Origin of the sequence: Pantoea sp. At-9b (assembly GCF_000175935.2) — a bacterium.
Taxonomy (GTDB): Bacteria; Pseudomonadota; Gammaproteobacteria; order Enterobacterales; family Enterobacteriaceae; genus Pantoea.
This window is the reverse complement of record NC_014837.1, coordinates 749,730-980,415: the sequence shown is the minus strand read 5'-3', so window position 1 is coordinate 980,415 and position 230,686 is coordinate 749,730. Positions and strand designations below refer to the sequence as shown.

Below are 230,686 nucleotides of genomic sequence, written 5' to 3'. Positions count from 1 at the left end.
GGCACGATGCGCATAAAACGTCATCGGGAAAGCAAGTACGGCCATGATAATCAGCGGAATCAAACCGCCTGCCCCGGCATTGATAGGCAGAAACAGCACCCCTGCGCCAATCGCCGTCCCATACAGACCCAACATCCACACGGTGTCACTTTTACGCCAGCCCTTCGCGGGCGCCTCAACGACACCCAGTGTGCCGGTTTGCGAGGTTTCCATCGGTCTCTCCAGAATTACACTTAATCAAAAGCACAGCCCACAGGGCTGCGAATTATGACGCGGTCGGCGCGACGTGATCATGCTAACCGTTTTTTATCGGCGCGGATGACTTAAATGCAAGAATCAGCGCACAAAAACAGCAACATCGTGCAAAATGATGCATTTATCATCGATAAATGCACGATGCACGCAAGCAACCGTTTGCGTGGCCGCTATTTGACCTGAGACGCGGAGAGAGTGCAAGGGAGAACACCGTAGCGGTGCAATAAATCGCCCCGCTACGGTTAGGGACATCGATGGTCAGAATGCCCGCATTCGGTATAAAGCATAAAGAAAATAGTACGCCGTGATAGTATTCAAATTGATGATCATATATTTCATCTTTTCATTTTTATTCAGCAGAATAAAAATACCTTTCGAGTATCTTCCCCGCTTGATTTCATTGATCTCCTGAGCAATATCGCCCGGCGAGAACGAGGAATGATACATGGCCGTGACAATTTGCATATCCAGTGCCAGTACACGTTTGGAGATACCTTTAAGGAAATAGTCGAGATCGCTCTCCTTATATTTTTCCACAATCGCGTCATACAAAGCCGTCAGTGATTTTTTTCTCACCTTCAGTTCATTGTAATTAGACTTACGCTTGGACAACGACCCCGCCACATCTTCGTAATGGTAAGCACTGCCAGGCATCACCAGAAAATTACTGACGCAACTAAAGCATTTAAGATTGAATAACAGGTCTTCGCTCATTGAAACGCCTTCAATAAAACGCAGACCCACCTCTTCAATCATCTCGCGACGGTAACATTTATTATGCAGATAGCCAATATTATCACTCATTTCCAGCTCCCCGAGTACGAAGGGGATATCTTCCTGCTCAAAAAAACCTGCCTGCATGATTTTACCGACGCGATCATCATTCAGGTTCCCCACCATCAGATCGATGGCTTGCGCTGGCCAGGCACTCAGGTTCTGTTTAAATACCATCAGGAAGTTATTTTCCACCCAATCATCAGCATCAAGAAATAGCACATACGCCCCCCGACACAATTGCAGGGCGCTATTTCTTGCGGCACTGACGCCCGCATTCATTTGATGAAGCACCGTGACCTGCGGATAATCGATGAATTCTTCGAGTATTTTCGGGGTTAAATCACGGCTACCATCATCAACGATGACAATCTCATAGTCTGTATACGTCTGGTTGAGTACACTCAGAATGGTTCGTTTAAGGGTTTTCTGTGCGTTAAAGGCTGGGATAATAACACTAAAAAGGGGTTTTTCATTCATGATAAACTCTCTTTACTGTCTGAGGTTTTGATATTGTTAAATAACAGCCATAACTTCCTCGGGTTGAAAAAAATATGATGAATACGCATGACCGGTTGCGCAGGGAAGAAATAATTAAGCAGCGTAAAAGATAAAAACTCGGTCAATACCACGCTAATGGCGGCACCAGTCAGACCGAAATGCGGCACCAGCAGGAGCGATGACGCAAGACAGATTAATAGAACAGCAAAGGTTTTTTTCACCAGATAACGATATCCGTGGTACTTAATAATGAAGCGGTCCATTACGCTACTTAATACGGCGCACATGGCACCAAAACTGAGCAGAACGGTTGGTGCGATGGCGTCCAAATACGCAGCGCCGTAAAAAGATCGAATAAACCAGCCTGAGAGCAGCCAGATGACAAAAATCACGGCGGTGGAAACGCCGATCACCAACAAATGCAGCTTCTGGGCTTTAACGATGGCGCGCTCAGGATCGCGCTCAGCAAAAAATGAAGGATAAAACGATGCCAGCAAAGCGCTGGGTAAAAATACCCAGGCCGTTGATAACGTCAAGGCAACCGAGAAAATACCCGCCTCTTTCACGCCAAGAAAATAAGAGACACTGACTTGATTGACGCGTGTATACAGCGCAACCGCCAGCACGGATAAAATCAACGAAATGCCTGACGCCACCATATAACGTGAGTATTTTTTGAACTGCCTGACAGCCGGTAACGGTGTCCGTTGCTCAGCCAACAAAAACCCGCTGGTTTTAATCACAAACGGAATCAGCGTTGCCAATACGATAGGAATCGCCAGATATTTAGGATCGAGGGCAAAATAGGAAATAAAGAAACGCACCGTCAGGCTGATAACCAGACCAATCAGGTTGGCAACGACATTGAGTCGCGCATGCAGCATGGCTTCGTTGTAGACATTCACCAAATCAATGGCGGAAAACAGGCAGGCAATGGCTGCTGCACCAATAAATACCCACGTATCCGGGCTGAGTTCTTCCTGCATCACCAGCAACCCCACCAATGACAGTAGCGTATACAGCACCAGTACCAGGAAAAAGGTTGATATCATCAGCCTGATACCGGAATGCCGCTTCTGTGCAATGCGTTTCAATAAAATCACATCGCTACCCATTTGAGCGAGGGTTTGCACAAACTGAAACACCAGCATGGAAAGGGAGATAATACCGAAAGTGGTTGGACCGACATATTTCGCCACATAGGAGGTAACGAATATTAGCCCCAACACCGCAATCAGTTTCTCCACAATCATCCATAGCGAGTTTTTTAATTTATCTTTCACAACGCCACCTCAGAATAAATTATTTTCGTGCCAACTTACGCAGACGCGAAACCAGGCGTGGACTGAGAAAAAAAAGCGTGAAGTACAGACTCCAGCCATTCATCATCAGCCCCGAGGAGAGATAGGATTTAAAACACCGGCGATAAAGTGCAATATATTCATCAATAAAGTCGCGACTGAATCCTTCGCCAGTTATCGCTTTGTAGATATAGGAGGAGGCGACCTTCAGATAGAGATGGTAATAACAACGGCTATGCTGCACCGACAAAAATGCTTTCATGCTGCTAAAGGAGCGCACAAACGAAAAATGCTTTTCCTGTAATGACGATCGGGTTGCCGAGTGAGCAGATTTAACGTAGTGATAAACTACTGCGTCGGAGAACACGACCTGGCGCTGTTGTTGCAGCCAGAGATAATTCATCACAAACAGTAGATCCTCAAAGTTATAAATCTCTTCATTAAAACGCAGATGGTGCTGGCGAATCACATCGCCACGAAACACCTTGTCGCAAATACCGTGGCGCGGCGTAAAGTAGAGCAGCTCGTTAATTGCGGCTGACACTGTCATCAGGCTGGTTTGATCCGACGCCACCGGAAAATCCAGCGGCTGCCCCTGCGGGGTAAAATGCTGCGACTGTCCCACCACCATGCAAACGTTTTGCTGCATCAGACGCAACCAGGTCGAAAACGCAGTGGCCGGTAGAAAATCGTCGGCATCGAGAAAGCAAAGAAATTTGCCCCGCGAAGCCCGAATCCCCTGATTACGCGCGGATGAGACGCCCCCATTGGCTTGATTGATAATGTGAAAATGCGGATAGTGCGCATAATTTTGCAGCAACGATAGCGAGTGGTCAGTCGAACCATCGTTAATAAAAATGACCTCAAAACGCGGCTCATCCTGCTGTAACAAGCTATCAATGCATCTCTCCAGATACGCTGCGGCGTTATACACCGGTACGATGACGCTGAATAACACGTCGTTTAAAGGATTTAGCATGTGACCTCTGGCTCATTGAAACGAATAAATACCATTCAGCCTGCGTGATAAATCGCGCCGCTACAGAAAATTGCTATGTCCGCATGATGCTTGCATTCACCTTATGATTTATTCCCGCTTTATTTCGGAGTTTCCTCAGATGAAAAAATGGAGAAAAACAAGGAGGATATAAAAATCACCTATTAAGAATTACGCCAGAAAAACAGGACAATTTAAATATTGAGAGAAGGCAAGAAAAATACACGCTACCGCCCCTGGCTGACGGTCGCCAGTTAAATACCCGAGGTAAATTCACTTTTTTTTGGCAAAAGAGACCCACGCTGCACGCATTCGAGTTCAGTTGAATTTCAGTCACTTGAATTGCCGTGCCGGAATGAAAAGGTGCATCTAAAAATGGGCCGTTTCATTACGGACACAACATTAATGATCTTGCTGTATGTCCTGCATTTTTATTACGCCGGAGCGGTTAATACTCCTCATAACATGCAACAGGGTTTATTTCAGCGCGGACATCGCGACCGCGCCGCAACAGGCTGGGGGCCTCAAAAATGCGATCTATTTCAAAACTTTGTCCGGCAATCTTACCGGGCGCGGTTATAAGGTCAATGCTCACTATATCAAACCGGAATTTCCGCATCGGTTATAAACCCGGGGTATTGCGGAATAGATTAGCCAGCGTGAATTAAGAATTTATCGATTGATTAGCAATGACCCGCGCCAGACCAGGAATAAAGTGAGAATAATGTAAGGTGATGTACCAAAATATTTCTGTCATGGCGTTATCACCGTCACCATTATTCCACTGTCACCCGTAGCTGTTATACACGCGCTTCCTTCAACCATCGGTTAATGCTGCGCGGTTACCTGCGCGGGCACGGTAAATTCCACGGTTTTGCTGTCCAGCGGTTTATGTGTGGGATCAGCAAGGATGATGGTCACTTTGTGCTTACCCGCCGCCAGCCCCACCAAAATCACCGGTTCACCGCTGGCGTCAGCCCAATGCCAGGGGTTGTCGTCAACAATGACGTGGATATGGCCGATACGCGGCGTGACCTTTAACGCTTCCGGGCCAAATACTGGCTCAATACGCAGGTTCTCCGCGCGATACTGAATAAATACCGCACCTTTGCGTAATGGCCCGGCCAGTGGAGCATCGACGATCAGCCTTGCTGGCGGCTGTGGTTTCTCTAATGGCGCGACAGCGGCCGGTCCCAGCACATCACCGGCACTGAGGCCGCCCAGCTCGGCAGCCCACGCGCAGGTGGCAGATGAGAACAAAATGGGTGAAATGAGGATTAGTCTACGCAGCATGATGGTGGCTCCTGTGAGGGGGTAAATAACAACCAACACAGGAGACCACACGGATGTATCCGGTTTATTTGGCCGATGGCGCGTTATGTATTGCTCTGTAACGCCGCCCATGCCAGATACAGAACGTAACCAAAAACCACGCTTAAGCGAGTGCCGCTAACACCCAGGCGACGGCCAGCAGATCGGCGCTGCCGCCAGGGCTTAAACGCCGAGCCATTAACGCCTGATCCATCTGACGCAGCGCGGCGTTATCCCACCCGGTAGCCAGCAGCAGCGCGGCATAGCGCTGCACATAGCGCAACCCTGCCCTACCGCCACGTGACAGCAGATTGCTGTCCGGATTCGACGCCATCAGGCGTAGTAAGGCGTGCTGCAACTGGCGCTCGCCCTGCTCCAGATGCCAGAACGGCAGCACGGCGTTGCGAACTGTGGCGAAGCCGCTTTCGACCTCACCGCGCGCCCCCGTCAAACCATAGTCTCGAAACTGCCGTTCTCCGGCAGTGCAACAGCTTTTGCGGTTAAGCAGTTCGCGCGCCACCAGCCCGCAACAGATCTCACTGACCTGACGACACAGGCTGGTCGCGTCAACCGCACGGTTCAGCCCCTGCAAACGCCCGGCGGCACAGCACAGCAATCCCAGGGAAAAAATACCGCCTTTGTGAGTGTTCACCCCACCGGTGGCGGCGAACATCGCCTGCTCACAGGCAATGCCCGCCGGACGAAGCAGGCGCAACTGTTCCGTTGCGGGATGCTGCGCATACTCAAACCCGATGTTGGCAAAAACCGTCAACCATGGCGTGATGGCCGCAATGCTGGTTAACAGCAGGGCATGGTTCATATCCTGATGTGAACCGTTATTGGCGCGATCCACCAGCCCGGGTTTGGGGGTCAAATCCAGTTCCAGACGTAGCGCCTGCGCCGCCAGGCCGGGCACGTCTGGCTCGGCCACATTAATCGCGAGCAAACCAGCCATCAATCATGTTCTCCACACGCGCCACAACCTCTTCAAGCGGATGGCGACGCGAACGGGCGCAACCATGCGCCGGTTGATCACAAACCAGACAACGCCGGGTGTGCAAATCCAGCGATTGCCGCCCAATTTGTCCCTGCTGCGGGCAAAACACGTCAAAATCCCACAACCTGCCAAGCGGGAAAGTTTGTTCCAGTTCAACGCACTGCGCTTTGATTTCCACTGCCGGATGCTCCACGCACCACAATGCTTCCGGGCCAGTCTCCAGCCACAATACCTGGTGGGCCAACACCGGCCAGCGATGCTGCCAAAGCAGTTGGTCGCAAGCCTGCAATGCCACCCCCATGGTGTTGCGATAACGGATGCTGTCCTTCACCGCACCCGGCGTCACCAGCGTCAGGGAGATAATCGGTTGTTGATAGCGAGAGAGCCAGTCAGCCTGACGCGCCGCGCGAACCTCTTTCGCCGCCAGCAGCGCTGTAAGACTGACGCCCGCTCGCACGGGCGTCATCATGGTCATAGATCGTCCTCTTTAACCTGGCGGACAACGTCAATCACGCTGCCATCGCGATAGCGGATCACCCCGACAATACGGTCAGTAAAGGCGATCGGTTTAGGTTCCCCGGTCAGCGACACCGCTCGCTGATACAGCGTAGCGATATCAACAATTTTCAGCCCCGCCGCCAGCAAACGCTCGCGGATTTCCGGACGCGCCGGGTTCACCGCGATTCCGTGGTCCGTCACCAGCACATCAATGCTCTCTCCCGGCGTCAGTCGGGTTGTCACGCGTTTTACCACCGTTGGAATGCGGCTGCGCAGTAAAGGCGCGACCACAATCGTCAGGTTTGCCGCGGCAGCCACATCACAGTGACCACCCGAAGCCCCACGCATCACGCCATCAGACCCGGTAATCACGTTCACGTTGAAATCAACGTCAATTTCTAACGCGCTGAGGATCACCACATCCAATTGATCGCAACTGGCCGCTTTGCCGCCGGGGTTGGCATACACATCGGTGGAGATTTCCACATGGTTCGGGTTGCGATGCAGTGAGGCCGCCGCTTCGCTGTCGAAGCACTGGGTATCGAGTAATTTTTCGATCAACCCTTTTTCGTGCAGATCGACCAGGCCACCGGTAATGCCGCCAAGGGCAAAACGCGCTTTCACCCCGTGGCGCGTCATTTTTTCTTCCATAAAACGGGTAGCCGCCGTGGCCGCCGCGCCCGAACCGGTTTGCATGGAAAAACCCGCGCGAAAATAGCCGGAATGCTCAATCACATCAGCGGCATAGCGGGCAATCATCAGTTCACGTGGGTTGCTGGTGACCCGCGCCGCGCCGACGCTGATTTTTGCCGGATCGCCCACGCTGGCAACCTGAACGATAAGATCCACCTGCTCCTGCCCGAGGCTGGCGGGCATATTGGGAAACGGCACCAGTTCTTCGGTCAGCAACACCACTTTGTCAGCAAACCGGGCATCGACCATCGCATAACCCAGCGAGCCGCATGCGGATCGGCCTTGCGTACCATTGGCATTGCCAAACTCATCGCTGCACGGCACACCGAGAAACGCGACATCGATGTGCAATTCGCCATCCTGCAACAATTTCACCCGCCCACCGTGGGAGTGGATCTGCACCGGTTCTTTCATCAGCCCATGAGAAATCGCCTCTGCCAGTTTGCCGCGCATCCCGGAGGTATAGATCCTGGTGATCACCCCGCTGCGGATATGCTCGATCAATGCATCGTTACAAGTCATCAAAGAGCTGGAAGCCAGTGTCAGATTTTTAAATCCAAGGCGTGCCAGCGCTGCCACGACCGTGTTGATAACCTGATCACCTTCGCGAAACGCATGGTGGAAGGAGATCGTCATGCCATCCTGCAAGCCACTGCGTGCAATCGCGTCATCCAGCGAAGCGCACAATTTACGGGTGTGTTTCGCATGGATATCCGCCAGCCACGGCGTGGCATAATGAGCGCTTGCAAAGGGTTTTAACTCACGCAGATGCGGAAAATTAACGTGAAGAAGTTCTGTCTGATTCATGATTTTTTCCTTAACGCCGCACGCCGGATGCCGCCGCACGTTCCAGCACCATCTGTGCATGATTAATAATCGGGGCGTCGATCATTTTGCCGTTCAGCGACACCACGCCGAGGCCATTACGTTCCCCTTCTTCCGCCGCTTCGATCACGCGCTGTGCATGATCGACTTCCTGTTGCGTGGGAGCATAGGCGTTGTGCAGCAGATCAATCTGGCGTGGATTGATCAAGGATTTACCGTTAAAACCCATTTTGCGGATCAGCTCGACTTCACGCAGGAAACCCGCTTCATCATTTACGTCGGACCACACCACATCAAAGGCGTCGATTCCGGCAGCACGCGCGGCGTGCAGCACCGCGCAACGGGCATAGAACAGCTCCGTACCGTCGCCGCGTTCGGTTTGCATATCCATCACGTAATCGAACGCCGCCAGTGCGATGCCAATCAGTCGCTGAGAGCTGCGCGCGATCGCGACGGCATTGATCACCCCAATCGCAGATTCAATCGCTGCCATCACCCGGGTGGACCCCACTTCCCGCCCACAGGCCAGTTCGATTCGTTCGAGGTGGCGCTCCAGTTCATAGATATCTTCCGGGGTATCGGTTTTCGGCAAGCGCACCACATCAACGCCAGCACGCACCACCGCCTCCAGATCCGGTAAACCAAACGGCGTGTGCAAGGGGTTGATACGCACCACGGTCTCAATGTCCTGGTACATCGGGTGCTGCAACGCATGGAATACCAACAGACGCGCGGTATCTTTTTCCCGGAGCGCTACCGCGTCCTCCAGATCAAACATGATCGAATCGGGCCGATAGATAAACGCGGTGGAGAGCATGGCCGCATTGGCCCCCGGCAGGAACAGCATGCTACGACGTAGTTTCCTCATAGCAGTTTCCCCCAATCGATCTCCGCATCTGGCGCGGCGCGCAGTATGGCGCTTTGCAGACGGGCGCGGATCACACAATCCAGCGCACCTTTGTCTTCGATGATGATTAAGCCCTGATGGACCTGCATGTCACGTAGCGTGCTGTGCACCACCTGGCGAATCTGGTCGCCGAACTGCTTGATCACCTCGCTGTGAATCACCACTTCAAGGTCGCCTCCCGCAGGGGCGATTTTTACCATCAGGTCACTGGATTCCATGGTTCCTGCCAGTGCCTCCCTCACAATTTTCATATTTATATTCCTGATTTTTAAGCAACTTCCGCGCTGTAATGGGTTGCAAGATGCGCAAAAGTGGTATCCGGTACAATTTCCCGAATACGGGAAAACTGGTGTGTTTTTAGTAAGCGCCGCACTTCCGAGGCCGAGATGGCATGGCCAGCCGCTTTGATTCGGGGGATTTCCACCACCTCGACCGCGCCAGTCAGCAGTTGATGCATGCTGTGGTTGTACTGGCGGGTGATCTCACAAAAGGGTTCGCTACCGATAAAGCGATGGGTAATGCCCAGCGCCGGGGCGATATGGTTGCGGAACAACAGCAAGTCGATCTCACTCCACGCCTGCTGCACTTTGCCGCTCTCTTTCAGGAAATAGGCCGGAAAGGTGGCACGCGAGATGATGTACTGAGAACCTTCATGCAAAGTGATATTCGGCAGGTGGGCAGTGCCGCTCTGCACCATTTTCCAGCGGGCACTAAAGGGGAAGAACGAGGCGTCTTCACTGACCACAAACAAATGCAACCAGTCACAGCGTGCTGCTGCCTGCTCCACCAGATAACGATGTCCCAGCGTAAAAGGGTTGGCGTTCATCACAATCGCGCCAATACGCTGCCCGTCAACACGACTGGCCTGCAATGAGCGGCAGTAGCGCTGAATGCCTGACGGGGTGTTTTCCAGCAGAATGGCGTTCTCCCCGCTCTGCACCACCGGCCAAAAGCCGTTGCGCTGGAATCGCTCCCGGTTGCAGGGACGGGTACACAGGAACAAATGAAAATGCCCGCGCGCCAGTGCCAGATGCGCCACTTCTGCCAGTAACTGCGCGCTGAGATTTTCGCCGCGCCACTGCTCATCAATGGCGACACATTTGATGACGTTAGCGACAAGACCGGCACAGCCCACCAGCCGATCGTCCGACCAGGCCTCAACAAAAGTGGTGATGTCGCTGTCCATACCTAATCCGCTATCCGCCAGCAGCGCGCGGATAGTTTCGCGCCGCCGGGGATTACCGCTGACTTCCGCGATGCGGAAGTCGATGGGGGGTCGTGGTTGCATAATCTCGCCTGCGCCTCAGTGCGTCGCCGTCAGCGCGTGCGCGGGTGCATCCATGATCACATTGCTGAGATGACCGATATTTTCGATCTCCACTTCGATGCGATCGCCTGCCTGCATAAACAGCGGCGGATTGCGTTTCTTACCCACGCCGCCCGGCGAACCGGTAATGATGACGTCACCCGCATGCAGGCTGGTGAAGGTGCTGATGTACTCGATAAGTTCGGCGATGTTGTGGATCATGCTGGCGGTGTTGTCATCCTGCACCTTCCGGCCATTCAGCCAGGTACGGATCGCCAGCTGATGCGGGTCCGGGATTTCATCGGCGGTAGTCATCCACGGACCAAATGCGCCGGTCTGCCGCCAGTTTTTTCCGGCGGTAAACCAGGTGTGCTGCCAGTCACGCGCCGAACCATCCATATAACAGCTGTAGCCCGCCACATGGTTCAGCGCATCCTCACGGGCGATATCCTCACCACTTTGACCAATGATCACCGCCAGCTCGCCTTCATAATCAAATTCGCTGGAATGGCGCGGTTTCAGGACCGGCGCATTATGGCCGGTTTGCGAGTCGGCAAAACGCACAAACAACGTCGGTGCCGGGTTGTGTTGATCAAACTCTTTGCGTTTTTCGGCGTAGTTCATGCCGACGCAAAGAATCTTCCCTGGGTTATCAATCACCGGTAACCATGCCAGATCGCTAAAGCGCAGATCCGGTACTTCTTCACTGAGCAGCTGCGCTTCTGATAATGCGTTGGCAGCGAGCAGCGATTTTAAATCGGCGTAGCGACCACCCAGACGGCGGCCCAAATCGATCACACCATCATCCCTGACGATGCCGTAGCTACGCTTTCCCTGATGGACAAAGCTTGCAAGTTTCATATTCTTCGTTCCTGTAATGCATGAATCAGACGAGGAAATTACCGAGGATAAGCAGCGATACCGAGACGTTGATCGCACCGCCAATACGGGTGGCAATCTGAGCAAATGGCATCAGGCTCATACGGTTACCCGCCGTGAGGATGGCGACATCCCCGGTCCCGCCCTGGCCGCTCTGGCAGCAGGAGACGATGGCGACATCAATAGGATGCATGCCAATCTTTTTGCCGACGAAGAAACCCGTGGCGACCAGCGCCGAAACGGTGCTGACGATCACCAGCAGATTATTGATGGTGAAGGCATGCACCAGTTCCTCCCACGGCGTAATGGCGACACCCACCGCAAACAGGATGGGATAGGTCACGGAGGTCTGGAAGAATTTGTACACCACCTGCGAACCTTCCAGCAGGCGTGGTGAAACACCGTGTGCCAGCTTGATCAGCACCGCGACAAACAACATGCCAACCGGCGCAGGCAGACCAATCAATTTGTGGCCGAGCATACCGATCATGTACAGCAGTACCGCCAGCAGCGCCCCTGCGGCAATGGTGGTGACATCGGTTTTACCCGGTGCCGCTTCCGGCGTTTTGGTGTCGCCATTGCTGCGGTTCGGCATCAGTTGGCCTTCCCCGGTCAAATGCGGGAAACGCTTACCGAGTTGATTCAGACATCCCGAGATGATGATCGCTGTCAGGCCACCCAGCATGACCATCGGCAACACGCGACCGAGTGCAACACCTTGATCCATATGCAGCAGTGTGGCGTAGCCAATCGAGAGTGGAATGGCACCTTCACCCACGCCACCGGCCATGATCGGCAGAATGATAAAGAAGAAGATTTGGAAGGGTTCCATGCCGAGCATCAGGCCAACGCCCATACCGACCAGCATGCCGACGATTTCACCGCACAGCATCGGGAAGAAAATACGCAGAAAGCCCTGAATCAACGTAGTGCGGTTCATACTCATGATGCTGCCGACAATAATGCAGCAGATATAGAGATAAAGGATGTTGGTCGATTTATAGAATTTGGTGGTGGATTCCACCACCACATCGGGCAGCAGGCCATAATAGACCATCGCCGAAGGGATAAAGGTGGCGCAAATCGCGGCGGCTCCCAGCTTACCCACAATCGGCAGACGTTTGCCAAACTCTCCACAGGCAAAACCGAAAAACGCCAGTGTCGCGACCATCACCACGATATCGCTGGGTAACTTGCCACCAAAACAATCGATAGCAATTAACGCCCCGGCCAGCAGGAATAATGGCAATGGAATTATCCCGATTTTCCAGGTATCCATAATATGCCACCAGCGGTCCTTAAGTGATTTCTTTTGAATCGCCAATGATTCAGAGGTAACAGAAAACGAATCGTCAGTTGTGCTCATAATTAAGCCCCTTGGTTATTTTGTGCCTTCAGGGTAAAGGGCTAATGGCGCAGGTTATGTGAGGGAATGCATAATAAAACCGGAGTTTTAATGGCATCTATGGTTTTTATGGTTTCTTTTATTTTCTGTGATTTACACCTTAATTATTGGCGTGGTTTTAATGGTTTTTATATCAGGAGGTACAAGTTAATAACATTTCCAAAAATGAGTACTTAACATGCCATTTTTTGCGCCATATCTTGCTGTGCAAGGGATCACAAGTTTCCAGTAAAGCACACACAATAATGATAAAAAATGATACATTGGCGCTTTGCTGGCTGTGGTGCGTGCCGTTATGAAGCTATCCTTCCAAATCAAACTTTTTATCTCTCTGGTGCTGTTCTTCTCCGGCCTGTTTGTTTTGCTTGGCGTGTATTATTACCAGGATGTCAGTCGCCAGCTTTATCAGGAAATGAGCACTAGGGCAAAAATACAGGCGGAAGAGATCGCGATTATTCCGAATTTGCGCAAGGCCGTCGCAGACAAAGATATTCCGGCGATTAACCAGTTTATGCATCAGGTGGTGTTGCATAGCGATGCCAGTTTTATTGTGGTTGGGGATAATAAAGGCATTCATCTTTTTCATTCGGCCCATGGTGATGTGGTCGGCAAAAAGCTGATTGGCGGTGACAACGATGCGGTATTGCGGGGAACCAGCACCACCACCATTCGCAAAGGGGGGCTGGGAATATCCCTGCGCAGCAAAGCGCCGATATTTGACGATAACCATCAGGTGATCGGCATTATCTCGGTGGGCTATCTCACCAGCTACCTCGACACCATTACGCTGAGTAAAGTGATCAATATCTTTATCGCCGCCGTGCTATTGCTGGCTGCCCTGTTTATCTTTTCCTGGTTTTTCACGCGCGGGATTAAAAAGCAGATCTTCTCGCTGGAACCACGGGAAATTGGTCTGCTGGTGCGTCAACAGAAAGCGATGATGGAATGCATCTATGAAGGGGTGATTGCCGTCGATAGTGAACTGCGTATTGAAGTGATCAACCAGGCGGCACGTAAACTTTTAGGCTTGAGCCAGCCAACCCGTATGTTACGTGGGCATCCCATCGGCGAGGTTATTGCTCCAGTGCCCTTTTTCACCCGCGACGTGATACTGGAGAATGATACCCACGACGAAATCTGTCGTTTCAATCAGTTAACGGTGATCGCCAGCCGGGTACGGATTATGCTGGAGGATGAATTGCAGGGGTGGGTGATCACCTTTCGTGACCGAAATGAGATCGATAGCCTCAGTGCGCAGCTCAGTCAGGTCAAACGCTATGTCGATAACCTGCGCATCATGCGCCATGAACAGTTGAACCGAATGACGACGCTCTCTGGCCTGTTGCATCTGGGACGCTACGACGAAGCGGTACGCTACATTCAGGCTCAGTCTGAACATGCGCAGGAGCTGCTGGACTTCATTTCTGCACGCTTTAGCTCGCCAACGCTATGCGGCTTGCTGTTGGGCAAAGCAGCACGCGCACGTGAAAAAGGGGTGGAGTTGGTGTTTGATCCGCTCTGCGAGATGGTGCGCCCTTGCCGCACGCTGGGGGAAGCAGAGCTGATCTCTATCATTGGCAACCTGCTGGATAACGCCATTGAGGCCACACAGCGTTCCCCTCACCCACACGAACCGGTGGAGGTACTGATCCTGCTTAACGATCGGGAGCTTATAATCGAGGTCGCGGATCGGGGTATCGGTATCGATCCGACGATCCGGGAACATATTTTTGAACGCGGGATGACCACCAAACGCAGTGGTGACCATGGCATCGGCCTGTATTTAATCGCCAGTTATGTCACGCAGGTAAGTGGGTCGATTGAAGTCTCCAACAATGCCCCGCGCGGCACGATTTTTTCCTTATTTATTCCTGAAATGGGCGACCAGGCGCGACCCGTTCCGACGCTGGAAGAACAGTACTATGCAACCTGATCTGATAGATGTATTGATTGTTGAAGATGAAAACACCCTCGCGCAATTGCATGCCGAATTGATCAGTGAACATCCGCGCTTACGACTGGTGGGGATGGCCTCATCACTGGCAGAAGCTCGGGTGTTGATGGAGAGCAAACAGCCTAAACTGGTGCTGCTCGACAATTACCTGCCGGACGGTAAAGGCATCACGCTAATCAGCGATCCGCTGGTTCTGCACGCCAACTGTTCGGTGATTTTCATCACTGCCGCCAGCGATATGGACACCTGTAGCCAGGCAATCCGTAATGGTGCCTTCGACTATATCCTCAAGCCCGTTTCCTGGAAGCGTTTAAGCCAATCGCTGGAACGGTTTGTGCAGTTTGCCGAGCAACAGCGAGTGTGGAAGATTGTCGATCAGCAAAACGTTGATTCGCTCTATCAACTTCAGGCGAAAAATTACCGCCAGGATAGCGGTAGCAAAGGCATTGAAGAGAAGACGCTGGCGTTGGTGCAAAAAATGTTTGCCGAGTCTGCTCTGCGCTGTTTTTCAGTGGATGAAGTGGTGAACGAAACCGGACTAAGCAAAACCACCACTCGGCGTTATCTGGAGCATTGCGTGGATGCGGGCTTTCTGGCGGTGGAGATGCAGTACGGCAAGATTGGTCATCCGAGAAGGATGTATCGGCGGGTTGAGGGGGAACACGGGGCATGATGGCCGGTGTGGATATGGATTTCTGCGCGGCTTATCTCAAACTCAATCGTCATCGATACCCGGTGATTAAAGAACATCGTATACTTTCGATCCAGCCTGCAAAGTGATTTTAATCTAAAAATCATACAGTTAAGCCCACCATAACGTAACTTATCTCTCAAGTGCGGCAACACTTGACTGTACGAAACTAATCGTACAAAATACAAGGACTGTAAAATGGGTTTTAAAGAGATAAAACATGAAGCCATAGCCTGCCTGATAAAGGGAGCCTATGATCATGAAGCAAGAACCAATATTGATACCAAGAATCTGTTCTCTGTCGGGGAAATAGATGAAGAGTATGTTATCTCTTTGATACAGAAAACATCTGGAGATCAATATAGCTATAGCCCCCATCATCAGGACCGTACCATCAATGTTCATCTATGTCGCCCGTTTAAAGATGGCTGTTATTGGTACGTGAAATTTTATTTCATTGAGCCAGATATTATCTTTATCAGCGTTCATCAGTAGTCTGGAGGGTTAAAATGAGAATCGTTAAAGAGGGTGATACACGACAGGTTATCTGCCATAACTGTGGGAAAGGTCAAGCGACCTATTTATTACGCGATGTCGATTTTAATGATAAAAGTGGCACGGTTAAAAATATCTTGGCGGCCGTTTGTGATAAATGTCATGCCGTCGTTAGCATCCCTGCGCAATCTACACCGAAGATAAAAGAAGAATACAATAAGATAAAATCATCTTTAGAAGTAAGGGTGCCAGCGCATTTCCTCGACATTTTGAATGTAGCCTCGCAAAAAATAAATCCCGCTCTGGATGATAGTTTCAGCCGTGCGTTAATTCTTTATTATATTCATGCATTAAACTCAGGACGTTATGAACAGCAGGATTTAGCCAAGCTATTAAACGGTGATTTGGCCAAAGCCAAGGCCTCGAAAAGAATTTCGATAAAAATAAACACATGGCAACTTAACGAACTTAATGAAATCATGGTAAAGCACCATCTAAAAAAGAACACCGATGTGATTAAAGCCGTGATACTGAAGATCAATGAAGATATTGTGCAGAATGAAAAACCTGAACAACTTTCTGAATTAAGAAACGTTGCGGCTGCATTAGCCTAAGATACCATTTAATGGTGATCAGACTAAAGACGACTGCGCCTTTTAATCAGAGCAGCTTCACATTATTTGAATTTACCTGCATCAATGGTTTTTTGCTGACTTACTCGCCTCTGATTAAAAAGTAGACTCCCCCGCTGACGATACAGGGACAACACAGGACCAGGGAATGGCGAAAGGCATCGTGCTTTGCGCATGGCGATCTCCTCCAGGAACATAATCAGTATGCCGGAAGATCTCTAAATGTGAATGGTCCGGTTTACCGGGATGCTTACAGTATCATCAGTGATCTCAGCGGTAGCAACAGTAAGTCAGGTATACACTATCGTGTGCATGAAACGGGGCAGAGCCAGCCGCTTTCCCGTGCTGGTTAGGAATCCCATCAATCGCCTGTTTATCCCGCGCTAAGGTCGTTGCAAGCGCCGCTGTTTGGGAGAGAATTTAAGACGCTGGCACGTCATAGGGCTTCAAGTTGATGATGCTTGTTTGAGCCTGGCAACTACAAGCCGTGCCATGCTAATCTCCCACATGCCAATTAGCACAACCCGGCAATGTGAGAGACAAAATCACCAACAATCAATGCAGACAAGAATGCATGAGAAAATCATTCAACTAATTGATTTTAATGAAAAAAGTGCGACTGGTGCCGGTAATAGGAGTCGAACCTACGACCTTCGCATTACGAATGCGCTGCTCTACCAACTGAGCTATACCGGCATTGCGGTGGGGAACTACGGGGCAATAAATTAGAAAAAACGGCCAGGCGAGTCAAGGATCAACGTATCGCAGGCTGAATTTATCCGCATTCCCTGTCAAAACCGTTCATATCACAAGCAACGAAGGCGAAACCTTCGTGTTCCCCAGTAAAAGTACATTGTGTAGCGGCGCGATTAATCGCGCGGGTTTGTAACCCCCGGCGCAGCCTGAATACAGCGCGATAAATCGCGCCGCTACGCCGGGGTTCTGGCTTAACAGCAAAGTATTACCCCGATTTATTGGGTCGAATTTCATTCAATTTTTTTGAATTTTATCAGCAAATCCCTCAGCTTTTCCTCGCCGCCCGACAGGTCTATTCTCTCTCACATCGAGGCACAACGCCTCACCGACTAAACAAACTTCTGAGGAAATGACCATGAAATCTATCAAAACTTTCGTTGCAGTTGCTGCCCTGTCACTGGTTTCTTTCGGCAGCTTTGCCCAGAGCATTACCGCTTCCGCTTCAACCCTGGACGGCGCAGAAGCCAAAATCGCCGCGCAGGCAAAACAGGCAGGTGCTTCCTACAAAATCACCGGCGCACGCGTAGACAACGGTGCTTACCTGTCAGCGGAACTGACTAAATAAGGTAATAATTAGCAAGATCACAGTTATCGCACTAATTATCAATCATGAAACGATAACTGTAGTTATTATTACTTTCATCGAAGGCGCACAGCCTTCCAACCAGACAAATTAAGGATTAAGACCATGAAAACTATCAAAGCACTGTCAATCGCCGCTGTAGCCGCTCTTTCCCTGATGTCAGCAGCCAGCTTCGCGCAGAGCATCTCTGTGACCTCTTCAACGCTGGACGGTGCAGAAGCGAAAATCGCTGCACAGGCAGCCCAGCAGGGTGCACAGTACAAAATTACCGAAGCGAACACCAATAACCGTGTTCACATGACCGCAGAACTGTACAAATAACGGATGGTCGTACAGGGACGTGCCGGAAGAGGTCGCCGCAAGGCGGCCTTTTTCGCTTCTGAAGTCTGAAGATTTGCGCGATAAATCGCGCCGCTACGGATTAGTACAGTAACTAACAAAAAAAAGGCACCACATAGGTGCCTGTTTTTCATCTGGCAACGCATCAAGCGCGTGGCGTATCGTCGCCCCAGCCAATCCACTTGTAGGTGGTGAGCGCTTCCAGACCCATTGGCCCGCGCGCATGCAGCTTTTGTGTGCTGACTGCCACTTCCGCACCGAGACCAAACTGGCCGCCGTCGGTAAAGCGGGTGCTGGCGTTAACGTACACCGCCGAGGAATCCACCTGGTTAACGAAGCGGTTGGCATTACCAATGCTGCGCGTCAGGATGCCATCGGAGTGCTGGGTGCCGTGTACCCGGATATGATCGATAGCCTCATCAATATTATCCACCAGCTTGATGTTGAGATCGTTCGATAACCATTCATCGTCGTACTCAGCAGCCTGCACGGCAACCACACTGGCCGGGCCGTTCTGCACCAGTCCAATAATGTTTTCATCCGCGTGTAGCGCAATCTTCTCATCCGCCATCCGTTGCAGGAAGGCCGGGATAAAACGATCCACCTGGTCACGATGAATCAGCAGTGTTTCCAGTGAGTTACAGGCGCTTGGACGCTGCTTTTTGGCGTTAACGATGACCGTCAGTGCCGCCTCTGTCTCCATGGTTTCATCAAGATAGAGATGACACACGCCAATTCCGCCGGTGATGACCGGGATGGTGGAATTTTCCCGGCACAGCTTATGCAAGCCAGCACCACCACGCGGGATCAGCATGTCGACATAGCGATCCAGCTTCAGCAGTTGATTCACCAGTTCGCGATCCGGGTTCTCAATCGCCTGCACTGCCCCCGCCGGTAAGCCATGCTGCATCAGGGCATTCTGGATCACCCGCACGGTCGCGCCGTTAGTCCGATATGTCTCTTTACCGCCGCGCAGAATCGCCGCATTACCGGTTTTCAGACACAGCGAAGCGACGTCCACCGTCACATTGGGACGCGCTTCATAAATCACCCCCACCACGCCAAGCGGTACACGGCGACGTTCAATACGCAGGCCACTGTCGAGCAGGCCGCCATCAATCAATTGCCCCACCGGATCCGCCAGACGGCATACCTGACGCACATCATCGGCAATGCCTTTTAGACGCTGCGGATTGAGGGTCAGACGATCCAGTAACGCGTCACTCATGCCGTTTTGGCGCGCATCAGCCAGATCCAGCTCATTGGCGGCGAGAATATCCGCGCTTTCCGCTTCCAGCCGATCGGCGATGGTCAGCAGCACCTGATTCTTTTCTGCGGTGGAGAGTTCCGCCAGTTTGTACGACGCTGCCCGCGCCGCTTTACCCATTTCTTCTAACATCATCCGCTCCTTAACTGACGATCATATCGTCACGGTGCACCGCTACCGGGCCATATTCGTAACCGAGGATCTCACCGATCTCCTGGCTGTGATGCCCGGCGATCATGCGCATCGCATCGCTATTATAACGCGTTACGCCGTGGGCAATATCACGCCCTTCAAGGCTGCGAATACGGATCACTTCCCCACGCGAGAAGTTACCCTGCACGTCACGGATTCCCTTCGGTAGCAGTGAGCTGCCACGCTCAAGAATCGCGGCCAGCGCGCCATCATCGACGGTGATTTCACCGGCCGGTGGTGCGCCAAAGATCCAGCGTTTACGGTTTTCCAGTGGCGTTTGCTGGGCATGGAAACGGGTGCCGACCGGTTTGCCGTCAATCACTTCGCCGATCACGTTACTACGGCTTCCTGCCGCGATAATCACGTCGATCCCAGCGCGACAAGCCACATCCGCCGCCTGCAACTTGGTCGCCATACCGCCAGTGCCCAATCCTGAAACGCTGCCGCCCGCGAGGGTACGCAGCGCATCGTCGATCTGGTGCACATCGCTGATCAGTTCCGCTTCCGGATTGCTACGTGGATCGGCGGTAAATAACCCCTGCTGATCGGTCAGCAGCAACAATTTGTCAGCACCCGCCAGCATTGCCGCCAGCGCCGAGAGGTTGTCATTATCGCCGACTTTAATTTCGGCGGTGGCAACCGCATCGTTCTCGTTGATCACCGGCACGATATGGTTGTCGAGCAACGCACGCAGCGTATCACGCGCATACAGGAAGCGTTCGCGATCCTCCATATCCGCACGGGTCAGCAGCATCTGACCAATATGAATGCCATAGATGGAGAACAGCTGTTCCCACAATTGAATCAGACGGCTCTGCCCCACCGCAGCCAGCAGCTGCTTTGAGGCGATGGTAGGTGGCAGTTCCGGGTAACCAAGGTGTTCGCGCCCGGCCGCCATCGCGCCCGAGGTGACGATAACAATACGATGGCCCGCCGCGTGCTGTTGAGCACACTGACGAACCAACTCCACCATGTGCGCCCGGTTCAGTCGGCGTGAACCGCCGGTGAGGACGCTGGTACCCAACTTGACCACAAGGGTCTGACTGCCACTCATGTTTTTCCTGCCATATAAGAAAAAAGTTCTGCGAAGGGACGTTTTATCAGGAGTGAGCAAGGAAGCCAACAGCCACCGGGGGAAAAGCACAAAAATCCCCGGACAATGCGCTAGACCAAAAGTTCGCAATTAACAAGAAATCAGAAAAACTGTCATAAAACTTTCATCGCTACCCGGTAAAAAGTCCCCGTGTTTTATTACAAGCCCTTTCACGGGTACAACAAATTTTACTCATTGGGATTGATAGCAAAATGATGAAAAGCAAACTGGCATTAATCGTCTCTGCGCTGGCTCTGGCTTCAGGTGCACACGCAGCGGAAGTCTATAACAAAGACGGTAACAAACTGGACTTCTACGGCAAGGTTAAAGCTGAAAACTATATGAGCGACAACGCCAGCTCAGATGGTGACAAATCTTACGTGCGTATCGGCTTCAAAGGTCAGACCAAAATCAACGACCTGATGACCGGTTACGGCCAGTGGGAATATCAGTACAACGTGAACAACTCTGAAGGTTCAGACGCCAACAGCGGCAACAAAACCCGTCTGGGCTTTGCCGGTCTGAAATTCAGCCAGTACGGTTCATTCGACTACGGTCGTAACTACGGCGTGCTGTATGACGTAGAAGGCCTGACCGACGTGTTCCCGGAATTCGGCGGCGACGGTACTGCTCGTTCTGACAACTTTATGACCCAGCGCGCTACCGGCGTAGCAACCTATCGTAACAACAACTTCTTTGGCCTGGTGGACGGTCTGCGCTTCGCGCTGCAATATCAGGGCAAAAACGACTCTACCAGCGCCAACGCCCGTGGTAGCGCGACCGATACTTCGCGTCAAAACGGCGACGGCTACGGTGCATCACTGGGCTACAGCTTTGGTGATACCGGCATCAGCGCCATCAGTGCCATCACCTCTTCTGACCGTACCAATCAGCAGGAAGCCCGCACCTACGGTAAAGGCCAGAAAGCAGAATCCTGGGGTGCTGGCCTGAAGTATGACGCCAACAGCGTTTACCTGGCAGCAATCTACACCGAAACCCGCAACATGACCCCGATCAGTGGTACTTATCAGGGTGCATCCGTTGCCGGTGCAGCGAACAAAGCGCAGAACATCGAATTGGTAGCACAGTATCAGTTTGATTTCGGCCTGCGTCCGTCACTGGGTTATGTGCAGACCAAAGGCAAAGATATCGAAAACGGTATCGGCGATGCCGACCTGGTGAAATACATCGACGTGGGTGCGACTTACTACTTCAACAAAAACATGTCTGTGATGGTGGATTACAAAATCAACCAGCTGTCTGATGACAACAAACTGTCACTCAACAGTGACGACGTGGTTGCTGTGGGCATGACCTACCAGTTCTAAACGTTTTACCCTCAATGTGTCTGTAATCAGGGGGGCAGGCTCATCACCTGCCCCTTTTATTGCTTACGCGCTCAGCTTTACCGGTTGTTCATCAAATCCCGCAGCAGGTTTGAGATCCAGTTTCAACTCATGCAGTGTCGCTTTAAGACGCTCGTGGAAGTTGCGCAGCGTCTCTTCAACTTTAGCATTGTTATCTTTGCCTTTAATGGCTGAAGCACTCCAGTTACCCGCTTTGTCGAACAGACCAAAGGTGTATTGGTAGGTAAAGTGATCTTCCTGCGCTTCCAGCTCCATCCACCAGCCCCAGAACTCACGACTTTCCGGTGCCGGCTTCACATTGATGCATACCGCAAGGCAATCAAAGAAGAAGCGTGTTTCTTCGCATTTCCCTTCGCGAATATACGGTCCCAGTTCAGTGAAGCGCTTAAGCAGGCGACTACGGGGGTGACCACTCGGTAACGTCATGCTAATTCTCCCTTGGATACACGCGTGTTGGTTTTAGCAAATCCTGTAAGTTAATCCACTTAGTGTTTTAACTGCTTTGCCAGCCAGTCGCAAATCTGATTTAGCGCTTTGTCGAAACTGCTGAAAACCGGCGCGGTAGGAATCATCAATGCTTTCCCCTGGGCAGAGGAACTGGCAATCATGCGTGCATCGTCTTCGGGACAAAACAGATCGTTGTTCCAGTAAGCGGCCAGCATCGGAATCGGGGTACGACGCCCCAACAGCCCCTGCACTTTCAGGGAGTAGCGATTCAGTTCCGTGCGCAAATTACTGTCCGGTGTGGATGACATGCCCAGGCGGCTCGCCAGCATATCCATATACATATCCGGCAGTTGTTCCTGGCGATGCTCATCGACAAACACGCCATGCACCATCGCTCCCAGCGTAGCGACCGCACGCAAACGCGGCACTTCCAGATAGGCCAGCCGCGTGGCCACATTGGCACCAAAGCGGTAACCAAACAGCCCCACACGCGTATGATCAATCCAGGGGATGTTGCTGAGCTCACGCAGCACCTGCTGATGTAACTGGCTGGTATCCTGATTCAGCGTCCATTTGCTGCTCAGACCTACCGATGGCATATCCAGCGTCAGCATCGCGATACCGCGTGGTGCGAGGTAGTCGTGGAACAAGCGATAATGGTCGATTTGCAGCGAATCCAGCCCGCCGCACAACATCACCGTCGGATAAGGGGCCTGGGCCTGCGCAGGCATGTGCAGAAAACCGGTCACCGGGCTGCCGCCACTTACCGAGAAAGTCAGGGCTTTTATTTCGCCAGAGAGGCGCTGCGTGGCTTCTTCATACGCGCGATTGGCGAGCACCTGCGCCTGGTCGGCCAGCTCGTCGCCTTTGATGTAGGGATAGGCCGCCAGGCTGAACAGATTGGCCGCGTGCAGCCAATGCTGACCGGCATGTTCTTCATCCTGCGTGGCTTCCTGTTGCCACATCGCCGCCTGTTTCGACCACTCAAAATTCCAGTTGCCGCTGCGGTAGCCAATTACCGTATCCAGCAGTTCATCGCTGGTGTGCTCGACGTTGCTGATAGCGATACGTGCCAGTACCTCGCTGATCTCCTGCGGCGTCAGGCCACGCCACGTCCACAGCAGTTTATTCAGCATGCGATACCAGCAATGCTGGGTATCCCCTTCCAGCGCGTTATGTACCTGGATTGGGCTATGGTGCTCACGCCGCACCAGGGCGGATGTTTCAGGGTGTTTGAAACGCGGTTTGAATAGCTCTTCGCTGAGGTTTTTGCTCGGCATCGTAAACTCTCTCCTGCGACGGTCACGGCGAAGAACAGTTTACTGCACCCGTAGTGTCGGTGCGAGAGACAGAAAGCACAACGCCCGGCGAAACCGGGCGTTGTTTGCGTTACATCAATCAGCTTTTAACGATGGGGGGAATGTACACCACACCCATGTCCCACGGCTGTTCGATCCAGGTATTCTGCGGGATATCGACGATGTAATCGTCCACCAGCGAACGGCCTGCCGGTTTAGCAAAAATGGTTACAAAACGTGCTTTCGGATACATATCGCGGATCGCCTGCGCGGTGCCGCCGGTATCCACCAGATCGTCAATCACCACGAAGCCTTCACCATCACCTTCTGCGCGCTTCAGTACGGTCATCTCACGCTGGTGATCGTGATCGTAGCTGGAGATGCACACGGTATCGACATAGCGAATACCCAGTTCACGCGCCAGCAGTGATGCCGGTACCAGACCACCACGGCTTACCGCGATGATGCCTTTCCACTGTTCCACAGGAAGCAGGCGCTGGGCCAGTTTACGGGCATGAATCTGCAACATGTCCCAGGTGACGACGTATTTTTCGCTCATAAAAGGAGTCCCGGCCAATTGAAGTTGGCTTAAAAATGTGCAATGGGGAATGGGTTGCGCGAGATTATAAGGATCTGTCGCATTAAAAACCAGCATCTGCACATCGGTTGCGGGTTTTTAACGCGCCTGATTACGCACCCGGCCAGAAACAGTGATATTCTCAGCCCCATCACGTCAGATGAGCTGACGGCGATCTTTCACTGGAACCCCGCGTGCGAGCGGCCTGTCCGCCACGCTGACACAGGAGACGCGTTGTGTCTGAATTGTCTCAACTTTCCCCCCAGCCGCTGTGGGATATTTTCGCCAAAATCTGCTCCATTCCACACCCGTCTTACCATGAAGAAGCGTTGGCCGAATACATCGTCGGCTGGGCTAAAGAGCAGGGATTTTGGGTTGAGCGCGATCAGGTCGGAAACATCCTGATTCGTAAACCCGCCACCAAAGGCATGGAAAAACGCACGCCGGTCGCCCTGCAAGCACACCTCGACATGGTGCCGCAGAAGAACAATGACACCGTGCACGACTTCACCAAAGATCCGATTCAGCCGTATGTCGATGGCGAATGGGTGAAAGCGCGTGGCACCACGCTGGGTGCCGATAACGGCATCGGTATGGCTTCGGCGCTGGCGGTGTTGGCCGACAACAGCCTGACGCACGGTCCGATTGAAGTGCTGTTGACCATGACGGAAGAGTCCGGCATGGATGGCGCGTTTGGTTTACAGCCGAACTGGTTGCAGGCCGATATTCTGATCAACACCGACTCAGAAGAAGAAGGTGAGATCTACATGGGTTGCGCCGGTGGTATCGATTTTATCACCACCCTGCCGCTGACCCGTGAAGCGGTGCCTGCCGGTTATGAAACCCTGAAACTGACGCTGAAAGGATTGAAAGGCGGCCACTCTGGCGCGGATATCCACCTCGGCCTCGGCAACGCCAACAAACTGCTGGCACGCTTCCTTGCTGCCCATGCGCGCGCCCTCGATGTGCGTCTGATTGAGTTCACCGGCGGTACGCTGCGCAACGCCATCCCGCGTGAAGCCTTTGCTACCCTGGCGATCGACAGCCACAAAGTTGATGCGCTGAAATCTGCTGCGGCACATTTCCAGGCCACGCTGCAAAACGAGCTGGGAATTAAAGAGAAGAACATCGCGCTGCTGAGCGAGCCGCTGGCGCATCAGGGCCAGGCGCTGACTGCCGATAGCCGCGATCGCTTCATCAACCTGCTGAATACCACCCCGAACGGCGTGATCCGTAACTCAGACGTGGCAAAAGGCGTGGTGGAAACCTCGCTTAACGTCGGTGTGGTGACCATGGAGCAGGACCATGCAGAAATCATCTGTCTGATCCGTTCCCTGATCGATACCGGTAAAGACTACGTGGTAGAAGTACTGACCTCGCTGGGTGAGCTGGCCGGGGCCAAAACGGCACCGAAAGGCGGCTATCCGGGCTGGCAGCCCGATGCCGATTCGCCGATCATGGCACTGACGCGTAAAACCTACGAAGCGCTGTTTGGCAAAACGCCGAACATCCAGGTGATCCACGCCGGTCTGGAGTGTGGCCTGTTCAAGAAACCTTATCCGAATATGGATATGGTCTCGATTGGACCGACCATCACTGGCCCGCATTCCCCGGATGAGCAGGTGCACATTGCCAGCGTCGGTCTGTACTGGCAGCTGCTGACCTCACTGCTGAACGTTGTGCCGGAAAAAGTGTAACTATTTCGTAAAGTGACAAACCAGGCTCCGGCCTGGTTTTTTTATGCCCGTTAACAATCCCAGCATAATTCGCTACAAATCACTCACATCACCTCCTTCTTTCACCAGCGCTTCCGCTACGGCCAGTTTTAGCCGCCGTTACGCCCAGATGTCTGGATGGCTAATAAGATTTTGTGCTAGCTTATGCGCTTTCGTTTGTTGCCGAGCCTGGATGTTCAGGAAAAAATGCGCCCAATTCTCTCTATTAAAGGCCCAGTCCATGAGTGCGATTAACCGCCTGGAGATGCGTAATATCTCCATCGCTTTTGGCGGTTTCGCCGCGCTGACCGAGGTGGATTTCACCACCGACGGCGGCTCGGTGCATGCGCTGACCGGCGCGAATGGCGCGGGGAAATCAACACTGATGGCGGTGCTGGCAGGTGCCCACAGCCATTATCACGGCGAGATCCTGCTCGACGGTGCGCCCGTGACCATTCGCTCACCGCGCGATGCAAAAAAACTGGGTATTCATCTGGTCCAGCAGGAAGTCGATGTGGCGTTGGTGCCGCAGCTCAGCGTGGCGGAAAACATCCTGCTCGATCAACTGGCAGAACCCGGCCACGGCTATCGTTGGGGGGAGATCCGTCGCCAGGCGCGCGCGCTGCTGGAGCAGCTCGAAGTCAATATTGATGTCAAACGTCTGGTGGAACGCTGTTCGCTGGCGGAGAAGCAGCAGATTTTGCTGGCCCGCGCCCTCTCCCACCACTGCCGTTTCCTGATTCTGGATGAACCCACTGCGCCGCTCGATCAGCACGAAAGCGAGCGCCTGTTTAGCGTGGTACGCCGTTTACAGGGTAACGGCATTGGCGTGGTGTTTATTTCCCACCGTATTCACGAGCTGAAAGCGATTTGCGACCAACTGACGGTGTTGCGTGATGGACGGTTGATCGAAACCGCTCCGATGGCCGCACTCAGTGGTGAGCAAATTGTTGAGAAAATGCTCGGCCATCAGCTGACCGATGTCTACCCGCCGCGTCGTGAACGTCAGTCACAGCCACTGCTGCTGTCGGTGGAAGGTCTGCACGATGACCAGCTGTTACAGGATATCTCGCTGCGTTTGCATAAAGGGGAGATCCTGGGCATCGCCGGTCTGGCCGGTGCTGGTAAAACCGAGCTGTGCAAAGCGTTATTCGGTGCCAGCAAAAGCCGTGTCAGCAAGGGCGAGTTGCATGGCAAACCGTGGCAGCCACGTTCCCCGCACGACTCAGTGGAAAATCGCATGGCGTTGGTGCCGGAAGAACGGCGCAAAGAGGGCATCTTCATTGACGAATCCGTGGCGATGAATTTGAGCATCAGCGCTGATAACAGTTTTTCCCGCTGGAGCCTGTTTGGTCATCGTCAGGCATGGCGCTGGGCAGAAGAGGTCATCAACCGCCTCAACGTGCGCACCACCGGCCCGGCACAAACGCTACGCCGCCTGTCCGGCGGTAATCAGCAGAAAGTGGCGATCGGCAAATGGCTGCGCAATAACGCCGACGTCCTGATTTTTGATGAACCGACCAAAGGAGTCGACATCAAGGCGAAAACCGATCTGTTCAGCCTGATCGACGGTTTAGCACGGGAAGGTAAGGGCATCATCTATGCGTCGGGGGAGTTTTCCGAGCTGGTGGGCCTGTGTGACCGTATTTGTGTGCTCTGGGACGGGCGCATTGTGGCAGAAATGGAGGGACGTGAGGCCACAGAAGAGACGCTTTTGCTTTATTCCACCGGAGGAACCCCTGCGTGAGCAGCAAAGAAATAATCCTGAACCCGCAGCCTTCTCTGCGCCATCAACTGTTTGATTTTCTGTATAAATGGGGCATGTTGCTGACGGTGGTGATCCTGATCGCCGCGTTTGGCCTCGCGTCAGACAGTTTCCTTGAACCCACCAATATCATCAACATCCTGCGTTCCATCGCCATTGTGACGGTGATTGCCATTGGGGTGTCGATTTCCCTGACCATTGGCGGCTTTGACTTGTCGGTAGGTTCTACCGCCTCGCTGGCAAATGCGCTGGTGATTTCGCTGTTCGTCTGGTACGGCTTTGGCACCACGGAAGCGATCATCATCACCCTGTTGCTGTGCACCCTGGTCGGGCTGTTTAACAGCTTCCTGATTGTGGTGCTGCGCATTCCCGACATGCTGGCGACCCTTGCCACGCTGTTCGTGATTCAGGGCGTGGCAATGACTTACAGCTTTGGTGGCTCAATTACCGAAAATATGGTGATGCCGAACGGTGACATGGCAGAAGGTGCCATTCCGGCAGGTTTTAACCTGCTCGGCCAGGTGCCGACCATCGTGATTATTATGCTGGTGGTAACGGTGGTCGCCCAGTTGGCGCTGTCGCTGACCAAACATGGTCGTCGCATGTATGCCCTCGGCGGCAACCCGGAAGCGGCGCGTCTCTCCGGCATTCGCACTACCCGTTATCGTGTGCTGGCCTATGTGATCGCCTCACTGCTGGCTGGCCTGGGCGGCATTCTGCTGGCATCACGAATTGGCTCGTCACAGGTGAACGCCGGTGGCGGTTATCTGATGGATGCCGTCGCGGCGGCATGGATCGGCTTCTCGCTGGCCGGTTCCGGCAAACCTAACGCGCTCGGCACCCTGGTGGGTGCGGTGATCCTCGGTGTACTGCAAAACGGTCTGGTGATGCTTTCCGTGCCTTACTACGCGATGGACATTATTAAAGGCCTGGTGCTGGCTCTGGCCCTGGCGATGACCTATATCCAGCGCCGTTAAGGCGCTTCCCTTAAGAAAGAGAACAACATGAAAAAAATCACCCTTTCGCTGCTGGCCGTAAGCCTGCTGAATGCCAGCGCCGCCTTTGCCGACACCGTGGTGCCGGTGCCTGCCGCCATCGCTAATCATCAGGGTCCGGTGCGTATCGCGATTATCCGTAACCTCGGTTCTGACGATAACACCACCCAGTTTGTCGCCGGTGCGATTCAGCAGGGCCGCCAGTTGGGCTTTAAAGTCAGCACCTTCCTGAGCAATGGTGATGACGCCCGCTTCCAGGATTTCGTCAGCCAGGCGATCAGCCAGAAGTATGACGGCATCATTCTGTCCCACGGTAAAGAACCCTACTCCACCGCGCTGGTGAAACGTATTGCCGATGCCGGGATTAAGCTGTCAGTGTTCGATACCCCGGTGGATACTCCGGTCAACGGCGTAACGACAACGGCACAAAATGACGCGTCACTGGCGGAAGAGTCACTCGGCCAGATGATCAAAGATTTCAATGGCAAGGCGAATATCGTCAAGCTGTGGGTCGGTGGCTTCCCGGCGATGGACCGTCGCCAGGTGGTGTATGAAAAACTGCTGAAAGAGAATCCGGGTATTCATCAGCTGGAGTCGATTGGGGCGGTCTCTTCTGACGTGCAGGGCGACACCGCCAACAAAATTGGCGCGATTCTGGCTAAGTACCCGAAAGGCAAGATTGATGCTATCTGGGGTTCGTGGGATGCCTTTAGCCAGGGGGCTTACAAGGCGTTGCAGGAGAATGGTCGTACCGAGATCAAGCTGTATAGCATTGACGTCTCTAACCAGGACCTGCAATTGATGCACGCGAAAAACAGTCCGTGGGTGCAGACTGTCGCGGTTGATCCGAAAACCATTGGTGCGGTGAATATGCGCCTGGTGGCGAACAAAATCGCCGGTGAAGCTACACCTGCCAGCTATGAGTTTAAAGCGTCGGCGATTTCACAGCAGCAGCTGAACAGCCAGCAAGGTGCAGTGAATGTGGCGTCGCTGAACAAAATCATCCCGGGCTGGGGTGAGAACAGCGATTTCGTCGCCCCGTGGTTCGCCACGCTGGAAGCGAAGTACGGTAAGAAATAATTTTGCCCTCACCCTAACCCTCTCCCGCAAGCGGGAGAGGGAACCGATCGAGCATCTGGCACATCTCCCTCTCCGTCATGGGAACCGATCGAGCATATGGCACACCTCCCTCTCCCTCATGGAGACCGGTCGAGCATATGGCACATCTCCCTCACCCTCATGGGAACCGATCGAGCATATGGCACATCTCCCTCTCCCTCATGGGAACCGATCGAGCATATGGCACACCTCCCTCTCCCTCATGGAGACCGGTCGAGCATATGGCACATCTCCCTCACCCTCATGGGAACCGGTCGAGCATATGGCACATCTCCCTCTCCCTCGTGGGAACCGATCGAGCATATGGCACACCTCCCTCACCCTCATGGAGACCGGTCGAGCATATGGCACACCTCCCTCACCCTCATGGGAACCGGTCGAGCATATGGCACATCTCCCTCTCCGTCATGAGAACCGGTCGAGCATATGGCACACCTCCCTCTCCCTCATGGGAGAGGGCCGGGGTGAGGGTAACAGCCCGCACCTTACTACAACCCCAGCAGCAACTGCCTTTCCAGCTGTGGGTTCACCAGCGTGACATGTAACCCCACCAGCCTGACACCGCGTCCGGCGCGCCGTTCGTCCCAGGTTTTACGTGCCACCGCGATCATGTCTTCTTTATTCAGCACCGGCCAGATATGCTCCTGGGTGGTGAGCTGGAAATCATTAAACTTCAGTTTCACCCCCTGACGGGCGATCAGCTTATCCGGACGAATTCGCGTCAGACGACGCTCCAGCTCCTCGTAGAGATAATCAATAATCTCCAGACACTGCTCCCAGCTATGGATATCTTCCATCAGGGTTCGTTCCACGCCGAGGGATTTGCGCTCCCGCTCGACCACCACGCCACGTTCATCAACGCCGTGACTGCGCTCCCACAGCACCCGGCCAAATTTGCCGAAGCGTTTGAGCAGGCGCGCCAGATCGGTTTGCTGCACATCACCGCAGGTGAGTAGCCCCATCTCCTCCAGCTTTTTCGCCGACACTTTGCCCACCCCGGGAATTTTGCTCAGCGGCAGCGTCAGCAGAAAATCCGGCATCGCCTGCGGTGTGATGACGAACTGGCCGTCAGGCTTGTTCAAATCAGATGCGATTTTGGCGAGAAACTTAATTGGCGCGATACCGGCTGACGCGGTGAGCTGCGTTTCCCGCCAGATATCGGCACGGATCGCTTGCGCCATCAAGGTGGCGGACCCGTGGCAATGTGGGCTATCGGTCACATCGAGGTAGGCTTCATCCAGCGAAAGCGGCTCAATCAACGAGGTGTAACGGGCAAAGATGGTGCGGATCTGGCGCGAGGCTTCCTTGTAGGCTTCGAATCGTCCGGGTAGCAGGCGCAGATGGGGGCAGAGTTTCAGCGCCATGGCGGTGGGCATCGCGCTGCGCACGCCATATTCGCGCGCCGGATAGTTGGCGGTACTGATGACACCACGCTGTACCCGGCTGCCGCCAATGGCAATGGGGATATCACGCAAAGAGGGATCGTCGCGCATTTCAACTGCCGCGAAGAAGCAGTCCATATCGACATGAATGATCTTACGCATACCCCCTCCGAATACTGGATAAGTATACAGCATCGTAAGATATCAGCAATATTTGTCGCTGCCAGCATTAAAGTTTACAAATTTATGGCCGTAATCCCATTGAGAAATGGCTATTTTCTCAGCCACCGGCTTGATTAAACGCCAGACAATGTTAATGTTGCGCTGCGGTAGCGGATATTTCCGATAATGCAATACAGAGACGTTATGCGTCAGAGTTCTTCTTCACTTCAAGGTACACACAGAATGGGCAGAATCGCATTATTCCTTGCGATGATTGTTATGCCGGTCCTTAGCTGGGCAATGACACCAGAGCCAGTTAACCCACAGGCTCCGGTCAGTAAAGAACTAAAAAAACAATTACTTGGCACGCCGGTTTATATTCAGATTTTCAAGGAAGAACGCACGCTGGAACTGTACGGCAAGATCGGTAATGAATATCGTCTGCTGGATAGTTACCGCATTTGTAATTTCTCTGGCGGTTTGGGACCCAAACGCCGTGAGGGTGATTTTAAAAGTCCGGAAGGGTTTTACAGCGTAAAACTGAATCAGTTAAAACCGGATAGCCACTATTATCGCGCCATCAATACCGGTTTCCCGAATCAATTTGACCGTGACAATGGCTACAACGGCAAATATCTGATGATTCACGGCGACTGTAAGTCAATTGGCTGTTATGCCATGACTAACGCCTACATGGACGAGATTTATACCTATGTGAACGCGGCGCTGCGTAATGGCCAGCAAGAGATCGCCCTGAGCATCTTCCCGTTCCGTATGACCGACAGCAACATGCAGCGTCACCGCTACTCCACCTACGCCAGCTTCTGGCGTCAGTTGCAGCCGGGCTATGCGTATTTTGAGAAATACCGCCAGCCACCGACGGTCAACGTGACCGCCACTGGCCAGTATGCGGTGAACAGCAGTCCGGCGGTGATGACCGCGCCAGACGCTGCGTCAAAATCATTCCTGGCGCTCTCCCAGGCAAAATAATACCCACTCACCTGGCACTATCCGGTGCCAGGTTTCATTTCCTGTCAACGGTTGCGTGGCAATCACGGTCACCACATCCTGCGGCGTGGTCTGCTGCTGAAAATCAATTTCAACATCCTGATCCAGCAACTTCGCTTTACCAAAGGGCGCGCGGCGGGTGATCCAAAACAGATTGGTGGAACAAAACGCCATCAGATAACGTCCGTCCGACAACAGCATGTTGAACACGCCTTTCTGGCGCAGTTCCGCCGCCAACTCAGCGATGTAGCGGAATACCGCTGGCCAGTTACCCGGCGTCCGCGGATAACGCGTGGTGAGTTGGTGCAGAATCCAGCAAAAGGCTTTTTCACTGTCGGTCTCGCCGACCGGACGGAAATGGCCGGTATCCAACTGGCGATACCCTTTCAACTGGCCGTTGTGGGCATAGGTCCAGTTTCGCCCCCATAGCTCGCGGGTAAAGGGATGGGTGTTTTCCAGTGACACTTCACCGCGATTCGCCTGACGGATATGGGCCACCACCGAGTGTGACTTGATCGGGTATTCCTGCACCAGACGGGCAATCGGCGAGTTAAAGCTCGGCAGCGGATCTTTAAAGGTGCGACATCCTTTATCTTCGTAAAAAGTGATGCCCCAGCCATCTTTGTGCGGCCCGGTTCCGCCGCCCCGCTGCACCAGACCGGTAAAACTGAAACAGATATCCGTAGGGACATTGGCGCTCATCCCGAGCAATTCGCACATAGCTACCGCCTTAGTAAAATCCTCCCACTGACGCGGGAGGAGAAGCCACGACTTACTTCACCATCTCTTTTTCAATCAGCAGCATCAGGATATGGATCACCTTGATGTGAATCTCCTGGATACGATCGGCGTAGCCAAAATGTGGCACGCGAATTTCGATATCCGCTGTACCGGCCATTTTGCCGCCGTCTTTGCCGGTCAGGGTGATGACCTTCATTCCCTGCGCACGTGCCGCTTCCACCGCTTTGATGATGTTAGCGGAGTTGCCAGAGGTTGAAATCCCCAGCAGCACATCGCCAGCACGGCCTACCGCTTCGATATAACGTGAAAACACATAATCGTAGCCAAAGTCGTTACTGACGCACGAGAGGTGGCTGACGTCGGAGATGGCAATGGCCGGATAGCCAGGACGGTTTTCACGGTAGCGTCCGGTCAGCTCTTCGGCGAAGTGCATGGCATCGCAGTGCGAGCCGCCGTTACCACAGGAGAGAACTTTACCACCCGCCTTAAAGCTGTCCGCCAGCATCACCGCTGCGCGCTGAATGGCATGGATATTGGCTTCATTGCTGAGGAAGTTATTCAGCGTATCGGCGGCTTCATTAAGTTCTGACCGGATAATGTCCTGATACATAGGGATGTCCTTTAGAGGAAAGATTGACTCCGCAAGTTTAACGGAATGGCGTTAAGGCGCAAAGCACCCAGACCTGACGCCGGACAGGAAAAAGCGTCGGGCCCTGTGTCAGATCAAGCTGCCACGATGATTTTGTGAGTTTGGTTGTAATTGCGTTGTAAACAGATTGCTAAATTTCCGCTGCTGCTCTAAACCTCTATACATAACAGGTCAGACCTCTTACAACTTACGGAGCGGTTCATTATGCTGGTTGCCTCAATCGTTGCGACGCTGATATTGATTAGCGCCCTCTTCTATCATCAACTTTCCCTGCGGCTGAGCAGTGCCCTGCTGCTGCTGTGGACCGCCGCGCTGGCCTTCAGCGGGCTGTGGACACCGTGGCTGCTGCTGCCTCTCGCCATTATTCTGCTGCCGTTTAATCTGCCAACCATGCGCCGCAGCATGTTTTCCAAACCGATGCTGCATAGCTTTCAGAAAGTGATGCCGCCGATGTCGCGTACCGAAAAAGAGGCGATTGATGCGGGCACCACTTGGTGGGAAGGCGATTTGTTCCGTGGCAAACCGGACTGGCAGAAACTGCACAACTATCCGCAGCCACGTTTGACAGAAGAAGAACAGGCTTTCCTTGAAGGCCCGGTGGAAGAAGCCTGCCGTATGGCGAACGATTTTCAGATCACCCACGAAATGGCCGATCTGCCGCCGGAACTGTGGGCTTACCTGAAAGAACATCGCTTCTTCGCCATGATCATCAAAAAAGAGTACGGCGGTCTCGAATTCTCCGCTTATGCCCAGGCGCGCGTACTGCAAAAACTGGCTGGGGTATCGGGCATTCTGGCGATCACCGTCGGCGTACCAAACTCCCTCGGCCCTGGTGAACTGCTGCAACATTACGGCACCGATGAGCAAAAAGATCACTATCTGCCCCGTCTGGCACGGGGCGATGAAATCCCCTGCTTCGCCCTGACCAGCCCGGAAGCCGGTTCCGATGCCGGTGCCATTCCCGACACTGGCGTGGTGTGCATGGGTGAATGGCAGGGTAAACAGGTGCTGGGTATGCGCCTCACCTGGAACAAACGCTATATCACGCTGGCCCCGATCGCCACCGTACTGGGTCTGGCGTTTAAACTGTCCGACCCGGATCATCTACTGGGCGAAACAGAAGAACTGGGCATTACCTGTGCGCTGATCCCGACCCATACTCCAGGCGTGGAAATTGGTCACCGCCACTTCCCGCTGAACGTGCCGTTCCAGAACGGTCCGACACGTGGCAAAGATATCTTTGTGCCGATTGATTACATTATTGGCGGCCCGGCAATGGCCGGTCAGGGCTGGCGGATGCTGGTGGAATGCCTGTCAGTCGGTCGTGGTATCACCCTGCCCTCGAACTCGACTGGCAGCCTGAAAACCATCGCGCTGGCAACCGGTGCCTATGCGCATATTCGTCGCCAGTTCAAAGTCTCCATCGGCAAGATGGAGGGGATTGAAGAACCGCTGGCACGCATTGCCGGTAACGCTTACGTGATGGATGCGGCAGCAACGCTGATCACCAGCGGCATTATGCTCGGTGAGAAACCGGCGGTGCTGTCCGCAATTGTCAAATATCACTGTACCCATCGCGGCCAGCAATCGATTATCGATGCAATGGATATCGCGGGCGGCAAAGGCATCATGCTGGGAGAGAACAACTTCCTCGCCCGTGCGTATCAGGGAGCACCGATTGCGATTACCGTTGAAGGTGCCAACATTCTGACGCGTAGTATGATCATCTTCGGCCAGGGGGCTATTCGTTGCCATCCGTGGGTGCTGGAAGAGATGAACGCGGCAGCGAAAAACGATGTCGTCGCCTTTGACCGTGCGTTGTTCAGCCATATCGGCCACGTCGGCAGCAACAAAGTGCGTAGCCTGTGGCTCGGCCTGACTGGCGGTCGTACCAGCGCCACCCCCACCCGTGACGCCACGCGCCATTATTATCAGCAGATTAACCGCCTGAGCGCGAACCTCGCCCTGTTGTCGGATGTTGCGATGGCGGTGCTGGGCGGTAGCCTGAAACGGCGTGAACGCATCTCCGCACGCCTCGGGGATGTGCTGAGCCAGCTCTATCTGGCATCAGCCACGCTGAAACGTTATGAAGACGAAGGACGCAACGAGGCCGATTTACCGCTGGTGCACTGGGGTGTGCAGGATGCATTGCACCAGGCAGAGGTGGCTATCGATGATCTGTTGCGTAACTTCCCGCATCGACTGGTGGCTGGCATGCTGCGCATGGTGATCTTTATCGGTGGTCATCACTGCCCGGCACCTTCTGATAAGCTCGACCACAAACTGGCAAAACTGCTGCAACTGCCGTCAGCCACCCGCACCCGTCTGGGGCGCGGCCAGTATCTGACGCCGAGCGCGCATAACCCGGCGGGTCAGCTGGAGCAAGCGTTGCAGGATGTGATGGCGGCGGAAGTGATTCACGATCGTCTGTGCAAACAGCTGAAGAAGAATCTCTCCTTCACCCGGCTGGATCAGCTGGCGCAGCGTGGCCTGAAAGAGGGCTGGATTGATGAAGCGGAAGCGCAGATTCTGACCCGTGCTGAAGCCAGCCGCCTGCGTGCCATCAACGTTGATGAATTTGCTCCCGAGGCGCTGGCAGTGCCAAAGCCACACGCCCAAAAGCCTACGCGCGCCAGTGAAGCGGCCTGATGTAGTGCAAAGATAAAAAAAGCCTCCAACCGGAGGCTTTGTTATTTATCCCGCCTGACGAATCCGGGCAATCAACCCATCAATATCATCAATATGGTTGGCCGCCAGAATCAGCGTGCGTCCCAGGGTGATGCAGCTTCGGATGCACTCGGTACGCATCGCATCATCGCCAATCAGTTTGAAATCTGCCACATGCGACATCCCCACGGTACGGCGAATCAGCTCGGTGCCGCAGTAACCAATGGTATCGCTCCAGACTTTACGCAGGAAAGCGGCGGCATAGCCTGGGTACGCCAGCGCCACGTCGGAGGTTTTGGCTGCCGCCAGTTCGAGGAAACGGCTGGCGAAAATGCTCCACACCTGATGCACATCGCTCAGACGACGTTCGCGCGCTTCCGCCGCTTCACGCGGGGCCAGCAGGCCGGGCAGGCAGCAATAGTTAATCAGCAGGTTCCCCAACGCCGTGCCAACGTCGAAGCCGATCGGTCCGAAGTAGCCAAATTCAGCATCAATCGCTTTCAGGCTACCGTCGGCCACGAAGATCGAACCGCTGTGAATATCGCCGTGCAGCAGCGCTTCCGCATCAGCAAAGAAACGGTGCTTCAGACCCGCCACAGCAATGCGCAGTGCGTCATCGCTGCGCAGGCTTTCCACCAGCGATTGCAGCGCGGCCGGGTATTTGTTGCGTTCATGATCGATGTAGGGATCATTGAAGAACAGATCTTCGGTGATCTCGCACATTTCCGGGTTGATAAAGCGCGCCACCTCAGCTTTTTTCTTGTGCGGATGCAGAATGAAATCGGAGGTATGGAACAGGGTCTGCGCCAGATATTCGCCCAGCTGACTCGCGGCTTGCGGGTAATACGCGCCTTTCACCAGTTCGCCACGCCAGATACGATGGCTGGAGAGATCTTCCATCACCATCACCGCCAGCTCAGCATCGTAATGCGTCACCTGTACTGTGTGCTGCGGGCAATATTTGTAGTGTTCAACCAGCGTCTGCGCTTCCAGCCGCGCACGATCGAGGGTTAACGGCCAGGATTCACCGACGCAGCGCACATACGGCAGCGCCTGCTTAACCACCACACGGCTAACGCCCTGGTTGTCGTAAATCTTAAACACCAGGTTAAGATTGCCATCACCGATCTCCTCGGCGCTCACCAGCGCTGACGGATCGTCCACACCGCCAAATTGTTTTGCATATTCCACAGCATCGGCAGCGGTGAACGTGCGGTATTGCGACATTGCCTGTTCCTCGTGAATCGTAAGTAATAAGCCGTTCAGACGTCTATACATCCGTCACGCATGTTGGCACAATAGCCGCCATTAACGCAACAGGGATTTCACACCATGCAAACACTTCGCACTACCAGCCTGGAAATTCGCGATAACCAGCTCTGGATCCTCGACCAGCAGGCGTTACCCCAGCAGAAAAATTGGCTGCCCGCACACGATGTCGCACAACTGGTTGCTCATATCCACGCGTTGCGCGTGCGCGGCGCACCGTTAATCGGCCTTTCTGCCAGCTTGCTGCTGGCGCTGCTGGCGGAACAGGGCATGGCGAAAGCAGCACTGGCAGAAGCGCTAGAGGTATTGCGGGCAGCACGTCCGACGGCGGTGAATCTGATGAACAACCTCGATCGCATGAAAGTGGCGCTCGCCGAGGTGGATTTCGTCAGTGCACTGACCCAGGAAGCGCTGCGCCTGGTGGCCGAAGATAAGCAACTGTGCGACAACATCGCCCGGGCGGGTAGCGCCTTAGTGAAACCGGATAGCCAGTTGCTGACCCATTGCAACACCGGCGGACTGGCAACCGCTGGTGTGGGGACTGCGCTGGGGGTGATTGCCCATGCGCATCAGCAAGGTAAGGTGAAAAATGTCTGGGTGGATGAAACCCGTCCGTTATTGCAGGGAGGCCGCCTGACCGCATGGGAACTGGGCGAGTTAGGCATTCCTTATCATCTGATCACCGATTCCATGGCCGCCAGCCTGATGGCACGTGGCGTGGTCGATGCCATTTGGGTCGGTGCGGATCGCATTGCGGCCAATGGCGATGTGGCGAATAAGATTGGCACCTACAGCCTCGCGGTGCTGGCGCACTACCATGGCGTGCCGTTCTATGTAGCAGCACCGCATACCACGCTGGATCGCCTGTGCCCGCATGGCGACGCCATTCCGATCGAACAACGTGCCGCCAGCGAAGTCACCGGGGTATCAGGCAGTTTTGGCAGCGTGCAATGGGCACCGGAGAATGCGGCGGTTTACAACCCGGCGTTTGATGTCACACCGGCTGCGTTGATCAGTGGTTGGGTGCTGGATACCGGGGTGGTAACGCCTGAGCAGGTTAAAGCCGGGATTTTTCAGGTGAGGTGAGGTGAGGTGCGGTCTGTTACCCTCACCCCGGCCCTCTCCCATGAGGGAGAGGGAGGTGTGCCTTATGCTCGATCGGCTCCCTCTGCCATTAGGGAGAGGGAGACGTGCCATATACTCGATCGGCCCCCTCTCCCATTAGGGTGAGGGAGACGTGCCATATACTCGATCGGCCCCCTCTCCCATTAGGGTGAGGGAGACGTGCCATATACTCGATCGGTCCCCTCTCCCATTAGGGTGAGGGAGACGTGCCATATACTCGATCGGTCCCCTCTCCCGCTTGCGGGAGAGGGTTAGGGTGAGGGCCACAACGCGTACCTAATCAGGCCAGACGCGGATAGGCATCCGCAATGCTGTCGCCCGTGAAGTTCGCAATCCAACCTTCCTGATTGTCGAAAATACGGATGGCGGTAAAGTGCGGCTCAGAACCCATATCAAACCAATGCGGCGTGCCTGCCGGCACCGAAATCAGGTCCTGTTTTTCGCACAGAATCTGATACACCTGACCATCAAGATGCAGGCAGAACAGACCTGAACCCTCGACAAAGAAACGCACTTCATCTTCGCTATGGGTATGTTCGTTGAGAAACTTGCTGCGCAGCACTTCTTTCTGCGGGTTGTCGGCACGCATGCTCAATACATCCCAGCTCTGGTAACCTTTCTCGGCTACCAGGCGATCGATCGCATGCTGATACGCGTTGATCACCGTGTCGGAATCCGGGTTGGCACCCAGATCGCGATCCGCTTCCCAGCGTTCAAAACGCACGCCTTTGGCGTTCAGACGCTCGCGAATCGCTGCTGCATCGGTACTGTGCCACACCGGCTGGCTGGCTTCGGTATCGGTAAAAATGGTCAGTGCACTCATCCTAAATCGACTCCGGGTTAATCTGGGAAAAATCGTTTACCTGACGATGGCGACTTTCGCTATCCGCCTCGCCGCGAATTAATTGCAGGGTATGCCAGCCTGCTTCAGCTGCCGCATCCAGTTCCTGATGAATATCGGACAGGAATAGCAGTTCTGACGGCGCATAGCCAATCTGTTGCGCGATATTGCGATAGGACTGGGTTTCGCGCTTGGCACCGACGCCCGTGTCAAAATAGCCGCTGAACAACGACGTTAAATCACCTGCATCGCTGTAGCCAAATAATAATTTCTGCGCCGCCACCGAGCCGGAGGAATATACATACAGCGCCTGGCCCTGGTGCCGCCAGCGTTCAAATGCGGGTAGCACATCCGGGTAGAGATGACCGGTGAACTGACCGCTGACATAGCCATCACGCCAGATCATGCCCTGCAAGGCTTTCAGCCCGGGTGATTTGCGATCCTGATCGATGTAAGTCAGCAGGGTGGCGATCACCTCGTCCAGCGAAGCCTGTGGAGCGCCTGACTCCTCGCGAACAGCGGTAAGCGCCGCTGCGACGGCTGCGTCAGCCTGATGTTGGCGGACAAACGCGGTCAGATGCTGACGGGCATACGGGAACAACACGTTATGAACAAAGCGAATATCGCTGGTGGTGCCTTCAATATCGGTAACAATTGCGCGAATCATCTGGCCTCCAGCAGCCGACGTTGTAATTCACATTCAAACAAAAATTCCAGCCCTTCCAGGTGACGACGCGCTTCATTGACGTCTTTCCCCCAGCAGGTCAACCCATGACCACGCAGCAAAAAGCCGTAGCGCAGCGGCGTGTCACGGGAGAAATCCGCGATGCGTTGCGCCAGCGCATCAATATCCTGGTCATTATCGAACAGCGGAATGGCGACAGTATTAAGGTGGGTATCCTGACCGGCGAGGGTTTTCTGCATCTCATAACCACTCAGCAGCAGCGCGCCCCCCTTTTCTACCCGCGACAATACCGTGGAGTTCACCGTATGGGTATGCAACACCGCGCCCGCCTGCGGGAACAGACGATAGATTAAGGTATGCAGGCCGGTCTCGGCCGACGGCTTACGCCCGGACGGTACCGCGTTGGTGGCAATCTCTACCTGAATAAAGTCATCGCGCGTCAGACGACCTTTATCCTTGCCTGATGCGCTCAACAGGCAGTACTCATCATCCTGACGCACCGACATGTTGCCGCCGGTAGCCGGTGCCCAGCCTTTTGCGCCAATCCAGTGGCAGGCCGCCACCAGTTGTTCCAGAGGAAGAAAATCCGTCATAGCGATGTTGATGTCCCGCAGGTTAGTTTGGACGTCTAAGCGTCTCGATTGCCAAATATTAACATCCTGTTTATAGTGGCAGCAACAGAGGGTTAACTCCGCAACGACATTCGCGCTTAAGGCACAAATCAATGACGCAGCACAACCTGATTCCCGAGAGCAAATTACCGGCGCTCGGCACCACCATTTTTACCCAAATGAGCGCGCTGGCGCAGCAATATAACGCCATCAACCTGTCTCAGGGCTTCCCGGATTTCGATGGCCCACGCTACTTACAGGAGCGTCTGGCGTATCACGTCAGCCAGGGGGCCAACCAGTATGCCCCCATGACCGGTGCGCTGCCGCTGCGCGAGGCCATCGCCGCCAAAACCGCAGAACTCTATGGCCACCAGCCGGACGTCAACAGCGATATCACCGTCACCGCCGGTGCCACCGAAGCCTTGTATGCCGCGATCACCGCGCTGGTGCGCCCGGGCGATGAAGTGATCTGTTTTGATCCCAGCTACGACAGCTACGCGCCTGCGGTACAACTGGCCGGTGGCGTGCTGAAGCGCATCGCTTTGCAGCCTCCAGGCTTTCGCGTCGACTGGGCAGCATTCCGCAGCCTGTTGAGCACCAAAACCCGTCTGGTGATCCTGAATACGCCGCACAACCCTTCCGCCACCGTATGGCGCAAGAGCGACTATGCCGAGTTGTGGCAGGCCATCGCCGCACAGGAAATCTATGTCCTGAGCGATGAAGTGTACGAGCACATCTGTTTTGCTGAAGAAGGCCATGCCAGCGTGCTGGCTCATGCCGAACTGCGCCAGCGGGCAATTGCCGTGTCATCTTTCGGTAAAACCTTCCATATGACCGGCTGGAAAGTGGGTTACTGCGTAGCACCGGCTGCCATCAGTGCCGAAATCCGCAAAGTGCACCAGTATCTGACCTTTTCAGTGAATACCCCGGCGCAACTGGCGATTGCCGATATGCTGCGCGCCGAGCCGGAACATTATCGCGAGCTGCCGGAATTTTACCGCGCCCGCCGCGATCGTCTGGTACAGGCGCTGGCAAAAAGCCGTTTTGAAGTGCTGCCCTGTGAAGGCACCTACTTCCTGCTGGCGGATTACAGCGCCATTTCCGATCTGGATGACGTGAGTTTCTGCCAGTGGCTGACCAAAGAAGTTGGCGTGGCGGCAATCCCGCTGTCAGTGTTCTGCGCCGATCCTTTCCCGCATAAGCTGATCCGCCTGTGCTTTGCTAAACAGGAAGCGACGCTCGACGCCGCAGCGGAGCGTTTATGTCAGCTTTAAAAATTACCGTATTGCAGGAAACCCTGAGCTGGATGGATGGCGCAGCCAACCTGCGTCATTTCGATGGCGTGCTGAAGGGTATTGAAGGACGCGATCTGATTCTGCTGCCGGAAATGTTTACCACCGGCTTTGCCATGGAAGCCGCAGAAAGCTCGTTGCCACAGGAAGAGGTGGTCGCCTGGCTGCATCAGCATGCCAAAACCAGCAATGCGCTGATCGGTGGCAGTGCCGCAATTCAGACCGACAAAGGCGCGGTGAACCGTTTCCTGCTGGTCGAGCCGAACGGCACGCTGCATCAATATGACAAGCGCCACCTGTTCCGCATGGCGAATGAACATCAGCATTATGTTGCCGGTGAAACCCGTGAGGTGTTCACCTGGCGCGGCTGGCGCATTCTGCCACAGATTTGTTATGACCTGCGCTTCCCGGTGTTCACCCGCAATCGTAATGATTATGACCTGGCGCTGTTCGTCGCCAACTGGCCCGCTCCACGCGCGCTGCACTGGCAGTCATTGCTGCTGGCGAGGGCGATTGAGAACCAGGCGTATGTCGCGGGCTGTAACCGCGTCGGCAGCGACGGTAATCAGCACCAGTACAGCGGCGACAGCCGGATTATTTCACCACTGGGAGAGATCCTGGCCGCAGCCGAGCCATTTGCCCGCGCACGTATTGATGCAGAGTTGTCGCTGGAGGAGTTACAGGCGTATCGTGAACGCTTCCCGGCGTGGCGCGATGCGGATCAGTTTACGTTGTAATACCCTCACCCTAACCCTCTCCCGCAAGCGGGAGAGGGAACCGATCGAGCATATGGCACACCTCCCTGATGGGAGAGGGAACCGATCGAGCATATGGCACACCTCCCTCTCCCTTATGGGAGAGGGCCGGGGTGAGGGTAAGGGTTTCAGCCCGCACTCAACTACCGCGATAAGTCGACCATGACCAGGGCGAAATCAGAAACGGCAGATGATAATGGCTGCCGGTTTCTCCCAGCACAAAATCGATCTGCGCGCTGACGTACAGCGCATCCCGTCCCGCCGCCGCAAAATAATCACCAATCTCCGCCACCAGACGATAGTGCCCCGGCGCTAACGGCTCTGGCGTCAGGTCTTTAATCCGCCCGTCGACATCAGTACGCCCCTGAGCCAGCGGCAGCCAACCTTCCGGGCTGTTTTGCTCCAGCGCTACCGCCACCCCAATCGCCGGTTTACCCAGCGCGGTGTCCAGAATATGCGTGGTGATGGTACTCATGCGATGCTCTCCTTAAGCCTTAATAAGGTAATTTCCCGCAGTTGCGTCAGCGCTTCTTGCTGTTCGGTCGCGGCATCATTGGTCAGTCGACGCTGCAATTCTGCCAGCATCTCCTCGCCGCTGCGCCCTTTGGCGCGAATCAGAAACACCCGGCCAAAACGCTGTTCATAACGTTGATTACCCGCCAGCATGGCAAATTGCAGCGCGCCATTGGCATCCAGCATCGCCGATTGCTCGCTACGCGAAAACGTGGCTTCTTTGCCCTCACCCGCCGCTTTTTCCCCGATGCGTGGATGGGCACTCAGCGCCTGCTCCAGCTCCGCACCCTGCCACTGCTGCGCCAGACGCTCCGCCTCAGCCAGCAACTGTTGTGGGTTACTGAATGGACGCGCTGCCACCAGCGCCTGCTGCCAGGCAGGAATGGCGACACAATGCGCAATCGCCGCCTGTGCTTCCGCAGGCGACAGCTGATTAAAGCTTTCCAACTTCATGCCACGCCTCCTTGTTTAGCCACGGGCCAGGTCGCACACCGCCTGTAAATAAGCCTGCACGCCCAGCGCCACATCCGTAACCTGCACAGATTCTGCCGGATGATGGCTGATACCGCGATGGTTGCGCACAAACAGCATCCCCACCGGCCAACGTTCCGCGATGGCGATCGCATCATGTCCGGCCCCGCTGGGCAGCGACAGGCTGCGCCCCTGCACCGTTTCTACCGCGTGACTCAGCGCCTGTTGCAGACGCGCATCACAGGCTGTGGCGTTGATGCGATAAAACTCATCGGCGCTAAACGTCAGCCCACGGCGCACAGCAATCGCCTCGGCCTGAGTGAGTAACATCGAGAGCAAACGTGCCAGTGGTTCATCCTGTGGACCACGCACATCCAGCGACAGCTGCACGTCGCCGGGGATCACATTGACCGCACCAGGCGCGCAGTGCAGCGTCCCCACCGTTGCCACCAATTGAGGGTCCAGCTCGCGGGTGGTGTGTTCAATAAACACCATCCATTCAGCGGCAGCGGCCAGTGCATCTTTACGGTGCGTCATCGGCACGGTACCGGCATGTCCCGCCTCGCCGGTAAAGCGGCAGTTCAGACGGCGCGCACCGTTAATGGCGGTCACCACACCCAGCGCCAGATCGTCCTGTTCCAGACATGGGCCTTGCTCGATATGCAGCTCCAGATAGGCAGCGATGTCGTTAACCTCACGCGCGGCGTCGAGGATATTCGCGGCGTCTAACCCAACATCCTGCATCGCCTGGGCCACGGTGATGCCGTTGCCATCCGGGTGGGTTACCCAGCTTTCCGGCCAACTGCCGGTAATGCCACGACTGCCGAGCAGTGTGATGCCAAAACGCGTACCTTCTTCATCACCGAAACCCACGATTTCCACCGCCAGCGGCAGACGCTGTTGATGATCGTGGAGCCACTGCACGGTTTCGATGGCCGTCAATACACCGAGCATGCCGTCATAGCGTCCGGCATTGCGCACGGTGTCGAGATGCGAACCGAGTAATAACGCCGGTGCGCCCGGGGTGGCGGATTCGTAGCGGCCGCAAATGTTGCCTACCGCGTCCTGCCACACCGTCATGCCCGCCGCCTGCATCCACTCGCCGACGCGCTGATTGGCGCGCATTTGCTCTGGCGAGAGATAGACACGCATCAGGCCATCGTCGGTTTCGCTGATCTCAGCCAGCGCATCACAGCGCGCCATGACACGGGCGGCGGCCGACTGCGCCTCGCTGGCGGTCATCAGGCTTTCGCTCATGCGTGGCTCCCGTAGTGATCCCAGGCAGCCTGCAACGCCGCACCTTGTGTGGAACGGAAGCCGAGATGATTCAGCACCGCTTCCAGCGCCGTCAGGGTTTGCATCACGCAATCTTTACGCGCGTTATAACCCATGGTGCCGATACGCCATACTTTGCCGTGCAGCGGACCAAAGGAGGTGCCAATTTCAATGCCGAAATCTTCCAGCACCAACTTGCGTACCTGATCACCGTTCACACCCTGCGGGATGACAACGCCCAGCACGTTATTCATTTTATGTTGCAGGTCGCCGAAGGTTTCCAGCCCCATGCCCTGAATGCCTTTCAGCAGTGCATCGCCATGCAACTTGTGACGAGCGATGCCGTTATCCAGACCTTCCTGCATAATCAGACGCGCGCATTCACGCGCCCCAAACAGCGCAGTGGTGGCTTCGGTATGATGGTTGAGACGCTCCGGTCCCCAGTAATCCATGATCATGCCGAGGTCGAAGTAGTTGGAGTAGATCATCTCGTCGTCGCCGTCCTGATGCTCAGCGGTACGGATGCCCTCTTCCACGCATTTACGTTTGCGGATCACCGCTTCCATCTGTGGGCTGAGGGTGATCGGCGAGGTGCCGGACGGGCCACCGAGGCATTTCTGCATCCCGGCGGAGACGGCGTCGAGACCCCAGGCGTCGGTTTCCAGCGGGTTACCGCCTAGTGAGGCCGTGGCATCGGTGTAGAACAGCACGCCATATTTCTGACAAATCGCCCCCAGCTCAGCTAGCGGTTGCAGCATGGTGGTGGAGGTATCGCCCTGCACCGTCAGCAGCAGGCGCGGCTTGATACGTTTGATGGCATCTTCGATCTGATCCGGGGTGAACACCTCGCCCCATGGCACCTCAATGGTGTGGACTTCAGCACGGCAGCGGCGGGCAATTTCACACAACAGGTGACCAAAACGCCCAAACACCGGCACCAGCACTTTGTCACCCGGGCGGATCGCCGACAGCAGGATTGCTTCAATCCCGGCGCGCGAAGTCCCGTCGATCAGCATCGTCCAACGGTTTTCGGTGCGGAATACGCCACGATACAGCGCCATCACCTCATTCATGTAATTCGTCATCGCCGGATCGTATTGGCCGATCAGCTGCGTCGACATGGCGCGCAGTACGCGCGGATCGGCGTTGATCGGTCCCGGTCCCATCAGCAGGCGCTGCGGCGGATTGATTTGCGGAAATTGCGTGATGTCCATGATGAATTCCTTGTTGATGGCTTAGAGACGGACCGTCGAGATAAACTGTTTCAACTCCGCCGTTTGCGGATTGGCAAACAGCGTTTTGCTGTCGCCCTGCTCCCAGACGCGTCCCTGATGCATAAAGACCACTCGATCGCCCACATCGCGGGCGAAGTTCATTTCATGTGTCACGAGAATTAGCGTCATACCTTCGGCAGCCAACTGCTCCAGCACTTTCAACACTTCCCCCACCAGCTCGGGATCGAGCGCCGAGGTGATCTCGTCACACAGTAAAACTTTGGGTTGCATTGCCAGCGCACGCGCAATCGCCACGCGCTGTTGCTGACCACCCGAGAGATTGGCCGGATAATAGTCCAGGCGCTCGCCGAGGCCGACTTTCTCCAGCATCTGTTTCGCCAGTTCCCGGCATTCAGCTTCGCTCTTTTTCAGCACGCGGCGCGGTGCCAGCATTACGTTTTCCAGTGCCGTCATATGCGGGAACAGGTTAAAACTCTGGAACACCATCCCGACCGAGCGGCTGATTTCACGCGCCTGTGATTCGCGATCGGTAATGGTCATCCCACCCAGTTTGATGCTGCCTTCCTGATAGCCTTCCAGTCCGTTCATGCAACGCAGCAGGGTACTTTTGCCCGAACCACTGCGGCCGATAATCGAGATCACTTCACCCATTTCGATGTCGAGATCGACACCTTTGAGCACGTGGTTGTCGCCGTAGTACTTCTGTACCTGATTAATGGTGATGAGCGGCATTGAATTTTTTCTCCAGGTACTGGCTGTAACGCGACAGCGGATAACACATCAGGAAGTAACCCAACGCCACCAGGCCAAATACCTTAAACGGCTGATAAGTCACGTTGTTCAGAATCGTGCCCGCCTTGGTCAGTTCGACAAACCCGATAATCGAAGCCAACGCGGTGCCCTTGACCACCTGCACGGCAAAACCAACCGTGGGGGCGATAGCAATGCGGATCGCCTGCGGAGCAACCACGCGATATAGCGTCTGACCGAACGTCAGGCCCAGGCAGCGCGACGCTTCCCACTGCCCTTTCGGCAACGCACGGATACTGCCGTACCAGATATCCACCAGAAAGGCGCTGGTGTAGAGCGTCAGCGCCAGTGAGGCGGCGGTCCAGGGCGCAACATCGATGCCAAACAGCGCGACACCAAAGAAAGCCAGAAACAGCTGCATCAGCAGCGGCGTGCCCTGGAACAGCTCGGTATAGCCACGGATAACCCGCATCAGCCACGGCTTACGCAGCAGGCGCAGAAACAGCAGCGGCAAGGTCACCAGCGTGCCGCCAAAGAAGGCCACCAGCGACAGCAAAATCGTCCAGCGCGCTGCCAGCAGCAGGTTGCGCACGATGTCCCAATCGGTAAACGTGGTCATGATGGCTGCGCTCCAAACCATTTACGCCCCACCGCCAGCAGCAGCTGACGCATGGCAATCGACAACGCCAGGTAGATCAACGTGGTCACCAGATAGACTTCAAAACTCAAAAAGGTGCGTGACTGAATCAGGTTGGCGGCGAAGGTCAGCTCCTCATAAGAGACTTGCGACACCACCGAAGAACCCAGCATCACGATGATGCACTGGCTGACCAGCGCCGGATAAATACGTTGCAGCGACGGCGGCAGCACCACGCGCAAAAACGTCTGGCTGCGGGTCAATCCAAGTACCCGACCCGCTTCCCATTGCCCCTTTGGCGTCACCTGGATACCGGCGCGGATAATCTCGGTGCTGTAGGCACCGAGGTTAATCAGCATCGCCAACAGTGCGGCTTCACCCGCCGTCAGTTTCAGACCAAGATTGGGTAAACCAAAGACGATAAAGAACAGCTGCACCACAAACGGGGTGTTGCGAATCAGCTCGACGTAAATGCCCCAGATGCGCCCCGCCAGGCTGGGTTTGCCAGTGCGCAGTGCGGCACCGAGAATCCCCAGCGCGACGCCCCCGACCGTAGCCAGCACCGTCAGCTGGATGGTGATCCACAGCCCTGCCAGCAGCTCCGGCCAGTGCGGCCACAGCGCAGCAAAGTTAAGTTGCCCAATCATTGGCCGTCCTTCTTATGCGCCGAGGTTAGCCGGCAGTGGCGCTTTCAGCCACTCTTCGGACAGCTTGTTCAGGGTGCCATCTTTAATGCCCTGCTCGATAAGCGCATTCACTTTATCTTTCAGCGCTGGCTCGTCCTTCTTCAGACCGATAAAGCACGGCGAATCTTTCAGCATAAACTGCGGCACCGGGGCTTTGGCCGGGTTTTGACGGGCAATCGCGGCAACCACCAGGTTACCGGTCGCGATAAACTGCACCTGACCCGAAAGATAGGCAGACAGCGTGGTGTTGTTATCTTCGTAACGTTTCACCTCGGCATCTTTCGGTGCCACACCGGTCAGCACCATATCTTCTACCGCACCACGCGTTACACCGATGGATTTGCCACTCAGTGCCGCTGCATCTTTGATTTCTTCGCCTTTCGGGCCAAATACGCCGAGGAAGAACGGTGCGTAAGCACGGCTGAAGTCGATCACTTTTTCACGTTCGGCGTTTTTCCCCATGCTGGAGATCACCAGATCGACTTTGTCGGTTTGCAGGTAAGGCACACGGTTGGCACTGGAAACCGGCACCAGCTGCAACTTCAGTTTCATCTCTTTGGCAAGGTACTTCGCCATGTCGATGTCGTAGCCCTGCGGCTGCAAATCGGTACCGACAGAACCGAACGGCGGGAAGTCCTGCGGGACGGCAATGCGGATCACGCCGCGCTTCTGGATGTCCTGCAACTGATCGGCCATTGCGCTACCAACCTGCGCCATCATCAGCGCAGCGCCCGCTACCGCCATTAAAACTTTTTTCATTATGCACCCCGGTGAGTTTATGTGAAACAAAAGATTCTTGATGAATCGTTCTGCAACTAATGTGCCAACCGAAACAAAAAGAACACTTCTCCGTAAAATCAGGGTTGCGGCATTATCAGGCGAAAAAAAACGGGCGCATCGCCCGTCATCTGCAGTGATCAAAAAAGGTGCAAAGCACCAAAAAGGTGCCCTTTAACGGTGTTCCAGCTCATCCAGATGCTGATAAAGATCGGCAATCTGATGAATACGCTGACGCCCCTGCGACAACATTTCATGCAGCAACGCATTCGCCAGCAGATTAATCAGACTCATGGCCGAGGCATAACTATCAAAGGCCGAGACGCTGTCGAGCGGTGCGCACAGCTGCCAGCGCGCCAGGGTGAGGATGCCCTGTGCCTGGGGTTCGCACAGCGCCAGCACCGGAATGTGACTCTGCTGCAACTGCTGCATCAGCGGACGGATGATGCGCGGACGACGGCGAAACGCCATCACCACCACCACATCCTCGGGGGTAATATCCACCAGCTCCTCACCCAGCGTCTGGCCGGGTTGCGGCAGCACATGTACCTGGGGACGCGCCTGCATCAACTGTTGACGCAGATGCAGTGCTACCGGATAGGCGTTACGCATGCCAATGATAAACAAGCGTTTTGCCTGCGCCAGCGCCTGAATGACGTCGCCAAACTGCTGCGGGTCAATGCTGTTAACCCACTGCGTCAGGTTCGCCATCTCCTGCTTGTAGTGACGCGACAGCAGCGTGTTGCCCTGCACCGCATCACGGTTATCCGTCAGTGGCATGCCGCTCTGGCGCAGCGTGCGCAACTCATCGCGCATGTCTTTATATTTTTCGTAACCGAGGCGCTTGAACAGCCGACTCACCGTGGCTTTTGACACGCCACTCAGCCGCGCCAGCTCGGCGCTGTTGTAGCTGATCAGGTCATCAAAGTGGTCAAAGACAAAATCGGCAATGCGCTGCTCCTGCGGCGACAGTTGCGGATAATGACTGCGGAGGCGTTCATCTAGCTGTTTCATCATTCATCCTGTAACTTTCGTTTCATCACAAACTAGCATAAATCGATCCACAATGGTGTCCGACCAAAACTGGAACAGCTCTTGCTATACCTTTCCCATGTACCCAAAAATGAGTTCACTATGATACAGAGCAATATGGCCCCGTTAGGTATGGCCGTAACCCCGCATCATCTCGCCAGTGAAAGTGCCTTATCGGTCCTGCGCGAAGGTGGCAATGCTATCGAAGCAATGGTGGCAGCCGCCGCCACTGTCGCCGTGGTTTACCCACATATGAATGGCTTAGGCGGCGATGGCTTCTGGCTGATCGTACCGCCCGGTGGTGATCCGATCGCCATCGATGCCAGCGGTGCTGCTGGCTCACTGGCGCACTTCGACTTCTACCACGGCGCAACAAAAATTCCACACCGTGGCCCGAAAGCCGCCCTGACCGTAGCTGGCACCGTCAGCGGCTGGCAGGAAGCACTGACCTTCTCTGCTGAGCTGGGTAACCCGGCGCTGCCCGTTGCCCGTCTGCTGCGCGATGCCATCCGTTATGCGGCTGACGGCATTCCCGTCACCGCTTCCCAGGCGGCAGCGACTGCCGCAAAACGTCATGAATTGCAGGACCAGCCCGGTTTTGCCGCTAACTTTTTACCCGATGGCGCAGTGCCTGCCGCAGGCAGCCGTTTCACCCAACCGGCGCTGGCGAATACGCTGAGCCTGCTGTGCGAACAGGGCTTAGACAGTTTTTATCGCGGCGATCTGGCGCATCATCTGGCACGTGAAATGTCGGCGCTGGGTATGCCGATCACGCTGGAAGATCTGCAACGCCAGCAGGCACGCCGCTGCACGCCCCTGCATCTGGCACACAGTGAAGGCGATATCTGGAACATGACGCCACCCACCCAGGGGCTGGTATCGCTGGCGATTCTGGGTATTACCGACCGCCTTAACATGGCAGATGCCGATGAAGCGCAGACCATTCATCGTATCGTCGAAGCCACCAAGAAAGCCTTTGGCCTACGTGACCAACATATTACCGATCCACGCCATATCGACATTGATGTGCAGAGCCTGCTGGAGGCCGACCATCTGGCGGGCCTCGCCGCGCAAATTGATGATGCAGCCGCCGCGCCCTGGGGCACCGGCAAAGGTCCGGGTGACACCGTGTGGATGGGGGTGATGGACAGCAGCGGGCTGGCGGTCTCCTTTATCCAGAGCATCTATCATGAATTCGGCAGCGGTGTTGTACTGCCGGGTACCGGCATCACCTGGCAGAACCGGGGGGCAGCGTTCAGTTTACAGCCAGGTCATCTGTTGGCTCTGGCCCCGGGCAAACAACCCTTCCATACCCTTAACCCGGCGGCCGCACGGCTGAAAGATGGCCGCACCATGGTGTACGGCTCGATGGGGGGCGATGGCCAGCCGCAGACGCAAGCGGCGATTTTTACCCGTCATGTGATTCAGGGGCTGCCATTGCAACAGGCGGTGAGCGCACCGCGCTGGCTCCTGGGTCGTACCTGGGGACAATCCTCCGATTCCCTCAAGCTGGAAGCGCGTCTCGCCCCGGAAACGGTGCAGCAACTGCGCGATCTCGGCCATGAGGTCGAGTTGTTACCCGATTTTAGCGAGGTGGTGGGTCACGCCGGTGCCATCGTCCGCCATAACAACGGCATGTTTGAAGGCGCATTCGATCCACGCAGCAACGGTAGCGCCGCGGGTTTCTAAGGAGAAAAGATGAGTACACAACCGGACTGGGCCGCCTATATCGCCCAGATGGAACAGATTCTGGCGCTGGAGCTGGATGAGGCGCGCCGCGCCGAACTTTTAACCCAATTTAACCGTATTGCTGCCATGGCTGAACCGTTGATGGCCTTTCCGCTCGACGATCGCATGGAAGTGGCGGGAGTGTATAAGCTATGAAACTTTCCACCCTTTCGATAAGCGCACTGCAACAGGCGCTGAGCAACGGTGAGATCAGCGCACGCGCGATTGCCGAACAAACGTTGACGGCAATTGAACAACACAACCCGGCGCTGAATGCCTGGACCGAAGTCACCGGTCAGCGCATGTTAAAAGAAGCGGATCAGTTGGATACGCAACGCCAGCGCGGGGAAACCCTCCCGCCACTGGCCGGTATTCCCTATGCAGTGAAGAACCTGTTTGATGTCGCCGGGCACAGTACGCTGGCCGGTGCCAGCCTGTTCAGCGAACGTCCGGCGGCACGCGATGATGCCTGGGCGGTGAGCAAGCTACGCCAGTCGGGGGCACTGCTCTCCGGCATGCTCAATATGGATGCCTACGCTTACGGCTTCACGACCGAAAACACCCATTATGGACCGACACACAATCCGCGCGATCTCAGCCGGGTTGCTGGCGGCTCATCAGGAGGGTCCGCCGCCGCTGTCGCGGCCGGATTGGTGCATTTCTCGCTCGGTAGCGATACCAACGGTTCGATTCGCGTACCGGCCTCGCTGTGCGGCATTTATGGTCTGAAACCGACCTTTGGCCGTTTATCGCGCAGCGGTAGCCATCCGTTTGTCGCCAGCCTTGACCATATCGGCCCGTTCGCCCGATCGGTGGAAGATCTCAGCCTGGTGTACGACACCTTACAGGGAGCCGACCCCAGCGATGCGTTTCAGGCCGCTCAACCGGTGACCGCTGCCAGTCAAACCCTGACGCAAGGGCTTGAGGGGCTGCGTTGTGGCGTGCTCGGCGGTTTCTTCTCTACCTGGTGCAACGATGACGCCCGTGCCGCGCTGGCCATTGCCGCCAAAGCGCTGGCAGCCAACGACGAAGTGACAATGGCGAATGCCGAGATCGCGCGTTCAGCCGCCTTTATCCTCACCGCCGCCGAAGGGGGCAATCACTATCTGCCGAAACTGCGTGAGATGCCGGAACGTTTTGAACCCAACTCGCGTGAACGTCTGCTGGCGGGTGCGATGCTGCCTTCCGCCTGGTATGTGCAGGCGCAGCGCTTCCGTCGCCATTTCCAGCAGCAGGTATTGCCGCTGTTTGAACACTTTGATGTGCTGATCGCCCCGGCGACGCCATGCAGTGCCACCACCATCGGCCAGGAAACCATTCACATCAACGGACAGGATCTGCCAACCCGCGCCAGCATGGGGATGCTGACCCAGCCAATCTCCTTCCTCGGCCTGCCGGTCTGTACCGTGCCCTTACCGACCACCAGCGGCTTACCGATTGGTTTGCAGCTGATCGCCGCGCCGTTTAAAGAACACCTCGCATTGCGCGCCGCCTGGGCGCTGCAACAGCAAGGGCTGACGTTGCCGCAAACCACTCTGATGGACGCATAACCATGACACCCGAGAATATTGATCGTCCGGCGATTGTCGCCGAAGTGACTGCCGCGTTTTATCGCTATGAACAGGCGCTGGTCAGCAATGATGTGGCGGTACTGGATGAACTGTTCTGGCACGACAGCCGCACGGTGCGTCTTGGTGCCGGTGAAAACCTGTATGGCATCGAGGAGATCCGCGCGTTTCGTGCCGCTCGTCCCTCTGCCGGATTGGACCGCGACTTACGCCATACGGTGATCACCACCTTTGGTGATGATTATGCGGTGTGCAGCACGGAATTTACGCGCGCCGGGACGGAGAAAATTGGCCGTCAGCAGCAGACATGGGTCCGCTTGCCGTGTGGCTGGCGTATTGTTGCCGCGCAGGTGAGTTTGATGGTTTAAATACATCCACAATCGTAGCGGCGCGATTTATCGCGCAATTTCGTGCGCGATGCAGGAAAAACCCACGCGATAAATCGCGCCGCTACAGGGGTATTAAGCGGGATGAGTCTCCATCCAATGCTCGGCAATTTGCTGGCGCGTACACACCCAAACCCGATCGTGTTGCTGGATATGGTCAAGGAAGCGTTGCAGGGCGCGGAACTTACCAGGACGCCCCAACAGGCGGCAATGCATGCCAATCGACATCATCTTCGGCGCAGTTTCGCCCTCTTCGTACAACACATCAAAGGTATCGCGCAGATAGGTGTAGAACTGTTCGGCCGTGTTGAAACCCTGCGGCGAGGCGAAGCGCATATCGTTACATTCCAGCGTATAAGGAATGATCAGATGCGGTTTTACCGTGCCATCCTGGCAGGTCACCTGCGTCCAGAATGGCAAGTCATCACCGTAGTAGTCGCTGTCGTAGCTAAAGCCGCCCTGCTCTACCACCAGGCGGCGCGTGTTCGGGCTGTCGCGCCCGGTGTACCAGCCGGTTGGCGCTTTGCCAAACAGGTCTTTCAACACATCTACCGCCTGCTGCATATGCTGGCGTTCAGTTTTCGCATCCATTCCCTGATAGTGGATCCAACGCCAGCCGTGGCTGACCACGTCATAGTCGGCAGCTTTAATCGCGGCCACAATCTCTGGATGACGTGCCAACGCCATCGCCACACCAAAGATGGTCAGCGGTAAACCGCGCTTTTGAAATTCGTGGTGAATGCGCCAGAAACCGGCGCGGGAACCGTACTCATACAGCGAATCCATCGACATATGGCGATCGGCGTAGCTGGCGGCCCCGATGATATCAGACAGAAACTGCTCGGAACCGGCGTCGCCGTGCAGCACGTTATTTTCAGCGCCCTCTTCGTAATTGAGGACAAATTGCACTGCCACGCGGGCTTTCCCTGGCCAGTGGGCATGCGGTGGTTGGCCTGCGTAACCAATCAGGTCGCGTGGATAGTTTTTGTTGAAGCTGTACTCTTTCTTTTCAGATACATCAGTCATTCTGTAAGTTCCTGTGTAAACCTCAACCAGTGCTTAGTTTAGGTGCTGGAAGGCACCTGTGAGCGGTTTTTCTATCGGGTAATCGAGATCGCCGTGCTTGCTGGTGCCAAAGCCCAGCGCCACCAGCGACTCCACCATTTTGACCGCCGCACCGACACCGTCGATCACCGGTAAACCGAGTTCGCGGGTCAGATCCTGGGCCAGCGTTGCCATGCCGCCACACCCCAGGACAATCGCCCCGCTACCGTCTTCCCGCTTTGCCTGGAGACAACGCTGGCGCACCTTTTCCTGCGCCGCCCCGCTGCCATCTTCCAATGCCAACACCGGCAGATCGATGGCGTGAAGCGCAGCACAATGGTGGCTAAAGCCATATTGCTGCAACAGATGACGCGCAATGACCAGAGTGCGCGGCAGCGTGGTCACGATGGAAAAACGCGTCGCCAGCAGCGTCGCAGTATGCATGGCCGCTTCGGCAATGCCCACGACCGGGCCTGTCGCCAGCTCGCGCGCCGCCAGTAATCCGGGATCGCCAAAGCAAGCGATCACATGACCACTGACACCCTGCGCTTTGCCCAGCTTCACCTGCTCCAGCACCCCGAGCGCGGCGATCGCTTCATCAAAGTGGCCCTCAATCGACGGCACCCCCTGGCTCGGACAAACCGCGATAATCTCGGTGCCCGGCGCGGCTACCGCACGCGCGGCCTGAGCGATGGTTTCTGTCATCGCCCGGCTGGTATTGGGGTTAATAACCTGGATCAGACTCATCCGGTGACTCCTTTACCGGCGAACAGCCGGGCGAAATCGGGGAGGGTTTCACCGCTGCGTTCGAAATGCAGGCTGGCAACAATATGTTCGAAATGGTGGTGGAGCGCTGCCGTCAGACCGGCCAGATCTTTCTGGCGCAGCAGATCCACCAGCCGATCGTGATGATCGCAACGGCAACCACGCTGCCAGGGAGCACCATACGCGGCAATCACCAGTGAAGAGCGTTGCGCCAGGTGCGTCACCATTTCGGTCAGCACCTGATTACCCGAAATCGCCTGGAGTTGAATATGAAACGCCGCTGACAAGCGGATAGCCGCCGCACCATCATGCTGCTCATGCGCCTGCTGTTCCGCCGCGATCAAATCCGCCAGCGCGGCCAGATGTGGTGGCTGTACATGGGCCAGGACCGCCGCCAGGTTGGCGCACTCCAGCATACTGCGCGTGGTGAAGATATCCCGCGCTTCCTCTACCCCCGGTGTCGCCACCTGTGCACCACGCCTGGGCGACAAGGTGATCATTTGCACCGCAGCGAGGCGTTGTAGCACCTTGCGGATGCCGGTACGGCTGACGCCAAATACCTCAGACAATGCCTCTTCAGGCAATTTGCTGCCTGGCGGCAGTTGGTGTTCCACGATCGCGCTCAACAGCGCCTGGTAAATGGGTTCGTCTCTATCATGCAGATCTGCGGCCGTTCTCTGGCCTGTTTCACTCTTCATTTCCCGCTCCGGTAAATGTCTGTGCACAGCACATCGTATACGCGAAAAACAATTTTTGTATACAAGAAATCAATTCTGGCCTGGATCCTGCAATACCGTTTCACGCTGTGATTATTATTCATTATTAAGAGAGGAGCAGGTTTCATGCCAAATCATTCTGAAGTGACCTCTGCGGTGGCCTCTGAAGCCAACGCCCACTATAGTCCACGACTTTGCAATGAAGATCTGGCACCGACGCGTGACCAGAACTGGTCGTGGTACAACATTTTCTCTTTCTGGATGTCGGACGTGCACAGCATGGGCGGCTACGTGGTGGCGGCCAGCTTCTTCACACTGGGGCTGGCGAGCTGGCAGGTGCTGATGTGTCTGTTGGTGGGGATTTGTATTGTGCAGCTTTGCGCCAACCTGGTGGCGAAGCCGAGCCAGATGGCGGGCGTGCCTTATGCGGTGATTTCGCGTCAGGCGTTCGGCGTGTTCGGAGCCAATATCCCGGCGGTGATCCGTGGCCTGATCGCGTTTGCCTGGTACGGTATTCAGACTTACCTTGCTGCGAATGCGCTGATGCTGGTGCTGCTGAAGTTCTTCCCGTCCCTGTCCGGCATGACGCACAGTAGCTGGCTGGGCTTATCGCAACTTGGCTGGTGCTGCTTCGGCCTGATGTGGTTCTTGCAAGCGCTGGTGTTCTGGCACGGGATGAACGCCATTAAACGTTTTATCGATGTAGCCGGCCCGGCAGTATATGTAGTGATGGTGGCACTGGCCGGCTGGATTGTATACAAGACCGGTTTTGACGGCATCTCTTTTACCCTCGCCAGCAAGCAGTTAAGTGCGGGCGAACAGACCTGGCAGATGATCACCGCAACGGCGCTGGTGGTGTCCTACTTCTCCGGTCCGCTGCTTAACTTTGGTGACTTCTCTCGCTATGGCAAAAACATGGGTGAGATTCGCCGTGGCAACCGCTGGGGTTTGCCATTCAACTTCCTGCTGTTCTCGATTGTAACAGTGGTGATTGTCTCTGGCTCCAATTCACTGTTCGGACGCATGATTACCGACCCGATCGAAACCGTCAGTATGGTGGGTAACGATTTGGCGGTGGCGCTTGGTCTGTTGACAATGATCACAGCCACCATTGGGATCAACATCGTGGCAAACTTTGTGTCTCCCGCTTTCGACTTTTCCAACTGCTCACCGCAGAAAATCAGCTTCCGTACTGGAGGCATGATCGCCGCCGTCGGTTCCGTGCTGCTGACGCCGTGGAACCTGTTCCAGTCACCTGAGTTGATTCATTACACGCTGGATGTACTGGGTTCCTTTATCGGGCCACTGTTTGGCATTCTGATCGCCGATTTCTATCTGATCAAACGCAGCAAGGTGTATGTCGATGACCTGTTTGATGATACGTCGAAAGGTCGCTACTGGTATCAAGGGGGCTTTAACCCGAAAGCGATCGCCGCGCTGCTGCCTTCGGTGGGGATTTGCCTGCTTATCAGCTTTATTCCGTCATTGCATGAGGTGGCAAACTTTAGCTGGTTTATCGGTGTGGCTCTCGGGATGGGTTGCTATCGCTGGCTGGCGCGTGCTGAACGTGAAGCTCCGGTAGCAGAGGCGTATCGTGGCAAGGTGGCGGTACAGAAGGATTAATCCTGAATTAACCGTAGCAGCGCGATGATTCACGGATGCAGAAAAGCAAAAAGCCGATTCATCGCTGAATCGGCTTCTTTAAAGAGATTGGCGGTGCGGACGGGACTCGAACCCGCGACCCCCGGCGTGACAGGCCGGTATTCTAACCGACTGAACTACCGCACCGCGCTGTGTTCCCCGTCGGGAACGAGGCGCATATTAATGGCATGGCGATCTGCCGTCAATGCTTTTTCTGAGGGTTTGTTTCGTTTGCTGTTTTTTTCAGCTTAACGTTGCTTTTCCACGCAAAATCAGCGATTTCAGGCACGCCACAGACAGCTACCGCCCTTCTTCATCACCAGATCTAAACGACTTTCGTGTGCCAGGCACTCTTCATCGCTGGCGCTGACGACGCGCAAGCCCGACGCCGGACGTACAATACGTTGAATATTTTCACCGTCCACCTGATTGCTCTGCTCGCTCTCCATGGAAAAAGCCAGCGATGTCTGACCACCGGTCAGGGTCAGGAACACTTCCGCGAGGATTTCGGCATCGAGTAATGCGCCGTGCAGCGTTCGTTTGCTGTTATCAATCTCAAGGCGGCTACACAGGGCATCGAGGCTGTTACGCTTGCCCGGGAACATCTTACGCGCCATCGCCAGGCTGTCGGTAACCTGACAGAAGGTGTCCGTTTTGCCGATGTCGCGCTTCAACATGGCAAATTCGTAATCCATAAAGCCGATGTCGAACGAGGCGTTATGGATCACCAGCTCGGCACCGCGAATGTAGTCGAGAAACTCATCCGCAATGTCGCTAAAGCTCGGTTTATCCGCCAGAAATTCATCGGCAATACCGTGAACACCAAAGGCTTCCGGGTCCACCAGACGATCAGGCTTGAGGTAGATGTGAAAGTTGTTACCAGTCAGGCGACGGTTGATCACCTCTACCGCACCGATTTCAATAATGCGGTGTCCTTCATAGTGCACACCGATCATGTTCATGCCGGTGGTTTCGGTATCGAGGACGATCTGGCGGTTATTTGCAGTGCTCATAGGACTCGTTTATGTCAGACTTGGCGTTTTATAAGTCAAGGAAGTCTACCAGAGATGCGTAAACAGGTAGAAATTTTCACCGATGGGTCCTGCCTCGGTAACCCTGGCCCCGGTGGCTACGGTGCAATTCTGCGTTATCGTCAGCATGAGAAAACCTTCAGCGCCGGATACCGCCTCACCACCAATAACCGTATGGAACTGATGGCCGCGATTGTCGCGCTGGAAGCGCTGACGCAGCCGTGCGAAGTGGTGATCAGCACCGACAGCCAGTATGTGCGCCAGGGCATCACCAGTTGGATCCACAACTGGAAGAAACGTGGCTGGAAAACCGCCGACAAAAAACCGGTGAAGAATGTCGATCTGTGGCAACGGCTCGATTTGGCGCTGAGCTCGCATCAAATCGTGTGGGAATGGGTGAAGGGCCATGCCGGTCATCCGGAAAACGAACGCTGCGATGAGCTGGCCCGTAGCGCCGCGAGCCAGCCAACCCAGGATGATGTCGGCTATCAGCCTGAATCCTGATCCTTCATGTTCCGGAACTGTCGCGTGGCATTAACGGTCTGCCGCAGTTGTGTTTTGCTCAGGCTCTTTTTCACTTTGGTAGGCGTTAACGGGAAGGTTCGTTTACGCGCTACCACCACATTCAGACAGCCCAATGCCGGCAGATGCGCGCTGATCACTTTACCGCCCTGCCGGTGCCACGGCACAACCTGGAAACGGGTGCGATAGACGACTTCATAGTTCAGCAGGTGCAGCCAGTCCAGCAGGCGCATCTGGCTAAACATACGGCCACTCCAGGGCGCGCGGCCATGCAGGCCCGGAATCCCTTTGCTGATGCCCAACAGGCTGAACGGATTAAAGCCACTGATAATCATCCAGCCGTCATCAATCAACACCCGGTCTACTTCACGCAGTACCCGATGCGGGTCCTGGCTCCAGGATAAGGTATGGGCCAACAGGCAGGCATCGATCGACTTGGATTCGAACGGCAGTTGGGTCGCACGGGCAATCACCTGCAACTCGTCGCCCTCTTCGCCGACATTGACCTGATGCGAAATGGGACAATGGCTGGTGTTGATTTCTGCGCTCAGACTGCCAATTTTAAGCATATGAAAGCCATACAGCTTCCCGAGGTAAGGTTGCAGTTGCTGAGTTAATGCGTCGCGGAAATAGTCGCCCCAGGGCATGTCGCGCCAGGAGCGCGGCGCAGTCAGGATTTGGCGTGTTTTAGCCGGCTTCATGCTTTACCATCTTCCTTTTTCTACGGCCTGAGAGGTGTTTATGAATCTTACCAGTATTCCCGCATTGCAGGATAACTACATCTGGACACTGACCGATGAGCACAATCATTGCCTGATTGTCGATCCCGGTGAAGCGCAGCCAGTGCTGGACAAAATTCGCGCTAACCGCTGGCAGCCGGTGGCGATTTTACTGACGCATCACCATCACGACCATGTCGGTGGCGTCGCAGAACTGTTGCAACACTTCCCCGAGCTTGAGGTTTTCGGTCCACAGGAAACTGCGGATAAGGGCGCAAAGCATATTCTCGCCGAGGGTGATGAATTTACCTTGTTGGGGATAAATTTCCGTGTCATCGCGACCCCCGGCCACACTTTAGGACATATCTCATATTTCAGCTCACCTTATCTTTTCTGTGGTGACACGATGTTTTCAGGCGGTTGCGGCCGATTATTTGAAGGCACTGCACAACAAATGTTTGAGTCATTTCAGAAGCTTAATGAACTGCCTGCCGACACATTGATTTGCTGTGCTCATGAGTACACTTTATCCAACATGAAGTTTGCTGCGGCTATTCTGCCCCATGACCCGAAAATTTTAGCAAGGTTCCAGCAAATTAAGGACTTACGTGCAGAAAATCGCATCACTTTGCCAACAAATTTGGCTTTAGAACGGGAAATAAATTTATTTCTCCGCACGCAAGATGCTGATTTACAAAGGGCTTTAGGCGGTAATTTTACAACTGCGCCACTATGGCAAGCTTTTGCTGATCTACGCGAGAAGAAAGATCGTTTTTGATATTTTTGGTTGTGTTGTGTCAGACCGTCAAGTATGATTGCTCGTCTTTTAAGCGAACTATTGACACACACATGAAGGCAAAAGCGATATTAATCGCCTCTGTCTTGCTGGTGGGAGGTTGTCAGGCATCAAGGAATGACGCCACTATCCCGCAACAGCATGCTCAGAGCCTGTCTTCAGCTGGTCAAGGTGAAAATGGAAAGTACGGAGATCGCTTGTTGTCGCCGCGCTGGCAAGATGATGGAACAAGCCTCGCAGAAGACACTGATCTCTGGAATCACATTAGTGACGAGTTGAAGATGGGGATTCCGGATAACTCCCGGATCCGCGAACAAAAAACAAAGTACTTAAAAAATAAGAGCTATCTCCACGATGTAACATTACGGGCAGAGCCGTACATGTACTGGATAGTCGAGCAGATACAGAAACGTAAGATGCCGATGGAACTAGTACTGCTACCCATAGTGGAGAGCGCTTTTGACCCACATGCAACATCTTCTGCGAATGCCGCAGGCATCTGGCAGATTGTTGCAACAACGGGCAAAAACTATGGTTTGAAACAAAACCAGTGGTATGACGGTCGCCGGGATGTGGTGGCGTCTACCAAGGTTGCGCTGGATATGATGCAGCGTCTCAACACCATGTTTGACGGTGACTGGTTACTGACCGTTGCCGCTTATAACAGTGGTGAAGGACGTGTGTTGAAAGCGATTAAACAGAATAAGGCGCGCGGTAAGCCGACCGATTTCTGGAGTTTATCGCTGCCACGCGAAACCGCGGTTTATGTTCCGAAAATGTTGGCCTTGAGCGATATTCTCAAGAACAACAAGCGCTACGGCATCAAATTGCCGACCCCGAACGAGAGCCGTGCACTGGCTCGTGTTGAAGTGGGTCAGCAGATTGAGCTGACGCAGGCCGCAGATATGGCTGGCATGTCGTTAAGTAAGCTGAAAAGCTTCAATGCTGGTTATAAACACGGCAGCACAGCGCCGAATGGACCGCACTACATTATGGTGCCTAAGTCCAACGTTGCTCAGCTCCGCAATTCACTGGCCTCCGGTGATATTGCCGCCGTGCAGCCTTCTCAACTGGCAAAAGCCGGTGATGCGGGAAGCAGCTACACGGTTCGCAAAGGCGACACCTTGTCTGGCATTGCCAGCAAGCTCGGCGTGAGCATTAATACACTGAAGCAGCAGAATAACCTGCGCGGTGCCTCGGTTCGAATCGGTCAGAAACTGACCATCGGCGATAAAGGCTCGCAGCTGGCCGATAACGGCAACAGCATCACCTATCGTGTTCGTAAGGGTGATTCTCTTGCCAGTATCGCGCGACGTCATGGAGTTAACATTCAGGACGTTATGCGCTGGAACAGTGTATTAAGTGATGCGAAAAACATTCAGCCGGGTGATAACCTCACGCTGTTTGTTCATAATAGCGCAACGCCAGACACCTAATGGCGCGAAAAGGCTGACAAATGTCAGCCTTTTTCTTTTTATGCGGATGAAAAAATCTGCTGCGCGTAGCGGTTAGCGCGGGATGGCGTTAAATTCAACCAGCAACGGATTATGGTCAGAAGCGCGGGTCACCAGTACCGAGGCTTCACTGACCTTCATATCACGGTAGAAAACAAAATCCAGTGGGCGACCAAAGGCTTTGCGCCGATGGTCATCGGTAAACGTCACTTCCTGCAATGCCATGTCCTGTGCAAAGCGAAACAACGCTCTCATCCTCTGACGACTCCAGGCATTAAAATCACCGGCCATAATCACCGGGCCGCGATGGTATTGGATTTGCTCCCCAATTGGCCCCAGCTGTTTACTGTAGACATCAATACCGAGGCTGAAATTGACGGCATGGATATTCACCACCATCAACATTTCGCCATTGGGTAGCGGATAAGCCGTTACCAACGCCGATTTTGCCAGGCGCAACAGCGGCTCGCGTTCACGTAAGGGGCAGCAGTACACCGGATGGGCGGAAGCCAGCGTCATCACCCCTGAAGGGTGCTGTGGCAGGACAAAAGCAGGCACCTGATCGGCAGCCAGATAGTTTGTGGTGGCGAACCTCACCAACTCGGGGGTGGTTTGCGCTTCCTGTAGCAACACCAGATGAGCATCCTTACCAAAGCCTTGCAGCACTGACATCCAGTCTGCACGTTGCTGTTTAAAGATGTTCCACACCAATACCCGTAATGTCGGGTCGGCTGTCAGTGGTGCGCCGGGCGGTAACGCCTGCCCAACATGCAGCATCGCTCCTGGCGGAAAGATCCGCTCAGCAGGCTGTCCTGCTACATAACGCATTGCATAGGTTTTTTTCCGCACTTTACCGCCTAGCTAATTACAAACATACTTCACCTGACTGTTATAGGGATTTTAGCGCGGGGTTTCAATTGGTGTTCTTGATTGTCGGAATGGCCTTAACGGCTTTTAAGTGCATCAGCCCACCTGAACGTGGGCTGATAGTCAGGATTATTCGACTGCCATCACTGCTCGCGGCCTGTCGAGCGAACCACTCAGGCGCACCAGCAACAAGGCGATAAAGACAATCACTGCCCCCACCCATGGCGTTTGCGCTAAGCCATAATGCTGCACGATATGGCCGCCCACAGAAGAACCCAGCGCAATACCAATATTAAAAGCCGCAATATTTAGACCAGAAGCCACATCCACTGCGCCCGGTGCGTAACGCTCCGCCTTCTGTACCACATAAACCTGCAAACCTGGCACGTTGGCAAAGGCAAAGATCCCCATCACCACCACGGTGACCAATGCCAGATAGTGCATACTCGCTGTGATCTGGAAGATGCCCAATAATAGCGCCAGCGCGGCGAAAATCAGCGTCAGAGCGGGTACCGCACCGCGACGATCCGCCAACTTACCGCCCCAGATATTACCAATTGCCACTGCGATACCATAACCCAGCAAGATAACGCTCACGGCGGAAGGTGAGAAGCCTGCCAGCGACTGCATCATCGGTGCCAGAAAAGTGAAAGCGGTAAACACCCCACCGTAACCCAGAGCCGTAATGGCATAGATCAGCAACAAACGGGGATTGGTTAACACGCGGGCCTGCTGTCGTAACGAAGCCACCGGCGGCTGGGCAATATGGCGTGGAACCAGCAACATACTGGCGACGAGGGCGATTATCCCCAACATCGATACCGCCAGGAAGCTTTCGCGCCAGCCAAAATGCTGCCCGATCAGCGTTCCTAATGGCACGCCGGTTACCAGGGCAACCGTCAGACCACCAAACATAATCGCGATGGCGCTGGCGGCTTTCTCTTTGCTGACCAGATTAGTGGCGATGGTTGATCCTACCGAGAAGAACACGCCATGTGCCAGACCGGTCAGCAGTCGGGCAATCACCAGCGTTTCGTAGTTAGGTGCCTGCCAGGCAACCAGATTGCCCAAGGTGAAAAGCGCCATTAGCCCCATCAGCAAATGTTTACGCGGTAATTTCCCGGTCAATGCCGTCAGTACCGGTGCCCCGACGGCGACACCAAGAGCGTAGATAGAAACGAGCATCCCGGCTGAAGGCAGGGTAATCGTAAGTTGTTGCGCGATGGTCGGGATCAACCCGACGATGACAAATTCAGTGGTTCCGATAGCAAAGGCGCTGATGGTCAGCGCCCAGAGTGCAAGTGGCATGATTGGCTCCCAATTCGTTTTGATGGGCGTCAGTATCCGCTTATGGTTTAATGACAAAAAGATGCAAAATCACAATAGACTTTTGCCTGTGGAGGGATAATGAAGGCGTCATCAGACGAGCTGAAAGTGTTTATTGCTGTCGTGGAAAGCGGAAGTTTCAGTCGTGCTGCTGAACAACTGCATATGGCGAATTCGGCGGTCAGCCGGACCGTGAAAAAGCTGGAGACGAAGTTAGGTGTGGCGTTATTGACCCGAACGACGCGCCAACTGGCCCTCACTCATGAAGGTGAACACTATTTTCGCCGCGTACAGAAATTAATGCAGGAGATGTCGACTGCGGAGAGTGAGTTAATTGACCGCCAGCAGGCACCCCGCGGCGTATTACGCATTGATGCTGCAACACCGGTAATCCTGCATTTGTTGCTACCGATGGTTAAACCTTTTCGCGCACGCTATCCCGATGTCACCCTTTCGCTGATCTCTTCTGAGAGCTTTATCAATCTTATTGAGCGAAAAGTCGATGTCGCCATTCGTGCGGGGACGTTGACCGACTCCACCCTGCGCGCTCGCCTGCTATTTATCAGCTATCGCAAACTGGTCGCCACGCCGGCGTATCTGGCAAAGCGGGGGATGCCGCATTCTGTGGCCGATTTGGCACAGCATGAATGTCTGGGGTTCGTGGAGCCTTTACGTCTGAATCGCTGGCCGGTAGCGCAGGAAAACGGTGAACTTTATGATATTAATCCGGGAATGTCTTCGAACAGCGGGGAAACGATCAAACAACTTTGTCTGGATGACAATGGTATTGCCTGTCTGTCTGACTATATGGTCGATCAAGACATTGCCGACGGGACTTTTGTCGAGTTACTGGCAGATCAGCGCTTGCCGGTTGAAATGCCGTTTAACGCGGTATATTACAGCGATCTTGGTGTCAGCCAACGAGTACGGGCATTCATTGATTTTCTCAGTGATTGGGTACAGAACCAGCCCTGGCGTCGCCAGGACTGATCATTTCTTGTTTAATCCCAGGCCGGTGCCAGTCCATCCGGGCTGACCAAACGCTGATCACGATTCAGCGCGTGGATCTTTTCCATATCATCCTGGTCCAGCTGTAATGTCTGTGCATGCAGGTTTCCGGCAAGATTGTCACGTTTGGTAGATGACGGAATGACGGCATAACCCAACTGCATCGCCCATGCCAGCACCACCTGCGCCGGTGTTGCCTGATGCTTCTGCGCGATGGTTTGAATCACTGCATCTTTCAGCGCTTCACCATAAGCCAGTGTCATATAAGAAGTAATGTGGATTCCCTGTTCCCGGGCGAACTTCACCACCTGCTCATTTTGCAAATACGGGTGCAGCTCAATCTGGTTAGTCGCAATATGCTCCACACCAACAGCGTCAATAGCTTCTTTCATTAGCGTAATCGGGAAGTTGGAGATACCAATCTGACGCGTCAGGCCCGCTTCTTTGGCTGCCAGTAATGCCTGCATGCTTTCTTTTACTGAAACAGCGCCTCCCGGCGACGGCCAGTGGATCAGGGTGAGATCCACATAATCGGTGCGCAGCTTCGCCAGGCTCTCTTTGAGGCTGGGGATCAACTTATCGGCAGAGAGGTTTTCAACCCAGATCTTGGTGGTCACGAACAGCTCGTTACGTGCAACACCGCTTTCGGCTATCGCCTGACCAACAGCGGCTTCATTTTCATAGATTTGTGCGGTATCGATTGTACGATAGCCAAGTTCAAGTGCGGTTTTAACCGAATGGATAACCACATCGTCTTGCAGACGGAAAGTACCTAAACCAAAAGCGGGGATTGTCATGATTTCCTCATCGTTGAGCGGAATTGTTTTCGATGAGATCATTGTGACAGCTTCTTTGTTGCCGAAAAATCCGCTGATAAGCAGAGGAATTTTGCGTTTCAGTCAACAATCTGAGGCAGAAATGCATAAATGAAAAAGCCCTGACTTTTCAGTCAGGGCTAATCAAGAGAGTGGCGGTGCGGACGGGACTCGAACCCGCGACCCCCGGCGTGACAGGCCGGTATTCTAACCGACTGAACTACCGCACCACCGAATACTGCATTACCAGCGGGGTCTCGCTGATAACCGGTGTTACCCTTTCGGGCAAGTACCTTAAATTGATGCCTGGCAGTTCCCTACTCTCGCATGGGGAGACCCCACACTACCATCGGCGCTACGGCGTTTCACTTCTGAGTTCGGCATGGGGTCAGGTGGGACCACCGCGCTACAGCCGCCAGGCAAATTCTGTTTATCCGCACCGCCCTCACAGGCCATACGAATCAATCCGTTTGAACAATGCTGAAAATTCTTGCGTCTCTCAACTCAAAACGCCTCTGGCGTTGTAAGGTTAAGCCTCACGGGTCATTAGTACCGGTTAGCTCAATGCATCGCTGCACTTACACATCCGGCCTATCAACGTCGTCGTCTTCAACGTCCCTTCAGGACTCTCAAGGAGTCAGGGAGAACTCATCTCGGGGCAAGTTTCGTGCTTAGATGCTTTCAGCACTTATCTTTTCCGCACTTAGCTACCGGGCAATGCCATTGGCATGACAACCCGAACACCAGTGGTGCGTTCACTCCGGTCCTCTCGTACTAGGAGCAACCCCCCTCAATTCTCCAGCGCCCACGGCAGATAGGGACCGAACTGTCTCACGACGTTCTAAACCCAGCTCGCGTACCACTTTAAACGGCGAACAGCCGTACCCTTGGGACCTACTTCAGCCCCAGGATGTGATGAGCCGACATCGAGGTGCCAAACACCGCCGTCGATATGAACTCTTGGGCGGTATCAGCCTGTTATCCCCGGAGTACCTTTTATCCGTTGAGCGATGGCCCTTCCATTCAGAACCACCGGATCACTATGACCTGCTTTCGCACCTGCTCGAGCCGTCACTCTCGCAGTCAAGCTGGCTTATGCCATTGCACTAACCTCCTGATGTCCGACCAGGATTAGCCAACCTTCGTGCTCCTCCGTTACACTTTGGGAGGAGACCGCCCCAGTCAAACTACCCACCAGACACTGTCCGCAGCCCGGATTACGGGCCTACGTTAGAACATCAAACATTAAAGGGTGGTATTTCAAGGTTGGCTCCACGCAGACTGGCGTCCACGCTTCAAAGCCTCCCACCTATCCTACACATCAAGGCTCAATGTTCAGTGTCAAGCTATAGTAAAGGTTCACGGGGTCTTTCCGTCTTGCCGCGGGTACACTGCATCTTCACAGCGATTTCAATTTCACTGAGTCTCGGGTGGAGACAGCCTGGCCATCATTACGCCATTCGTGCAGGTCGGAACTTACCCGACAAGGAATTTCGATACCTTAGGACCGTTATAGTTACGGCCGCCGTTTACCGGGGCTTCGATCAAGAGCTTCTCCTTGCGGATAACCCCATCAATTAACCTTCCGGCACCGGGCAGGCGTCACACCGTATACGTCCACTTTCGTGTTTGCACAGTGCTGTGTTTTTAATAAACAGTTGCAGCCAGCTGGTATCTTCGACTGGCTTCAGCTCCGGGAGCAAGTCCCTTCACCTAATGCCAGCGTGCCTTCTCCCGAAGTTACGGCACCATTTTGCCTAGTTCCTTCACCCGAGTTCTCTCAAGCGCCTTGGTATTCTCTACCTGACCACCTGTGTCGGTTTGGGGTACGATTTCGTGTTACCTGGAGCTTAGAGGCTTTTCCTGGAAGCAGGGCATCAGTTACTTCGCCACCGTAGTGGCTCGTCATCACGCCTCAGCATAAAGCGCACCGGATTTGCCTGGTGCACATGCCTACACGCTTAAACCGGGACAACCGTCGCCCGGATAACCTAGCCTTCTCCGTCCCCCCTTCGCAGTAACACCAAGTACAGGAATATTAACCTGTTTCCCATCGACTACGCTTTTCAGCCTCGCCTTAGGGGTCGACTCACCCTGCCCCGATTAACGTTGGACAGGAACCCTTGGTCTTCCGGCGAGCGGGCTTTTCACCCGCTTTATCGTTACTTATGTCAGCATTCGCACTTCTGATACCTCCAGCAGACCTCACAGTCCACCTTCAACGGCTTACAGAACGCTCCCCTACCCAACAACACATAGTGTCGCTGCCGCAGCTTCGGTGCATGGTTTAGCCCCGTTACATCTTCCGCGCAGGCCGACTCGACCAGTGAGCTATTACGCTTTCTTTAAATGATGGCTGCTTCTAAGCCAACATCCTGGCTGTCTGGGCCTTCCCACATCGTTTCCCACTTAACCATGACTTTGGGACCTTAGCTGGCGGTCTGGGTTGTTTCCCTCTTCACGACGGACGTTAGCACCCGCCGTGTGTCTCCCGTGATAACATTCTCCGGTATTCGCAGTTTGCATCGGGTTGGTAAGCCGGGATGGCCCCCTAGCCGAAACAGTGCTCTACCCCCGGAGATGAGTTCACGAGGCGCTACCTAAATAGCTTTCGGGGAGAACCAGCTATCTCCCGGTTTGATTGGCCTTTCACCCCCAGCCACAAGTCATCCGCTAATTTTTCAACATTAGTCGGTTCGGTCCTCCAGTTAGTGTTACCCAACCTTCAACCTGCCCATGGCTAGATCACCGGGTTTCGGGTCTATACCCTGCAACTTAACGCCCAGTTAAGACTCGGTTTCCCTGCGGCTCCCCTATACGGTTAACCTTGCTACAGAATATAAGTCGCTGACCCATTATACAAAAGGTACGCAGTCACACCCCGAAGGATGCTCCCACTGCTTGTACGTACACGGTTTCAGGTTCTGTTTCACTCCCCTCGCCGGGGTTCTTTTCGCCTTTCCCTCACGGTACTGGTTCACTATCGGTCAGTCAGGAGTATTTAGCCTTGGAGGATGGTCCCCCCATATTCAGACAGGATACCACGTGTCCCGCCCTACTCATCGAACTCACAGCAAGTGTATCTTCGTGTACGGGAGTATCACCCTGTACCCTGCGACTTTCCAGACGCTTCCACTGACACACAAACTGATTCAGGTTCTGGGCTGTTCCCCGTTCGCTCGCCGCTACTGGGGGAATCTCGGTTGATTTCTTTTCCTCGGGGTACTTAGATGTTTCAGTTCCCCCGGTTCGCCTCGTTAACCTATGTATTCAGTTAACGATAGTGCACAAGTGCACTGGGTTTCCCCATTCGGACATCGTCGGCTGTAGCGGTTCATATCACCTTACCGACGCTTTTCGCAGATTAGCACGTCCTTCATCGCCTCTGACTGCCAGGGCATCCACCGTGTACGCTTAGTCGCTTAACCTCACAACCCACAGGCGTTTTCACGCATGCAGACTGCAAGCATTTGAGAGACTCGAACACATCGCTTTCATTTCTTATTACGGAGAAATGAAACAACGTGTCGTTTCAAATTTTCAGCTTGTTCCGGATTGTTAAAGAGCAAATACTTCGCAGCACACCGTTTCCGGTACGCTCTGAAGTATTGAAGTACTGTAATGGTGGAGCTAAGCGGGATCGAACCGCTGACCTCCTGCGTGCAAGGCAGGCGCTCTCCCAGCTGAGCTATAGCCCCATACAGTTACTGCAGAGACCACTACTACCACTCAACCGAGTTAACATTCTTACATGAAGAATGTAATTTCTTCTCAGGCAAGGCATGCGGAAGGGAAGTTTACTCAGGTAAACGACCGCGCGCATAACGCAGCATGAGGAGAAATTTGGTAGGCCTGAGTGGACTTGAACCACCGACCTCACCCTTATCAGGGGTGCGCTCTAACCACCTGAGCTACAAGCCTGTAGAGGTTTTTTCTGCTCGTTACTTTTTCATCAGACAATCTGTGTGAGCACTTCGAAGGAAGGTATCTTCAGGTAAGGAGGTGATCCAACCGCAGGTTCCCCTACGGTTACCTTGTTACGACTTCACCCCAGTCATGAATCACAAAGTGGTAAGCGCCCTCCCGAAGGTTAAGCTACCTACTTCTTTTGCAACCCACTCCCATGGTGTGACGGGCGGTGTGTACAAGGCCCGGGAACGTATTCACCGTAGCATTCTGATCTACGATTACTAGCGATTCCGACTTCATGGAGTCGAGTTGCAGACTCCAATCCGGACTACGACGCACTTTATGAGGTCCGCTTGCTCTCGCGAGGTCGCTTCTCTTTGTATGCGCCATTGTAGCACGTGTGTAGCCCTGGCCGTAAGGGCCATGATGACTTGACGTCATCCCCACCTTCCTCCGGTTTATCACCGGCAGTCTCCTTTGAGTTCCCGACCGAATCGCTGGCAACAAAGGATAAGGGTTGCGCTCGTTGCGGGACTTAACCCAACATTTCACAACACGAGCTGACGACAGCCATGCAGCACCTGTCTCACGGTTCCCGAAGGCACTAAGGCATCTCTGCCAAATTCCGTGGATGTCAAGGCCAGGTAAGGTTCTTCGCGTTGCATCGAATTAAACCACATGCTCCACCGCTTGTGCGGGCCCCCGTCAATTCATTTGAGTTTTAACCTTGCGGCCGTACTCCCCAGGCGGTCGACTTAACGCGTTAGCTCCGGAAGCCACGCCTCAAGGGCACAACCTCCAAGTCGACATCGTTTACAGCGTGGACTACCAGGGTATCTAATCCTGTTTGCTCCCCACGCTTTCGCACCTGAGCGTCAGTCTTTGTCCAGGGGGCCGCCTTCGCCACCGGTATTCCTCCAGATCTACTACGCATTTCACCGCTACACCTGGAATTCTACCCCCCTCTACAAGACTCTAGCCTGCCAGTTTCGAATGCAGTTCCCAGGTTAAGCCCGGGGATTTCACATCCGACTTGACAGACCGCCTGCGTGCGCTTTACGCCCAGTAATTCCGATTAACGCTTGCACCCTCCGTATTACCGCGGCTGCTGGCACGGAGTTAGCCGGTGCTTCTTCTGCGGGTAACGTCAATTGCTGAAGCTATTAACTTCAACACCTTCCTCCCCGCTGAAAGTACTTTACAACCCGAAGGCCTTCTTCATACACGCGGCATGGCTGCATCAGGCTTGCGCCCATTGTGCAATATTCCCCACTGCTGCCTCCCGTAGGAGTCTGGACCGTGTCTCAGTTCCAGTGTGGCTGGTCATCCTCTCAGACCAGCTAGGGATCGTCGCCTAGGTGAGCCGTTACCCCACCTACTAGCTAATCCCATCTGGGTTCATCCGATGGTGTGAGGCCCGAAGGTCCCCCACTTTGGTCTTGCGACGTTATGCGGTATTAGCTACCGTTTCCAGTAGTTATCCCCCTCCATCGGGCAGATCCCCAGACATTACTCACCCGTCCGCCACTCGTCACCCAAGGAGCAAGCTCCTCTGTGCTACCGTTCGACTTGCATGTGTTAGGCCTGCCGCCAGCGTTCAATCTGAGCCATGATCAAACTCTTCAATTTAAGTTTGATGCTCAAAGAATTAAACTTCGTAATGAATTACGTGTTCACTCTTGAGACTTGATATTTTTTAAGTCCGTAGACTTTTGATATCAATCCTGCGAGTGCCCACACAGATTGTCTGATAAATTGTTAAAGAGCAGTGCGAGCAGCGGGTTAACCGTCTGTCGCGAGGTGGCGTATATTACGCTTTCCTCCTTCAGAGTCAATCTCTTTTTCGAGATTTTTCTCTGGCGGGATGAATCACTTCGTCCCTCGCTGACCGTCTGCGTTGCCGCTTGCCGTGTCAGTGGAGGCGCATTATAGGGAGACTCTGACGAAGCGCAAGCGTAAATTTCAACTTTTTTACTGTTCGGCTGAAATTTGTGCAAAAGGCCCGTTTTTAGCCCTTTTTAATACGTTCCGGCAGGTCAGCCAGGCTATCAATCACCCAATCTGCAACCGCTTCGCCTTCCGCTGTCACCGGTTTACCCGTCCGCACTAATACTTTCGTGCCAACACCTGCCGCTTGCGCCGCCTGCATATCTTCCAGTTTATCGCCAACCATATAAGAAGCAGCCATATCTATATGCAGATGCTTTTGCGCTGAAAGCAGCATGCCGGGCTGCGGTTTACGGCAGTCACATTGCTGGCGGTACTCTTCAACCGTCGCATCCGGTAAATGCGGGCAAAAATAGATGCCGTCGAGATCAACATCACGGTCCGCCAGGGACCAGTCCATCCACTCGGTCAACTGCATGAACTGGTCTTCAGTAAACATGCCGCGCGCAATGCCCGACTGATTGGTGACCAGTACCAATGCATAGCCCATTTTTTTCAGCGCCTGCAACGCCTCAATGGTGCCATCAATAAACTGAAAATTATCGATCTCATGGACATAGCCGTGATCGACATTCAATGTGCCATCACGATCAAGAAAAATAGCCGGGACTTTGTTCGCCACGTAGAAACTCCTGCTGCAAAAATTGCCGGTCAGTATCGCATGATTGCGCATACTGAGAGAATGGCAGATTGAATGACTTTCATTGATTTAGCCGTCTGGATGCCTTACCATCCATCCAGATTTCACACGGCGTAGCCAGATGAAACCCGAAACACCACGGACAACGCAACACGATAATAATTAACCTAATGATTAAACTCGAAAATATTAGCAAAGTGTTCCAGCAAGGCTCACGCACGATTCAGGCGTTATCCAACGTCAGCCTGCACGTGCCTGCCGGACAGATTTATGGCGTCATCGGTGCATCCGGTGCCGGTAAAAGTACACTTATTCGCTGCGTCAATCTGCTGGAGCGTCCAACGTCAGGCCGGGTATGGGTCGATGGCCAGGATCTGACGGCGCTTTCTGCCAGCCAGCTGACGCGGACACGCCGCCAGATTGGCATGATCTTCCAGCATTTTAACCTGATGAACTCGCGCACCGTTGCCGGCAATGTCGCTTTACCGCTCGAGCTGGGTAATCTTTCACGCGAACAGATTAAACAACGCGTCAGCGAGTTGCTCGATCTGGTCGGTCTGGCAGATAAACATGATGCATGGCCCGCCAATCTGTCCGGTGGTCAAAAGCAACGTGTCGCCATTGCCCGCGCACTGGCCAGCAATCCTAAAGTGCTGTTGTGTGACGAAGCCACCAGCGCCCTGGACCCGGCAACCACCCGCTCCATCCTGGAGTTGCTGAAGGATATCAATCGCCGTCTTGGCCTGACCATTCTGCTGATCACCCATGAAATGGATGTGGTGAAGCGCATCTGTGATCAGGTCGCGGTAATCAGCCAGGGTGAACTGATTGAACAAGACACCGTAAGCGAAGTGTTTTCTCATCCGAAAACCCCGCTGGCGCAGCAGTTTATTCAGTCAACTTTGCATCTCGATATTCCCGACGATTACCAGCAGCGGATGTCGGCCCAGTCTGGAACCGCAACCGTGCCTTTATTACGCCTGGAATTCACCGGCAAGTCAGTGGATGCGCCCCTGCTGTCGGAAGCGGCACGTCGCTTCAACGTTAACAACAATATCATTAGCGCGCAGATGGATTACGCCGGTGGCGTGAAATTCGGCATCATGCTGGCCGAGATGGACGGCAGTGAAATGGATACACAAGCCGCCATTGCCTGGCTGAAAGAGAATCACGTGAAAGTAGAGGTACTGGGTTATGTCTGAAGCGATGATGTGGCTACTGGGACGTGGCATTTGGGAAACGCTGATGATGACCTTTGTCTCCGGCTTCTTTGGTTTTGTACTCGGTCTGCCGGTCGGCGTACTGCTATACGTCACGCGTCCTGGCCAGATTCTGGCGAACGGTGCACTGTATCGCGTACTCTCGGCGCTGGTAAATATCTTCCGCTCCATCCCGTTCATTATCCTGCTGGTATGGATGATTCCTTTTACCCGCGCGATCGTCGGCACCTCGATTGGATTGCAGGCCGCGATTGTACCGCTGACCGTCGGTGCCGCGCCGTTTATCGCCCGTATGGTGGAAAACGCCCTGCTTGAGCTGCCCACCGGGTTGATCGAAGCGTCACGCGCGATGGGTGCCACACCATTACAAATCGTGCGTAAGGTGTTACTGCCGGAAGCCCTGCCAGGGCTAGTGAATGCCGCTACAATTACCCTGATTACGCTGGTTGGTTATTCCGCGATGGGCGGTGCCGTGGGCGCTGGCGGACTCGGTCAGATCGGCTATCAGTATGGTTACATTGGCTATAACGCCACCGTGATGAATACCGTACTGGTGCTGTTGGTGGTACTGGTTTATTTAATCCAATTCTGTGGCGACCGCATCGTGCGTGCTGTGTCCCATAAGTAAGCAAGCAATATCAATATTCTCTATTAAGGAAAGGATATGTCTTTTACATTTAAAAAGATTGCCGCTGTGGGCGCGCTGATTGGCGTGATTGCGCTGGCCGGATGCGATCAGAAAGCCAAAGATCCAAACCACATTAAAGTGGGTGTGATTGTTGGCGCCGAGCAGCAGGTTGCTGAAACGGCACAGAAAGTCGCGAAAGAGAAATATGGCCTGGATGTTGAATTGGTCACCTTCAACGACTACGTTCTGCCGAACGAAGCACTGAGCAAAGGCGATATCGACGTCAACGCCTTCCAGCATAAACCGTATCTGGATCAGCAGATCAAAGATCGCGGTTACAAGCTGGTGCCGGTTGGCAACACCTTCGTTTACCCGATTGCCGGTTACTCCAAAAAGATCAAATCGCTGGATGAGCTGCAAAACGGCGCTCAGATCGCTATCCCGAATGACCCGACTAACCTCGGCCGTTCACTGCTGCTGTTGCAGAAAGTGGGTCTGATCAAACTGAAAGACGGTGTTGGCCTGCTGCCGACCGCACTGGATATCACTGAAAACCCGAAAAACCTGAAGATTGTTGAGCTGGAAGCGCCGCAGTTGCCGCGTTCACTGGACGATCAGCAGATTGCGCTGGCCGTGATCAACACCACTTACGCCAGCCAGATCGGCCTGACTCCGGCGAAAGACGGTATCTTCGTTGAAGATAAAGATTCACCTTACGTGAACCTGATCGTCAGCCGTGAAGACAACAAAGATGCTGAAAACGTGAAGAAATTTGTTCAGGCTTACCAGTCTGACGAAGTCGCGGAAGCCGCGAACAAAATCTTCAACGGTGGTGCAGTGAAGGGCTGGTAATCTCCCTTCTCCTGACATCCAGGGCGGCTTCGGCCGCCCTTTCTTTTGCCGGTTGTGGCAGCTGACTTGTTATTTACGGTTGTCCTTGTTTCAATAACGCCACTTTTTAAAACATGAGGATGTTGCCATGCGTTTTTTACCGCTCTGCTTGTTAGCATTGATGCTGACCGGGTGTGTGCGTGAATATCACCCGATAAGCAGTGCTTCATCGCACCCGCAGCAGCAATCCAGCGAACCGGAACGCCGCCCTGCACCGCGTCCGGCCCCGGTGAAGATTTACACGGATGCGACCGATTTGGTCAGCAAACCTTTCCGTGACCTCGGTGAAGTGTCTGGTGATGATTGCCAGAGCAGCACCCAGGATTCACCACCGAACCTCAACACGGCCCGTAAACGCCTGCAACTCAGAGCTGCCGGGATGAAGGCGAACGCCGTGCTCCTGCATAAATGCGAAATCGTCTCCAGCACTCCGGGTTGCTACCGTCAGGCCATCTGCCAGGGTTCTGCGCTGAAAGTTGCCAATCAATGAGTGAGTTTGCCTTTGCGCAAATCGGCGTAATCCATTCGCCGTGGAAAGAAAAATTCGCGGTTCCGCGCCAGCCAGGTCTGGTGCAGGATGGTACCGGTGAGCTGCATCTGCTGCCCCCTTACAACCAGGCTGAAGCGGTGCGCGGTCTCGAAGCGTTCAGCCATTTATGGGTGCTGTTTGTGTTTCATCAAACCATGGCAGGCGGTTGGCGGCCCACCGTGCGTCCGCCACGTCTGGGGGGGAATGCGCGCATGGGAGTCTTTGCCACGCGATCAACCTTCCGCCCCAATCCAATTGGCATGTCGCTGGTTGAACTCAAAGGGATTCGCTGCGAAAAGCAGCAGGTGATTTTGCAGCTGGGTAGCCTGGATTTGGTGGATGGCACCCCCGTGGTGGATATCAAACCTTATCTGCCCTTTGCCGAAGCCTTACCGGATGCACGCGCCGGATTTGCCCAGCAGGCTCCCGAAGCAGCCATGCCGGTGCGTTTCTCCGCACTGGCGCTGGCGCAAATCCAGCAGCAACAGAAGAACCACCCCCATCTGGCGCGCTTCATCAGCGATGTATTGGCGCAGGACCCGCGCCCGGCTTATCGCAAAGGTGAGGCCGTGGATCGTGAATATGCTGCCTGGCTGCTCGATTTTAATGTGCGCTGGCGCATTGACGAGACCGGCACCGAGGTGATCGCCCTCGATCCGCGCTAAAACGCGCTTTTGAGTGACGGATCTCGCTGGTACACTAGCCGCCAGCAAAATTTTTTGTCAGTGACCTTCCGTATAACTGGAATCGTAATCAATGCGTACTACTCAATATTTGCTCTCCACTCTGAAGGAGACGCCCTCCGATGCGGAAGTTATCAGCCACCAGCTGATGCTGCGTGCCGGGATGATCCGTAAACTGGCTTCAGGTCTGTATACCTGGCTGCCGACCGGTGTTCGCGTGCTGAGAAAAGTCGAAAACATCGTGCGTGAAGAGATGAACAACGCGGGTGCGATTGAGATCTCTATGCCGGTGGTTCAGCCTGCCGATCTGTGGGAAGAGAGTGGCCGTTGGGAGCAATATGGCCCCGAACTGCTGCGTATTAAAGACCGTCACGAGCGCCCGTTCGTGCTGGGTCCGACGCATGAAGAAGTGGTCACTGACCTGATCCGTAACGAGCTGAGCTCCTACAAGCAGTTGCCGCTCAACCTGTATCAGATCCAGACCAAATTCCGTGACGAAGTGCGTCCGCGCTTTGGTGTGATGCGTTCACGCGAGTTCATCATGAAAGATGCCTACTCGTTCCACACGTCACAGGAATCGTTGCAGGAAACCTACGACGCGATGTACCGCGCCTACAGCCAGAGCTTCAGCCGTATGGGGCTGGATTTCCGTGCGGTACAGGCGGATACCGGTTCCATCGGTGGTAGCGCTTCACATGAATTCCAGGTGCTGGCCCAGAGCGGTGAAGATGATGTGATCTTCTCCAGCGAATCTGATTACGCGGCCAACATTGAAAAAGCGGAGGCGCTGGCTCCGGCGGGTGAACGTCCGCAACCAACGCAGGCGATGGTGCAGTTCGACACGCCGCATGCGAAAACTATCGCCGAGCTGGTTGAGCAACATCAGCTGCCGATTGAGAAAACTGTTAAGACGCTGTTTGTCAAAGGCAGCGAAGAGAGCGGCCACGCGCTGGTTGCCCTGTTGCTGCGCGGCGATCATCAGCTGAATGAAGTAAAAGCAGAGAAACTGGATATCGTTGCTGCCCCGCTGGAGATGGCCACTGAAGCCGAAATCCGTGCGGTACTGGGCGCAGGTCCTGGCTCCCTCGGCCCGGTGGGTCTGACCATGCCGGTGATTGCTGACCGTACCGTAGCGAAAACCAGCGATTTCTGCGCCGGTGCCAACATCGATGGCAAACATTACGCCGGTATTAACTGGGGGCGTGACCTGCCGGAACCGCGTGTCGAAGATATCCGCAACGTGGTGGAAGGCGATCCCAGCCCAGACGGTAAAGGTACGCTGCTGATTAAACGTGGTATTGAAGTTGGCCACATCTTCCAGCTCGGCACCAAATATTCCGATGCGCTGAAAGCGGCGGTACAAGGCGAAGACGGTCGTAATCAGATCATGACGATGGGTTGCTACGGTATCGGTATCACCCGCGTGGTAGCTGCCGCGATTGAGCAGAACCATGATGAGCGTGGCATTATCTGGCCCGCTGCGCTGGCACCGTTCGAAGTGGCGATCCTGCCAATGAACATGCACAAATCTTTCCGCGTAAAAGAAGTGGCGGATGAGCTGTACAACGCGCTGCGTGCCAAAGGCATTGACGTGATTCTGGATGACCGTAAAGAGCGTCCGGGCGTGATGTTTGCCGATATGGAACTGATTGGTGTACCGCACACCATCGTGATTGGCGATCGTAACCTCGATAATGCCGAGATCGAGTACAAGGCGCGTTCCGCCAGCGAGAAAGAGATGATTAAGCACAGCGAAATCGTCGACTTCCTGGCAAAAGCCCTGAACAAGTAATGCCCCTGAGCGCCTCTGACCAGAGGCGCTTTTTTTAGCGCACTTTTCCCCGCAATGCCTTGGTACTACTCCGCCGCGCTTTGCCTTCCAGTCGTCGCTCCTTCGATGCTCGGGTAGGCCGGGTGGCTCGTCGTACTTTCTCCACCGTCGTCAATTCCCGGATTAAATTAATCAACCGCTGTAGTGCGGCTTCACGATTCATCTCCTGGCTGCGATACTCCTGCGCTTTGATAATCACCACCCCGTCTTCGGTGATCAAATGGTGACGCGCCCCCAGCAGCCGCTCTTTATAAAACGGCGGCAATGATGAGGCATTGATATCAAAACGCAGGTGGATGGCGGTTGAGGTTTTATTCACATGCTGCCCACCCGCCCCCTGGGCACGGATGGCGCTCAGCTCTACCTCATTTTCCGGCAGTGAAACCGAACGTGACAATACAATCATCTGTCACCTGCCGCAGGAAAAGATCCTGTACCGCGTAATAACCTGTCCATTAACTTAACCTTTTGTGCGCAGTGCACACGCTTAACCGCAGCGGATTTTGCCACTTTTCTGCTTTTCTCTGAAGGCTTCACGCTGCGCACTGGCTGATTTCAGTGAAATGCCTGTGATATAGTCTCCTATCAACCAGAGTATTGATACTCTGCTGAGGAGGTGAATGTGCAAAAGTATTGTGAGTTAGTTCGCCAGAAATATGCCGAGATTGGCAGCGGCGACCTGGGTTATGTGCCAGATGCCATTGGATGCGCGCTGAATGCACTCAATGATATTGCCGCTAATTCTGCGCTAAACTCTTCTGTCAGGGAACAGGCAGCCTATGCCGCTGCGAACTTATTGGTGAGCGACTATGTTGACGAATGAAGCCTACAAACCCATCAACTGCGATGACTACGACAACCTGGAACTCGCCTGCCAAAAACACTGGACGCTTGCGCTCGAATTAAAAAACGGTGATCAGCTCAAGGCGAAAGCCGTGGATATGATCTCACGCAAAAACGTCGAGTATCTTGCAGTCGACCTCTCCGGCGAGACCCGCGAGCTGCGGCTCGATCACATCGCCAGCTTCAGCCACCCTGAGCTGGGCACCGTCATCGTCAGCGAAGACGAGTAACCTTCCTACGGGCGGGAAATCCCACTCCCGCCCCCCTCGCTTAGGGTTGCAACGAACCGTAATACGCCGCCAAATCTTCCATATCCTGATCGCTTAACCCAGCCACAAACGCTTTCATCACCTCAGCTTGCCCTCCACTGCGCTCGCCCTTTTTGTAGGCTTGCAAGGCGTGCAGCAGATAAGGGGCATGTTGTCCGGCCAGATTGGGATACAGCGGCACGGCACTTTTCCCTTCCGCACCATGACATGCCAGGCAAGTGGCGGCTTTCTGCGCCCCCGCCTTAATATCACCGTCGGCCAGCGCCGGCAGTGCCACGGCGAAAAATGCCGCCGCAATCCAGTATTTCATCATTGCTCTCCGTTTTATTGTTGTTGTAACCAGACTGCCGTCCAGCCTTGCTCATTGCTGGCCGCGCCGTCACGGGTGATAAAAAACCCCGGGGCGCAGATTAACGTCTGGTTGTAGTAAATCAGTGGGATACGTTCGCGCTGCCAGGGCGGAACCCCCAGCTCCTGCCACAGTTTTTTCAGTTCACGGCCTCCCGCCCGTTCCAGCACGTGCACATAGCCCTGGGCCTTAAAACGGATACTCACCTGCTCGTCATCGGTCGGGAAACGCAGCCGGGCAATATCACAGCACGCCTGTAGCTCCCCGAGTGATTCAGGCAAAGGCAAAGGTTGCGAGCGGTCATGCCAGGTAAGTGAGTGCTGACTGAGGGAAGGCTGAGACGGAAGCCAGTAGAGTTGCTGGCGATAACGACGCAGTTCAAAAGCGCCAAAATGCAGGCAGGGTTGCGCATCTTCGCGGCTATGCATCACTTCGCGGGTGATACGCAGTAACGCATCACGCGAAGGCATGGTTCCGCCCTGCCCGGCAATCCAGCGGCGCAGCAGCGCATGGCGGCGTGCCTCCTGCATCGCCAGTAACGGCGTGAAGTTAAGCCGCCCCTGCTTGTCTGTCAATTGCGCCAGCTGTTCTGCCAGCAGTTCGTCCAGTAGCTGCTCCTGTTCACCACATAACGCGGCGCTGCGGGCAGCAGCAGCACTGAAATGCGGCCAACGCGCCTGGAGTAGCGGAAGTACCTGCTGGCGGAGAAAATTTCTGTCGTAGCGGCAATCCGCGTTGCTCTCGTCTTCAATCCAGCTCAGCTGATGCTGCGCCGCCCAACTTTCAAGCTGCTGGCGGCTAAGAGCCAGCAGCGGACGTAGATGGGTATTCTCCCCCAGAATGCGTTGCGATGGCATTGCTGCAAGGCCCGCCGGGCCACTGCCACGCTTCAGCGCCAGTAACAAGGTTTCACATTGATCGTCGAGGTGCTGGGCGGTAAGTAAGTGCTCACCGGGTTGCAGGTGCTGTAATAGCGCCTGATAACGCGCATCACGCGCTGCCGCCTCAATCCCCTGCTCACGCCCATCCACCCTGACACGGAGTACCTCACAGGGGATGTGCCACTGCTGGCAAAGGTGCTGGCAATGCGCCGCCCAGCTATCGGCGTTGGGGCTTAAACCATGATGAACATGCAATGCGCGCAGCTGCATCTGCGGGTGCTGCTGTCGCCAGCAAACCAGTTGATGCAGCAATACGGTGGAATCCAGCCCACCGCTGAACGCCAGCACGCAGCGGGCGTCGGGTGTCAGCAGTGCAGCAAGATGGGACAAAGACATGGCGCATTCCGTGAGAGCGAACCGCCCGATTGCGGCCCGCGACGGGCGCTATTTTACGCCTGATACAGCTCCAGCGGCAAACCATCCGGGTCCGAGAAGAAGGTACAGCTTTTACCGGTCAACGCATCGATACGAATCGGTTCGCAAATCACCCCCTTCTCAGCCAGCGCCGCGACCGACTGTTCCACATCTGCAACGCAGAATGCCAGGTGACGTAAACCGCAGGCTTCCGGCTGGCTGACGCGCGGTGGCGGCGACGGGAAGGAGAACAGTTCAATGGTGTAGACACCATTCAATCCGAGATCCCCTTTCCATGAATCACGCTCCGCCCGGTAAAACTCCCCCAACAGTTCAAAACCCAACACGTCACAATAAAATGCCTTACTGCGCGCATAATCGGTGGCAATGATGGCAATGTGGTGGATCTGTTTTATCTGTAGCATAGCGGCTCCGTTTTCTGGTTAGCCGCTTACCTTACGTGGCAGGCGGCCTGCTGAAAAGAGGCGTTTATCTGAAGTTAATGATCGTTCTCGCCTTTTAACACCCGCACCAGATAACGCCCATCCTCGGTCAGCGTTGCACCGTGGATGTCCGTCTCAAAGCCAGGATAGTGCCGTCCGATGGTGCAGAGCATCAACAGAAAATCGAGCACCGCACGGCTCTGCTCGGTAATCATCTCACCCGGCATGACCAAAGGTACGCCCGGCGGGTAGGGCAAAATCATATTGGCAGAGATACGCCCGACTAACTCACGAATATCCACCGTTTCCACCTGCCCCTTGACCTGCTGCTGGAAGGCCTGGTGTGGGGTCATCTTCATCTCCGGCAACACGTCAAACGCCTTGAGCATCAAACGGGGCAAATCATGTTGCAGGATCAGCTGATGAATCCCCTGCGCCAGCGTCTGAATACGCATGTTGCGGTAAAAATCGGGATCTTCGGCGTAGAGGTCCGGCAGCATGTTTTTCACCCGCAGATTGAGATCGTAGGCGCGTTTAAACTCGGTCAGGCCACGCAGCACGCTCATCGCTTTGGTTTTATCGATGCCAATGCTAAACAGGAACAGCAGGTTATACGGACCGGTTTTCTCCACCACCACACCGCGCTGGTCGAGGAATTTCGCGACCAGCGCCGCCGGAATCCCCTCTTCCGTCATCACACCCAACTCGCTCATCCCTGGCGTCAGGATCGTCACCTTAATCGGATCAAGGTACATATGATCGCAATCGGCTTGGGTAAAGCCGTGCCAATCCTCCTCGCCGGGTTGGATCGGCCAACATTCCGCTTCATCCACTTGCTCCGGCTGCCAGATATCGAAGAACCAGCCGTCTGACTCTTCGCGCAACCGCTGGATTTCACGCCGGAAATGCAGTGCTCTTTCTACCGAACGATTGATCAGACGCTTCCCCGGATTGCCTCGCAGCATCGCCGCTGCTGTCTCGATCGACGAGACAATCGCGTAGTTTGGCGACGTGGTGGTGTGCATCATGTAGGCTTCGTTAAAGGTCTGCTCGTCGTAGTCCCCTTTGATATGAATCAGCGAAGCCTGGGAAAATGCCGCCAGCAGCTTGTGCGTCGATTGCGTTTCATAGATCACCTTGCCCGGCACCCGATCGCCGCTCATGCCGCTTTTCCCGTCATAGATCGGGTGAAAATTGGTATAGGGTACCCAGGCAGAGTCAAAGTGGATCGACGGGACATCTAACGTCCGCTTGATATATTCGGTGTTATACAGCAAGCCATCATAGGTTGAGTTGGTGATCACCGCATGCACCGGCCAGCTGGCGCGCGGTGTGTTGTCGACTTTGTGCTGGATGCTGTCACGGGTAAATTCCCGCTGTGGTATCCCGCCGAGAATGCCCAGCGCGTTACGCGTTGGCTTCAGCCACAGCGGGATAATGTCGCTCATCATCAGCAGATGGGTCAGCGATTTATGGCAATTACGGTCAATCAGCACCGTGCTGCCCGTGGGTGCCGCATACATCCCCACGATCTTATTCGAAGTCGAGGTGCCATTGGTCACCATGTAACTCTGCTCTGCACCAAAGGTGCGGGCGACGTACTCTTCTGCTTCCAGATGTGGGCCGGTGTGGTCAAGCAGAGAACCCAGCTCCGTCACCGAAATCGAGATATCCGCTTTCAGCGTATTCGCGCCAAAAAAATCGTAGAACAAGCTGCCGACCGGGCTTTTCTGGAACGCCGTCCCGCCCATATGGCCGGGGGTGCAGAAGGTGTATTTGCCCTCTTTGACATAGGTAAATAACGCTTTGGTCAGCGGCGGGGTGATTTTGTCGATGTATTCATCGGTGTACTGGCGAATATGCAACGCGATGTCGTCAGCTACGCTCAGGGCATATTCGAAGAAATGCAGCGCCATGCGCATTTCATTGATGCTGACATCCAATTGTGAATGGGTGTTGATAAACGCGTACAGCGGCAGGTATTCGTTGAGTTGATTGATATCGCTGCAAAGCGACAAGCTGTAATCATCCCAGTCAAAAACCACGCCGCACACCCGGGGGTTGTGCTCAATCAGCTTCAGCAGGTCACTGGCATTGTGGGGATAGACGGTCTGGAAGCCTTGCAGCTTCAATGCTGCATCCAACTCACGCATCGGTTCATCTTTGTAGAAAACCCCGTGCGGTCCCATGATCGCAAGAATATTCAATGCTCACCTCCTGTGGTGTTGTGGCACTGAATAAGCATAGCGAAAAGCAGGCAGGGATTACCGTCAGAATGCTCTGCTGTTGCGCAGACACAAAAAAAGCGGACCGAAGTCCGCTTGTTTTGATCACATCGTTAATCAGGCGTAGCCGTAGCTCATCAGACGCTGATAACGACGGTTCAGCAACTCTTCGGTGCTGAGAGTATCGAGATCGGCCAGATCGGCCAGCAGCTGGTTTTTCAGCGCCGCAGCCATATCAACCGGATGACGATGTGCACCACCCAGCGGTTCCGGGATGATGGAGTCGATCAGTTTCAGCTCTTTCAGACGATCAGCGGTGATGCCCATCGCTTCTGCAGCCAGTGGGGCTTTGTCAGCGCTTTTCCACAGAATCGAAGCACAGCCTTCCGGTGAGATCACCGAATAGGTGCTGTACTGCAACATGTTGACTTTATCGCCCACGCCAATCGCCAGTGCACCACCGGAGCCGCCTTCGCCGATCACGGTACAGATCACCGGGATTTTCAGGCCAGACATCTCACGCAGGTTACGGGCAATCGCTTCCGACTGACCACGCTCCTCAGCACCGACGCCCGGATACGCGCCCGGGGTGTCAATGAAGGTAATCAGCGGCATCTTAAAGCGCTCTGCCATCTCCATCAGACGCAGCGCTTTACGGTAGCCCTCTGGTGCTGGCATACCGAAGTTGCGACGAATTTTCTCTTTGGTTTCACGACCTTTCTGATGACCAATGATCATCACCGGACGGCCATCGAGACGGGCAATACCGCCAACAATCGCTTTATCATCGGCATAGGCACGATCGCCAGCCAACTCGTCAAACTCATCAAAGGCATTGCGGACATAGTCCAGCGTATAAGGACGCAGCGGATGACGCGCCAGTTGCGCGACCTGCCATGCACCCAAATCGGAGAAGATTTTACGCGTCAGTTCTACGCTTTTCTCGCGCAGACGTTGCACTTCTTCGTCCAGATTAATATCGTGTTTCTCATCCTGACGACCAATCGATTTCAGCGAGTCGATTTTCGCTTCCAGTTCTGCGATTGGCTGTTCAAAATCCAGGTAATTAAGACTCATAATGTTCCTGTTTTAGTCAAACTCCAGTTCCACCTGCTCCGACCCAACTAACGATCGCAAATCGTTGAGTAAACGATCGCTGGGCGAAATACGCCACGCTGCACCAAAGCGCAGCTTCGCCCGCGCATCTGCTCTCTGATAATAGAGATGCACCGGAATGGTCCCGGAGCGATGAGGCTCCAGAGACTGGCGGAGACGGTTTAAAAGCTGGTCATCAATTTGCCTGTCCGTCAGCGAGATAGCAAGACCACGCGCGTATTTTTCCCGCGCTTCGTCAATGTCCATCACTTCACGGGCGGTCATTTTAAGGCCGCCGCTAAAGTCATCAAAGCTGACCTGTCCGCTGACGATCAGGATTCGGTCCTTCTCCAGCAACTGCTGGTATTTATCCAATGCATCGGTAAATAACATCACTTCCAGACGGCCAGAGCGGTCATCCAGAGTACAGATACCAATTCGGTTGCCACGCTTGGTGACCATCGTGCGGGCAGCAATCACCAGCCCTGCTGCGACGGTCACTTTACCACGATCGGTCGGATGCATGTCTTTGAGACGCATCCCACCGACGTAACGTTCGATTTCTTTCAGATACTGATTGATCGGGTGGCCGGTGAGGTACAACCCCAGCGTTTCACGCTCGCCATCCAGTTGAATTTGTTCCGGCCACGGTGTCACGCTGGCATAGGATTTCTCCACCTGCTCAGGTTCTTCCGCCAATACACCAAACATATCCGCCTGACCGATAGCCTCGGCTTTCGCATGTTGATCGGCGGCTTTCAGCGCATCGTTGAGCGAACTCATTAACGCGGCACGGTGTGGACCGAGACGATCGAACGCGCCGGACATGATCAGTTTTTCCATCACGCGGCGGTTGATCTTTTTGGTGTCGGTGCGCGCGCAAAGATCAAATAACTCTTTGAAGTAACCATCGCGGTTACGCGCTTCGAGGATCGCTTCAATCGGACCTTCACCGACCCCTTTGATCGCGCCAATGCCGTAAACGATCTCACCTTCATCGTTGACATGGAACGGATACAGCCCGGAGTTAATGTCTGGCGGCAGCACCTTCAGGCCCATCCGCCAGCACTCATCCACCAGGCCGACCACCTTCTCGGTGTTATCCATATCCGCGGTCATCACCGCCGCCATAAATTCTGCCGGATAGTGCGCTTTCAGCCACAGCGTTTGATAAGAAACCAGTGCATAAGCGGCGGAGTGCGATTTGTTGAAGCCATAACCCGCGAACTTCTCCACCAGGTCGAAGATCTTCATCGCCAATTCGCCATTGACGCCCATCTTCTCGGCCCCTTCCTGGAACACCGAGCGCTGCTTCGCCATCTCTTCCGGTTTCTTTTTACCCATGGCACGACGCAGCATATCCGCGCCGCCAAGAGTGTAACCAGACAGCACCTGGGCGATCTGCATGACCTGTTCCTGGTAAAGGATGATGCCGTAGGTCGGTTCCAGTACCGGTTGCAGTGACTCATGCTGCCACTCAATATCCGGGTAAGAGATCGCTTCACGGCCATGCTTACGGTCGATAAAGTTATCTACCATGCCGGACTGCAACGGCCCCGGACGGAACAACGCCACCAGTGCGATCATATCTTCGAAGCAGTCAGGCTTCAGACGTTTGATCAGATCCTTCATGCCGCGCGATTCAAGCTGGAACACGGCGGTGGTTTCCGCCCGTTGCAGCATATCGAAACTTTTTTTGTCGTCGAGCGGGATGGCAGCGATATCAATCGGTTCCAGCCCCTGCTTCTCCCGGCGCGGGTTAATCATCTTCAGCGCCCAGTCGATAATGGTGAGCGTGCGCAGGCCGAGGAAGTCGAACTTCACCAGACCGGCGTATTCCACGTCGTTTTTATCGAACTGCGTAACCGGGTGATGACCGTTTTCATCGCAGTACAGCGGGGCAAAGTCGGTAATTTTAGTCGGCGCGATCACCACACCACCGGCGTGTTTACCGGCGTTACGTGTGACACCTTCCAGCTTGCGCGCCATGTCAATCAGCGCTTTAACCTCTTCATCTGCCTCGTAGATTTCCGGCAGTTGCGGTTCAGCGGCAAACGCTTTTTCCAGCGTCATGCCCGGATCGGGTGGCACCAATTTGGAGATACGATCGACAAAGCCGTAAGGGTGACCCAGCACACGCCCCACGTCGCGGATAACCGCTTTCGCCGCCATCGTACCGAAGGTAATGATCTGTGATACCGCCTCGCGGCCATACATCTCGGCGACGTGATCGATGACCAGGTCGCGTTTTTCCATGCAGAAATCGACGTCGAAGTCAGGCATCGACACACGTTCCGGGTTCAGGAAACGTTCGAACAGCAGGTCAAACTCAAGCGGGTCGAGGTCAGTAATTTTCAGCGCATAGGCCACCAGCGAACCGGCACCGGAACCACGTCCTGGTCCTACCGGTACGCCGTTATCTTTCGACCACTGGATAAACTCCATTACGATCAGGAAGTAGCCGGGGAAGCCCATCTGGTTAATAACGTTAAGTTCGATCTCCAGACGTTCGTCATATTCCTGGCGCTTCTCAGCACGTACCGCCGGGTCGGGGAACAGAAACTCCAGACGTTCTTCCAGACCTTCACGCGATTTCACCACGAGGAAATCTTCGGTGGTCATATCACCGGTCGGGAACTGCGGCAGGAAGTATTCGCCCAGACGTACCGTGACATTACAACGCTTAGCAATTTCTACGCTATTTTCCAGCGCTTCCGGGATGTCCGAGAACAACTCGCACATCTCCGCTTCGCTGCGCATATATTGCTGAGGGCTGTAGTTACGTGGACGCTTGGGATCGTCCAGTGTGTAACCATCATGAATCGCCACGCGAATTTCATGCGCGTCAAAATCTTCTTCATTAAGGAAACAGACTTCATTGGTGGCCACGACCGGCACGCCTTCGGCAATCGCCAACTCCACTGCCGAATGCAGATAGCCCTCTTCATCCGGGCGACCGGTACGCGTCAGCTCAAGATAGTAGCGATCGGGGAAGTGCTGCTGATAAAACGCCAGGCACTGTGCTACCAGCGCATTGTTGCCGCGCAATAAGCTGCGCCCCACATCACCACGGCGGCCACCAGAAAGCAGAATTAACCCTTCCTGATACTCAGCCAACCAGTCACGATCAATCACCGGACCGGCAATACCATAGCCCCGTTGGTAAGCGCGGGAAATCAACAACGTCAGGTTTTGATAACCGGTGTTGTTGGCCGCCAGTACCGTGAGCTGCGTCAGCTCATCGCCCATTAACTCGCTAACGACGTTAAAATCGGCACCAATAATCGGTTTCACCCCGGCACCGTGCGCAGTGCCATAGAATTTCACCAGCCCGCACAGGTTGGTGAAATCGGTAATGGCGATAGCAGGCATACCTAAAGCGGCCGCCTTTTTTACCAACGGCCCGGTCTTCGCCAGGCCATCCACCATGGAATAGTCGCTATGGACGCGCAGATGTATAAAACGGGGTTCAGCCATATCAGTTTCCGGTTAAAACAGCGTCAGGCTATTAAAGCGTAGTCGGCTGGCGCGCGGCCAGCACGTCGGCATCAATCAAGGCATTACGCACCGGCGCGAAGCTGCGGCGGTGATGAGGCGTGGCACCATGCTGGGTCAATCTTTCCATGTGCAGTGCCGTCGGATACCCCTTGTGCTGGGCGAAGCCATATTGCGGGAAAAGCGCATCCAGTTCGGCCATTTCGCGATCGCGCGTGACTTTCGCCAGGATCGATGCGGCACTGATCTCTGCCACCAGGCTATCACCTTTGACCACCGCCTGCGATGGCATCGGCAACGCCGGGCAACGGTTGCCATCGATCAACACAAAATCAGGGACCAATGGCAAACCGGCCACCGCTCGCTGCATGGCCAGCATGGTGGCGTGCAGAATGTTGATCTGATCGATCTCTTCTGGCTCAGCACGTCCCAGGCTCCAGGCCAGCGCTTTCTCTTTGATCTCGTCATACAGCGCCAGACGGCGTTTCTCAGACAATTTTTTGGAATCGGCCAGACCGATAATCGGTTGCGCAGGATCGAGGATCACCGCTGCTGTGACCACTGCGCCGACCAGCGGCCCGCGCCCTACTTCATCAACACCGGCAATCAACCGCGCATTGGGATAAATAAACTCAGCCATGAGCAATCTCCAGTACGGCATCCGCGGCCTGCTCATCAGCATTCCAGCGAATCTGTGCATGTAATTCGTTGAACGTCGCCAGCAGCGCATCGCGCTCAGCACCCGCATGTAACAACGGCTCCAGAGCAGCGGCTAACGCTTCCGGTTGGCACTCATCCTGCAACAGTTCTTTTACCAGCTCGCGCCCGGCAAGCAAATTAGGCAAAGAGACGTAAGGGGTTTTGACCAGACGTTTCGCCAGCCAGAAGGTGAACGGTTTCATACGATACCCCACCACCATCGGGCATTTTGCCAGCATACATTCCAGCGCTGCGGTTCCCGATGCCAGAATGGCTGCATCGCTGGCGATCATCGCTGCACGCCCTTTGCCATCCAGCAGGTGCATCGGTAATTCCGGTGCCACTTCTGCTTTGATGTGCTCGAACTGTGCACGACGTTTCGCATTCACCAGCGGAACGACGATCTCCAATGTCGGATAGCGCTGGCGCAGCAGTTGTGCCGCACGCAGAAAATCCGCGCTGAGCATTTCAACTTCAGCACCACGGCTGCCCGGCAGCAGGCCAAGACAGATGGCATCGTCAGCAATCCCTAAGTCGCGTCGTGCCGCCAGCTTATCGGGCTGCATCGGCATCGCATCTGCCATCGTGTGGCCGATAAAACGGCACGGCACGTTGAAACGATCGTAAAACGCTTTTTCAAACGGCAGAAAGGCCAACACGAGGTTAGTGTTGCGGCCAATTTTGAATACACGCTTTTGACGCCAGGCCCAAACGGAGGGGCTGACATAATGAATAGTGCGAATTCCGGCGCGCTTCAGACGGCCTTCCAGCGTGATATTAAAATCAGGCGCATCGATGCCGACAAACACATCCGGTTGCAGTGCTGTGAAGCGCTGCGTCAGGTCACGACGAATTTTTAACAGTCGCGGCAGACGTTCCAGCACTTCAACAATACCCATGACGGCCAGTTCTTCCATCTCATACCAGGCTTCGCAGCCTTCGGCCTGCATCAGCGGACCGGCAACGCCAACAAAGCGGGCATCAGGATGGCGCGCTTTTAACGCACGAATGAGACCGGCACCAAGAATATCGCCGGAGGTTTCTCCGGCGACCAGGGCAATCGTTAAGGGACGCACTGACATGGATTAACGAATCAATCCACGGGTAGAACGGGCAAAGAAGTCATAGAAGGGCTGAACTTCGCTATGCTGTTTCGCCAGCGCTTCAATTTCCGGCTTCGCTTCATCCAGCGTTTTGTTGCTGCGATACAGCAACTTGTACGCATTGCGAATCGCATGCAGGGCTTCTTTGCTGAACCCGCGACGCTTCAGGCCTTCAATGTTGATACCAAAAGGCGTCGCGTGATTTCCCTGCGCAATGACATACGGTGGTACGTCCTGCGCAACGCCAGAACAACCGCCGACCATCACATGCGCACCAATAGTGCACCACTGGTGTACCGCCGTCATCCCACCGATGATCGCGAAATCATCAACCGTGACGTGGCCGCCCAGCGTGGCGTTATTGGCGAAAATGCAGCGATTGCCAATCACGCAATCATGCGCAATATGGGCATTCACCATCAGCAAGTTGTCGCTGCCGACTTTGGTCAGGCCACCGCCCTGCACCGTACCACGGTGAATCGTGACGCTTTCGCGGATGCGATTGCGATCGCCGATTTCCACACGCGTCGGTTCACCCGCATACTTCAGGTCCTGGTTTACTTCGCCGATGGAAGCAAACTGGTAGATCTGGTTGTCTTTGCCGATACGCGTATGGCCACTCACCACCACGTGCGATTTAAGTACCGTACCTTCACCAATTTCCACGTTGGCACCGATAAAGCAAAACGGGCCGATGTGAACATTGGCACCAATGACGGCACCTTCTTCAATAACGGAACTGGGATGGATGTTGGCGGTTGAATCAATCACTAATTATGCCTCCCGGCTACGGGCACACATCATGGTCGCTTCACAGACAATCTTGCCGTCCACGGTTGCTACGCCTTTAAAGCGCGTCAGGCCACGACGCGTTTTCTCGAAAGTCACTTCCATGATCATCTGGTCGCCCGGCACAACCGGACGTTTGAAACGGGCTTCATCGATACCGGCGAAGTAGTAAAGTTCGCCCGGCTCCAGTTTGCCGACACTTTTGAATGCCAGAATACCGGTGGCCTGCGCCATCGCTTCCAGGATCAGAACGCCTGGGAAAATCGGTTTACCAGGGAAGTGTCCCTGGAAAAACGGTTCGTTTACAGAAACGTTCTTCACCGCACGCAGATACTTGTGCTCTTCAAATTCCAACACACGGTCAACCAGCAGGAATGGGTAGCGGTGCGGCAGCAGTTCTAAAATCTCTTCAATTTTCAGAGTATGCGTTTCAGTAGTCAAAATACTCTTCCTGTCCTAAAAATTCTGATGGCAACAATAACACGGCCTGCAACGATCAAAATGATCATCCGCAGGCCGCAAATCAGTTCGGTGGCGTCTCGCTTCCTTGCGATACCTGCTGCACATGCTCAGACAAGGTCTGAGCTGATAAAGAAGGTACGCTGCTTATTATGAAGCCGGTCTCGTGGGATGGCGTTACTCGTCTTTACCGACTTTACGCTCGATGGCTTTGAGACGTTTGCTCATGTCATCGATATTCATCACCAACGCGGCCGTTTTACGCCAGGTTTTGTTGGGTTGCAGCGGAATACCCGAAGAGTATACCCCAGGCTCTGTGATTGGGCGCATAACCATGCCCATACCCGTCACGGTGACTTTGTCACAGATTTCCATATGTCCGTTAATGACGCTGGCGCCGCCAATCATACAGTAACGACCAATCTTCAGACTACCCGCCATGATCACACCACCAGCAACCGCAGTGTTATCCCCGATCACAACGTTGTGCGCAATCTGACATTGGTTATCTATGATAACACCATTGCCGATCAGAGTGTTATCCAACGCACCGCGATCGATAGTGGTACAGGCACCAATTTCTACCCGATCACCAATCACTACCGTGCCCAACTGTGGAATTTTCACCCAGTTGCCGCGATCGTTAGCATACCCGAAACCATCCGCACCAATGACGGTGCCTGACTGAATCAGACAATCCTGACCAATCTGGATTTCGTGATAAATCGTCACGTTAGCCCACAGGCGGGAACCGCGCCCAATACGGGTCTGCTTACCCACAAAACATCCGGCGCCAATCACGACGTCGTCGCCCAGCTCAACACCAGACTCGATCACCGCATTCGCGCCCACCGACACATTGTTCCCCAGCTTCGCTGTCGGGTCGATCACAGCGCTGGGCGCGATATTTTGCGCGGGCTGCGGCGTGGTGTCCAGCAGTTGTGCCATGCGGGCATAGGTCAGGTAAGGATTTTTCACCACCAGCGCGGCCGTATTACACCACTCCAGATCCGCTTCCGTCAGCACCACGGCCGAAGCCTGCACCTGGGCGAGCTGCTCGCGGTAACGGCTGTTTGCAAGAAAAGTGATTTGGCCAGTTGTGGCGGATTGCATAGAAGCAATGCCGGAGATGGCGATATCGCCATCTCCGTGCAATTCTGCATCCAACTGCTGGGCTAAATCAGCCAGTCGAATAGATGACATCGATTATTTAACCTGTTTTACAACGTCAGCAGTGATGTCTTTAGCATCAGAAGAAGTGTACAGCACAGCCTGAGAGTCCAGGACCAGATCGTACCCTCCGCTTTTCGCTACAGACTGAACAGCGGTCTGGATTTTAGCCAGCAGCTTGTTACGTTCCTGCATCTGACGAGTCTGGTTGTCTTTCTCAAAAGCCTGAGCTTTTGATTCGAAAGCAGCACGCTCAGAAGCAATCTGCTTCTCTTTCTTGGTACGGTCGCTTGCTTTCATGGTTGAAGCATTGCGCTGCAGATCCTGAATCTCCTGCTGGATTTTCTGCTGCTGAGACTGGAGGTCAGAGGCACGGCCCTGGAACTCACTCTCAAGTTGCTTAGCAACAACAGCACGCTGCGGAGACTGCTGGAAAACCTGGCTCAGGTTAACAACGGCGATTTTGTCTGCCGCCTGGGCGCCAGCAGAAGCAGCTAATGCAACACCCAGAGCAGCGGCACAGAACAACTTTTTCACTATAAACTCCTTACCCTCAACATGTGTGTTTGCAGCGTGTAGCCAAGCTACACGCATGCAGACTCTCTTTATACCCTTTGGGTATACACTTCCCTGCTCAGAGCTTTACCAGGTTTTACCGATGTTAAACTGGAACTGCTCTGACTTGTCTCCCTCGACTTTCTTGATCGGTTGGGCATACGAGAACACCAACGGTCCCAACGGTGACATCCACTGTAGTGCGATACCGCTGGATACGCGAATATTGTTTGGATCGCTGTAATCCGGGATGCCTGCCGCTCGCGTTTCTGCGGTGTTCTGCCATTTGGTATCCCAGACAGTACCTGCATCGAAGAATACCGATGTACGTACTGAGTTAGCATACTTCTCGCTCAGGAACGGCGTTGGGGTGATCAGCTCAAGGCTGGCAACCGCCATCGCGTTACCACCGACCGCATCATCAGACTTACAGATGCCATTAGGATCGGACAGCGTACAGGTCGATGAGCCATCATTCAGGTACGCCGCTTTCGGACCAATGGTGTTGGACTGGAAGCCACGAACCGTGCTGGAACCGCCAGCATAGAAGTTCTCATAGAACGGCATCTCTTTACCGCCGAGGCCGTCACCATAACCCACACGGCCACGACCCAACAGCACCCAGGTACGATCACGGTTAATCGGAACGTATTGCTGAGTATCCAGCGTCGCTTTATAGAAGCTGTTGTCTGAACCCGGAATGGTCACTTTACCGTTCAGGTTGGTACGGTTACCGGACGTTGGGAAGAAGCCACGGTCCAGCGTGTTGTACGTCCAGCCATAGTTGAAGGTGAAGTCATTCGCGGAGAAATCACCATCATCGTTCAGCCCCTGATGACGTCCGACCGAATCGAGATAACGCCACATTGCGACCTGTGGCTGCATGTTGGACAGGTCATTATGTACGTAACCTAAGCCCACACGCAGGGTGTTGTTCTCGTTAATCGGGAAGCCCAACGTGCCATCAACACCATAACTTTTGTTGGTGTAGTCAGACAGGTCAGCATCATCCGCTTTAAAGTCGTTATAGAAAATACGACCACCCAGGCTGACACCGTCGACCGTGAAATACGGATCGGTCAGTGAGAACTCAGCATAGGTCTGATAATCGTTTTTGGTTCCGCTGATACCGACGGTGTTACCGGTGCCGAGCCAGTTATCCTGGGTCACGCCAACCTGGAAGCTCACGCCACTTTCTGTGCCGTAGCCCACACCGAAGTTAAAGGTACCGGTGTTACGTTCTTTAACCTTGTAAACCACATCAACCTGATCAGGTGAACCCGGTACGCGCTGCGTATCCACGTCAACCGTTTCAAAGTAGCCGGTGCGGTTCAGACGCTCTTTACCCTGCTCAACCAGATCGCTGCCCAGCCATGCGCCTTCCATCTGACGCATTTCACGACGCAGTACCGCATCCTTCGAGGTATCGTTTCCTTCGAAACGGACTTTGCGCACGTAGTAACGGTTACCGGCATCAACGTTGATATGCAGTTTTACTGTCTTATCAGCGTCATTAATTTCCGGCTGGGTAACCACGCGCGGATAAGCATACCCATAGCGGCCCAACAGTTTTTTGATGTCATCTTCCATCTGAGTGACTTTGGTGCCGTTATACAGCTCACCCGATGGGATCTTGGTCAGATGTTCAATTTCCGCCGAGTGACCCGCCATGCTGCCGTTAACGATCACACCCGCGATCTTGTACTGATCGCCTTCGGTGATGTTGACGGTGATGTAGATCCCTTTCTTGTCCGGCGTCAGGCTCACCTGGGTTGAATCAATATTAAAACGCGCATAACCGCGATCCAGATAGAAGCTGCGCAGGGTTTCGAGGTCCCCGGCCAGTTTCTGCTTCTGGTATTTACGATCGCCCACCACGTTCCACCACGGCACTTCGTCACGCAGTTGGAAGCGGGAGATCAGTTCATCGGAACTAAAGGCTTTGTTGCCCACGATGTTGATCTGCTGAATCTGAGCAGAAACACCTTCCTGGAAGACAAATTTCAGGTCAACACGGTTACGTGGCAGCGGTGTCGCGATCGCTTTCACGCTGGCCGTGTACTTACCGACGCTGTAGTAGAAATCCTCCAGTCCCTTCTCAATGGAAGAGAGGGTGGTACGGTCAAGCGCTTCACCGACACGGATGCCAGAAGCTTCAAGATTCTGCTTCAGCTGATCTTCTTTCACCGCTTTGTTACCGGAGAAAGTGATGCTGGCAATCGTCGGGCGTTCTTTCACCTGGACAATCAGCGTAGTACCGTCGCGCAGAACCTGAACATCTTCGAAGTTACCGGTGGCGAACAGTGAGCGAATGGTGTTTCTGATGTCATCATCATTCACCGTATCGCCAACACGTACCGGCATACTCAGCAGAGCCGCGCCGACGGCGACTCGCTGTAGCCCTTCGAAATGAATATCCTTCACCACGAAATCGTCTGCACCGTAAACGGTGGCGCTGCTAAACAGCAGCGACGCTATGAGCAACTTTTTCATCGCCATCGTTGTTATGCGTTTTCCTAACACATCCCACGCCTGTCTGCATTCCCGCTATTACAGACGTGAGAAATCATTGAAAAGTGCAAGCCCCATTAACAACACCAGCAGAATTGAACCGATGCGATAACTGAAGTCCTGAACTCGCTCGGACACCGGTCCTCCTTTGATCTTTTCGATCGCCAGAAAGAGCAGATGTCCACCATCTAAAACCGGCAATGGGAACAGGTTAATGATGCCCAGGTTCACGCTGATCAGCGCCAGGAACATCAGGTAGTAAATCACCCCATATTCTGCTGATAACCCGGCACCCTGCGCGATCGAAATCGGCCCGCTCAGATTATTCAGCTTCACGTCCCCGGTTATCAACTTGCCCAGCATGGAAACCGTCAGCTTCATCAGCTGCCAGGTTTTGACACTGGCTTCACCGATGGCGGCAAAAGGCCCATACTGCCTTACCGTTTTGTACTCGTCAGGCAACGGAATCACACGAGGGATTACCCCAGCAAAGCCTTCCGCGTTGTTACCCGGTTTTGCTTCCGGTGTCAGCGTTAACGCCAGTGATTCGCCGTTTCGCTCCACCTCAAGTGCCATATTTTTGCCGGGATTATCCCGCACCTGAACCACAAAAGTCTGCCATTGCGTTAACGGCTGACCATCGACTTTAACGATCCTGTCGCCTGCTTGCAAACCGGCTTCACTTGCCGGAGAGTTAGCCTGAACTTCAGCCAGGGTCGTTTCGATTTGTGGTCCACGTGGGCGGATACCCAACGCAACGACCGGGTCCTGCTTATCCGGCTCGAACTGCCAGTCACGCAAATCCAACTGCTTCTGCTGCGTGGCATCGTCACCAAACTGCGAGACGGTTAGCGTGGCACTCTGATCGCCGATTTTGCCGATCAGCGCCATGCGCACAGCATCCCAATCAGGCGTTTCGATACCATCTACCGCTTTAAGTTCCATCCCGGAGGTAATTTGCGCTTCTGCCGCGACGGAACCGTTCAGAATTTCACCAACTACCGGGCGAACACCAGGGACGCCGTGAATAAACACCGCCCAGTACGCGATAATGGCAAAGATGAAGTTCGCTATCGGACCGGCGGCGATAATCGATGCACGCTGCCAGACCGCTTTGTTGTTGAAGGCTTGATGACGCAACTCAGCTGGAACGCTTTCAACGCGTTCATCAAGCATTTTGACGTAGCCGCCAAGAGGGATCAGGGCAATGACGTATTCCGTGCCCTGACGATCGCGGCGACTGAACAGCGCTTTGCCGAAACCAATCGAAAAACGTTCGACTTTCACACCGCAGCGGCGCGCAACCCAAAAGTGGCCGAACTCGTGTACCGTAATCAGCACGCCGAGCGCCACGATAAAGGCTGCAAAACTCCAGAGTATACTTAGCATGGTCACCTGGCCTCAGAGGGTGCGGAACACCAGCAGCAGCAGGCAAGCAAAAACCGGCACCGCCGCTGTCAGGCTATCAATGCGATCGAGGATACCACCGTGGCCCGGAATTAAGTTACCACTGTCTTTGATACCGGCTTCACGTTTAAACATGCTTTCTGTCAAATCACCCAACACCGAAGCCAGTGTCGCGATGACGGCGCAAATGATTAAGGTTGAAGCCGCAATGGTCAGCGGTGCAAACAGGGCAAACAGCCAGGCAATCAGCGCAGAGGAGACTAACCCGCCAAAAAAGCCTTCCCAGGTTTTACCGGGTGAGACTTTCGGTGCCAGTTTATGTTTACCAAACAAGCGGCCAAACATATAAGCACCGGAATCCGCTCCCCATACCAGAAACATGACGAACAGCAGCCACCAGGCGCCGGCGAAATGATCGGTATCATAATGGTATTGGCGCAACGCCAGCATGCCCCAGAAAAAAGGGATGACGGTCAGTACACCAAACAGAAGACGGAGTGGGCGAGAATGACGCCAGACCGCCGCCGAGGCGGGATAGAAGAGAACCAATACCAGCGCCACAATCCACCAAACCAGCGATGCCCACAAGGAGCTTTCCATCTGGAACTGATGCAAATCGCGTTGATAAGGTTGCAGTGTGAACAGCATTCCAGCCAGCAATAAACCACAGAGCACAGCCAGCCAGATACGTTGCTGGCGGGACGCCATGCCCGCCAGTTGCCCCCATTCCCAGGCGGCAAGCATGCAGATGATGATAGTTGTTATCGCAAAGCCGGACAGTGGTAACCAGAATAGCGCAGCAATCACCAGCGGAATTAAAATAAACGCGGTAATTAAACGAGACTTCAGCAAAGGTTACCCCCAGGTTGCTCAGGCGCCGCCTGGTGCAGCGCCGCCATAGCGACGCTCCCGCAGAGAGAAAGCATTCAGTGCACCTTCAAAAACGTGTTCATCAAAATCAGGCCAGAGAACATCGGTAAACCAGAACTCAGCATAGGCGATCTGCCACAGCAGGAAGTTGCTAATCCGATGCTCTCCCCCGGTCCTTATCACTAAATCCACCGGCGCCAGCTCGTTCATGCAAAGATACGGAGCCAGGCTCTCTTCGGTTATCTGGTCAGGACGTAGCAGACCTTCCTGAACCTGTTCGGCCAATTTTTTGGCACCCTGGATAATATCCCAACGGCCACCGTAGTTAGCAGCAATGTTGAGAGTCAGTCCATTATTTTGCTGAGTCAGTTCCTCGGCGCGGCGAATGCGTTCCTGGATGCGGGAATTGAAACGACTGATATCGCCAATGATACGCAAGCGTACATTATGCTTGTGCAGGCTTTTGACCTCGCTGTCGAGCGCCCAGACAAACAATTCCATTAAGGCCGTCACTTCCTGAATCGGTCGGCTCCAGTTTTCACTGCTGAACGCATAAAGCGTGAGCGCTTCCAACTTATGGCTGACCGCAAAGCTGACGGCCCGGCGTACTGATTTTACCCCGGCTTTGTGGCCTGAAATACGCAGTTTGCCCTGATTTTTTGCCCAGCGACCATTACCATCCATAATGATGGCCACGTGACGCGGCGTACAATCAGCCCGGTCATCGAATGTGTTGTGATTGTTGGACGACATAACGCGTAATAATTCCTTTAATCAGAAATGCTGTGGTTTCTGAATACATTGCGCCTGCAGCAAATACCGACCTTCGGGTCGGCTGGCATTGAAACAATACCAGGCTGTGAAACACGAGCGAGCGACTATACCATTTTCACCCTGAGCTAACAAATAGCGGGAACAATCAACCCGCTATACGCAAGCGCGGCACCATTTCATTGGCACGCACTCGCGCTAACCGGTCGATCTCCATCACCGCTTCAACGCTGGCGGGTTCACTGCAACTCAGTGACGCCAGGACTTCGCTGTTGAGCACAGCGATATCGGTAAAGCGGATCTGGTGCTGCAGGAAAGCAGCCACCGCCACTTCGTTAGCGGCATTCAGCGTCGTGGTAGCAGCCTGGCCAGCGGCACAGGCATCAATGGCCAGCTTCAGGCAGGGATAGCGAGCGTAATCCGGCTCAGCGAAAGTCAGCGCTTTCATTCGTGTGAAGTCGAGCGGTGTGACGCCGGCAGAAATACGTGCTGGCCATGCCATGCTGTGGGCAATCGGAGTCCGCATATCCGGCGATCCCAGTTGCGCCAGCACGCTACCATCACAATAACGCACCATCGAATGGATCACCGACTGCGGATGCAGGATCACCTCCATCTGCGCATCAGTGGCGTTAAACAGCCAGCGGGCTTCAATGTATTCAAGACCTTTATTCATCATGGTGGCCGAATCAACGGAGATTTTACGCCCCATTGACCAGTTCGGATGCGCACATGCCTGGTCTGGCGACATAGCGGCCAACTCGGCTAATGGCGTGTCACGAAAAGGGCCACCTGATCCCGTGAGGATAATTGACTCAATGCCGTTACCCCGCAGATCAGCGTACCCCAACTGATGCTGTATGGAAGCCGGTAAACTCTGAAAAATGGCGTTGTGCTCACTATCGACCGGCAGCAGCTGGGCCTGATGACGCTGTACCGCCTCCATAAACAGGCGGCCGCATGTGACAAGTGATTCTTTATTGGCCAACAGCACGGTTTTTCCGGCGCGAATGGCGGCCAGCGTAGGCAGCAGGCCCGACGCACCGACAATCGCCGCCATGACCTGATCGACTTCATCAAGCGCAGCCAGTTCACAGGCAGCCTGAACGCCGGAGAGCACTTCAGTGTTGATATTGAGTGCTCTCAGTCGCTCACGCAACGCTTGTGCGGACGCTTCATCCGCCATTGCCGCATAACGTGGCTGAAACTGCTGGCATTGTTCAGCCATCAGGGCCACATTCTGACCCGCCACCAATGCAGTCACCTGATATTGCTCAGGGTTTTCCCGCACCACCGCCAGTGTGCTGGTGCCAATCGAGCCAGTGGAACCCAGCAGAGTTAATCGCTTCATGACGCTTTCCATGTGTACTCAGACGAAGCGGGGCTGATAACTTCCCACTTCCTCGGGACCAAAATAAAACGCCGCAAGATAGCGCATTCCCGGATGGGTATACCTCTCTTTACGGCGTTTATACCCGTCATACTTCAAATTGCAGATGCGTTGGCTGCGCGCGTTCACCCCGGTTACTTACTGGAGTAAGCTCCCGGAAATTCATGGCCTTGCCGCCTTCCTGCAATCCGATTGATTCAGGGTATATAAGATAATGATGGAATCAGAACTCCATCAGTTCCTTTTCTTTCTCAGCCAGTGCCGCATCAACGTTTTTGATACGCACATCGGTCATTTTCTGAATCTCGTCCTGCGCGCGACGCTCGTCGTCTTCGCTGATCTCTTTGTCTTTCAGCAGCGCTTTGATCTTGTCGTTCGCGTCACGACGGACGTTACGAACGGAGACACGACCCTGTTCCGCTTCACCACGGACGATTTTGATCAGGTCTTTACGACGTTCTTCGGTCAGCGGCGGCAACGGAACACGGATGTCGCTACCGGCAGAACTTGGGTTCAGACCCAAATCCGATGCCATGATCGCTTTCTCAACTGCCGGACCCAGAGAACGGTCGAAGACGTTGATTTTCAGCGTGCGTGAATCTTCTACCGTCACGCTAGCCAGCTGACGCAGTGGCGTCGGCGTGCCGTAATATTCAACAACAATGCCGTCGAGCAGAGAGGGCGAAGCGCGACCAGTACGCACTTTGCTGATGGTGTTTTTGAATGCTTCCACGCATTTGTCCATGCGCGTTTCAGCATCTTTTTTAATTTCGTTAATCACGTTGAAACCCTTGGATTCGGTTTGACCTGGCCATTTCCGGGCTAACCGGAAGCGGTATCGATAATCATCGATCATCCTGATACCCTTCATCATTCGAGCTCCCGGTCGGGGACGAATTATGAAGGGCATAGCGCAGCGCCCAAGCGCCGCGCCCACAGAATATACCCTATTTTATCTTGCGTCGGGTATTAATGCGTAATCAGGGTGCCTTCTTTTTCACCCATCACGACACGACGCAGCGCGCCAGGTTTGTTCATATTGAAGACGCGGATCGGCAATTGATGGTCGCGCGCCAGCGTAAAGGCCGCCAGATCCATCACTTTCAGCTCTTTATCCAGCACTTCGGCATAAGTCAGCTGTTCATACAGCGTAGCATCCGGGTTTTTCACCGGGTCGGCAGAGTAGACGCCATCCACTTTCGTGGCTTTCAGTACGACATCAGCTTCGATTTCAATACCGCGCAGACAGGCTGCAGAGTCGGTCGTAAAGAACGGGTTGCCAGTACCAGCGGAGAAGATAACCACGCGGTTATTGCGCAGCAGGCTGATCGCCTCTGCCCAGCTGTAGTTATCGCAGACGCCGTTCAGCGGAATGGCTGACATCAGACGCGCGTTGACATAAGCACGGTGCAACGCATCACGCATCGCCAGGCCGTTCATCACGGTAGCCAGCATACCCATGTGGTCACCCACCACACGGTTCATACCCGCCTGTGCCAGACCCGCGCCACGGAACAGGTTACCACCACCAATAACCACACCCACCTGGATACCCAGTTCAACCAGCTCTTTCACCTCTTGCGCCATGCGGTCAAGCACACTCGCGTCAATACCAAAACCTTCAGCACCTTGCAGTGCTTCGCCACTCAGTTTTAGCAGGATACGTTGATATACAGGTTTTGCGTTGGTCGCCATGGTCAATTCTTCCTGGAAGATATGATGAAAAGGAGAAGTTAAATCTGATCAATCATCCGCTTAGCGAGAGAGAAAAGCTATTGGGAAGTGACTGAAAATAGGCCCACGCTAAAACGCAGGCAAAAAAGAACCGCCTTTTGGCGGTTCTTTCGGACCAATTAAGACTGTTTGGACATGGCAGCAACTTCTGCTGCGAAATCAGTCTCAACTTTCTCGATGCCTTCACCCACTTCGAAGCGGATAAAGTTGATGACGTCAGCGCCTTTCTCTTTCAGCGCCTGGCCAACGGTTTTGCTCGGGTCGATAACGAAAGCCTGACCAGTCAGAGAAACTTCACCGGTGAATTTCTTCATACGGCCTTCAACCATTTTCTCTGCGATTTCTTTCGGCTTACCAGACTGCATCGCGATGTCCAGCTGAACCTGGTACTCTTTCGCTACCACGTCTTCAGACACGTCTTCCGGTTTCACGAACTCAGGCTTGCTTGCAGCGATGTGCATAGCAACTTGCTTGATCAGCTCTTCGTCAGCGCCTTTGGTAGAAACCAGAACGCCGATACGCGCGCCGTGCAGGTAGTTACCCAGCTCAGTACCTTCCAGGATAGCAACGCGACGGATGTTGATGTTCTCGCCGATTTTCGCAACCAGTGCCACACGTTCTTCTTCGAACTGAGCTTTCAGAACTTCAACGTCGGTCACTTTACCCGCGGCAGCAGCGTCGATAACTTTGTCAGCAAACGCCTGGAAACCCGCATCTTTTGCGACGAAGTCGGTCTGGCAGTTAACTTCCAGGATCACACCAAAACCGTCAACGATCTTAGTTTTGATCACGCCGTCAGCAGCAACGTTGCCCGCTTTTTTCGCTGCTTTGATTGCGCCAGACTTACGCATGTTTTCGATGGCCAGCTCGATATCGCCATTCGCTTCAGTCAGCGCTTTTTTGCAGTCCATCATGCCAGCGGCAGTACGCTCGCGCAGTTCTTTTACCAGTGCAGCGGTAATTTCAGCCATTCCAGAATCCTCGATTCGTTTCTCAGTGCTTGCACACTGCCAGAAACTTGTTGCGGAAAATTTACTCTGCCCCGCTCGCCTTAGTGGAAGCGTGACAGACTTGGATAGAATAAAGGGGCCTGTGCGGCCCCCTTAACAGATTACATCTGATGTCTAAGGGCTCTGTGAAAGAGCAGACCTTATCAGGCGTTCTCTAAAGACGCGTCTTCAGCTTGCTCAGCCAGATCCTGAGAACGGCCTTCGCGCACGGTAGTGGCAACGGCAGTCAGGTACAGGCTTACAGCACGGATTGCATCGTCGTTACCCGGGATAACGAAATCAACGCCGTCCGGATCAGAGTTGGTATCAACGATAGCAAATACCGGAATACCCAGGTTGTTTGCTTCTTTGATTGCAATGTGCTCGTGGTCAGCATCAACTACGAACAGTGCGTCCGGCAGACCGCCCATATCTTTGATACCGCCCAGGCTGTTTTCCAGCTTGGCCAGTTCACGAGCGCGCATCAGCGCTTCTTTTTTGGTCAGTTTGTCGAAAGTACCGTCCTGAGACTGAGTTTCCAGATCTTTCAGGCGTTTGATGGACTGACGAACAGTTTTCCAGTTAGTCAGCATGCCACCCAACCAGCGGTGGTTAACGAAGAACTGGTCGCAGCTCAGTGCAGACTCTTTTACCGCTTCGGCAGCAGCGCGCTTAGTACCGACGAACAGGATCTTACCTTTACGGGAAGAAATTTTGTTCAGCTCAGCCAGGGCTTCGTTGAACATCGGTACAGTTTTCTCAAGGTTGATGATGTGAACTTTGTTACGCGCACCGAAGATGAACGGCTTCATTTTCGGGTTCCAGTAACGGGTCTGGTGACCGAAGTGAACACCAGCCTTGAGCATGTCGCGCATGGAAACAGTTGCCATGATTACCTCTAAAGTTTGATTGGGGTTGGGCCTCCATGTATCCCATACAACCGACCTCTTACGAGGCACCCCGGTGTACGTGTCGATACATGTGTGTTTTAGTACACATAATGAGATTTATGCGTTTCCTGCCAGCCTGGGGCTGACAGAGAATCGTCGGCGCGCTTTATACCACAATGCGCAGGAATACGCCAATAGTCGTTAGCAGAAAATGGCTTGACGCTTCCCGATTTGGCAGCCCAAATGCCTGCTGCTAACATGACTGCACAGAACTCAATTATTGTCGAATTTTTCGACAGCCGCGGATTAATTTAATGGCTATTTCAATAAAAACTCCTGAAGAAATCGAAAAAATGCGTGTTGCTGGCCGCCTGGCGGCTGAAGTGCTGGAAATGATCGCACCGCACGTGGTGCCGGGCATTTCAACCGGCGAACTGGACCGTCTGTGCCACGAGCACATTACCGGGCAACAGCAGGCAATCTCCGCGTGTCTCGGCTACCACGGATTCCCGAAATCAGTGTGCATCTCGATTAATGAAGTGGTGTGCCACGGTATCCCCAGCGACGATCGTCTGCTGAAAGACGGCGATGTCGTCAACATTGATGTCACGGTGATTAAAGATGACTATCACGGTGACACCTCGAAAATGTTCATCGTCGGCAAGCCGACCATTCAGGGCGAGCGCCTGTGTCGCGTGACCCAGGAAAGCCTGTATCTGGCGCTGCGTCTGGTGAAACCCGGTATTCGTCTGCGTGAACTGGGGCGTGCGATTCAGAAGTATGTGGAAGCACAGGATTTCTCTGTGGTGCGCGAATATTGCGGCCACGGCATTGGCAAAGGTTTCCACGAAGAGCCGCAAGTGTTGCATTACGATGCTGATGATGGCGGCGTGGTGTTGCAGGCCGGTATGACCTTCACCGTTGAACCGATGGTCAATGCCGGTGATTACCGCATCCGCACCATGAAGGATGGCTGGACCGTGAAAACCAAAGATCGCAGCTTGTCCGCACAGTACGAGCATACTATTGTGGTGACGGAGAACGGCTGTGAGATTCTGACGCTGCGTGAAGACGACACCCTCCCTGCGGTGCTGGAAAACGTCGCGTAAATCTCTTCCCAACAGTACCAGGCCGACCTTGAGTCGGCTTTTTTATGTCAATGGCGCGAAGAAGAGACGATGTCGATGAGTGGTAGCGTGACCGAAGCAGTACACAAGGGCCTGACCGATTCACCCGCTGGCTGGCCTGATGAAGCCCTAACCCGCGAGAAACTCAAACTTTATCTCGAACAGTTTCAACAGCACATGGGGATCGCGTTTGATGCCGGTACCGATGTCGAATCCCTGATTGATGCGCGCACCCTGTTTATCGATCGGTTGTTGCGTCGCTTATGGCGTTTCTTCGGCTTTGATCAGATGAAAGAGATCGCCCTGCTGGCGGTGGGCGGTTATGGGCGCGGCGAGCTGCATCCGCTGTCGGACATTGATGTGTTGATCCTCAGCCGTCGCCCGCTGGATGAAACCGCCGCCCAACGCACCAGCGAACTGTTGACGCTGATGTGGGATCTCAAGCTGGAAGTCGGCCACAGCGTGCGGACGCTGGAAGAGTGCCTGTTGGAAGGGTTATCAGACCTTACCGTCGCCACTAACCTGATTGAATCGCGCATGCTTACTGGCGATGTCGCCTTATTTCTTGAGCTGCAAAAGAACATTTTCAGCGATGGCTTTTGGCCTTCGTCGCGCTTTTTCGCGGCCAAAATCGAAGAGCAGCAAGAGCGCCATAAACGCTATCACGGCACCAGCTACAACCTTGAGCCGGATATCAAAAGCAGCCCCGGCGGGCTGCGGGATATTCACACGCTGCAATGGGTTGCCCGCCGCCATTTTGGTGCGACCACCCTTGATGAAATGGTCGGTTTCGGCTTTCTCACCGAAGCCGAGCGCAATGAACTTAACGAATGCCAGGAGTTTCTCTGGCGCATCCGCTTCGCGCTCCATCTGACCCTGACGCGTTACGATAACCGGCTGTTGTTTGATCGCCAGTTGAATGTGGCGCAGCGTCTCAACTATCTCGGTGAAGGTAATGAGCCGGTTGAGCGCATGATGAAAGATTTTTACCGCGTCACACGCCGCATTGGTGAGCTTAACCAAATGCTGCTGCAACTGTTCGATGAAGCGATCCTCGGGCTGTCTGCCACCGAAAAGCCGCGCAATATTGATGACGACTTTCAGCTACGCGGTGAACTGATTGACCTGCGTGACCCGACGTTATTCGAACGTGAACCCCAGGCGATTATGCGCATGTTTTACGTGATGGTGCGCAACGAAAACATCAAGGGTATCTACTCCACCACTTTGCGCCAGTTGCGTTTCGCCCGCCGCCATCTGAAACAACCGCTGTGTCAGATTGCGGAAGCACGTCAAACCTTCATGGCCATTCTGCGTCATCCGGGTGCGGTGAGCCGCGCGCTGGTGCCCATGCACCGCCACAGCGTGCTTTGGGCGTATACGCCGCTGTGGGGCAATATCGTCGGTCAGATGCAGTTCGACCTGTTCCATGCCTACACGGTGGATGAACACACCATTCGCGTGTTGCAGAAGCTGGAGAGCTTCGCTGACGAAGCGACACGCCCGATGCATCCATTGTGCGTGGAGCTATGGCCGCGTCTGCCGCAGCCGGAACTGCTGCTGATGGCGGCGCTGTTGCATGACATCGCCAAAGGACGCGGTGGCGACCATTCGATTCTCGGTGCCCAGGATGCACTCGATTTCGCCGAACTGCATGGCCTGAATTCGCGTGAAACTCAGCTGGTTGCCTGGCTGGTGCGTCATCATCTGTTGATGTCAGTCACCGCCCAGCGCCGCGATATTCAGGACCCGACCGTCATTCAGCAATTCGCTGAAGTGATGCAAAACGAGAATCGCCTGCGCTACCTGGTATGCTTAACGGTATCGGACATCTGTGCCACCAACGAAAGTCTGTGGAACAGCTGGAAGCAGAGCCTGCTGCGTGAACTGTTCTTCGCCACGGAAAAACAGCTGCGTCGTGGTATGGAAAACAGCCCGGACCTGCGCGAACGCGTCCGCCACCATCGGCTACAGGCACTGGCGTTGTTGCGTATGGAAAACCTCGACGAGGAGCGGCTACAGCACATCTGGAGCCGCTGTCGTTCCGACTATTTCCTGCGCCACACCCCGAATCAGCTGGCATGGCATGCGCGACATCTGATCAATCATGATTTGAGCAAACCGCTGGTACTGGTCAGCCCGCAGGCAACGCGCGGCGGGACGGAGATCTTTATCTGGAGTCCCGATCGTCCATATCTGTTTGCTGCCGTGGCGGGTGAGCTTGATCGCCGCAACCTCAGCGTGCACGATGCGCAGATCTTTACCAGCCGCGACGGCATGGCGATGGATACCTTTATTGTGCTGGAGCCGGATGGCAGCCCACTGGCGGCTGATCGCCATCCCATGATCATTCAGGCACTGGAGCAGGCCATCACCCAAACCCAATGGGTACCGCCGCGCGCGCGTCGCCAGTCATCGCGTCTGAAGCACTTCAGCGTGGAAACCGAGGTCAATTTCCTGCCCACGCATACCGATCGCCGCAGCTATCTGGAATTGATTGCCCTCGATCAACCCGGCCTGCTGGCGCGCGTCGGTGAAGTATTTGCAGATTTAGGCGTCTCGCTTCATGGCGCACGTATCAGTACAATTGGCGAACGGGTTGAAGATCTTTTCATCCTTGCAAACAGCGAGCGCCGCGCACTTGATGCCGAAATGCGCAATGTATTGCAACAACGGTTGACAGAGGCCCTTAATCCAAACGATAAAGTGTGACCGCAATCGATTTATTATCCTTTTTTTCTGTGCCAGCGTGACGCTGGCACCCGTATGACAGACTCAGGAAATCATCATGCAACAGTTACAGAGCGTTATTGAATCTGCCTTTGAGCGCCGCGCCGATATCACGCCAACCAGCGTGGACAGCGTCACTCGTGAAGCCATCAACCAGGTCATCGGTCTGCTGGACAGCGGTGAACTGCGCGTGTCTGAAAAGATCAACGGTGAGTGGGTAACGCATCAGTGGCTGAAGAAAGCAGTGCTGCTGTCGTTCCGCATCAATGACAATCAGGTGATGGAAGGCGCAGAAACCCGTTTCTACGACAAAGTCCCGATGAAATTCGCCAACTGGGACGAAGCGCGTTTCAAAAAAGAAGGCTTCCGTGTTGTGCCTCCGGCAGCCGTGCGTCAGGGCGCGTTTATCGCCCGCAACACCGTACTGATGCCTTCTTACGTGAACATCGGTGCTTACGTTGACGAAGGTTCAATGGTTGATACCTGGGCAACCGTGGGTTCCTGCGCGCAGATCGGTAAAAACGTTCACCTGTCTGGCGGCGTCGGCATCGGCGGTGTTCTGGAGCCGTTGCAGGCTAACCCGACCATCATCGAAGACAACTGCTTTATCGGTGCTCGCTCAGAAATCGTTGAAGGCGTGATCGTAGAAGAAGGTTCGGTGATCTCCATGGGCGTCTACATCGGCCAGAGCACCAAAATCTATGACCGCGAAACCGGTGAAGTACATTATGGTCGCGTACCGGCTGGCTCCGTGGTGGTTTCTGGCAACCTGCCTTCTAAAGACGGCAGCTACAGCCTGTACTGCGCGGTTATCGTGAAGAAAGTTGATGCGAAAACCCGTGGCAAAGTCGGTATCAACGAACTGCTGCGCACTATCGACTAAGGCGAATTTGCCTTAAATTAACTAATCCGACGGGTCTGTATTCAGGCCCGTAATTTTTTCTTTACACTGCCCATCAAACAACCTGTTTCTCACCGCGAATTAACAAGTGCGTTTATTTTTCAAACAGGTCATAATCCGCGCCAGTTAACTCAGGCCGCGCAATATTCATCCCGATTTTTGTCTACAGTTGTTGAAGCTGGTTGCTGCATTTAGCCGCATCCCGAATGATGATAGTCCTGCGCGCTCACCCACTTTTGATGGAATATAAAGCTATGTACGACAACCTGAAAAGCTTAGGTATCAGCACCCCTGAAGACATTGACCGCTACAGCCTGCGTCAGGAAGCCAACAACGACATCCTGAAGATCTACTTCCGCAAAGATAAAGGTGAGTTCTTCGCGAAAAGCGTGAAGTTCAAATACCCACGTCAGCGCAAAACCGTGGTTGCCGATAGCAGCCAGGGTTATAAAGAAGTTCAGGAAATCAGCCCTAACCTGCGTTATGTGATTGATGAGCTGGATCAGATTTGTCAGCGTGATCAGGTTGAAGTCGATCTGAAACGCAAAATCCTTGCTGATCTGCGTCACCTGGAAAACGTGGTGTCGAATAAGATTGCTGAGATCGAATCCGACCTCGACAAACTGACTCGCAGCGGTCGTTAATTTTTCCTCCCGCTTTGCTAAGGCCAGCTACTGCTGGCCTTTTTTCTGCGCGTAAGGCAACGCAAGCAACCAGGTATCGCGCTGTGCCTGCCTTATTGCACCGCTTAATGGCGTCCAGGCTGTTGCGTCAATCCGCGCCTGCCAACGTGTCTGCTGCAAACTGTTATCCGCCAACGACAACAATGGCACGATCCTCTGACTGACGCGATCGCGATTTTTCCACGGCCAGCGTTTGGCCGGATCGCTGTAAGGTGCCATGGCTGCCAGCGCACGGAGTAATGATCCCCCCTGCGCGTTCTGGTAATGCCAGAGATCGCCGTTATCACTTTTTTGCGCCAGCTGTGCCAGTCCGGTCAGCGCCTGTAAATTGAAAAAGCTGTAATGAAAAGATCGGGTACGCGCCAGCTCGTAAGGCTGTGTGCCATCCGCGCGGATTTGTTGGTCAATCTTGCTGCGCGCCAGCCGCACCATCGCTTTTACCGTGGCATCGTCCCCCAGATACCAGGCGATGCCCGCCACCTGGGTACAATACCAACTGCCATGGTTATTGGGCGCGGCCGCTTCCTGCAATGCCAGCGGACTATGCTGCAACCAGTGCAGATAGTCGCGAAACCAGCGCTGCACGCCCTGTTCATCGGCAGAGTGCCAGCCCGGAGCCTGCCGCAGCAGCTGCAAGGCATCCACCACGCGGGTGGCAAAATAGCGCCCGTCGAGCACCCCGGTATGTCGTCCTTCGGCTACGCCCGGCACCCCTTGGGCAAAGTTAAGGTTGGGATTCATCCGGCTGACTGGATCGATAAACCAGTGACGTACCATCGTCTGCGCTTTAGCGGCATAACGCGGATCGCCCGAGAAGAACCAGGCAAGGGTCAATGTCTGCACATCGGCGGTAAAACGCGCCAGCCGCACACCATCGCTCTGATCATTTTTGCTGGCGGGATTCACTACACCATCGCGCCGTTGCCACGGCAGACCAGCGGGTCGCGCAGCGTCGGGCCACCAATAGGCGCTCAGGCTGAGATAGTCATGCTTCGAGCCGCTTGGCGGCATCAGCCCTTTATCGGTGACGCTGGGATCTGCATGTTTCAACGCCTGCTGCGCTTCACGCTGCAATTGTTGCCACGCGGCCAGCGTTGGTGCTGCCGCCTGGTGCTGCGCCAGCTGTTGTTTAACCTGTTGTAGATCGCTCAGAGAGAGAAAGGCCAGCTCCGCCGCCTGGCTCCAACCACTGCACAACCCTAACGCGAAGACCACGACCCAGATGCGTGTCATCAAGCCTGCTCATCCAGTTGCAACGCCACATACAGTAACAGGCGGTCGTCGAAATTGCCCAAATTCAGCCCTGTGAGTTCAGAGATACGATTCAGACGATACTCCAGCGTATTGCGATGGATAAACAACGCGCGCGCCGTCGCACTCGGTTGCACGTTATGACTAAACCAGGCGATCAAGGTGCGTCGCAGCAGGCCGTTGCTGTCCATATTTTTCAGTTTCGCCAGCGGCCGGGCCAGCTCATTGGCCTGCCAGCCACCGCGTAAACTATCGAGCAGTACCGGCAATACCAGATCCTGATAAAAATAGCTGCGTTGTTCCGGCATGCGCTGCTTACCGACCATCATCGTGGTGCGGGCGGTACGGTAAGAACGCGCAATGCTGCCTGGGCCGGTAAAATAGTTACCCAAGGCGATACGCATGCGTAAATGGCCGCTCTCCTTCATACGATGCAGTAGCTGTTCAACCCGTCGACGATGATCATCCTGATCATAACGACCGTGGGCATTCAGGGCCGGTTTCAGTACCACCATTTCGGTCAGTGAGACAATAGCAATCAGGTTATCGCGCTCGGGCGTGGTCAGCAGCGTTTGCAACTGCTGCAATTCCGACATGGCGCTATCGACACCCAGCTGCCCGCTGTCCACCTCCACCACCGCCACCACACGCGGTTGATTGAGATCGATCCCCAACCGCTGCGACCATTCGCTCAGCGCCGGTGACAACGTTTCACTGCGCACCAGATTCAGCACCAGCTCCTCACGCAGACGGCTGTCCTGGGCCAGCATATGCAGCAAGCGTGCCTGTTCCAGCATCATCTCTGCCGTCATGCACACCAGTTCACCGTAATGGCGTAGCGCCACCGGTTGACCGGTCAAACCAATAACGCCAACGATTTCACCATCAATACGCAGCGGCAGGTTGATGCCGGGCCTTACGCCATGCAGATGCTTAGCTACCGCTTCATCGATGTCCACAACCCTACCCTGCGACAGGACCAGCAGCGCACCTTCGTGCAATTCGCCAATACGCTCGCGGTCGCCACTGCCAATAATACGCCCCCGGGCATCCATCACGTTGACATTGCTGTCAATAATTTGCATGGTGCGGGCAACAATGTCCTGAGCCAGTCGCGCATCAAGATGATAGGTGGCCATTAATCACTCCAGATAAAAGGAACTGCGGACAGAATACGCGCCCACTCCATAGCTGGCATTGTGCAACTGCACATAGCCGGACAGAGATTGCGGGAATTGCGGGGGAGGTCACATCTGTGATGCTTGTTGCGGCACGATTTATCGTGTGAATTTTGGCACCAGGTTCATAAACCGCGCGATAAATCGCGCCGCTACGTTTTCTGCATAAAAAAGGCGGACCGAAGTCCGCCTTGGCTTAGCTACAAGAGATTACTGCATCAGGAGGTACAGGCTGCTGTCGCCGCGCTGCACATTCAACGCCAGTACCGAAGGTTTGGTGTCGAGAATTTTGCGTAACTCGCCCAGATTCGCCACCGCCTGCTGGTTCACACCGAGGATCACATCGCCTTTTTTCAGGCCGATGCGTGCCGCAGCACTGCCCGCTTTCACGCTATCGACACGCACGCCTTTCTGGCCATTGCTGTCGACATTGCTCAGGTCTGCACCTTCAATGCCGGTGTAGATGGTGGCGGACTGCACTTTTTCCTGGGTGCTTTGCTGCAACTCCACAGTGACGCTCACAGGTTTGCCGTCACGCAGCAGGCCCAGTTGCAACTTGGTGCCCACCGGCAGCGAACCGACTTCAGCACGCAGTGCCGCGAAGCTGGTCAGCGGTTTACCATTCATCGACACCACCACATCACCGGCTTTGATACCGGCTTTCGCGGCGGCTGAATTTGGCAGCACCTGGCTGACGAAGGCACCGCGCTGCGCATCGACTTTCATCGCTTTCGCCAGCTCGGAGTTCAGCTCAGTCCCCATAATCCCCAGCTCACCGCGTTTCACCTGGCCGTACTCGACCATCTGCGCGCTGAGGTTTTTCACCATATTACTAGGGATGGCGAAACCAATACCGATGTTGCCACCGTCCGGTGCCAGAATCGCGGTGTTGATACCAATCAACTCACCGTTGAGGTTCACCAACGCACCGCCCGAGTTACCACGGTTAATCGCGGCATCGGTCTGGATAAAGTTCTCATAGTTTTCAACGTTCAGGCCACTACGGCCCAGCGCTGAAACAATCCCTGAGGTGACGGTTTCGCCGAGGCCATAGGGGTTACCAATCGCCACGGTGTAGTCGCCAACCCGCAGGTTGTCTGAATCAGCAATCTTAATCGCCGTCAGGTTTTTCGCGTCTTGCAGCTGGATCAACGCAATATCCGACTGCGGATCTTTACCGATGACTTTCGCGTCATAACGACGGCCATCGCTCAGCTGCACCTGAATTTTAGTGGCATTCTCTACCACGTGGTTGTTGGTCACCACGTAGCCTTTATCGGCGTTAATCACCACGCCAGAACCCAGCGCGCGGAATTTCTCCTGCTGGGTATTATCACCGCCGCCGCTGTTATCTCCGCCGCCACCCTGGCACATCGGTGAGCTTTGGAACGGCGAACCGTCCTGGCAGAACGGCGAGTTGTCACCAAAGAACTGCTGGAATTGCTGCGGCATGCGCGGCGTCTTCACCGTGGTACTGCCTTCCACGCTGATACTCACCACGGAAGGCATCACTTTTTCCAGCATCGGTGCCAGGCTGGGCAGCTGTTGGCTGGAGGATGATGCTGTCTCCGCCGCGAAAACACTGACCGGGCTTAACGCCATACCCAGACTAAGTGCCAGTGCACTTAACATTAATGTGCTTTTTTTCATTCATCTGTGTCTCATATAAGATTTACGTCCGGACCATTGCTGTGGTCTTGATGATGAGATTAAATTGTAAGCGCGAAGTTCCTGATAAAGTTTTGGGTAAAAGTAAAAAATTATTCTTCGTCTTTACAAAACTTCTCTTATTCCACCGCCATCAAACGACGGTACTCATCCCAGGCATAAAGATCCGTCATCCCGCTGATATAGTCCTGAATCAGACGTGAACGATAATAGCGTTCCCACAGCAGGCGCTCATATTTATGCGCCACAACTAAAGTCCGCATTTTCTGCTGATACGCTTTGCGATGTTTGCCGGATAGCTTATGAAATAAACGGGTTTCAATCGGGTGTTTGGCTAAGAAATCATCATTCATCAGGGTGGTAAACTGCTCATAATCCAGCAGCATTAATGACTGATAAATTTCCAGTAACCCTTTAATGACGCGATAGCCTTGCAATTCCAGTTGTTCGACTTCCGGGTGATTAAACACCTGCTGACGCGCGACCGTCTTAAATAAGGTCAACAAACGCCCTTCTTCACCGTCGTCCTCTAACAAAGCATGATTAAAATCACCGGTAAAAATAGCCGGTAAGTTATCAATAAAGCGCCGCACGGCATGGCTGACTAACACGTTTTGCACGTTAACGCGCAGTGCCATAAAAAACTGATCGCCTTTGGTACGCCATTTTTTCTGGCAGGCTTCTTTCCATGCTTCACCGATGGTACGGCTAAATGCATCACCCGGTTTTATCGGCCCCCAAGCTTTCAGTAAATAATCGTACAAGGTGTCGACATTAAAAATATCTTTCTCTACCGCATCATCGAGATCGGCAATGCAATAAGAAATATCGTCTGCGGCTTCCATTATCCAGGTCAGCGGATAACGATGGTGTTCAGGAATATCAGTCGCTGCACGAAGATCGGCGACATATTCCCTTTCAGATAAATAAAACCCCGGCTTTTTCATTAATACGCTGAACTCAGCCGGTTTATCCCCCTGCCACCAGGCCGGGGCAGTATATTTTAAGATACAGGCCACCTGAGCGTAACTGAGGTTCAGTTGTAACAAGGTATGGACCATGCGAATCGCCTGGGCATTGCCTTCGAAGTGGCACAAATCCTGACGAATCATTGCATTCAACCGGTCAAAATCGGCGCGCTGCAGCTCATTTTCGACCCCGGCCACCAGCGGATCCACCAGTTCAGCCGGTAAATTATCATCAAACCAGTCATTGATGGCGGCTTCGCCGAAGTGGCCAAAAGGCGGATTGCCGACGTCATGCAGCAGACAAGCCATCTCGATCAGGCTTTCAAAAGCGCCTTCCAGCTCATCAAGACCGTATTTCGCCAGACCGCCCCCCTGCGTTTTCAGGGTTTGCAGCACTTCTTTCGCGATATAGCGCCCGGTTTGTTGCACTTCGAGCGAATGGGTCAGACGTGAACGCACTGCTGCATTGCGCTCCAGCGGGAAGACCTGGGTTTTTTGTTGCAGACGGCGGATCGCGGCAGAATTAATGATACGGCCCCGATCGCTCTCAAAATGGCGGGTAATATAGTATTCCCCTTCAGGATCTTTGCGGCTGGTATAAGGGCGGGTAAAACTGATCTTCTTCCTGAAATTGATCGTCGCCATAATTACCCCTTATTTTTTCGTGAATTCTTCCCCTGACAGCCATGATAGACTATGCCTCACTTTTGCGGTTTACATCTACAACATTAGCGAGACTCTTTTATGAAAGCAGGCATTATTGGCGCGATGGAGCAGGAAGTTACCCTGCTGCGTGACAAAATTGAAAACCGTCAGACGCTGACGCTGGCCGGGTGCGAAATTTACACTGGCACGCTGAACGGTGTTGAGGTTGCCCTGCTGAAATCGGGCATTGGTAAAACCGCGGCGGCGCTCGGGACCACCTTGCTGCTGGAACTGTGCAAACCAGATGTGGTGATCAACACCGGTTCTGCCGGTGGCCTGGCCCCAACGTTAAAAGTGGGCGATATCGTGGTATCCGACGAAGTGCGTTACCACGATGCGGATGTCACCGCCTTTGGTTATGAACCGGGCCAGATGGCCGGTTGCCCGGCAGCGTTCGTTGCTGATGACAAACTGATCGCAGCGGCCGAGCAGGTGATTAAACAGCTGGATCTGAATGCAGTACGTGGTCTGGTCGTGAGCGGTGATGCCTTTATTAATGGTGCGGAGCCGCTGGCGCGTATTCGTAACACCTTCCCCCAGGCGATTGCTGTAGAGATGGAAGCCACCGCGATTGGTCATGTATGCCACCAATTCAAGGTGCCGTTTGTGGTAGTGCGCGCCATCTCTGACGTCGCCGACCAAGAATCGCATCTCAGCTTCGACGAGTTCCTCAGCGTCGCGGCGAAACAGTCTTCCCTGATGGTCGAAAACCTGCTGGCACAACTGACTCGTGGTTAAATCGGTCTGGCTGGCCGGGCTGCTGCTGTTTTGCAGTAGCCTGCTTGCCGCAGCACCACGCGTCATCACCTTAGCGCCACACCTGACCGAGCTGGCGTTTGCTGCTGGCATTACGCCAGTCGCGGTCAGCGCCTGGTCAGATTACCCCGCCAGTGCTACGTCGCTGGAGCAGGTGGCCAACTGGCAAGGCATCCGCATCGAACGGATTGTACAGCTCAAACCGGATGTGGTGCTGGCATGGCGAGGGGGTAATCCGCAGCGCCAGGTCGAACAACTGCAACGGCTGGGGATTAAGGTGGAGTGGATCGATCCGCAAACGCTTGATCAGATGATCGATGCGCTGGCGGATCTGCGACGCTGGAGTCCGCACCCACAACAGGCAGAAGCAGCCGCTCAGGCGTTACGTGCACAAGAAATGCAGCTGCGTCAGCAGTATCAGCAGCAACCGCCAGTGCGGATATTTTTGCAGTTTGGGCAACAACCGTTGTTTACCGCATCACGCCAGACGCTGCAAAATGCAGTGATTGAACTGTGCGGTGGCCGTAATATCTTTGCCGATAGCACGGTGAGCTGGCCGCAGGTCAGCCGCGAACAAGTGCTGGCACGGCATCCTCAAGCGATTGTGATCGGCGGCAAGGCCACGCAGGCCACCAGTATCGCGCAGTTCTGGCAACCGCAGTTGCAGGTGCCAGTGATTGCCATCAATGATGACTGGTTAAGCCGCCCGGGACCACGCCTGATGCTGGCTGCTCAGCAGCTCTGCGCGGCGCTTCATCCGGCGAAAAACAGTCGTAAAATTGATTAAAGAATCAGCAAAAATTGTCGTTAATCAAGTAACAAGGCACGGCAGCCACGTATGCTCTGTGCCCTTTTTGCGCAAAGCGCAATTTTAAAATACACCAGGAATTAAACATGACCAGAGCTTTACTGCTGGCCATAGGGCTTGTGTTCGCTGCATCTATCGGTGCGGCCTCCACCACCGGCTCTATTGCCGTCTCGTTGACGATTTTCTCCCGCTGCGATATCTCACGCCCCGATACGCAAACCTTACCCGCCATTGATTGCGGTCGCCAAAGCAGCGCCCAGCCACGGGTAACGCACAGCACATTGCAGCGTAATGAAACGTCGCAGTTGGTGACGATAGAGTGGTAACGGGCCGCCAGGACGGCGGCCAGGGCAATCAGATACTGAAGGAGGAACCGCAGCCGCAGGTTGTTTTGGCATTCGGGTTGGTCACGATGAAACGTGAGCCTTCCAGCCCTTCGGTGTAATCAACCGAACCACCCACCAGGTATTGCAGGCTCATCGGGTCTACCACCAACGCCACGCCCTGTTTTTCAATGGTCATGTCGCCGTCATTCATTTGATCGTCGAAAGTGAAACCGTACTGGAAGCCGCTACAGCCACCACCGGTGATGTAAACACGCAGTTTCAGCTCCGGATTTTCTTCATCCGCGATCAGATTTTTCACTTTTTTCGCTGCTGCATCGGTGAATTGCAAAGGCAGTGCTGCTACATCGTCACTCATCTTTTACTCCGGGTAAACGTCCAGGTCAGAAAACGACCTTAATCACGCTATTATCTGCCAGCCGCACAGTGCAATCAAGTGTTGCCCTTCGCACTGCGTGCCGCCTGTGATGGATTAAAGTATAGCGATGAGACTGCTTTAGCGCCCGGCTGCCTTTCACCTCTGCGTTATCTTCCGTAGAATGGCGCAAGTTTTTTTTAAGACACAGCGGGAGCCGAAGAATGAGTAAGTCAGAAAACCTGTATGCCGAAGCGCAACGCCTGATCCCAGGTGGTGTGAACTCCCCGGTACGTGCTTTTACCGGTGTGGGCGGCGTGCCGCTATTCATTGAACGCGCCGATGGTGCTTATCTGTATGATGCCGACGGCAAAGCCTATATCGATTATGTCGGCTCATGGGGTCCGATGGTGTTGGGCCATAACAACGCCACCATCCGCAACGCCGTGATTGAAGCCGCTTCACGCGGCCTGAGCTTCGGTGCACCGACGGAGATGGAAGTCAAAATGGCGCAGCTGGTCTGCGAGCTGGTGCCGAGCATGGACATGGTGCGCATGGTTAACTCCGGCACTGAAGCCACCATGAGCGCCATTCGTCTGGCGCGTGGTTTTACCCATCGTGACAAAATCATCAAATTTGAAGGCTGCTACCACGGCCACGCCGACTGCCTGCTGGTGAAAGCCGGTTCCGGTGCCCTGACCCTCGGCCAGCCAAATTCACCGGGCGTACCGGCCGATTTCGCCAAACATACCCTGACCTGTACTTATAACGATCTGGCCTCGGTGCGCAGCGCGTTTGAACAGTATCCGGCGGATATTGCCTGCATCATCGTCGAGCCCGTTGCAGGTAACATGAACTGCATTCCGCCACAGCCAGACTTCCTGCCCGGCCTGCGTGCCTTGTGTGATGAGTTTGGCGCGCTGCTGATTATCGACGAAGTGATGACCGGTTTCCGTGTCGCCCTCGGGGGTGCTCAGGCGTACTACGAGGTGACGCCGGATCTGACGTGCCTGGGCAAAATCATCGGTGGCGGCATGCCGGTTGGCGCATTTGGTGGCCGTCGTGACGTGATGGAAGCGCTGGCCCCGACCGGCCCGGTTTATCAGGCTGGTACGCTGTCTGGCAACCCGATCGCCATGGCCGCCGGTTTTGCCTGTCTGTCGCAGATTGCCCAGCCGGGTACGCATACCACGCTGACCGAGCTGACCACACTGCTGGCGGAAGGTTTGCTGGCGGCAGCGAAAGCAGAAAACATCCCGTTAGTGATTAACCATGTTGGCGGCATGTTTGGCCTGTTCTTCACCGATGCTGACAGCGTGACCTGCTATCAGGACGTGACAAAGTGCGATGTCGAGCGCTTTAAGCGTTTCTTCCATCTGATGTTGCAGGAAGGCGTCTATCTGGCCCCTTCTGCCTTCGAAGCGGGCTTTATGTCGCTGGCACACAGCAAAGACGATATTCAACGTACTGTCGATGCCGCACGCCGCTGTTTCGCGCAGCTGTAATGCATCAGGGCACCGCCAGGTGCCCTGTTTTTTTACCTTACACGCCTGAGCAGCCAGATAAAGTACGGCGCGCCAAAGAAGGTGGCCATCAGCCCGGCCGGGATTTGATCCGGGAACGCCAGCATCCGTCCGCACCAGTCAGCAAACACCATCAACCCAGCCCCGAGCAAACCGGCCATCATGACCTGCGGCAACGCGCGTCGGAAGCCCAGCATGCGCACGATATGCGGTGCCATTAATCCGACAAAGCTCAATGGGCCAATGGTTAAGGTGGCCGCAGCGGTCAGTGCGGCCGCCAGCAACAGCAGGGCAAGTCGCGAGGTGGTCAACGCCATCCCTGCCGAACGCGCCGTGGCACTCCCCAACGGCAGCAGCGTCAACCAACGACTGGCTAACGGAGCCAACGCCACCAACACCAGGGCACATACTGCGCTTTGCAGCGCCTGTTGCATGTTGATGTTGTAAGTTGAACCGGAGATCCAGCTGAGTAAGCCGCCCATACGCGGGTCACCGCTCGCCATCAGCAGCATCAGCAAGGTCACAAAGGCACTGTTCAGCGCCATCCCTGCCAGCAACATCCGTTCCGGTGAAAAACCACCCCGGCTGGCCACCAGCATAATGGTCAACAGCGTCGCTGCCGCCCCCAACGCACCGGCCGGTAACAGCCAGGCCACTGCATTTCCGGGCACGAAAAACAGCATCACCACCACGCCGCAGGCTGCACCCGAACTGATACCCAACACTTCCGGGCTGGCCATCGGGTTGCCGGTTAAGCGTTGAATCAACGCCCCGGCCACGCCCAGCATCAGCCCGACGACCAGTGCCGCCAGCACGCGCGGCGCACGCCACGGCAGCAGTTGATGCAACATATCGCCGCTGACCCACGCCCAACCGAACGCATCACGGCCAAAGACGATGCCCACCAATCCCAGCAACGCCAATAGCGCGACGCCGACCAGACACCAGCGCAGCACCGCCTGGCGCTCAGCAGGGATCTTATCGCCCTGATTAAGCGGCGGCGGCACCGAACCGGTACGCAGACGTGGCAGCAGCCACAGGAGAATCGGTACGCCGATCAGTGCCGTTGCCGTACCGGTGGAGACTTCGCGCCAATGGTTGGTCAGCCACAGCACGCATTGATCCGCCAGCCACAGCAGCAACGCGCCAATCAGCGGAGCCAGCAACATCCGACTCAGCAAACGACGGCCGCCGAGCATCTTCGCCAGCAGTGGCGCAAACAAACCAATAAAGCCAATAATACCGGCGACATTAACCAGTTGCGCGCTCAGCAGAATCGCCAGCGCCAGCGCTGCCACGCGCGCCAGCGAGAGTGCCAGCCCGAGGTTTTTCGCGACGCCATCATCCAGTCCCATCAGCGTCAGCGGACGCAGCAAAGCCAGCGCCAGCACAAACGCCAGCAACAAGCGCGGCCACAGCACCGCAACGTTGTGTCCGTCCAGTTGGTTGAGCGCGCCGGTGCTCCACAGGAACATATTCTGCAACTGGTCGTGATTAAAGATGGCAAAGATTTGATTGACCGCGCCGACGTACAGGCTGAGTACCAATCCGGCAAGAATCAAGGTCACCGGTGACAGCCGTTTACCCCAGGCAACCCCGAAGACCAGAATGCCAACCACCACCGCACCGCCCATCGCCGCGAGCTGCTGCGTCACCGCACCGCCAGGCAGTTGCCACAAGGTCGCGACCGTCAGGCCCAGTTGTGCGCCAGATGAAACCCCAAGGGTCGTGGGTTCTGCCAGCGGGTTGCGCAGCACCTGTTGAAACAGCAAACCAGCAAGCCCCAACCCAGCCCCGACCAGTAACGCCAGCGCGAGGCGGGATAACAGGCTGTGATGAAACACCACTTGTTGGATATTGTTGACGTCCGGCGCGACCAACGCCTGCGTCCACTGCGCCACTGGCAAAGCCTGGCGAAAGTTGATCAGGGTTAAAGCCAGCGCCAGCAGAAACAGTGCACTCAATAGCGCGACAGAAAACAGACGATTGCGCATCAGTGCGACTCCAGCGCGTGTTCCAGCACGCGGACAAATTTCAGTGCAGAATAAGTGGCACCGTAGTACCAGACGGCTGGCACGCGCTGAAAATGCCCGGCACGGATAAACGGCAGCGCCTGCCATAATGCCGTGCGCATCACTTCCTGCATCTGCAACTCATTATCGTGGTCGAAGCAGATTACCGGCACATCACCCACGGCCGCCAGCCGCTCCAGCCCGATGACCGCGCTGCCCCAGAAATTGGTTTCACCCTGCCAGGCGCTTTGCAAGCCAAGATGATCCATCACTTCCAGGAACAGACTGCCTTTGCCAAAGGTGATGGCATGACGGCTGTCCAGCAGCGACATCAGCAGGATCGGACGTCCCGCCCAGGGTTGCAGGCGTTCACGCGCCGCCGCCAGTACGCCGTCGACATACTGCAAATGTTGCACCGCCTGCGCTTCGCGCCCAATGCGTGCGCCAAGCGCGTGCAGGGATTGTCTGGCCGTGCTCAGCGGTTTGCCATCGCCACTGTTCAGATCAAACCCCATGGTTGGCGCGATGCGCGACAACGTATCCGCCGAAGGACCATAGCCATTGGAGTGCAGGATCAGAGAAGGATTGAGCTGGGTCATCAGCTCCAGATTGGGTTCGGTACGCAGGCCCAGATCGATGGTGGTGGCAGGCAGTTGCGGCTCACCCACCCACACCCGATAGTTATGCATATCCGCGACGCCAAGCGGTGCCACGCCCAACGCCATCAACAGTTCCGTGGGTAACCACTCCAGCGCCAGAATACGCCGGGTATCCGGTAACGCCGCATGGAGCGGCGCAAGTTGCATTAACGGCGACAACGCCAGCGCCGCCAACAGACGACGGCGAGAAATATCCAGCATGCGAGCCTCAGTAAACGAAACTGACGGGCGCGCCGCCCTGCGGATGAGGCAAAATGCCCATCGGGATGCCGTAAATGCTGCCCAGCACATCAGCCTGCATGATCACCTCCGGTCCCCCTTCAGCAATCATCTCCCCGCCGCGCAACGCCACCAGTTGGTCACAATAACGCGCCGCCATATTGATATCATGCAGCACCGCAATCACCGTCAAACCACGCTCCTGGCTCAGGCGCTGAATCAACGCCAACACCTCAACCTGGTGGGCAATATCCAGTGCGGAAGTCGGTTCATCCAGCAGCAGGCAGCGGCTGTTTTGTGCCACCAGCATCGCCAGCCAGGCACGCTGACGTTCACCGCCCGACAGGCTGTCAACCAGCCGCCCGGCGAACGGTTTCAGCCCGACCAGCGCTATCGCTTCCTCTACACGGTCACGATCTTCCTGACCGTAACGCCCCAGCGCCCCGTGCCACGGATAACGCCCAATCGCCACCAGCTCACGCACCGTCATCCCTTCCGCTGCCGGTAACTGCTGCGGCAGATACGCCACCTGACGGGCAAAATCCTTGCTGCCCCACTGCTCGACCGCTTCACCGTTCAGTAACACGCGCCCTTCGCTGGCCACCTGGTGGCGTCCCAGCATTTTCAGCAGCGTAGATTTGCCTGAACCGTTATGACCAATCAGGGCCGTGACTTTACCCGGCGTAAAGGTCAATGAGAGCGGATGAAGCAGCGTGCGTCCCGGCACGCGAAAACTGACGTTGTCCAGCGTAAAGGTGGTTTCTTCGTGGTGCGGATGCTGCATGGTAATCCCTGGCGTTATGGGCGCTTATCGCGCCCTTATCTATCAGAAACGGAAGGTCGCAGTACCAACAATCTGACGATCGGTGCCCCAGTAGCAGGCATATTCGCGGTAGCAACTGGCCACATATTCGCGATCAAACAGGTTGTTGACGTTGATACCCAGTGATGAACCCGGCAGGCCGAAGCGTGCAAGGTCATATCTCACGGCGGCATCAACCACGGTATAGCCCTTCACATCGAAGTTTTGGTTTTCGTTATCACCGCTGCTGTAAAGCCCTTTGCTGGCACCGGTATAGCGCACGCCGGCACCCAGTGTCAGACCAGAAAGTGCGGTTTCGTGGAAAGTGTAATCACTCCACAATGACGCGGTCTGTTTCGGCACCTGTACCGGCGTTTTGCCCTGCAGCTCGGTATCATGGGTGTATTCCGCATCGGTATAGCTATAACCCGCCGTCAGGTTGATATTGGCGGTCAGAGCAGCCTTGGCTTCCAGCTCCACCCCACGCGAACGAATCTCACCGCTCTGCACGCTGAAGTTGAGGTTATTCGGATCAGCAGTCAGGTTCTTGCTTTTGGTCAGCTGATACACCGCGGCGGTGATAACAATCGGACGATCTTTCGGTACGTATTTCACCCCGGCTTCATACTGTTTGGCGCGCGAAGGATCAAACGGCTGTCCGCCTGCGGTGGTGCCCGGTGTCGGGATAAAGGATTCGCTATAGCTGAAGTACGGGGCGATGCCGTTATCAAATACGTAGTTCAGACCGCCACGCCAGGTAAACGCCTGATCGTGGCTTTTCTCTTCGCTGTTGCCATCACGGTTCAGCGCCGAGGTCATGGCGTAATCGTAGCGACCACCCAGCGTCAGCACCCAGCGGTTCCACTCCATCTGATCCTGAGTGTAGAGGCCGGTCTGTTCCTGACGGTTAAGATACTGGTACAGGAAAGGCGTACCGGTCGTATTATTACCGTATTGCGGGTCAAACGGGCTGATCGATGAGGCACCAGCAAAGGCGGCATCGATATCGTTACGGGTGCGTTGGTAATCAACACCCATCAGCAAAGTATGATCGACGGCACCGGTGAGGAACTTAGCCTGAGCCTGAGTATCCACCGCGAACTGATTCAGCTTTTCATTCGAATTCGCAGAACTACGGGTAATTTGCTCGGTCGTGGCATCGTAACCGGTGCCATAGATACTGCGATAATCGGTACGCAGATCGGCATAGCGCAGATTCTGACGTACCGTCCAGGTATCGTTGAAGCTGTGCTCAAAGCTGTAGCCCACCATCTTGGTGTTGCGCGCAATCTTGTTGCCCGGTTCACCTTCATCAAAATTGGTTGGCAGTTTGAACTGGCTGCCGTCGGCACGGGTAATCGGCACCACCGTACCTTCACGCGGCAGCCAGCCGTAATAACCGGTTTCCGGTTCGTTCTGGAAGTAAGTCAACAGATCGAGACGGGTATTGGCATCAGGACGCCAGCTAAAGGAAGGCGCGATGGTATAGCGTTTCTCTTTGTTCATCTCCTGCTGCGCATCCTGGCTGCGCGCCAGGCCGGTCAGGCGATAGCTGTAGACGCCACTGTCATCCAACGCGCCACCGAAATCAAAACCGGTAGAGAAGCGGTTATCGGTGCCCATCTGGAACTGCACTTCGCGCAGGGTTTCCTGGGTCGGACGCTTACTCACCAATGACACCACCCCACCGGGGTTGCTTTTGCCGTACAGCACCGACGCCGGGCCGCGCAGCAATTCAGCACGCTCAAGGAAGTAAGGATCAATAGCGAACTCAGAGTAGTTATCACCCTGCAACTTCAGGCCATCGAGATACTGGTTGGTATTAACTTCACTAAAGCCGCGAATCGAGAAAGCATCGATCACATCCGAGCTGCCACGGTTATCGCTGATCCCTGGGGTGTAACTGAAAGCACGTTTGACCGACTGGACATTGTGCATCGCCATCTCTTCTTGCGTGACCACCGAAATCGACTGCGGGGTCTTCTCGATCGGCGTATCGGTTTTGGTCGCCGTCGCACTGCGTTTCGCCGCAATGGTCGGAGCCGGTCCCCATGCACTCTCCTGCGGTGCCGCAGTACCACCATCAGCGGTGACGACTACAGTATCTTCAGCCAGCGCTTGCGCGCTCAGGGTGCCAAGGGCGATGGAAATCAGTAATGCGATCGGGCGTTTGGTAGACGCCCCACGCGGAATAACAGGGGAAAAGCGCGCATTCATATCAGGAATCTCTCGAAAAGTAGTCGATGCAGGCGAATGTAAACGAGAATGATTATTAGAAAGGTTGGATTTTAGGCGATATCGCGCAAGATCCGCAAGATTTAAAGCCTGATAGCGGTGCGTTTGCCGCAAGATCGCTCATTTTCATACCAATAAAAAAGGGTGCCTAAGCACCCTTTTTTTAAGATTCAGCAACTTAGTTATTGCCAAACATCTCTTTAATCCAGCCAGCCACGCCGTTGCTGTCTTTCTGCTCTTCCTGCTGCTGCTGTTGCAACTGTTGCTGCTGCTGAACTTGCTGCTGCTGTTGCTGGCACAGCGAGTTAGGATCAAGCGTCCAGACCGGCAGTGAGCGCCAGGTACTGCTGCCCGAACCACAGACAAAGTTACCCGCCGAATCGATGTTCATCTGAGTGATATCTTCCGGCGGCGTCAACACCAGCGGCATCGGTGCCTGATTATCCAGATAGCGACGATACAGCTGCATGGCACCACTGGCCCCGTACAGCTTGGTTGTCTGGTTGTTATCGCGGCCAACCCAGGTGATCGCCACTTCTTTACCGTCGATACCGGCAAACCAGCTATCGATCAGGTCGTTGGTGGTCCCGGTTTTGCCCGCCAGATGCGCATTCGGGAAACGCGCACCCAGTGCACGCGCCGTACCGTGATCCGCCACCTGCTGCATACTGTACAACGTCAGATACGCGGCCTGTGCCGGTTCCACACGCTGTGCCTGCGGGAAGCTCTGGTACAGCACGGTGCCATCTTCGGCAATCACCGAACGCACTGCTGACAGCTCTGCACGGTTACCGCCGCTGGCGATGGACTGGAATGCCTGGGCCACTTCAATCGGCGTCAGGTTCAGCGCACCCAGCAGCATGGCCGGAACCGGATGAAGCTGGTCTTTCGGCACGCCGAGTTTAGTCCAGGTATCAACCACCGAATTCAGCCCCAACGTCATCCCGAGGTTGACGGTCGGCACGTTCATCGAGTTGGTCAACGCATCCACCAACATCACTTTACCGCTGAAGCGACGATCGTCGTTGAGCGGCTTCCAGATGGTGCCGTTCGGCTGTTTCAGCGCGATCGGTTCATCAGCAATCCAGCTGTTCAGACGATAGCTGTTCGGCTGGCTTAACGCCGTCAGGTAAGTGGCCGGTTTGGCCAGCGAACCGATGGAGCGGCGCGCCTGCAACGCACGGTTGTAACCGGCAAACTGGGGATCGGAACCGCCCACCATCGCGCGCACTTCACCGCTGAAGCGGTCAACCACCACCATCGCGGTTTCCAGATCTTTCAGACCGCGTTGTTTTTTCAGCGTCGGAATGCCATCTTCAACCGCTTTTTCCGCCGCATCCTGCGAAATCGGATCGAGCGTGGTGAAGATCTTCACGCCGGAGAGATCTTTCACTTTATCGCCGAGCTTCGCCTGCAACTCATTGCGCACCATCTGCATAAAGGCGGGCTGCGGCGTAATCACCCCACCCTTCGGCTGCACACCTAAGGGGCGCGCCGACAGCATGTTGTACAGATCCTCATCGATGATCTTCTGCTGTTGCAGTAAACGCAGTACCAGATTACGGCGTTCCAGCGCCAGTTGCGGATTACGCCACGGGTTGTACAGCGATGCGCCTTTCACCATCCCCACCAACATCGCCTGCTGATCGAGACTCAATTCATCCACCGGGCGACCAAAATAGTACAAACTCGCCAGCGGGAAGCCACGGATCTGATCATTGCCAGCCTGGCCGAGGTACACCTCGTTGAGGTACAGCTCAAGAATACGATCCTTGCTGTAGCGCGCATCCATGATCACCGCCATATAGGCTTCACGTGCTTTGCGCCACAGCGAACGCTCGTTGGTGAGGAACAGGTTTTTGACCAGCTGCTGCGTCAGGGTACTGCCGCCCTGCACCGCTTTACCGGCGGTAATGTTGGCAAGGAACGCACGACCAATCGAGTAGGGGCTGATGCCATCATGCTCGTAGAAATGGCGGTCCTCGGTGGCGATCAACGTATCCACCAGCAGATCCGGGAAACCGGCACGCGGCACAAACAAGCGCTGTTCGCCGTTCGGTGACTGCAACATGGTGATCAGGCGGGGATCGAGACGGAAGAAGCCAAAATCGCGTCCGGTTTCGAGGTTTTTAATCTCGCTCAGTTCGTCGCCGTTGAACGTCATACGTGCACGGATCTGCCCTTCTTTACTGTCCGGGAAATCAAACGGACGGCGCAGCAGATCGATGGTGTTGCCTTTGACGCTGAACTCACCAGGACGGGTAATGCGTGACACTTCGCGATACTGCGTGCCTTCCAGCAGCGCAATCATCTCTTTTTTGTCATACGCCATGCCCGGTTCAAGACTGACCATGCGACCATAAACGGCTGCGGGCAGTTGCCACACTTTACCGTCAATACGGCTGCGGATTTCTGAGTCGAGATAGACACCCCAGGCGGCCATCACCACGACAAACACCAGAAATAGCTTGATGAACCAGCCTAACCAGCGACGTTTAGCGCGCGGCGGGCGCTTTCCTTTACCTTTACGTGGCACTGGCTCACTCTCCTCATCATCATCAAAATCGTCCTGATCGATATCATCATCAAGTTCCCTACGGCGACCCCGACGCGCGGTGCTGCGCGGCGGTTTGGGCTGTTTTCCTTTGCGCCCAATCGGTTCGCGATCATTCCCAGACATGCTGTTATTCTCCAGGTATAGCTACGGCTGCGCCGTTACTCTAACTGCTTTCTCGTGCTGCGCATGGCAGAACCCTCTGAATTCTCGCCAGAGGTCACGATGAAAATTTCTTGGTCCGCCTCGTTGGTAAGGCGTTAGCCGGATCGTCCGGCCAGGGATGTTTGGGATAGCGCCCTTTCATCTCTTTCTGCACTTCAGGATATGCCCCACGCCAGAACGCCGCCAGATCGCGGGTGATCTGCAATGGCCGGTGCGCCGGTGACAACAGCTCCAGGACCAGCGGTATCCGGCCCTCAGCAACGGCAGGATTGCTGGCTTCACCAAACATCTCCTGAATACGCACCGCCAGCGCCGGGGGCTTCTCCGCATCATAGCGAATCGGCAGGCGGCTTCCGGTCGGCACAGTGTAATGAGTTGGCAGCACAGTATCCAGCCGCTGACGTTGTGACCATGTCAGCAAATGTAATAATGCACTGACAAGATTGACGTTCTGCAACCCCTTCAGATCGCGCACCGCCTGCATCTCCGGCAGCAGCCATGTTTCCAGCGATTCCAGCAAGGTTTCGTCGTCAAAGGCAGGCCACGCCTCCTCCGGCAGCCACTGTGCGGCACAATGCAGGCGCAGGCGCAGCTGCTCGGCCTCCGGCGTCCAGCCCAGCACCGCCAGACCTTTTTCACGTATCCAACGCAACATCGCCGCGTGCAGCACCTCCGGCTCCGGACGTGCCATCGGTTGCGCTTTCAGGACCAGCGCACCCGAGACTTCACGCCGCCAGGCACGCAGCGTACCTTTTTCTTCATCCCATTCCACATCGGTGCGCTGCTCCACCAACTGCGGACACTGCTGACGCAGCGTCTCAATCTCTACCGGCAATGCCAGCAAGATACGCGCATCAGCGGCGCTGGCACCTTGTAACAGCGACGGTGCGATCAGCCATTCGTTGCGGCTCAGGCCATCCTGCTCATCCAGCATGGCCCCGATGCCGTTCGCCAGCTGATAACGCGCGCTGTCACCACGACGCTGGGCCAACCGGTCGGCAAACCCGGCGGCCAGCAGTGCCGGGAAACGATCGGCATCGACGTTACCGCCGCTGGCATTGAGACGCTGCTGCCACTGCCGGGCGCGCCGTTGCCATGTGGATTGAGGACGGTGCAGCGCATCACGCAGGTCGGCGCTACCGCTGCGTGGCGGCTCTTCCAGAATAGCCACCAACAAGGCCGCGCTGGCGATCGCATCTTTATTTTGCCCGGCGGCGCACAAGATGGCGCTCAGCCGCGGATCGCTACCCAGCTCCGCCATGCTGCGCCCAACGGCGGTCAGGCGTCCGGCTTCATCCAGCGCCGCCAGCCGGGTCAGCAATGCCCGCGCCGCTCGCAGATGACGCTCCGGAGGCCGATCCAGCCAGCGCAGTTGCGCCACGTCCGGGCAGCCCCATTGCAGCAAATCCATTTGTAATGAGGCGAGGTCACTATGCAGAATTTCCGGCTCACTTTGTGCCGCCGCGCGCAACGCCTGTTCCTGCGGCAAAAGATGCAGGCAGATCCCCGGCTCAAGACGACCGGCACGCCCGGCGCGCTGTGTCATCGATGCCTGGCTGATACGTTGGGTTTGCAGCCGCGTCACGCCGCTACGCACTTCGTACTGGGCCGATCGTTCCAGCGCGCTGTCCACCACCAGACGAATACCTTCAATGGTCAGACTGGTTTCTGCGATATTGGTCGCCAGCACCACCTTGCGGCGACCCGGGGGTGACGGCAAAATCGCCCGGCGCTGAGCGTCGAGTGACAACGCACCATATAAAGGAGAGAGATCGACATCCTCGCTGACGCGGGTTTCCAGTTCGCGTTTCACCCGCTCAATTTCCGCCACGCCGGGCAAAAATAGCAGCAAGGAACCGGATTCTTCGCGCAACAGCTGTGCCACTTCACGTGCCACCGCTTCTTCAAAGCGCAGCTGATTATTCAGGGAAGCAAAACGACGCGTCACCGGGAAGCTGCGTCCCTCAGAGGCAATAAACGGCGCATCGGGCAATAATGTCCGCAGGCGATCATTATCCAGCGTCGCCGACATCAGCAGAATCTTCAGATCTTCACGCAGTCCCTGCTGCACATCCAGCAGCAGCGCTAACGCCAGATCGGCCTGCAAGCTGCGCTCGTGAAATTCATCCAGAATCACCAGCGAAACGTCTTCCAGCATCGGATCGCGCTGCAACATGCGGGTCAGGATACCCTCAGTGACCACCTCCAGCCGGGTGTTAGCCCCGCAGCAGTTTTCACCGCGCAGCCGATACCCCACCGTGCCCCCCGGTTGTTCGCCGAGCAACTCCGCCAGCCGCTGCGCCACATTGCGCGCGGCGAGTCGTCGCGGTTCCAGCATAATGATGCGTCCGGGCAGGTGCGCTTGTTGCAGCAGCTGCAAAGGTAGCCAGGTGGATTTGCCTGCGCCGGTCGGTGCCGCCAGCAATACCTGCGGCGCTTGCGCCAGTGCGGCCAACAGCTCAGGCAGTACCTCACTTACCGGTAATTCACTCAAACTCAACTCCCTTCCTGCCTGTGCTAAGATGGCGCGCATTGTAACACCCGGCGCGGATGATCGGAGGCCACGATGACCACTCAACGTCTGTTTTTTGCCCTTGAACTGCCTGCGCCTTTGCAGCGGGAACTGGTGCGCTGGCGGGCTGAAAACTTCGCTGAAGACGCAGGACGCCCGATAGCGGCAGCCAATCTGCATCTGACGCTGGCGTTCCTTGGTGAAGTCAGTGACGAAACCTCACAGCGTCTGCAACAACTCGCCGGACGGATTACGCAACCAGGCTTTGATCTCGATTTAGATGATGCCGGGCATTGGCCGCGTCCGGGCGTGGTGTGGCTGGGTTGTCAGCGCCCGCCACGCAGTTTGTTGCAACTGGCGAGTCTGCTGCGCGCCCAGGCCGCCCGACAGGGCTGTGCGCAAAGCGCCACGTCGTTTCATCCGCACATCACCTTACTGCGCAACGCGGCAGCTAAAGTGGCGCTTCCGCCGCGCGGTTTTCACTGGCGTTTCGCGGTGAACCAGTTCGTCTTATGTTCTTCGCGCTTCGAAAAGGGCCAAACCCGCTACCAGGTGCTGGCCCGCTGGCCGTTATCCACCCCGACAGGAGACTGAATGCTTTTCTCCCCGCCACTCAAACCGGCCCGTTTAATCGCCCGTTATAAGCGTTTCTTAGCGGATGTCATCACCCCTGAGGGTGAGACGCTGACCATCCACTGTGCCAATACTGGCGCGATGACCGGCTGCGCTACACCAGGCGATACCGTGTGGTATTCCACCTCCGACAGCCTGACGCGCAAGTATCCCCACAGCTGGGAGCTGACCGAAACCCAGCAAGGCCATTGGATCTGCGTTAATACGTTGCGCGCCAATCAGCTGGTGAAAGAAGCGATAAATCTCGGTGTAATTCCAGAATTTTCCTCTTATGACCACTGCCAGTCTGAAGTGAAATATGGCACGGAAAAAAGCCGAATTGACTTCCTGCTGCAAGCGAAGGGCAGATCGAACTGCTATATTGAAGTCAAGTCCGTCACCCTTTTACAGCATGGTAAAGGCTATTTTCCGGATGCGGTGACGGCTCGCGGACAAAAGCATCTGCGCGAACTCAGTCATATCGTGGCAGAGGGTCATCGGGCCGTTTTGTTGTTTGCCGTTTTGCACACGGGGATTGAGGACGTTTCCCCGGCGCGCCATATCGACGCGCAATACGCAGAACTACTGGTACAGGCGCAGCGGTGTGGCGTGGAAGTATTGGCGTATCAGGCTCACATATCACCGCTAAAAATGTTACTGACGCAGCCGATAAGGGTAGAGTTGTAATATTCTTAGCAATTTGTTGTGATAGGAATGTTCCGAGCGGTGCGCTGAATACGCTGTTCCTCACAGGCTTGTCAAGGTGTGATCATGAATAATTGCCAACCTTGATTGCTTCTGCTATTTATAGCGGCCTGTTTTTTTCCCTGTTGGGAATCGATAGTGCGTGTTATCCAGGAGAAACAACATGCAAGAAGGGCAAAACCGTAAAACATCGTCCCTGAGTATCCTCGCCATCGCTGGGGTGGAGCCGTATCAGGAGAAACCGGGCGAAGAGTATATGAACGAAGCCCAGCTGAGCCATTTCCGCAAGATTCTGGAAGCCTGGCGCAATCAACTCAGGGATGAAGTCGACCGTACTGTGTCACATATGCAGGACGAAGCTGCCAACTTCCCGGATCCGGTTGACCGTGCCGCGCAGGAAGAGGAATTCAGTCTGGAACTGCGTAACCGCGATCGTGAGCGTAAGCTGATCAAAAAGATCGAGAAGACGCTGAAGAAAGTGGAAGATGACGATTTCGGCTACTGCGAATCCTGCGGTGTTGAAATTGGTATTCGTCGTCTGGAAGCGCGTCCGACCGCCGATCTGTGCATTGACTGCAAGACGCTGGCAGAAATCCGCGAGAAGCAGATGGCTGGCTAATGGCCGTGAACAGACTGTCGCCGCACAGCAGGGAAAACCACTGTTTTCCCGCCGTGCGGTGCACACTATAAAATGTCTAACCTTCCCTGCATTGGGCGTTTCGCCCCCTCTCCTTCTGGTGAACTCCATTTTGGCTCGCTGATTGCTGCCTTGGGTAGCTACCTGCATGCGCGTGCGCAACAAGGGCGTTGGCTGGTCCGTATCGAAGATATCGATCCACCACGCGAAATCCCCGGTGCCGCCAACCGTATTTTGCAGCAGCTGGAACAGTATGGATTGCACTGGGATGGTGAAGTACTGTGGCAGTCGCAGCGCCATCAGGCTTACCGTGAGGCTCTACATTGGTTACGCGAACAACGTCAGAGTTACTTCTGCACCTGTACGCGTAGCCGTATTCAACAGTTGGGCGGTTTCTACGACGGCCATTGTCGCGATTTGCAGCTTGGATCGCATCATGCCGCGTTACGCCTGCGCCAACATGCACCGGTGTATGGTTTTGACGATCGTCTGCGTGGTCACCTGATGGCCGCTACCCGGCTGGCAGAAGAAGATTTTATTATTCACCGCCGTGACGGCCTGTTTGCTTACAACCTGGCGGTGGTGGTGGATGACCATTTTCAGGGTGTTACCGAGATTGTCCGCGGCGCGGATTTGATTGAGCCAACGGTACGCCAGGTCGCGCTGTATCAACAGTTTGGCTGGCCGGTACCTGAGTACCTGCATTTGCCGCTGGCGGTGAATGCCGATGGCAACAAACTGTCCAAACAGAACCATGCCCCTGCGTTGCCCGCAGGCGATGCGCGACCGTTGCTGGTACAGGCGTTAAACTTTTTGGGTCAACCGGTCTCAGAAGGATGGCAGGATGAATCGCTGGAATCGCTGTTAAAACAGGCGGTCGCGCGGTGGAATATCCGTCTGATCCCACTGGAAAACGCCCTGAAGCCGGATGAAACGACAACGCCATTCTCAAATGGTTCGCAACAGGCTATGATTAGCCGCTGATTTTACCAACACCATTAATGTCACTGTCGAGGTGTCCCATTTTTACCCGAGTCGCTAATTTTTGCCGGAGAGTCCTCAAGCGTGACGAGGAGGCGGAGGCGCCTGAAGAGGTGGAAACCGAAAGTCTGATGACCGTCATTCCCCGTGAAAGCCACAACATCTCACGCAAAGATATCAGCGAAAATGCCCTCAAAGTGCTCTATCGCCTGAACAAAGCCGGTTACGAAGCCTACCTGGTAGGCGGCGGTGTGCGCGATTTACTGCTGGGTAAGAAACCAAAAGATTTCGATGTCACCACCAACGCCACGCCGGAACAGATGCGTAAATTGTTCCGCAACTGCCGCCTGGTGGGCCGCCGCTTCCGCCTCGCCCATGTGATGTTTGGGCCGGAAGTGATCGAGGTTGCCACCTTCCGTGGCCATCATCAGATGGACGAAGGTGAAGAAGACCGCAACAGCTCGCAGCGTGGGCAAAACGGTATGCTGCTGCGCGATAACATCTTCGGTAGCATCGAAGATGATGCCCAGCGTCGTGACCTCACCATCAACAGCCTGTACTACAGCGTGGCCGATTTTACGGTGCGCGATTATGTCGGCGGTTTGCAGGATTTGCAGCAAGGCATCATTCGCCTGATTGGCGACCCGGAAACGCGCTATCGCGAAGACCCGGTGCGTATGCTGCGCGTGGTGCGTTTTGCCGCCAAGCTGGAGATGCGCATTGCGCCGGAGACGGCCGAGCCGATTCCGCGTCTTGCTACCCTGCTGCATGACATTCCGCCTGCACGCCTGTTCGAAGAATCGCTCAAGCTGCTGCAAGCCGGTTATGGCTACCGCACCTATCAGATGATGCGCGAGTATCAACTGTTTCAGCCGCTGTTCCCGACGCTGACGCGTGGCTTTACCGAACACAGCGACAGCCCGATGGAGCGCATGCTGGCGCAGGTGCTGAAAAACACCGATACCCGCTTGCAGAACGATATGCGCGTCAATCCGGCGTTCCTGTTTGCCGCAATGTTCTGGTATCCGCAGCTGGAATCTGCCGAGCAGATCGCCCAGGAAAGCGGCCTGACCTATTACGATGCCTTTGCCCTGGCGATGAACGAAACGCTGGATGAAGCCTGCCGCGCGCTGGCGATTCCGAAGCGTATCACCACGCTGATTCGGGATATCTGGCAGTTGCAGCTGCGTATGTCGCGCCGCCATGGCAAACGTGCGTGGAAGCTGATGGAACATCCTAAATTCCGCGCCGCGTATGATCTGCTGGCGTTGCGGGCCGAGGTGGAAAACAACCCGGAACTGCAACGTCTGACACAATGGTGGGGCGAGTTCCAGGCTGCGGCACCGACGCAGCAGAAAACCATGCTGAATACGCTGGGCGATGATCCGGCACCACGTCGTAAACCGCGTCGCCCACGTCGCCGTCCTGCTGCCCCACGCAGCAACAGCGCGCCATGACCCGCGTCTATCTCGCGTTAGGCAGTAACCTCGCCGACCCGCTGCATCAGGTAGATGCAGCGCTGGCGGCATTGGATGCACTGCCGCACACCACCCGCGTTGCCACGTCGTCGCTGTACCGCACGCCTCCCTACGGCCCGCCGGATCAACCCGATTACCTCAACGCGGTGGTGGCGCTGGAAACAGAGCTGCCCGCAGAAACCCTGCTCGACCATACCCAGCGCATCGAGCTGGAACATGGCCGGGTGCGCAAAGCGGAGCGCTGGGGGCCACGCACCCTCGATCTGGATATTCTGCTGTTTGGCGATGCGGTGATTAACACGCCGCGCCTGACGGTGCCGCATTACGACATGCACAACCGCGCATTTATGCTGCTGCCACTGCTGGAGATTGCTCCTCAGCAGACCTTACCCGATGGCACCCCGTTAGCCCCGCTGCTGGCGGCGCTCGACCAAAGCGCGATTCGTTTCTGGTAAAATCGCACGCCAGTCATATCACCCGTATCGTCAATCCATTACACTGCGCCCATCAGAAAATACTGAGAGAGTGCGATGAAACCCACAACCATCTCCCATTTACGCCAGTGGAAAGCCAGTGGCCGCAAATTTGCCACGCTGACGGCCTATGACTTCAGCTTTGCCCGCCTGTTTGCTGACGAAGGCATCCAGGTGCTGCTGATCGGTGATTCGCTTGGCATGACGGTACAGGGCCATGAATCGACCCTGCCAGTCACCGTCGCCGATATCGCCTATCACACCGCAGCGGTGCGTCGTGGCGCGCCACAGGCACTGGTGATGGCTGACCTGCCGTTTATGAGTTATGCCACGCCAGCGCAAACCTTCGACAATGCCGCACAGTTGATGCGCGCCGGGGCCAATATGGTCAAGCTGGAAGGCGGTGCCTGGCTGGCAGAAACCGTGCAGATGCTGACCGAACGCGCAGTGCCGGTGTGTGGTCATCTCGGCTTAACGCCGCAATCGGTCAATATCTTCGGCGGCTATAAAGTTCAGGGCCGTGACGAGGCGGGCGCGGATCGTCTGCTGGCAGATGCGCTGGCGCTGGAAGCGGCAGGCGCACAGTTGCTGGTGCTGGAGTGTGTACCGGTGGCGCTGGCAGCACGCGTGACCAAAGCGCTGACGATCCCGGTCATCGGTATCGGTGCAGGCAATGTCACCGATGGGCAAATTCTGGTCATGCACGATGCCTTTGGCATTACTGGCGGCCATATCCCGAAGTTTGCCAAAAATTTCCTCGCGGAAACCGGCGACATTCGTGCGGCGATTCGCCACTATATTGCCGAAGTTGAGGCGGGCAGCTATCCGGCCGCCGAACACAGTTTCCAGTAAATCAGGAGATGTGCAGTGCTGATCATTGAAACACTGCCGATGCTGCGTCGCGAGATTCGTCGCTGGCGGCAGGAAGGCAAACGTATCGCGCTGGTGCCTACCATGGGCAACCTGCATGATGGACACTTAACACTGGTCGATGCCGCGCGTGAGCGCGCCGACATCGTGGTGGTGTCGATTTTTGTGAACCCGATGCAGTTCGATCGTCCCGACGATTTGGCGCGCTACCCGCGTACCTTGCAGGACGATTGCGAAAAACTGAATCGCCATAGCGTGGATCTGGTGTTTGCTCCCGCACCAGCCGATGTCTATCCCAAAGGTCTGGATACGCAGACGTTTGTTGAAGTTCCGGGACTCTCGTCGCTGCTGGAAGGTGCCAGCCGTCCGGGGCATTTCCGTGGCGTCTCCACCATCGTCAGCAAGCTGTTCAATCTGGTACAACCCAATATCGCCTGTTTTGGTGAAAAGGATTTTCAACAGTTGGCTATCATCCGCAAAATGGTGGCGGATATGGGCTTCGACATTGAGATTGTCGGCGTGCCAACGGTGCGTGCCCAAGATGGCCTGGCGCTCAGTTCGCGCAATGGTTATCTCACCGCCGATGAGCGTAAACTGGCCCCCGGTTTAAGCCAGGTGATGAACAGCATGGCCGATCGTCTCAGCAACGGCGAGCGCCACGTGGAAGAGATCATCGACAGTGCCGAACAGACGCTGCGTGAGAAAGGTTTCCGCCCGGATGGTCTGGCGATTTGCGATGCCGAAACGCTGCAGCCGCTGACCGTCGATAGCCAGCGGGCTGTAATTTTGATGGCCGCCTGGCTGGGCAACGCCCGGCTGATTGATAATCAGCAAGTGGATCTGACCCAGTAAGGGATCATTTTAATAAGGTTATACCGCTATGATTCGTACCGTATTACAGGGCAAGCTGCATCGCGTCAAAGTGACCCAGGCAGACTTGAATTACGAAGGTTCCTGCGCCATTGACCAGGACTTTCTCGATGCCTCTGGCATTCTGCAATATGAAGCCATCGACATCTACAACGTCACCAACGGCCAGCGCTTCTCCACCTACGCGATTGCTGCCGAACGTGGCTCAAAGATTATCTCCGTCAACGGTGCCGCAGCACGCTGCGCCTGCGAAGGCGACATCATGATCATCTGTTCTTACGTGCAGGTGGAAGATGAAGTGGCCCGCAGCTGGCAGCCGAAAGTGGCTTATTTTGAGGGCGATAACGAGATGAAGCGCATCGCAAAAGCGCTGCCGGTGCAGGTCGCCTGATAGCATTGTAGCGGCGCGATTTATCGCGCGATAAATCGCGCCGCTACGTCACAGTTCTGCCTTAGCTGCGCAGTCCTCTGCCACGCTGAATCAACACATACACCAGCGCGTAAAACACCACAATAAACGCCACCAGCACCGACAGGGTCAGCTCCAGCGGCACATCATGGATGCCAAGGAAACCGTAACGGAAGCCACTGATCATATACACAATCGGGTTCAGCTTAGACACCGCCTGCCAGAACGGCGGCAGCAGCGTCAGCGAGTAGAATACCCCACCGAGATAGGTCAACGGCGTCAACACGAAGGTCGGAATCAGGCTGATATCATCAAATGTGCGGGCAAACACCGCGTTGAGCAAACCGGCCAGCGAGAACAGAATCGCCGTCAGTAGCAGCGTGACCGCCACCATCGTCCACGAATAGACCTGGAACGGGACAAAGAACAGCGATATCGCCGTCACTAAAACCCCGACACAGACGCCACGCGCCACACCCCCACCGACATACCCGGCAATGATAATGTGCGTCGGCACCGGTGCCACCAGCAGCTCTTCAATGTTGCGCTGAAACTTGGCGCTGAAGAACGAGGATGCCACGTTGGCGTAGGCGTTGGTGATCACCGCCATCATGATCAGACCCGGCACGATAAATTGCATGTAACTGAAACCATGCATATCGCCGATGCGCGAACCAATCAGGTTGCCGAAGATAATGAAGTACAGCGTCATGGTGATCACCGGTGGCACCAGCGTCTGAATCCAGATGCGGGCAAAGCGGTTGATCTCTTTGGTCCAGATGCTCTTGAGTGCCACCCAATATAAATGCGTCATGCTTTGGCTCCTGTTTTTCCCTGCACCAGGCTGACAAACAGCTCCTCAAGGCGGTTGGCTTTGTTACGCATACTCAGCACCTGCACACCTTGCGCACTGAGCTGGCTGAAAACGCTGTTCAGTCCCTGCTCACGCATCACCTCCACTTCCAGCGTAGAGGTATCGACGAGGCGATACTGGAAACCTTCCAACTTCGGCAGCGGGCTGCGCGGCGCTAAATCAAGGATAAAGGTTTCGGATTGCAGCTTGGAGAGCAGCCCTTTCATCGAGGTGTTTTCCACCAGCTCACCGCTCTGGATAATGCCGATATTGCGGCACAGCATCTCTGCCTCTTCCAGGTAGTGGGTGGTCAGAATGATGGTGGTGCCCTGCGCATTCAGCTCCTTCAGGAACACCCACATGGAGCGACGCAGTTCGATATCGACCCCGGCGGTCGGCTCATCGAGGATCAGCAGCTTGGGCTCGTGCATCAGGGCACGGGCGATCATCAGGCGGCGTTTCATCCCTCCTGACAACATGCGCGCACGTTCGTTGCGTTTACCCCACAGATCGAGCTGTTTCAGGTATTTTTCGGCGCGAATATTCGCTTCACGACGTTCCACACCGTAATAACCGGCCTGATTGACCACAATCTGCAACACGGTCTCAAACGGGTTGAAGTTGAATTCCTGCGGTACCAGTCCCAGCTGACGCTTGGCATTGACCACGTCCTTTTCCAGGTCATAGCCGAACACCCGCACGCTGCCGCCAGATTTATTCACCAGCGAGCTGATAATGCCGATAGTGGTGGACTTACCGGCACCGTTCGGCCCCAGTAAGGCATAAAAATCACCTGCTTCCACGCTGAGATCGATCCCTTTCAGCGCCTGTACGCCGCCGGGATAGGTCTTGGTCAGCCCGGAAAGTTCCAGTGCATAAGTCATTGCGAATCCATACCCTGTTGTAATCAGAAATGAGTGAGTAGGTGATAAAAGTCGTGAATTTAAAGGAGTTTAGCAGAGATTATGTTATCACTCAGCGCAGCGCGGGGAAACGCGTACAGAGCGACCCGTCAGCCACTGGCCGACGGGCTGCGCATCTTATCGCAGGCGGGAAAGGTTAGCCTTGGAAGATTGTGCGGTTACTCGTCCAGCAGCACGACTTTGCCGATGTACGGCAGATGGCGGTAGCGCTGAGCGTAGTCGATACCAAAACCGACAACAAACTCGTCCGGAATGGCGAAGCCAACATATTCCACGGTGACATCCACTTCACGGCGTTCCGGTTTGTCCAGCAGGGTACAAATCGCCAGCGAGTTGGGTTCACGCAGACGCAGAATCTCGCGTACTTTGCTCAGGGTATTGCCGGAGTCGATGATGTCTTCAACGATCAGCACGTCCTTGCCACGAATATCTTCATCGAGATCTTTCAGGATCTTCACATCACGGGTAGTGGACATGCCGCTGCCGTAGCTGGAGGCGGTCATAAAGTCGACTTCGTGCGGCACTTCAATGGTGCGGCACAGATCGGCCATAAACATAAAGGAACCGCGTAACAGCCCGACCAGCACCATCTCACGGCCGCTGTTGCGGTAATGGTCGCTAATCTGTTTGCCCAGTTCGGCAATACGGGTTGCGATCTCCTGCTCAGAGATCATCACGTCGACAGTGTGTTTCATTGCATTCAGCCCGGTTAGGTGTCTCAGAAAGCCACGCAGTCTATCATAGTCCAATTAAGCGCTGACGCCGCGCACACAACGCAAACGTTACCGTGGCGAAAAATATTGCTCTGACGTTAACTGTATAAAAAGCGCCCAGACCTCTACCCTGCCAATCCGGAGACGTTATGACCTCTTCATCCAGCAAAAAATCGCCGTCTGGCAACTCGTCGCTCCATCCCGAAACGCAAATGCTGAATTACGGTTACGATCCGCGCCTGTCGGAAGGTGCCGTCAAACCGCCGGTGTTCCTCACCTCCACTTTTGTGTTTAACAGCGCCGAAGAGGGAAAAGATTTTTTTGATTTTGTCGCTGGACGCCGTGAACCTCCCGAAGGGAAACGTGGCGGCCTGGTCTATTCACGCTTCAATCATCCCAATAGCGAAATTGTCGAAGATCGACTGGCGATTTACGAAGGAGCAGAACGCGCCGCCCTGTTCTCTTCCGGGATGGCAGCAATTGCCACCACCTTGCTGACCTTTGCCCGGCCAGGTGAGGTGATTTTGCATTCGCAGCCGCTGTACGGCGGCACGGAAACCCTGCTCAGCAAGACGCTGCATAATCTCGAAATCAAAGCGGTCGGCTTCAGCGATGGCACCGATGAAGAGAAAGTGCACGAAGCGGCCAAACTGGCCTGGCAACGCGGGCGCGTGGCGTTGATTCTGGTAGAAACCCCCGCCAACCCGACCAACAGCCTGGTGGATATTGAATTGATGGTGGAAGTCGCCGAAGTGATTGCCCAGCATCAGGGTTCCCGTCCGATTATCGCCTGTGACAACACCCTGCTGGGACCGATTTTTCAGCGCCCACTGGAACAGGGGGCTGACCTGTCGCTCTATTCATTAACTAAATATGTCGGCGGCCACTCCGACCTGATTGCCGGTGCCGTGCTGGGTAAAAAGGCGCTGATCGACCAGGTACGGGCGTTACGCAGTGCGATTGGCACCCAGCTTGATCCCCACTCCAGTTGGATGATTGGTCGTTCACTGGAAACGCTGTCGTTGCGCATGGAGAAAGCGGCGCACAATGCGGCGTTAGTCGCAGCGTTTCTGCGTGATCAGCCGCAGGTGGAGAAGCTGCACTGGCTCCCCTTCCTGGACAAGAACAGCAGCGCGGGAGAAACCTTTCGCCGTCAATGCGTTGGCGCAGGCTCGACCTTCTCGTTTGATATTCGCGGCGGCCAGCCCGCCGCGTTTCGCTTCCTGAACGCCCTGACGCTGTTCAAACTGGCGGTCAGCCTCGGTGGCACCGAATCGCTCGCCAGCCATCCGGCCAGCACCACCCATTCGGGGGTCGCCGCCGAGATACGCCAGCGCATTGGCATCACTGACGCCACGGTGCGGCTTTCCATCGGCATCGAACATGCCGATGATTTAATTGAAGATATTCGGCAGGCGTTAGCCAGTTAGGTCACGGTGAAACCCAGCATCATGCCGGTGTCTTCATGTTCCAGCAGGTGACAGTGCGCCATATAGGCGTGTTCGGCGCTGGCGGCATAGTTGAAGCGTACCAACACTTCACTGCGCCAGCCGTCGACGCTGACCATATCTTTCCAGCCCTGACGATGCGGTGCCGGCGGCTTGCCATTTTCTGACAGAATACGGAACTGGGTGCCGTGGATGTGGAACGGATGCAACATGCTGTCGCCTTCGCCGGAGATAGTCCATTTCTCCATGCTGTCGAGTTTCACATCGAACATCGGCTTCGTCATATCAAAGGCAACGCCATTGATTTTGTTGCCATTGTGGAAATCGTAACCCGGCGCAGCTTTGCCGTGCCCGCTGTGATCCATCGCCATATTGCCGTGATCCATCGCCATGCCGCCCATGTCCATCTTCATGTCCATCGGCTTTTTGTCTGTAGGCATGGCCATGCCGTGATGGTTACCCATCGCTTTCGCACCGTAGCGATCCATCAGCGCTTTCATCCCCAGGCTGTCGAGTTGTGGGTCCATCATCAGTTGCAGCCAGCGGGTTTGCAGCCCCTCCGTCGCAGGCAGCAAGGGCAGATCCACCAGTTTGTCCGGCAACGCACCGCTCGCCATCACGCGCAGCGGCAGGATGTTCACCAGCGGCAACGGTTGGTCGAACGGGGCCAGCATCATACCCATCTGTGTCACCGGCAGCGTCACCATATCAAAGGCTTTGCCGTCCGAGGTATCCACCATCACCTCAAAACGTTCGCCGGGTAGCAGCGGCAGACTCTCTACCTTCACCGGCTCCGCCAGCAAACCACCATCACTACCAATCACGTACAGCGGACGTTTATCGCTGGTGGCAATATGCAGCGAACGGGCATTGCAGCCGTTCAGTAAACGCAGGCGCAGCCAGCCACGCGGTACCGCATGCTGTGGATATTGCGCGCCGTTAGTTAGCATCATGTCGCCAAACCAGCCCACTGCCGCGCGCATAATATCGAGCTGATAATCGATGCGACTGCCATCTTGCGTCAGTAGCTTGTCCTGGAAAATCAGGGGCACGTCGTCAACACCCCACTGCACCGGCAGGCGCAATTTGCCGGATGCCTCATCCTCGATCAACACCAATCCTGCCAGCCCCTGTGCCACCTGATGGCCGGTTTTGCCATGCTGATGGGGATGAAACCAACAGGTCGCCGCAGGCTGATCCGGGGTAAAACTCACCTGGCGGCTGGCACCCGGCGCAATAACCGCCTGTGGGCCGCCATCCACCGCGCCGGGCACTTCCAGCCCGTGCCAGTGGACGGTCGTTGCTTCCGGCAGACGGTTATGGATATTGACGTTTACCGGTTTGCCGCGCGGCAACCTAATCGCAGGGCCGAGCAGACTGCCGTTGTAACCCCAGGTCGGCACCGCTTTGCCGTTCCACTGGCTGGTGCCAGCCTGGGCGATCAGGTTATAGCTGCCATGCGCATCCGCTTCCAGCAGCGCGGGAATGGGCAACAATGGACGCGTGGCGGCCATCAGTGAGCGGCTCCACAATGGCAGGGCACCCGCCGCGCTCAGAGCGGCAGTCAGCTTCAAAAAATGACGACGTTGCATATTCATATCCTTATTGTGCATAAGCCTTCAGCGTAAACCTTGCCCCTGCGGGAGGGTCAAGCGCTGGTGTAAAATGCGGCGAAAAAAAGTGCAGCCCGCCGCCCGGCGGCAAATTTATCGGAATCCTGCCAATATCTGTGCTAACGTCAGTTTATTGTCCCTTGTTGAGAATGATTATGACGAAAAGCATCAAGATCCTGCTGCTGGCGGGACTCCTTGGCTTCTCCTCCACCAGCTTTGCCCTGAGCGAATCCGAAGCGGAAGATCTGGCTGATCTCACCGCCGTTTTTGTTTATCTGAAGAATGATTGCGGCTATCAGGACTTACCTGATGCACAGATTCGCAAAGCGCTGGTGTTCTTCGCCCAGCAAAACCGCTGGGATTTGAGCAACTACAGCACCTTCAACATGAAAGCGCTCGGCGAAGACAGTTACAAAGATCTGAGCGGCATCGCCATCACCAATGACAAGAAATGTAAGTCACTGGCGCGCGACTCGTTAAGCCTGCTCGCCTACGTGAAATAACCCGCCGCCCGCTCACCTGCTGAACATTTGACCGTGCAACCACGGTCATAATTCGCTATGATTTGCCGCCCATTTTCATGGCGATGTCATCACAGGAGAGCCTCTATCATGGCCCAAAATGAAATGTGGTATGAAACCCTTCATGCCGGTTTCGGACAGTATTTCACGGTGGAAAAGGAACTCTACCGCGAGAAGACTGCACACCAGGACTTAGTCATCTTTGAAAATGCGGCTTTCGGTCGCGTTATGGCGCTGGACGGCGTGGTACAAACCACCGAGCGCGATGAATTTATCTATCATGAAATGATGACCCATGTACCGATCCTGGCGCACGGGGCTGCGAAACGCGTGCTGATCATTGGCGGCGGTGATGGTGCCATGTTGCGCGAGGTGTCACGTCATACCCGTCTCGAACAGATCACCATGGTGGAGATCGATGCCGGGGTGGTGAGCTTCTGCCAACAGTATCTGCCGAACCACAGCGCCGGTGCCTATGACGATGCACGTTTGCAGTTGGTGATTGATGATGGTGTCAACTTCGTCAACCAGACGCAGGAGAAATTCGATGTGATCATCTCTGACTGTACCGACCCGATCGGTCCGGGAGAGAGTCTGTTCACCTCAGAATTCTACGCCGGTTGCAAAAACGCGCTCAACCCGGGCGGCATTTTTGTCGCGCAGAACGGCGTGTGCTTTTTACAGCAGGACGAGGCGGTTAACAGCCATCGCAAGCTCAGCCACTACTTTTCCGATGTCAGCTTCTATCAGGCAGCGATTCCGACCTATTACGGCGGCATCATGACCTTTGCCTGGGCCAGCGACAATCCGGCGTTACGTCAACTTGATAGCGCCACCTTGCAGTCGCGTTTTGCGGCGGCTGGCCTGAACTGCCGTTACTACAATCCGGCAATCCACACTGGCAGCTTTGCCCTGCCGCAATATCTGCTGAATGCCCTGCCAGACGCGCGCTGACCGGATATTTATAAGGGGGTGAACGAAATTGCAAAAGCTAAAACTACATGGCTTCAATAACCTGACAAAGAGCCTGAGTTTTTGTATTTACGATATTTGCTATGCGAATACTGAAGCCGAGCGTGATGGTTACATCGCCTATATTGATGAGCAATACAACGCCAACCGTCTGACGGAAATTCTGACGGAAACCTGCTCGATCATCGGGGCCAACGTGCTGAATATTGCACGCCAGGACTATGAACCGCAGGGAGCGAGCGTGACCATTCTGGTCAGCGAAGAGCCGATCGATCCGAAAGACATCGATAACTCAGAACATCCCGGCCCGCTGCCTAACTCCGTGGTGGCGCACCTCGATAAGAGCCACATTTGTGTGCATACCTATCCGGAGAGCCACCCGGAAGGCGGTTTATGCACCTTCCGCGCTGATATCGAAGTCTCGACCTGCGGCGTAATTTCACCGCTGAAAGCGTTGAATTACCTGATTCACCAGTTGGAATCTGACATCGTCACCATTGATTATCGCGTGCGCGGCTTTACCCGGGACGTGAATGGCGTGAAACACTTCATCGACCACGCGATCAACTCGATCCAAAACTTTATGTCGGAAGATATGAAGTCGATGTATGACATGCTTGATGTGAACGTATATCAGGAAAACATCTTTCACACCAAGATGTTACTGAAAGAGTTTGACCTGAAGCATTACCTGTTCAACACCAAACCTGAAGATCTTAGCCCGGAAGAGCACCAGCGCATTACCGACTTACTGTGGCAAGAGATGCGGGAGATTTATTACGGCCGCAATATTCCGTCGGTGGGCCTGAAGCCAGGCGCGTTCTGACGCCTTTCACCGAAGTGGTCCAGTCATATCTTTGCCTTCTTTATTGGCGGGCAGCAGCCCGCCAATACTTTGATGCCGCGAAAATTTATCAATAAATTCATTATTCAGATACCCGTGAATACTCCCGATAAAGAAACACACGCCCGGGTACTATCCGTTATCATTTTGTATAAACATAGATGTTCGTCTACGCTTCGTATGTACCATGGATTGACCATTATTTAACCAACATAAGGCTGATGGCAGAATTAATGATATATAATCCGTAATAACTCTGAACGGGGTTGTGGACATGAACACTTTCACACGAAATACCCTCTGGGTATTGTTCTATCTATTTTTCACTGCAGGCCCATTATTTGTTCTTCTGATCGGTCCACTCCCACCCTCCAGGGATTTCTGGACAGAGTTTTCCGCTGCGGCAGGTTATGCTGGTCTGGCCATTCTTGGATTACAGGTGGGTCTTACTGCTCGCTTTCGTGCCGTGACACGTCCGTGGGGGGAAGATATTATTTATCATTTTCACAAACAAATATCTTTTATAGCCCTGGCCCTGATTATTGCCCATCCTGTCATCCTTTTTATTTTACGACCGGAAAGACTGGCGCTGCTTAATTTTATTGAGGCCCCGTGGCGGGCACGCTTCGCGGCAATATCTACCTATTCGCTTATTGCCTTAATGGTGATGGCACTGTGGCGTGTGAAACTCAAAATTAGCTACGAGGTTTGGCATTATACTCATATTATTCTGGCAGTTCTGGTGATTGGTGCCGGTCTACTTCATACATTTGCCTGGGGGTTCTATTTAGATGCGCCCTTAAAACGCGCCTTGTGGACAGGATTAGCCATACTCTGGTGCTGCCTGCTGATTTATACCCGCATCGTCCGGCCTTTTCTGATGTTGCGAAAACCCTACCAGGTCATCGCAACGCGCAATGAACGGGGAGGCAGCACCACGTTGGTGATGCAACCTATTGGTCATGCAGGTTTTCCTTTTGCCCCTGGTCAGTTTGGCTGGCTGAACGTCTGGGGAAGTCCTTTCAAATTGACGTCTCATCCTTTCTCTTTTTCATCCAGTGCGGAAATGGCGAAAGAGACGATTGAAATGACCATACAAGATGCTGGCGATTACACCCGAAAGATCAGAAATGTGACTGCGGGTAAGCGGGTTTATATTGATGGCCCCTATGGCGCATTCACTGTAGGTAATCCGGCGGACATGCATGTGTTAATTGCCGGAGGGATTGGTATTACCCCGATGATGAGTATCATCCGAACGTTTGCCGATCACGGTGATAAACGTCCAATAATACTGATATATGGTAATAAAAACTGGGATGGCATTACCTTCAGAGAAGAACTGGAAACATTGTCAGACAGGATTAATTTACAGGTCATACATGTTCTTGAACAGCCCCCGAAAGAATGGACGGGAGAAACGGGTTTCATTAACAGTGAACTGATACAACGTTATATCCCAGCGCCCTATGAACAACATGAATATTTCATCTGCGGCCCGAACAGAATGATGGATGAAATTGAAAAAACGCTGGCAGCCCTGCACGTCCCGTTAACGAAATACCACTCAGAACGCTATCATTTTGTATAAAGAGGCGAAAATGCGTAAATTATTTGCCGATCTTCTGGTTTTCATCACGGCCGTGATAATACTGGCGATGATAATATTTTTTGCATATAGCAGAGTCTATTTTTGATCATTCCGCTAAAAATATCGCAATTTATCGTCAGTACGGTATTCAGAAAATAGCCTATGTCTTGGCGTCAGCGTGCTCAATAACGAGTTCGGCGCATGCGCGCCTGAACTCTTGAGCCACGGCAGAGTGAGTAAATCACTTTATTCCGTCAGTTGCAGCGCAATACCGCGCTCGCGCAAGTGACGACATACCTCATCATCCAGCCGCGCATCGGTAACGATATCGGTCAGACTGTCAATCGGTGCGGCGCAGAACAACGACCAGGAACCGTATTTGCTGCTGTCAGCCAGCAGAATCCGACGACGCGCATTCGCCAGCAAATCCATCTTCAGACCGGCTTTCTCTTCCGTTGGCGTGGTAATACCGCGCTCAATGCTCCACGAGTTACAACTGACAAAAGCGACATCCGGGTTGATACTGCGCAACAGACGGCGGCCATGTTCACCAATGCAGGATTGGCTGGAATCATCGATGCGCCCACCAATGATGGTGACCTCAATCTGTTTGAATTCAGACAAAAACAGCGCGATATGCAGGTCGGCGGTAATCACCCGCAACTGCAAATGGGTTAACTGACGCGCCAGTTCCAGCATCGTGGTGCCAGCATCCAGCACCACTGCATCCCCGGACTGCACAAAACCGGCGGCAAAATGGGCAATCGCCTGCTTTTCCGCCAAGTTACGCTGCATTTTTTCCAGCGTGGTCGGCTGGGCAGGGATAAAGCGATTCAAGGTAACGCCGCCGTGGCTGCGGCTAATCACACCTTCTTTATCCAGCTTGATCAGATCACGGCGAATCGTGGCCGGTGAGGCTGAAATGGCACTCACCAGCTGTTCAACAGTAACCAGATTATGGCTTTTCAGATAGTCCATAATCTGGTCGAGGCGACTTTGTCCCTTCATATTTCCCTATGCAAGTTGCATCGCGAGTTTGATGGAGATCGCCATGCTCGCAGAGTTCGCCTTACCTGTCCAGGCGATATCAAAGGCGGTGCCGTGGTCCGCAGAAGTACGGATAAACGGTAAACCTGCCGTGATATTAACACCATCGTAAAAACCAAGTAATTTCAGTGGGATATGCCCCTGATCGTGGTACATCGCCACCACCATATCATACTGACCTTGCTGGCATTGCAGGAACACGGTATCTGGCGGGCACGGGCCATAAACATCAATGCCTTTTTCCTTCATCGCCCTGATGGCAGGTGCCACGGTGGTGATCTCTTCATCGCCAAACAACCCGTTCTCTCCGGCATGGGGGTTAACCCCGGCGACCGCAATACGTGGCTTGTCGAACCCGACACGACGCAGGAAGGTATCCGCCATCCCAATCACCGTCTCAATACGCGGGCGGTTTAGGGTGTCGAGGAATTTACGCAGCGCGATATGGGTCGTCACGTGGATTACCTTCAGATGATCGGTGTACAGCACCATCGCGTAATCTTTGGTGTTGGTCAGTTGCGCCAGCAGTTCGGTGTGTCCTGGATAGATATGACCCGCCGAGTGCAGTGCTTCTTTGTTCAGAGGCGCAGTGGCAATCGCCTGCACTTCCCCTGCCAGTGCCAACTCGGTCGCACGTTTCACGCAGCGCCACGCCAGATCGCCCGCTTCCTTCTGCACCACGCCCGGTTGCAAGGCTTCCGGGTTCGCCAGCGGCTCATCAATCACGTTGATGATACCCGGCGCAAAATGCGCGTCTTTTACCTGGTCCAGCACGCGCAGCTCAGCCTGCGGCGTAATGTTCAACCCCATCACCCGACGCAGCGTCGCGGCGCAACCTACCACCACCGCTGGCACACCGGCCAGTTCGCCTTCCGCCAACGCTTTAATGATGATCTCCGGGCTGATGCCCGCCGGATCGCCCATGGTAACCGCAATAATTTTATTCACTCGACATCTCCTCAATAAAACGAATGGCTTCTACCAGGGTGTTTTCGTCGCCAAAGCCACCCGCTTTGGTCATCACCGGCAGGTGTAAATCACTATTAAGCAGAACCCCGTGCGGTACACAGCCCGCCACCAGACCCTGAATCTGAAAACCGTTGGCTCCCAGCGCCTGTGCCACGGCAATCGCCACATCTCCGCCGGAGAGATACAATCCGGCAGGCGGAACGTTACGGCACACCGCTTCGGTCAGTTGCGCCAGAAACTGGCAGATACGCTCGCCCAGCTCCTGACGGGAAACCTGTTGCTGCTGGCACAGACTGTCAATCTCATGACGCTGTGCGGCATGTTGCGTGGTGCGCACTACGCAGTGTTCACCGGCACGCAATGCCTGCTGCATCGCCTGCTGCCATGCGCTGGCCTGTGGCCATGCCGGTTGGGCAAACAACTGGCGGATATCAATATCGATAATGCGAATGGCGCGCTGGCTATTGAGACGCTCAATTTGCTGTTGGGCAATGGCGCTCATCGACCCCACCACGGCCAGCACCGGTCGCGCCGATCGGCCAGCCAGATGCTCGCCCAACGCATCGCCCAGGCCGGATGCCCCGGCCAGCAGTGGCCGCGTTGGCAGCGCCGCAGCGGCCTGCATTAATAAGCTCAGGTCAGCATCCTGCTCAATATCAATCACCACCAGCCCTTGCTTCCCGGCCAGCACCTGCGCCAGTTGGCCGCTGCGCAGCGTGTCGAGATCGATCACCTCACCCGGTAAATCGCTTTGCATCTGTAGACGCGTCAACACGTTGCTGCTGGTGACGGGCGTTTTCGGATCGCTGGCAAACTCGGTGTCAGTGAGGCGTTGTTGCTGAATCCACACCTCTCCCTTGCGCGTGGTGCGCCCCAGCTTTGGCACCGCAGGCACCACCAGCGCCAGTGTTTTGCCACTGGCCGCCATGGCTGCGGCAATCTCCGCGCCGGGGTTGCCACGTAAGGTGGAGTCGATTTTCTTAAACAACCAACCATCCTGCGCAACCGCCTGATGCTGCCGGACCGCACGTTCAGTACGTTGTGCGGCCTCGGTTGCACTCACCGCCCGGCTATCCGTGCTAATCACCAGCACATCGGCAGCATTGGCATCGTGTGGCGTATCGCTGTTAAACAGCACGTGTACGCGCGCACCTGCCCTGGCCAGCCCGCTTCCGGCATCGTTAGCACCAGTAAAATCATCGGCAATCACCAGAACCGGTGTTTTCCAAGGTTGTGAACGCATCCTCTCTCCTGTAACGGGCAGCTTGCCGTGTTGAGATTGATTATATTCAATCATGATTGATTATATGTGAGCAAGATCAAATTAATTGAAATCAATATGCCCTATAAATTCAGGCACAGTTAGTGACAGACATCGCAGACTGATGAGCAAAACCAATCAATCAGCGTGAAAACACCGGGAAAAGGGTACGAAATGAATATCAACAGCACCGTGATTAGCGGCTATCAGGCACTCAATGACCTCAGCTACCTGCTGAAAGGTAAGCAGAAAGCGCTGCTGGTCACTGATAAGAATATAGAGGGCATTCCGGCAGTACAGACGTTGATCGCCCAGTTGCAGCAGCAGATTGCCAGCCTCAGTGTGGTGAACAGCGTGCCGCCAGAACCCAGCCAGCATGATGTGGCGGCGATTGTGGCAGCATTGCCAACTACCGATGTCGATCTGGTGATCGGCGTAGGCGGCGGTAGCGTACTGGACGTTGCCAAACTGCTCTCTATTCTGTGCGTGAAAGGCGCGCCCACCCTTGATGCCTTACTGGCCGGGGAAAAACCGCTGACCCGCACCACTTCGCTGCTGATCCCTACCACGGCGGGTACTGGTTCAGAAGCCACGCCGAACGCCATTTTGGCGATCCCGGAGAAAGAGACCAAGGTCGGCATTATTACCCCGGTGATGCTGCCGGATTATGTCGCACTGGTGCCGGAGCTGACCACCAGCATGCCGCCGCACATCGCTTCCTCCACCGGGATTGATGCGTTGTGCCACCTGATTGAGTGCTTCACCGCCACGGTTGCCAACCCGGTGAGTGATAACTACGCGATGATCGGCATGAAAAAGCTGTTTGCCAGCCTGGAAACTGCTGTTGCCGAGCCGGGTAACCTCGAAGCGCGTCTAAATATGCTGTGGGCGTCATATTACGGCGGTGCCTCAATTGCCCATGCCGGTACGCACCTGGTGCACGCGATGTCTTACCCGCTGGGCGGCAAATACCACATTCCACACGGCGTCGCTAACGCCATCCTGCTGGCACCGTGCATGCGCTTTGTACGTCCGGCCGCGGTGAGCAAATTTGCTCAGGCTTACGACCTGCTGCCTGATGCCGACCTGACGCTGGATGAAGAAGCGAAATCACATGCGCTGGTCGAGTACTTCGCCGCGCTGGTGCTGCGCCTGAAACTGCCTGCCAGCCTGGAAGAGCTGGGTATCGGCCCGGATCACCTGCCCTATCTGGTAGAAGCCGCGCTCGACGTGCAACGCCTGATGAAGAATGTACCGATGAAAGTGAGCGCCGATGACGTGCGAAACGTCTACCTGACGCTGTTTCCGGCATTGAATCACTAAGGACTATCGAGGAAATCATGAGCAACAAAATTCAGGGCGTACTGACCGCCATTGTCACCACCTTCGATCGCGACGGTGCCTTTAATCCTGCCACCCAACGTGAGCAGGTTAAGCGTCAACTGAGCGCCGGGAACGGTATTTTCTGCGGCGGCACCAACGGCGAATTCTTCGTGCTAAATGAGCAGGAGAAACTGGCCGTTACCGAGACCTGCGTTGATGAAGTGAACGGCAGCGCACCCGTGGTGGCGCATATTGGCGAGATCTCCACCCGTGAAACCATCCGTCTCGGCAAGCAGATTGAGAAGCTCGGCGTTGATGCGGTATCAGTGATCACCCCGTACTTCGTGCCGTTGAAACAGGATGAGCTGATTTATCACTATCAGACGGTGGCAGATGCGCTGAACGTGCCGCTGTTCCTCTACAACATTCCGGCCCGTACCGGCAACACCTTACAGCCGGACACCGTGCGCCAGCTGGCGTCACATCCCAACATCATCGGGATCAAAGACAGCGCAGGCAGCTACGAGAGCCTGAGCGGCTTCCTGCAAGCTGCGGCAGGTAGCGATAATTTTGACGTACTGAACGGCCCGGATTCGCTGATCCATCAGGGCTTCGTTGATGGCTGTTCTGCCTGCATCTCCGGCCTTGCCAACGTGGCACCGAAAGAGATCAACGCGATCTGGGCACGCTTCCACGCTGGTGATATCGAAGGTTCGCGTCTGGCTCAGGAGAACGTCACCGGATTGCGTACCGACCTTTACAGCGTCGGCTTCTCACCGGCAGCGGTGAAGAAGGCGGTTTCTCTGCTCGGTTATAACGTCGGCGACAGCCGCTATGCGGTGCGTTTCACGGCCGAGGAAGAGCAGAAGATCCGCCAGATCGTGAACCAGTATTTGCAGTAATGGCCGTCAGGGCAGCACGTGCTGCCCTTGCCTGTTCCACTTTTTACACCGGGAAGCGTTATGAAAGTCATCTGTACCTCACCGTCATTCGCCAAATATGACGCAACGCCAATCACCACGCTGCAACAGCAGGGTTTTGAACTGATCACCCTGCCTGCCGATGCGCCACTGAGCGCACTGGAGCCACATCTGGCCGACACCGTAGCGATGATTGTTGCCTTTACCGACGTTAATGAAGAGCTGCTGAGCAAAGCGCCGCAGTTGAAGATTGTCTGCAAGCACGGCGTTGGCGTCGATAACATCAATCTGGACGCCACCCGCGCACGCGGCATCTATGTCACCAACGTGCCAGATGCCAACAAACATGCCGTGGCCGACTTCGCTTTTGCCTTGATCCTCAACAGCGCTCGCCAGCTGACCCAGGCCGCGGTGGAAACCCGTGCCGGTCACTGGCCGCGAATTTTTGCCACCGACGTGTACGGCAAAACGCTGGGTATCGTGGGACTGGGCAACATCGGTAAGCAGGTCGCGCTGCGCGCGAAAGGCTTCAACATGCGTGTTATCGCCTTTGATTTCTACCCGGACGAAAAATTCGCGGCAGAACACGGCATCGAATTCGTCAGCATGGATCAACTGACCGCAGCGAGCGACTTCATCACCCTGCATACCCCGCTGACCAATGAAACGCGCAACCTGTTTGATGCGGCCCGCATCAAACGTATGAAGAAAAGCGCGTTCCTGATCAACGTGTCACGCGGCGGCGTGGTGAACGAACAGGATCTGTTCCAGGCATTGCAGGATAACGTGATCGCCGGTGCCGCGGCGGATGTGTTTGAGCAGGAGCCACTGGCTGAACATCCGCTGTTCACCCTGGGCAACTTTATTCCGACCTCACACATTGCGGGCTACACCGATGGGGCGATCAGCGCCATCGGCGAACGCTGTGTCACGCAAATTGTGCAGTGCATTCAACAGGGCGAACGCCCGGTTAACGTGATGAACGGGCTGGCCTGAGGGCCGCCCCCCTGAATCGAGTGATTATTATGAATACACCCTCACGCTCGACCCGTATTCGCTGGTGGATCGCAGGCCTGATGTGGCTGGCGGTTGCCATTAACTATATTGACCGTACTGTACTCTCTGCTGCTGCCCCGCATCTGATTAAAGAACTGGCCATCAATCCGGAGATGATGGGCGTGATCATGGCCGCGTTTTTCTGGTCCTACGCGCTGCTGCAAATTCCGGCTGGCTGGTTTGCTGACCGTTTCGGTCAGAAAAAAGGGCTGGGCATTGCCGTTGGCTGGTGGTCAATCGCCACGATGGCGATGGGCCTGGCGACTGGCTTTAAATCACTGCTGGCGCTACGCCTGGCGCTGGGGGTCGGTGAAGCGGCGGCTTACCCGAGCAACGCTGGCATCGCTGCCCGCTGGTTCCCGGACCGCGAGCGTGCCACCGTCTCTGGCCTGTTTGACAGCGCCTCCAAATTTGGCGGTGCCATCGCTATGCCGCTGATTGTATGGATGATCGCCATGTTTGACTGGCGTATCACCTTCCTCGCCATCGGTGCCATCGGCCTGTTCTGGGTGATTGCCTGGTACTTTATCTACGCCGAGAACCCGGAAGACCATAAATCGATCAGCCGTGATGAAGTGCATCTGATCCGTAATGGTCAGGCAAACAAGCACGGCGATAAAAGCGTGCTGCCGATGAAGTGGTACAAGCTGCTGCGCTATCGCAATATCTGGGCAATGTGCATTGGCTTCTTCACCATCAACTACACCTCCTATTTCTTTATCACCTGGCTGCCGACCTACCTGGTGAAAGATAAAGGGATGGATTTCCTCAAGATGGGGATGGTAGCGGCCCTGCCACTGATTTGCGGCATGGTGATTGAAGTGCTGGCAGGTTGGGCATCCGACCGGATGGTGCACAATAAAGTGCTGTCACTGACCGCCACGCGCAAACTGTTCCTGACCATTGGCCTGGTCATGGCGCTGTGCATCGGTTTCGCACCGTTCACCGATTCAGTGTTTATGACCGTGTTGCTGCTGTGCATCGCCAAATCGGGTACTACCGTGGCAGCCTCTCAGGTCTGGGCGTTGCCAGGCGATGTGGCACCGAAAAACAGCGTGTCGATTGTCGCCGGTTTGCAGAACACCGTCTCCAATATGGGCGGCGCGGTGGGTCCGATCATCACCGGCGCAATCGTGGGTGCCACTGGCCACTTCACCTGGGCGCTGGTGTTCTCCGCCGTGCTGGTGGTGATTGGTATCCTTAACTACCTGTTCCTGATGGGCAAAGTTGAACCGATCGTGGATGAGGAACAGGTTCATCATTCACAGACCCTGACCAGCGGCGCGTAAGCGCCCTGACCCGCCGCATCGTCCTGATGCGGCGTTCCCTACAACTCACTATAAAAAACAATTGGAGGCGATGATGTCGCTGAATTCCAATGGAGCATCTGCTGCTGTTTCGGCAAGAAAAGGGAAATTTCGTTTCATCATTCTGACGGTGCTGTCTGTCGGCATCGCCATCAACTATATCGACCGCGCCGCGATGAGTGTCGCCATCCCGTTTATGAGCCAGGAGTTACACTTCTCGCCCACCGACAGCGGGTTACTGCTCTCTGCTTTCTTCTGGAGCTATGTCCTGTTCCAGCTGCCGGGCGGCTGGCTGGTGGATAAACTCGGTCCACGTATCACCTTTGCCCTCAGCAGTCTCGGCTGGGGGCTGGCAACCGCAGCCTGTGGCCTCGCCAGCAGCATTGCCGCGCTGGTGGGTTTCCGTTTTGTCCTCGGTGCGTTCGAAGCCCCCAGTTATCCCGCCAGTTCGTCGACCGTGACACGCTGGTTCCCACGCCAGGAACGCAGCTTCGCCGCCGCCACCTTTAACAACGGCAGCAAAATTGGTGGCACCCTGGCGATTCCGATTATCTCGTTTTTGATTGCGCTGGTTGGCTGGCGTATGACCTTTGTCATCTCCGGTTTGGTGGCCGTGGTTTGGGCGCTGGCATGGTATCTGTGGTATCGCGACCCGCGCGAGCACAAAACCGTCTCCGCCGAAGAAGTGGCGTTTATTGAGGCCAACCAAGACCCGCAAAACGGCGAACCGATGAGCGTGCGTCAGTTGCTGGCGCAGCGTACCGTGCAGGCGATGATGGCGGGCTTCTTCTGTATCAACTTCGTGTCCTATTTCTTCTTCACCTGGTTCCCGACCTATCTGGTGGAGACGTTCCATTTGTCACTGATGAAGTTTGGCCTGCTGGGAATGCTGCCAGGCATCGCGGCGATTGTCGGCGGCTGGTGCGGCGGGTTGCTGTCTGACTCGCTGGTGCGTCGCGGTTATTCGCTCAGCGTGGCGCGCAAAATCCCGCTGGTCGGCGGGATGCTGGGCAGCGCCACCATCGGCCTGGCAGCGTTTTCCCCCACGGTAGGGCTGGCGCTGTCTGCGCTGTGCTTCGCTAACTTTGCCGCAACCTTCGCTTCGGCCGCCCTGTGGGCGCTGCCGTCAGACGTCGCCCCCAACCGTGCTAACGTCGCCACCATTGGTGGTATTCAGAATATGGCGGCCAATCTCGCGGGCATCATTTCGCCGATTCTAATTGGCGTGATCATGCAGTTCACCCATTCGTTCGTGATTCCGCTGGAGATCGCCGGTGTCATCGGCGTGGTCGGTGCGCTGGTGTATGCCTTCTGGCTGCCGCGCGTGCAACCGATGGGCGTGGCCGACAACCGGGCGCTGGATGGCGCATTGAGGAGAGAAGTATGAATAGTCGCTGGAAACAACGCCCGTCACACTCCACTTGGGGCGATTTCGGTGCCGATGACCAGTTAGGTCGTCTCAATCTGCTGACGCCGCAAAAAGTACGGGAGGGCGTGGCAGAAGTGCAGACCGGCGAGACCTTCTGCCTGAGTTTGCCGCTCGATTTACCGGGCGGCACGGCAATGAATCCGCGTCGTCCACCACCGCAGCTCAATGCCACACGGCGCGGCGAGCACGCCAATATGACCTATCCGCTGTCGCGTGATAATCCCCAGTTGAGTGACGTGATTTGTGACGACACCGTGACGCTGGCACTGCAATACTCCACCCAGTGGGACAGCCTCGCACATATGGGCCAATGGTTTGATGTCAACGCCAATGGCGAGCCGGAAATGGTGTTCTACAACGGCTACAAGGCGAATGTCGATATTGTCGGTGAAACTGACTATCGCGCCGGCTGTGGCTGCCACCACGGTAGCCATCTGGGGGCAAAAGTGCTGGGTATCGAACATATGGCGCAACACGGCATCCAGGGACGGGCGGTGATGATCGATATCAAACGCCACTTTGGCAGCGAGCGTTTTGCTTTTGGCTATACGCATCTGCAACAGATTTTACAGGCTGACGGCATTGAAGTGCGCCCGGGTGACCTGGTGTGTTTCCGTACCGGCATGGATGAAGCCATTCTGGCCATGCAAGGCGAGCCGGATATGACTTTCCTTAACAGCCACTTTGCCGGGTTGGACGGCAGCGATGCGCAATTGCGGCAGTGGATTGTAGAAAGCGGAGTTGTGGCGCTGATTGCCGACAATCCGGCAGTGGAGATACTACCGGCACGACCGTTGAACGATGATTTTTATCCGTCGCACCCGCTGCATGATCTCTGCCTGTTCCGGCTGGGGGTGTATCTCGGTGAGCTGTGGTTGCTGAGTCCGCTGGCAGATTGGCTGGCGCACCATCAGCGCCATGCATTTCTGCTGACCGCACCGCCGCTGCGGCTGCCGGGCGCAGTGGGATCGCCTGCTACGCCGGTTGCGACGGTTTAATAAAATAATATCTGGTAATGAGTCTGGGACACTACCGGATTCTTTACCACCGGCTATCGCTTTATTTACAACTGCCTTGAATTGAAAAGTCGCGAAAATTCATTTTCCGGAAAAATACATTCGCTAACGCTCTCATGCGGGACAACATCATTCTTTATATTTTATCTAAGTCATCCAGCATTCTTCTCCTCACGACTCTCACACTGAATCATTAATAGCCACCTCATAATTCGCACAAAATAAATTCACAACCTTATTATTTTCAACCATACCATTCCCACTCAATATAGATTAACCCATTATGGGTATTTAAACACATAGATTGTCGTTAACTGCTCACTCCATTCACTTACAACAACACCCCTATCCTTCTGATTTATTTTCAAAAAAATCAAAACTATACTTTGGTATAGAAAAATTAAACTCAACCCTATTGACTTTCAATTAAGAAAAACGTTAATAATACAATTCATCGGTAATAACCAAATCGCAACCTAAAAATAACCATAGTTCTGTCAGAACAAGGATGTTTAATGAAATCAATAAAATTCACAGAAGCACTGATCAATTCTGATAATCTTGTAGAGCGATACTACAATCTACTATTAAGCTCAGAAGAGTTATTTTCATCGACTATTAAGAATGGTTTTTCAGGTTATCCTAACACATTTGACCCTGATTTTAAAATCCCTGCACTGGATGAGAAATTAATATCTTTTCTTGAACCAACAAAGGCCTCCATAGTCAGCATTGGAAAGTACAAAGGAAGAGAAATTAGTTTATTTAATTTAATGAAAAACCCCGAAACCAACACGGTAAAAACATTTGCAGCTACGCTACTGATCGCCAGAGCAGTCAGCCACATAAGAGAGAAACATGAGAAAATTATTGTTTTTTCTCCATCATCGGGAAATAAGGCAATTGCATTAAGGGATGCCGTTTTAAGAGCAATTAAGTGCGATTTAGTCTCACCAGAAGAATTAAGAATAATTACTCTGACACCTAAAGATACAAAAGAAAAACTGAGAGTTTCAGAGTTATCTTCAGATAAATATCTGAAAAACCTCAATCCAGCATTTGTACTCGATACGGATAGCCCTGAGAAAGTAAAAGATATTGGAAATAAATTCAAAGAAAGATTCAATGATAAAAACAAAAGCCACACTAAACTATGGCACTCACTTAAACTAGAAAACTATCGCTTTGCTGACCAAATTCGTGCTTTTTATGATTATGAATTTGGTGAACTTGAAAATAATAAATGCGTTCACGTACATTCAGTTTCCAGCGCCTATGGATTCTTGGGTTATAAAACGGGCGTTGATAGACTTAATGACCTAGGTTGTAAAACCCAAATGCCAGCGTTTTTATTGGTACAACACCTTGCAACAAGCGACATGGTAGACTTTCTTTTAACAGGGTCATTTGAGTCTCCGAAAAACATTTACTCTTTAAGTAAGGATGGTTATTACCATCAGAGTAATTTAAAAAACTATCCTTTCCGTACCTCAAGTATTAAAGAAATTCTAGAGCAAACATTTTATAGTCATAAACCCGCTACAGTACATGAAATGACAGACATTATTAATACATACGGTGGAAATGGTGTTGTTGTGTCGCTTCTGGAATGCCTGGAGCGTTATGCATTAATTCGCGAGATGCTGTGTAACGCAGGTGTCTCGTTGGTAGCTGACGCTAAAAATGTCAAAGAATGGTCACTGATTATGGCCTTGACAGGCGCTATGAACGCTATTGATCGTAACCTGATCAGGGAGGATATGAGTAATTTTGTTATACATGGTACTGGATATTACTCCTCATGTGATTATGAAAGCCTTGGACCAGATGACTACATTTCGGTCATGAATGAAGTCCAAATGATGAACTATATCTGATTGAGGAGTTTTAGGAATGGATCAAACTGAATATCACCTGCGTCTGACGCAAGGGTATTGTCAAGAAGGAAGGTTAAGCCGAATATTGTATTTAGGTGTTAAAGAAGGTTTAACTTACATATCTCCTTATGTGGAACAGCAATTTTATGGTCAGGATTCTGAAATTCTTATCATAAGCAGTTCATGCTTTAACTCAAGGGAAGTAAAAAATGTCATTTCAGAATATATTTGCGACCTAATCGTTATCGTGATGGACATTGATACCATTGAGAAAATAAAAGTCGCTCATGATATAATTGGAGTTTCACGCATTCATCAGTATGTTAAGACAGATATTAATTTCGATGCGATACTTGACAACATGTCAACACGAGAAAGAAAAAGGTTTATTCGCTCCCATAAAGATGGTTTCTCCTATGACATCTCGTATAGCAATGAAGATTTCTTCTATTTCTACGATAAGATGCATGCGCCAACAATGACAAAAAGATATGGAGAAAAAGCCAGGAGTTTACCTCGTCAGGATGCTTATGAGACACTATTTAAAAAAGGAATATTATTTAGAATATTCAAAAATGGAAAATGGGTTGCAGGAAGTGTCGGCCAAATTGATACATTGCATAAGAAGATGAACTCAAGATTAATTGGCGTATTAGACGGTGATTATAGATACAGAGCAGATGGCTCACAAAACTTTGTCTATCACTCTATTCTTGAATGGTCATGCCATGAAAAGTTTATTGACATTGTTGATTTTCAGGGATGCGAACCATTCCTGACAAAAGGGACTTTTCAATATAAAAAAAGATTTGGCACTGAAGCATGCATTCCTGATAATGTCTTTAAAGAACTCCGATTGCTACTCAGAGTTCCAAATGAAAACAGTTCTGCCTATAAATTCATTATTAACAACCCTCTTTAAAACGTTGATGAAGATGGCACATTATTCGCACAGTACTTCTATGATGGAAAACACAGTATAAGAAAAGATCTTCCTTACACTTGTCCAGGAATTCTCTATTCGAAATCAATCCCTTTGGGAAACTCACTTGAAAAATAAAAAATTATCACGTGATGATTATCTTATTCTTCTAGCCAATATATTTTCCTCGTTGGCATCGTTCTCATTTTTTCCTTACATCAGTACCGACCTCGCTGCCTGGATATCTTTGACATCAGCTCAGGCATCTTCAGCTGCAGGAATAGGAGTGATGGGTGGTAGCATTCTAGCCTACTTTTTTTCGACTTTTTTTTCGGCTCGCAACTTAAGAAAAAAAATTGTATCAGCCTTTTTTATCGGATTACCCTCAATTCTTAGCATTATTATTATTAACAAAACAGCATTAATTCCTTTAGTTCTTTTTTCCCTAAGCCTCATAATATTTCGCTTTTCGATTAGCTACAGTTCAAATTTAATCAAAACCCTGCAACTGAAAGATATCAAGGCTAAAAAAGATCGGTCTTGTATGCTGGGGTATATCAAAGTTACTACCAGTGTTGGAGGTGCACTTGGTCCTATACTTGGAAGCTTTTTATTCAATCAATACAATGTAATCGCATTGTTATTTTTCTCAGCAATATTGTTTTTTCTTTCTGCACTACTGATTTTACTACTAACATCAAAAACACATGGAGTGGAACCCGCCAGAGTTAAAGGGGAAAGTTTATTTCGTATGCCACGCGATGTATTTTTTCTCTGCCTCATTGCGCTGATACATTTTGTTTTTGAAGCACAGATTTATGCATTCATGGCGATTTCAGTGGAAAAAAATAATCATGAGGCTGCCTTCCTTCCTTTGATGTTTTCTGTAAATGCCATCTTGCTAATAACGCTGACCATTCCAGTATTGAATGTGATAAGAAGATGGAGAGTCAATTCGGTAACCGCAATCTTATTCGGTAGCTTTTTATCGTTAATAAGCATTATCACTAGTCCATATTGTCATTCATCTATATCCATCCTGGTAATCACTTTACTATTTACCTTGGGGGAAATAATTACACCACAAATAATTTTGCAGAAGATATCTCAATCAGACAATCATCATGAAATATTGAAGTTTCTCTCAACATATAATTTAATGACTTTTGGCGTAGGGTTAACCTTTGGTTATTTTCTCTCCTCATGGGCAGTAAGCTTACAGAAACCGCTATACTCCAGTTTGGCTTTTATTTGCGTTTACGCTTTTCTTTTTATACTTTTGTGCATCAAGAGAAAAACCGCCTGACTCAGGCGGCTTTTGTTGACAGATTAGGGATAGAGCGATTTATTTAAGGCAATCAGGACGATCATTTCCCCGCCAGAAACTGCCGATACGCGGTAATCACCGCCAGAAAATCCTCTACGCCGCAAAACGCCAGGCTCTCTTCGTCATAGTAGGTCATGCCCTCTTCCAGCCCGTCATCCTCTAACGCCAACTGATTAGCGCGAATCATCACCTCTTCTTCATCCAGCCATAGCGTGTATTCATGCCCGACACGTTGCCACTGATGATGGGTGCCTTTCACCTGCTGCACGGCAGCTTCGACGTCATCCAGCAGAGCTAAATTCTCATCCACCTCTTCGTTGAACCAGTGTCCCACGGCTTCGTGGTCCATCGACATGCGCACTTTGACCTTACCGGTCAGATCGCGCAAAAATTCATATTCCATGAGTTTTACCTCTTACTGATAGCGCGCCGCGAGGCACTCCCTGAGAGCATTTTGTGCGCAACACGCTGAATAAAGTGGGATCGTGCTCGCATTATGCCAGGCCCCGCGACGAAACGCAGCCATTCAGTAACTGACGGTCACCGTCACCGTATCGCTATAACTTCCGGCAGGCTGATTGGTCTGGTCCGGATTCACCTGCGCCGTGTAGTTGATGCTTTGGGTCGCGCCGGTGCCCGTTTCACTCAGGTCATTACTGGCGGTCCAGGCCGTGCCATCGGGCTGGTAAAGTTGATATTGCAGTAACGATGTCCCGGCGCTGGTACTGGCCGACATCTGCCGCCAATTGCCGCTGCTGGCGTTACTGCTGGTGAGATTAACGGTATAAGTCGCATTCAGGGTGCAACGGATACCCAACGTGGAAGCGATGCTGCTGAAGCTGGAGGGCAAGGAGGCACTGCCAAAATCCACGTCGGGAGCACTATCAATGGCACAATCATTGGTTACCACCAGCGTCAGATAAATGTACGAGGTCGCCGTACCGGTGGTGTACACGCACAGTCCCAATACCCCGACAAAGCAAATGCTGTAGCTCCAGTTCAGTGTCAGTGTGTCGGTGTACGTGCCCGCCGGCACATTCACCCCGGCAGTATTCCTGATATACAGCGGCAGCGAACCGTCACTGGCATTAAACAGGCCAAGCAACCCGAGGAGCGTGGTTGAACTCCAGGTTTTGCTGCTGCCAATGCTGGCCGTGGTACTACAGGCACTGTCACCACAAACGGTGTAGGGGATATAGCTGCCGCTGGCGCTGTTATATAAACGCGGTGTGGTGGCAGAGGCATTAGCGGAACTGCCCAATGTTGCGGTCACGGTATTGGTGCTCAGTAATGATAACAAACTGCCGGAACAGGTGAACCCGGTGCCGGTTTCCACGGTCTGCGCGGTGCTGGCAAGGGTAAATGAACTGACGGTGCCAAGATTGGTATTGCTGGAGCTGGCGGTACAATCGGCCAACACCGCCCCACTCCAGCCCAGCAATAACACGGCCAGCAGTGCGATAATCCGTTTCATGGTTGAGTCTCCTGGGTAGAGGACGGGCAAATCAGTGGGCCAATTTTGAACTGTGCCTGCACGCCACGCAGGCTGATGGCATGACGACATACCCCACCCGGCAGCGAGACGGCAATGTCGCTCTGCTCAGGGACATTGTCGAACCACACCTCACCGCCATAGCCCATTTGCGCCGTTTGCCCGCTGTGGGTTTCCGTTACCAGCGTGCCGGGCGGCAGCGCGTGGTGTTCACTGTCCACTAACGTGAGCAACAGCGGGCGTGTCTTATGCAGCGGGAAAGTCACCAGCGCACCACTGGCTTCACGTACAGCCACGCGTTGCTCAACCACTGGCGTTTCAATATCGGCAGGTAAATTTAGCGGGTCGATGGTCAGCTTCGCCGGATACCAAGCGCTGACCCAAGGCACCAGCAGATGACCGCTGCGGTCAGTGTTGCCCAATAGCTGGTTCTCATAGCGCACCGGAATATCGCGGTAGCCGGACGTGCTCACCACAATAAAGGCATCGTTGACTTTGCTACTGGCGAACAGGGAATTATCCATCCACACCAGCGCACCGCTGGCATCAAACCAACTGGTGCGGTCGCCAGGTGATCCATAAACACCGCCACTCAGCACCGTATAACGGGTTTTCCAGGTGAGATCGGCCTGGCGATAACCCGCGTTACCCTGCGAGGCCGCAAGGTTCCAGCCAAAGCCGCCTGCGGCGGGAGCCGCGCGACTGTAACTGAGCGTCTGTGCCAGTTCTCCGCTACTGGTGCGCTGGCTACTGGCGGTCATCGATCCCGTTTGGCCCAATGGTATGATCAACTGTAATTGACCGCTGACGCCGCTGGATCCGAGTGTTTTGTTCAGAGCCAGATGGAGGCTACTGCTGCCCCACAAACCACGACTCCAGGACAGGTTTGCCAATCGGGTGCGGGTGCCGTCATGCGCAGTAATATCGAAATAGCCAAGGCCAATAGTGCCGATCAGGCTGCCAAATGGCGCGAAGCTGAGGGTCGCCTGCTCAGAACGCTGACTCAGGCTGGCACTGGTGCCATAAACCGACAAATCACTGAAATCCGCCGTGCGCTGCACATGACTCAGATTCAGGCTGAAGCGCGACGAATACCATGAATAACCGAGCGAATATTGCTGGCCGCTGCGGTCCGACTGCGACTGGCTGGCACTGAGCGAGAGTGTCCCGAGGCGCGCCACCGACATATCAGCCCCCGCACCCACCCGCACCAGCCCTGCCCGGCCTTCCCCTTCAAACGCCAGTGTCAGATGGTCGTTCAGACCGTAACGATAAAAACTACTCAACGCGGCGGCATCATAATCGGCACTGCGTGAACCGTAGTTCTGACGCAACGCACCGGCGCTGAAATCGAAATCACTCAATCCGCTGCGCAACAACTGATTCGAGACGTAAAACGGAATGGTGGTTTCCACCTGGCGCCCCAACGCGTCCGTGGTGACTACCGTCGCCTCACCAGCCCCGTTGATATAGGGCGTGCTGGTCAGGCTCCACGGACCGGCATTCAGGCTATTGCTGCTGGTTTTATAACCATTGATAAACAGATCGACACTGCCCGGCACCGCCGCCGTGCCAGACCAGTTCAGCAATGGGTAGGTCACCAGGTCCGGGCGCACGGCAAAACTACGGCTGATGCGCAGGCCACCGAGTCGCACTGAGTTGCTCCAGCTCAGCGAGTTGCTCACGACATCCCCCAACTGGTAGCTGACCATGCGGTCAACATCGCTGTACTTCCAGGTGGTGTCATAACGCAGGTAGCCCTGCCCGCTTGTGTCAGCGCCGCGCCAGTCCTGTCGCCAGCTGCCGGTGTTGGAAAGATAGCCATTGCCAGTGAAAAAACGCTGCTCCAGCCAGACGGCGGTATAACTGCTTTCCTCGCCATTTTTCACGCTCCAGGCATCGTAGTTCAGCAGCATTCCGGGTGAACTGAGGGCAATACTGGCTGCCGCTTTCGAGTCAGTTAGCTGCTGTGATGGCAGCCAGCTATCCGGCACTTTGAGCTGCAAAATCTGATGCACGCTGTCGTAACTGACCTGCACCTGCGCCAACGCATTGACGTTCTGTGCACCATTTAGCATCGCTGCTAACGGGATAAAATTGCGCCGCAGTACCGTTGCATCCACCAGATAATCACCTTGATGCACAATGACGGGCACCACGTTGTTATCATTGCGACCATTAACGGCGAGCGTCAGCCACAGGGTGTAATCGCTCTGGTTAGTCTGCAACGCACGCGGCGGTGGCAGGCTGTCATACACTTGCGCTGCTGCATCCCGACACCCCCACAACAGAAGCCCCGGCAGTAGCGCCAATCGCGTCACTGCATGCGGCCTCATTGGGCTAAAGCAACCGGTGAACCGTTATCGGACAATTGGGCATAGAGTGTGGCACCAGCCGGTATGGCTCGGCCTGGCGGCATGGGAAACTGCATGGTTTGTCCCGGCAGGATATATCCCAGAAAACCTTTGGTTAGCGTCAATGAGGCTTTACTGGCGACAGGTTGCATGCCCCAGAACACATTGGTCAGACGGGCATGCACCACGCCCTGATTACGGATTTGCAGCATCGGTTTGCCTTGCTGGGTGACTTGCTGCCAGTGCAATTGCGGCTGGCTGGCACTGGCGGCGGCACGATGCAGGTCATTGCGTGTTTGTGTCCAGACCCCTGGTGCATCCAAAAACAGCGGCAGCACATACCGCATCTGCAACCGCAGGCCTGCGCTGTTCTTTTCTGCCGGGACGTTGGCATCAGGGATTTCATCCAGGATGATGCGATACGCCTGCTCCCCCTGGCTGGGCGGTGCGCCAGTGCGGATCAGACGAATTAACTGACGCTGTTGTGGCGGCACTGAAGCAAATGGCGGGCTGGCGATGACGTTATTTTGGTCGGCATAACGGTCACGGTATGCCACTTGCTGCCAGGCCAGCACGCGAATTTGTAAACGTACCGGGCGGCTACCACGATTCTCCAGCCATAGCGCACTGCCCTGCTGATCCGCCTCAATGACCTGGAAAATCGGCCACACCAGTACCGAACTGGCGGCATGACCCGCGCCACTGAGAAGCGCGATCATCATTAACAGCAAATATTTAATTGTTTGTTTTTTCATTATTTAATAGGTCAGAGTCACGGTGACGGTATCGCTGTAAGTCCCGGAAACGGGTAAGCCATCGGTGGCAAACAGGCGTCCATAGACCGTGTAGGTTTGGGTCGTGTCGGGAAACGATGCCACGCTGTAAGCCAGTGATCCGGTTCCCCAGACGGCACTGTGTGCCGCATCCTGATAAAGCTGATAACCCAGGGTGGCTGAACCACTGCTGTTACTCATGTATCGGCTGCTGGCGCTGCCCCCATGTTCACCGTAATCCAGCGCCAGACTGATCGCGGTTCCGGGTGTGCAAGTCACCACAATCGATCCGGCTCCGCTGTTGCTCGCCACATCGACGTTGCTGCTGATCGCGGTCATGGTGCCGAAACTGAGCGTGCCAAAATCGGTGCTGCCACTGGTTTCGCTGGTGCCGAAGGCGCAGCCGCTGGTGATGGTCGCGCTGACCTGAAAACTGTCGGTCGTGGTGCTTGCCATACAAGGCAAGGAAAACCACAACAGGCTCAGCGCGATGTGCCTCTCCATGGCGTAGCACCAGGCTTACCAGGCCAGCGTTGCCGTGACCGTATCAACGTAAGTCCCGGAGGCCGGCGCGGTTGTGCTCTGGTCAGACGGCAGAATGCGACCATAAATCGGGATATCCTGCTCGGTGCCATCCGCCGTCAGCGAGACACTGCCATTGACCGCAATCTCGGTACTGCGTGATGAGTCGGAATAGAGGCGATAGGGGATCAGTGTGCTACCGGAGGACATATTGCGCAGCGTGCTGCTCCCGTTGAGACCACCGTCCAGGGTCATCGTCGGTGAGAGACCACTGGTGCAGGTGACGGTAACGGTACTGCTGCCGTCAGAACCCAACACACTGCCATCAATGATGTTAGCGAGGTCAGCGTAGGTACCGAAGTTGATGGAACCCCAGTCATTGGTTGACCCACTGGAATCGTTGTTTCCTACAGTGCAACCCTCGCTGATGATGACCTGAATGCCCAGCTGCCCGCTAAGGGTGCCAGCGGCTTGCGCAGTGAAAGGCTGACAAACCGTGGCAACAGCCACGGCGAGACCACAGACGGCGGATTTGAATTCCATTTTGACCCCACAGTATTGCGATGATGTTTTTTATCCGGCACCTGAAATATTTAAATCTGCTTAAATGTGGCGAAAATCAACGCAGCCATCTTTTAGACAACCGTTCAGATTTAATCATTAAAATGCAGGCAACTCTTTGTCATGACAATGACCGTGGATTCACGTATTGCCACTTTTTTAAAACATACACCGGGCCAAAAGAGGAAGGAAAGTCGCAGATTAAGAATTATCCTAAAACAATTTTATCCTCCATATTTGAGATAAAGATTGGTTTTGTATCAGCAAGAAAGCAGCAAACGGCAGGATGTTAATCCAATATTTTTCGCAGAAAAATTACATAGGATTAACATGCTCATAAATGACTGTGAGATAAAAAGGCCCCATTCATCGGGATAAAAAATAACTCACCGTAACGATATTACTTCAGCAGTGATTATCACACCCCTGGAGGCGATGAATTCAGCAAAAAAATTAATGATTAACAAAAATGAAATCAGTGATTTTTCTTAACTTACCGCATGAAGAGGAAGAAAAATTACCCATAAAAAAGGGGCGATTCTCATCGCCCCCTGATAACGCCTTAAATGAATTACAGCGCGGTCTGGAAGATCACGTTGTCGGCTTTATCGGTGTACTGGTGCAGCTGATCAAAGTTGAGGTAGCGGTAGGTATCTGCCGCCGTCTTATCAACCTGGGTCATGAACTGCTGATACTCGTCCGGCGTCGGCAGTTTACCCAGCAGCGAGGCGACAGCCGCCAGTTCCGCAGAGGCCAGATACACGTTCGCGCCAGTACCGAGACGGTTCGGGAAGTTACGGGTCGAGGTGGAAACCACCGTCGCACCGTCAGCCACACGCGCCTGGTTACCCATACACAGCGAGCAACCCGGGATCTCAATACGCGCACCGCTCTTACCAAACACGCTGTAGTAGCCCTCTTCGGTAAGCTGTGCCGCATCCATCTTGGTTGGCGGAGCCACCCACAGACGGGTTGGCAGCTGGCCTTTGTGGCTATCCAGCAGCTTACCAGCGGCACGGAAGTGGCCGATGTTGGTCATGCAGGAACCGATAAATACTTCATCGATCTTCGCACCCTGCACATCAGACAGTAAACGCGCATCATCCGGATCGTTCGGCGCACACAGGATCGGCTCTTTGATTTCAGCCAGATCGATGTCGATCACCGCAGCGTATTCCGCATCCGCATCGCCTTCCAGCAGTTGCGGATCGGCCAGCCATTTTTCCATACCCTCGACGCGGCGTTCCAGAGTACGACGATCGCCGTAGCCTTCGGAGATCATCCACTTCAGCAGCACGATGTTCGAGTTGAGATACTCGATAATCGGCTCTTTATCCAGCTTGATGGTACAACCGGCAGCAGAACGTTCAGCAGACGCATCGGTCAGTTCAAACGCCTGCTCCACTTTCAGTTTTGGCAGACCTTCGATTTCCAGCACGCGGCCAGAGAAGATGTTTTTCTTCCCTTTCTTCTCAACGGTCAGCAGGCCCTGCTTGATGGCGTACAGCGGGATAGCGTGCACCAGATCGCGCAGGGTAATGCCCGGCTGCATTTCGCCTTTGAAACGCACCAGCACGGATTCCGGCATATCCAACGGCATCACGCCCGTTGCCGCAGCAAACGCCACCAGACCTGAACCGGCCGGGAACGAAATACCAATCGGGAAACGGGTATGGGAGTCACCACCGGTACCGACGGTATCCGGCAGCAGCATACGGTTCAGCCAGCTGTGAATAACGCCATCGCCCGGACGCAGGGAAACCCCGCCACGGTTCATAATGAAGTCTGGCAGGGTGTGGTGCGTGGTCACGTCTACCGGTTTCGGGTAAGCGGCAGTGTGACAGAAAGATTGCATCACCAGGTCAGCGGAGAAGCCCAGGCAAGCCAGGTCTTTCAGTTCATCACGGGTCATCGGACCGGTGGTGTCCTGAGAACCGACTGAGGTCATTTTGGGTTCGCAGTACGCGCCAGGACGGATACCTTCCACGCCACAGGCACGGCCCACCATTTTCTGCGCCAGTGAGAAGCCACGGCTGCTGGCGGCAACATCTTTGGCTTGCAGGAACACATCGCTGTGCGGCAGACCCAGAGATTCACGGGCTTTGGCTGTCAGGCCACGACCGATAATCAGCGGAATACGACCACCGGCACGCACTTCATCCAGCAGCACTTCAGTTTTCAGCTCGAATTTCGCCAGCAGTTCGTCGGTGTCGTGATTGCGCACTTCGCCTTTATACGGGTAGACATCGATCACATCCCCCATATTCAGACGATCAACGTCCACTTCGATCGGCAATGCGCCAGCATCTTCCATGGTGTTGAAGAAGATTGGCGCGATTTTACCGCCAAGGCACAGACCGCCGCCTTTCTTGTTCGGCACATACGGAATGTCCTCACCCATAAACCACAGCACCGAGTTGGTGGCTGATTTACGGGAAGAACCGGTACCCACTACGTCACCGACGTAAGTCAGCGGGAAACCTTTTTTCTGTAATGCTTCGATCTGTTTGATTGGGCCGATGTTACCAGCATCATCGGGTTCGATGCCTTCACGGGCGTTCTTCAGCATCGCCAGCGCGTGCAGTGGAATATCCGGACGAGACCATGCATCCGGTGCCGGAGAGAGGTCATCGGTGTTGGTCTCGCCGGTCACTTTGAACACGGTGGTGGTGATTTTTTCTGCCAGTTTAGGACGCTTCAGGAACCATTCTGCATCGGCCCAGGACTGGATAATTTTTTTCGCGTGTGGGTTACCCGCTTTGGCTTTCTCTTCGACGTCGTAGAAGTTATCGAACATCAGCAGCGTGTGGGACAGGGCCTCTGCGGCAATCGGGGCCAGTGCGTCATCATCAAGCGCCTCAATCAACGCATGGATGTTATAACCGCCCTGCATGGTGCCCAGCAGTTCGACTGCTTTTTCAGGAGTAACCAGAGGAGAGTGGGCTTCGCCCTTCGCGACAGCTGCCAGGAAACCGGCTTTTACATAGGCCGCTTCATCAACACCTGGTGGGACACGGTTGACCAACAGGTCAGTAAGGAATTCTTCTTCACCCGCTGGCGGGTTTTTCAGCAGTTCAACCAGCGCGGCCATTTGGGAAGCATCTAACGGCTTAGGTACGATTCCCTGGGCAGCACGCTCGGCAACGTGCTTACGGTATTCTTCTAGCACGACGTTCTCCTCGCTCTCATTGTATAGCTTTCCGGTGCACCCTATAACGCAGTCCAACAGTAGGGTGAGGTGCCCGGTTCCGCGTCGGCCAGCATAGCAGCATTTCGGCTGATTGTTAATCTGTTTACAAAAAAGCAACATCCTTTCGTTAAGCAGCAGATTCCGCTTCAATGACGCCACATCACAAAAAAAAGCAGGCAATAAATGCCTGCTGTATTGTGAAGCACATGATGTGGATTAACGATCGACCAGCACAAATTCCGTGGTGTTATAACGCTCACCCTGGATATGTTGCGGATCGAATAGCGCATCCAGCGTGCTGATATCGGCACTGCGTACTGCCAACGTGGTTGCGGCACAGTTTTGTTCCAGATGCGCGATCTTGCTGGCACCGGGAATCGGGACAATAAACTCACCTTTTGCCAGCACCCAGGCCAATGCCAGTTGCGCAGGCGTGGCATCATAACCTGCGGCCATCTCTGTCAGCTGATTCACTAACTTCTGGTTATGCGCCTGAGCATCCTGTTGGAAGCGCGGCAGATTACGTCGGAAATCATCTTCAGCCAGGGTTGCCGCTGCCGGGAATTTTCCTGTCAGGAACCCCCGACCTAATGGGCTGTAAGGCACAAAGCCAATATTCAGCTCGCGGCAGGTCGCGAGGATTTCTTGCTCCGGGTCGCGCGTCCATAAGGAGTATTCACTTTGTAACGCCGAGATAGGGTGTACCGCATTGGCGCGTCGCAGGGTGGCGGAGGAGACTTCCGACAAGCCGAGGTATTTGACTTTACCTTCACGCACCAGATCGGCCATCACCCCCACCACCTCTTCAATCGGTACTGCCGGATCGAGACGATGTTGATAAAGAAGTTCGATGGTTTCGACGCCGAGACGTTGCAGCGAGCCTTCCACCGCACGGCGAATATGGGCCGGATCACTGTTCACCCCAGTAACCCGCTCCCAGCCTTCGCCCTGCTCGTTGATGCGGAAGCCGAATTTGGTGGCAATCTTAATGTCTTTGCGCCCTTGCAACGCTTTTGCCAGCAAGGTTTCATTGGTAAAAGGGCCATAAACCTCGGCGGTATCAAGAAAATTGACACCCAGTTCAAAGGCGCGAGCCAGGGTATTCAACGCTTGCTTCTCATCGTTCTGACCATAGGCAAATGACATGCCCATGCAGCCCAATCCCAATGCTGAAACCTGTAATCCCTGATTGCCTAATTGACGCTGTTGCATTGTTTCATCCTCTTTGCTGTCAGTGTTATTGTTATAACCCTCAACAATTGCAGCAACAATTGAGGCATTCTTGCCGATTTAGTGAGTAAAATTCAGTAATGAACCCTTATCGCGCCACGCTACAGGAACTGGAGATGTTTGCCGCTATCGCGCAGCATCTGAGCTTTCGCAAAGCCGCCAGCGAACGCAATATCACGCCTTCTGCGCTCAGCCATGCAATGCGTAATTTTGAAGAACGCCTCGGGGTGCGGCTGTTAAATCGCACCACGCGCAAAGTGGCACTGACCGAGGCCGGAGATCGTTTTCTCCAGCGCATTCAACCGGCTTTGCAGGATCTGGCACAGGCGGTTGATGAGCTGAACGACTGGCGCAGCGATCCGCGCGGCAGCCTGCGTATCAGCATGCCGCGCTCAGCAGAAGCACTATTTTTCCAGTCGTTGATCCTGCCGTTTATGCAGCGCTATCCGGACATCACGCTGGAGATCGACAGCAACGATTCGCTGCTGGATATTGTGGCCGCCGGTTTCGATGCCGGGGTGCGCTACGGCGCGGTGCTGGCGCAGGATATGGTAGCGGTCCCCTTTGGTATCCCAATGCGTGCCCTGGCCGTCGCTACTCCCGAATTTATCGCACGCTATGGTGTACCCAACTCACCGGCTGCATTGCTCAATTTTCCCTGTATAGAACGCCGTTTTCCCAGCGGGCGTCGCTATCGTTGGGAGTTCTGGCAGGATGGGCAAAAACAGGAAGTGGCGGTAAACGGCTCGTTGGTGCTCGACAATAACGAACGCATTTTGCAGGCGGCGCTGGCAGGGGCAGGTATTGCCTTCTTACATCACGGAACGGTGATGGATGCCATCCAGCGAGGTGATCTGGTGGAAATTTTATCTGATTTTACTCAGGTGGAAGAAGGCTTTTGGCTTTATTATCCAAGTCGTAAATATTTGTCGACGCCTTTACGTTATTTTATTGACTGGCTTAAGGAAAATAGAAAATAAAATCCAATTCTCGTTACCTTATCAAGTAACGAGAACAACTAATACAGACAAGCAATAAGAGCAGAAACAGTATAAAAATAAACAGTGAAATTAATAAAAATAAGATTAGACTGCCTGCGGGCGCTTGAGGCAATCTGCCTTAAGCATCAGAAATGAATTGAGGTGGGTTGTGGAGAGTTTGCTCGCTTTAAATCAAGGAGCACGTGACGACGTAGCGGCGCGATTTATCGCGCTTATTTAAACATTTGCATGTAATAAAACGAATACGATAAATCGCGCAGCTACAGAATATATATATTAGTAAACGTATAATAAAAAACGGCTCCCTCAGGGAGCCGTTTTTTTTATTTTTCAGCGCTTATTTCTTTTTCGCTTTCGGGTTCGGCAGGTCGGTAATGCTACCTTCGAACACTTCTGCTGCCAAGCCAACAGACTCGTGCAGCGTCGGGTGCGCATGGATGGTCAACGCGATATCTTCCGCATCACAGCCCATCTCGATCGCCAGACCGATTTCACCCAACAGCTCGCCGCCGTTGGTGCCGACAATCGCGCCACCGATAACACGGTGCGTTTCTTTGTCGAAAATCAGTTTGGTCATACCGTCAGCGCAGTCAGAAGCGATGGCACGGCCTGAAGCAGCCCACGGGAAGGTGGAAACTTCGTAGCTGATGCCTTTCTCTTTCGCTTCTTTCTCGGTCAGACCTACCCATGCCACTTCTGGCTCGGTGTAAGCAATTGACGGAATCACTTTCGGATCGAAGTAGTGCTTCATACCGGCGATAACTTCTGCCGCGACGTGGCCTTCGTGTACGCCTTTGTGCGCCAGCATCGGTTGACCAACGATGTCACCGATCGCATAGATATGCGGCACGTTGGTACGCATTTGTTTGTCGACGCGGATAAAACCACGATCGTCCACTTCCACGCCCGCTTTACCAGCATCCAAGCCTTTACCATTCGGTACACGGCCAATCGCCACCAGCACCGCGTCGTAACGCTGTGCTTCAGACGGCGCTTTTTTGCCTTCCATAGAAACGTAAATACCGTCTTCTTTCGCAACAACGGCAGTGACTTTAGTTTCCAGCATCAGGTTGAATTTCTTGCTGATGCGTTTGGTGAACACTTTCACCACGTCTTTATCGGCTGCCGGGATCACCTGGTCAAACATCTCAACCACGTCGATCTCTGAACCCAGCGCATGGTAAACGGTACCCATCTCCAGACCGATGATACCACCGCCCATCACCAGCAGACGCTTCGGTACTTCTTTCAGTTCCAGCGCATCGGTTGAATCCCACACGCGCGGATCTTCGTGCGGAATGAATGGCAGTTCAATCGGGCGAGAACCTGCCGCGATGATCGCGTTGTCGAAGTTGATGGTGGTCGCACCGCCTTCACCTTCAACCACCAGGGTGTTAGCACCGGTGAATTTACCCAGACCGTTCACCACTTTGACTTTACGGCCTTTGGCCATACCCGCCAGGCCACCGGTCAGTTGTGTGATGACTTTCTCTTTCCAGGTACGAATTTTGTTGATGTCAGTTGAAGGCTGACCAAACACGATACCGTGTTCTTCCAGTGCTTTCGCTTCTTCAATGACTTTCGCTACGTGCAGCAGCGCTTTTGACGGGATACAGCCAACATTCAGACAGACACCACCGAGGGTGCTGTAGCGCTCTACCAGTACGGTTTCCAGACCTAAATCAGCGCAACGGAAGGCTGCAGAGTAACCTGCAGGACCTGCCCCAAGTACCACGACTTGAGTTTTAATCTCTGTACTCATCATGACCTCTTATTAGATTTCCGGCGGTCAGACGCGAACCTGTCCCAGGCTCTGGATGCCCTTATTCCACCGGCACATTTCACCGCAAGAGTTTACAGAATTGTTAATAAACTGCCAACCGCGGTGACTCTGAATGCGTACAACAAGGCCGGCATTCGCCGGCCTTGATTAACTTCACATCACCAGACGGCGAATATCTGACAACATGTTGTTGATGATGGTGATAAAGCGCGCACCATCAGCACCGTCGATCACGCGGTGGTCGAAGGATAGAGAGATTGGCATCATCAGACGCGGAGCAAACTCTTTACCGTTCCATACCGGTTCCATCGCCGACTTGGAAACACCGAGGATCGCCACTTCCGGCGCGTTCACGATTGGCGCGAAGTGCGTCGTACCCAGGCCACCCAGGCTGGAGATGGTGAAACATCCACCCTGCATGTCGCCCGCCGTCAGCTTACCGTCACGCGCTTTTTTCGAGATCGCCATCAGTTCACGCGACAGCTCAGTGATGCCTTTTTTGTTCACATCTTTGAACACCGGAACCACCAGACCGTTTGGCGTATCCACGGCCACACCGATGTTGATGTATTTCTTCAGCGTCAGTTTCTGACCATCTTCGGACAGTGAGCTGTTGAAACGCGGCATCTGTTCCAGCGCAGCGGCAACGGCTTTCATGATAAACACCACCGGGGTGAATTTCACATCCAGCTTACGTTTCTCTGCTTCGCTGTTCTGCTGTTTACGGAACGCTTCCAGATCAGTGATATCGGTCTTGTCGAAGTGGGTCACATGCGGAATCATCACCCAGTTACGGCTCAGGTTAGCACCCGAGATTTTCTGGATACGACCCAACTCGACTTCTTCGATTTCGCCGAACTTGCTGAAGTCCACTTTCGGCCACGGCAGCAGGCCAGGCAGGCTACCGCCACTCGCCGCCGCTGCTGGAGCGGTTTCAGCGCGTTTCACCGCATCCTTCACATAGGCCTGAACGTCTTCTTTCAGGATGCGACCCTTACGGCCAGTGCCTTTGACTTTCGCCAGGTTAACACCGAACTCACGTGCCAGACGACGAATCACCGGCGTGGCGTGCACGTAGGCATCGTTCTCAGCAAAGTCGCTCTTCGCCTCGGCTTTTGTCGCCGGGGCTGCCGGTGCAGGTGCAGCAGCAGCCGGTGCCGCTTCCTGTTTCGCCGGGGTGGCAGCAGCAGGCGCAGCGCCTTCTACTTCAAACACCATAATCAGCGAGCCGGTTTTCACTTTGTCACCGGTAGCGACTTTCAGCTCTTTAACGGTACCCGCGAACGGAGCCGGGACTTCCATTGACGCTTTATCGCCTTCCACCACAATCAGTGACTGCTCAGCGGTAACTTTATCGCCCACTTTGACCAGCACTTCGGTGACTTCCACTTCATCACCACCGATATCCGGTACGTTGACATCTTTCGCACCAGCAGCGGCCGCAGGAGCCGGTGCAGCAGCAGGTTGTGCCGCTGCCGCAGGGGCTGCCGGAGCAGCAGCGCCTTGCGCTTCAAATACCATGATAAGCGAACCAGTGTTCACTTTATCGCCGGTGGCGATTTTGATCTCTTTCACCACGCCCGCGAACGGAGCCGGGACTTCCATTGAGGCTTTGTCGCCTTCCACGGTGATCAGTGACTGCTCAGCCGCAACGGTGTCGCCCACTTTGACCAGAATCTCGGTGACTTCCACTTCGTCACCGCCGATATCCGGCACATTGACATCTTTGCTGACAGCAGCGGCAGCAGCAGGTGCCGGTGCGGCTTCTGCTTTCTTCTCTTCTGCCGCCGGTGCAGCTGCTGCTGCACCTTCTGCATCAAAGATCATAATCAGCGAACCGGTTTCGACTTTGTCGCCGGTGGCAATTTTGATCTCTTTGACTACGCCCGCCTGGGGTGAAGGCACTTCCATCGAAGCTTTATCGCCTTCTACGGTGATCAGTGACTGTTCGGCTTCAACCTTGTCACCTACCTTGACCAGAATCTCGGTGACTTCAACTTCATCAGCCCCGATATCCGGCACTTTAATTTCGATAGCCATTACTCTCTTACCTCTTAAGCCAGACGCGGGTTAACTTTATCGGCATCGATGTTGAATTTGGTGATCGCTTCCGCCACCACTTTCTTATCGATTTCGCCGCGTTTAGCCAGTTCACCCAGTGCAGCAACCACGACATACGATGCATCCACTTCGAAGTGGTGACGCAGGTTTTCACGGCTGTCTGAACGACCGAAGCCATCAGTACCCAGTACGCGGTAGTCGCTCGCCGGTACGTAGCTACGAACCTGTTCTGCGAACAGTTTCATGTAGTCGGTTGATGCAACAGCAGGTGCTTCGTTCATCACCTGAGCGATGTAAGGCACGCGCGGCGTTTCAGTCGGGTGCAGCATGTTCCAGCGTTCGCAATCCTGGCCATCACGCGCCAGTTCGGTGAACGAGGTCACGCTGTAGACGTCAGAACCGATACCGTAGTCTTTCGCCAGGATCTGTGCCGCTTCACGAACGTGACGCAGAATAGAACCCGAGCCAAGCAGCTGCACTTTACCTTTGCTACCGTCAACCGTTTCCAGCTTGTAGATACCCTTACGGATACCCTCTTCCGCACCCTGCGGCATAGCAGGCATGTGGTAGTTTTCGTTCAGCGTGGTGATGTAGTAGTAAATGTTTTCCTGCGCTTCGCCGTACATACGTACCAGACCGTCATGCATGATGACCGCCACTTCATAGGCGTAAGACGGGTCGTAAGAGATACAGTTCGGGATAGTCAGCGACTGAATATGGCTGTGGCCATCTTCATGCTGCAAACCTTCACCGTTCAGGGTGGTACGACCGGAGGTGCCGCCGACGAGGAAGCCACGCGCCTGCTGGTCGCCTGCCAACCACATCAGGTCACCGATACGCTGGAAGCCGAACATCGAGTAATAGATGTAGAACGGAATCATCGGCAGGTTGTTGGTGCTGTAAGAGGTCGCCGCCGCCAGCCAGGATGAACCTGCGCCCAGCTCGTTGATGCCTTCCTGCAGAATCTGGCCTTTTTCGTCTTCTTTATAGTAAGCAACCTGCTCACGGTCCTGCGGGGTGTACTGCTGGCCGTTCGGGCTGTAGATACCAATCTGACGGAACAAACCTTCCATACCAAAGGTACGGGCTTCATCGGCAAGGATCGGCACCAGACGATCTTTGATCGACTTGTTCTTCAGCATCACGTTCAGCGCACGCACGAAGGCGATGGTGGTAGAGATCTCTTTGCTCTGCTCTTCCAGCAGCGCACTGAACTCTTCCAGTGCCGGCATGTCCAGCTTCTCAGTGAAGTTAGGCTGGCGAGTCGGCAGGTAGCCGCCCAGTTTTTCACGCTGACCGTGCAGGTAGTTGTACTCTTCTGACCCTTTTTCAAAGGTCACGTAAGGCAGTTTTTCAATGTTTTCATCAGCTACCGGCACATTGAAGCGATCGCGGATGTAGCGAACGCCATCCATGTTCATCTTCTTCACCTGGTGAGCGATGTTTTTGCCTTCAGCAGTGTCACCCATACCATAACCTTTGATGGTATGCGCCAGAATCAGCGTCGGCTGGCCTTTGGTGTCCTGCGCTTTTTTCAGTGCTGCGTAGATTTTCTTCGGATCGTGACCACCACGGTTCAGGGCGAAGATCTCTTCGTCTGACCAGTCTTTCACCAGAGCGGCGGTCTCCGGGTATTTACCAAAGAAGTGCTCACGCACGTAGGCACCGTCACGTGATTTGAAGGTCTGGTAGTCACCGTCAACGGTTTCGTTCATCAGCTGGATCAGTTTACCGCTGGTATCTTTCTTCAGCAGCTCATCCCAACGTGCACCCCAGATCACTTTGATCACGTTCCAGCCAGCACCGGCAAAGATGCCTTCCAGCTCGTTGATGATCTTACCGTTACCGGTGACCGGGCCATCCAGACGTTGCAGGTTGCAGTTGATGATGAACACCAGGTTGTCCAGTTTTTCACGGACAGCGATGGTGATCGCACCTTTAGATTCCGGCTCATCCATCTCACCGTCGCCGAGGAAGGCGTAAACGGTCTGAGCTGAGGTATCTTTCAGGCCACGATGTTCCAGATATTTCAGGAATTTAGCCTGATAGATCGCATTCAGTGGGCCAAGACCCATTGATACGGTCGGGAACTGCCAGAATTCCGGCATCAGTTTCGGGTGCGGATAAGAAGAGAGACCGTTGCCATGCACTTCCTGACGGAAGTTGTTCATCTGCTCTTCGGTCAGGCGACCTTCAAGGAACGCACGAGAGTAGATACCCGGAGAGATATGGCCCTGGAAGTAGACCAGATCGCCGCCATCTTTCTCGCTACGTGCACGGAAGAAGTGGTTAAAGCACACTTCATAGATAGTCGCGGAAGACTGGAAGGATGAGAGGTGACCACCCAGCTCCAGATCTTTCTTCGACGCACGCAGTACCGACATGATGGCGTTCCAGCGGATTGCGGAACGGATACGACGTTCAAGCGAGGTGTTGCCCGGATAGTCCGGTTCATCTTCAACGGCAATAGAGTTGATGTAGTTGCTAACAGCAGAAGAACCTGCAGCAACTTTTACGCCGCCCTTGCGTGCAGCACTTAATACCTGGTCAATCAGATACTGCGCGCGCTCAACACCTTCTTCACGGATGACCGATTCGATCGCCTGTAGCCAGTCACGAGTTTCGATCGGATCCACGTCATTGTGTAAACGTTCTGACATGGGGTGTATTCCTTATCTGTGTCTAATACGTTGAATTGTCAGGAGCCTGTCTGCTTGTGCTTTGTTTCAGTTCACAGCACAAGAAGACAGGCCCGTCGCTTTTTATCCGCACGTTCGTTGCCGCGCGTTATTCCTTACGTTGCTGTAAACGACGCAGGGAGCGTTCACGACGACTCTGCTCCCGACTTCTATCCAGCAAGATTTCCTCAATGAACGCCAGGTGACGGTGTGATGCCTCGCGTGCTTGTTCTGGCTCACGAGCCACAATCGCCTCAAAAATACTGGCGCGGTGACCGCTCACTTTCGCCAGCATTTCCCGGCGAGCGTAGAGCAATTCAAAATTCTGACGGACGTTTTGTTCCAGCATAGGGCCCATCGAACGCAGCAAATGCAAAAGCACCACATTATGAGCCGCTTCTGTGACAGCGATCTGATACTGCATCACCGCGTCGGCTTCAGCATCGAGATCGCCACTATCCTGCGCCTGCTGAATTTGCACATGGCAGTCGCGAATACGTTGCAGATCCTCATCCGTACCCCGTAGCGCCGCATAATACGCAGCAATGCCTTCCAGCGCGTGGCGGGTTTCCAGCAGGTCAAACTGAGATTCCGGATGTTGAGCAAGCAGGCCGACCAGTGGGTCGCTCAGGCTTTGCCAGAGATGCTTCTGAACGAAGGTGCCGCCACCCTGACGGCGCAGCAGCAACCCTTTCGCTTCAAGGCGCTGGATCGCTTCACGAAGAGAAGGACGTGAGACATCGAATTGTTTGGCGAGTTCGCGCTCGGGAAGCAGCTTCTCTCCCGGCCGCAGCGTCCCTTCCATAATCAGGGATTCCAGCTGTTGCTCAATTGCATCGGAGAGCTTTGGTTGGCGAATCTTACTGTAAGCCATCGTCCCTTCTTATTCTGCCAGGCGCCCGGAGTAAATTGGTAATACCAATTGCCAAAAGTTGCCGGTAAAGTAACAAAGTATTCACCTTGTGTCTATATGGCAGCCGTCACACTTCAGGGGATAATCATTGGTTAAATGCGCTAAACGGCTGGGATAAAGACAGAAATACAGCTTCAGGGCGAATTGTTAACAGAATTCACTTTTACCAAACCTTACACAGGCTTAGCGTCTCTCTTCCCTTGCAACCATAAGGGAAAGCTATTCGAGTTTATTACCAATTCATGTCAGAAATAACGCAGCAGACGGGCAGTGGATGCTGCTGCTTTTTCAGGCATCTCTTAGCACAAAAAGCAAAAGCAGGTGCAAAGCGTCGCGCTTATCACTATTCTGGTCGCCATGGTAGCTCACGTATGCACACAGCACGCCAGATACCGTAAATAAATGAGTACGTTATGTAAAAACAGCCTTACATTGGGCGAAAAATAACAACATCACGAGGTTCGTATGGAACAACAGCATGGCGACACGCTGCACCGCGGCTTGAAAAATCGCCATATTCAGCTCATTGCGCTGGGTGGTGCCGTAGGTACTGGTCTGTTTCTGGGTAGCGCTTCAGTCATCAAATCTGCCGGCCCGGCCGTTATTCTTGGCTATGCCATTGCAGGATTTATTGCCTTTCTGATTATGCGTCAATTAGGCGAAATGGTAGTGGAAGAGCCGGTAGCCGGTAGCTTCAGCCATTTTGCCTACAAATATTGGGGCAACTTTGCCGGTTTCGCCTCCGGCTGGAACTACTGGGTGCTGTATGTGCTGGTCGCCATGGCCGAGCTGACCGCCGTCGGTAAATACGTCCAGTTCTGGTGGCCGGACTTCCCCACCTGGGCGACAGCCGCCATCTTCTTTGTGGTAATCAACGCCATCAACCTGACCAACGTTAAAGTGTTTGGTGAGATGGAGTTCTGGTTTGCCATCATTAAAGTCGTCGCGGTGATTGGTATGATCCTGTTCGGCGGCTGGCTGCTGTTTAGCGGCAACGGTGGCCCACAGGCGACCGTCAGCAACCTGTGGAACCAGGGCGGCTTCTTGCCGAATGGCTTCAGCGGGCTGGTGATGATGATGGCGATCATTATGTTCTCGTTTGGCGGTCTGGAGCTGGTGGGGATTACCGCCGCGGAAGCCGACAACCCGGAGCAAAGCATTCCTAAAGCCACCAACCAGGTGTTGTGGCGTATCCTGATTTTCTACATCGGCTCACTGGCGGTGCTGCTGTCACTGCTGCCGTGGACCCGCGTTACCGCAGATACCAGCCCGTTTGTCCTGATTTTCCACGAGCTGGGTGATGCACTGGTCGCCAATGCGCTCAACGTGGTGATCCTGACGGCGGCGCTGTCGGTGTATAACAGCTGCGTTTACTGCAACAGCCGCATGCTGTTCGGTCTGGCACAACAGGGCAATGCCCCGAAAGCGCTGCTGAACGTAGACAAACGCGGCGTACCGGTGGCAACGATTCTGGTATCGGCGGTGGCGACGGCACTCTGTGTGCTGATCAACTACCTGATGCCGGGCGAAGCCTTTGGTCTGCTGATGTCGCTGGTGGTCTCCGCACTGGTGATTAACTGGGCGATGATCAGCCTGGCACACCTGAAATTCCGTAAGAAGAAAGACCAGCAGGGCGTTACCACTCGCTTCCGCGCCATCCTTTACCCACTGGGTAACTGGATCTGCCTGCTGTTCCTCGCCGGTATTCTGGTGATCATGGCGATCACCCCGGGCATGGCAATTTCTGTCTGGTTGATTCCGGTCTGGTTGGTGGTGCTGGCTGTCGGCTACGCGATTAAAAACAAAGCGCAGCAAGCATAATCTCCCCTCTCTGCCCGCTCCTGATGTGCGGGCAGAGATTGCTCTTCTTTAGATCTCCCTCACACTTTTTCTCGCCCAGGCGTTTTGTCCATCATCCCGACCAATTGGTCCCCGCCAGATTGCTGATTTTCCGCTAATAATTTTTGCACCTGTTATTACTGGAGAAAAACAATGAAAGGAGCGGCCCTCTCGTTCCGCGAAAAGCTGGGATATGGCATGGGCGATGCCGGATGCAACATGATTGGCGGAGCCATCATGCTTTTCCTGAACTATTTCTATACCGATGTGTTTGGCCTCGCCCCGGCGCTGGTCGGTACGTTATTGCTTTCCGTGCGGGTATTGGATGCCGTAACAGACCCGATAATGGGCGCGATTGCTGACCGCACGCAAAGCCGATGGGGACGTTTCCGTCCCTGGCTACTGTGGATCTCCGTCCCTTATGTGTTGTTTAGCGTGCTGATGTTCACCACGCCAGACTGGAGCTATGAAAACAAAGTCATCTGGGCCTTTATCACTTATTTCCTGATGTCATTGACTTACACCGCTATCAATATCCCCTACTGCTCACTGGGTGGTGTCATCACTAACGATCCCGGTGAACGTGTCTCCTGTCAGTCTTATCGTTTTGTCATGGTCGGTGTCGCCACACTGATTTTGTCTCTGTCGCTGTTGCCAATGGCCGAATGGTTTGGCGGTGACAACAAAGCACGTGGCTACCAGATGGCGATGAGCGTACTGGCACTGATTGGCCTGGCGATGTTTCTGTTCTGCTTCGCCACGGTGCGTGAGCGTATTCGCCCGGCGGTCCCCACCAACGACGATTTGAAAAATGACCTGCGTGATGTGTGGAAAAACGATCAATGGGTGCGCATTCTGCTGCTGACGTTCTGCAACGTCTGTCCAGGCTTTATCCGCATGGCCGCCACCATGTATTACGTCACCTGGGTGATGGGTCAGTCGACCCACTTTGCCACCCTGTTTATCAGCCTGGGTGTGATTGGCATGATGCTGGGCAGTACGTTGGCAAAAGTGCTGACCGATCGCTGGTGTAAATTAAAAGTGTTTTTCTGGACAAACATCGCCCTGGCGCTGTTTTCATGTGGTTTCTACTGGATCAATCCACACGCCATCCTGAGTGTGGTGATCGCGTATTTCTTGCTGAATATCCTGCATCAGATTCCCTCACCGCTGCACTGGTCGCTGATGGCCGATGTGGATGATTACGGCGAATGGAAAACCGGCAAACGCATTACTGGCATGAGTTTCTCTGGCAACCTGTTTTTCCTCAAAGTCGGGCTGGCCGTTGCCGGGGCGATGGTTGGCTTCCTGCTCTCCATCTACGGCTATGATGCCGGGGCAAAACAACAATCCGATCAGGCAATCAACGGCATCATGCTGCTGTTCACCGTCATTCCTGGCGTGGGTTATCTGATCACTGCCGGAGTGGTCCGCTTACTGAAAGTGGATCGTAAATTGATGCGTACCATTCAGGACGATCTGGCATTGCGTCGTGCGAACTTTCGCGACCTGCATGCATCACACCCCTCCTCTGCCGCTGTTATCGAACCCGGAGAAATTAAATGAGTCATTCCTGGCCTAATCCGTTTATCACGCAACGTGCCGATCCTTTTATTCTCCGTCATGGCAACGGTTACTACTTTGTCGCGTCAGTACCTGAATATGACCGTCTGGAAATACGTTATGCAACCACCCTGGCAGCGCTCCCCGAGGCGGAACCCGTCGTGGTATGGCATAAACCGGACACCGGCCCTTTTAGCGCCCTGATCTGGGCACCGGAGTTGCATCATATCAACGGTCAGTGGGTCATCTATTTTGCAGCAGCCCCCACGCGTGAAATTAAAGATGGGTTGTTCCAACACCGCATGTACGCGTTGGTCTGTAGCGATGCCGATCCCCTGACCGGCCACTGGCAGCCGGTGCGTCGGGTGCATACGCCGCTGGATAGCTTCTCCCTCGACGCCACGCATTTTGTTCATCAGGGAAAAAACTGGTATCTGTGGGCGCAGAAAGATCCCACGATCCCCGGTAACTCGAATCTCTATCTCGCCGAGTTGCTGAATCCCTGGACATTGAAAGGCACGCCGCAAATGCTGAGTCGTCCGGAGTATGAATGGGAATGTGCTGGATTTAGTGTGAATGAAGGACCAGCGGTCATTCGTCACGCGAACAAGTTATTTGTCACATATTCGGCCAGCGCGACGGATGAAAACTATTGTCTGGGGATTCTCAGCATTGATGCAGACGCCGACCCGCTGCATGCTGCGGCATGGCAAAAATCAGCCCGCCCGGTATTCAATACCAGTTGGGACAACCATCAATACGGGCCAGGCCACAATAGCTTTACCGTCGACGAACAAGGAAAAGACGTATTGGTTTATCACGCGCGCAATTATACGGAGATTGAGGGCGATCCGCTGTGGGATCCGAACCGCCATACGCGACTGAAATATTTTGCCTGGCGTGAAGACGGCACACCGGATTTCGGCGTGCCGCCTGCCGATCACACCAGCGTACCGTAGATGGTCAACAGCGCGACCACGACCACCAGCACCAGGGAAATGCGTTTTGCCAGTGCAACCGCCACGCGCGGGGTTTCCACTTTATCAACATGGGGGTCACGCGCGAGGGAGAACTGCGCCAGGCTGGTCAACACCTGATATTGCGAGCGATGCCAGTCGGTCAGCGAGGCGAACCAGGCTGGTAGCGCTCGCTCACCATGCCCCAGTAACGCGTAGGCAACGCCTGCCAGACGCACCGGGATCCAGTCCAGCAGATGCAGGATGCGATCAACGCCCGATTGTGCACGTTCCAACGGAGTATGGTGTTTGGCCAGCCAGCTTTGCCAGGCGCGCAGAAAGGCGTAACCCACCAGCAGTACCGGCCCGTAAGGGCCACCCACCACAAACCAAAACAGCGGAGCCAGATAAAAGCGAAAGTTTATCCAGATCAGCGCGTTCTGCAGCTCACGCAGAAATTCGCGCTCACTGCATTCGACAGGCACCCCATGAATCAATGTCAGTTCTGCCGCCATCGCCTGATGTGCCGCCTGGTCATCGTGGCTCGCCGCTTTCAGATAAGTGTGATAATGCAGGCGTACCGAACCCGCACCGATACACAGCAACCCGACAACAATCCAGAACAGCAGCTGTGCCACGCCAAAGAGCAGCCCTTTCAGACTCCAGACCAGCAGCCAAACAATCAGCATGGCGATGAGGGTCATTACCAGGGTGCGGAGCAGCGAAAAACGCTGGCGACCACGAAACAACGGCTCCAGCCGATGATCCAGCTGCCAGTGCTCACCCAGTTTAAACAGTCGTTCCCAACCTAACACTAATAACAAGCTAAACAACGTCATACCTGCTCCTGCTGAATTCAGGGATTCTCCCGCTTTAAGGCATGTTTATAGCGAACCCAGTCAAATGCCGGTCCCGGGTCGGTTTTACGTCCTAGGGCAATATCACTGTGTCCGGTGATGCGTTCCACTGCCAGCGGATAGTGCTGTATCAATAGTTCAGTCACCTGCGCCAGCGTCGCATACTGCGCATCGGTATAGGGCAGAGTATCGGTGCCTTCCAACTCGATCCCCATCGAAAAATCATTACAGTTTTCCCGACCTTCAAATTGCGATGCCCCCGCATGCCAGGCGCGCTGATCAAAGGAAACATACTGCACCAGTTCACCGTCACGACGGATCAGGCAATGCGCCGCCACGCGTAAATGGGCAATATCCGCAAAATAAGGATGCGCATCCGCAGGTAACGTGCCAGTAAACAGTCGATCAATCCACGGGCCACCAAATTCACCAGGCGGCAAACTGATATTGTGAATAATCAGCACCGAAGGTACTTCATTTTCCGGCCGCTGGTTGAAGTGCGGTGAAGGCACTTTACGCGCGCTGGTAATCCAGCCATCTTCCAGTTTCATGCCATATTTCCTGCATTTAAGTCAGGCTGAGAATAACATGATTCTTTGCGGGCGCTTGTGAGTTAATGCGAAAGGCGGCGAAAGTTAAGGATACTAAACATTTCATCGCTATGAACTGGTATTAGCACTGGAATCAGGCTAAGGTGTGCGCTCATTCTCTCGTCATCTGGAGCAGAAATAGTATGGCATCGCGTCGTTACGATCCCGATTATCGCCGCCAGGCGTTGATCAGGCGCATTGAGCAGGATATCCCGGAAGCCGTTGCACGTGCGCTTCAGGAGGATTTAGGCGGTGAGGTCGATGCGGATCGTGATATCACCGCATTGCTGCTCCCGGCAGATAAACAGGCAGAAGCTAAAATTATCACCCGCGAAGCCGGTGTTTTCTGTGGTAAACGCTGGGTCGAAGAAGTGTTCATCCAGTTGGGCAACAAAGTGACCATCACCTGGCATGTCGAAGATGGGCAAGTGCTGGTCGCCGATCAGCTACTGTTTGAGTTGCAAGGCCCGGCGCGCTTGCTGTTGACGGCGGAACGCACTGCACTCAACTTTGTACAGACGCTTTCCGGTGTAGCCACTGAAGTCAGCCATTATGTCGCCTTGCTGGCGGGCAGCAACACACAATTGCTGGATACCCGTAAAACCTTACCCGGTCTGCGTACTGCCCTGAAATATGCCGTACTCTGCGGCGGCGGTAGCAATCATCGCCTCGGTCTGTCTGACGCCTTTCTGATTAAAGAAAACCATATCATCGCCAGTGGTTCCGTGCGCCAGGCGGTGGAGAAAGCATTGTGGTTACAGCCCGATGTGCCGGTCGAAGTGGAGGTCGAAACACTGGATGAATTGCAGGCTGCGCTGGCTGCCGGTGCCGATATCGTGATGCTTGATAACTTCACGCTGGAGATGATGCGCAAGGCCGCCGCGCTGACACAAAGACGCGCGCTACTCGAAGTGTCCGGCAACGTCACGGCAGCGACCCTGCCGCAAATTGCCCAAACCGGGGTAGATTATGTCTCGGTAGGTGCCTTGACCAAACACGTGCGCGCGCTCGATCTCTCCATGCGTTTTCGCGAAACCTGATCACCAGGCCGCGGTGTGATCCGCCGCGGATTTGCGAGCCAACTTCCAGCTCATTGATCTGCAAGCTGCAACCTCGGTTCTTTTCTTCGGGCTATTTCCAGACGTTTGATTTCACCGCTTTTGCTTTCCCCTGCCCTTTTCTACCGTAGCGGCTCCACAACAAGGAGCCTGCTTATGGAACGACAACGTGGTTTTACCCTTATCGAATTAATGATTGTGATCGGCATTGTTGCCATCCTCAGTGCCATCGGTGTCCCTGCCTATCAAAATTATCTACAACGAGCCGCGCTGACCGACATGTTGCAGACAATGGTGCCCTATAAAACAGCGGTTGAACTGTGTGCGATTGAGCGAGGTGGCCCTGCGCAATGTCAGGCAGGCGATCGCGGTATCCCTGCCGCCAAAGGCTCACGCTATGTCGCCACCCTTGCCGTCATCAACGGCGTCATCACGCTAACCGGTCAGGAAAGCCTGTCTGGCTTAACGGTAGAAATGCAACCGGTATGGAATAGCACCGATGGTACGCTGGACTGGCAACGCAGCTGTAACAGCGACAACAACACCCTGCGCGATAACTGCCTGGAACAGTTCCGCTTTACTGACAAAGGGGGTCGCAATGGAGAAGTCTGATGACATGTTAAAGGCGTTATGTCGGCGTCATAACGCGATAATTCTGCATCATGATGACACCTTACTGCGCGTGGCCGTGGCGGGTACACCTGAACCGGCACTGTTGGAAGCACTGCAATTCGCCAGTCAGTGTAAAGTTGAGGTGGAGTGCTGGCCCGCCGCGCGGGTTGAGCAACTCCTTCACGAGCCGGGCCGTGCTGATGATGCGCCGAGAGAACAGGCGGCGGTAGAATCCGCCATCAGCGCAGTGGAATATATTCTGTGCCAGGCAATACAACGCCGGGCATCTGATGTCCATTTTGAGCCACAACATAACGCGTTGCGTGTCCGACTGCGTATTGATGGTGTGCTGCATAAGCTGGCGCAATTGCCTGATGCACAACCTGCTGCGGTGTTGGCCCGGTTGAAAATTCTCGGTGGGCTGGATATCGCTGAACGACGCTTGCCGCAGGATGGGCAATTTACCCAGGAGCTGGAAGGGAAAAATGTGGCCTTTCGTCTCTCCACGCTGCCCATCAGCCACGGTGAGAAGGCAGTTGTACGCTTAATGCAGAGTGAAAATAGCGCCATTGCGCTGGATAAGCTCGGCATGCCTGCCCTTCAGTTGCGTCAGTTCAGTAATGCGCTGGCGAAACCACAGGGGTTGATTCTGGTCACCGGCCCGACCGGTAGTGGCAAAACCTTCACCCTTTACAGCGGATTAAGTGCACTCAATGTGCCGGAAAAAAATGTCTGTAGTGTAGAAGACCCGGTGGAAATTCCGCTTACCGGTATCAACCAGACACAAATCCAGCCCCGTAGTGGACTGGATTTCAATTTGGTGCTGCGCGCCTTACTGCGTCAGGACCCGGACGTCATCATGGTTGGTGAGATACGCGATGCAGAAACGGCCGGGATTGCAGTCAAAGCCGCACAAACCGGTCACCTGGTACTCTCCACACTTCATACCAATTCAACCGCTGAAACGCTGACACGGCTGCGGCAAATGGGGATTCCGGGTTATCTGCTTGGCCCGGCGCTGCAGCTTATTGTTGCGCAACGTCTGGTAAGACGGCTATGCGTGCATTGCCGCCAACCGGGGCAAGCTATCGCTCACCTGCCCAGCGAATTATGGCCGGGCACCCTACAGACCTGGCGAGCACCGGGCTGCGACCACTGCTTTTCTGGCTACTATGGGCGGCTGGCGCTTTTCGAACTCTTGCCCATGACGGCCAAATTGCAGAATGCCATTTCAGCGGATATGCCACTGGAGCATCTGCTGTCACTGGCGAACCAGCAGGGAATGAAGACACTGGTGGCTGCTGGACTGGAGGCCGTCAGTCGCGGAGAGACCTCGCTGGAAGAGATGCAGCGCGTGATTGGGTTAGATAATGGCTAATCTCTATCAGTTTCGCTGGCAGGCGCTGGACAGCGCCGGTTTACTGCAAAACGGTGAATCATTGCTCCCCACGCCAGAGGCACTGCTACAGCAATTGACCGATCGCGGAATGATGGTCGTGAGCTGGAAGCGCGGAAAATGTTGGCGGACGCGCGACTGGAAGTGGCAGCAGAAAAACCATTTGGTCCAACAGTTAGCGACCTTGCTGAAGGCGGGCCTGCCCCTGGCAGAAAGTCTGGCATTGCTTGCCGAAGGGCATCCGGATATCGGCTGGCGCACCTTACTCAAAGGATTGCAGCAACAGGTACTGGCGGGCATACCCTTTTCTCAGGCACTGCGCGGCTGGCCGCAAATTTTCCCGCCGCTGTTTCCGGCATTGATGCAGGTGGGGGAACTTACCGGGCAGTTAGATGAATGTTGCCGCCAACTGGCACAACAGCAAACCAGCCAACAGCTTTTACGTCAAAAAGTGGTCAAAGCACTGCGCTATCCATTGTTTATTATGCTGGTCGCGATTGCAGTGAGCACCGGTATGCTGTTATTTGTCTTACCGGAATTTGTCGCGGTGTACGCCAGTTTCGATGCACCACTTCCGGCACTCACTGCCAGCGTGATGGCATTATCCGCCTTATTTCAGGCAGCGGCCTTACCACTGCTGCTGGGATGTGCGATGGCTGCCATCCTGGCCCAGCAAATTTATCGCCGCTCGGCACCATGGCAGCGCCATTGTCAGCTTTGGTTGTTACGGCTGCCTTTACTGGCACCGTTGTGGCGGGGCAGCCAGCTCACGCAAATTTTTGATATTCTGCAACTGACACAGCGCGCCGGATTAACTTTATTACAGAGTTTACAGGCGGTAGAGGTGACACTCACTTCCCTGCTGTGGCGCGAAGCCATAAGCCAACTCCAGCAACATATTTCTGCGGGTGCGCCGTTACATCAGGCACTGCACCAACATCAGCTTTTTACGCCGTTGTGCGCACAACTGATTAAAGTGGGCGAAGAGGTGGGAGCTTTAGATGTCATGTTGTCACGCCTGGCGGAATGGCATCGGGAAAATACGTTGGGTCGCGCGGAGTCTCTGGCTGCCGCACTTGAACCCATGATGATGGTGGTCATTGGTGGCATCGTCGGCACCCTGGTCATTGCTATGTATTTGCCGGTATTTGGTCTGGGGGATGCGATTCGTTAGCGGGTGCCAGCCAGACACCCGCTTCAGAACATCAGCGGGTAAACACCCGATTTTCCTGTTCTGCTACACGAATAAAAGTGGTGCGCTTGGTCAGTTCTTTCAGTCTTTCCGCGCCGACATAAGTGCATGCCGATCGCAGACCACCAAGAATATCTTTTATGGTGTCGTCAACCGGCCCACGCAGTGGCAGCCGGACGGTTTTGCCCTCTGCCGCACGGTATTGGGCAACACCACCTACATGGCGCTTCATGGCCGATTCTGAGCTCATGCCATAAAACAGCATAAATTGCTCGCCCTGCTCCTCAACGATGGTGCCTTCGCACTCATCATGAGCCGCCAGCATACCGCCAAGCATGACAAAATCAGCACCGCCGCCAAAGGCTTTGGCGATATCGCCCGGCACGGCACAACCACCATCACTGACGATTTGCCCCCCCAGCCCGTGAGCAGCATCTGCACACTCAATCACCGCTGAAAGCTGTGGGTAACCCACCCCGGTTTTGACTCGCGTGGTGCAGACTGAACCGGGACCGATACCCACTTTCACGATATCCGCACCAGACAGAATCAGTTCTTCCACCATCTCCCCGGTTACCACATTACCGGCACAAATCGTTTTGCCCGGGAAACTCTCGCGCGCACGTTGCAGGAACGCAACAAAGTGCTCGGAATAACCATTAGCCACATCGATGCAGATAAAATTCAGTTGAGGAGAAAGCGCCAGAACGGCGTTGAGTTTGTTGAAATCCGCTTCTGAGGTTCCGGTGGACACCATGACATGTCCCAGCACCGATGCGGGCACGCGCTGAATAAACGCCTGCCAGTCTTCGACACTGTAGTGTTTGTGCACGGCGGTCAGCACACCGAATCCTGCCAGCGCTTCGGCCATGGTAAAAGTACCGACCGTATCCATATTCGCGGCGATGACTGGTACGCCAGTCCAGCTCAGACCTGAATGTTTAAAGGTAAAAGTGCGTTCAAGTTCAACATCAGAACGGCTTTTGAGGGTGGAACGTTTGGGGCGGATCAAAACATCTTTAAAGCCCAGTTTTACATCTTCTTCAATACGCATAACGGGTGTCCTGGTAAGTGGCATCGAACCGCAGTTCGGGTAGCGCTCACGGCTCCAGTGTCGTTATCATACGCGCCATTCGTTCCGCGACAAGACTGCGAATTTCACTTTATTTAAGCTACAATCCGTTAAATTTAGCTGAGAAAATCGATTGTGATCGTGCTCTCATCTTGCCTTAAGTTTTATGCAAGTTGTGGCAGTATGACGATGCAGACTTCAGGATAACGCTATGCCTTTTACCGTTGCGCTAACGGGTGGCATTGGCAGTGGTAAATCCACCATCGCCAATGCTTTCGCAGCGCTGGGTGTCGAGATCATCGACGCCGATGCCATTGCCAGAGAAGTGGTTGAACCGGGTACGCCTGCATTGCAGGCGATCGTAAAACGTCATGGCGAATCAATCCTGACGGCGGAAGGTACACTTTATCGCGCGCGGCTACGCGAAATTATTTTTCAGCAGCCGCAGGAAAAAAACTGGCTGAACCAATTGTTGCATCCGTTAATCAATGCGCGCACGCAGCAGTTAAAGATGCTCGCCACCTCACCTTATGTACTGTGGGTGGTGCCGTTGCTGGTGGAAAATGGCTTGCAGCATCAAGCCAATCGCATTCTGGTGGTGGATGTAGACGAGGCAACCCAATTGCAGCGCACGCAACAACGCGACGGTATATCCCTCGCGCAAGCCCAAAATATTCTCGCCGCGCAGGCCAGCCGACAACAGCGCCTGGCCTGTGCGGATGACGTCATCGATAATAGCGGCACGCCTGATGACGCGCTGCCGCGTGTTGCTGAACTCCACCAGCGCTACTTGCGTCTGGCCGCAGCAGGACAGGATTAACATCATGAGTACAGTCGTTCTATTTGAACATCCCCTGAATGAGAAAATGCGCACCTGGCTGCGTGTCGAATTTCTGCTCAATCAATTACACGACACCATACCCGTCACCCATTCCGTTTCCGCACTGGGTGTGTTCCGCATTATTGCGGATTTGCTGGATATCTTTGAACGTGGCGATATGCGTACCGAATTGCTGAAAGAGCAGGAACGCCAGCAGCAAAAGTTGCGCGCCTGGCTTGATGTTCCCGGCGTCGATCTGCAACGAGTGCAAACGCTCGGCAAGCAGCTTAAACAACAATCGAGTGAGCTGTTGCAGGCCCCACGTATGGGCCAGCAATTACGTGAGGATCGTTTGATTGGTCTGGTTCGCCAGCGCCTGAGCATTCCCGGTGGTTGTTGCAGTTTTGACTTACCCGGTCTGCATATCTGGTTGCATCTCGAACAATCCGTGCGCGATGCTCAAGTCAACAGTTGGCTGGAATCACTCAATCCGCTGCGTAACAGCCTCGCGATGGTTCTTGATTTAATTCGTCAGTCGGGCGTGTTCCGCAATCAAACCAGCCTGAATGGGTTTTATCAGGACAACGCCGAAGGTGCTGATTTGTTGCGACTGCAACTGACGCTGGAAGATGCGTTGTACCCGCAGGTCTCCGGCCATAAGAGCCGTTATGCCATTCGCTTCCTGCCGCTGGACAGTGAACGTGGCGAAGTACCCGAACGACTGAACTTTGAACTGGCCTGTTGTTAGAGGATGTTATGCAGGAAGAGATGATTGTTGTGCCTTGCCCCAATTGCGGTAAAGACGTGATGTGGGACGAACTTAGCCCGTGGCGACCCTTTTGCAGCAAACGCTGCCAGCTGATTGATTTAGGTGAATGGGCGGCAGAAGAAAAACGCATTCCCAGCAGCGGCGATATGACCGACAGCGATGACTGGAGCGAAGAGCAACCATAATTATCAGGGGCCAAGGCCCCTGATTTCAGATCTCGCCAGCGACCAGACGCGCAATCAGCGCATGGTTGGCTGGTGGAAACTCGTCGGCGACCAACGCACGCTGTTCGACCCAGCGTTGCGGCTGTCCTTCCTTGCCCCACGGCTCCCCATGCCAGCCTTCAACCAGAAAGAAATGTAGCGTCACACGCAAATCTTCATAACTATGATCAGCCTGACCAATCGGCTGAGCCATCGTTACGTCAATGCCTGTCTCTTCCATTAGCTCACGCTTCAGCGCCTGTTCAGCGGTTTCGTCCTGTTCGATTTTTCCGCCAGGAAATTCCCATTTGTTAGCCATGTGGGAGCTTGCTGCACGTTGAGCAAGGAAGATCTGGTGGCTGGCATTGCGAATGATGCCCACCGCGACCTGCAGGTGTTTCATAAGCTGAATTCCGCTAAAAGAATAAAATGAGTCGCTGATTCTAAAGCAGTCACCGAGAAAACGCATAAAAAAAGGAGCCTTTCGGCTCCTTCTTATCAGGCCAGACGGCCGTGGCACTGCTTATATTTTTTACCTGAACCGCATGGGCATGGATCGTTACGACCGACTTTGCGTTCACCGCTCTGCGCTGCCAACGCGGCTGCCGCGGCAGTTTCGTCGTCCACATGGCTCAGTTGCTGCTGCTGTGCCAGACGTTCCGCATCTTCACGACGCTGCTGTTCCATCGCTTCCACTTCTTCCGGCATACGCACCTGAACCTTGCTCAGGGTGCTGATCACTTCATATTTCAGCGATTCCAGCATGGCGGCAAACATGGAGAAAGATTCACGTTTGTATTCCTGCTTCGGATCTTTCTGCGCATAACCACGCAGGTGAATACCCTGGCGCAGATAATCCATCGCGGCCAGATGCTCTTTCCACAATGAGTCCAGCGTTTGCAACATCACGCCTTTTTCAAAGTTACGCATCATTTCCACGCCGACCACTTCTTCTTTGGCCGCGTAGCTTTCCGTCGCCTGTTTCATGATGCGCTCACGCAGCGTCTCTTCATGAAGTTCCGGCTCTTTATCCAGCCATTCCGCAATCGGCAGGTTCAGATCGAAATCGGTACGCAGGCGTTCTTCCAGACCAGGAACATCCCACATTTCTTCCAGCGACTGCGGCGGAATGTAGGTGTCAATGGTCGCTTTGAAGACATCTTCACGGATGCTGTTGATGGTTTCTGACACGTCAGACACATCCAGCAGCTCATTACGCTGGCTGTAGATGGCACGACGCTGATCGTTAGCCACATCATCGTACTCAAGCAACTGCTTACGAATGTCGAAGTTGCGGCTTTCTACTTTACGCTGCGCATTGGCAATCGCTTTAGTCACCCATGGGTGCTCAATCGCTTCACCCGGTTTCATCCCCAGCTTACGCATCATGTTAGAAACACGATCAGAGGCGAAAATACGCATCAGCGCATCTTCCATTGAGAGGTAGAAACGCGAAGAACCCGCATCACCCTGACGGCCCGCACGGCCACGCAGCTGGTTATCAATACGGCGCGATTCATGACGCTCAGTACCGATGATATGCAAACCACCGGCAGCCAGAACCGCTTCATGACGCAGCTGCCATGCTGCTTTGATGGCTTCAATCTGTTCGCTGGTCGGTGCTTCCAGTTCTTCGACTTCCGCGTGCCAGTTACCGCCCAACATAATGTCAGTACCACGACCCGCCATGTTAGTGGCGATGGTGACCGCACCCGGCTGGCCTGCCTGTGCCACGATATCCGCTTCACGGGCGTGGAATTTGGCGTTCAGTACGCTGTGTTTGATACCGGCACGCGTCAGTTCGTTGGACACCACTTCTGATTTTTCAATCGAAATCGTACCTACCAGCACCGGCTGCCCGTTAGCGGTACAGGCGCGAATATCTTCGATGATGGCATCAATCTTCTCTTTCTCGGTCATGTAGACCAGATCGGCCATGTCTTTACGTACCATCGGACGGTTGGTCGGCACCACGATAGTATCGAGTTTGTAGATAGAGCTAAATTCAAAGGCTTCGGTATCAGCCGTACCGGTCATACCGGCCAGTTTTTCATAGATACGGAAGTAGTTCTGGAACGTGATCGACGCCAGCGTCTGGTTTTCGTTCTGGATCTCTACGCCTTCTTTGGCTTCAACGGCCTGATGCAGGCCATCAGACCAGCGACGGCCTTGCATGGTACGGCCGGTGTGTTCATCGACGATGACCACTTCACCATCTTTAACGATGTAATCAACGTCACGGGTGAACAACGCATGTGCCCGCAGAGCCGCTGTGACGTGGTGCATCAGCATGATGTTGGTCGGCGAATACAGCGATTCACCTTCATCCATAATGCCCTGGCTGACCAGCAGCTCTTCGACTTTAACCAGACCGCGCTCAGTCATATGTGCCTGACGCGCTTTTTCATCCACCCAGAAGTCGCCTTCGCCCTGGAAGGTATCCGAGTCTTCTTTTTCCTGACGGTTCAGGTGCGGAATGATTTTGTTGACCTTGATATACAGGTCAGAACTATCTTCGGCCGGACCAGAGATGATCAGCGGGGTACGCGCTTCATCGATCAGAATTGAGTCGACCTCATCCACCAGCGCGTAGTGCAGTTTACGCTGTACGCGCTCTTCCGGGCTGAAAGCCATGTTGTCGCGCAGGTAGTCAAAACCGTATTCGTTGTTGGTACCGTAGGTGATATCGGCAGCATAAGCGGCACGTTTGGCCACTGACGGCATACCCGGCAGGTTGATACCCACGCTCAGGCCGAGGAATTCAAACAGCGGGCGGTTATTTTCGGCGTCACGTTGTGCCAGATAATCGTTCACGGTAACCACGTGGACGCCTTTGCCGCTCAGCGCATTCAGGTACGCTGGCAAGGTCGCCGTCAGGGTTTTACCTTCACCGGTACGCATCTCAGCGATGCAACGTTCGTTAAGTACCATGCCGCCAATCAACTGCACGTCGAAGTGACGCATGCCGAACACACGTTTACTCGCTTCACGCACGGTGGCAAAGGCTTCCGGGATCAGGCTTTCCAGGCTTTCGCCTTTTTCCAGACGCTCACGGAATAAACCGGTTTTCGCTTTCAGTTCGTCATCGGAGAGCTTTTCAAAATCCGGCTCCATTTTATTGATGACTTCCACGACTTTGCGCATACGGCGCAGAGTACGATCATTGCTACTACCAAAAACTTTAGTTAATAATTTGATTAACATGATAATTATTTTCTCAATTCAGTCGTGACACCACGAACTGCGCAATCTAAAAAAGTGAGTGAAATTGTTAGCAGTTGAGCAATGAAGGTCCGGCGCGAATGCCCTGAAGAGCAGATAACCAGAAAGCGGGGGTATTGATTTGGGGTTCTGAGACACGAACAGCGCGTTGCGGTTCGGCCAGCATCTGTGGCAGCGCCGGAGAAGTCAGCAGTGCCTGTAATGAATCAATCAACGCCAGCTTTTGTGCTGCCAGCGGAACGGCCTGATCGCTCTGCGCCTGCGCCGGTGGCGTCATGCTGAAAGAGAGATGGCGAATAACGGTACGAATGGCATGTTGATGCCAGTAATCGACATTGAAACTGGGCCGACGCGCCGTTTCCTGTAAACGAATCAGGTGGTCAAAACGGACAATATTGCCGACAAACAGGCTGCTGACAGGGGTGTCGGCGGAAGACGGTTCAGCGGTTTGCGCACACGCGGGCAAGCCGAAACTGGCTGCAACCATCCCCAACAGGAGATGTGGCCAGAAGTAGCGTCTGCCAAATTGTCGCCAGCGTGAAAAAATCCCGATCACAACCCGTCCACAATGCTTCAGTAAAGAGAAATCCACCGCGCCAAAAGACGGTGCCCTGCCAATTCAGGCGCCTGATAATAGCATTTATGTGTGGCTTCCACACCAGTGATTCAACGGTCGTCAGGTGAATTCACGCTTTTTCGTACAAGAACTAGCCCGTGTTGGCAGTGAAATGCGAGTCGTTACGCAGAAATAGCAGAGGATAAAAAAACGGCAGGCACCACTGACCGGAGAGAGTGTCAGGGAGACCCGCCGTTTTACGTCTGACTTATTACGCCAGAACCAGATTGGGTGCTTTGAATGCCAGCGGCAGTTCCGCTTCGTCTTCGAAGGTCGCCCATTCCCAGGCTTCCTGCTTCGCCAGTACCGCTTGCAGCAATTTGTTGTTCAGTGCATGGCCTGATTTAAAGGCAGAAAACGCGCCAATAACGTTGTGGCCGCACATAAACAGGTCGCCGATCGCGTCCAGCATTTTGTGACGAACGAATTCATCCTCAAAGCGCAGACCTTCTTCGTTCAGTACGCGGAAATCATCGAGGCCAATCGCACAATCTAAACTACCGCCCAGGCACAGGCCTTTAGACTGCAGATATTCGATTTCACGCATAAAGCCGAAAGTACGCGCACGACTGATCTGGCGCACAAACGCCTCGGCCGAGAAGTTGAGCTGATAGCGCTGTGAACTGGAATCAATTGCCGGATGTTTGAAATCGATCGTGAAGTCGAGCGAGAAACCATTGTAAGGTTTGATCTCTGCCCATTTGTCACCATCTTCAACGCGCACCGTCTGTTTAACACGCACAAATTTCTTCGCGCTGTTCAACTCTTCGATACCCGCATCCATCAGCAAATAGATAAAAGGTGCAGCACTGCCGTCCATGATCGGGATTTCCGGCGCATCGACTTCAACAATAATGTTGTCGATACCCAGACCCGCCAGAGCAGCGTTCAGGTGTTCTACGGTCGAAATACGCACGCCTTCATCATTCACCAGGCAGGTACTCAGCATGGTGTCGCGCACGTATTTTGCATCAGCCGGGAAATCAACCGGTGGATTCAAGTCTGTGCGACGATAGATGACCCCGGTATTAGCCGACGCAGGGCGTAAGGTCAGCGTGACTTTTTTGCCGGTATGCAAACCGACGCCAGTCGCCTGAACAATACGTTTTAATGTCCTTTGTTTGATCATCGCATTATCTCGCAATATTACCCATCCGACCGCCAGTATAAATTACCGGCGGGCGAATACTTTAGCACAAAGAGCGGAGAATCCCAATTCTCGGGATATTCTTAGTCGGCCTGCTTACGCAGGAACGCCGGAATATCCAGATAGTCAGGCTCTTTGCTTGACGATGCCGCTGGGTCATTCACAACCTTGGCAGCCGGTTTTTGTTCCTGCGGCAGCGGCGCCATGCCGTGCTGCTGGTAACGATGGTCCATCACTGGCTGGCTGGTCGGTTTGTTGGTCACCAGGGTGATTTCCGGACGCTTGTCCATACCGATACCGGTCGCGACCACGGTCACACGCAGTTCATCGTTCATCTCTGGATCCAGAGAAGTACCGATCACGACGGTGGCGTTGTCAGACGCGAAGGCACGGATGGTGTTACCCACGGTTTCGAACTCATCAAGACGCAGATCGAAACCTGCGGTGATGTTAACCAGCACACCACGCGCGCCAGACAGGTCGATATCTTCCAGCAGTGGGCTGGAGATCGCCATTTCGGCCGCTTCTTCCGCGCGGTCTTCACCACATGCCACGCCAGAACCCATCATGGCGTAACCCATCTCAGACATCACGGTACGGACGTCGGCGAAGTCAACGTTCATCAGACCCGGACGCGTAATCAGCTCAGCGATACCCTGTACCGCGCCCTTCAGCACGTCGTTAGCTGCACCGAACGCATCCAGCAGAGAGATGCCACGACCCAGCACTTTCAGCAGTTTGTCGTTCGGAATAGTGATCAGTGAATCGACATGCTTCGACAGCTCAGCGATACCCTGCTCGGCAAAAGCCATACGCTTTTTGCCTTCGAAGTTGAAGGGCTTAGTCACCACCGCAACGGTCAGGATACCCAAATCTTTCGCCACTTCTGCCACTACCGGTGCCGCACCTGTACCGGTGCCGCCACCCATACCGGCTGCGATAAACACCATGTCTGCCCCATCCAGCGCAGAACGCAGTGCTTCGCGATCTTCCTCCGCTGAGGTACGACCGACTTCCGGGTTTGCACCCGCACCCAGACCTTTGGTGATGTTGGTGCCGATCTGGATCGTCTGGCCGACCGCTGTTTTACGCAACGCCTGCGCGTCGGTGTTCACAGCGAAGAATTCCACACCTTCGATACGCTCGCGTACCATGTGTTCTACGGCGTTGCCACCGCCACCGCCGACGCCGATGACTTTAATCACCGCGTCATTGGTCAATTCCATAGGTTCAAACATGATTTCTCTCCGTTATGTGCCTGTCGCCTGGAGACCATAAAAACTGCCAGCATGATCCCCTTTTACAAAAATTAAAACTCTTTCTTCAGCCAGCTGTTGATTCGTTTGAACCAGTTACCCACTGAAGCACGTTTTTCCGTTTCCGCATCACCATTCATATGTGACTCTTTGCCGTAATGCAGCAGACCAACTGCGGTTGAATAGTACGGCTCCTGCGCATAATCCGTCAGGCCGGTGATGTTCAGTGGCTGACCAATACGCACCTGCGTGTGGAAAACACGCTGGGCGCAGGCCGCCAGGCCCTCAATCTGCGCCGCGCCACCGGTCAGCACAATACCGGCCGCCAGATGGTGCTTCACGCCCTGCTGGCGCAGCTGTTCCTGCAATTGCAGAATCTCGTCATTCACCAGATTCAGCAGTTCGGTGTAACGCGGCTCAATCACTTCTGCCAGCGTTTGACGTTGCAAACTACGCGGTGGGCGTCCACCCACACTCGGCACTTCCACGTTCTCGTCTTTTCCGACGATGGAACCCAGCGCGCAGCCATGACGAACTTTAATCGCTTCGGCATCGGTCGGCGGTGTACCAAAGGCGTAAGCGATATCGCTGGTCACCACGTTCCCGGCATAAGGGATCACTTTGGTGTGACGCAGCGCGCCGCCGGTATACACCGCGATATCCATGGTACCGCCACCGATGTCGACCACACAGACGCCCAACTCGCGCTCATCTTCCGTCAGCACTGAGAAGCTGGAGGCCAACCCGGCAAAAATCAGTTGGTCCACTTTCAGGCCGCATCGTTCCACCGCCTTCACGATATTTTTCGCCATATCGTTGTGGCAGGTAATCAGATGGACTTTCGCCTGCATGCGCACGCCTGACAGCCCCACCGGGTTCTTAATGCCTTCCTGGTAGTCGATGGCATATTCCTGTGGAATCACATGCAGGATACGGTGTTCATCACGAACGCGGACCGATTTAGCGGTGTGCACCACGTTCTCTACATCATCCTGAGTGACTTCCTCTTCGGAAATCGGAACCATCCCGATTTCGTTCTGACAACTGATATGTTTGCCCGATAAAGCAAGGTAGACGGATGAAATCTGGCAATCTGCCATCAATTCAGCCTGATCGATGGCGCGCTGTACGCATTTCACCACCGATTCAAGGTCATTCACGCCACCTTTATCCATACCACGGGACGGGCAGCTACCCACCCCAATAATGTTGACCATACCATCGGGCAGAATTTCCCCAACCAGGGCGGCAACCTTCGCGGTGCCGATTTCGAGTCCTACTACCAGTTTTCTGTCCGTTGCCTTGATCATTGTTGTTTAGCCTGTGCCTGGTTCTGTTGCTGATTGACTTCCTGTGGCTCTAACGGTGCCGGTGTCCATCCTACGGCTGCACCCGAGTCATAGCGCAAATCGACATAACTGATGCGCTTGTTGCCACTCTGGGCCTGCTGTTGCAGTTCCGGGTAGAGCTCAATAAAACGGTTCAGACGCTTCATGGTATCGCTGCGACCCAACTCGATGCGCACATCGTCACTGGTCACCAGTTGCCACGAGCGACGCGCCGTCATCGACGCGACCTTCAGGGTAAACTTGCTGGCCTTCAGTACATCACTCATGGTGTGGTACCCGGCCAACACTTCTTTTTCACTGCCTTCCGGCCCATACAGCATTGGCATCGTTTCTTTGCCAACGTGACTGGCCGGGATACTGAAGGAGACGCCATCGGCGTCGACCATGTGCAGGTCGTTCCAGCGTGCCACCGGAACAAACTCTACCAGGTTAATCTTCAGCTCGTCAGGCCACTGCTTACGCACGCTGACCTGTTTAATCCACGGCAAACGTTCAATTTGCTGCTGGATGATGTCGACATCCTGCGACATAAAGGTGCCCGGTGCGCCGAGTGACAAAATCGCCTGGCGAATGTCATCGTGCGTGGTGTAATGCGTTTCACCGGTCACCACCAGTTTCGATAACGGCAGACGGGATGCATCGTTCATCCACTTCAGCACCACCAGTCCGCCAGCCACCATAATGCCCAGCACAATCAGCAGGAACACGATGCCGAAAAGCCGGGCACCGTTGCTACGCCCGGAGCGGATGCGCTCCTGGGGTTCGCGGTTGCGTACGTTCAGCGCCGCCTGTGACATATCAGTCGGCCAGCTCCAGAATACGCGCAACCAGCTGCGGGAAACTCAGGCCCGCCTGCTTCGCTGCCATCGGCACCAGGCTGTGGCTGGTCATGCCGGGAGAGGTGTTCACTTCCAGCAATTGGAAATTATCCTCACCATCGACCATCACATCGACACGTCCCCAACCACTGCAACCTAACGCACGCCAGGCTGCCAGTACCAGGGCCTGCAATTCTGCTTCACGCTCTGCACTCAAGCCGCTCGGGCAGAAGTATTGAGTATCGTCAGAAATGTATTTTGCTTCATAGTCATAGAACTCGCTGGCGCTTTGAATTTTGATGGATGGCAGAATCTGGTCGCCTAAAATGCCGACGGTGTATTCCGCACCACTTAAAAACGCTTCAACCAGCACATCATCATCATGACGAAACGCTTCTGCCAACGCCGCCGGTAACGCATCGCGCGTGTTTACCCGGCTGATCCCTACGCTAGACCCTTCACAGCTTGGCTTGACGAACACCGGTAAGCCCAGTGCATCAATTTCTGCCAGCGTCTGCGCGTCCAGCCCGTTCTCCTGCTGCTGACGCGTCAGCCAGACGAATTTCCCGGCCGGTAATCCCCTGCCCTGCCACAGCAATTTGCTGCGCAGTTTATCCATGGTGATCGCCGACGCCATGACGCCGCTTCCGGTATAGGGGATCTGCTGGAATTCCAGCACCGCCTGCAAAGTACCGTCTTCACCGCCACGACCATGCAGGGCAATAAAAGCTTTATCAAACCCTTGTTGTTTCAGGTTCAGTACGGAAACATCACGCGTATCCACCGGATGCGCATCAATACCCATCTCACGCAACCCGGCCAGTACGGCGTTGCCGGACATCAGCGAAACGTCACGCTCCGCCGAGGTGCCGCCCAACAAAACTGCAACCTTGTCAGCCATTGCGCACCTCCGCCTTCAGTGCGGGCTGCAAACGGATTTCCGCCAGCTTGCGCGCAATTTTGCCAATGTTACCCGCTCCCTGCACAATCACCAGGTCATTACCACTCAGCAGAGGTGCCAACGCTTCGGGCAACGCATCGTGTTCAGACACCAGAATCGGATCAACTTTGCCGCGGCCGCGAATCGCACGGCACAGCGAGCGGCTATCCGCTCCCGGGATCGCGGTTTCACCCGCCGGATAAACATCCAGCATCAGCAGCACATCAACCTGCGAAAGCACGTTGGCAAAGTCGTCAAACAGATCGCGGGTGCGTGTATAACGGTGCGGCTGGAATACCATCACCAGTTTTTTCTCTGGCCAGCCTGCGCGCGCCGCTTTAATCGTCACGTCCACTTCAGTTGGGTGATGACCGTAATCGTCGACCAGCATCGCGCTACCCGGCGTGCCATTAACCGGCGCGGTATCAAACTCACCCAACAGATCGAAACGTCGTCCCGTGCCCTGGAAGCTCTCCAGCGCGGCGAGGATCGCGTTGTCGTCGATGCCTTCTTCCGTCGCCACCGCCACCGCCGCCGCCGCGTTAAGCGCGTTATGACGGCCCGGCGCATTCAGCGTCACATGCAGCACCGGCTTGTCGTGACGAATCAGGGTGAAGTGCCCCTGCGCGCCACGTTGCTCATAATTTTCGACGCGTACATCTGCATCTTCGCTAAAACCATAGGTGGTGAGTTGGCGGCCAACGCGCGGGATCAGGTCACGGATCACCACGTCATCGACACACATCACCGCACGGCCATAGAACGGCAGGTTATGCAGGAAGTTGATAAACGTCTGTTTCAGGTTCTCGAAATCGCCCTGATAAGTATCCATATGATCGGCTTCGATATTGGTGACAATCGCCACCATCGGTTGCAGATGCAGGAAAGACGCATCGCTTTCATCCGCTTCAGCAATCAGATAACGACTGCTGCCCAGACGTGCATGGGTGCCTGCGGCTTTCACCAAGCCACCGTTGACGAAGGTCGGGTCCAGCCCACCTTCGGCATAAATACTGGCCACCATCGCGGTGGTAGTGGTTTTGCCGTGCGTACCGGCAATCGCGATACCGTGGCGGAAGCGCATCAACTCCGCCAGCATCTCAGCGCGGCGAATCACCGGGATACGCTGCTCACGCGCTGCCACCAGTTCCGGGTTGTCCTGCGCCACTGCGGTGGAAACCACCACCACGCTCGCATCGGTCACGTTTTCCGGACGATGGTTGAAATAGATTGTTGCGCCCAGCGATGCCAGATGCTGCGTTACCGGGTTGGGTGCCAAATCGGAACCGCTAATATGATAACCTTCGTTCGCCAACACCTCGGCAATACCGCCCATGCCAGCACCGCCAATGCCGACAAAGTGGATGTGCCGGACGCGACGCATCTCGGGCACAATGGAACGCAGTTTTGCCAATTGTTGTGTATTCATCTGTCTCTGTTACCTGTGTTTTCCGTTTGTACCTGAACCAGGTACGGGTCAAGCTGACTGACCGATTAACTTACTTCGCGGCGCGCGCAACTTCCTGAGCAACCCGTTCGGTTGCATCGGGAATCGCCACCTGACGGGCTTTTTCTGCCATCGCCAACAAGGTGGCGCGATCCCAGTGGCGCAGCGTGTCCGCGACCACAGCCGCGGTGAATTGCGGCTGCTCAAAAATTTTGGCTGCGCCCGCCTGCTCCAGCGGCAACGCATTCCAGTACTGCTGACGATCTTTGTGCATAAAAGGCACGAAAATCGCCGGTAAACCTGCGGCAGCCACTTCGCTGACGGTCAGTGCACCGGAACGGCACACCACCACATCAGCCCAGGCATACGCGGCAGCCATGTCATCGATAAATTCGGTGACTTTATGCTGCGGCTGACCCGCATCGCGGTACGCCTGCTGCACCGTCTCCAGTGCACCTTTGCCGGTCTGATGCCATAAGGTGATGGCATCGCCCAACTCAGCGGCTACCTGTGGCAGCGTCTGGTTCAGGATGCGCGCCCCCTGGCTGCCCCCCACCACCAGCACACGTACCGGGCCGGTACGGCCAGCGAGACGTTCAGCCGGTAACGGCAGCGCCAGCACATCGGTGCGTACCGGGTTGCCGACCACATCCGCTTTGGGAAAGGCGCCGGGAAACGCCTGCATCACTTTGGTCGCAATCTTCGCCAGCCATTTGTTCGTCAGACCGGCGATACCATTCTGTTCATGCAGCACCACCGGGATGCCGCAGCTCCAGGCCGCAAGACCACCCGGACCGGAAACATAGCCGCCCATGCCCAACACCACATCGGGTTGCCAGTTCTGCATAATGCGGCGCGCCTGACGCCAGGCATTAAAGATGCGCAGCGGGGCCAGCAGTTGGGCTTTCGCCCCTTTGCCGCGTAATCCGCTGATGCGGATAAAATCAATCTCGATACCATGCTTTGGCACCAGATCGGCTTCCATACGATCGGCGGTCCCCAGCCAGCGTACCTGCCAGCCCTGTTCCATCAGATGATGGGCGACAGCCAGACCCGGGAACACATGTCCACCGGTACCCCCTGCCATCACCATCAGTCGCTTCCCACTCATCGACCACCTCGGGTAAACGCCTGAGCTTTCGCCAGACGCGTTTCATAATCTATGCGTAACAAAAACACGATGGCCGTCGACATAATGATCAAACTGGAACCACCGTAACTGATCAGCGGCAACGTCAGACCTTTGGTCGGCAGCATACCGGCGGCAGCACCGACGTTAACCAACGCCTGGAAGCTGAACCATACGCCGATGGAACACGCCAGGAAGCCGGAAAAACGCTGGTCAATCTCCAGCGCGCGGCGGCCAATCGACATCGCGCGAAAAGCGACGAAGAATACCATCAACAGCGCCAAAACCACACCGGCATACCCCAATTCTTCGCCGATGATGGAGAAGATGAAGTCGGTATGCGCTTCCGGCAGATACTCCAGCTTCTGCACCGAGTTGCCCAGACCCTGCCCCCAGAACTCACCACGGCCAAACGCCATCAACGACTGGGTTAACTGGTAGCCGCTACCGAACGGGTCTTCCCACGGGTTCCAGAACGATGTCACACGACGCATACGGTAGGGTTCTGCAATAATCAGCAGCACCACCGCGAAAATACCGGAACCGATGATCGCCAGGAACTGCCACAATTTGGCACCCGCAAGAAACAACATCGCCAGCGTGGTCACAAACAGCACCACCACCGTACCGAGGTCCGGCTGTGCCAGCAGTAACACCGCCAGCACCACCATCACGCCCATCGGCTTACAGAAGCCCCAGAAGTTGTTACGTACCTCTTCCACTTTGCGCACCAGGTAGCTGGCGAGATAGCAGAACAGCGACAACTTTGATAACTCCGCAGGCTGAATACGCAGCGGCCCCAGCGCAATCCAGCGCGATGCACCGTTAACCGAGCTGCCCACGACCAGCACGATCAGCAGCATCAGCACCGTCACCACCAGCATCACGTTGCTGTAGCGCTGCCAGAAATCCATCGGTACACGCAGCGTAACCAGCGCCATGCCGAGTGCCAGAATGATGTAAAACGCATCGCGCTTGGCAAAATAGAAGGGATCTTCGTTGAGGCGCTGTCCCACTGGCATTGAAGCCGAGGTCACCATCACGAAACCGACAATCGCCAGACCCAACGTCAGCCACAGCAGCGTGCGATCATAAAGCACGACCGGCGCATCTTCGTTCTCACGCGACCCCATCACCCAATCTTTCAGGCGAAGGGAGAGGAAACTGGCTACACCGGCACCGGGAATTCGCATCAACCTAACTCCTTCGCCAGTTGCGCGAACTGATCGCCGCGCTGTTCAAAATTACGGAACTGATCGAGGCTGGCGCAGGCAGGTGACAACAGTACCATGTCACCGGCTTGTGCCTGAGAGGCGATCTGCGCCATGGCCTGCTGCAGGGTTTCGGTACGGGTGGCGATTTCCGGGCGCAATGCTGCCAGCGCATCGCCATCACGACCAAAGCAGAACAGACGCACGTTGTCGCCTTGGACATAACGCGCCAGCGGGCTGAAATCCGCAGATTTGCCATCGCCACCCAGCAACAGCCACAGCGTGCCTTTCACCTGCAAGCCATTCAGTGCGGCCTCGGTGCTGCCGACGTTGGTGGCTTTAGAGTCATTAATCCAGCGAATACCGTGCGCTTCATGCACCAGCTGGAAACGGTGCGGTAAGCCGGTAAAGGTGGTCAGCGCTTTCAGGCTGGACGCACGTGGGATGTTCACGGCATCCGCCAGCGCCAGCGCCGCCAGCGCATTGGTGTAATTGTGTTGACCCACCAGCTTCATCTCGTCGGTGTTTAATACCTTCTCACCTTTGACACGCAGCCAGGTGCTACCCTGCTGACGGTTGAGGTGATAATCACCGATGTCGATACCAAAGCTGACACAGCGAGTATCCGCGCCGCGCACCGGCATGGTCATGCCATCGTCGGCGTTGACCACACACACCCGGGCGTTTTCGTAAATACGCAGTTTGGCGGCACGATACTGCTGCATGCCCAACGGATAGCGATCCATATGATCTTCCGTCACGTTGAGGATGGTGGCCGCCGCCGCTTTCAGGCTGTAAGTGGTTTCCAGCTGGAAGCTGGAAAGTTCCAGCACGTACAGTTGGGCCGGGGATTTCAGCAGCGACAACGCCGGTAAACCGATATTGCCCCCCACGCCCACCTGCCAACCTGCGGCACGCGCCATTTCGCCCACCAGCGTGGTCACGGTACTTTTGCCGTTGGAACCGGTAATCGCCACAATCGGTGCCTGCGCTTCACGACAGAACAGCTCGATATCACCCACGATCTCGATACCGGCATCAGCCGCTTCGCTCAACGCCGGATGCGCCAGGGCAATTCCCGGACTGGCGATGATCAAATCAGCCGCCAGCAGCCAGTCGTTGTTCAGTCCACCGACATAGCGTTCCACCTGCTCTGGCAGCTTATCCAGACCCGGCGGTGACACACGGGTGTCCATCACGCGGGGCGTTACGCCCTGCGCTAAAAAGAAATCAACACAGGAGAGGCCGGTCAGGCCCAACCCGATGATGACGACTTTTCTGCCCCGATAGTCAGCCATGATTAACGTACCTTCAGCGTTGCCAGGCCAATCAGCACCAGCATCAGCGAAATAATCCAGAAGCGCACAATCACGCGCGGCTCCGGCCAGCCTTTCAATTCATAGTGATGGTGAATCGGTGCCATGCGGAAAATACGTTGTCCGCGCAGCTTGAACGACCCCACCTGCAAGATCACCGACAGCGTCTCAACCACGAACACGCCACCCATAATCACCAGCAAAAACTCCTGACGCAGCAGCACTGCAATAGTACCCAGCGCGCCACCCAGCGCCAGTGAGCCGACATCACCCATAAACACTTGCGCCGGATAGGTGTTGAACCACAGGAAGCCGAGACCAGCACCGACAATCGCGGTACAGACAATCACCAGCTCACCCGCATGGCGCAGATAAGGGATATGCAGATATTCAGCAAACTTCACGTTACCGGTCGCCCAGGCCACCAGCGCAAAGCCAGCCGCGACAAACACGGTAGGCATAATCGCCAGGCCATCCAGACCGTCGGTCAGGTTGACGGCATTACCCGTCCCCACAATCACAAAGTAAGCCAGCAGGATGTAGAACAGCCCCAACTGCGGCATGATGTCTTTAAAGAACGGGACGACCAGCTCCGTCGCCGGGGTGTCTTTACCCGCCAGGTAGAGCGCGAACGCCACACCCAACGAAATCACCGACATCCAGAAGTATTTCCAGCGTGCGATCAGCCCTTTCGTGTCTTTGCGCACCACTTTGCGGTAATCATCGACAAAGCCAATCACGCCGAAGCCAACCAGGACCACCAGCACGCACCAGACATACGGGTTAGACGGATACGCCCACATCAACACCGAAACGGTGATGGAGGTGAGAATCATCAAACCGCCCATGGTCGGGGTGCCGCGCTTACTGAAATGCGACTCCGGACCATCATTACGTACCACCTGACCAATTTGCAGCTTTTGCAGCCAGGCAATTAAACGGGGCCCCATCCACAGGGAGAGGAACAGAGCGGTCAGCAGGCTGACGATGGCGCGAAACGTCAAATAAGAAAAGACGTTAAAGCCGGAATAAAGTGCGACCAAATGCTCGGCCAGCCAGACTAACATGTTCCTTTCTCCTGTAAGCTCTGTACTACCTGCTCCATGGCGGCACTACGCGAACCTTTAATCAAAATCGTTATTTCCTGATGTTCGGACAATAGCGTCCGTAAACGTTCAATCAGCGCGGCTTTGTTGGCGAAATGTTCGCCGTTACCACTGTTGTCACTGATCAACTGACTAAGCGATCCCGTGCTCAGCACACAATCAATTCCAGCGGCTTTCGCCGCCTCGCCGACCTGGCGGTGACAGGCTTCCGCCTCATCACCGAGTTCCGCCATATCGCCCACCACCATCACGCGATAGCCAGGCATATCGCCCAGCACCTGCGCGGCAGCAGTCATCGAGCCCACATTGGCGTTATAGCTATCATCAATCAGCAGTTGATGCTCAGCCAGACGAACCGGGAAGAGACGACCGGGAACCGGCTGTAATTTCGTCAGACCCGCCTGAATGGCGCTGAGTGGCGCATCGACTGACAGCGCTAACGCGGCGGCGGCCAGGGCGTTGGCAATATTATGTCGTCCCGGCAGCGGCAAAGTGATAGCGATGTCGCCACGCGGGGTATGTAAGGTGAAGGAAGTGGCATCGGCGCGCAGTTGGATATCACTGGCACCAAACTCTACCTCCGCCTGCGGCTGGGGTGAAAAACGCCACAGGGTTTTGCCCACCAGCTGCGGTTGCCAGTTCGCCAGATCATTGCTGTCGGCGTTGATGATGGCGGTGCCGTGCGCGGGCAGACCGGCAAAAATCTCGCCTTTCGCTTTGGCGACACCGGCCAGCGAACCGAAGCCTTCCAGATGCGCGGCAGCCAGGTTATTCACCAGCGCCGTCTCCGGACGGGTCAAATCGGTGGTATACGCAATCTCGCCCTGGTGGTTAGCCCCCAGTTCAATCACTGCGTAATCATGGTCTTTGGTCAGACGGAGCAGCGTCATGGGGACGCCGAAGTCATTGTTCAGATTGCCTGCGGTATACAGGGTTTCACCGCACTCGCGCAGAATCGCCGCCGTCATCTCTTTGACTGAGGTTTTGCCGGAGGAACCGGTCAGTGCCACCACGCGTGCTTTCGCCTGCTGGCGCACCCAGGCACCCAGTTGTCCAAAAGCGATGCGGGTATCAGCCACCACCACCTGTGGCACTGCCACTGGCAGGTGTTTACTCACCAACAGCGCCTGAGCACCACTGGCAATCGCATCACCGACAAAGTCATGCGCATCAAAACGCTCACCCACCAGCGCCACAAACAGGCAACCTGCCGTCACTTTCCGGGTGTCGGTAACCACATCGCCGACCGTAATATCGCTGCCGTACAGCTTACCGCCGCTGACCGTCGCCAGGGTATTGAGAGAAATTGGGATCATGCCATCACCCCCAGCAAACGCGCGACCGTGTCGCGGTCTGAGTAATCCAGACGGCGATTGCCAACGATTTGATAATCTTCGTGCCCTTTGCCTGCCACCAGCACGATATCCTCGGCTTTGGCCTGCATAATCGCGTTGGTGACCGCCTGCGCACGCCCCGCTACCACACGAGCACGACCAGGATCGAGCAGCCCGGTTAAAATATCGTTTACGATCGCCTGCGGATCTTCGCTGCGCGGATTGTCATCGGTGATCACCACCACATCAGCGAACTGCTCCGCAATGGCACCCATCAGCGGGCGTTTGCCTTTATCGCGATCGCCGCCGCAACCAAACAAGCACCACAGTTGACCTTTACAGTGCAGCCGCGCCGCTTCCAGCGCTTTCTCCAGCGCATCCGGCGTATGGGCATAATCAACCACCACCGTGGGTTTGTCTGGCGCGCTGAACACTTCCATACGTCCCGTGACGGGCAGCAACTGCGTTGCGCTACTGACCAGAGCATCCAGCGGATAATCCAGCGACAACAGCGTTGCCAGCGCCAGCAGCAGATTGCTGACGTTAAAAGCGCCCATCAAGCGGCTGTCGAACTCGCCATCACCCCAACTGGAGCTGAAGCAGATATGCGCACCACCATCGTGATAATTCACGGCGGTGGCTTTCAACCAGCGGCCATGGCAGCCGGGTTGCAGGTTATCTGCCATCGTCACGGCGACGGCATCAGGCAATTTTGCCAGCCAGCGGCGTCCGACTTCGTCATCCGCATTGATAATCGCCGCCCCCACCTGATGTTCGGAGAACAACAGCCATTTGGCAGCTTCGTAGCTTTGCATATCACCGTGATAATCGAGGTGATCGCGGCTCAGATTGGTGAACACCGCAGCGGCAAACGGCAGCGCGGCAACGCGATGCTGTACCAGACCATGCGACGACACTTCCATCGCTGCCAGCGTTGCGCCCTGACCCACCAGGTCGTGCAGAACATGCTGAACGTCAACCGCCGAACCGGTGGTGTTCTCTGTCGCCACCAGCTGGCCGTACAGACCGTTGCCCACCGTCCCCATCACCGCACCGGTCTCACCCAGCAAATTGGCCCATTGCGCAATTAACTGCGTGGTGGTGGTTTTGCCGTTGGTGCCAGTGACACCAATTAATTTCAGTTTTTCAGCAGGTTGCTGATAAAAGCGTCCGGCCAGTGCCGAGAGACGCTGCGGCAACTGCGCCAGATAGATAACCGGGACACCATGTATCTCGCGGATATCGCCATCAATGGCCTCACCTTCGGCTTCAGCAATCACGGCCGCCACGCCCTGAGCAATAGCCTGTGGAATAAATCGACGTCCATCAGCATGATGGCCCGCCACGGCGATAAACAGATCGCCAGCAGCCGCAGAGCGGCTGTCCAGTGTCATGTCACGGAGTGGACGCGCCGGCGCGCCCGGCACCCACGGGGCCAGTAAGTCGCGCAGGTTACGATCTGTCACTTGATTCCTCACTCTGGTTCTTCACCAACTCGTTCTTATCATTTACCGGTAGCGCATCGGGTTCGATGTTCATGGTACGCAGTACGCCGCCCATGATGGCACCAAACACCGGCGCGGAGACCGCACCACCATAATATTTACCGGCTTGGGGATCGTTGATCACCACCACCAAAGCAAAACGAGGATGACTGGCAGGCGCGACGCCTGCGGTGTAAGCAATGTATTTATTGACGTAGCGACCATCGGGACCGACTTTCTTCGCCGTACCGGTTTTGATCGCAATGCGATACCCCTTGATGGCCGCTTTCACGCCACCGCCACCCGGCAGGGCAACGCTTTCCATCATATGCACCACGGTTTTAACCAATTCTTCCGGGAAAACCCGCTCACCGGCAACCGGTGGATCAACCTTGGTAATCGACAGCGGACGATAGACGCCATAGCTACCAATGGTTGCGTAGACTCGCGCTAACTGTAACGGCGTTACCATTAGCCCGTAGCCGAAAGAGAAGGTGGCCCTCTCTATGTCAGACCACCGTTGTTTTTGAGGATATAAGCCACTGCTTTCTCCGACCAACCCCAAATTGGTCGCCTTACCCAGCCCAAAGCGCGCGTAAGTGTCTACGAGTGCTGAGGACGGCATCGCTAACGCCAGACGGGAAACCCCGACGTTACTCGACTTCTGCAGGACCCCGGTCAGGGTCAATTCGTTGTAACGCGCCACATCTTTGATCTCATGACCATTGATACGATAAGGCACGGTATTCAGTACGCTGTTTTCTTTCACCACACCGCGTTGCAGGGCGGTCATCACCACCATCGGCTTCACGGTTGAACCTGGTTCGAAAATGTCGGTAATGGCGCGGTTACGCATCACATCTTTTGGCGTGTTAGCCAGATTGTTCGGGTTATAGGCGGGACTGTTCGCCATCGCCAGGACTTCACCGGTGCTAACGTCCACCAGCACGGCAGAACCCGATTCGGCTTTGTTGAAGGCCACAGCGTTATTTAGCTCGCGATACACCAGCGCCTGCAAACGTTCATCGATGCTCAGCGTCAGGTTATGAGCGGCGCGGCTATCCACCGAGGAGATATCTTCAATCACGCGACCGTAGCGATCTTTACGCACGGTACGTTCGCCGGGTTCGCCGGTCAGCCATTTGTCGAAGCTTTTTTCCGTACCTTCAATGCCCTGGCCGTCGATATTGGTGAAGCCAATCAGGTGTGCCGTGACCTGGCCGGCCGGATAATAACGGCGCGATTCTTCACGCAAGTAGATACCGGGCAGCTTGAGCTTCTTAACGTATTCACCAATGGCCGGGTTCACCTGGCGAGCCAGATACACAAAACGCCCTTTCGGGTTGGCATTGATGCGTGTGGCGAGTTGATCGAGCGGGATCGACAGGGCATCCGACAGCGCTTTCCAGCGGCTATCAACCGAGATGCCGCCGTGTTCATTCAATTCTTTCGGATCGGCCCAGATGGCGTTCACCGGTACGCTGACCGCCAACGGACGACCGGCACGATCGCTGATCATGCCGCGTGCGGTAGGCACGGCTTGCACACGCAGCGAGCGTAGATCCCCTTCTTTCACCAACTTGTCAGGGTTGATCACCTGCAACCAGGCCACACGCGATAACAGGCCACCCAGCGCCAGTAAAATACAGCCGCACAGCAACGCAAAACGCCAGCTTACAAAGCTGGCCTTATCTTCTGGTTTTTTTAACTTCAGCGTTTTGCTTGCGCCGCTCATCAGGTTCTGAGATTCCTTATTGCTGCACCACAATGTTTTCCTGCGAAGGATCGACATGCTGCATTTGCAATTTCTCGGTTGCGATTCGTTCTACCCGGCTGTGATCGCCGAGCGCGTTCTCTTCCAGAATCAGGTTGCGCCATTCGATATCTAAGGCGTCACGTTCCAGCACCAGCTGTTCACGTTCTGCCGTCAGACGGCGTGTTTTGTGCGTGGTAGTTACCACCAGCATCGCGGAAACCAGCACCGCCACCAGCAACAGCACCGGGATCTTGCCAAAACGCAGCAGATCGCCACCTATGACCCCGGGCAGACTGTGACGCTCGTTTCCGATCATGACGCCGTCCTTTCAGCAATACGCAGCACCGAACTGCGTGCGCGTGGGTTATCAGCGACTTCGGCATCACCCGGCACCATTTTGCCCAGCGTTTTCAGCTCCCGACCGCCCAACGCTTTCAACTGCGTTTCGGTCATCGGGATACCCGCCGGAACTTGCGGACCACGACTCTGATCGCGCATAAAGCGTTTCACCAGGCGATCTTCCAGCGAGTGGAAGCTGATCACCGACAATCTGCCGCCCGGTGCCAGCACCGACAAAGCCCCTTTCAGCGCAATGTCGATCTCTTCCAGTTCACTGTTGATCCAGATACGAATCGCCTGAAAACTGCGGGTCGCCGGATGCTTGAACTTATCTTTCACCGGTGTCGCCGCTGCGATCACCTCAGCCAGTTCTTTGGTACGCGTCATCGGCTGTTCGCGATTGCGCTCAACAATCGCGCGGGCAATACGTTTGGCAAACCGTTCTTCCCCGTAGGTCTTCAGCACGAAGGCGATATCGGCTTCTTCTGCACTGAGTAACCATTCCGCCGCCGACTGTCCGCGCGTCGGGTCCATGCGCATGTCCAACGGCCCATCACGCATGAAAGAGAAACCCCGTTCTGCGTCATCCAACTGCGGCGATGACACGCCCAGGTCGAGTAAAACGCCGTCGATCTTGCCGTTCAGCCCGCGCTCGCTAACGTATTCTGCCAAGGCCGAAAACGGTCCATGCACGATCGAGAAGCGCGAATCTTTTATCTCAGCGGCTGCGGCTATGGCTTGCGGATCGCGATCAATCGCCAGTAGCTGACCGTTAGCGCCAAGTTGCGCAAGGATCAATCTGGAGTGACCACCGCGACCAAAAGTGCCGTCAATGTATATGCCGTCTTCCCTGATATTGAGTGCGTTGACCGCCTCATCCAGCAGCACTGTGGTGTGTTTGAAATTTTCCTGCATAGCTATAGCGACAAGTCCTGCAACCGCTCAGATAAAGGTTCCTGAGCTGACTGTTCTGCGTCAATATCGTCCTTAACTTGTTGATACCAGGTCTGTTCATCCCACAGTTCAAACTTGTTGAACTGGCCGACCAGCATCACTTCTTTTGCCAGGTTCGCATGTTGACGAAGGGTATTCGCCAGCAATAAACGACCTGCATTATCCATCTGACACTCACTGGCATGCCCCAACAGCAGACGCTGCACGCGACGCTCGGCGGGGTTCATGCTGGATAAGCGAGACAGCTTTTTCTCAATGATTTCCCATTCGGGCAGGGTATAAAGCAGCAGGCAGGGCTGATGGAGGTCGATGGTACAAACCATTTGACCCTGAGACTCTCCGATCAGCAATTCACGATAGCGTGTTGGTACGGCCAGTCGCCCTTTGCTGTCGAGATTGACTAACGTTGCCCCACGGAACATGCCAGCCTCACCCCTCAGATACCCTTTTTCACCACTTTATCCCACATTTTACCACGAAAAGAGTTTACGGAGCCGATGAAATCCTTGTCAAGCCGCAACGGCGAGTGAATATCACTCTTTACAGCGGGTGAAATTATTCAAAGAAGGAAGGAAGTAGACGATGAATGGCAAAATAAAAATTAACCTGATGAATAATGGAATAAAAATTTTCGCGTCATGAAAAACGGCGAAAAATAAAGCGCGTTGCCTCGTGAAGATAAATATCCCGCGTTATGCGACAGCGGCTGCATTTTAGGGGATTTCCGAAAAGAAGCCCAGCACCATCGCGACAGCTCTGCTACCCGCTGTTGCCGAAGTTGTAAACAAATAAGAAAAGCCAGGCAGCTTAATTTGTTAGCAAATCAGGTGAAAATTTACGCTTTTTTACCTGAATGATTGCGGGGGAAATTAACGGGTTGATTAATAAATGGGGCAACACGCTGCCCCACAGATTCATTTTGTCCGACGGCTTAATTGACCGCGGCGAAATAAATTACGCCGAATACGGGTTAAACCCGGCTTCGGTTTTCGTGGTTCATCCAGCGAGGCTAAAACGAGTTCGAGGACGCGTTCGGCAACATCGCGATGACGCTGCCCCACCGCCAGTACCGGGCACTCAAGAAAATCGAGCAATTCGTGGTCGCCAAAAGTGGCAATCGCCAGATCGGTTGGCAGACGCCCGTCACGTTTCAGCGTCACATCCATTACGCCCTGCAACAGGCCAAATGAGGTGGTGAACAACGCTTCCGGCATCGGGTGATCTTCCAGATACTTCTCGAACAGCGCCGCTGCCGCCGTGCGTTCAAAGCTGTTGCAGTAGATGTAATCAATGGGCCGCTCGTCGCCTTTCCACGCGTCACGGAACCCCATTTCACGCAGGAAACTGACCGACAGCTCCGGCAACGCGCCGAGGAACAGGACGTTTTTCACCGGCAGCTGACGCAATTCAGCAGCGAGCTGCTGAGCATCATCCTGATCCGCGCCCACCACACTGGTGAAATGTTCACGATCCAATGCGCGATCCAGGGCAATGATCGGCAGCGGATCGTTGATCCAGCGCTGATAGAAGGGATGCTCCGGTGGCAACGAGGTGGAAACAATGATCGCATCCACCTGACGCTGCAAAAGATGTTCAATGCAGCGCATCTCGTTATCAGGCTGATCTTCAGAACAGGCGATCAACAGCTGATAACCACGTTGTCGCGCCTGGCGCTCAAGGTAATTGGCAATGCGCGTGTAGCTGGTGTTTTCCAGATCGGGGATCACCAACCCAATGGAACGGGTACGCCCGGCGCGCAGACCCGCCGCCACGGCATTCGGGTGATAATTATGTTCACGCACCACCGCCATCACTTTCTCGACGGTTTTGTCGCTGACACGATATTGCCGCGCTTTGCCATTGATCACATAGCTGGCCGTAGTGCGCGACACGCCAGCCAGGCGCGCGATTTCATCCAGTTTCACGATGACACCTTAATTCCTGATAAGCCCTGCGGGTGAAAATGCCCGCAGAGTAGCTAAGGGTAAAACATTTGTAACATCTAACCGCAGAAAACTACGCTGAGCAACCGCTTTTATCCGTCAGGGTGTGCAAGCGCATAAAATAAAAAAAACCCGGCATTACGCCGGGTTAGCATCGTGACTGTCTGTTACTGACCGTGATTAACGCATGATGCGATCGCCGCGCGAAACGCCAACGATACCAGAACGCGCCACTTCAACAATTTCCGCGACATCACGGACGGTGTTCAGGAACGCGTCCAGCTTGTCGCTGGTGCCCGCCAGCTGAACCGTGTACAGCGTTGGCGTCACATCGATGATCTGCCCACGGAAAATCTCCGCGCTACGCTTCACTTCTTCGCGGCCATAACCGGTTGCCTGGATTTTGACCAGCATGATTTCGCGCTCAACATAAGCGCCCTGCCCCAGTTCGCTGACACGTAACACGTCAACCAGCTTGTGGAGCTGCTTCTCAATCTGCTCCAGTACCTTTTCATCACCGACGGTTTGAATCGTCATGCGCGACAGGGTGGGATCGTCTGTCGGGGCTACCGTCAGGCTTTCAATGTTGTAACCGCGCTGCGAAAACAGGCCAACCACGCGGGACAATGCGCCGGATTCGTTCTCCAGCAGTACCGATAAAACACGACGCATAATTATGTCCTCTCCGTTTTGCTCAACCACATCTCGTCCATACCGCCACCACGAATCTGCATCGGGTAGACATGCTCGCTGCCATCAACTGTTACATCGACAAACACCAGACGCCCTTTCGCCAGGGTTTCCAGTGCCTGCGTCAGCTTCTCTTCCAGCTCGGCGGGATGCTGAATCGCGATACCCACGTGACCATAGGCTTCCGCGAGGCGCACGAAGTCCGGCAGGGATTCCATGTAGGATTGCGAATGGCGGCCAGAGTAGATCATGTCCTGCCACTGCTTCACCATGCCAAGGAAGCGGTTGTTGAGGTTCAGTACCAGCACCGGCAAATCATATTGCAGCGCGGTCGACAGCTCCTGAATGTTCATCTGGATGCTGCCATCACCGGTCACACAGATGACGGTCTCTTCCGGCAGCGCCATCTTCACACCCAGCGCAGCAGGCAGGCCAAAGCCCATGGTGCCGAGGCCGCCCGAGTTGATCCAGCGACGCGGTTTGTCGAACTGATAATACAACGCTGCGAACATCTGGTGCTGACCCACGTCAGACGTGACGTAAGCATCGCCTTTGGTCAGACGGCAAATGGTTTCGATTACCGCCTGCGGTTTGATTTTATCGCTGGTGCGATCAAATTCGAGGCACTTGCGGCTACGCCAGCCATCAATGGTCTGCCACCAGTCGCGCAGGCTGTCGAGTTCCTGCTTCGCATCCGTCTGTGCCAGCAGTTCCAGCATCTGCGTCAGTGTTTGCTTCGCATCACCAACGATAGGAATGTCTGCGGCAACCGTTTTGGAAATCGAGGTCGGGTCAACGTCGATATGCATCACCGTGGCATTCGGGCAATACTTCGCCAGATTGTTGGTGGTGCGGTCATCAAAACGCACGCCGATGCCGAAAATCAGGTCAGCGTTATGCATGGTCATGTTGGCTTCATAGGTGCCATGCATACCCAGCATTCCCACGCACTGGCGGTGCGTGCCAGGGAAGGCACCCAATCCCATCAGCGAGGTGGTAACCGGAATATTCAGCGTTTCCGCCAGTTGCAGCAGCTCAGCTTCACAACCCGAGGTAATGGCACCGCCGCCGACATACATCACCGGCTTATGCGCCGCCAGCAAGGTTTGCAACGCGCGCTTAATCTGCCCTTTATGGCCCTGAATGGTCGGATTGTACGAGCGCATGCTGACCGACTCCGGCCAGACATAAGGCAGCTTATTGGCCGGATTCAGGATATCTTTCGGCAGGTCAATCACCACCGGTCCCGGACGACCACTTTTCGCCAGCCAGAACGCCTTTTTAATGATGGTCGGGATCTCTTCGGTATTTTTGACCAGGAAACTGTGCTTCACCACCGGACGGGAAATCCCGACCATGTCGCACTCCTGGAAGGCGTCATAACCGATCAGTGACGACGGCACCTGACCGGACAGGACCACCATGGGGATCGAATCCATATAGGCCGTGGCGATGCCGGTAATGGCATTGGTGGCACCAGGACCGGACGTCACCAGCACGACACCCACTTCGCCGGTAGCACGCGCCAGGCCGTCAGCCATATGCACCGCGCCCTGTTCGTGGCGAACTAATACGTGGTCGATACCGCCGACCGTTTGCAGAGCGTCATAAATATCGAGCACCGCTCCGCCCGGATAACCGAATACCTGCTTAACGCCCTGATCGATTAACGAACGGACGACCATTTCGGCTCCTGACAACATCTCCATTTTCTGCCTCCAGGCTTGGGGGACGGAATCCACCAACGCTCGCTTTCCAGCCACGTCAGTGACATCCTGCCCCCGATTCGCCAATTAAGATCAAAACCTTATGTTTATGCTCAGAAGACGGAATTCATTTCCGCCTTCCAGGTACAGGGAATCTACTTGAGTTCATTCTTTTGAGAGTAGGTCGATTACCATAACCGCAGAAAACCCGGCAGGCAAACACCCACCCTCCTTCGCCTCGCTTCTTTCCACCCCAAAGGCACTGAGGCGTGATAATTGCCCGCGAGGATTAAACTAATGCCAGCACAGAACTGCAGATGATAATGCTGGTTACGGAATTATTTACAGCGAGTTATAAGAAATACACGATGCATATTTTGCAACATTCCAGCCCACAATCTTACCCGTCAATTAATTCCTGGCGTGATTATCTTTAAAATCCTTATCTGACGTGAGATTCGTCTAAACAACCACGCTGCCATTGTTTTACCACCCGGTAAATAAACTCAACAAAAATCATAAAAATCAGTTAATTAAAATAAATATTCATTTTTAAAACATTTTTGCATGCGTCACGCCTCGTCAGCCGGGGGGGAATATTGGTTTTTCCTCTGAACAAGCGAATAATCACAGCAGATCCGCCTTAAGCCCCCTGAGAAATAACCTTTCACTTATGGTTGACATCGACGACCTTTCTCAGTATCAATATGTGCAGCACTCAATTTACGAGGTTTGATCCATGTCCCGTTCTTTCCGTCTACTTGGTCTACTACTAATCGCATCCCCATTGCGCGGTAGACTCGTGGGCGGAATCAACAACTGATTCGAACCTGCAGAAAGTTTAAAAAAACCCGCGCCAATGCGCGGGTTTTTTTATGCTCGTAGCACCGGCGAAGTTAATGCATAAGGAAGATTACGATGAGCCAGCAAGTTATTATTTTCGATACCACTCTGCGTGATGGCGAGCAGGCGTTACAGGCCAGCCTGAGTGTTAAAGAAAAACTGCAGATTGCCCTGGCGCTGGAACGTATGGGCGTGGACGTGATGGAAGTGGGTTTCCCGGTTTCTTCTCCGGGCGATTTCGAATCCGTACAGACCATTGCGCGCACCATCAAAAACAGCCGCGTCTGTGGTCTGGCACGTTGCGTGGAGAAGGATATCGACGCGGCATACGAATCTCTGCGCGTAGCAGAAGCGTTCCGTATCCACACCTTCATTGCCACCTCGCCGATGCACATCGCCACTAAGCTGCGCAGTACGCTGCCCGAGGTGATTGAACGTGCGGTGCATATGATTAAGCGTGCCCGCAACTACACCAACGACGTGGAGTTCTCCTGCGAAGATGGTGGCCGTACCCCGATTGATGACCTGTGCCGTATGGTGGAAGCGGCGATCAACGCCGGTGCCACGACCATCAACATCCCGGACACCGTGGGTTACACCCTGCCGCATGAATACGCCAACATTATCAGCCAGCTGATCAATCGCGTGCCGAATATCGATAAAGCGATTTTGTCTGTTCATACCCACGATGACCTGGGCATGGCCACCGGCAACGCCATTGCGGCGGTGATGGCGGGTGCACGCCAGGTAGAAGGCACACTGAACGGCCTGGGCGAGCGCGCCGGTAACTGTGCACTGGAAGAGGTGATCATGGCGATCAAGACCCGCCAGCAGATCATGAACGTGCACACCAATATCCAACATCAGGAAATCTACCGTACCAGCCAGACCGTTAGCCAGATCTGCAACATGCCGATCCCGGCCAACAAAGCGGTGGTCGGTTCAAACGCCTTCGCCCACTCTTCCGGCATCCACCAGGATGGCGTGCTGAAGAACCGCGAAAACTATGAAATCCTGACGCCAGAATCGATCGGCCTGCACAAAATCCAGCTCAACCTGACCTCACGTTCAGGCCGCGCCGCGGTGAAACACCGTATGGAAGAGATGGGTTACAAAGAGACCGACTACAACCTGGATACCCTGTACGACGCCTTCCTGAAGTTGGCGGATAAGAAAGGTCAGGTGTTCGATTACGATCTGGAAGCGCTGGCCTTCATCAACAAACAGAATGAAGAACCGGAACACTTCCAGCTGAAAGAATTCAATGTGCAGACCGGCTCCAGCGTAACCGCCACGGCGTCTGTCCAGTTGGGTTGCGGTGAAGAGACGAAATCTGACGCCGCCACCGGTAACGGTCCGGTTGATGCCGTCTACCAGGCCATCAACCGCATCACCGGCTTTGAAGCCGAGTTGATGAACTACAAACTGACCGCCAAAGGCCACGGTGAAAACGCCCTGGGTCAGGTTGATATCGTGGTCAACTACAACGGTCGCAAATTCCACGGCGTGGGCCTGGCGACCGATATCGTCGAATCCTCCGCCAAAGCGATGGTCAACGCCCTGAACAACATCTGGCGTGCCAAACAGGTGGAAAAAGAATTGCAGCGTAAATTTAAAGAGCAGAAGGAAACGGTGTAACTATGACTAAGTCTTTTCATATCGCGGTAATGCCGGGCGACGGAATCGGCCCGGAAGTGATGGCGCAGGCCATGAAAGTTCTGGACGCGATTCGCGCGCGTTTCGACATGCGTATCACCACCAGCGAATATGATGTTGGCGGTATCGCCATCGATCGTCACGGCGAACCACTGCCTCCGGCCACCGTTGCCGGTGCCGAGCAGGCCGACGCCATTCTGTTTGGTTCAGTGGGCGGCCCGAAGTGGGAAAACTTGCCTCCGGCACAACAGCCAGAGCGCGGTGCGCTCCTGCCGCTGCGTAAGCACTTTAAACTGTTCAGCAACCTGCGTCCGGCAGCGCTGTACAAAGGTCTGGAAGCCTTCTGCCCGCTGCGTAGCGACATCGCTGCACGTGGCTTCGATATCCTGTGCGTGCGTGAACTGACTGGCGGTATCTACTTCGGTCAGCCGAAAGGCCGCGAAGGCAGTGGCCCGCACGAACGTGCGTTCGACACCGAGGTGTATCACCGTTTTGAGATCGAACGTATTGCCCGTATCGCGTTCGAATCTGCGCGCAAGCGTCGCAACAAAGTGACCTCTATTGATAAAGCCAACGTGTTGCAGACCTCCGTGATGTGGCGCGAGATCGTGAACGAAGTGGCGAAAGATTACCCGGATGTGCAACTGAGCCATATGTACATCGACAACGCCACCATGCAGCTGATTAAAGACCCGTCACAGTTTGATGTGCTGCTGTGTTCTAACCTGTTTGGCGACATTCTGTCTGATGAATGCGCGATGATTACCGGCTCCATGGGTATGTTGCCCTCAGCCAGTCTGAACGAAGAAGGTTTCGGCCTGTACGAGCCTGCGGGCGGCTCCGCACCGGATATCGCCGGTCAGAATATTGCCAACCCGGTGGCCCAGATCCTCTCATTGTCCTTGCTGCTACGCTACAGCCTGAATGCCGCTGAGGCTGCCGACAGCATTGAGCGCGCGATCAACCGTGCGCTGGAAGCGGGTCATCGCACCCGTGATTTGGCCGGTGACGGTCAGTCCGTGAGCACTGATGAAATGGGCAGCATCATTGCCCGTTTCATCGCCGAGGAAAAATAAAAAAATGAAAAGCTTATACCAGAAGTTATTTGATGCACATGTCGTCCACGAAGCACCGAACGAAACCCCATTACTGTATATCGATCGCCATTTGATCCATGAAGTGACGTCACCGCAGGCCTTCGATGGCCTGCGCGCTCACGGCCGCAAAGTTCGCCAGCCGTCGAAGACGTTCGCCACCATGGACCATAACGTTTCTACCCAGACCAAAGACATCAATGCGTCGGGTGAAATGGCGCGCATTCAGATGCAGGAACTGATCAAGAACTGTGCGGAGTTCGGTGTCCAGCTGTATGACCTGAACCACCCGTTCCAGGGCATCGTCCACGTGATCGGCCCTGAGCAGGGCATGACCCTGCCGGGCATGACCATCGTGTGTGGCGACTCCCACACCGCTACCCATGGTGCTTTCGGTTCACTGGCGTTTGGTATCGGTACGTCTGAGGTTGAGCATGTTTTTGCCACTCAGACCCTGAAGCAGGGCCGTGCCAAAACCATGAAGATTGAAGTACTGGGCGAAGCGGCTGCGGGCATTACCGCAAAAGACATCGTGCTGGCGATTATCGGTAAAACCGGCAGCGCCGGCGGCACCGGTCATGTCGTTGAATTCTGTGGCCCGGCGATTGAAGCGCTGAGCATGGAAGGCCGCATGACGCTGTGTAACATGGCGATTGAAATGGGTGCCAAAGCGGGCCTGGTCGCGCCGGATGACACCACGTTCAACTATCTGCAAGACAAACAGTTTGCACCGAAGGGCGAGCAGTGGGAACAGGCCGTCGCCTACTGGCGTACCCTGAAATCCGACAGCGACGCGAAATTCGATACCGTGGTGACGTTGAATGCCGCAGATATCGCGCCGCAGGTAACCTGGGGCACCAACCCAGGCCAGGTGATGGCGGTGGATCAGGCGATTCCGAACCCGGCCTCCTTCGCCGATCCGGTTGAGCGTGCCTCTGCCGAGAAAGCGCTGGCCTATATGGATCTGCAACCGGGTATCAAACTGACCGACGTCGCGATCGATAAAGTGTTTATCGGCTCTTGCACCAACTCGCGTATCGAAGATCTGCGCGCCGCCGCCGCTATCGCCAAAGGCCGCCATGTCGCGCCGGGTGTGGTGGCGATGGTGGTGCCGGGTTCAGGTCCGGTGAAAGCGCAGGCGGAAGCGGAAGGTCTGGATAAGATTTTCCTCGATGCCGGTTTTGAGTGGCGTCTGCCGGGTTGCTCAATGTGTCTGGCGATGAACAATGACCGTCTGAACCCGGGCGAACGTTGTGCCTCCACCAGTAACCGTAACTTCGAAGGTCGTCAGGGCCGTGGTGGACGTACCCACCTGGTCAGCCCGGCGATGGCCGCAGCCGCAGCGGTCACTGGCCGTTTTGCCGATATTCGTGAACTGACTCAGGGAGCTTAAGCCATGGCGAAGAAATTTACCCAGCACAGCGGGATTGTTGCCCCGTTAGATGCCGCGAATGTTGATACCGATGCCATCATTCCGAAGCAGTTCCTGCAAAAAGTGACCCGCACCGGTTTTGGTGCTCACCTGTTCCATGACTGGCGTTTTGATGATGACGCTGGCACCGTGCCGACCGCCAGCTTCGTGCTGAACAAGCCGGAATATAAAGGCACCAGCATTTTGCTGGCGCGGGAAAACTTCGGCTGCGGCTCCTCACGTGAGCACGCGCCCTGGGCCCTGACCGATTTCGGTTTCCAGGTGGTGATTGCACCAAGCTTTGCGGATATCTTCTATGGCAACAGCTTTAACAACCAGCTGCTGCCGGTGAAGTTGAGCGATGAAGAAGTCGATGAGATGTTTAAACTGGTGGCAAGCCATCCGGGTATCAGCTTTACCGTTGATCTGGAAGCGCAGACGGTGACTGCCGGTGACAAAACTTACAGCTTCGAAATCGACAGCTTCCGCCGCCATTGCATGATCAATGGTCTCGATAGCATTGGCCTGACGCTGCAACACGAAGCGTCCATCGCCAGCTACGAGACCAACCAGCCCGCGTTTTTACGTTAAAACCGCGCGATTAATCGCGCCGCTACGGGGACGATCTGGCCCGTAGCGGCGCAATTTATTGCGCGCAGTTACACATCCCGCACGCGCGAAGCCAGTACCAGCGCCAGCACCGCCAGCCCGAACGCCAGCCAATACACCGACACATGGCCAAAATGCTCACTCAGGACCCCCTGAATCAAGCCTGCGACAATCATTCCGGTGGAGATCGAGGTGGTGAACATGGTGGTGGCCGCACCTGCGCGTCCCGGCATCAGATCCTGGAACCACAGCATCCCAATCCCGGCGACAATACCGATGAATGCGGCGTTAAACAGTTGCAACACCATCAGCGCGGTACGTGACTGGAACAGCCCCAGCCCGAGATAGAACACTACCGCCGCGACCAGCGCCACCTGCACCAGCCGACGTTTGCCAAAGCGACGCGCATAATGTCCGGCCAGCAACATCAGCGGGATCTCCAGACCCGCCGCCGTGCCCATCAACAAGCCTGCCAGCTTTTCCGGCAAACCGAGGGTGGAACTGATATACAAAGGCATATCAATAAGATACATCACGTTACAGGTCCACATAATGACGGATGCAATAAACAGCAGGCGCACCTGGCTGTCTTTCCACGGACTGAGTTGCGTCAGTACCTGCTCCGGCGACACCACCACGCGCGGCACCGACGGCAGGGTGCGCCAGATCAGCAGCAGGCTTAACAAGAAGATTACCGCCGCCACGCAAAACAGCGTCACAAAGCCGTAGTTCAACGCCAGCGCGAACGATAAGGGTGGACCAATCACCCATGCCAGTGATAGCTGGGCGCGCATCACCGAACTGAACATCACCACTTCGCGCGCCGAACGATCGGCATATTCCCGCGCCAGGGCAAAAATCTGCGGTACCGCCACGCTGGCCAGCGCTGACAGCAGCACACCCAATGTAATCAAGGTCAGATAATGGCGGGAGAAGGCAAACAGCAGCGAGTTGCCCACCGCCATCAGGCAACAAAACATAATCAGCTTGCGCCGGTCACCCTGGCTGTCAGATCGCTTTGCCACCAGCAGGCTGATAACGATGCCGGCAATTGCATTGACGGTAAAAAACAGTCCGACCCAGAACGGTCGCACCTGCACCTCACGCGTCAGAAACAGGCTCAGCGTCGGAGCCTGTAAAGCACCGGCCACGCCAACCATAAAGGAGACGGCCATAAAAGCCAGATAAACCGGGTTGAGGAACGGCTTACGCGATAACAGCGATTTCATGCAGAAATCCCTTTGCGGATTTAATCGGGGGAAAAAAATGAGGGTAGAAGATTCCACAGCAAGACGAAAAAAGCCAGCAGAGAACACACTGCTGGCGGTGAAATTGCACCCTACTCAGAAAAGGTTCCACGTCGGCGGAACCGCTGGCAGAGCGCCATTCATGACTGAATGCCTCCCGCTCTTCCATTGCAGTCTACTATGCCTCTAATATGGGGCAGGAAAAACTGAGCGATTAAGAGAAGGAGTTCCCCTTTTATGTCCTCTTCACGGTTACAACAGCAATTTATCCGCCTGTGGCAAAGCTGCCAGGGTCAGGATCAGGAAACCACCCTGAGCGATCTGGCGGAATTGCTGCATTGCTCACGCCGTCATATGCGTAACCTGTTGAATGCCATGCAGGATGCAGGCTGGCTAATCTGGCAGGCCGAAGCCGGGCGTGGTAAACGCTCGACGCTGAGTTTTTGCTACACCGGCCTGGCCTTGCAGCAGCAACGTGCGGAAGATTTACTGGAACAGGATCGCATCGAACAACTGGTGCAACTGGTGGGCGACAAAAATCAGGTGCGACAAATGATTGCAGCCCACCTCGGCCGCAGCTTTCGTCAGGGTAAGCATATCCTGCGCGTCCTTTACTATCGCCCGCTCCCCAACCTGCTGCCTGGCTCCCCACTGCGCCGATCTGAAACCCATCTGGCGCGGCAAATCTTCAGTGGCCTGACCCGGGTAAATGAGGAAAAGGGGGAAATCGAACCCGATATCGCTCACCATTGGCAACAGACATCGCCGCTGCACTGGCGTTTCTTCCTGCGTCCGGCGATTCGCTTTCACCATGGGCGCGAGCTGGAGATGGAGGATGTCATCAGCTCACTGGAACGCCTGCGCAGCCAGCCGCTGTTTTCGCATCTCGCAAAACTGCACTCCCCTGCGCCCTGGACGCTGGATATCCAACTGACGCAACCCGATAACTGGCTGCCGTGGCTACTCGGTAGCGTCAGCGCGATGATCCTGCCGCGCGAATGGCAAACCCTGCGCGACTTCGCCCGACAACCGATTGGCACCGGCCCCTACAGCGTGGTGCGCAATCAGCAAAGTCAGCTCAAGATCGCCGCCTTTGATGACTACTTCGGCTACCGCGCGCTGATTGACGATGTCTCAATTTGGGTGCTGCCGGAAATCAGCGATGAACTGGTGTATGCCGGGGTAAAATTGCAGGGCGAAACCGCCGATGAAAAATCGGAAGAGAGTCGTCTCGAAGAGGGTTGCTATTTTCTGCTGTTTGACCAGCGTTCAGAACAGGGGCGTGATGCCCATTTCCGCCGTTGGGTCAGCTATCTGTTCAACCCCATCGCCCTGCTCAACAATGCCGGAGTGGGTTATCAACGCTACTGGTTCCCGGCGTATGGCCTGCTGCCGCGCTGGCACCATCGCCGCGATCTGACCGCCGTCAGTAAACCCGAGAACCTGAAACAACTGACCATCAGTTGGTACAGCCACCATGTCGAGCATGAGGGGATTGCCAATGCGCTGCGCCCGCTACTGGCCGCGCAGGGCGTCGAGCTGATCACTCGCGAACTGAGCTACGAAACCTGGTTTAATGGCGAGGGTGAGAGCGATATCTGGCTCGGAAGCGTCAACTTCACCCTGCCGCTGGATTACTCGTTGTTCGCCCAGTTGTATGAATTGCCGTTGATGCAGCAGTGCATCCCGATTGACTGGCAAAGCGCGGCTGAACGCTGGCGCGAAAAAACGCTGCCGCTGGCGGAATGGGGGAAACAGTTGGTGGACAGTGACTACCTGCATCCGCTGTTCCATCACTGGCTATTGCTGGAAGGACAGCGCAGTATGCGCGGCGTGCGCATGAATACGCTCGGCTGGTTTGACTTTAAATCCGCCTGGTTTGCTCCGCCGGAGTTGTGAACCTTTCGCCCCGACCCGGAAATGTCTAGAATGAGCCGTTCTCAACGGGGTGCCCTGCGTTACAGGGGCTGAGAGAGACCCGTCGAACCTGATCCGGTTAATACCGGCGTAGGGATTTGAGATGCCTCACTGCTCAGATCCTTTGCGACTCAACCTTATCTTCTCCTCAAGGAGCGCAAAGTGTTTAAAAAAGTTCTGCCCGTGCTGTTACTGGTCGCTGCCCCGGCACTGGCTGCCAAACCGGTCCTGACCGTCTACACCTACGATTCGTTCTCCGCCGATTGGGGCCCCGGCCCTGCCGTCCAAAAAGCCTTCGAAGCCCAATGCGGCTGCGAACTGAAATATGTCGCGCTGGAAGATGGCGTGTCACTGCTCAATCGCGTGCGGATGGAAGGCAAAAACAGCAAAGCGGATATCGTGCTGGGCCTCGATAACAACCTGGTACAGGCAGCAGAAAAAACCGGCCTGTTTGCCAAAAGCAAGGTGGATACCCGCGCACTCCAGTTACCGGACGGCTGGCACAATGACACCTTTATCCCGTTCGACTATGGTTACTTCGCCTTTGTCTATGACAAAAACAAACTGCAAAACCCACCGAAAAGCCTGAAAGAACTGGTCGAAAGCCCGGAAAAATGGCGGGTGATCTACGAAGATCCGCGCACCAGTACCCCAGGTCTCGGCCTGCTGCTGTGGATGCAAAAGGTCTATGGCGACCAGGCACCGGAAGCCTGGCAGAAACTGGCGCAGAAAACCGTCACCGTCACCAAAGGCTGGAGCGAAGCCTATGGCCTGTTCCTGAAAGGCGAAGGCGACCTGGTGCTGAGCTATACCACCTCTCCGGCCTATCACATCATCGAAGAGAAGAAAGAAAATTACGCGGCGGCCCCGTTCAGCGAAGGCCACTATATGCAGGTTGAAGTGGCGGCGCAGCTCGCCAGCAGCAAACAACCGCAGCTGGCGCAGCAATTTATGCAGTTTATGGTCAGCCCGGCCTTCCAGCAGACCATCCCGACCGGCAACTGGATGTATCCGGTGATTAAGAGCGATCTGCCTGCCGGTTATCAGACACTGCACATCCCGCAAACGGCGCTGCAATATAGCCCGGCGGACGTTGCCGAACATCGCGCCGCCTGGATTAGTGCATGGCAACGCGCCGTCAGCCGTTAATTCCCGGCTGGCTGCTACCCGGCAGTTTCACCGCGCTGCTGTTATGCGCGGTGGCGCTGCTGGCGTTTGGCGCGCTGCTGATGTCAGCCCCCATCGGCGACTGGCGCGCCCTGCTCAGCGATGACTATCTGCATCATGTGCTGGCGTTCTCCTTCTGGCAGGCCTTGTTGTCGGCGCTATTCTCGGTGATTCCCGCCATCCCGCTGGCACGCGCCCTGTACCGGCGGCGTTTTCCCGGTCGCAATCTGCTGTTGCGCCTGTGCGCCATGACGCTGGTGCTGCCGGTGCTGGTGGCGGTATTTGGCCTGCTGAGCGTCTATGGCCGCAGCGGCTGGCTGGCGCAGTTATGCAGCATGGTGGGCATCGATTATCACTTCTCACCCTATGGGCTTCAGGGCATTCTGCTGGCACACGTGTTCTTTAATCTGCCGCTGGCGACACGCATGCTGTTGCAGGCGCTGGAGAGCATTCCGGGCGAACAGCGTCAGTTGGCGGCACAGCTTGGTTTGCGCGGCTGGAACCTGTTCCATTTACTGGAATGGCCGTGGCTGCGGCGACAAATTTTGCCCACCGCCGCGCTGATTTTTATGTTGTGCTTTGCCAGTTTCGCCACCGTGCTGGCACTGGGTGGTGGCCCGCAGGCCACCACGCTGGAGCTGGCAATTTATCAGGCGCTGAGTTTTGACTACGATCCTGGCCGCGCAGCCCTGCTGGCGCTGCTTCAGTTAGGTTGTTGTCTACTGTTGGTGTTGTTGAGCCAGCGCTTCAGCAAAGCCATTCCGGCCGGGAGCCAGCAGATACGTGGCTGGCGTGATCCGCAGGATAGCTGGCGCGCGCGCCTCAGCGATAGCGTGTTGATCGCCGTAGCCTTGTTGCTGTTGATCCCGCCTTTACTGGCGGTCGTGACCGATGGCCTGCGCGGTGGTGTGGCCGGGGCGATACAACAACCGGCCCTGTGGCAGGCCACCTTCACCTCATTACGTATCGCCCTTGGGGCCGGCGTGTTGTGCGTCATGCTTACCCTGATGCTGCTGTGGAGCAGTCGTGAGCTACGCCTGCGTCATCACATCATCCCGGCACAGGCGATGGAGCTGAGCGGCATGTTGATTCTGGCAATGCCCGGGATCGTGCTGGCCAGCGGCTTTTTCCTGCTGTTCAACGCCACCGTTGGCCTGCCGCAGTCGGCAGATGGCCTGGTGATCTTCACTAACGCGCTGATCGCTATCCCTTATGCGATGAAGGTGCTGGAGAACCCGATGCGCGATCTCAGCGCGCGTTACAATCAGTTATGCGCCTCGCTGGGGGTGCAGGGATGGAATCGTCTGCGCCTGATTGAACTGCGCGCGCTGAAACGCCCGCTTGCTCAGGCGCTGGCCTTTGCCTGTGTATTGTCGATTGGTGATTTCGGCGTGGTGGCGTTGTTTGGCAGCGCGGATTTCCGCACCCTGCCCTTTTATCTGTTCCAGCAAATTGGTGCCTATCGTGGCGATGATGGCGCGGTCACCGCGTTACTGTTGCTGCTACTGTGCCTGCTCCTGTTTACCCTGATGGAAAAATTGCCAGGTCGTCATGCTGACACTGAATAACCTCACTTACCTGTACCAGCATCTGCCGATGCGCTTCCAGTTCAGCGCACAAGCAGGCGAACGGCTGGCGATCCTTGGTCCGAGCGGTGCCGGGAAAAGCACCCTGCTCAGCCTGATTGGTGGTTTTCTGCCGGTCAGCAGCGGTAGTTTATGGTTGAACGGCACCGACCATACCGCCAGCGTCCCTGCGGCGCGTCCGGTCTCAATGCTGTTCCAGGAGAACAACCTGTTTCCGCACCTGACGGTGCAGCAGAATCTCGGTCTGGGGCTGCATCCGGGCTTAAAACTCACC

At 54.7% G+C, this 230,686-nt stretch carries 204 protein-coding genes, 5 tRNA genes, 3 rRNA genes, 1 pseudogene and 1 riboswitch (2 of these 214 only partly in view); of the genes and pseudogenes, 84 read left to right on the top strand and 129 right to left on the bottom strand.

Features of this window, described 5'->3' with window-relative positions; all coding sequences use genetic code 11:
• From PAT9B_RS04355 to PAT9B_RS04290, 13 genes are all read right to left on the bottom strand, one after another.
• A protein-coding gene (locus tag PAT9B_RS04355; RefSeq protein ID WP_013508042.1) for an HAAAP family serine/threonine permease crosses the window boundary here: on the bottom strand, window positions 1–213 show its 5' end (the start). 1,077 nt of this gene lie to the left of the window's left edge; the window shows 213 of its 1,290 coding nt (coding positions 1–213); it begins with the start codon at window positions 211–213; the stop codon falls past the left edge of the window.
• A gap of 300 nt (window positions 214–513) precedes the next feature.
• A complete protein-coding gene (locus PAT9B_RS04350; protein WP_013508040.1) occupies window positions 514–1,509 on the bottom strand; it encodes a glycosyltransferase family A protein in 996 nt (331 codons plus the stop codon).
• Window positions 1,506–2,813, bottom strand: coding sequence for a flippase (locus PAT9B_RS04345; protein ID WP_013508039.1), 1,308 nt, complete (start codon window positions 2,811–2,813; stop codon window positions 1,506–1,508). Before PAT9B_RS04345 ends, PAT9B_RS04350 begins: the two co-directional genes overlap by 4 nt.
• A gap of 19 nt (window positions 2,814–2,832) precedes the next feature.
• Window positions 2,833–3,810, bottom strand: coding sequence for a glycosyltransferase family 2 protein (locus PAT9B_RS04340; protein WP_013508038.1), 978 nt, complete (start codon window positions 3,808–3,810; stop codon window positions 2,833–2,835).
• An 846-nt stretch (window positions 3,811–4,656) separates the two neighbouring features.
• Entirely contained in the window at window positions 4,657–5,121 is a 465-nt protein-coding gene (locus tag PAT9B_RS04330) for a DUF6130 family protein (RefSeq protein ID WP_013508037.1), read from the bottom strand.
• A 142-nt stretch (window positions 5,122–5,263) separates the two neighbouring features.
• Window positions 5,264–6,094: a triphosphoribosyl-dephospho-CoA synthase CitG gene (gene citG, locus PAT9B_RS04325; protein ID WP_013508036.1), complete on the bottom strand. Its 831-nt coding sequence runs from the start codon at window positions 6,092–6,094 to the stop codon at window positions 5,264–5,266.
• Complete coding sequence (gene citX / locus PAT9B_RS04320; protein WP_013508035.1) at window positions 6,072–6,611, bottom strand: citrate lyase holo-[acyl-carrier protein] synthase; 540 nt, start codon at window positions 6,609–6,611, stop codon at window positions 6,072–6,074. Before citX ends, citG begins: the two co-directional genes overlap by 23 nt.
• Window positions 6,608–8,134: a citrate lyase subunit alpha gene (gene citF, locus PAT9B_RS04315; RefSeq protein ID WP_013508034.1), complete on the bottom strand. Its 1,527-nt coding sequence runs from the start codon at window positions 8,132–8,134 to the stop codon at window positions 6,608–6,610. Before citF ends, citX begins: the two co-directional genes overlap by 4 nt.
• A gap of 10 nt (window positions 8,135–8,144) precedes the next feature.
• On the bottom strand, window positions 8,145–9,020 hold the full coding sequence (gene citE, locus PAT9B_RS04310) for a citrate (pro-3S)-lyase subunit beta (RefSeq protein ID WP_013508033.1): 876 nt from the start codon (window positions 9,018–9,020) through the stop codon (window positions 8,145–8,147).
• Window positions 9,017–9,310 (bottom strand): citrate lyase acyl carrier protein, encoded by a 294-nt coding sequence (gene citD / locus PAT9B_RS04305; RefSeq protein WP_013508032.1) that lies wholly within the window; start codon window positions 9,308–9,310, stop codon window positions 9,017–9,019. Before citD ends, citE begins: the two co-directional genes overlap by 4 nt.
• 17 nt (window positions 9,311–9,327) lie before the next feature.
• Window positions 9,328–10,347 (bottom strand): [citrate (pro-3S)-lyase] ligase, encoded by a 1,020-nt coding sequence (citC, locus tag PAT9B_RS04300; RefSeq protein WP_013508031.1) that lies wholly within the window; start codon window positions 10,345–10,347, stop codon window positions 9,328–9,330.
• Window positions 10,348–10,362: 15 nt separating this feature from the next.
• The gene (locus PAT9B_RS04295; RefSeq protein WP_013508030.1) at window positions 10,363–11,226 is read right to left on the bottom strand and encodes a fumarylacetoacetate hydrolase family protein; all 864 of its coding nucleotides are present in this window, start codon (window positions 11,224–11,226) and stop codon (window positions 10,363–10,365) included.
• Window positions 11,227–11,251: 25 nt separating this feature from the next.
• Window positions 11,252–12,610: a 2-hydroxycarboxylate transporter family protein gene (locus PAT9B_RS04290; RefSeq protein WP_013508029.1), complete on the bottom strand. Its 1,359-nt coding sequence runs from the start codon at window positions 12,608–12,610 to the stop codon at window positions 11,252–11,254.
• A gap of 334 nt (window positions 12,611–12,944) precedes the next feature.
• Between PAT9B_RS04290 and PAT9B_RS04285 the strand changes: the two genes are divergently transcribed.
• The 4 genes from PAT9B_RS04285 to PAT9B_RS04270 all read left to right on the top strand — a co-directional run bounded on the left by PAT9B_RS04285 (window position 12,945) and on the right by PAT9B_RS04270 (window position 16,403).
• Complete coding sequence (locus PAT9B_RS04285) at window positions 12,945–14,582, top strand: sensor histidine kinase (RefSeq protein WP_013508028.1); 1,638 nt, start codon at window positions 12,945–12,947, stop codon at window positions 14,580–14,582.
• Entirely contained in the window at window positions 14,572–15,276 is a 705-nt protein-coding gene (locus PAT9B_RS04280) for a response regulator (RefSeq protein WP_013508027.1), read from the top strand. Before PAT9B_RS04285 ends, PAT9B_RS04280 begins: the two co-directional genes overlap by 11 nt.
• Window positions 15,277–15,492: 216 nt before the next feature.
• The gene (locus PAT9B_RS04275; RefSeq protein WP_013508025.1) at window positions 15,493–15,789 is read left to right on the top strand and encodes a hypothetical protein; all 297 of its coding nucleotides are present in this window, start codon (window positions 15,493–15,495) and stop codon (window positions 15,787–15,789) included.
• 14 nt (window positions 15,790–15,803) lie between these two features.
• The gene (locus PAT9B_RS04270) at window positions 15,804–16,403 is read left to right on the top strand and encodes a hypothetical protein (protein WP_013508024.1); all 600 of its coding nucleotides are present in this window, start codon (window positions 15,804–15,806) and stop codon (window positions 16,401–16,403) included.
• A gap of 638 nt (window positions 16,404–17,041) precedes the next feature.
• Here the strand turns inward: PAT9B_RS04270 and PAT9B_RS04265 are convergent.
• A tRNA-Thr gene (locus tag PAT9B_RS04265) sits at window positions 17,042–17,117 on the bottom strand.
• 415 nt (window positions 17,118–17,532) lie between these two features.
• Here PAT9B_RS04265 and PAT9B_RS04260 point away from each other — a divergent pair.
• The gene (locus PAT9B_RS04260) at window positions 17,533–17,742 is read left to right on the top strand and encodes a YdgH/BhsA/McbA-like domain containing protein (protein ID WP_013508023.1); all 210 of its coding nucleotides are present in this window, start codon (window positions 17,533–17,535) and stop codon (window positions 17,740–17,742) included.
• 123 nt (window positions 17,743–17,865) lie between these two features.
• On the top strand, window positions 17,866–18,081 hold the full coding sequence (locus PAT9B_RS04255; RefSeq protein WP_013508022.1) for a YdgH/BhsA/McbA-like domain containing protein: 216 nt from the start codon (window positions 17,866–17,868) through the stop codon (window positions 18,079–18,081).
• Window positions 18,082–18,244: 163 nt separating this feature from the next.
• Here PAT9B_RS04255 and proA read toward each other — a convergent pair whose 3' ends face one another.
• Complete coding sequence (gene proA / locus PAT9B_RS04250) at window positions 18,245–19,498, bottom strand: glutamate-5-semialdehyde dehydrogenase (protein ID WP_013508021.1); 1,254 nt, start codon at window positions 19,496–19,498, stop codon at window positions 18,245–18,247.
• A 10-nt stretch (window positions 19,499–19,508) separates the two neighbouring features.
• Complete coding sequence (gene proB, locus PAT9B_RS04245; RefSeq protein ID WP_013508020.1) at window positions 19,509–20,612, bottom strand: glutamate 5-kinase; 1,104 nt, start codon at window positions 20,610–20,612, stop codon at window positions 19,509–19,511.
• Window positions 20,613–20,863: 251 nt separating this feature from the next.
• Here proB and ompC point away from each other — a divergent pair, with 251 nt between their 5' ends.
• A complete protein-coding gene (ompC, locus tag PAT9B_RS04240; protein ID WP_013508019.1) occupies window positions 20,864–21,979 on the top strand; it encodes a porin OmpC in 1,116 nt (371 codons plus the stop codon).
• 63 nt (window positions 21,980–22,042) lie between these two features.
• On the opposite strand, the gene crl is transcribed toward ompC, so the two are convergent.
• From crl to gpt, 3 genes are all read right to left on the bottom strand, one after another.
• Window positions 22,043–22,444 carry a sigma factor-binding protein Crl gene (crl, locus tag PAT9B_RS04235; RefSeq protein WP_013508018.1) on the bottom strand — a complete coding sequence of 134 codons (402 nt, stop codon included), beginning with the start codon at window positions 22,442–22,444 and terminating at the stop codon, window positions 22,043–22,045.
• 59 nt (window positions 22,445–22,503) lie between these two features.
• Window positions 22,504–23,745 carry an esterase FrsA gene (gene frsA / locus PAT9B_RS04230; protein WP_013508017.1) on the bottom strand — a complete coding sequence of 414 codons (1,242 nt, stop codon included), beginning with the start codon at window positions 23,743–23,745 and terminating at the stop codon, window positions 22,504–22,506.
• A gap of 118 nt (window positions 23,746–23,863) precedes the next feature.
• The gene (gene gpt, locus PAT9B_RS04225; RefSeq protein WP_013508016.1) at window positions 23,864–24,322 is read right to left on the bottom strand and encodes a xanthine phosphoribosyltransferase; all 459 of its coding nucleotides are present in this window, start codon (window positions 24,320–24,322) and stop codon (window positions 23,864–23,866) included.
• A gap of 254 nt (window positions 24,323–24,576) precedes the next feature.
• Between gpt and pepD the strand changes: the two genes are divergently transcribed.
• From pepD to PAT9B_RS04205, 4 genes are all read left to right on the top strand, one after another.
• Window positions 24,577–26,037: a beta-Ala-His dipeptidase gene (gene pepD, locus PAT9B_RS04220; RefSeq protein ID WP_013508015.1), complete on the top strand. Its 1,461-nt coding sequence runs from the start codon at window positions 24,577–24,579 to the stop codon at window positions 26,035–26,037.
• A gap of 259 nt (window positions 26,038–26,296) precedes the next feature.
• Entirely contained in the window at window positions 26,297–27,802 is a 1,506-nt protein-coding gene (locus PAT9B_RS04215; RefSeq protein ID WP_013508014.1) for a sugar ABC transporter ATP-binding protein, read from the top strand.
• Window positions 27,799–28,797, top strand: coding sequence for an ABC transporter permease (locus PAT9B_RS04210; protein ID WP_013508013.1), 999 nt, complete (start codon window positions 27,799–27,801; stop codon window positions 28,795–28,797). The genes PAT9B_RS04215 and PAT9B_RS04210 overlap by 4 nt, the downstream gene beginning before the upstream one ends.
• A gap of 27 nt (window positions 28,798–28,824) precedes the next feature.
• A complete protein-coding gene (locus PAT9B_RS04205; protein ID WP_013508012.1) occupies window positions 28,825–29,895 on the top strand; it encodes a sugar ABC transporter substrate-binding protein in 1,071 nt (356 codons plus the stop codon).
• A gap of 527 nt (window positions 29,896–30,422) precedes the next feature.
• Here the strand turns inward: PAT9B_RS04205 and dinB are convergent.
• Window positions 30,423–31,478, bottom strand: a complete 1,056-nt coding sequence (dinB, locus tag PAT9B_RS04200) for a DNA polymerase IV (protein WP_013508010.1) — start codon at window positions 31,476–31,478, stop codon at window positions 30,423–30,425.
• Between the two features lie 243 nt (window positions 31,479–31,721).
• On the opposite strand from dinB, the gene dpaA reads away from it, so the two are divergent.
• Window positions 31,722–32,468, top strand: coding sequence for a peptidoglycan meso-diaminopimelic acid protein amidase (gene dpaA, locus PAT9B_RS04195; protein ID WP_013508009.1), 747 nt, complete (start codon window positions 31,722–31,724; stop codon window positions 32,466–32,468).
• On the opposite strand, the gene PAT9B_RS04190 is transcribed toward dpaA, so the two are convergent.
• Together PAT9B_RS04190 and lpcA are read right to left on the bottom strand one after the other, a co-directional pair.
• Window positions 32,439–33,206 carry a class II glutamine amidotransferase gene (locus tag PAT9B_RS04190; RefSeq protein ID WP_013508008.1) on the bottom strand — a complete coding sequence of 256 codons (768 nt, stop codon included), beginning with the start codon at window positions 33,204–33,206 and terminating at the stop codon, window positions 32,439–32,441. The genes dpaA and PAT9B_RS04190 overlap by 30 nt on opposite strands.
• Before the next feature lie 52 nt (window positions 33,207–33,258).
• Window positions 33,259–33,837 (bottom strand): D-sedoheptulose 7-phosphate isomerase, encoded by a 579-nt coding sequence (gene lpcA / locus PAT9B_RS04185; RefSeq protein ID WP_013508007.1) that lies wholly within the window; start codon window positions 33,835–33,837, stop codon window positions 33,259–33,261.
• A gap of 243 nt (window positions 33,838–34,080) precedes the next feature.
• Between lpcA and fadE the strand changes: the two genes are divergently transcribed.
• Window positions 34,081–36,525: an acyl-CoA dehydrogenase FadE gene (gene fadE / locus PAT9B_RS04180; protein ID WP_013508006.1), complete on the top strand. Its 2,445-nt coding sequence runs from the start codon at window positions 34,081–34,083 to the stop codon at window positions 36,523–36,525.
• Between the two features lie 45 nt (window positions 36,526–36,570).
• Here fadE and mtnK read toward each other — a convergent pair whose 3' ends face one another.
• A complete protein-coding gene (gene mtnK, locus PAT9B_RS04175; protein WP_013508005.1) occupies window positions 36,571–37,770 on the bottom strand; it encodes an S-methyl-5-thioribose kinase in 1,200 nt (399 codons plus the stop codon).
• Between the two features lie 105 nt (window positions 37,771–37,875).
• Between mtnK and mtnA the strand changes: the two genes are divergently transcribed.
• Window positions 37,876–38,898 (top strand): S-methyl-5-thioribose-1-phosphate isomerase, encoded by a 1,023-nt coding sequence (mtnA, locus tag PAT9B_RS04170; protein WP_013508004.1) that lies wholly within the window; start codon window positions 37,876–37,878, stop codon window positions 38,896–38,898.
• A gap of 319 nt (window positions 38,899–39,217) precedes the next feature.
• On the opposite strand, the gene PAT9B_RS04165 is transcribed toward mtnA, so the two are convergent.
• From PAT9B_RS04165 to PAT9B_RS04155, 3 genes are read right to left on the bottom strand one after another with little or no spacing between them, the layout of a single operon-like run.
• Window positions 39,218–39,760, bottom strand: coding sequence for an acireductone dioxygenase (locus tag PAT9B_RS04165; RefSeq protein ID WP_013508003.1), 543 nt, complete (start codon window positions 39,758–39,760; stop codon window positions 39,218–39,220).
• Window position 39,761: 1 nt separating this feature from the next.
• On the bottom strand, window positions 39,762–40,445 hold the full coding sequence (gene mtnC / locus PAT9B_RS04160) for an acireductone synthase (RefSeq protein ID WP_013508002.1): 684 nt from the start codon (window positions 40,443–40,445) through the stop codon (window positions 39,762–39,764).
• Window positions 40,442–41,056, bottom strand: coding sequence for a methylthioribulose 1-phosphate dehydratase (locus PAT9B_RS04155; protein ID WP_013508001.1), 615 nt, complete (start codon window positions 41,054–41,056; stop codon window positions 40,442–40,444). The genes mtnC and PAT9B_RS04155 overlap by 4 nt, the downstream gene beginning before the upstream one ends.
• 131 nt (window positions 41,057–41,187) lie before the next feature.
• Here PAT9B_RS04155 and PAT9B_RS04150 point away from each other — a divergent pair, with 131 nt between their 5' ends.
• The gene (locus PAT9B_RS04150; RefSeq protein WP_013508000.1) at window positions 41,188–42,348 is read left to right on the top strand and encodes a pyridoxal phosphate-dependent aminotransferase; all 1,161 of its coding nucleotides are present in this window, start codon (window positions 41,188–41,190) and stop codon (window positions 42,346–42,348) included.
• Window positions 42,336–43,103 (top strand): amidohydrolase, encoded by a 768-nt coding sequence (locus tag PAT9B_RS04145; RefSeq protein ID WP_013507999.1) that lies wholly within the window; start codon window positions 42,336–42,338, stop codon window positions 43,101–43,103. Before PAT9B_RS04150 ends, PAT9B_RS04145 begins: the two co-directional genes overlap by 13 nt.
• A gap of 157 nt (window positions 43,104–43,260) precedes the next feature.
• Here the strand turns inward: PAT9B_RS04145 and uraH are convergent, their stop codons facing one another.
• The 8 genes from uraH to PAT9B_RS04105 are packed head-to-tail and all read right to left on the bottom strand — an operon-like array spanning window position 43,261 to window position 49,447.
• Entirely contained in the window at window positions 43,261–43,596 is a 336-nt protein-coding gene (uraH, locus tag PAT9B_RS04140) for a hydroxyisourate hydrolase (protein WP_013507998.1), read from the bottom strand.
• Window positions 43,593–44,087, bottom strand: a complete 495-nt coding sequence (gene uraD, locus PAT9B_RS04135) for a 2-oxo-4-hydroxy-4-carboxy-5-ureidoimidazoline decarboxylase (RefSeq protein WP_013507997.1) — start codon at window positions 44,085–44,087, stop codon at window positions 43,593–43,595. The genes uraH and uraD overlap by 4 nt, the downstream gene beginning before the upstream one ends.
• A gap of 15 nt (window positions 44,088–44,102) precedes the next feature.
• On the bottom strand, window positions 44,103–45,362 hold the full coding sequence (hpxK, locus tag PAT9B_RS04130; RefSeq protein WP_013507996.1) for an allantoate amidohydrolase: 1,260 nt from the start codon (window positions 45,360–45,362) through the stop codon (window positions 44,103–44,105).
• Window positions 45,359–46,594, bottom strand: coding sequence for an alanine--glyoxylate aminotransferase family protein (locus tag PAT9B_RS04125; protein WP_013507995.1), 1,236 nt, complete (start codon window positions 46,592–46,594; stop codon window positions 45,359–45,361). The genes hpxK and PAT9B_RS04125 overlap by 4 nt, the downstream gene beginning before the upstream one ends.
• Window positions 46,595–46,615: 21 nt before the next feature.
• Window positions 46,616–47,347: an amino acid ABC transporter ATP-binding protein gene (locus PAT9B_RS04120; RefSeq protein WP_013507994.1), complete on the bottom strand. Its 732-nt coding sequence runs from the start codon at window positions 47,345–47,347 to the stop codon at window positions 46,616–46,618.
• Window positions 47,328–47,984, bottom strand: a complete 657-nt coding sequence (locus tag PAT9B_RS04115) for an amino acid ABC transporter permease (protein WP_013507993.1) — start codon at window positions 47,982–47,984, stop codon at window positions 47,328–47,330. The genes PAT9B_RS04120 and PAT9B_RS04115 overlap by 20 nt, the downstream gene beginning before the upstream one ends.
• Window positions 47,981–48,649 carry an amino acid ABC transporter permease gene (locus PAT9B_RS04110; protein ID WP_013507992.1) on the bottom strand — a complete coding sequence of 223 codons (669 nt, stop codon included), beginning with the start codon at window positions 48,647–48,649 and terminating at the stop codon, window positions 47,981–47,983. The genes PAT9B_RS04115 and PAT9B_RS04110 overlap by 4 nt, the downstream gene beginning before the upstream one ends.
• Before the next feature lie 12 nt (window positions 48,650–48,661).
• Window positions 48,662–49,447, bottom strand: coding sequence for a transporter substrate-binding domain-containing protein (locus tag PAT9B_RS04105; protein ID WP_013507991.1), 786 nt, complete (start codon window positions 49,445–49,447; stop codon window positions 48,662–48,664).
• 40 nt (window positions 49,448–49,487) lie between these two features.
• Between PAT9B_RS04105 and PAT9B_RS30870 the strand changes: the two genes are divergently transcribed.
• Complete coding sequence (locus PAT9B_RS30870) at window positions 49,488–49,643, top strand: hypothetical protein (RefSeq protein ID WP_190274643.1); 156 nt, start codon at window positions 49,488–49,490, stop codon at window positions 49,641–49,643.
• Here PAT9B_RS30870 and hpxU read toward each other — a convergent pair.
• Entirely contained in the window at window positions 49,640–50,479 is an 840-nt protein-coding gene (gene hpxU, locus PAT9B_RS04100; protein WP_013507990.1) for a MurR/RpiR family transcriptional regulator HpxU, read from the bottom strand. The two genes, PAT9B_RS30870 and hpxU, sit on opposite strands and share 4 nt — an antisense overlap.
• A 120-nt stretch (window positions 50,480–50,599) precedes the next feature.
• Between hpxU and PAT9B_RS04095 the strand changes: the two genes are divergently transcribed.
• Genes PAT9B_RS04095 through hpxZ form a run of 4 tightly spaced genes read left to right on the top strand, consistent with a single transcriptional unit; the run spans window position 50,600 to window position 54,161 of the window.
• Window positions 50,600–52,186, top strand: coding sequence for a gamma-glutamyltransferase family protein (locus tag PAT9B_RS04095; protein WP_013507989.1), 1,587 nt, complete (start codon window positions 50,600–50,602; stop codon window positions 52,184–52,186).
• A 9-nt stretch (window positions 52,187–52,195) separates the two neighbouring features.
• Window positions 52,196–52,381: an oxalurate catabolism protein HpxX gene (gene hpxX / locus PAT9B_RS04090; RefSeq protein ID WP_013507988.1), complete on the top strand. Its 186-nt coding sequence runs from the start codon at window positions 52,196–52,198 to the stop codon at window positions 52,379–52,381.
• Window positions 52,378–53,775: an AtzE family amidohydrolase gene (locus PAT9B_RS04085; RefSeq protein ID WP_013507987.1), complete on the top strand. Its 1,398-nt coding sequence runs from the start codon at window positions 52,378–52,380 to the stop codon at window positions 53,773–53,775. The genes hpxX and PAT9B_RS04085 overlap by 4 nt, the downstream gene beginning before the upstream one ends.
• Window positions 53,776–53,777: 2 nt before the next feature.
• Window positions 53,778–54,161: an oxalurate catabolism protein HpxZ gene (hpxZ, locus tag PAT9B_RS04080; RefSeq protein WP_013507986.1), complete on the top strand. Its 384-nt coding sequence runs from the start codon at window positions 53,778–53,780 to the stop codon at window positions 54,159–54,161.
• Between the two features lie 93 nt (window positions 54,162–54,254).
• Here the strand turns inward: hpxZ and puuE are convergent, their stop codons facing one another.
• The 3 genes from puuE to PAT9B_RS04065 are packed head-to-tail and all read right to left on the bottom strand — an operon-like array spanning window position 54,255 to window position 56,686.
• A complete protein-coding gene (gene puuE / locus PAT9B_RS04075) occupies window positions 54,255–55,205 on the bottom strand; it encodes an allantoinase PuuE (RefSeq protein ID WP_013507985.1) in 951 nt (316 codons plus the stop codon).
• Between the two features lie 33 nt (window positions 55,206–55,238).
• The gene (gene hpxA / locus PAT9B_RS04070; RefSeq protein WP_013507984.1) at window positions 55,239–55,970 is read right to left on the bottom strand and encodes an allantoin racemase; all 732 of its coding nucleotides are present in this window, start codon (window positions 55,968–55,970) and stop codon (window positions 55,239–55,241) included.
• Window positions 55,967–56,686 carry a GntR family transcriptional regulator gene (locus PAT9B_RS04065; protein WP_013507983.1) on the bottom strand — a complete coding sequence of 240 codons (720 nt, stop codon included), beginning with the start codon at window positions 56,684–56,686 and terminating at the stop codon, window positions 55,967–55,969. The genes hpxA and PAT9B_RS04065 overlap by 4 nt, the downstream gene beginning before the upstream one ends.
• A 144-nt stretch (window positions 56,687–56,830) precedes the next feature.
• Between PAT9B_RS04065 and PAT9B_RS04060 the strand changes: the two genes are divergently transcribed.
• Window positions 56,831–58,327 (top strand): NCS1 family nucleobase:cation symporter-1, encoded by a 1,497-nt coding sequence (locus PAT9B_RS04060; protein WP_013507982.1) that lies wholly within the window; start codon window positions 56,831–56,833, stop codon window positions 58,325–58,327.
• Window positions 58,328–58,415: 88 nt separating this feature from the next.
• On the opposite strand, the gene PAT9B_RS04055 is transcribed toward PAT9B_RS04060, so the two are convergent.
• Together PAT9B_RS04055 and dnaQ are read right to left on the bottom strand one after the other, a co-directional pair.
• Window positions 58,416–58,492 (bottom strand) — tRNA-Asp (locus tag PAT9B_RS04055).
• A 134-nt stretch (window positions 58,493–58,626) separates the two neighbouring features.
• Window positions 58,627–59,358 (bottom strand): DNA polymerase III subunit epsilon, encoded by a 732-nt coding sequence (gene dnaQ, locus PAT9B_RS04050; RefSeq protein ID WP_013507981.1) that lies wholly within the window; start codon window positions 59,356–59,358, stop codon window positions 58,627–58,629.
• Here dnaQ and rnhA point away from each other — a divergent pair.
• Window positions 59,312–59,880: pseudogene (rnhA, locus tag PAT9B_RS04045) on the top strand (ribonuclease HI). The gene dnaQ and the pseudogene rnhA sit on opposite strands and share 47 nt — an antisense overlap.
• On the opposite strand, the gene PAT9B_RS04040 reads toward rnhA, so the two are convergent.
• Window positions 59,865–60,599 carry a class I SAM-dependent methyltransferase gene (locus PAT9B_RS04040; RefSeq protein WP_013507979.1) on the bottom strand — a complete coding sequence of 245 codons (735 nt, stop codon included), beginning with the start codon at window positions 60,597–60,599 and terminating at the stop codon, window positions 59,865–59,867. The pseudogene rnhA and the gene PAT9B_RS04040 sit on opposite strands and share 16 nt — an antisense overlap.
• A gap of 40 nt (window positions 60,600–60,639) precedes the next feature.
• Between PAT9B_RS04040 and gloB the strand changes: the two genes are divergently transcribed.
• Both gloB and mltD read left to right on the top strand, forming a co-directional pair.
• Window positions 60,640–61,395: a hydroxyacylglutathione hydrolase gene (gene gloB / locus PAT9B_RS04035; RefSeq protein WP_013507978.1), complete on the top strand. Its 756-nt coding sequence runs from the start codon at window positions 60,640–60,642 to the stop codon at window positions 61,393–61,395.
• 71 nt (window positions 61,396–61,466) lie between these two features.
• Window positions 61,467–62,849, top strand: a complete 1,383-nt coding sequence (gene mltD / locus PAT9B_RS04030) for a murein transglycosylase D (protein WP_013507977.1) — start codon at window positions 61,467–61,469, stop codon at window positions 62,847–62,849.
• A 72-nt stretch (window positions 62,850–62,921) separates the two neighbouring features.
• Here mltD and PAT9B_RS04025 read toward each other — a convergent pair whose 3' ends face one another.
• Both PAT9B_RS04025 and PAT9B_RS04020 read right to left on the bottom strand, forming a co-directional pair.
• On the bottom strand, window positions 62,922–63,716 hold the full coding sequence (locus tag PAT9B_RS04025; RefSeq protein ID WP_013507976.1) for an endonuclease/exonuclease/phosphatase family protein: 795 nt from the start codon (window positions 63,714–63,716) through the stop codon (window positions 62,922–62,924).
• A gap of 147 nt (window positions 63,717–63,863) precedes the next feature.
• Window positions 63,864–65,042: an MFS transporter gene (locus PAT9B_RS04020; RefSeq protein ID WP_013507975.1), complete on the bottom strand. Its 1,179-nt coding sequence runs from the start codon at window positions 65,040–65,042 to the stop codon at window positions 63,864–63,866.
• Between the two features lie 99 nt (window positions 65,043–65,141).
• Here PAT9B_RS04020 and yafC point away from each other — a divergent pair, with 99 nt between their 5' ends.
• Window positions 65,142–66,050: a DNA-binding transcriptional regulator YafC gene (yafC, locus tag PAT9B_RS04015; RefSeq protein ID WP_013507974.1), complete on the top strand. Its 909-nt coding sequence runs from the start codon at window positions 65,142–65,144 to the stop codon at window positions 66,048–66,050.
• Window positions 66,051–66,061: 11 nt separating this feature from the next.
• Here yafC and dkgB read toward each other — a convergent pair whose 3' ends face one another.
• The 8 genes from dkgB to gmhB all read right to left on the bottom strand — a co-directional run bounded on the left by dkgB (window position 66,062) and on the right by gmhB (window position 73,361).
• Window positions 66,062–66,865, bottom strand: a complete 804-nt coding sequence (gene dkgB / locus PAT9B_RS04010; RefSeq protein WP_013507973.1) for a 2,5-didehydrogluconate reductase DkgB — start codon at window positions 66,863–66,865, stop codon at window positions 66,062–66,064.
• 171 nt (window positions 66,866–67,036) lie between these two features.
• Window positions 67,037–67,113, bottom strand: a tRNA-Asp gene (locus PAT9B_RS04005).
• Between the two features lie 74 nt (window positions 67,114–67,187).
• Window positions 67,188–67,303, bottom strand: a 5S ribosomal RNA gene (rrf, locus tag PAT9B_RS04000).
• 105 nt (window positions 67,304–67,408) lie between these two features.
• Window positions 67,409–70,311, bottom strand: a 23S ribosomal RNA gene (locus PAT9B_RS03995).
• A gap of 194 nt (window positions 70,312–70,505) precedes the next feature.
• Window positions 70,506–70,581 (bottom strand) — tRNA-Ala (locus PAT9B_RS03990).
• 146 nt (window positions 70,582–70,727) lie between these two features.
• Window positions 70,728–70,804 (bottom strand) — tRNA-Ile (locus PAT9B_RS03985).
• Between the two features lie 74 nt (window positions 70,805–70,878).
• Window positions 70,879–72,421 (bottom strand): 16S ribosomal RNA (locus tag PAT9B_RS03980).
• The 16S, 23S and 5S rRNA genes sit together here with 3 tRNA genes alongside, the layout of an rRNA operon.
• A 379-nt stretch (window positions 72,422–72,800) precedes the next feature.
• Window positions 72,801–73,361 carry a D-glycero-beta-D-manno-heptose 1,7-bisphosphate 7-phosphatase gene (gmhB, locus tag PAT9B_RS03975; RefSeq protein WP_013507972.1) on the bottom strand — a complete coding sequence of 187 codons (561 nt, stop codon included), beginning with the start codon at window positions 73,359–73,361 and terminating at the stop codon, window positions 72,801–72,803.
• A gap of 188 nt (window positions 73,362–73,549) precedes the next feature.
• Here gmhB and metN point away from each other — a divergent pair, with 188 nt between their 5' ends.
• From metN to proS, 6 genes are all read left to right on the top strand, one after another.
• On the top strand, window positions 73,550–74,581 hold the full coding sequence (metN, locus tag PAT9B_RS03970) for a methionine ABC transporter ATP-binding protein MetN (protein WP_013507971.1): 1,032 nt from the start codon (window positions 73,550–73,552) through the stop codon (window positions 74,579–74,581).
• Window positions 74,574–75,227 carry a methionine ABC transporter permease MetI gene (locus tag PAT9B_RS03965; protein ID WP_013507970.1) on the top strand — a complete coding sequence of 218 codons (654 nt, stop codon included), beginning with the start codon at window positions 74,574–74,576 and terminating at the stop codon, window positions 75,225–75,227. Before metN ends, PAT9B_RS03965 begins: the two co-directional genes overlap by 8 nt.
• A gap of 36 nt (window positions 75,228–75,263) precedes the next feature.
• A complete protein-coding gene (locus PAT9B_RS03960) occupies window positions 75,264–76,079 on the top strand; it encodes a MetQ/NlpA family lipoprotein (RefSeq protein WP_013507969.1) in 816 nt (271 codons plus the stop codon).
• A 127-nt stretch (window positions 76,080–76,206) separates the two neighbouring features.
• Window positions 76,207–76,608 carry an Rcs stress response system protein RcsF gene (rcsF, locus tag PAT9B_RS03955; protein ID WP_013507968.1) on the top strand — a complete coding sequence of 134 codons (402 nt, stop codon included), beginning with the start codon at window positions 76,207–76,209 and terminating at the stop codon, window positions 76,606–76,608.
• A complete protein-coding gene (tsaA, locus tag PAT9B_RS03950) occupies window positions 76,605–77,312 on the top strand; it encodes a tRNA (N6-threonylcarbamoyladenosine(37)-N6)-methyltransferase TrmO (protein ID WP_013507967.1) in 708 nt (235 codons plus the stop codon). The genes rcsF and tsaA overlap by 4 nt, the downstream gene beginning before the upstream one ends.
• A 91-nt stretch (window positions 77,313–77,403) precedes the next feature.
• Window positions 77,404–79,122 carry a proline--tRNA ligase gene (gene proS / locus PAT9B_RS03945; RefSeq protein WP_013507966.1) on the top strand — a complete coding sequence of 573 codons (1,719 nt, stop codon included), beginning with the start codon at window positions 77,404–77,406 and terminating at the stop codon, window positions 79,120–79,122.
• Between the two features lie 34 nt (window positions 79,123–79,156).
• On the opposite strand, the gene arfB is transcribed toward proS, so the two are convergent.
• A complete protein-coding gene (gene arfB / locus PAT9B_RS03940) occupies window positions 79,157–79,567 on the bottom strand; it encodes an alternative ribosome rescue aminoacyl-tRNA hydrolase ArfB (RefSeq protein ID WP_013507965.1) in 411 nt (136 codons plus the stop codon).
• A 216-nt stretch (window positions 79,568–79,783) separates the two neighbouring features.
• Here arfB and PAT9B_RS03935 point away from each other — a divergent pair, with 216 nt between their 5' ends.
• Window positions 79,784–79,984: a YaeP family protein gene (locus PAT9B_RS03935; RefSeq protein ID WP_013507964.1), complete on the top strand. Its 201-nt coding sequence runs from the start codon at window positions 79,784–79,786 to the stop codon at window positions 79,982–79,984.
• Window positions 79,971–80,234 (top strand): Rho-binding antiterminator, encoded by a 264-nt coding sequence (gene rof / locus PAT9B_RS03930; protein WP_013507963.1) that lies wholly within the window; start codon window positions 79,971–79,973, stop codon window positions 80,232–80,234. Before PAT9B_RS03935 ends, rof begins: the two co-directional genes overlap by 14 nt.
• A 40-nt stretch (window positions 80,235–80,274) precedes the next feature.
• Here the strand turns inward: rof and PAT9B_RS03925 are convergent, their stop codons facing one another.
• From PAT9B_RS03925 to rpsB, 21 genes are all read right to left on the bottom strand, one after another.
• Window positions 80,275–80,583 (bottom strand): cytochrome c, encoded by a 309-nt coding sequence (locus PAT9B_RS03925; RefSeq protein ID WP_013507962.1) that lies wholly within the window; start codon window positions 80,581–80,583, stop codon window positions 80,275–80,277.
• Window positions 80,584–80,597: 14 nt separating this feature from the next.
• Complete coding sequence (gene tilS, locus PAT9B_RS03920) at window positions 80,598–81,899, bottom strand: tRNA lysidine(34) synthetase TilS (protein WP_013507961.1); 1,302 nt, start codon at window positions 81,897–81,899, stop codon at window positions 80,598–80,600.
• 53 nt (window positions 81,900–81,952) lie between these two features.
• Window positions 81,953–82,342, bottom strand: coding sequence for a VOC family protein (locus PAT9B_RS03915; protein WP_013507960.1), 390 nt, complete (start codon window positions 82,340–82,342; stop codon window positions 81,953–81,955).
• 74 nt (window positions 82,343–82,416) lie between these two features.
• Window positions 82,417–84,567 carry a lysine decarboxylase LdcC gene (locus tag PAT9B_RS03910; protein ID WP_013507959.1) on the bottom strand — a complete coding sequence of 717 codons (2,151 nt, stop codon included), beginning with the start codon at window positions 84,565–84,567 and terminating at the stop codon, window positions 82,417–82,419.
• Window positions 84,568–84,702: 135 nt separating this feature from the next.
• Window positions 84,703–85,662 (bottom strand): acetyl-CoA carboxylase carboxyl transferase subunit alpha, encoded by a 960-nt coding sequence (gene accA, locus PAT9B_RS03905; protein ID WP_013507958.1) that lies wholly within the window; start codon window positions 85,660–85,662, stop codon window positions 84,703–84,705.
• 12 nt (window positions 85,663–85,674) lie between these two features.
• Window positions 85,675–89,157, bottom strand: a complete 3,483-nt coding sequence (dnaE, locus tag PAT9B_RS03900) for a DNA polymerase III subunit alpha (protein ID WP_013507957.1) — start codon at window positions 89,155–89,157, stop codon at window positions 85,675–85,677.
• A 31-nt stretch (window positions 89,158–89,188) separates the two neighbouring features.
• Window positions 89,189–89,815 (bottom strand): ribonuclease HII, encoded by a 627-nt coding sequence (rnhB, locus tag PAT9B_RS03895; RefSeq protein WP_013507956.1) that lies wholly within the window; start codon window positions 89,813–89,815, stop codon window positions 89,189–89,191.
• Window positions 89,808–90,956, bottom strand: coding sequence for a lipid-A-disaccharide synthase (gene lpxB / locus PAT9B_RS03890; protein WP_013507955.1), 1,149 nt, complete (start codon window positions 90,954–90,956; stop codon window positions 89,808–89,810). Before lpxB ends, rnhB begins: the two co-directional genes overlap by 8 nt.
• 3 nt (window positions 90,957–90,959) lie before the next feature.
• The gene (lpxA, locus tag PAT9B_RS03885) at window positions 90,960–91,748 is read right to left on the bottom strand and encodes an acyl-ACP--UDP-N-acetylglucosamine O-acyltransferase (protein WP_013507954.1); all 789 of its coding nucleotides are present in this window, start codon (window positions 91,746–91,748) and stop codon (window positions 90,960–90,962) included.
• A 3-nt stretch (window positions 91,749–91,751) separates the two neighbouring features.
• Window positions 91,752–92,207, bottom strand: a complete 456-nt coding sequence (gene fabZ / locus PAT9B_RS03880; protein ID WP_013507953.1) for a 3-hydroxyacyl-ACP dehydratase FabZ — start codon at window positions 92,205–92,207, stop codon at window positions 91,752–91,754.
• A 195-nt stretch (window positions 92,208–92,402) separates the two neighbouring features.
• Window positions 92,403–93,428, bottom strand: coding sequence for a UDP-3-O-(3-hydroxymyristoyl)glucosamine N-acyltransferase (gene lpxD / locus PAT9B_RS03875; protein WP_013507952.1), 1,026 nt, complete (start codon window positions 93,426–93,428; stop codon window positions 92,403–92,405).
• A 3-nt stretch (window positions 93,429–93,431) separates the two neighbouring features.
• On the bottom strand, window positions 93,432–93,932 hold the full coding sequence (locus PAT9B_RS03870; RefSeq protein WP_013507951.1) for an OmpH family outer membrane protein: 501 nt from the start codon (window positions 93,930–93,932) through the stop codon (window positions 93,432–93,434).
• A gap of 105 nt (window positions 93,933–94,037) precedes the next feature.
• A complete protein-coding gene (gene bamA / locus PAT9B_RS03865) occupies window positions 94,038–96,449 on the bottom strand; it encodes an outer membrane protein assembly factor BamA (protein ID WP_013507950.1) in 2,412 nt (803 codons plus the stop codon).
• 51 nt (window positions 96,450–96,500) lie between these two features.
• Window positions 96,501–97,850: a sigma E protease regulator RseP gene (gene rseP / locus PAT9B_RS03860; protein WP_013507949.1), complete on the bottom strand. Its 1,350-nt coding sequence runs from the start codon at window positions 97,848–97,850 to the stop codon at window positions 96,501–96,503.
• Window positions 97,851–97,862: 12 nt separating this feature from the next.
• Entirely contained in the window at window positions 97,863–98,720 is an 858-nt protein-coding gene (gene cdsA, locus PAT9B_RS03855) for a phosphatidate cytidylyltransferase (RefSeq protein ID WP_013507948.1), read from the bottom strand.
• Window positions 98,721–98,738: 18 nt separating this feature from the next.
• Window positions 98,739–99,491 (bottom strand): (2E,6E)-farnesyl-diphosphate-specific ditrans,polycis-undecaprenyl-diphosphate synthase, encoded by a 753-nt coding sequence (gene ispU / locus PAT9B_RS03850; RefSeq protein ID WP_013507947.1) that lies wholly within the window; start codon window positions 99,489–99,491, stop codon window positions 98,739–98,741.
• A gap of 166 nt (window positions 99,492–99,657) precedes the next feature.
• Window positions 99,658–100,860, bottom strand: a complete 1,203-nt coding sequence (gene ispC / locus PAT9B_RS03845) for a 1-deoxy-D-xylulose-5-phosphate reductoisomerase (RefSeq protein WP_041525732.1) — start codon at window positions 100,858–100,860, stop codon at window positions 99,658–99,660.
• A gap of 262 nt (window positions 100,861–101,122) precedes the next feature.
• On the bottom strand, window positions 101,123–101,680 hold the full coding sequence (gene frr / locus PAT9B_RS03840) for a ribosome recycling factor (RefSeq protein WP_041525898.1): 558 nt from the start codon (window positions 101,678–101,680) through the stop codon (window positions 101,123–101,125).
• Window positions 101,681–101,868: 188 nt separating this feature from the next.
• Window positions 101,869–102,594, bottom strand: coding sequence for a UMP kinase (gene pyrH, locus PAT9B_RS03835; RefSeq protein ID WP_013507944.1), 726 nt, complete (start codon window positions 102,592–102,594; stop codon window positions 101,869–101,871).
• 158 nt (window positions 102,595–102,752) lie between these two features.
• Window positions 102,753–103,604, bottom strand: coding sequence for a translation elongation factor Ts (tsf, locus tag PAT9B_RS03830; RefSeq protein ID WP_013507943.1), 852 nt, complete (start codon window positions 103,602–103,604; stop codon window positions 102,753–102,755).
• A 182-nt stretch (window positions 103,605–103,786) separates the two neighbouring features.
• Entirely contained in the window at window positions 103,787–104,512 is a 726-nt protein-coding gene (rpsB, locus tag PAT9B_RS03825; protein WP_013507942.1) for a 30S ribosomal protein S2, read from the bottom strand.
• A 314-nt stretch (window positions 104,513–104,826) separates the two neighbouring features.
• Here rpsB and map point away from each other — a divergent pair, with 314 nt between their 5' ends.
• The 4 genes from map to PAT9B_RS03805 all read left to right on the top strand — a co-directional run bounded on the left by map (window position 104,827) and on the right by PAT9B_RS03805 (window position 109,914).
• On the top strand, window positions 104,827–105,621 hold the full coding sequence (gene map / locus PAT9B_RS03820; RefSeq protein ID WP_013507941.1) for a type I methionyl aminopeptidase: 795 nt from the start codon (window positions 104,827–104,829) through the stop codon (window positions 105,619–105,621).
• Window positions 105,622–105,696: 75 nt separating this feature from the next.
• Entirely contained in the window at window positions 105,697–108,351 is a 2,655-nt protein-coding gene (gene glnD / locus PAT9B_RS03815) for a bifunctional uridylyltransferase/uridylyl-removing protein GlnD (protein WP_013507940.1), read from the top strand.
• A 76-nt stretch (window positions 108,352–108,427) separates the two neighbouring features.
• On the top strand, window positions 108,428–109,252 hold the full coding sequence (gene dapD / locus PAT9B_RS03810; protein ID WP_013507939.1) for a 2,3,4,5-tetrahydropyridine-2,6-dicarboxylate N-succinyltransferase: 825 nt from the start codon (window positions 108,428–108,430) through the stop codon (window positions 109,250–109,252).
• Between the two features lie 272 nt (window positions 109,253–109,524).
• Window positions 109,525–109,914 (top strand): DUF3461 family protein, encoded by a 390-nt coding sequence (locus tag PAT9B_RS03805; protein WP_013507938.1) that lies wholly within the window; start codon window positions 109,525–109,527, stop codon window positions 109,912–109,914.
• Between the two features lie 27 nt (window positions 109,915–109,941).
• Here PAT9B_RS03805 and PAT9B_RS03800 read toward each other — a convergent pair whose 3' ends face one another.
• From PAT9B_RS03800 to dgt, 4 genes are all read right to left on the bottom strand, one after another.
• Entirely contained in the window at window positions 109,942–111,186 is a 1,245-nt protein-coding gene (locus PAT9B_RS03800) for an alginate lyase family protein (protein ID WP_013507937.1), read from the bottom strand.
• Window positions 111,186–112,343, bottom strand: coding sequence for a CdaR family transcriptional regulator (locus PAT9B_RS03795; RefSeq protein WP_013507936.1), 1,158 nt, complete (start codon window positions 112,341–112,343; stop codon window positions 111,186–111,188). Before PAT9B_RS03795 ends, PAT9B_RS03800 begins: the two co-directional genes overlap by 1 nt.
• A gap of 249 nt (window positions 112,344–112,592) precedes the next feature.
• Window positions 112,593–114,032 carry a serine endoprotease DegP gene (gene degP / locus PAT9B_RS03790; protein WP_013507935.1) on the bottom strand — a complete coding sequence of 480 codons (1,440 nt, stop codon included), beginning with the start codon at window positions 114,030–114,032 and terminating at the stop codon, window positions 112,593–112,595.
• A gap of 137 nt (window positions 114,033–114,169) precedes the next feature.
• Window positions 114,170–115,663: a dGTPase gene (gene dgt, locus PAT9B_RS03785; RefSeq protein ID WP_013507934.1), complete on the bottom strand. Its 1,494-nt coding sequence runs from the start codon at window positions 115,661–115,663 to the stop codon at window positions 114,170–114,172.
• 99 nt (window positions 115,664–115,762) lie between these two features.
• Between dgt and mtnN the strand changes: the two genes are divergently transcribed.
• From mtnN to PAT9B_RS03770, 3 genes are all read left to right on the top strand, one after another.
• Window positions 115,763–116,461 carry a 5'-methylthioadenosine/S-adenosylhomocysteine nucleosidase gene (mtnN, locus tag PAT9B_RS03780; protein WP_013507933.1) on the top strand — a complete coding sequence of 233 codons (699 nt, stop codon included), beginning with the start codon at window positions 115,763–115,765 and terminating at the stop codon, window positions 116,459–116,461.
• Entirely contained in the window at window positions 116,454–117,266 is an 813-nt protein-coding gene (gene btuF, locus PAT9B_RS03775) for a vitamin B12 ABC transporter substrate-binding protein BtuF (RefSeq protein WP_013507932.1), read from the top strand. The genes mtnN and btuF overlap by 8 nt, the downstream gene beginning before the upstream one ends.
• A 107-nt stretch (window positions 117,267–117,373) precedes the next feature.
• Window positions 117,374–117,613 (top strand): hypothetical protein, encoded by a 240-nt coding sequence (locus PAT9B_RS03770; RefSeq protein ID WP_013507931.1) that lies wholly within the window; start codon window positions 117,374–117,376, stop codon window positions 117,611–117,613.
• A 28-nt stretch (window positions 117,614–117,641) separates the two neighbouring features.
• Here PAT9B_RS03770 and erpA read toward each other — a convergent pair whose 3' ends face one another.
• Window positions 117,642–117,989: an iron-sulfur cluster insertion protein ErpA gene (erpA, locus tag PAT9B_RS03765; protein ID WP_013507930.1), complete on the bottom strand. Its 348-nt coding sequence runs from the start codon at window positions 117,987–117,989 to the stop codon at window positions 117,642–117,644.
• Window positions 117,990–118,210: 221 nt separating this feature from the next.
• Here erpA and hemL point away from each other — a divergent pair, with 221 nt between their 5' ends.
• Complete coding sequence (hemL, locus tag PAT9B_RS03760) at window positions 118,211–119,491, top strand: glutamate-1-semialdehyde 2,1-aminomutase (RefSeq protein ID WP_013507929.1); 1,281 nt, start codon at window positions 118,211–118,213, stop codon at window positions 119,489–119,491.
• A 32-nt stretch (window positions 119,492–119,523) separates the two neighbouring features.
• On the opposite strand, the gene fhuB is transcribed toward hemL, so the two are convergent.
• The 6 genes from fhuB to hrpB all read right to left on the bottom strand — a co-directional run bounded on the left by fhuB (window position 119,524) and on the right by hrpB (window position 130,688).
• Window positions 119,524–121,503, bottom strand: coding sequence for a Fe(3+)-hydroxamate ABC transporter permease FhuB (gene fhuB, locus PAT9B_RS03755; protein ID WP_013507928.1), 1,980 nt, complete (start codon window positions 121,501–121,503; stop codon window positions 119,524–119,526).
• The gene (fhuD, locus tag PAT9B_RS03750; protein WP_013507927.1) at window positions 121,503–122,381 is read right to left on the bottom strand and encodes a Fe(3+)-hydroxamate ABC transporter substrate-binding protein FhuD; all 879 of its coding nucleotides are present in this window, start codon (window positions 122,379–122,381) and stop codon (window positions 121,503–121,505) included. The genes fhuB and fhuD overlap by 1 nt, the downstream gene beginning before the upstream one ends.
• Window positions 122,382–122,388: 7 nt before the next feature.
• Entirely contained in the window at window positions 122,389–123,183 is a 795-nt protein-coding gene (gene fhuC / locus PAT9B_RS03745; protein ID WP_013507926.1) for a Fe3+-hydroxamate ABC transporter ATP-binding protein FhuC, read from the bottom strand.
• Window positions 123,184–123,225: 42 nt separating this feature from the next.
• The gene (gene fhuA, locus PAT9B_RS03740) at window positions 123,226–125,418 is read right to left on the bottom strand and encodes a ferrichrome porin FhuA (protein ID WP_013507925.1); all 2,193 of its coding nucleotides are present in this window, start codon (window positions 125,416–125,418) and stop codon (window positions 123,226–123,228) included.
• A gap of 196 nt (window positions 125,419–125,614) precedes the next feature.
• Window positions 125,615–128,116, bottom strand: a complete 2,502-nt coding sequence (mrcB, locus tag PAT9B_RS03735; protein ID WP_013507924.1) for a bifunctional glycosyl transferase/transpeptidase — start codon at window positions 128,114–128,116, stop codon at window positions 125,615–125,617.
• A gap of 94 nt (window positions 128,117–128,210) precedes the next feature.
• Window positions 128,211–130,688 carry an ATP-dependent helicase HrpB gene (hrpB, locus tag PAT9B_RS03730; RefSeq protein WP_041525731.1) on the bottom strand — a complete coding sequence of 826 codons (2,478 nt, stop codon included), beginning with the start codon at window positions 130,686–130,688 and terminating at the stop codon, window positions 128,211–128,213.
• Between the two features lie 33 nt (window positions 130,689–130,721).
• Between hrpB and thpR the strand changes: the two genes are divergently transcribed.
• From thpR to panD, 9 genes are all read left to right on the top strand, one after another.
• Complete coding sequence (gene thpR / locus PAT9B_RS03725; protein ID WP_013507922.1) at window positions 130,722–131,261, top strand: RNA 2',3'-cyclic phosphodiesterase; 540 nt, start codon at window positions 130,722–130,724, stop codon at window positions 131,259–131,261.
• On the top strand, window positions 131,262–131,966 hold the full coding sequence (sfsA, locus tag PAT9B_RS03720) for a DNA/RNA nuclease SfsA (protein ID WP_013507921.1): 705 nt from the start codon (window positions 131,262–131,264) through the stop codon (window positions 131,964–131,966). It begins immediately after the preceding gene.
• 181 nt (window positions 131,967–132,147) lie between these two features.
• Window positions 132,148–132,603, top strand: coding sequence for an RNA polymerase-binding protein DksA (gene dksA, locus PAT9B_RS03715; protein WP_013507920.1), 456 nt, complete (start codon window positions 132,148–132,150; stop codon window positions 132,601–132,603).
• A 72-nt stretch (window positions 132,604–132,675) separates the two neighbouring features.
• The gene (gene gluQRS, locus PAT9B_RS03710) at window positions 132,676–133,605 is read left to right on the top strand and encodes a tRNA glutamyl-Q(34) synthetase GluQRS (RefSeq protein ID WP_013507919.1); all 930 of its coding nucleotides are present in this window, start codon (window positions 132,676–132,678) and stop codon (window positions 133,603–133,605) included.
• Window positions 133,606–133,643: 38 nt separating this feature from the next.
• Window positions 133,644–135,059, top strand: a complete 1,416-nt coding sequence (gene pcnB / locus PAT9B_RS03705) for a polynucleotide adenylyltransferase PcnB (protein WP_223300472.1) — start codon at window positions 133,644–133,646, stop codon at window positions 135,057–135,059.
• Complete coding sequence (gene folK, locus PAT9B_RS03700) at window positions 135,056–135,535, top strand: 2-amino-4-hydroxy-6-hydroxymethyldihydropteridine diphosphokinase (RefSeq protein WP_013507917.1); 480 nt, start codon at window positions 135,056–135,058, stop codon at window positions 135,533–135,535. The genes pcnB and folK overlap by 4 nt, the downstream gene beginning before the upstream one ends.
• Window positions 135,536–135,610: 75 nt before the next feature.
• The gene (gene panB / locus PAT9B_RS03695; RefSeq protein WP_013507916.1) at window positions 135,611–136,405 is read left to right on the top strand and encodes a 3-methyl-2-oxobutanoate hydroxymethyltransferase; all 795 of its coding nucleotides are present in this window, start codon (window positions 135,611–135,613) and stop codon (window positions 136,403–136,405) included.
• 15 nt (window positions 136,406–136,420) lie between these two features.
• Window positions 136,421–137,275 carry a pantoate--beta-alanine ligase gene (gene panC, locus PAT9B_RS03690; protein WP_013507915.1) on the top strand — a complete coding sequence of 285 codons (855 nt, stop codon included), beginning with the start codon at window positions 136,421–136,423 and terminating at the stop codon, window positions 137,273–137,275.
• A 28-nt stretch (window positions 137,276–137,303) separates the two neighbouring features.
• Window positions 137,304–137,684: an aspartate 1-decarboxylase gene (panD, locus tag PAT9B_RS03685; RefSeq protein ID WP_013507914.1), complete on the top strand. Its 381-nt coding sequence runs from the start codon at window positions 137,304–137,306 to the stop codon at window positions 137,682–137,684.
• 61 nt (window positions 137,685–137,745) lie between these two features.
• On the opposite strand, the gene PAT9B_RS03680 is transcribed toward panD, so the two are convergent.
• From PAT9B_RS03680 to hpt, 3 genes are all read right to left on the bottom strand, one after another.
• Window positions 137,746–138,516: an ABC transporter permease gene (locus tag PAT9B_RS03680; RefSeq protein WP_013507913.1), complete on the bottom strand. Its 771-nt coding sequence runs from the start codon at window positions 138,514–138,516 to the stop codon at window positions 137,746–137,748.
• Window positions 138,513–139,439, bottom strand: a complete 927-nt coding sequence (locus PAT9B_RS03675) for an ABC transporter ATP-binding protein (RefSeq protein ID WP_013507912.1) — start codon at window positions 139,437–139,439, stop codon at window positions 138,513–138,515. The genes PAT9B_RS03680 and PAT9B_RS03675 overlap by 4 nt, the downstream gene beginning before the upstream one ends.
• A gap of 197 nt (window positions 139,440–139,636) precedes the next feature.
• Complete coding sequence (gene hpt, locus PAT9B_RS03670) at window positions 139,637–140,173, bottom strand: hypoxanthine phosphoribosyltransferase (RefSeq protein WP_013507911.1); 537 nt, start codon at window positions 140,171–140,173, stop codon at window positions 139,637–139,639.
• A 167-nt stretch (window positions 140,174–140,340) separates the two neighbouring features.
• On the opposite strand from hpt, the gene PAT9B_RS03665 reads away from it, so the two are divergent.
• Window positions 140,341–141,621, top strand: coding sequence for a cystathionine gamma-synthase family protein (locus tag PAT9B_RS03665; RefSeq protein WP_013507910.1), 1,281 nt, complete (start codon window positions 140,341–140,343; stop codon window positions 141,619–141,621).
• Here the strand turns inward: PAT9B_RS03665 and cueO are convergent.
• The gene (gene cueO, locus PAT9B_RS03660; protein ID WP_013507909.1) at window positions 141,618–143,231 is read right to left on the bottom strand and encodes a multicopper oxidase CueO; all 1,614 of its coding nucleotides are present in this window, start codon (window positions 143,229–143,231) and stop codon (window positions 141,618–141,620) included. The genes PAT9B_RS03665 and cueO overlap by 4 nt on opposite strands.
• A gap of 176 nt (window positions 143,232–143,407) precedes the next feature.
• Between cueO and PAT9B_RS03655 the strand changes: the two genes are divergently transcribed.
• The 4 genes from PAT9B_RS03655 (at window position 143,408) to PAT9B_RS03640 (ending at window position 147,180) form a co-directional block, all read left to right on the top strand.
• Entirely contained in the window at window positions 143,408–143,755 is a 348-nt protein-coding gene (locus PAT9B_RS03655) for a YacC family pilotin-like protein (RefSeq protein WP_013507908.1), read from the top strand.
• 108 nt (window positions 143,756–143,863) lie between these two features.
• Complete coding sequence (gene speE / locus PAT9B_RS03650) at window positions 143,864–144,727, top strand: polyamine aminopropyltransferase (protein ID WP_013507907.1); 864 nt, start codon at window positions 143,864–143,866, stop codon at window positions 144,725–144,727.
• Window positions 144,728–144,755: 28 nt separating this feature from the next.
• Window positions 144,756–145,571, top strand: coding sequence for an adenosylmethionine decarboxylase (gene speD / locus PAT9B_RS03645; protein WP_013507906.1), 816 nt, complete (start codon window positions 144,756–144,758; stop codon window positions 145,569–145,571).
• Window positions 145,572–145,863: 292 nt separating this feature from the next.
• Window positions 145,864–147,180, top strand: coding sequence for a ferric reductase-like transmembrane domain-containing protein (locus PAT9B_RS03640; RefSeq protein WP_013507905.1), 1,317 nt, complete (start codon window positions 145,864–145,866; stop codon window positions 147,178–147,180).
• Between the two features lie 246 nt (window positions 147,181–147,426).
• Here the strand turns inward: PAT9B_RS03640 and PAT9B_RS03635 are convergent, their stop codons facing one another.
• Genes PAT9B_RS03635 through PAT9B_RS03625 form a run of 3 tightly spaced genes read right to left on the bottom strand, consistent with a single transcriptional unit; the run spans window position 147,427 to window position 150,439 of the window.
• A complete protein-coding gene (locus PAT9B_RS03635; protein WP_013507904.1) occupies window positions 147,427–148,188 on the bottom strand; it encodes a DeoR/GlpR family DNA-binding transcription regulator in 762 nt (253 codons plus the stop codon).
• Window positions 148,189–148,194: 6 nt separating this feature from the next.
• Entirely contained in the window at window positions 148,195–149,175 is a 981-nt protein-coding gene (locus tag PAT9B_RS03630; RefSeq protein ID WP_013507903.1) for a D-threonate 4-phosphate dehydrogenase, read from the bottom strand.
• Window positions 149,168–150,439 carry a four-carbon acid sugar kinase family protein gene (locus PAT9B_RS03625; protein ID WP_013507902.1) on the bottom strand — a complete coding sequence of 424 codons (1,272 nt, stop codon included), beginning with the start codon at window positions 150,437–150,439 and terminating at the stop codon, window positions 149,168–149,170. Before PAT9B_RS03625 ends, PAT9B_RS03630 begins: the two co-directional genes overlap by 8 nt.
• A gap of 192 nt (window positions 150,440–150,631) precedes the next feature.
• Between PAT9B_RS03625 and PAT9B_RS03620 the strand changes: the two genes are divergently transcribed.
• The 9 genes from PAT9B_RS03620 (at window position 150,632) to PAT9B_RS03580 (ending at window position 161,613) form a co-directional block, all read left to right on the top strand.
• The gene (locus PAT9B_RS03620) at window positions 150,632–151,780 is read left to right on the top strand and encodes an iron-containing alcohol dehydrogenase (RefSeq protein ID WP_013507901.1); all 1,149 of its coding nucleotides are present in this window, start codon (window positions 150,632–150,634) and stop codon (window positions 151,778–151,780) included.
• A gap of 17 nt (window positions 151,781–151,797) precedes the next feature.
• A complete protein-coding gene (locus tag PAT9B_RS03615) occupies window positions 151,798–152,682 on the top strand; it encodes a dihydrodipicolinate synthase family protein (RefSeq protein WP_013507900.1) in 885 nt (294 codons plus the stop codon).
• A 60-nt stretch (window positions 152,683–152,742) separates the two neighbouring features.
• The gene (locus PAT9B_RS03610; protein ID WP_013507899.1) at window positions 152,743–153,696 is read left to right on the top strand and encodes a phosphoglycerate dehydrogenase; all 954 of its coding nucleotides are present in this window, start codon (window positions 152,743–152,745) and stop codon (window positions 153,694–153,696) included.
• Between the two features lie 29 nt (window positions 153,697–153,725).
• Window positions 153,726–155,045 (top strand): MFS transporter, encoded by a 1,320-nt coding sequence (locus PAT9B_RS03605; protein ID WP_013507898.1) that lies wholly within the window; start codon window positions 153,726–153,728, stop codon window positions 155,043–155,045.
• A gap of 73 nt (window positions 155,046–155,118) precedes the next feature.
• Window positions 155,119–156,450 carry an MFS transporter gene (locus tag PAT9B_RS03600; protein ID WP_013507897.1) on the top strand — a complete coding sequence of 444 codons (1,332 nt, stop codon included), beginning with the start codon at window positions 155,119–155,121 and terminating at the stop codon, window positions 156,448–156,450.
• The gene (locus tag PAT9B_RS03595; protein WP_013507896.1) at window positions 156,447–157,490 is read left to right on the top strand and encodes a cyclase family protein; all 1,044 of its coding nucleotides are present in this window, start codon (window positions 156,447–156,449) and stop codon (window positions 157,488–157,490) included. Before PAT9B_RS03600 ends, PAT9B_RS03595 begins: the two co-directional genes overlap by 4 nt.
• Window positions 157,491–158,023: 533 nt before the next feature.
• Complete coding sequence (locus PAT9B_RS03590; protein WP_013507895.1) at window positions 158,024–159,385, top strand: DUF6002 family protein; 1,362 nt, start codon at window positions 158,024–158,026, stop codon at window positions 159,383–159,385.
• 16 nt (window positions 159,386–159,401) lie between these two features.
• Window positions 159,402–160,307, top strand: a complete 906-nt coding sequence (locus PAT9B_RS03585; RefSeq protein ID WP_013507894.1) for a hypothetical protein — start codon at window positions 159,402–159,404, stop codon at window positions 160,305–160,307.
• A gap of 127 nt (window positions 160,308–160,434) precedes the next feature.
• Complete coding sequence (locus PAT9B_RS03580) at window positions 160,435–161,613, top strand: MFS transporter (RefSeq protein WP_071883895.1); 1,179 nt, start codon at window positions 160,435–160,437, stop codon at window positions 161,611–161,613.
• 61 nt (window positions 161,614–161,674) lie between these two features.
• Here PAT9B_RS03580 and yacL read toward each other — a convergent pair whose 3' ends face one another.
• From yacL to PAT9B_RS03540, 8 genes are all read right to left on the bottom strand, one after another.
• Window positions 161,675–162,037: a protein YacL gene (yacL, locus tag PAT9B_RS03575; RefSeq protein WP_013507892.1), complete on the bottom strand. Its 363-nt coding sequence runs from the start codon at window positions 162,035–162,037 to the stop codon at window positions 161,675–161,677.
• Window positions 162,038–162,160: 123 nt separating this feature from the next.
• Window positions 162,161–163,108 carry a spore coat protein U domain-containing protein gene (locus PAT9B_RS03570; RefSeq protein WP_013507891.1) on the bottom strand — a complete coding sequence of 316 codons (948 nt, stop codon included), beginning with the start codon at window positions 163,106–163,108 and terminating at the stop codon, window positions 162,161–162,163.
• On the bottom strand, window positions 163,105–165,462 hold the full coding sequence (locus PAT9B_RS03565) for a fimbria/pilus outer membrane usher protein (RefSeq protein ID WP_150105771.1): 2,358 nt from the start codon (window positions 165,460–165,462) through the stop codon (window positions 163,105–163,107). Before PAT9B_RS03565 ends, PAT9B_RS03570 begins: the two co-directional genes overlap by 4 nt.
• On the bottom strand, window positions 165,459–166,202 hold the full coding sequence (locus tag PAT9B_RS03560; RefSeq protein WP_223300456.1) for a molecular chaperone: 744 nt from the start codon (window positions 166,200–166,202) through the stop codon (window positions 165,459–165,461). The genes PAT9B_RS03565 and PAT9B_RS03560 overlap by 4 nt, the downstream gene beginning before the upstream one ends.
• Window positions 166,203–166,238: 36 nt before the next feature.
• Entirely contained in the window at window positions 166,239–166,709 is a 471-nt protein-coding gene (locus tag PAT9B_RS03555; RefSeq protein ID WP_369700780.1) for a spore coat U domain-containing protein, read from the bottom strand.
• Between the two features lie 63 nt (window positions 166,710–166,772).
• Window positions 166,773–167,318 (bottom strand): spore coat U domain-containing protein, encoded by a 546-nt coding sequence (locus PAT9B_RS03550; RefSeq protein ID WP_013507887.1) that lies wholly within the window; start codon window positions 167,316–167,318, stop codon window positions 166,773–166,775.
• 589 nt (window positions 167,319–167,907) lie between these two features.
• Window positions 167,908–170,505 carry a bifunctional aconitate hydratase 2/2-methylisocitrate dehydratase gene (gene acnB / locus PAT9B_RS03545; RefSeq protein WP_013507886.1) on the bottom strand — a complete coding sequence of 866 codons (2,598 nt, stop codon included), beginning with the start codon at window positions 170,503–170,505 and terminating at the stop codon, window positions 167,908–167,910.
• A gap of 237 nt (window positions 170,506–170,742) precedes the next feature.
• Window positions 170,743–171,738 (bottom strand): aldo/keto reductase, encoded by a 996-nt coding sequence (locus PAT9B_RS03540; RefSeq protein ID WP_013507885.1) that lies wholly within the window; start codon window positions 171,736–171,738, stop codon window positions 170,743–170,745.
• A 98-nt stretch (window positions 171,739–171,836) separates the two neighbouring features.
• Between PAT9B_RS03540 and PAT9B_RS03535 the strand changes: the two genes are divergently transcribed.
• The gene (locus tag PAT9B_RS03535) at window positions 171,837–172,736 is read left to right on the top strand and encodes a LysR family transcriptional regulator (RefSeq protein WP_013507884.1); all 900 of its coding nucleotides are present in this window, start codon (window positions 171,837–171,839) and stop codon (window positions 172,734–172,736) included.
• A 358-nt stretch (window positions 172,737–173,094) separates the two neighbouring features.
• Here the strand turns inward: PAT9B_RS03535 and lpdA are convergent, their stop codons facing one another.
• The 4 genes from lpdA to pdhR all read right to left on the bottom strand — a co-directional run bounded on the left by lpdA (window position 173,095) and on the right by pdhR (window position 180,153).
• Entirely contained in the window at window positions 173,095–174,519 is a 1,425-nt protein-coding gene (gene lpdA, locus PAT9B_RS03530) for a dihydrolipoyl dehydrogenase (RefSeq protein WP_013507883.1), read from the bottom strand.
• A 174-nt stretch (window positions 174,520–174,693) separates the two neighbouring features.
• Complete coding sequence (gene aceF, locus PAT9B_RS03525) at window positions 174,694–176,580, bottom strand: pyruvate dehydrogenase complex dihydrolipoyllysine-residue acetyltransferase (protein WP_013507882.1); 1,887 nt, start codon at window positions 176,578–176,580, stop codon at window positions 174,694–174,696.
• A 14-nt stretch (window positions 176,581–176,594) separates the two neighbouring features.
• The gene (gene aceE / locus PAT9B_RS03520; RefSeq protein WP_013507881.1) at window positions 176,595–179,261 is read right to left on the bottom strand and encodes a pyruvate dehydrogenase (acetyl-transferring), homodimeric type; all 2,667 of its coding nucleotides are present in this window, start codon (window positions 179,259–179,261) and stop codon (window positions 176,595–176,597) included.
• Window positions 179,262–179,388: 127 nt separating this feature from the next.
• Entirely contained in the window at window positions 179,389–180,153 is a 765-nt protein-coding gene (pdhR, locus tag PAT9B_RS03515) for a pyruvate dehydrogenase complex transcriptional repressor PdhR (RefSeq protein WP_013507880.1), read from the bottom strand.
• A 504-nt stretch (window positions 180,154–180,657) separates the two neighbouring features.
• Between pdhR and aroP the strand changes: the two genes are divergently transcribed.
• The 3 genes from aroP (at window position 180,658) to PAT9B_RS03500 (ending at window position 184,553) form a co-directional block, all read left to right on the top strand.
• On the top strand, window positions 180,658–182,013 hold the full coding sequence (aroP, locus tag PAT9B_RS03510; protein ID WP_013507879.1) for an aromatic amino acid transporter AroP: 1,356 nt from the start codon (window positions 180,658–180,660) through the stop codon (window positions 182,011–182,013).
• Window positions 182,014–182,184: 171 nt separating this feature from the next.
• Window positions 182,185–183,597 carry a glycoside-pentoside-hexuronide (GPH):cation symporter gene (locus tag PAT9B_RS03505; RefSeq protein WP_013507878.1) on the top strand — a complete coding sequence of 471 codons (1,413 nt, stop codon included), beginning with the start codon at window positions 182,185–182,187 and terminating at the stop codon, window positions 183,595–183,597.
• Entirely contained in the window at window positions 183,594–184,553 is a 960-nt protein-coding gene (locus PAT9B_RS03500; RefSeq protein ID WP_013507877.1) for a family 43 glycosylhydrolase, read from the top strand. Before PAT9B_RS03505 ends, PAT9B_RS03500 begins: the two co-directional genes overlap by 4 nt.
• On the opposite strand, the gene ampE is transcribed toward PAT9B_RS03500, so the two are convergent.
• Together ampE and ampD are read right to left on the bottom strand one after the other, a co-directional pair.
• The gene (gene ampE / locus PAT9B_RS03495; protein WP_013507876.1) at window positions 184,535–185,389 is read right to left on the bottom strand and encodes a beta-lactamase regulator AmpE; all 855 of its coding nucleotides are present in this window, start codon (window positions 185,387–185,389) and stop codon (window positions 184,535–184,537) included. The two genes, PAT9B_RS03500 and ampE, sit on opposite strands and share 19 nt — an antisense overlap.
• A gap of 17 nt (window positions 185,390–185,406) precedes the next feature.
• Window positions 185,407–185,958, bottom strand: a complete 552-nt coding sequence (ampD, locus tag PAT9B_RS03490) for a 1,6-anhydro-N-acetylmuramyl-L-alanine amidase AmpD (RefSeq protein ID WP_013507875.1) — start codon at window positions 185,956–185,958, stop codon at window positions 185,407–185,409.
• Window positions 185,959–186,140: 182 nt separating this feature from the next.
• Between ampD and nadC the strand changes: the two genes are divergently transcribed.
• The 4 genes from nadC to hofC all read left to right on the top strand — a co-directional run bounded on the left by nadC (window position 186,141) and on the right by hofC (window position 190,237).
• Window positions 186,141–187,037: a carboxylating nicotinate-nucleotide diphosphorylase gene (gene nadC, locus PAT9B_RS03485; RefSeq protein WP_013507874.1), complete on the top strand. Its 897-nt coding sequence runs from the start codon at window positions 186,141–186,143 to the stop codon at window positions 187,035–187,037.
• A 174-nt stretch (window positions 187,038–187,211) separates the two neighbouring features.
• Complete coding sequence (gene ppdD, locus PAT9B_RS03480) at window positions 187,212–187,667, top strand: prepilin peptidase-dependent pilin (protein ID WP_013507873.1); 456 nt, start codon at window positions 187,212–187,214, stop codon at window positions 187,665–187,667.
• Entirely contained in the window at window positions 187,654–189,045 is a 1,392-nt protein-coding gene (gene gspE, locus PAT9B_RS03475) for a type II secretion system protein GspE (RefSeq protein ID WP_013507872.1), read from the top strand. Before ppdD ends, gspE begins: the two co-directional genes overlap by 14 nt.
• Window positions 189,038–190,237 (top strand): protein transport protein HofC, encoded by a 1,200-nt coding sequence (hofC, locus tag PAT9B_RS03470; protein WP_013507871.1) that lies wholly within the window; start codon window positions 189,038–189,040, stop codon window positions 190,235–190,237. Before gspE ends, hofC begins: the two co-directional genes overlap by 8 nt.
• Window positions 190,238–190,268: 31 nt before the next feature.
• On the opposite strand, the gene PAT9B_RS03465 is transcribed toward hofC, so the two are convergent.
• Window positions 190,269–191,309 (bottom strand): GMP reductase, encoded by a 1,041-nt coding sequence (locus PAT9B_RS03465; protein ID WP_013507870.1) that lies wholly within the window; start codon window positions 191,307–191,309, stop codon window positions 190,269–190,271.
• Window positions 191,310–191,538: 229 nt separating this feature from the next.
• On the opposite strand from PAT9B_RS03465, the gene coaE reads away from it, so the two are divergent.
• Genes coaE through yacG form a run of 3 tightly spaced genes read left to right on the top strand, consistent with a single transcriptional unit; the run spans window position 191,539 to window position 193,101 of the window.
• The gene (gene coaE, locus PAT9B_RS03460) at window positions 191,539–192,147 is read left to right on the top strand and encodes a dephospho-CoA kinase (RefSeq protein WP_013507869.1); all 609 of its coding nucleotides are present in this window, start codon (window positions 191,539–191,541) and stop codon (window positions 192,145–192,147) included.
• 4 nt (window positions 192,148–192,151) lie between these two features.
• Window positions 192,152–192,895: a cell division protein ZapD gene (gene zapD, locus PAT9B_RS03455; protein ID WP_013507868.1), complete on the top strand. Its 744-nt coding sequence runs from the start codon at window positions 192,152–192,154 to the stop codon at window positions 192,893–192,895.
• A gap of 8 nt (window positions 192,896–192,903) precedes the next feature.
• Window positions 192,904–193,101: a DNA gyrase inhibitor YacG gene (yacG, locus tag PAT9B_RS03450; RefSeq protein WP_013507867.1), complete on the top strand. Its 198-nt coding sequence runs from the start codon at window positions 192,904–192,906 to the stop codon at window positions 193,099–193,101.
• A 25-nt stretch (window positions 193,102–193,126) separates the two neighbouring features.
• Here the strand turns inward: yacG and mutT are convergent, their stop codons facing one another.
• The 22 genes from mutT to ilvI all read right to left on the bottom strand — a co-directional run bounded on the left by mutT (window position 193,127) and on the right by ilvI (window position 218,885).
• Window positions 193,127–193,522, bottom strand: a complete 396-nt coding sequence (gene mutT / locus PAT9B_RS03445) for an 8-oxo-dGTP diphosphatase MutT (RefSeq protein WP_013507866.1) — start codon at window positions 193,520–193,522, stop codon at window positions 193,127–193,129.
• A 95-nt stretch (window positions 193,523–193,617) separates the two neighbouring features.
• Entirely contained in the window at window positions 193,618–196,323 is a 2,706-nt protein-coding gene (secA, locus tag PAT9B_RS03440; protein ID WP_013507865.1) for a preprotein translocase subunit SecA, read from the bottom strand.
• Window positions 196,324–196,390: 67 nt separating this feature from the next.
• On the bottom strand, window positions 196,391–196,897 hold the full coding sequence (secM, locus tag PAT9B_RS03435) for a secA translation cis-regulator SecM (protein WP_013507864.1): 507 nt from the start codon (window positions 196,895–196,897) through the stop codon (window positions 196,391–196,393).
• Window positions 196,898–197,168: 271 nt separating this feature from the next.
• Complete coding sequence (gene lpxC / locus PAT9B_RS03430; protein ID WP_013507863.1) at window positions 197,169–198,086, bottom strand: UDP-3-O-acyl-N-acetylglucosamine deacetylase; 918 nt, start codon at window positions 198,084–198,086, stop codon at window positions 197,169–197,171.
• 101 nt (window positions 198,087–198,187) lie between these two features.
• Window positions 198,188–199,342 carry a cell division protein FtsZ gene (gene ftsZ, locus PAT9B_RS03425; protein ID WP_013507862.1) on the bottom strand — a complete coding sequence of 385 codons (1,155 nt, stop codon included), beginning with the start codon at window positions 199,340–199,342 and terminating at the stop codon, window positions 198,188–198,190.
• A 71-nt stretch (window positions 199,343–199,413) separates the two neighbouring features.
• On the bottom strand, window positions 199,414–200,670 hold the full coding sequence (gene ftsA / locus PAT9B_RS03420; protein WP_013507861.1) for a cell division protein FtsA: 1,257 nt from the start codon (window positions 200,668–200,670) through the stop codon (window positions 199,414–199,416).
• Complete coding sequence (ftsQ, locus tag PAT9B_RS03415; protein ID WP_013507860.1) at window positions 200,667–201,506, bottom strand: cell division protein FtsQ; 840 nt, start codon at window positions 201,504–201,506, stop codon at window positions 200,667–200,669. Before ftsQ ends, ftsA begins: the two co-directional genes overlap by 4 nt.
• A 1-nt stretch (window position 201,507) precedes the next feature.
• Window positions 201,508–202,428: a D-alanine--D-alanine ligase gene (locus PAT9B_RS03410; protein WP_013507859.1), complete on the bottom strand. Its 921-nt coding sequence runs from the start codon at window positions 202,426–202,428 to the stop codon at window positions 201,508–201,510.
• On the bottom strand, window positions 202,421–203,896 hold the full coding sequence (gene murC / locus PAT9B_RS03405; protein WP_013507858.1) for a UDP-N-acetylmuramate--L-alanine ligase: 1,476 nt from the start codon (window positions 203,894–203,896) through the stop codon (window positions 202,421–202,423). Before murC ends, PAT9B_RS03410 begins: the two co-directional genes overlap by 8 nt.
• Window positions 203,897–203,966: 70 nt before the next feature.
• Window positions 203,967–205,025 (bottom strand): undecaprenyldiphospho-muramoylpentapeptide beta-N-acetylglucosaminyltransferase, encoded by a 1,059-nt coding sequence (gene murG / locus PAT9B_RS03400; RefSeq protein WP_013507857.1) that lies wholly within the window; start codon window positions 205,023–205,025, stop codon window positions 203,967–203,969.
• A complete protein-coding gene (gene ftsW, locus PAT9B_RS03395; protein WP_013507856.1) occupies window positions 205,022–206,236 on the bottom strand; it encodes a cell division protein FtsW in 1,215 nt (404 codons plus the stop codon). The genes murG and ftsW overlap by 4 nt, the downstream gene beginning before the upstream one ends.
• Window positions 206,236–207,552, bottom strand: coding sequence for a UDP-N-acetylmuramoyl-L-alanine--D-glutamate ligase (gene murD, locus PAT9B_RS03390; protein WP_013507855.1), 1,317 nt, complete (start codon window positions 207,550–207,552; stop codon window positions 206,236–206,238). The genes ftsW and murD overlap by 1 nt, the downstream gene beginning before the upstream one ends.
• A gap of 2 nt (window positions 207,553–207,554) precedes the next feature.
• A complete protein-coding gene (gene mraY, locus PAT9B_RS03385) occupies window positions 207,555–208,637 on the bottom strand; it encodes a phospho-N-acetylmuramoyl-pentapeptide-transferase (protein WP_013507854.1) in 1,083 nt (360 codons plus the stop codon).
• Window positions 208,631–209,992 (bottom strand): UDP-N-acetylmuramoyl-tripeptide--D-alanyl-D-alanine ligase, encoded by a 1,362-nt coding sequence (murF, locus tag PAT9B_RS03380; protein WP_013507853.1) that lies wholly within the window; start codon window positions 209,990–209,992, stop codon window positions 208,631–208,633. Before murF ends, mraY begins: the two co-directional genes overlap by 7 nt.
• The gene (gene murE, locus PAT9B_RS03375; RefSeq protein WP_013507852.1) at window positions 209,989–211,476 is read right to left on the bottom strand and encodes a UDP-N-acetylmuramoyl-L-alanyl-D-glutamate--2,6-diaminopimelate ligase; all 1,488 of its coding nucleotides are present in this window, start codon (window positions 211,474–211,476) and stop codon (window positions 209,989–209,991) included. The genes murF and murE overlap by 4 nt, the downstream gene beginning before the upstream one ends.
• Entirely contained in the window at window positions 211,463–213,229 is a 1,767-nt protein-coding gene (locus PAT9B_RS03370; protein ID WP_041525730.1) for a peptidoglycan glycosyltransferase FtsI, read from the bottom strand. Before PAT9B_RS03370 ends, murE begins: the two co-directional genes overlap by 14 nt.
• A 16-nt stretch (window positions 213,230–213,245) precedes the next feature.
• Entirely contained in the window at window positions 213,246–213,566 is a 321-nt protein-coding gene (gene ftsL, locus PAT9B_RS03365; RefSeq protein WP_013507850.1) for a cell division protein FtsL, read from the bottom strand.
• Window positions 213,563–214,504: a 16S rRNA (cytosine(1402)-N(4))-methyltransferase RsmH gene (gene rsmH / locus PAT9B_RS03360; protein WP_013507849.1), complete on the bottom strand. Its 942-nt coding sequence runs from the start codon at window positions 214,502–214,504 to the stop codon at window positions 213,563–213,565. The genes ftsL and rsmH overlap by 4 nt, the downstream gene beginning before the upstream one ends.
• A gap of 2 nt (window positions 214,505–214,506) precedes the next feature.
• Window positions 214,507–214,965, bottom strand: coding sequence for a division/cell wall cluster transcriptional repressor MraZ (mraZ, locus tag PAT9B_RS03355; protein WP_013507848.1), 459 nt, complete (start codon window positions 214,963–214,965; stop codon window positions 214,507–214,509).
• Between the two features lie 492 nt (window positions 214,966–215,457).
• Window positions 215,458–216,468, bottom strand: coding sequence for a catabolite repressor/activator (gene cra, locus PAT9B_RS03350; RefSeq protein WP_013507846.1), 1,011 nt, complete (start codon window positions 216,466–216,468; stop codon window positions 215,458–215,460).
• Window positions 216,469–216,666: 198 nt separating this feature from the next.
• Window positions 216,667–217,158 (bottom strand): acetolactate synthase small subunit, encoded by a 492-nt coding sequence (gene ilvN / locus PAT9B_RS03345; RefSeq protein WP_013507845.1) that lies wholly within the window; start codon window positions 217,156–217,158, stop codon window positions 216,667–216,669.
• A 2-nt stretch (window positions 217,159–217,160) separates the two neighbouring features.
• A complete protein-coding gene (ilvI, locus tag PAT9B_RS03340; RefSeq protein WP_013507844.1) occupies window positions 217,161–218,885 on the bottom strand; it encodes an acetolactate synthase 3 large subunit in 1,725 nt (574 codons plus the stop codon).
• Window positions 218,886–219,800: 915 nt separating this feature from the next.
• Between ilvI and leuA the strand changes: the two genes are divergently transcribed.
• From leuA to leuD, 4 genes are read left to right on the top strand one after another with little or no spacing between them, the layout of a single operon-like run.
• Complete coding sequence (gene leuA / locus PAT9B_RS03335; RefSeq protein WP_013507843.1) at window positions 219,801–221,363, top strand: 2-isopropylmalate synthase; 1,563 nt, start codon at window positions 219,801–219,803, stop codon at window positions 221,361–221,363.
• Window positions 221,364–221,365: 2 nt separating this feature from the next.
• Window positions 221,366–222,457 (top strand): 3-isopropylmalate dehydrogenase, encoded by a 1,092-nt coding sequence (gene leuB, locus PAT9B_RS03330; RefSeq protein ID WP_013507842.1) that lies wholly within the window; start codon window positions 221,366–221,368, stop codon window positions 222,455–222,457.
• A 4-nt stretch (window positions 222,458–222,461) separates the two neighbouring features.
• Window positions 222,462–223,868 carry a 3-isopropylmalate dehydratase large subunit gene (gene leuC, locus PAT9B_RS03325; protein ID WP_013507841.1) on the top strand — a complete coding sequence of 469 codons (1,407 nt, stop codon included), beginning with the start codon at window positions 222,462–222,464 and terminating at the stop codon, window positions 223,866–223,868.
• 3 nt (window positions 223,869–223,871) lie between these two features.
• Window positions 223,872–224,477 carry a 3-isopropylmalate dehydratase small subunit gene (gene leuD, locus PAT9B_RS03320; protein WP_013507840.1) on the top strand — a complete coding sequence of 202 codons (606 nt, stop codon included), beginning with the start codon at window positions 223,872–223,874 and terminating at the stop codon, window positions 224,475–224,477.
• Window positions 224,478–224,545: 68 nt separating this feature from the next.
• Here the strand turns inward: leuD and PAT9B_RS03315 are convergent, their stop codons facing one another.
• The gene (locus tag PAT9B_RS03315; protein WP_013507839.1) at window positions 224,546–225,724 is read right to left on the bottom strand and encodes an MFS transporter; all 1,179 of its coding nucleotides are present in this window, start codon (window positions 225,722–225,724) and stop codon (window positions 224,546–224,548) included.
• Between the two features lie 255 nt (window positions 225,725–225,979).
• On the opposite strand from PAT9B_RS03315, the gene sgrR reads away from it, so the two are divergent.
• The 4 genes from sgrR to thiQ form a co-directional block, all read left to right on the top strand.
• Window positions 225,980–227,641, top strand: a complete 1,662-nt coding sequence (gene sgrR, locus PAT9B_RS03310) for an HTH-type transcriptional regulator SgrR (protein WP_013507838.1) — start codon at window positions 225,980–225,982, stop codon at window positions 227,639–227,641.
• Window positions 227,642–227,676: 35 nt separating this feature from the next.
• Window positions 227,677–227,774, top strand: a riboswitch (TPP riboswitch).
• Between the two features lie 47 nt (window positions 227,775–227,821).
• A complete protein-coding gene (thiB, locus tag PAT9B_RS03305; protein WP_013507837.1) occupies window positions 227,822–228,808 on the top strand; it encodes a thiamine ABC transporter substrate binding subunit in 987 nt (328 codons plus the stop codon).
• The gene (gene thiP, locus PAT9B_RS03300; protein ID WP_013507836.1) at window positions 228,784–230,394 is read left to right on the top strand and encodes a thiamine/thiamine pyrophosphate ABC transporter permease ThiP; all 1,611 of its coding nucleotides are present in this window, start codon (window positions 228,784–228,786) and stop codon (window positions 230,392–230,394) included. The genes thiB and thiP overlap by 25 nt, the downstream gene beginning before the upstream one ends.
• Window positions 230,378–230,686, top strand: the beginning of a protein-coding gene (gene thiQ / locus PAT9B_RS03295; RefSeq protein WP_013507835.1) for a thiamine ABC transporter ATP-binding protein ThiQ. The gene runs 393 nt beyond the window's last position; the window shows 309 of its 702 coding nt (coding positions 1–309); its start codon is at window positions 230,378–230,380; its stop codon lies off the right edge, out of view. Before thiP ends, thiQ begins: the two co-directional genes overlap by 17 nt.

What these genes read in the sequence shown, in the direction of transcription:
- PAT9B_RS04350 (WP_013508040.1), bottom strand. Translation starts at nt 1,509, where the DNA reads ATGAATGAAAAACCCCTTTTTAGTGTTATTATCCCAGCCTTTAACGCA.
- PAT9B_RS04340 (WP_013508038.1), bottom strand. Translation starts at nt 3,810, where the DNA reads ATGCTAAATCCTTTAAACGACGTGTTATTCAGCGTCATCGTACCGGTG.
- PAT9B_RS04330 (WP_013508037.1), bottom strand. Translation starts at nt 5,121, where the DNA reads ATGCTGCGTAGACTAATCCTCATTTCACCCATTTTGTTCTCATCTGCC.
- citG (WP_013508036.1), bottom strand. Translation starts at nt 6,094, where the DNA reads ATGGCTGGTTTGCTCGCGATTAATGTGGCCGAGCCAGACGTGCCCGGC.
- citX (WP_013508035.1), bottom strand. Translation starts at nt 6,611, where the DNA reads ATGACCATGATGACGCCCGTGCGAGCGGGCGTCAGTCTTACAGCGCTG.
- citF (WP_013508034.1), bottom strand. Translation starts at nt 8,134, where the DNA reads ATGAATCAGACAGAACTTCTTCACGTTAATTTTCCGCATCTGCGTGAG.
- citE (WP_013508033.1), bottom strand. Translation starts at nt 9,020, where the DNA reads ATGAGGAAACTACGTCGTAGCATGCTGTTCCTGCCGGGGGCCAATGCG.
- citD (WP_013508032.1), bottom strand. Translation starts at nt 9,310, where the DNA reads ATGAAAATTGTGAGGGAGGCACTGGCAGGAACCATGGAATCCAGTGAC.
- citC (WP_013508031.1), bottom strand. Translation starts at nt 10,347, where the DNA reads ATGCAACCACGACCCCCCATCGACTTCCGCATCGCGGAAGTCAGCGGT.
- PAT9B_RS04295 (WP_013508030.1), bottom strand. Translation starts at nt 11,226, where the DNA reads ATGAAACTTGCAAGCTTTGTCCATCAGGGAAAGCGTAGCTACGGCATC.
- PAT9B_RS04290 (WP_013508029.1), bottom strand. Translation starts at nt 12,610, where the DNA reads ATGAGCACAACTGACGATTCGTTTTCTGTTACCTCTGAATCATTGGCG.
- PAT9B_RS04285 (WP_013508028.1), top strand. Translation starts at nt 12,945, where the DNA reads ATGAAGCTATCCTTCCAAATCAAACTTTTTATCTCTCTGGTGCTGTTC.
- PAT9B_RS04280 (WP_013508027.1), top strand. Translation starts at nt 14,572, where the DNA reads ATGCAACCTGATCTGATAGATGTATTGATTGTTGAAGATGAAAACACC.
- PAT9B_RS04275 (WP_013508025.1), top strand. Translation starts at nt 15,493, where the DNA reads ATGGGTTTTAAAGAGATAAAACATGAAGCCATAGCCTGCCTGATAAAG.
- PAT9B_RS04270 (WP_013508024.1), top strand. Translation starts at nt 15,804, where the DNA reads ATGAGAATCGTTAAAGAGGGTGATACACGACAGGTTATCTGCCATAAC.
- PAT9B_RS04260 (WP_013508023.1), top strand. Translation starts at nt 17,533, where the DNA reads ATGAAATCTATCAAAACTTTCGTTGCAGTTGCTGCCCTGTCACTGGTT.
- PAT9B_RS04255 (WP_013508022.1), top strand. Translation starts at nt 17,866, where the DNA reads ATGAAAACTATCAAAGCACTGTCAATCGCCGCTGTAGCCGCTCTTTCC.
- proA (WP_013508021.1), bottom strand. Translation starts at nt 19,498, where the DNA reads ATGTTAGAAGAAATGGGTAAAGCGGCGCGGGCAGCGTCGTACAAACTG.
- proB (WP_013508020.1), bottom strand. Translation starts at nt 20,612, where the DNA reads ATGAGTGGCAGTCAGACCCTTGTGGTCAAGTTGGGTACCAGCGTCCTC.
- ompC (WP_013508019.1), top strand. Translation starts at nt 20,864, where the DNA reads ATGATGAAAAGCAAACTGGCATTAATCGTCTCTGCGCTGGCTCTGGCT.
- crl (WP_013508018.1), bottom strand. Translation starts at nt 22,444, where the DNA reads ATGACGTTACCGAGTGGTCACCCCCGTAGTCGCCTGCTTAAGCGCTTC.
- frsA (WP_013508017.1), bottom strand. Translation starts at nt 23,745, where the DNA reads ATGCCGAGCAAAAACCTCAGCGAAGAGCTATTCAAACCGCGTTTCAAA.
- gpt (WP_013508016.1), bottom strand. Translation starts at nt 24,322, where the DNA reads ATGAGCGAAAAATACGTCGTCACCTGGGACATGTTGCAGATTCATGCC.
- PAT9B_RS04215 (WP_013508014.1), top strand. Translation starts at nt 26,297, where the DNA reads ATGAGTGCGATTAACCGCCTGGAGATGCGTAATATCTCCATCGCTTTT.
- PAT9B_RS04205 (WP_013508012.1), top strand. Translation starts at nt 28,825, where the DNA reads ATGAAAAAAATCACCCTTTCGCTGCTGGCCGTAAGCCTGCTGAATGCC.
- dinB (WP_013508010.1), bottom strand. Translation starts at nt 31,478, where the DNA reads ATGCGTAAGATCATTCATGTCGATATGGACTGCTTCTTCGCGGCAGTT.
- dpaA (WP_013508009.1), top strand. Translation starts at nt 31,722, where the DNA reads ATGGGCAGAATCGCATTATTCCTTGCGATGATTGTTATGCCGGTCCTT.
- PAT9B_RS04190 (WP_013508008.1), bottom strand. Translation starts at nt 33,206, where the DNA reads ATGTGCGAATTGCTCGGGATGAGCGCCAATGTCCCTACGGATATCTGT.
- lpcA (WP_013508007.1), bottom strand. Translation starts at nt 33,837, where the DNA reads ATGTATCAGGACATTATCCGGTCAGAACTTAATGAAGCCGCCGATACG.
- fadE (WP_013508006.1), top strand. Translation starts at nt 34,081, where the DNA reads ATGCTGGTTGCCTCAATCGTTGCGACGCTGATATTGATTAGCGCCCTC.
- mtnK (WP_013508005.1), bottom strand. Translation starts at nt 37,770, where the DNA reads ATGTCGCAATACCGCACGTTCACCGCTGCCGATGCTGTGGAATATGCA.
- mtnA (WP_013508004.1), top strand. Translation starts at nt 37,876, where the DNA reads ATGCAAACACTTCGCACTACCAGCCTGGAAATTCGCGATAACCAGCTC.
- PAT9B_RS04165 (WP_013508003.1), bottom strand. Translation starts at nt 39,760, where the DNA reads ATGAGTGCACTGACCATTTTTACCGATACCGAAGCCAGCCAGCCGGTG.
- mtnC (WP_013508002.1), bottom strand. Translation starts at nt 40,445, where the DNA reads ATGATTCGCGCAATTGTTACCGATATTGAAGGCACCACCAGCGATATT.
- PAT9B_RS04155 (WP_013508001.1), bottom strand. Translation starts at nt 41,056, where the DNA reads ATGACGGATTTTCTTCCTCTGGAACAACTGGTGGCGGCCTGCCACTGG.
- PAT9B_RS04150 (WP_013508000.1), top strand. Translation starts at nt 41,188, where the DNA reads ATGACGCAGCACAACCTGATTCCCGAGAGCAAATTACCGGCGCTCGGC.
- PAT9B_RS04145 (WP_013507999.1), top strand. Translation starts at nt 42,336, where the DNA reads ATGTCAGCTTTAAAAATTACCGTATTGCAGGAAACCCTGAGCTGGATG.
- uraH (WP_013507998.1), bottom strand. Translation starts at nt 43,596, where the DNA reads ATGAGTACCATCACCACGCATATTCTGGACACCGCGCTGGGTAAACCG.
- uraD (WP_013507997.1), bottom strand. Translation starts at nt 44,087, where the DNA reads ATGAAGTTGGAAAGCTTTAATCAGCTGTCGCCTGCGGAAGCACAGGCG.
- hpxK (WP_013507996.1), bottom strand. Translation starts at nt 45,362, where the DNA reads ATGAGCGAAAGCCTGATGACCGCCAGCGAGGCGCAGTCGGCCGCCGCC.
- PAT9B_RS04125 (WP_013507995.1), bottom strand. Translation starts at nt 46,594, where the DNA reads ATGGACATCACGCAATTTCCGCAAATCAATCCGCCGCAGCGCCTGCTG.
- PAT9B_RS04120 (WP_013507994.1), bottom strand. Translation starts at nt 47,347, where the DNA reads ATGCCGCTCATCACCATTAATCAGGTACAGAAGTACTACGGCGACAAC.
- PAT9B_RS04115 (WP_013507993.1), bottom strand. Translation starts at nt 47,984, where the DNA reads ATGACCACGTTTACCGATTGGGACATCGTGCGCAACCTGCTGCTGGCA.
- PAT9B_RS04110 (WP_013507992.1), bottom strand. Translation starts at nt 48,649, where the DNA reads ATGATTGGGCAACTTAACTTTGCTGCGCTGTGGCCGCACTGGCCGGAG.
- PAT9B_RS04105 (WP_013507991.1), bottom strand. Translation starts at nt 49,447, where the DNA reads ATGAAAAAAGTTTTAATGGCGGTAGCGGGCGCTGCGCTGATGATGGCG.
- PAT9B_RS30870 (WP_190274643.1), top strand. Translation starts at nt 49,488, where the DNA reads ATGAATCGTTCTGCAACTAATGTGCCAACCGAAACAAAAAGAACACTT.
- hpxU (WP_013507990.1), bottom strand. Translation starts at nt 50,479, where the DNA reads ATGAAACAGCTAGATGAACGCCTCCGCAGTCATTATCCGCAACTGTCG.
- PAT9B_RS04095 (WP_013507989.1), top strand. Translation starts at nt 50,600, where the DNA reads ATGATACAGAGCAATATGGCCCCGTTAGGTATGGCCGTAACCCCGCAT.
- hpxX (WP_013507988.1), top strand. Translation starts at nt 52,196, where the DNA reads ATGAGTACACAACCGGACTGGGCCGCCTATATCGCCCAGATGGAACAG.
- PAT9B_RS04085 (WP_013507987.1), top strand. Translation starts at nt 52,378, where the DNA reads ATGAAACTTTCCACCCTTTCGATAAGCGCACTGCAACAGGCGCTGAGC.
- hpxZ (WP_013507986.1), top strand. Translation starts at nt 53,778, where the DNA reads ATGACACCCGAGAATATTGATCGTCCGGCGATTGTCGCCGAAGTGACT.
- puuE (WP_013507985.1), bottom strand. Translation starts at nt 55,205, where the DNA reads ATGACTGATGTATCTGAAAAGAAAGAGTACAGCTTCAACAAAAACTAT.
- hpxA (WP_013507984.1), bottom strand. Translation starts at nt 55,970, where the DNA reads ATGAGTCTGATCCAGGTTATTAACCCCAATACCAGCCGGGCGATGACA.
- PAT9B_RS04065 (WP_013507983.1), bottom strand. Translation starts at nt 56,686, where the DNA reads ATGAAGAGTGAAACAGGCCAGAGAACGGCCGCAGATCTGCATGATAGA.
- PAT9B_RS04060 (WP_013507982.1), top strand. Translation starts at nt 56,831, where the DNA reads ATGCCAAATCATTCTGAAGTGACCTCTGCGGTGGCCTCTGAAGCCAAC.
- dnaQ (WP_013507981.1), bottom strand. Translation starts at nt 59,358, where the DNA reads ATGAGCACTGCAAATAACCGCCAGATCGTCCTCGATACCGAAACCACC.
- PAT9B_RS04040 (WP_013507979.1), bottom strand. Translation starts at nt 60,599, where the DNA reads ATGAAGCCGGCTAAAACACGCCAAATCCTGACTGCGCCGCGCTCCTGG.
- gloB (WP_013507978.1), top strand. Translation starts at nt 60,640, where the DNA reads ATGAATCTTACCAGTATTCCCGCATTGCAGGATAACTACATCTGGACA.
- mltD (WP_013507977.1), top strand. Translation starts at nt 61,467, where the DNA reads ATGAAGGCAAAAGCGATATTAATCGCCTCTGTCTTGCTGGTGGGAGGT.
- PAT9B_RS04020 (WP_013507975.1), bottom strand. Translation starts at nt 65,042, where the DNA reads ATGCCACTTGCACTCTGGGCGCTGACCATCAGCGCCTTTGCTATCGGA.
- yafC (WP_013507974.1), top strand. Translation starts at nt 65,142, where the DNA reads ATGAAGGCGTCATCAGACGAGCTGAAAGTGTTTATTGCTGTCGTGGAA.
- dkgB (WP_013507973.1), bottom strand. Translation starts at nt 66,865, where the DNA reads ATGACAATCCCCGCTTTTGGTTTAGGTACTTTCCGTCTGCAAGACGAT.
- metN (WP_013507971.1), top strand. Translation starts at nt 73,550, where the DNA reads ATGATTAAACTCGAAAATATTAGCAAAGTGTTCCAGCAAGGCTCACGC.
- PAT9B_RS03965 (WP_013507970.1), top strand. Translation starts at nt 74,574, where the DNA reads ATGTCTGAAGCGATGATGTGGCTACTGGGACGTGGCATTTGGGAAACG.
- PAT9B_RS03960 (WP_013507969.1), top strand. Translation starts at nt 75,264, where the DNA reads ATGTCTTTTACATTTAAAAAGATTGCCGCTGTGGGCGCGCTGATTGGC.
- rcsF (WP_013507968.1), top strand. Translation starts at nt 76,207, where the DNA reads ATGCGTTTTTTACCGCTCTGCTTGTTAGCATTGATGCTGACCGGGTGT.
- tsaA (WP_013507967.1), top strand. Translation starts at nt 76,605, where the DNA reads ATGAGTGAGTTTGCCTTTGCGCAAATCGGCGTAATCCATTCGCCGTGG.
- proS (WP_013507966.1), top strand. Translation starts at nt 77,404, where the DNA reads ATGCGTACTACTCAATATTTGCTCTCCACTCTGAAGGAGACGCCCTCC.
- arfB (WP_013507965.1), bottom strand. Translation starts at nt 79,567, where the DNA reads ATGATTGTATTGTCACGTTCGGTTTCACTGCCGGAAAATGAGGTAGAG.
- rof (WP_013507963.1), top strand. Translation starts at nt 79,971, where the DNA reads ATGTTGACGAATGAAGCCTACAAACCCATCAACTGCGATGACTACGAC.
- PAT9B_RS03925 (WP_013507962.1), bottom strand. Translation starts at nt 80,583, where the DNA reads ATGAAATACTGGATTGCGGCGGCATTTTTCGCCGTGGCACTGCCGGCG.
- tilS (WP_013507961.1), bottom strand. Translation starts at nt 81,899, where the DNA reads ATGTCTTTGTCCCATCTTGCTGCACTGCTGACACCCGACGCCCGCTGC.
- PAT9B_RS03915 (WP_013507960.1), bottom strand. Translation starts at nt 82,342, where the DNA reads ATGCTACAGATAAAACAGATCCACCACATTGCCATCATTGCCACCGAT.
- accA (WP_013507958.1), bottom strand. Translation starts at nt 85,662, where the DNA reads ATGAGTCTTAATTACCTGGATTTTGAACAGCCAATCGCAGAACTGGAA.
- dnaE (WP_013507957.1), bottom strand. Translation starts at nt 89,157, where the DNA reads ATGGCTGAACCCCGTTTTATACATCTGCGCGTCCATAGCGACTATTCC.
- rnhB (WP_013507956.1), bottom strand. Translation starts at nt 89,815, where the DNA reads ATGGCTGAGTTTATTTATCCCAATGCGCGGTTGATTGCCGGTGTTGAT.
- lpxB (WP_013507955.1), bottom strand. Translation starts at nt 90,956, where the DNA reads ATGTCAGTGCGTCCCTTAACGATTGCCCTGGTCGCCGGAGAAACCTCC.
- lpxD (WP_013507952.1), bottom strand. Translation starts at nt 93,428, where the DNA reads ATGTCATCTATTCGACTGGCTGATTTAGCCCAGCAGTTGGATGCAGAA.
- bamA (WP_013507950.1), bottom strand. Translation starts at nt 96,449, where the DNA reads ATGGCGATGAAAAAGTTGCTCATAGCGTCGCTGCTGTTTAGCAGCGCC.
- rseP (WP_013507949.1), bottom strand. Translation starts at nt 97,850, where the DNA reads ATGCTAAGTATACTCTGGAGTTTTGCAGCCTTTATCGTGGCGCTCGGC.
- ispU (WP_013507947.1), bottom strand. Translation starts at nt 99,491, where the DNA reads ATGTCGTCCAACAATCACAACACATTCGATGACCGGGCTGATTGTACG.
- ispC (WP_041525732.1), bottom strand. Translation starts at nt 100,860, where the DNA reads ATGAAGCGATTAACTCTGCTGGGTTCCACTGGCTCGATTGGCACCAGC.
- pyrH (WP_013507944.1), bottom strand. Translation starts at nt 102,594, where the DNA reads ATGGCGACCAACGCAAAACCTGTATATCAACGTATCCTGCTAAAACTG.
- tsf (WP_013507943.1), bottom strand. Translation starts at nt 103,604, where the DNA reads ATGGCTGAAATTACCGCTGCACTGGTAAAAGAACTGCGCGAGCGTACT.
- rpsB (WP_013507942.1), bottom strand. Translation starts at nt 104,512, where the DNA reads ATGGCAACTGTTTCCATGCGCGACATGCTCAAGGCTGGTGTTCACTTC.
- map (WP_013507941.1), top strand. Translation starts at nt 104,827, where the DNA reads ATGGCTATTTCAATAAAAACTCCTGAAGAAATCGAAAAAATGCGTGTT.
- glnD (WP_013507940.1), top strand. Translation starts at nt 105,697, where the DNA reads ATGAGTGGTAGCGTGACCGAAGCAGTACACAAGGGCCTGACCGATTCA.
- dapD (WP_013507939.1), top strand. Translation starts at nt 108,428, where the DNA reads ATGCAACAGTTACAGAGCGTTATTGAATCTGCCTTTGAGCGCCGCGCC.
- PAT9B_RS03805 (WP_013507938.1), top strand. Translation starts at nt 109,525, where the DNA reads ATGTACGACAACCTGAAAAGCTTAGGTATCAGCACCCCTGAAGACATT.
- PAT9B_RS03800 (WP_013507937.1), bottom strand. Translation starts at nt 111,186, where the DNA reads ATGACACGCATCTGGGTCGTGGTCTTCGCGTTAGGGTTGTGCAGTGGT.
- PAT9B_RS03795 (WP_013507936.1), bottom strand. Translation starts at nt 112,343, where the DNA reads ATGGCCACCTATCATCTTGATGCGCGACTGGCTCAGGACATTGTTGCC.
- degP (WP_013507935.1), bottom strand. Translation starts at nt 114,032, where the DNA reads ATGAAAAAAAGCACATTAATGTTAAGTGCACTGGCACTTAGTCTGGGT.
- dgt (WP_013507934.1), bottom strand. Translation starts at nt 115,663, where the DNA reads ATGGCGACGATCAATTTCAGGAAGAAGATCAGTTTTACCCGCCCTTAT.
- mtnN (WP_013507933.1), top strand. Translation starts at nt 115,763, where the DNA reads ATGAAAGCAGGCATTATTGGCGCGATGGAGCAGGAAGTTACCCTGCTG.
- PAT9B_RS03770 (WP_013507931.1), top strand. Translation starts at nt 117,374, where the DNA reads ATGACCAGAGCTTTACTGCTGGCCATAGGGCTTGTGTTCGCTGCATCT.
- erpA (WP_013507930.1), bottom strand. Translation starts at nt 117,989, where the DNA reads ATGAGTGACGATGTAGCAGCACTGCCTTTGCAATTCACCGATGCAGCA.
- hemL (WP_013507929.1), top strand. Translation starts at nt 118,211, where the DNA reads ATGAGTAAGTCAGAAAACCTGTATGCCGAAGCGCAACGCCTGATCCCA.
- fhuB (WP_013507928.1), bottom strand. Translation starts at nt 121,503, where the DNA reads ATGCGCAATCGTCTGTTTTCTGTCGCGCTATTGAGTGCACTGTTTCTG.
- fhuD (WP_013507927.1), bottom strand. Translation starts at nt 122,381, where the DNA reads ATGCTGGATATTTCTCGCCGTCGTCTGTTGGCGGCGCTGGCGTTGTCG.
- fhuC (WP_013507926.1), bottom strand. Translation starts at nt 123,183, where the DNA reads ATGCAGCATCCGCACCACGAAGAAACCACCTTTACGCTGGACAACGTC.
- fhuA (WP_013507925.1), bottom strand. Translation starts at nt 125,418, where the DNA reads ATGAATGCGCGCTTTTCCCCTGTTATTCCGCGTGGGGCGTCTACCAAA.
- mrcB (WP_013507924.1), bottom strand. Translation starts at nt 128,116, where the DNA reads ATGTCTGGGAATGATCGCGAACCGATTGGGCGCAAAGGAAAACAGCCC.
- hrpB (WP_041525731.1), bottom strand. Translation starts at nt 130,688, where the DNA reads ATGCGCGCCATCTTAGCACAGGCAGGAAGGGAGTTGAGTTTGAGTGAA.
- thpR (WP_013507922.1), top strand. Translation starts at nt 130,722, where the DNA reads ATGACCACTCAACGTCTGTTTTTTGCCCTTGAACTGCCTGCGCCTTTG.
- sfsA (WP_013507921.1), top strand. Translation starts at nt 131,262, where the DNA reads ATGCTTTTCTCCCCGCCACTCAAACCGGCCCGTTTAATCGCCCGTTAT.
- dksA (WP_013507920.1), top strand. Translation starts at nt 132,148, where the DNA reads ATGCAAGAAGGGCAAAACCGTAAAACATCGTCCCTGAGTATCCTCGCC.
- gluQRS (WP_013507919.1), top strand. Translation starts at nt 132,676, where the DNA reads ATGTCTAACCTTCCCTGCATTGGGCGTTTCGCCCCCTCTCCTTCTGGT.
- folK (WP_013507917.1), top strand. Translation starts at nt 135,056, where the DNA reads ATGACCCGCGTCTATCTCGCGTTAGGCAGTAACCTCGCCGACCCGCTG.
- panB (WP_013507916.1), top strand. Translation starts at nt 135,611, where the DNA reads ATGAAACCCACAACCATCTCCCATTTACGCCAGTGGAAAGCCAGTGGC.
- panD (WP_013507914.1), top strand. Translation starts at nt 137,304, where the DNA reads ATGATTCGTACCGTATTACAGGGCAAGCTGCATCGCGTCAAAGTGACC.
- PAT9B_RS03680 (WP_013507913.1), bottom strand. Translation starts at nt 138,516, where the DNA reads ATGACGCATTTATATTGGGTGGCACTCAAGAGCATCTGGACCAAAGAG.
- PAT9B_RS03675 (WP_013507912.1), bottom strand. Translation starts at nt 139,439, where the DNA reads ATGACTTATGCACTGGAACTTTCCGGGCTGACCAAGACCTATCCCGGC.
- hpt (WP_013507911.1), bottom strand. Translation starts at nt 140,173, where the DNA reads ATGAAACACACTGTCGACGTGATGATCTCTGAGCAGGAGATCGCAACC.
- PAT9B_RS03665 (WP_013507910.1), top strand. Translation starts at nt 140,341, where the DNA reads ATGACCTCTTCATCCAGCAAAAAATCGCCGTCTGGCAACTCGTCGCTC.
- cueO (WP_013507909.1), bottom strand. Translation starts at nt 143,231, where the DNA reads ATGCAACGTCGTCATTTTTTGAAGCTGACTGCCGCTCTGAGCGCGGCG.
- PAT9B_RS03655 (WP_013507908.1), top strand. Translation starts at nt 143,408, where the DNA reads ATGACGAAAAGCATCAAGATCCTGCTGCTGGCGGGACTCCTTGGCTTC.
- speE (WP_013507907.1), top strand. Translation starts at nt 143,864, where the DNA reads ATGGCCCAAAATGAAATGTGGTATGAAACCCTTCATGCCGGTTTCGGA.
- PAT9B_RS03640 (WP_013507905.1), top strand. Translation starts at nt 145,864, where the DNA reads ATGAACACTTTCACACGAAATACCCTCTGGGTATTGTTCTATCTATTT.
- PAT9B_RS03635 (WP_013507904.1), bottom strand. Translation starts at nt 148,188, where the DNA reads ATGAAGGGACAAAGTCGCCTCGACCAGATTATGGACTATCTGAAAAGC.
- PAT9B_RS03625 (WP_013507902.1), bottom strand. Translation starts at nt 150,439, where the DNA reads ATGCGTTCACAACCTTGGAAAACACCGGTTCTGGTGATTGCCGATGAT.
- PAT9B_RS03620 (WP_013507901.1), top strand. Translation starts at nt 150,632, where the DNA reads ATGAATATCAACAGCACCGTGATTAGCGGCTATCAGGCACTCAATGAC.
- PAT9B_RS03615 (WP_013507900.1), top strand. Translation starts at nt 151,798, where the DNA reads ATGAGCAACAAAATTCAGGGCGTACTGACCGCCATTGTCACCACCTTC.
- PAT9B_RS03610 (WP_013507899.1), top strand. Translation starts at nt 152,743, where the DNA reads ATGAAAGTCATCTGTACCTCACCGTCATTCGCCAAATATGACGCAACG.
- PAT9B_RS03605 (WP_013507898.1), top strand. Translation starts at nt 153,726, where the DNA reads ATGAATACACCCTCACGCTCGACCCGTATTCGCTGGTGGATCGCAGGC.
- PAT9B_RS03600 (WP_013507897.1), top strand. Translation starts at nt 155,119, where the DNA reads ATGTCGCTGAATTCCAATGGAGCATCTGCTGCTGTTTCGGCAAGAAAA.
- PAT9B_RS03595 (WP_013507896.1), top strand. Translation starts at nt 156,447, where the DNA reads ATGAATAGTCGCTGGAAACAACGCCCGTCACACTCCACTTGGGGCGAT.
- PAT9B_RS03590 (WP_013507895.1), top strand. Translation starts at nt 158,024, where the DNA reads ATGAAATCAATAAAATTCACAGAAGCACTGATCAATTCTGATAATCTT.
- PAT9B_RS03585 (WP_013507894.1), top strand. Translation starts at nt 159,402, where the DNA reads ATGGATCAAACTGAATATCACCTGCGTCTGACGCAAGGGTATTGTCAA.
- yacL (WP_013507892.1), bottom strand. Translation starts at nt 162,037, where the DNA reads ATGGAATATGAATTTTTGCGCGATCTGACCGGTAAGGTCAAAGTGCGC.
- PAT9B_RS03570 (WP_013507891.1), bottom strand. Translation starts at nt 163,108, where the DNA reads ATGAAACGGATTATCGCACTGCTGGCCGTGTTATTGCTGGGCTGGAGT.
- PAT9B_RS03565 (WP_150105771.1), bottom strand. Translation starts at nt 165,462, where the DNA reads ATGAGGCCGCATGCAGTGACGCGATTGGCGCTACTGCCGGGGCTTCTG.
- PAT9B_RS03560 (WP_223300456.1), bottom strand. Translation starts at nt 166,202, where the DNA reads ATGATGATCGCGCTTCTCAGTGGCGCGGGTCATGCCGCCAGTTCGGTA.
- PAT9B_RS03555 (WP_369700780.1), bottom strand. Translation starts at nt 166,709, where the DNA reads ATGGCAAGCACCACGACCGACAGTTTTCAGGTCAGCGCGACCATCACC.
- PAT9B_RS03550 (WP_013507887.1), bottom strand. Translation starts at nt 167,318, where the DNA reads ATGGAATTCAAATCCGCCGTCTGTGGTCTCGCCGTGGCTGTTGCCACG.
- PAT9B_RS03540 (WP_013507885.1), bottom strand. Translation starts at nt 171,738, where the DNA reads ATGCAACAGCGTCAATTAGGCAATCAGGGATTACAGGTTTCAGCATTG.
- PAT9B_RS03535 (WP_013507884.1), top strand. Translation starts at nt 171,837, where the DNA reads ATGAACCCTTATCGCGCCACGCTACAGGAACTGGAGATGTTTGCCGCT.
- lpdA (WP_013507883.1), bottom strand. Translation starts at nt 174,519, where the DNA reads ATGAGTACAGAGATTAAAACTCAAGTCGTGGTACTTGGGGCAGGTCCT.
- aceF (WP_013507882.1), bottom strand. Translation starts at nt 176,580, where the DNA reads ATGGCTATCGAAATTAAAGTGCCGGATATCGGGGCTGATGAAGTTGAA.
- aceE (WP_013507881.1), bottom strand. Translation starts at nt 179,261, where the DNA reads ATGTCAGAACGTTTACACAATGACGTGGATCCGATCGAAACTCGTGAC.
- pdhR (WP_013507880.1), bottom strand. Translation starts at nt 180,153, where the DNA reads ATGGCTTACAGTAAGATTCGCCAACCAAAGCTCTCCGATGCAATTGAG.
- aroP (WP_013507879.1), top strand. Translation starts at nt 180,658, where the DNA reads ATGGAACAACAGCATGGCGACACGCTGCACCGCGGCTTGAAAAATCGC.
- PAT9B_RS03505 (WP_013507878.1), top strand. Translation starts at nt 182,185, where the DNA reads ATGAAAGGAGCGGCCCTCTCGTTCCGCGAAAAGCTGGGATATGGCATG.
- PAT9B_RS03500 (WP_013507877.1), top strand. Translation starts at nt 183,594, where the DNA reads ATGAGTCATTCCTGGCCTAATCCGTTTATCACGCAACGTGCCGATCCT.
- ampE (WP_013507876.1), bottom strand. Translation starts at nt 185,389, where the DNA reads ATGACGTTGTTTAGCTTGTTATTAGTGTTAGGTTGGGAACGACTGTTT.
- ampD (WP_013507875.1), bottom strand. Translation starts at nt 185,958, where the DNA reads ATGAAACTGGAAGATGGCTGGATTACCAGCGCGCGTAAAGTGCCTTCA.
- nadC (WP_013507874.1), top strand. Translation starts at nt 186,141, where the DNA reads ATGGCATCGCGTCGTTACGATCCCGATTATCGCCGCCAGGCGTTGATC.
- ppdD (WP_013507873.1), top strand. Translation starts at nt 187,212, where the DNA reads ATGGAACGACAACGTGGTTTTACCCTTATCGAATTAATGATTGTGATC.
- gspE (WP_013507872.1), top strand. Translation starts at nt 187,654, where the DNA reads ATGGAGAAGTCTGATGACATGTTAAAGGCGTTATGTCGGCGTCATAAC.
- hofC (WP_013507871.1), top strand. Translation starts at nt 189,038, where the DNA reads ATGGCTAATCTCTATCAGTTTCGCTGGCAGGCGCTGGACAGCGCCGGT.
- PAT9B_RS03465 (WP_013507870.1), bottom strand. Translation starts at nt 191,309, where the DNA reads ATGCGTATTGAAGAAGATGTAAAACTGGGCTTTAAAGATGTTTTGATC.
- coaE (WP_013507869.1), top strand. Translation starts at nt 191,539, where the DNA reads ATGCCTTTTACCGTTGCGCTAACGGGTGGCATTGGCAGTGGTAAATCC.
- zapD (WP_013507868.1), top strand. Translation starts at nt 192,152, where the DNA reads ATGAGTACAGTCGTTCTATTTGAACATCCCCTGAATGAGAAAATGCGC.
- yacG (WP_013507867.1), top strand. Translation starts at nt 192,904, where the DNA reads ATGCAGGAAGAGATGATTGTTGTGCCTTGCCCCAATTGCGGTAAAGAC.
- mutT (WP_013507866.1), bottom strand. Translation starts at nt 193,522, where the DNA reads ATGAAACACCTGCAGGTCGCGGTGGGCATCATTCGCAATGCCAGCCAC.
- secA (WP_013507865.1), bottom strand. Translation starts at nt 196,323, where the DNA reads ATGTTAATCAAATTATTAACTAAAGTTTTTGGTAGTAGCAATGATCGT.
- lpxC (WP_013507863.1), bottom strand. Translation starts at nt 198,086, where the DNA reads ATGATCAAACAAAGGACATTAAAACGTATTGTTCAGGCGACTGGCGTC.
- ftsZ (WP_013507862.1), bottom strand. Translation starts at nt 199,342, where the DNA reads ATGTTTGAACCTATGGAATTGACCAATGACGCGGTGATTAAAGTCATC.
- ftsA (WP_013507861.1), bottom strand. Translation starts at nt 200,670, where the DNA reads ATGATCAAGGCAACGGACAGAAAACTGGTAGTAGGACTCGAAATCGGC.
- ftsQ (WP_013507860.1), bottom strand. Translation starts at nt 201,506, where the DNA reads ATGTCACAGGCGGCGCTGAACGTACGCAACCGCGAACCCCAGGAGCGC.
- PAT9B_RS03410 (WP_013507859.1), bottom strand. Translation starts at nt 202,428, where the DNA reads ATGGCTGACAAGGTTGCAGTTTTGTTGGGCGGCACCTCGGCGGAGCGT.
- murC (WP_013507858.1), bottom strand. Translation starts at nt 203,896, where the DNA reads ATGAATACACAACAATTGGCAAAACTGCGTTCCATTGTGCCCGAGATG.
- murG (WP_013507857.1), bottom strand. Translation starts at nt 205,025, where the DNA reads ATGAGTGGGAAGCGACTGATGGTGATGGCAGGGGGTACCGGTGGACAT.
- ftsW (WP_013507856.1), bottom strand. Translation starts at nt 206,236, where the DNA reads ATGCGAATTCCCGGTGCCGGTGTAGCCAGTTTCCTCTCCCTTCGCCTG.
- murD (WP_013507855.1), bottom strand. Translation starts at nt 207,552, where the DNA reads ATGGCTGACTATCGGGGCAGAAAAGTCGTCATCATCGGGTTGGGCCTG.
- mraY (WP_013507854.1), bottom strand. Translation starts at nt 208,637, where the DNA reads ATGTTAGTCTGGCTGGCCGAGCATTTGGTCGCACTTTATTCCGGCTTT.
- murF (WP_013507853.1), bottom strand. Translation starts at nt 209,992, where the DNA reads ATGATCCCAATTTCTCTCAATACCCTGGCGACGGTCAGCGGCGGTAAG.
- PAT9B_RS03370 (WP_041525730.1), bottom strand. Translation starts at nt 213,229, where the DNA reads ATGAGCGGCGCAAGCAAAACGCTGAAGTTAAAAAAACCAGAAGATAAG.
- ftsL (WP_013507850.1), bottom strand. Translation starts at nt 213,566, where the DNA reads ATGATCGGAAACGAGCGTCACAGTCTGCCCGGGGTCATAGGTGGCGAT.
- rsmH (WP_013507849.1), bottom strand. Translation starts at nt 214,504, where the DNA reads ATGCAGGAAAATTTCAAACACACCACAGTGCTGCTGGATGAGGCGGTC.
- mraZ (WP_013507848.1), bottom strand. Translation starts at nt 214,965, where the DNA reads ATGTTCCGTGGGGCAACGTTAGTCAATCTCGACAGCAAAGGGCGACTG.
- ilvN (WP_013507845.1), bottom strand. Translation starts at nt 217,158, where the DNA reads ATGCGTCGTGTTTTATCGGTACTGCTGGAGAACGAATCCGGCGCATTG.
- ilvI (WP_013507844.1), bottom strand. Translation starts at nt 218,885, where the DNA reads ATGGAGATGTTGTCAGGAGCCGAAATGGTCGTCCGTTCGTTAATCGAT.
- leuA (WP_013507843.1), top strand. Translation starts at nt 219,801, where the DNA reads ATGAGCCAGCAAGTTATTATTTTCGATACCACTCTGCGTGATGGCGAG.
- leuB (WP_013507842.1), top strand. Translation starts at nt 221,366, where the DNA reads ATGACTAAGTCTTTTCATATCGCGGTAATGCCGGGCGACGGAATCGGC.
- leuC (WP_013507841.1), top strand. Translation starts at nt 222,462, where the DNA reads ATGAAAAGCTTATACCAGAAGTTATTTGATGCACATGTCGTCCACGAA.
- leuD (WP_013507840.1), top strand. Translation starts at nt 223,872, where the DNA reads ATGGCGAAGAAATTTACCCAGCACAGCGGGATTGTTGCCCCGTTAGAT.
- PAT9B_RS03315 (WP_013507839.1), bottom strand. Translation starts at nt 225,724, where the DNA reads ATGAAATCGCTGTTATCGCGTAAGCCGTTCCTCAACCCGGTTTATCTG.
- sgrR (WP_013507838.1), top strand. Translation starts at nt 225,980, where the DNA reads ATGTCCTCTTCACGGTTACAACAGCAATTTATCCGCCTGTGGCAAAGC.
- thiP (WP_013507836.1), top strand. Translation starts at nt 228,784, where the DNA reads ATGGCAACGCGCCGTCAGCCGTTAATTCCCGGCTGGCTGCTACCCGGC.